The organism is Duganella sp. AC917, assembly GCF_979258245.1.
Genome location: NZ_OZ409848.1, coordinates 3,373,811 through 3,604,496, shown reverse-complemented (window position 1 = coordinate 3,604,496; position 230,686 = coordinate 3,373,811). Strand labels below are relative to the sequence as shown.

The window sequence follows — 230,686 nt, the reverse complement described above, 5'->3', positions numbered from 1 at the left end:
GCCGACCTTCTGCGCTTGCGTGGTGAGAAGGATGTATTGCTCTCTCAGCTCCTGAACGGCAAGCGCCGTGTCAAGCTCCCTGAAGCGGCGAGGGGTACGCAAGCATGAACAACACGCCCAACTCACGGGAGCAATACAGCGCCCACATGCCAGCACTTCACCTGCTGTGCAACCTTGGCTGGAATTTTTTAAACACAGCGCAAGCTCTTTCCCTACGTGGAAGTACTCGTGAGGTGCTGTTGAAGCCTCGCCTAATTCAAGTTTTGCAGACAAGGCGCTACGAATACAAGGGGATGTGGTACTCGCTGTCACCCAGTGGGATCGACCAGGTTGTGCGGGAGCTGTCGGCACTCAGCTTGGCCGAAGGGCTATTGCCTGCCAACGAACGACTGTATGGCAAATTGGCCCTGGGAATCACGGTCACTGAGTTCATGGAAGATGGTAAGAAGCACCAACCGACTATCCATGTGATCGACTGGACGGATACTAACGCCAACCTTTGGGATGTGACAGAAGAGTTGGAGGTACTGGCGGGGCAAGGTACACGCTACCGGGTGCCAGATGTGGTGTGTTATGTGAACGGTATTCCCTTGGTTGTGATCGAAGCCAAGCGGCCCGAGTCGGGCGGCGGTAGTCATCCAGCCAAGGCCATGGTGAACGAAGGCATTAGCCAGCATTTGCGCAACCAGCGACCAGACGAAATTCCCAACTTGTTTGCCTACGCTCAGTTGCTACTCTCCATTAGCCAGACCGAAGGACGCTATGGCACTACCCATACGGCCGCGAAGTTCTGGGCTAAGTGGCGCGAAGAGGAGCTCGACGAAGGACATATGCAGGCCCGCAAGAACGCAGCGCTAAAGTCGGACGCGCGCGCGGCGCTATTCGACGGAAAACCTGCTGATTTTGCTGCCTACTTTGACGAACTTTGGAGTGCTCCTATGCAGGCAACCGAGCAAGATCGCTTGATTGTCAGCCTGCTAAGTCCTACGCGTCTATTGGAATTCCTTCGCGGCTACGTACTGTTCGACCGAAAAGTAGGCAAGATTGTGGCTCGCTACCAGCAGTTCTTCGGCATCCGCGCGCTGCTGACACGTATTAGCCAATTGCGCCCGGATGGTGGCCGAGAGGGAGGGGTTGTTTGGCACACTACGGGGTCTGGTAAGAGCTTTACCATGGTGTTCTTGTCCAAGGCGCTGCTCTTGGTGGAAACCTTGAAGGAATGCCGCGTGGTGGTAGTGACCGACCGCATCGATCTGGAAACCCAACTGTCGCGCAACTTCATGACTGGCGGCGCCTTTGGCTCCAGCATCGGCACGCAAAAAGACGGAGAGAAAAGCCGCAGTCTTTCCGGTCGAGATTTGGCCCGCCGCATCGGTAGCGGAACAGAGCGCATCACGTTCACGTTGGTGCACAAGTTCAACACAGCATCCAAGCTGCCCGAGTGCCGCAACGACTCGGCCAACATGATCGTGCTAGTGGACGAGGGCCATCGCAGTCATGGCGGGGAGACTCACGAGCGCATGAAGAAGGCGCTTCCAAAAGCAGCTTACATCGCCTTTACTGGCACCCCTTTATTGAAGAATGAGAAGACGGCCAATAAGTTCGGCCCCATTGTTCACGCCTACACGATGCAGCGCGCGGTGGAGGACGAAACGGTCGCCCCTTTGCTTTACGAAGAACGCATGCCGGAACTCGATATCAACGAAGACGCTGTCAATCGTTGGTTCGAGAAGATCACCAGCAACCTCAGCGACGCCCAGCGCATTGACTTGAAGAGAAAGTTCGCTAAGAAAGGGGTCATCTACGGTGCTGCTAACCGAATCGAGCTAATCGCTTGGGATATCGCCACCCACTTCAGCGAGAACATTAAAAAGCTCGATCTGGGGCTAAAAGGCCAGGTGGCGACGGACAGCAAGCTCGATGCGATTCGCTACAAGAAAGCCTTGGACGATACCGGTCTGGTGACTAGTGCCGTAGTGGTCTCGGCCCCCGACACTCGAGAAGGCAACTCTGACGTGGACGAAGATACCCTGCCCGAGGTGCAGAAATGGTGGAAGCAGACCATGACCAATTTCGGTAACGACGCCGAGGCCTACGAAAAGCAGATCGTCAACGACTTTGGCACCGACGGCGCTCCGGACCTGTTGATCGTGGTGGACAAGCTGCTGACCGGATTCGACGAGCCGCGCAACACCGTGCTCTATATTGATAAGCCGTTGAAAGGCCACAACCTCATACAGGCAGTGGCACGCGTAAATCGTCTGCACGATGCTAAGCGGTATGGCGTGTTGGTGGACTACCGAGGCATCTTGAAGGAATTGGACACCGCAATCCGCGCATACCAGGACCTCGAAACCCGAACGCAGGGTGGATTTGATGTCAGCGATCTCGAAGGGCTGTACCACCAATTCAGCACGGAATACAAGCGACTGCCGACGTTGCATGACCAGTTGTGGTCGTTCTTCAAATCGGTCTCCAACAAGCTAGATCGCGAGCAGTATCGCCAGGTGCTGAGCCCAAAGTTTGTGAATGGCAGTGATGGAGAAGAGTATGACGAACGTCAGAAATTACGTGACGATTTCTATGAAGGGCTGACCGCTTTCGGTCTGTGTCTACAGACTGCACTATCGTCTCGCAGCTTCTTCGAAGACAAGAGCTTCTCGGAGGAGTTGATTGCGCGATACAAAGCCGACCTGCGCTTCTTCACGGAGCTGCGCCAAACCGCCCGCCGGGACGCGATGGAGACTGTGGACTATAGCGTCTATGAAGAGCAAATCCGCAAGTTGGTGGATAAGCAAGTCATCGGAACCGAAGTGCGAGAACCGGAGGGCGTGTACTTGGTGCACCAATTGGGCAAGGCCGAAGACCCTAAAGACTGGTCTGAAGAAAAGACGCGTAATGAAACGGACATGATTCGTACCCGCCTGCGTAAGACTATCGAACAGGACTTAGCGGAGGACCCTTTCGCGCGAAAGGTGTTCGGTGAACTGCTGAGGCAAGCCATTGCCGAGGCGGAGGCCATGTTCGACCATCCGCTAAAGCAGTACGCTCTGTTCCAGGCCTTTGCGCAACAACTGGAGTCTCGCACGACTCCGGGCGTGCCGAACGCGTTGGCAGATAAACCACATGCCAAGGCCTACTTTGGCGCGATTCGTCTGGTGCTGGGGGAGGATGCCTTTGCTGTGCTGAGCAGTGAGGCTGTGGACGGCTTGGTGCAGCAGGCTTTAGCGATGGACACTTTAGTTCGCGATGCAGTGGCAGAAAACTCACTCAATCCGCAGAACATTGAAGCTGCAATCCGTAAGGGGCTGCTGCCGCTGCTATTTGGCACTTTGGGCCTCGACAATGCAAAGCAGGTGGTGGAGCAGGTTATCCAAATTACGCGCGTGGGGCTGAGCAAGTCATGAGTACTTTGCCCTCTGAACGCACCTCTCAACATCGCGTAATGTACGGTGATGAGATCATTGCTTTCAGCCTGCGTCGGCAGCCGTCACGCACCGCGTCGCGGCTAGCTATCCACGTGGAACCAGATGGCCGAGTGTTGGTGGACGCATCTGATATCGCCTCCTTAGCTGACGTATTGAAGGCCGTGAAGATGCGGTCACGTTGGATCAGTCAGCACGTAGTTGCTGCCAAGGCGCGAATGGCGCATGTGCTCCCGCGCGAATACGTGAGCGGAGAATCTCTGCATTACCTTGGGCGGCGTTATCGCCTGAAGGTCATTGTCGATGCAGAGGCCATGGTGACGGCACGGATGCGCGGCGCATTCATCACGGTAACTGTGCCGGCCCACGCTCCGGCTGCAGTCAAGTCTGCCCTTGATGCTTGGTACCGCCATCGTGCGCGTGAGGTGTTCATTGATCGTCTTGCTGCTGTTGCCGCGCCGTTGCGATGGGTCAGAAAGCTTCCTCCGATACGCCTCCAGTTCATGACAGTGCAATGGGGAAGTTGCTCGCCCGCCGGCCGTATTACGCTGAACCCCCTGCTGGTCAAGGCGCCACGCGAGTGCATAGATTATGTGCTGCTCCATGAGCTGTGTCACCTGCTGCATCACAACCATAGCCCGAAGTTCTACCAAACACTGGACCGGCACATGCCACGGTGGCGGGTGATCAAGGAGAAGCTGGACAATATGGTAGAGGAAGTATTCCGGATGTAATTCCCAGCAAAACAACCCAACCTTATGCAGGTTTGCAACGTGCCAACGGCGAGTCCTACTCTTAAAAAGGAATTCTAAAATGCCAGCAGTCCAAAAACATTTTGAAGATTTTCACTCGAAAATCAAGCTCGACGAAGACGACGAGAAGGCCACACTTCGCGAAAAGCGCGACACCCTTTTGGCTGCGTTGAAGAAAAATCTTGCAGATGATGTCCCAGAATTCAAAAGTTTCCATCAAGGCAGTTACTCCATGCACACCGGAGTTGTGCCTCTCGATGGCAACTACGACATTGACGTTGGCCTGATTTTCGACTGTAAAAAAGATGAATATGCCGACCCCGTCACTCTCAAGAAGAAAATTCGCGATGCGTTGGACACACATGGTCGCAGAGTAAATATCCGCCGTCCGTGCGTCACCGTGAACTATATGCGAGGAGAGGAGATTGTCTATCATGTTGACCTGGCGGTGTACGTCAAGCGTGATGACGGCTTCCTCGATATTGCAAAGGGCAAAGAGAACTCGGAGGCAAGCAAGCGCGTTTGGGAGCAGTCTGACCCGAAGACGCTCACCGAGGTTATCTGCACGGCGTTTACCGACACCTACGAATTGGCGCAATACCGAAGATGTATCCGCTACTTGAAGCGGTGGCGGCAAGTCCAGTTTTCGTCCGGGGCACCATTGAGCATTGCGCTTACGCTAGCTGCGCAGAAGTGGTTCAAACCTCATTTCGAAATGTCCGGTAAAGCAGGCGACCTTCAAGCCATGCTGAACTGGGTTGACGCAATCCTGAGCCAGTTTCACTGGACGAGCGCTGACGGAGGCAATCACCAGCGGCTTTCGGTCACGCTACCGGTTGCCCCCTATCGCGACCTCATGGGCTGGATGACCGAAGGGCAGATGAGTACAGTGATGTCTAAGTTTGAAGTTCTTCGTAAAGCCCTGGAAGAGGCCTTTGACGAGGACTTGCCAGAAGATGCTTGCAAGGTGCTGAACAAGCAGTTTGGAGGCGATTTCACTGTACCGGAAAAGGCTGCGACTGCCCGTGCCGTGGTAACGCCCGTTATTAGCACAGGTAACTCGGCCTAATGGACTCAGTTAGCGCAAACGAAACATTGGTAGATGCCTGTCTCGAGGCGGTTCGCCTAGCCAGTCTCGACCGTGGCCTACAAGTAAAGGCCATTGAGATCACGCCTGTGAAGCGCCTTCGTGTTGTAGTTGAAGGTGCTTCTCAACAGTGGGACCTGGAAATCGAATGCCTGACTGATTCACTCATACGGCTACCAAGAGTGAGATTGCTGCCGACCGGCGGCTTGCATCCTCATGTGGGCTATTACGGCACTGTATGTGTCAGTGACAATCAAGGACTTTCGCTCGATCCCGACAGGAAGGCCGATATAGTCGCCTACACATTTCTCGCCGCCGTAGACTTGTTGGAGAAATGGGCTGCGGACACGATAGGGAGCATTGAAGAGTTCTTCAACGAGGTTGAGGGTTACTGGGGCGGACTGCCAGACGCGATTTGTACGTCGGGTGCCATTGATACGGATGGTCGGGACCGGCTGGTCGCATCCTATCTAAAGTTTAAAAATAAGAGGGCTCAGTGGTTTTTCACCGAGCGCGATGCGCAGCCGCACAGAACGTTCGATGTGAAGGGGGCTGCTGCCCAGAGCGCCTTGTACGTTCACATGACCGAACTGGTTCCTCCGCCAGCTCATCCTGAAAAGCTTACTGCTGGTTTTGTAGCCGCCATACGCGACAGAATGTCGGCAGCTCAACTTGAGCTCTGGGCTAGACTGGTTCGGCCTTCGTCCAACAAGAATCATCCGAAAAAAGCGGTGCTTTTGATATCCGTTCCACGCGCTGCTGGCGGCGTATCAGTGGTCGGTGTTGAATTCGGAACACGAAATGGCGACGTAGACCTCAACGCGCCCGTTACGCCACTGACAATGCGGCGCCTAACGGCGTCCTACATGCGCGAACGTGGCGGTGCATCTTCCACCATGTTTTCAAAACACGTCGTCATCATCGGGTGCGGGGCAATTGGTGCCGTGGTTGCCGACGCACTCGCCGCCTCCGGTGTTGGCAAGCTCACCCTTGTCGACTACGACGAATACTCTGAAGATAATGTGTTTCGCTACATATTGGACCCGTACTGGATTGATTCGTCTAAAGTCTGCGGTCTTAAATACCAGCTCGAGGCACACTATCCTGGGCTGACGGTAACGTCGCGGGCTACGAGTGGTCAGGATTGGTTTAGCAGCGCGGACCTTTCCGATGTGGATGCAGTCGTTTTCGCGCTTGGCCTTCCAACTCTAGAACAAGCATTCTCCCGCGCATTTCGGAGTAAAAATAAGCTACTACCGCTGCTCTTCACTTGGCTAGAGCCACTTGATTTAGGCGGACACTCGGTACTGACATGGTCTCATGAAGAAGGATGTTTGGATTGCCTTTATCGCGATGACGAAGGTGTTCCCAATCTTCAGTCTCGCATCGCTTTCCTAGCTCCTAACCAGGCGGTATCCAAGACGATTACCGGATGCGGAAGCGTATTCGTTCCTTATGGGGCACTGCAGTCTCGCCGCACAGCACTGATGGCCGCCGAACATATTCTATCTGCGCTATCAGGTGGAAGAGGGCCCTCATATCGCTTCTGGGCCGGCGAAGGCAAAGCGGCCTCCGAACAAAACCTGCAACCCACGCCGTGGTGGCGTGAGGCAAGGTCTATCATGCCGAGCGACTTGCAAACAAAGCGAGCATTCGGTAGACCTTGTAAGAGATGTAAGGAGGCCAAATGAAACTGGTCTTCCGCGTGTCCAGCAATCAGCGCGTCATTTTCGTGGAAAAGGCTGTCCAGCAGATGCTCTTGTTTCGCCAGCGCTCGTGGTGGCAGGCAGAGGCAGGTGGCGTCCTATTGGGCCGGCATCTTTTGGACACGGAAGACATAGTGGTTGATGAAGTGACGACTCCGCAGAAGACCGACCGTCGTAGCCGCTTCAGCTTTTTCCGCTCAAAGAAACATGCATTAATCGCTCAAAGCCGATGGTCCGAGGAGGCCAGCACACTAGCGTACTTAGGTTTGTGGCACACCCACCCAGAATCAGACCCCACGCCAAGTGGAGTTGACCGCCAGGACTGGAGGCAAGCGATGTCGACGGATGCCTTTCACGGTGACCGGCTCTTTTTCCCAATAGTCGGCATCGAACGAATTCGTGTTTGGTCGATGACTTGTGATGGAGCGTTTTTCGAATTGAAGGAGGAGACTAAAGATGGCTAGGACGCAAGCACGAGCAACAATTCCGTCTACTACGAGACAAGCGCTTTGGATTGCGGCTGCAGGAAGATGCCAATTTCGAGGCTGCAACAAGCCAGTGTCCCGTGACTTCTTGACCAAACGAGCAGCGAAAATCGGCGAGCTCGCCCACATTATTGCCGACAGCCCTGACGGTGCTCGCGGCGTTGTGGGGATATCTGAAAAGCTCGCCGATGATGCGAACAATCTCATGCTGGCATGCTATGACTGTCACGCACGCGTGGACCGTAACGGGAAAGACAACGAATACACGGCGTCGCAGCTCCAGGCGATGAAACGGGAGCACGAGGCGCGCATCGAGCTGATATACAGCGCCGTTGGGGTCACAGATAGCTTGCCAATACTAATGTCATTTCCCATCGGGAGCCATGTGCCGGTCTTTGATATTCGCCAAGTGAACTTTGCGATGCTCGAAAATAGCCGATTCACACGCGCTCCTAGGACCCCGCACATCCATATCGACCGCGCCGATTTCGATACGTTGGACAGCGTTGAGGATTTTTGGCCGCGCGCTGAAGCAGCACTGCAAACAATTTTTGAGCAGCGAATCCGACCTGTGCTGACAGAGAAGCATGGACCGACACACTTGACGATTGCTGCGTTTGCGCCGATTCCGATGCTCATGAAATTGGGCGCACTTTTAGGCGACAAGATTGAGACAACGGTACTCGACTTGCCGGTTGAGCGGTGGCTGTGGGATGCTCGGACAGATTGTCCGGCGCCGAGCTACAAATTTGACGTTCCCGATGAGCTCCCTCCAGAGGTTTCAGTGGTCGTCAATATTTCGGGCGTCGCCACGCGGCCTGACGTCCAGATGCCGGTCTTGGAATTCCGTGTTGTAGCGCCCGGTAGGGGAGTCATCCGAACTGAGGCGCATGTACTCGAGTTCCGCCGACATTTCAATGCCTTCTTAAATGCGCTAAACGCCGGCGGGGTTCGCGTGTTGCACATCTTGCCAGCGACCCCGTTGAGCGCAAGTGTCGAAATTGGACGCATGCTCCTCCCGAAGATTTTTGAGGAAGTGCATGTTTGGGAATGGCAAGCCCCCAGTTGGAAGCGTGCGGTGCGCTTAAAGTAGGTTTTGCTAGCGCAGTGCGAGATCGACCAAAACCTCAAGCACATGCTCCAGCGCTGTTTTTTCGGCAATCCTGAAAAGCGCCTAACTGAACTCAACCTGGAACCGCAGCAGTTCCGTTTTGGCCGACAAGTGGAACTGTTAGCTTTACCTCCAAGGCGCCAAGCTGCGTATCACTACAGTCCGGCCTCGGCAGCAATACCTTCCACTGTCACCCCAAGTTCAGTCGCGAGCCTGATCAAGGTCAACCACGCTGGGTTACTTTGCCCACGCTCGATCATACCGATGAAGCTTATGTTCACTCCCGATGCATGAGCCAAATCTTCCTGCGTCATATTTCGCTCCTTGCGCAGCTTGCGGACAGCTCGTCCTAAGGCGACAAGTTCGGGTTGCTTAGCATGTGGAGAAAAATTGGTCACCGAGCCATGATGTCGCTATACTGTCACCGTTGCCAACGGACATGTCCGTTATTCTTGAGGTGATCCGCACCACAAGGTTAAATTTTTCCTGAGTGCAACTGGGTTGATGCTCGAGCAGTACGTAGTAAGCGGCGGCGGCTACTCACCCAAATCACGTTAACAGTTGCACTTAACTAGACGTTATAACGTTCTTTGGGCTAAACATGTCACTCTCCTCTATGCACGCTCGCCTCCAATGCACAGATAGTTCTCTCTTACTGCCTTCAAGCCTCCCAATTGACGAGTTAATTTTTTTGACACGGAAAATCGCCCTGTGTTTGGATGGCGGGATGGACTTGCCGGAACGGTCAGAGCTCAAGATTTTTTTAACTGACTATTTGGGATTGCTTGTCCGAATGCAATCGGTAAAGAACTACAGCCAATTTCTCACTCAAGTAGACACGATAGTGCCTGAACTTATGATTACCTTGGACTCGGCTATCCGAGATGAACTCGTATCTCGCTTGATAGGCTGTTCCATTCATCGTTCGAGCTTGCCTCTAGCAATTAACGGATATTTCGATGAGATCAACATATCTGCTGAAACCCCAAACGCACGGAGTGAGCCGGAAAAACGGGCACACGATGAAGCAGGTTTAGATACATGAACAATACTTGCCGAGCCAGGTCAGCCCCGTTATTCAGGGTATTGGCCGACGCCGTAAGTCCTTGCGGATAAGTGGAAATTCATAGATGGACAACATGCTAAATGTACCCCCTTTGCTTTCGAGCTTATGCCTCGTGTATCTCGACTTTGATGGAGTCCTTCATCCTGATGACGTGTACTGGTCTCGCAAACGTGGTATCCACATGCGAGCCTCCGGTCATAGCCTCTTCGAATGGGCCTACATTTTAGAAGACCTGCTTGCACCGTACCTAGAAGTGAGGATAGTGTTAGCCACCAGCTGGGTTCGGTTGAAGAGCTTTCAATACGCCAAAAAGCAGTTGAGCCCAAGTCTACAGGCCAAGATTATAGGCGCTACATTCCACCGTCGAGAAATGAACAAATTCGTATTCGAGAACACGTCACGGGGAGCGCAAATTTATGCCGATGTACTGCGCAGGCATCCTACGAACTGGCTTGCGATTGACAACGACGATGTCGGATGGCCAACCCATTGTCGCGATAATTTGATCAAAACCGATGACCACCAAGGACTAAGCGATCCGGACGTTCAAACAGCAATCCGAACACGTCTAATGACGCTTCTTGCGGTCGATCTTCCTGACTGAAAGCTATAGCAATGTCCGACCAAATCGATCCTCTTAGCGCACCGGATGACTTTCCTTGGCTGCAAAAGCTTGGCGCTGTTTCTGGCGCTGCCACGAAGCTTCTCCTAGTTCGCACACCGGGCGGCGGATTTGCCGCACCAACACAATCAGCAGAAGAGAGAAACCTTCGATGGAATAAATGTGAGGTGCTCGCTGGTAAGGTGGCACGGGCCGCTGCCCGCAGCAAGGCTGAGAAGTGCTCGCATATGTCAGAAGAGTCTATATTGGAGCTTTATCTGCCGGCTATGCAGGCGACATACTTTGCAAGTGAAGGCGAAGCGTTTTGGATAGTACGAAGAGCTGCTTTGATTCTCGGCTGGCCTATGCCAAAGCACTTGCAATCAGGGTCCTCTAACGGAGCATAGATCGGTACACTCGTTAATGGTACCTAATTTGTATAAATGATATATATTATTTATTTAATTTTTCAAAGTTTTTTTGGGGGCGACTGCAAATACTCCAGCTATGAACTGCATCGAGACCGTCCAGTACGTGCCAAACTCATTTCCAAGAATGGCCGACATCCTTTTTTCAATGACACGGGCGTGCTTACGGTGCAGGACGATGGCCGTGTATGTATTTAGAGTGGCATGCTCGTCCAAGACAAGATCAATAGGGAGCGCTAGATGACGGTTGTGACGGTTACATCCCGTGGGCGAATCACTCTTCCTAAGGCGATGCGGACAGCTATGGGGCTACTCCCAGGGGCTCGGCTGACCTTCATCCAACTTCAAGATGGCACGGTTATAATGACGGTGCGGCATCGAAAGACCGAGGAGCTTGGCGTGACTATGGGCACGAAGTGACATCCGTGATGCCTATTGAAAAACTGCGAAATCAAGCCGTATCTTTCAAATAAACGCCTATCTCTTCCGCCGAATTTATTTCGCTGAACGTTTTTTGAAACGTCTATCTGGCAAGATTCCCTTGGCCTGAGAGCCATTAGGTGTTCATTCGTGGTCGGTATTACTGAATCGTGGTAAATTATAGTTTGCAGTTTGCAGTTGTCGTTGATGAGTGCATCGAGTTAAATGCTGTGCGCTCCCCAGTCGATGAGACGGGCCGCTGGCAATTTTCACAGCGCCTTTCATGAACACATGTGCGAGTTCCTAAACTTGAATTTAAAGACTTTAACTTAGCTATTCGCTGTACACATCCCAAGGATATGTAAGACAAGAATAGAGCCTTACCATTTAGGTGGCCTCCGTTTCTGGCACCTCGGACTATCGATATGCTTCCACCCATAAATATCTCAACGGAAGCCACCCAAAATTTCAGGTTACAGGTTCTGCTGCGCTTCGGGTGAACAGCAGGTGCGGGAGGAGGGCGATATGTGCAACCACAGCTGGCGGAGCGCGGCGGAGCATTTCGGGGAGAAACCTGTACTTTGGTCAGCAAAATGGAACGTGATTCAATCGTAGACATCACTCAATCGAAGAACACGGGTTTCTTAACGCAGCCATGGACATTCGATTCGTCACTTAAACCCTTTACCTACAAGGCATCCTGCAATGTCCATGGTACTGCTATTCGCAGGTGCCACGAATACATGCAATCGTTCCAGGCTTTTGGCGTACGGTTGCGCGACTTCCAGAAAGCCTCGCTCGAGGCGTGGGTGCAGGAATACCGTGGCGACCTTGGCGTGGCGCTGACCGACGTGGTGGGCATGGACGCCTTCCTCGACGACTTCGACCTGTACTTTGCCAAGTTGTTCGACGGGCTGCGCCACGATTCGGGCGACCCGGTGGTGTGGGGAGAAAAAGCGCTGGCCCACTACACGGCGCTGCGCATCGACGCCAAGACCAAGCGGCTGGTGTTCTCGGACGGACTGAATCTGGAGAAGGCCATCGACCTGTACCGGCACTTCGCCGACCGCATCATGACCGGCTTCGGCATCGGCACGCACCTGACCAACGACGTCGGCCTGAAGCCGCTCAACATCGTCATGAAGCTGGTCAACTGCAACGGCCAGTCGGTGGCCAAGCTGTCGGACTCGCCCGGCAAAACGCTGTGCAAGGACGAGACCTTTTTGGCGTATCTGCGCCAGGTGTTCCACCACCCGGCCGCCTGAAACCAGGGCAGGGCAGTGGTGCCAGAAGCCGGCCGCGTGGGCCGGCTTTTTTTACGCCGGACGGGCGTTGAAGCCGCTCATGATGGCGTCGGCGTTGCCGCCTTCATCCTCATCGTAGATATCGACGGACAGCATGGCGCCGCTGCGTTCGCGCGCGTGCGCGGCGGCGTCCGGGCCGCCCGGTGTCAGCGCGTCGAAGATGTTACCGACGGTGCTGGTGGCCACGCTCGGCGGTAGCGGCGTGTGCTTGGTCAGCTTCACGGTGGACGGAGGAAAACCCTTTGCCAGCAAGGCGCTGCGTGCGCTCTCGGCATCGGTCACCTGTTCGAAATTGCGGTGTATTGTGCGTGTCATGACGGCCTCCTTGGTTAAACCGTAGCGGGCGGCGGCTTAGAAGCCGGCTACCACGGTTTCGAAATGCTCCACCTTGGGCGGTGTAGCGAAATAGCTGCCGACCAGTCCGCGCCAGGTCTGGAACGCGGGACTGCCACGGAAATCGACGGTATGGTTTTCAAGGGTTTGCCAGCCGATCACCAGATGGTAGGTGTCGGGCGTTTCGATGTCGCGGTCGAGGCGCATCGACAGACAACCGGTGGCCGCTTTGAACAAGGGCACCGCTTCGGCCACGCCGGCCTGGAAGGCATCGTGGGCATCCGGCTTGATATACAGCTCGGCGACTTCATAAATCATGGGGCATCCTTTTGAAAGTATGTCCCCTATTGTGCCTCAACTGCGGCGGGCGTGCGCAGGATGAAGCGCATCGCCTGGCGGGCCAGCTCCTTGACGTCGGCGCCGCTGCCGGGTTTGTACCACTGCACGGTCCAATTGAGCGCGCCAAAGATCAGCAGGCGGTCGAACGACGACGGCATCGCCCAGTCGCCGGACAGGTGCAGCTCGGCGATGGCGCGGTCCCACACGGCCTCGTAGCGATCCTTGAGCGCGACCACGCGCGAGCGCGACGGCTCGTCGAGCGAGCGCCACTCGTACAGCAGCACGGCGATGTAATGGTGGTCGGGCGCCAGCAGCGTGTGCAGATGAGCCTCGACCAGCTGGCGCAGGATCTCGCAGGGCGGCAACTGCTGGCTGCCGATGGCCTCGATCTCTGCCAGCGAGCGTTCCAGGCCTTGCTCCATGATGGCGGCCAGGATGTCCTGCTTGGTCTTGAAGTGATAAAACCAGCTGCCGGCCTGGATGCCGGCGGCGGCGGCGATATCGCGCACGGTAGTATTTTCGTAACCTTTGGTACGAAACAATTCGGCCGATTTCTCGATCAATTCCGCGCGCAATCCGCCGCTTTCCCCCTTCAGAGGGCGCCCGCGTTTTTTCGGGCTGGGAGCGTCAATAGTAGCGGCGTTAGGCATGAAAAGGTGTCTGAACAGTAGTTTGGGTACATCCCATTCTAATGCAGCGTCCGCTCGCGAAATTGAAAAAGTGTTTGAAATTGTTACTTTCCGTATGGCAGCAAGCGGCTTTTGTGCTGCAATGCAACACTTTGGTTTGCGGCGCGATTGAGCGTGGTCAAAGGATTATCGAAAATAAGGCATAGGCTGGCGGTGGCGAGATCTTCAGCAATGGCTGTGCATGACAGCGGCAATCGTGCCCACAAAGATATTGGAATGGAAATCAGGACGCAGATGCAGACGCGGGAGCCAGGCGAGGGTTTCGCCGAGGTGAACGCGCGGGCTCATGGGCCTGATGATCACCAGCCTGCTGGCGACGGCGGTGCTGTTCGCCCGCGCCGCGCACTGGCTGTAACTTAAGGAATTGGTGCCGGTATATTTCCCGACCGCCGGCGCCGGTAGTAGCCGCCTCAGGAGGCGCTAATGGGTCGTTCTGTGTGAGAACTGAAGCCATCATATCGGGCGATTGTGACAGGCGTTTGACCGGGGTTCCGAATGGGCATGCGCCGAGCAGCAAAGTGCGCTAGAATGGAGGTCTGTGGGGACGACCTGGTTTCGACGTGGGTTGCAAAGCAGAGCAGGGCATACCGAGGGCTGGTTACCTCGTAAATACACCCAGAAAAACTTAACTGCAAACGATAACTCGTACGCACTGGCAGCTTAATTGCTGTTAGCTCCACAACACCTCGTCCCTGGGGTGGGCCGTTAAAAGCTGTGGAGTCATTTACAGGGACTCGCGCTGTGAGGGGTCGCTTCGATCAGCGCTAAATCTAAGGTGAATCGCTAGTCCAAAACGTGCACGTCCGTGTTGTACTGGTTAAATTAAATGATAGTGCTAAGTATGTAGAACTGTCTGTGGAGTGCTTGCGGACGCGGGTTCGATTCCCGCCGTCTCCACCACTGAATTTAAAATAGAGCCCCGCCAGGCGCAAGTCTGGTGGGGCTTTGTTTTTGTCCAGCGCCTTTGTTCGGTAGAGATCAAAAACATATCCGATACGAAAGCCGGGTTGTGCCCGAAAACGCGCTCTGCAATCGGAACCGTTGTGCAACAGACGCGGTGAAGCTGCGCGCTGTACTTGAGCCTCAGTTCAAAGCGCCCTCTGCACGGAGAAGCGCCACCGCAAGATCGATAAAGGCCCTTACTTTGGGCGTCGAACGCCGCCCCTCATGGTGCACGACATTGACCGGCATCGGCGCCGACTCATACTGGCTCAGCACGGTCTTGAGCCGGCCGGCCGCCAGATGCGGGGCCACCATATAAGAAATCACCCGGGTCAGTCCGAAGCCGCGCACAACAGCCGCGATGGCCGCGTCGTTGCTGGAGCTGATCAGGCGGGGACGCACCCGCAAGACCATCGGCTGGCGCTCGGATTCGAAGCGCCATTCTGGCGCGGCGGTCACGCCACCGGCCAGCACGATGTCGTGCTCTGCAAGTTCCTCCGGCGTGAGAGGCAGGCCGCGCGCCTCGAGATAAGCGGGCGAAGCGCAGACGATCTGCCGCACCTGGCCCACCCGCACCGCCTGGTAGCTTGAATCCGGCAGCTGCCCTAGCCGAATCGCCACGTCGATGCCTTCATCCATCATGTTGACCACGCGGTCGAGGAACCGACATTCCACCTCGGTGTCCGGATAACGGCGCAGGTACTCCGTCACCACCGGTGTGACGTACATGGCGCCGAACAGCACCGATGAGGTGATCACCAGCTTGCCGCGCGGCTCGGCATGGGTGCCGGTGGCGGCCTGCTCGGAATCGGTCACGTCGGCCAGGATGCGCCGGCAGTCGGCCGCGTAGCGCGCGCCCACATCGGTGACGCGCACCATCCGTGTGGTCCGCGTCAGAAGACGCACCCCCATTTTTTCTTCCAGCTCCGTCACCGCGCGTGTCACCACCGGTGGCGAGATCCGCAACTTGCGCGCGGCCGGCGCGAAACCGCCTTCTTCGACCACGGCCAGGAATATCGACATCGTGTACAGCCGATCCATATTATTCCACTTTCAGGAATGGTTCATTGCAGATTGTCTGGATTCTCATTGCCCTGCAAAAGAGTCAAACTGTAAGCGCTGGATAACACTTCGTCAACCACCCAAGGAGAAATGCCATGAGCCGCATCGCCATCATCGACAAGAGCAACGCCAACGCCGAACAACAAGTCCTGCTGGACACCATTCAAGCCCAGCTCGGCATGGTGCCGAACTTCCTGAGAGTTTTTGCCAACTCGCCCGTGGCGCTGCGCGCCTTCCTGGGACTGCACGGTGTGGCCGGCGCTGGCAGTCTCGACGCGCAAACGCGCGAACGCATCGCCCTGGCGCTGGCCCAGCAAAACGGCTGCGAATATTGCGTCTCGGCGCACACGGCTATCGGGCGTAAAAGCGGGCTGACCGGCGACGAAATCAGCGCCGCCCGCCACGGCACCAGCGAAGACGCACAAGCGGCGATCGCCGTCCGGTTGGCCACCAGCCTGATGGAGAAAAAGGGCGATGTGAGCGCCATCGAGATCGCCCAGCTGCGCAGCGCCGGCTTTACCGATGGCGACATCGTGGAAATCATCACCCACGTCGGCATGAATTTCCTGACCAATATCCTCGGCAAAGCCAGCAAAGTCGAGATCGATTTCCCGCAAGTCGATTTGAAACTGGCCGCCTGAGCCTGCCGCTCACATAACAACTACGCTACCTCAAGGAGCATTGCCATGAACTCGTCATCGTCCGTCTGGGCCCGCCTGGCCCTCACCGCCGGCTTCGTCGCCGTCAGCGCCGCCGCCAGCGCTGCCGCACCTGCCGTATCCACTGCCGTGAGCTATCACACCGTCAACATCGATGGCGTAAAAGTGTTTTACCGAGAAGCCGGTCCGAAAAACGCGCCGACGCTGTTGCTGCTGCACGGCTTTCCCACTTCGTCGCAGATGTTCCGCAACCTGATTCCGCAACTGTCCGACCGCTACCATGTGATCGCGCCGGACTATCCGGGCTACGGCCAGAGCGACCAGCCGTCGATGGACAAGTTCACCTACAGCTTCGACAACCAGGCCAAGGTCATCGACAAATTAACCAGCCAGCTTGGGCTGACGAAATACGCGCTTTATGTGCAGGACTACGGCGCGCCGATCGGCTACCGCCTGGCCGCCGCCCATCCCGAACGGGTGACGGCGATCGTCGTGCAAAACGGTAACGCCTACGACGAGGGCCTCGACAACGAATTCTGGCAGCCGGTCAAGGCGTACTGGAAAGACAAATCCGAAGCCAACGCCGCCAAGCTGCGTCCGCTGGTCGAGATCGACGCCACCAAATGGCAATACACCGAGGGCTTTCGCAACCCGGCAACGAGCGTGAGCCCCGACGCGTGGATGCTGGACCAGGCCTATCTGGACCGTCCCGGCAACAAGGCCATTCAGCTGGAAATGTTGTACAGCTACGGCACGAACCCGCCGCGCTATCCCGAGTGGCAAGCGTATTTCCGCAAACACCAGCCGCCGATGCTGATCGTCTGGGGTAAGGGCGACAAGATCTTCCCGGCGGCGGGTGCCACGCCTTACCTGCGCGATCTGCCGAAGGCCGAGCTGCACCTGCTCGACACCGGCCACTTCGCACTGGAAGAAGAGGGCCCGGAGATCGCGCGGCTGATGCGCGACTTCCTCGGCCGCAAAGTGAAACCTTAAATCTAACCTTTTTCGGGAGCCATCATGGGCCGCGCATTTTCCGACATCACCTTTACCCCGAACGTGCGCGCCATGCAGGAACGCATGGGCAGCCGGGAGCAATACGAGGGCTTCGACCGGATGACCAACCGGGCCGACCGCCTTGGTCGCATGGAGGCCGAGTTCATCGCCCAGGCCGACCATTTTTATCAGGCGACGGTGAGCGAAACGGGCTGGCCGTATGTGCAGCATCGCGGCGGGCCGGCCGGCTTCCTGAAAGTTCTCGATCCGAAAACGGTCGCCTTTGCCGACTTTCGCGGCAACGTGCAGTACCTCAGCGTGGGCAACCTGCAGAAGGACGATCGCATTTCAATCATCATCATGGATTACGCCAACCAGATGCGCCTGAAGCTGATCGGCCGCGTGCGCCTGGTGGAAGCCGCCGACGATGCGGAACTGATCGAACGGCTGCGCAAGCCCGGCTATGCGGCGCGCATCGAACGCGCGTTCGTCATCACCGTCGAAGGCTACGACTGGAACTGTCCACAGCACATCACGCCGCGCTTTACCGAAAGCGAAATCGCCGAAATGACGGCGCCGCTGCATGCGCAGATCAAGCACCTCAAGGAGCAGTTGGCCGCGAGCACGGCCAGGCAACCCTTGAGCGAGCCGGCGGCCAGCGGCGAGTTGCCTGTGACCGGCGCGGTCAACCGGCCCGTCATGGTGACCTTGAAACGCAGCCGCAAAGTGATCGATGTGCCTGCCAGCGCCAGCATTCTGGAGGCGGTGGAAGCGGCCGGCGTCGATGCGCGATCCTCCTGCAGGGTCGGCAACTGCGGCGCCTGCCGCGTCAAGGTACTGGCCGGCACGCCGGAACACCGCGATAACGTGCTCAGCGAAGAAGAGCGCGCAAAAGAAATGTGCATCTGCGTATCGCGTGCCAGCGGCGATACGCTCGAACTCGACCTTTAAGGAGTCATCATCATGAACGCGATACATCCAGCGGCACAGGCCGCACCAGGCACCACGCTTCACTACCTGCCGGTCGGCCTGTTCGGCGCCGTGATGGGCAGCATAGGCTTGGCACTGGCGTGGCGCCTGGCGGCCGGCATCTTCGGCGTGTCCGCCCGGATAGGCGAAGTCCTGTCGGTGGTCGCATTGCTGGCGTTCGCCGTCGTCGGGACGGGCTACGCCGTCAAGGCCTGGTTCGGCTTCGACGCGGTGCGGAGCGAGTTTGCCCATCCCGTCGCCAGCAACATGTTCGGCACACCGCTGATCACTTTGCTGTTGCTGCCGATTCTGCTGGCGCCGTTCCAGCTGACCGCCGCGCGTTTGCTGTGGGGTGCGGGCGCCATCGGCATGCTGGTGTTTTCGGTGGCTATCGTGGGCCGCTGGCTGAGGGAAAAGCAGACCGTGATCACGCCGGCGATGCTGATCCCGGTCGTCGGCCTGCTCGATGTGCCGCTGGCGTTGCCTGCGCTCGGCTGGCAATCATTGCACGGCGTGATGGTGTTCTCGGTCGCGGTCGGTCTGGTCTTCGGGTTGCCGTTGCTGGGCATGGTGCTGACGCGCCTGATGCGGGAAGATGCGATGCCGGCGCCGCTCCAGCCGACGCTGGTGCTGCTCAGCGCACCGTTCAGCGTTGGTTTTTCAGCCTACGCCACGACGACCGGCCAGATCGATCTCTTTGCGGAAGGGCTGGTGATGGTGATGTTCTTCGCGCTTGCCATCGTCGCCGGCAGTTTGCGCGCGCTGGTTGCCGGGCACGCGTTCCGCCTGTCGTGGTGGGCGGCCGGTTTCCCGCTCGCCGCCGCCACGCTGGCCGCCTTGCGCTACGCCGGCCATGCGCGTCACGTCGTTGCCGATGGTTTGGCGCTGTTGTTGCTGGCAACGACGACCGTGTGTATTGCCGTCTTCGCCGTGCGGACGCTGCGCGCTGTGTTCAAAGGGGAGTTGCAAACGCTGGTGTGAGCAGGCAGGCGCGATCCGATGCATAATCTGCTGCTGGGAATTCTTGGGAGTTGAAGTGAACGATCATATGGTGGCAGTGGAGCTGGAAAAAGCGTACAGGTTGCTCAATCACGGTCCGACGGTGCTGGTGTCCGCCTCGCACGGCGATGTCGACAACGTCATGGCGGCGGCTTGGTCTTGCGCGCTGGATTTCTCGCCGCCCAAAGTGACGCTGGTGTTGGACAAGGCGACCAGCACGCGCGCGTTGGTGGAGGGCAGCGGCTATTTCGCGCTGCAGGTGCCCAACATGGCGCAAGTCCAGCTGACCTACGACGTCGGCAATCTCAGCCTGGCCGACGCGCCGGACAAGCTGGAACGCTGTGGGATCGCGTTGTTCCGCGCCGGCGAACGCGACATGCCGCTGGTCTCCGGCTGCTCGGCCTGGCTGATCTGCAAGGTGATCCCCGAGCCGCATATCGAGCAGACCTATGATTTATTCATCGGCGAAGTGGTGGAAGCCTGGGCCGACGACCGCGTGTTCCGCAACGGCCACTGGGAATTCGACAAGGCCGATCCCGCGCTGCGCAGCCTGCACTACGTCGCCGGTGGTCAGTTTTATGCGATCGGCGAGTCGGCGGTTGCCGATACGCGCAAGACGACTTAGTCGAGGCGCTTAGCGCTTCGCTCGATTATTGCGCGGGACGCGGCATATAGCCCGTCATCAGCGCATGCTCCCAGTCGAGCCGTCCGCGTGATTTTGCCAGCGCCGCCATTTCGGCATGTCGATAGGGAATGGCAAAGAAGCTGGCGCGCCACTGGCCATCGATATGTTCGACGATGGCGTACCGCGCATCCGGCGACCCGGACTCAATGACATGCGGACGAGGATAATCGTCCGCATACGCCGGCTGGCCGACACTACCCGGATTGACGATCAGCTGCCCGCGCGCGGTGCGCACGCTGCGGGGCACGTGCGTGTGGCCGCAAACGACAAGGCCCACCTGTACCCCGTCCAGCCGCGCCTCGATCTCCGCCGCAGTGGCCGCCACGTCGACAGTTTGCAGCAAGCCGGTCACGTCACTCGTTGGCGTGCCATGGCAGGCCAGCACATCCGGCGTGATCTGTCGTACCGGCTGCAGGCCGGCAATCCACGCCAGCTCCTTTGCCATCAGCTGCGAGTGCGCGTACGTGTCGCTCGGCCCGGAGCCGGGGTGCAGCTTCAAAATCTGGCGCTCATGGTTGCCCGCCAGATGTACCCAATCCTGCGCCATCAAAAATTGCGCCGTCTCCAGCGGCAGCAGCGGTCCGGACAAGCTGTCGCCGATGTTGACGACCAGATCCGCCCCGCGCCGCGCGATGTCCGTGGCGACGGCTTCAAGCGCCAGCAGATTGCCGTGGATGTCAGAGACGAGGGCGATGCGCATTATGCGGCCTTTGCGAACGCATCGAGCACATCCCGGGTATCGACGATGGCGGCGTATTCCCCGTCCAAATTCGACAGGGCCATGACGTGCACGTCCTCGGCGCTGCGCGGTACGCCGGCGTAGTCAACTTTGGCGAAGGCGAAACAAGCATCGGCAACCACATGGGTCGTAAAGCCGAGGTTGCCCGCCGTCCTGGCGCTGGCCTCCACCGAGTTGTTGGTGCTGACGCCTACGATAACCAGTTCGCCGATGCCGCGCACGCGCAGCCAGCGTTCTAGTCCGCTATTGATAAAAGCGTCGGGAACGTTCTTCTCCATCACATAGGCGTCCGGCGTCGGCGCAAAGCGCTCCTGGAACTCCACTCCGGCCTGGCCGGGCCAGAACGGCGAACCCACGGTTTTCGATATGTGGCGAACATGGACGACTGTGGCGTCTGCCGCGCGCCAGGCGCCGAGCAGGGCGGCGATGTTCTGTTCCGCATCCGGATTGTTGCGTTTGCCGGCGGCCGGATTGGCCATGCCGTTTTGCATATCGATGATGATCAACGCGGCGTTACGTACTTGCATGATGAGATTCTGGATTTGTCGAGAGCAGGGCGATATGTCGATTGTAGCTCGGCATGATAACGGCACCCGGAAAGAGTAGAATTCCACCATCCCAACCCGACGACGAAGCCGATGAACGCCGCCAAGCCCTTGAGCATCGTGCCATGAGCAAGACCAGGCCGGCCGGCGACTGGATCGTGCGCGCGCCGCCGACGGGGCGTATGGAGCGCATCGAAGCGTTCTTCGCCGGCCACGGCTACGAGCCGCATCGCCACGACACCTATGCCATCGGCCGCACCCTGGCCGGGGTGCAGAGTTTCCACTACCGGGGCGGACGCCGCCACAGCGTTCCCGGCGCCACCATCGTGTTGCATCCGGACGAGGTGCACGACGGTGAAGCCGGGACCGACGCCGGCTTTCGCTACCGCATGCTGTATATCGAACCGGCGCTGATCCAGCAAATCCTCGGCGGCCAGGCGCTGCCGTTCATCCAGCACGGCATCAGCGCCGATCCCCGGCTGTACGCGGCCAGCGAGGTATTGTTGCAGGGCCTGGACGCGCCGCTCGACGCGCTTGAAGAGGACGACGCGCTGTTCGACCTGGCCCACGCCCTCAGCGCGGTGTCGGCACCGTCGCGTTCGCACCAGCCGCTCGACTACCGCGCAGCCGAGCTGGCGCGCGCGTTCATCCACGATTCCCTGGAAAGCAGTGTGACCTTGGAGGAGCTGGCGCTTCATAGCGGACGGGACCGCTGGAGCCTCTCGCGCGATTTTCGCCTGCTGTTCGGCACCTCGCCGTATCGCTACCTGACCATGCGCCGGCTGGATCTGGTGCGCTCCTTGCTGCTCCAGGGGCAGTCGTTGGTGAGTGCGTCATTGCTTGCCGGCTTTACCGATCAAAGCCATATGACGCGCCATTTCGGCAAAACCTACGGCCTGTCACCGTCGCGCTGGCTGAAAATGCGCGCTGGCTGACATCCGCACAAACGTACAAGAAACCAAGTCCTAATGTGCGTACGCTGGGCACTTCCGAATCAGCACAGGACGACACCAATGAGTACCGAGCCGACGGCGGCGCACGCCATCCACACGATCAATTTCGCAAATAAGTTCAGTTTGTTTTCCGAACAATGGTCGCAAAAAGTGGTCGCGGAAATGAACGATTATCAATTCAAGATTGCCAGGCTGCAGGGGGATTTCATCTGGCATGCGCATGCCATGACCGATGAAACCTTCATCGTGCTGGAAGGACAATTGCGTATCGATTTTCGCGACCACCACGTGCTGGTGTCGCAGGGCGAAATGGTGGTGGTACCCAAGGGCGTCGAGCACAAACCATCTGCGGAAGCGGAGGTCAAACTGCTGTTGATCGAGCCGCGCGGCGTGGTCAACACGGGTGACAAGGAAGTCAGCGGCCGCACCGGCGTCAACGACGTGTGGATCTGACCAATGAAAAAGGCCCGGTGCGCTAGCAGCGGGCCTTGGCTTTTCGTGCGCCGAAGCGCGGATTACTGTTGCTTGCGGCGGCGCGCGACAACGCCCATCAGGCCCAGGCCGGCGAGCATCATCGCGTACGTCTCGGCTTCCGGAACCGCCGTCACTGCCTTGCCGGTCGAGTAGAGCGTGGCGTTCGACAAGGAGCTGAACGCGGTGGTGAAGCTGTCCACACCGGCGCCGTGGCCGGCGTCGAAGCGGTAGAAAGCGGTGACGTTGTTCAGCTTATGACCCAGCACATCGGTCACATTACCGTAGTGGATGCTGACAATGGTGTCGCCGTACAGCTGTTGGCTGAAGTTGATCGTGTTGCCGGTCAGCCCGGACAGCATCGAGGTCGATGCCACGGCGTCCGTCAGATGCACGCCCCACACGCCCAGGTTGCTGTTGATCTCGGTCAGGCTCGGCTTGTTGCCGTTCAGGTTGCCGCTGATGAAGCCGATGCAGCTGGCGCCGGCGACCGAAATGCTGGCGCCGGCGCACGAGTTCGATGGGGCGGGAATGGTGATCACAGGGGTGGTGACTGGCTTGTTGGCCGCTGGCTGGGTAATCACTGGCGTGGTGCTGCCGCCGTTACCTTTGCCGTTGCCATTATTGCCCTTGCCGTTGCCGCCGGCGGCAGCCATTGCGGCGCCTGCGGACATCAGGAGTACCATGGTTGCTGCGGTAGAAAAAGTCGTCAATTTCATGTCAAATCATCCCAAAAAATAGTAGTGGTTACGGTGTAGATCGCGCGCCGGAAACAATTGGTTGGGTTTCTTTGAGCAAAAGTCGTGCTATTGCTCAAGCATAACACGATTAAATGCCTTAAAGATACTTTAATTTCTTTGTGAAAATGATGTGTTGTGGCAGGTGATAGTGGCCGCTGGTGGGGAATGTCGGTAAGCATGCAAAAAATGCATTTATAAATGCGGAATGATTCGTGGGCTTGGCACTCTATTCAACTTAGGCTTGTGCGATCATCAACACGGAGGAGCGATGAAACTGGAAACCCTTGCCGTTCACGGCGGCTACAAGCCGGACCCGACCACCCGCGCGGTGGCGGTGCCGATCTATCAAACCGTCGCCTACGCGTTCGACGACACCCAGCACGGCGCCGACCTGTTCGACCTCAAAGTGCCCGGCAACATTTACACGCGCATCATGAATCCGACCCAGGACGTGCTCGAGCAGCGCATCGCCGCACTCGAAGGCGGCGTGGCGGCGCTGGCGCTGGCGTCCGGGCAGGCCGCCGTCACCTACGCGATCCAGACCATCGCCGAGGCCGGCGATAACATCGTCTCGGCGTCCGCCTTGTACGGCGGCACCTATAACCTGTTCGCGCACACGCTGCCGCAATTCGGCATCACCACCCGCTTTGCCGACGCGCGCGACCCGGCCTCGTTCGAGGGGCTGTTCGATGAGCGCACCAAGGCCGTGTTCATCGAGTCGATCGGCAACCCGCTGGGCAATATCACCGACATCGAAAAAATCGCCGCCATCGCCCACAAGCACGGCGTGCCGCTGATCGTCGACAACACGGTGGCCACGCCATATCTGCTGCGCCCGTTCGAACACGGCGCCGACATCGTGATCCACTCGCTGACGAAATACCTGGGCGGGCACGGCAACTCGATCGGCGGCGCCATCGTCGATTCCGGCAAGTTCCCGTGGGCCGAGCACAAGCAGCGCTTCAAGCGGCTCAACGAGCCGGACGTGTCGTACCACGGCGTGGTCTACACCGAAGCGCTGGGGCCGGCGGCCTACATCGGCCGCGCCCGCGTGGTCCCGCTGCGCAACACCGGCGCCGCGATCTCGCCGTTCAACGCGTTTTTGATACTGCAGGGGATAGAAACGCTGGCGCTGCGCATGGAACGCATCGTCGAGAACGCGCGCGCGGTGGCCGAGTTCCTCAGCGGCCATGCCAAGGTCAAGTGGGTCAATTACGCCGGGCTGGAGCAGCATCGCGACCATGCGCTGGCGCAAAAGTATCTGGGCGGCAGGCCGTCTGGCGTGCTGACGTTTGGCGTCGAGGGCGGCGTGGAGGGCGGGGCGCGCTTCCAGGACGCGCTGCAATTGTTTACGCGCCTGGTCAACATCGGCGACGCCAAATCGCTGGCTTGCCATCCGGCCTCCACCACGCACCGTCAGCTCAACGAGGAGGAACTGGGCAAGGCCGGCGTGACGATCGATACAGTGCGCCTGTCGATCGGCATCGAGCATATCGACGATCTGCTGGCCGATCTGGAGCAGGCGCTGGCCGCCGTCTGAGGTCGCCGCCGGAGGGTTATTTCTTCTCCGGCTTCACCTTGTCCGGCACGCGAGTGACGATCACCTCGCCGTCGGCGATGGTGCAGTCGATGATATGGCTGCGCGAGACCGGCGCGTGCTGGGAGAACAGGTCGTGGTAGGCCCCGGTCTCTTCCAGGCGCAGGTCGATGCGGAAGCTCTCCAGATGGTTGTTGGCCTGCACCTCGCGCACCCGCTGCTTGCGCACGTCCGCTTCCTTGTCGCTGCGGCCGTGCATCATCGGGCCCTCGAAGTAGCGGATCAGCGCGCACTCGATGATGTCGATGCGGTCCTTCAGCAGCAGATCGGCCGCGATCGCGTTCTGGTTGACCGGCATGTCGACCGGATCGCCGTCGTCGGACAACACTTCAACGTTCATGCGCTGGATCAGCAGCAGCATGTCGTTGTCTTCGTTGTTGTTCTGATGGATTTTCTGGATCGCCACCAGGCGCCCGCGCGCCAGCCGGCCGGCCGCGTCCTTGGTCTGGCCGACGTATTGCACCTTGCTCTGGAAGCGCAGGTCGTTTTCGTATTGCTGAAGCACGTCGTGGATCGACAACGCCTCGATCAAACCGCCCCAGTTGAGCGTGATGAAGCGGTCGGTGACGACCACCGTCGGTTTCTTGAGCGTGGCCGCGAACGGCACCGTCAGCTCGATCGTGATGCTGTCGCGCTTTTCCTCGACGCCGATGACGATCGGCACGGTCAGCTTGAGCGAGAAAAACCCCCAGCTGGTTTTGCCGTTGGTATCGAAGCGCACGCGCGGACGGTTGACGGCGAAATAGATCAAGCGTTTTTCCATCGTCGCTTCCAGGTCGAACTGGATGCGGCGCAGCTGGCGCCCGACCGGATCGCGGATATCGGGCCGCTCCGGAAAGCCGGCGACCAGGTCGTACCAATGGTATTTTGCGTCGGCGACAGTGACCACCCAGGTTTGCGGCGCGGCGCCGCGTTGGGGCATCAGCGGCAGCAGATCGTCCAGCGCTTCGGCCGGCGGCGCCAGCAGATCGTGGAATGGCTCCGGCGATTCGGTAAAAAGTTCGCCGATTCCCAGCTCTTCGGGGCTGGGATCGGGATAGTCGTCGGCGATTAGGGGCGGGTAATCGCTCGTCATCATGCGCACTCCAGGGTCTCGTTTAATTGGTCTGTTTGTTGGGACTAATATTGATCACAGTATAGTCGTTCCTTGTGACATTTCCACTCAGCAATTCCTGAAAGCGGCTAATTAATCACACATTCTCACGCTGACGGGCGCGGCTCTGGGCGTTCTGGGCGGTCCTAGCGTTTGCCTGCGGCGGCCGGCGGCGCGGGCAACGCCGCCACCTGCGCCTCGCCGTCGGCAATGAAGCAGCTCAGCAGGTGGGACGGCGCCGGCGCCACCTTGTCCGAGCACAGTGTGCCGTAGTTGCCGGCCTCGGGCAGTTCGAGGTCGATGGTGAATTGCACAAGATTGTTCACTTGCTGCACCTCGGCCAGCCGCGCGCGGCCCAGCTTGCGCTGCTCTTGGGTGAGTCCGCGCGCGCCGGCGTCCTCGAAATGGCGGATCAGCGCCGCCTCGACGATGTCCATGCGCTCGGCCCGCAGCGCCTCGGCCGCGTAGGAATCGGCGTTGCACGGCAGCTCGGCGGCGTCGCCGTCGGCGCAGATGACGTTGACGTTCATGCGCTGCACCAGCAGCAGGGTGTCGACGTCGTCGCCAAGCCGCGCGTGCAGTTTTTGCAGCGCCGGCAACCTGGCCCTGGACAGGCGCGCATCCGCGTCGCGGGTCTGGCCGACGTGGATCACGCGGCAAGGCGCGGACAGGTGGTTGGGGTAGGTCTGCAGAATGTCGTGGATCGAGAACGCCTCGATCAGGCCGCCCCAGTTGAGGGTGACGAAGGTCGGCGTCAAGGTGACGCTCGGCTTTTTCAGCGTGGCCGCGAACGGCACCGTCAGCTCGATGGTCAGGCTGTCTTTGGCCTGCGCGGCGCCGACCAGCAGCGGCAAGGTCAGCTTGAGCGAAAAGAATCCCCATTGCACCGCGACGGCCGTATCGAAGCGCACGCGCGGCCGGGTGACGGCGAAGAACAGATGGTGTTTTTCGGCCGCCGCCTCCAGGTCGAACTGCATGCGGCGCTGGTAGCGGCCGACCGGGTCGCGGATGTCGGGGCGTTCGGGGAAGCCGGCAATCAGGTCGTACCAGTGGTAGCGGGCGTCAGCCACGGTGACCATCCAGCTTTGCGGGGCGGCGGTGTGCTCCGGCAGAGCGGGGTTGAAATCCGCGAACTGTTCGGGGTAGGGCTGCGGGTATTGGGCAGCCTGTGCAGGGTTGATCATGATGACCTGACGAAGAGTGGAGAAGTGTCCGCTGCTCTTATTTCCATTAGGTCATGGTTGAGTTAATGGAAATAAGTATTTCTACGCAGTAATTCGGAGACTATACCTGTCGGCCGTTTTGAGCAACAAATTTTTATTCAGATGGATTCATGGAAGCGTTGCCAGCGCGGTCACGCCGCCAATTCCGCCTTGTCCGCCACCGCCGAGCGCATCAGCGCCAGCAATTGCCCGGGCGTGTCGAGCACCAGGTCGGCTTGCCAGCTCAGCGGCTCGACCGGGCCGCAGTAGCCCCAGCCGCAGCCGATGCTCGGCATGCCGGCGGCCTGGCCGGCCTGGATGTCGCGCAGGTCGTCGCCCACATACCAGCACTGTTGCGGCGGCAGGCCCAGGCGCGCGGCGGCTTCCAGCAGCGGCGCCGGATGCGGCTTGGGATGCGCCGTGGTGTCGCCGGAGATCACGCAGGCCGCGTGCGCCAGCCCGATTTGCGGCAACAACGGGTCGGTGAAGCGCGCCGGTTTGTTGGTGACGATGCCCCACTGCAGCCCGGCCTCCTCGATGCCGGCCAGCAGTTCGACAACGCCCGCGAACAAGGTGCTGTGCACCGCCATCGCGGCCTGGTAGTTGTCGAAGAAACCTTCGCGCAGCTCGGCAAAGCCGTCGTCGCCCGGCTTCAGGCCGAAGGCCGCGCCGATCATGCCGCGCGCGCCGGCCGAGGCGGTCGGGCGCAACAGTTCATAGGCGGTCGGTTCCAGCCCGCGCACCGTGCGCAGCAGGTTGACGGCGGCGGCCAGGTCGGGCGCGGTGTCGGCCAGCGTGCCGTCCAGGTCGAACAGGATGGCGCGCGGCGCCGGGAGTGCGGTAGTCATAGGGCGATCGATCAGAGCGGGCGGGTGGTGGCGACCAGATAGTTGACGCTGGTGTCTTCGTTCAGGGAATAAATCTTGGTCAGCGGATTGTAGCCCATGCCCTTGAAACCCTTCAGATCCAGACCGGCGCTGCGCACGAACTGCGACAGCTCGGACGGCGTGATGAATTTATCGTAGTCGTGGGTGCCGCGCGGAAGCATGCGCAGCACGTATTCGGCGCCGATGATGGCAAATAAATAAGACTTCGGATTGCGGTTCAGCGTCGAGAAGAACACGTGGCCGCCCGGCTTGACCAGGGTGGCGGCCGCGCGCACGATGGCCGCCGGGTCCGGCACGTGCTCGAGCATCTCCATGCAGGTGACCACATCGAACTGGCCCGGCTCCTGGGCCGCCATGTCCTCGGCCGCGACCAGCTTGTAGCGCACCTGCACGCCCGATTCCAGGCTGTGCAGGTCGGCCACCTTGAGCGCTTTTTCGGACAGGTCGATGCCCGTCACGGTGGCGCCCTTGCGCGCCATCGATTCGCTCAGGATGCCGCCGCCGCAGCCGATGTCGATGACGTTCTTGCCGGCCAGCGGCACGCGCGCGTTGATCCATTCCAGGCGCAGCGGGTTGATCTCGTGCAGCGGGCGGAACTCCGAGGTCGGGTCCCACCAGCGGTGGGCCAGGTCGGAGAATTTTTGCAACTCTAATGGGTCGGCGTTCATGGGCTCGATGTTCTATGAGAAAAGTATTCGCTATTCTAAAGCAGCGCGCATAAAAAAACCCCGCCGGGGCGGGGTTTCTGTGCGGCGCGGGACACCGCGGCGTTAATTTATTAGTTTCTTAACGCGGCGGTACCGGCATCGGCGGCGAATTACTTGCTGGTGCCGACGACTTCGATCTCTACGCGACGGTTTTTAGCGCGGCCTTCTGCAGTTTTGTTGTCTGCAACTGGCTGTTTCTCGCCTTTGCCTTCGGTGTAGACGCGGTTGGCGTCGACGCCTTTGGAGATGATGTAGGCTTTAACGGCTTCAGCGCGACGGATCGACAGCTTCTGGTTGTACTCATCCGAACCGACCGAGTCGGTGTGACCGACGGCGATGATGACTTCCAGGTTGATCGAACCCAGTTTCGAGGTGACGTCGTCCAGCTTGGATTTGCCTTCTGGCTTCAGCACGGCTTTGTCGAAATCGAAGAACGCGTCAGCGGCGAAGCTCACTTTTTGCGCGGTCGGCACTGGCACTGGCGCTGGGGCCGGAGCAGGCGAGGACGGGGCAGGGGCTTCGACCGGTGGTGGCGGCGGTGCTACGCATTTGCCGTTTTCCAGTTTTTCTGGCTCAACGCACAGTGGCAGGTCGCAACCTGGAACGGCATCGGCCGGGGTCCAGTAGCCGGTGCGCCAGCACAGGCCGAACGGGTCACGGGCGATCACGCCGCGCGAATCCTGAACGTAGGCGCTCTTAGGCGTAGCAGCCTTGATGTCTTGGGTGACTGGCGCGTATGGTGGCGCGGTCGGGGTAGGGGTCTGGGCGATTGCCGAGCCTGCGAACGCTGCCGACACGGCCAACATCGAAATAAGTTTTTTCATATTTTTCTTCCTTTCGGGGGTGATATCTCGCAGAAAAACTGCGCGACGTATATTACGTGGGCCGAATTCTACCACGCACGGGCGTCACGCCTGTCTCCCGATTGCGAAACGAGCAATTAACTTCTGAACCATTTTGCCACAAGCGCTTCGGCGGCGTGGAAAGGCGCCAACATGGCGCTGATTCGCGTCCGACCAAAATGTTGTTTTGTTGCAACGTGATTGTCGATAATAATTGAGTAATGTGTCATCAATATTACATGGTGTTACAACGCGTGAGGCAGCGCACAGAAGGCGTGGGGGCGAGGCTGCGGGCCAATTTGTGTTAGTTGCGCGGCCCGCATGCTAAAATCGCACGCTTGCCCTTCCAATTAGGAAAGGGAGGGCAGGAGTGCAGTAAGTGCGGCATACATTGCTTAAAAGATAACCCACAGTCAAAGATCAGTCGACCCGCCAATGGATCAATTCGCAAAAGAAACAATCCCTATTTCCCTCGAAGAAGAGATGCGCAAGAGCTACCTCGATTACGCGATGAGCGTGATCGTGGGCCGCGCCTTGCCTGACGTGCGCGACGGCTTGAAGCCGGTGCACCGCCGGGTTCTGTTCGCGATGCATGAAATGAACAACGTGTGGAACCGTCCCTACGTCAAGTGCGCCCGCGTGGTCGGCGAGACGATGGGTAAGTACCACCCGCACGGCGACGCCTCGATTTACGACACGCTGGTCCGCATGGCGCAGGACTTCTCGCTGCGCTACATGCTGGTCGACGGCCAGGGTAACTTCGGTTCGGTCGATGGCGACGGCGCGGCGGCGATGCGCTACACCGAGTGCCGCCTCGACAAAATCTCCGCCGAACTGCTGGCCGACATCGACAAGGACACCGTCGACTTCCAGCCCAACTACGACGGCAAGGAAAAAGAACCGACGGTACTGCCAACCCGCATCCCGAACCTGCTGATCAACGGCTCGTCCGGTATCGCGGTCGGCATGGCGACCAACATTCCGCCGCACAACCTGCACGAAGTGATCGCCGGCGCGCTGCACGTGCTGCGCAACCCGACCTGCACCATCGACGAGCTGATCGAGCTGATCCCGGCGCCTGACTTCCCGACCGGCGGCACCATCTACGGCGTCTCGGGCGTGCGCGACGGTTATCGCACCGGCCGTGGCCGCGTGGTGATGCGCGCCAAGACCCACTATGAAGAGTACGGCAAGGACGGCGGCCGCACGGCCATCATCGTCGACGAGCTGCCGTACCAAGTAAACAAGAAGTCGCTGCTCGAGCGTATCGCCGAGAACGTGCGCGACAAGAAGCTCGAAGGCATTTCCGACATCCGCGACGAGTCCGATAAATCGGGCATGCGCGTGGTGATCGAGCTGAAACGCGGCGAAGTGCCGGAAGTGGTGCTCAACAACCTGTACAAGCAGACCCAGTTGCAGGACACCTTCGGCATGAACATGGTGGCGCTGGTCGACGGCCAGCCGCGCCTGCTGAACCTGAAAGAGATGCTGCAGTGCTTCCTGTCGCACCGCCGTGAAGTGGTCACGCGCCGCACCGTGTTCGAGCTGCGCAAGGCGCGCGAACGCGGCCACGTGCTGGAAGGCCTGGCTGTCGCACTGGCCAATATCGACGACTTCATCGCCATCATCAAGGCCGCGCCAACGCCGCCGGTCGCGAAAACGGGCCTGATGGAACGTTCGTGGGATTCGTCGCTGGTGCGCGAGATGCTGGCCCGTACCGGCGAAGGCGACACCGTCGGCGGTATCGACGCTTTCCGTCCGGAGCACCTGCCTAAGCACTACGGCATGCAGGCCGACGGCATGTACAAGCTGTCCGACGACCAGGCGCAGGAAATTCTGCAAATGCGCCTGCAGCGTCTGACCGGCCTGGAACAGGACAAGATCGTCAACGAGTACAAAGACGTGATGGCCGAAATCGCCGACCTGCTGGACATTCTGGCCAAGCCGGAACGCGTGACCACCATCATCGTCGACGAGATGACGCACGTGGTCAACGAATTCGGCGACCGCGCAAAAGACCCGCGCCGTTCGAACATCGAGCATAACGCCACCGATCTTGGCACCGAAGATTTGATCACGCCGCAGGACATGGTGGTGACCCTGTCGCACACCGGCTATATGAAGGCGCAGCCGATCAGCGAATACCGTTCGCAAAAGCGCGGTGGACGCGGCAAGCAGGCCATGGCGACCAAAGAGGAAGACTGGATCGACCAGCTGTTCATCGCCAACACGCACGATTACATCCTGTGCTTCTCCAACCGTGGCCGCATGTACTGGCTCAAGGTGTGGGAAGTGCCGCAAGGCTCGCGCAACTCGCGCGGCAAGCCGATCGTCAACATGTTCCCGTTGGCCGACAACGAGAAGATCACCGTCATCCTGCCGCTGTCGGGCGAGAACCGGACCTTCCCCGAAGACCATTACGTCTTCATGTCGACCAGCCTCGGTACCGTAAAGAAAACGCCGCTGAAGGACTTCAGCAATCCACGCAAGGCCGGCATCATCGCGGTCGACCTGGACGAGGGCGACTTCCTGATCGGCGCCGCGCTGACCGACGGCGAGCACGATGTCATGCTGTTCTCGGACTCCGGCAAGGCGGTGCGCTTCGACGAGAACGACGTGCGTCCGATGGGCCGCAACGCCCGTGGCGTGCGCGGTATGAACCTGGACGAAGGCCAGCGCGTGATCGCGCTGCTGGTGGCGGAAAACGAGCAGCAGTCGGTGCTGACGGCAACCGAGAACGGCTTCGGCAAGCGTACGCCGATCACCGAGTACACCCGTCATGGCCGCGGCACCAAGGGCATGATCGCGATCCAGACCTCCGAGCGTAACGGCAAGGTGGTGGCGGCGACCCTGGTCACGCCGACCGACGAGATCATGCTGATCACCACAGGCGGTGTGCTGATCCGCACCCGCGTGGCGGAGATCCGCGAGATGGGCCGCGCCACGCAAGGCGTGACCCTGATCGCGGTGGAGGATGGCACCAAGTTGTCCGGCCTGCAGCGCGTGGTCGAAACCGACATCGACGAAGTCGAGCTGGAACCTGGTCCGGACGGCAAGCCTGTCGACGTGCCGGTCGCCGACACTCCGGCGGCGGACGACGTTGCTGCCGACGACGCATCTGCGGACGATAATCCGGCGGAATAAGCGCAGCAAACAAAGCCCCGGTCGCAGTATCGGACCGGGGCCGGCGGGGCCAGGGTTTATTTCGCGGATTAATGCGACAATAAGACTGGCCCCGTTGTCATTTCAAGAGAGAATTCATGAAAAAAATCGTAGCAGCCGTCGTTACCGCCTTCGCCCTGACCGGCGCCGCGCCTTCGTTCGCCCAAGCCCCGGCGCCAGCACCGGCACCAACAGCCGCCATCGACCCGGCCACCTTGGCCGCATCGAAAGAGCTGTTCGAGGCGATGAACCACCGCGTGATGATGACGGGGATGATGCAGCAGATGTCGCAGGGGATCGCGCAATCGATGCGCGCCGGCGCCGAAGCAGGCATCAACAACAATCCGAAGCTGACCGCCGAGCAGAAAAAGCAGGCGCTGGACAAGATGGCCAAGGAACTGCCGGGCATCGTCAGCGCCATGCAGGGCGTGATGAACGACCCGGGGTTGATCGACGAGATCCTGGCCGAGACGGTGCCGATCTACGCGCGCACCTTCAGCGCCGATGAACTGAAACAGATGACCGCTTTCTACCGCACGCCGGTCGGCGCCAAGATGCTCGCTTCGATGCCGCAGCTGATGGCCCAGGGCATGCAGGTCGGCCAGCAGGTTGTTAGCCGCCGCATCGGACCGTTGATGCAGAAAATGCAGCAAGAAAGCAAACAGTAACCACAAAGGATCCACAGTGACTCACATCTATAACTTCTCCGCCGGCCCGGCCGTGCTGCCGAAGGAAGTGCTGGCGCAAGCCGCCGCCGAAATGCTGGACTGGCATGGCAGCGGCATGTCGGTGATGGAGATGAGCCACCGCGGACCGGAGTTTATTTCGATTTACAAGGCGGCCGAGCGCGACCTGCGCGAGCTGCTGGCAGTACCGGACAACTACAAAATCTTGTTCATGCAGGGCGGGGGCTTGTCCCAGAACGCCATCATTCCGTTGAATCTGGTCGGCCACAAGCCACAACCAGCAACCATCGATTTTATCCATACCGGTTCGTGGTCGGGCAAATCCGTCAAGGAAGCGGCCAAGTACGCCAACGTCAACATCGCCGCGTCGTCGACCACCGGCGTGCCGCCGCAGTCGGAGTGGAAGCTCACGCCCGGCGCCGCCTACGTCCACATGTGCACCAACGAGACCATCGACGGCATCGAGTTCGACTTCGACACCGGCCTGCCGGCGTCGCAGCCGGACGTGTTGATGGTGGCCGACATGTCGTCGCATATTTTGTCGCGCCGGATCGACGTGTCGAAGTACGGCGTCATCTTCGCCGGCGCGCAAAAGAACATCGGCCCGGCCGGCGTCACCATCGTTATCGTGCGCGAGGATTTGCTGGGCAAGGCGCTGCCGGCATGCCCGTCGGCGTTCGACTTCAAGCTGGTCGCCGACAACGACTCGATGTACAACACGCCGCCCACCTACGGCATCTACATCGCCGGCCTGGTGTTCCAGTGGCTGAAAAAGAACGGTGGCGTCGCCGCGATGGAAAAGGTCAACATCGCCAAGGCGGAGCTGCTCTACAAGGCGCTCGACGTCGACGATTTTTACCAGACCAGGGTGGACAAGCAAAGCCGTTCGCGCATGAACATCCCGTTTTACCTGAAGGATGAAAGCCAGAACGAGGCTTTCCTGGCCGGCGCCAAGGCGCGCGGCCTGCTGCAGCTCAAGGGCCACAAGTCCGTCGGCGGCATGCGCGCATCGATTTACAACGCGATGCCAATCGAGGGCGTACAGGCGCTCGTGGATTATTTGGACGAATTCGCCGGCAGGACAGCCGCCGCCAGCAATGACTTGAAAACGCCATGACAGATAAACTTACACCACTGCGCGAACAGATCGACGCCATCGACGCGCAAATCCTCGACCTGCTGAACCGCCGCGCCAAGGTGGCGCAGGAAGTCGGCCACGTCAAAGCCGAAACCAACGCCCCGGTGTTCCGTCCCGAACGCGAAGCGCAGGTGCTGCGCGGCGTGGCCGACCGCAATCCCGGCCCGATGGGCAATACGGAGATGCAAACCATCTTCCGCGAGATCATGTCCGCCTGCCGCTCGCTGGAAAAGCGCGTCACCGTCGCTTTCCTCGGCCCGGCCGGCACCTACAGCGAGCAAGCGGTCTACCAGCAGTTCGGCACCGCTGTCGACGTGCTGGCCTGCGCGTCGATCGACGAGGTGTTTCGCGCCACCGAGGCCGGCACCGCCGAATTCGGCGTCGTCCCCGTCGAGAATTCGACCGAAGGCGCGATCGGCCGTACGCTCGATTTGCTGCTGCATACGCCGCTGACGATCAGCGGCGAAGTCGCTATCGCCGTGCGTCACAGCCTGTTGACCGGCAGCGGCAACATGGACGGCGTCACCGCCATCTGCGCCCACGCGCAGGCGCTCGCGCAGTGCCAGATCTGGCTCAATAATAATTACCCGGATATCGAACGCCGCGCCGTCTCGTCCAACGCCGAAGCGGCCCGCATGGCGCGCGACGACCACTCGTTCGCCGCCATCGCCGGCGAGCGCGCCGGCGTGCGCTACAGCCTGGGCACCGTCAAGGCCAACATCCAGGACGATCCGCACAACCGCACGCGCTTTGCCGTCATCGGCCATCTGCAAACCGGCCCGTCGGGCAAGGACCGCACCTCGATGGCGCTGGCCGCGCCGCACCGCGCCGGCTCGGTCTATCGCCTGCTTGGATCGCTGGCGCAGAACAACGTGTCGATGACCCGCTTCGAATCGCGCCCGGCCCGTAACGGCAACTGGGAATACTATTTCTACGTCGACGTCGAAGGCCACATCCAGAACGAGTCCGTGGCCAAGGCGCTGGACGAGTTGCAGAGCAACGCCGCTTTCTTCAAGGTGCTGGGATCGTATCCCGTCAGCCTGACTTGACCTAACTAAAACAGAGAACAGAGACAGAACATGACCAAGAACTACGGACCAGAATACGTCAGAGCCATCGCCCCTTACCAGGCCGGCAAACCGATCGCCGAAGTCGCGCGCGAATTCGGTCTCGATGAAGCCTCGATCGTCAAACTGGCGTCGAACGAAAATCCGTTCGGCGTGCCGGAATCGGCGGTGCAGGCAATGACCGCCGCCGCCACCGACCTGGGTCGCTACCCGGACGCCAACGGCTTTGAACTGAAAGCGGCGCTGTCCAAGCGCTACGACGTGCCGGCCGACTGGATCACCTTGGGCAACGGCTCCAACGACATTCTGGAAATCGCCGCCCACGCCTTTGTCGAGCGCGGCCAGGCCATCGTCTACTCGCAGTATTCGTTCGCCGTGTACGCGCTGGCGACGCAGGGCGTCGGCGCCCGTCATATCGTGGTGCCGGCCCAGGCCTACGGCCACGACCTGCCGGCCATGCTGGCCGCCATCGACGCCGACACCCGCCTGGTCTTCATCGCCAACCCGAACAACCCGACCGGTACCTTCATTCCGGCGGCCGACATCCAGGCATTTTTGGACAAGGTGCCGGCCAATGTGGTGGTGGTGCTGGACGAGGCGTACAACGAATTCCTGGCCGAGGAAAACCAGTTCGAATCGGCCGAATGGGTCAAGAAGTATCCGAACCTGCTGGTGTCGCGCACGTTCTCCAAGGCGTACGGCCTGGCGGGCCTGCGGGTTGGCTTCGGCATCGCCCAGCCGGCGCTGACGGATTTGATGAACCGCATCCGCCAGCCGTTCAACGTCAACTCGATGGCGCAAGCCGCCGCCATCGCGGCGCTCAACGACAAGGACTTCCTCAAGCGCAGCGCGGCCAACAACGCCGCCGGCTACCAGCAGTTCACCGAAGCGTTCACGCAGCTGGGACTGGAGTTCGTGCCGTCGTACGGTAACTTCGTGCTGGTCAAGGTCGGCAACGATCCGGCGGCCGGCGCGCGTGTCAACCTGTCGCTGCTCAAGCAGGGCGTCATCGTGCGCCCGGTCGGCAACTACGGCTTGCCGGAATGGCTGCGCATCTCCATCGGCCTGCCGCAGGAGAATGCCGTGCTGATCGCCGCGCTGACCAAGGCGCTGGCGGAGTGACGGGGATGACAACATCATGCTGAACAAGGTCGTCATTTTCGGCGTGGGCCTGATCGGCGGATCGTTCGCGCGCTCGCTGAAGAAGGCCGACGCCGTCGGTAGCGTGGTTGGTATGGGCCGCTCTGCGGCCTCGCTGGCGCGCGCCAGGGAACTGGGCATCATCGATGTCATCGGCGCCACCGGCGAAGACGGCATGGCCGAAGCATTGAACAACGCCGACCTGGTGCTGCTGGCGGCGCCGGTGGCGCAGACCGAAGCGATCCTGTCGGCCATCGCGCCGCATCTGCAAGCGGGCACCGTGGTCACCGACGCAGGCAGCACCAAGTCGGATGTGGTGGCGTCCGCGCGGCGCGCGTTGGGCGGCAAGGTGGCGCAGTTCGTGCCGGGCCATCCCATCGCCGGACGCGAAACCAACGGCCCCGAGGCGGCCATCGACGATCTGTATGTCGGCAAGAAGGTGGTGCTGACGGCGCTCGACGAGAATGCCGCCGGCGATGTGGAACGCGTGGCCGCCGCCTGGCGCGCCTGCCATGCCGTCATCCATCGCCTGTCGCCGCAAGAACATGACAAGGTGTTTGCCGCCGTGAGCCATTTGCCGCATTTGCTGGCATACGCCCTGGTCGACGACATCGCCAACAAGCCGCATGCGGATTTACTGTTCCAGTATGCGGCCAGCGGTTTTCGCGATTTCACAAGGATCGCCGGATCGTCGCCGGAAATGTGGCGTGACATCAGCCTGGCCAACCAGTCGGCGCTGCTGACGGAGCTGGACGCGTATCTGGCACAATTGACGGGACTGCGTGCCCGTCTGGCCGCCGGTGACGGCGCCGCGCTGGAGAACGTGTACGGCAACGCCCAGCGCGCCCGCCACCAGTGGATCACCGCGATCGAGGCGGCCGAAGCGCCGCCTTCGAAAGATAAAGCAGAATAAAGCTGAACAATAGACAGCAGAACAAGGAACAGTATGACCCACGAATATATCGACCTGGCGACGGTCGCGCATGTGGAGGGCGCGGTGCGCCTGCCAGGCTCGAAGTCGATCTCCAACCGCATCCTGCTGCTGGCGGCGCTGTCGCAGGGCGACGTCGCCATCGTCGACCTGCTGGCCTCCGACGACACGGCCGTCATGCTGGCGGCCCTGCGCTCGCTGGGCGTGCAGTGGACCGAAGAGAAAACCGCCACCGGCACGATCCACCACGTCAAGGGCGTGGCCGGGGTGCTGCCGAATAAATCGGCTGATCTGTTCATGGGCAACGCCGGCACCGCGATTCGTCCGTTGACCGCCGCGCTGGCCGTCATCGGCGGCGACTACACGCTACACGGCGTACCGCGCATGCATGAGCGTCCGATCGGCGACCTGGTGGACGCCCTGAACGCCGCCGGCACCGATGTCGAATACACCGGTAACGCTGGCTTCCCGCCGCTGCACATCAAGCAGGGCAAAATTCATGCGAAACGCCTGTCCGTACGCGGCAATGTCTCGAGCCAGTTCCTGACCGCGCTGCTGATGGTGGCGCCGCTGATGGCGACCGAACACGCGATCACCATCGACGTCGAAGGTGAGCTGATCTCAAAACCCTATATCGAGATCACGCTCAACCTGGTGCGCCGCTTCGGCGTCAAGGTCGAGCAGGACGGCTGGAGCTCGTTCACCGTGCAGCCGGGCCAGGTCTACCAGTCGCCCGGCACCATTCACGTCGAAGGCGACGCCTCGTCGGCATCGTACTTCCTGGCGGCCGGCGCGATCGCCGGCGGTCCCGTGCGCGTCGAAGGCGTGGGCCGCGATAGTATTCAGGGTGACGTGCGTTTCGTCGCCGCACTGGAACAGATGGGCGCGCAGATCACCATGGGCGACAACTGGATCGAGGCCAAGTCGAACGGCGTGCTCAAAGCCATCGACGCCGACTTCAACCACATTCCCGACGCAGCCATGACCATCGCGGTGGCGGCGCTGTACGCCGACGGCACCAGCACCCTGCGCAACATCGCCAGCTGGCGCGTCAAGGAGACCGACCGCATCGCGGCCATGGCGACCGAATTGCGCAAGGTCGGCGCCATTGTCGAGGAGGGCCCGGATTACATCAAGGTGACGCCGCCGGCCACGATCACGGCCGCCACCATCGACACCTATGACGATCACCGCATGGCGATGTGCTTCTCGCTGGTGTCGCTGGACGGGGCCGCGCGCAAGGGCAACGTCATGCGCATCAACGATCCCAAGTGCGTCGGCAAGACTTTTCCCGAATACTTCGCGGCGTTTGCCGCGATTGCAAAATAAATAACTGAGCAAAATGGTCACTTCCCAAATCCCAGTCATCACCATCGACGGCCCCACCGCATCCGGCAAGGGCACCGTCGCGCACCGCGTTGCCGATAAGCTCGGCTTCCATTACCTGGATTCGGGCGCCCTGTACCGTTTGACGGCGCTGTCGGCGCTGCGCCGTGGGACAGACCTGAACGACGAACACGCGCTGGCCAAGCTGGCCGAGCACCTGCAATGCAGTTTCCAGGGCGGCGATATCATTTTGTCGCAGGAAAACGTCACCGATGCCATCCGGGCGGAAGAGGTCGGCAATACCGCTTCAAAGATTGCAACATTCCAAACCGTGCGCAACGCACTGGTGGGGCTGCAACTGGGTTTCCGCAGGGCGCCGGGCGTGGTGGCGGACGGGCGCGACATGGGGTCGGTGATCTTCCCGCACGCCGTGTTGAAGGTGTTTTTGACGGCGTCCGTTGCGGCTCGGGCCGATCGCCGTTATAAGCAATTGATTGGCAAGGGAATTTCTGCTAATATGGAAGACCTCCTGATGGATTTGCAGGCGCGGGACGACCGGGATACCCACCGGGCCATCGCGCCGCTGGTGCCAGCGGAAGGGGCGCATGTGCTGGATACATCCAATATGACCGCTGATCAAGCGGTCGAACAGGTGTTGCAGTGGTATGCGGCGGTGAGCAAGCCTCACTGACAATGTAGCAAAGGCGGGTCCTGCAGGCCGAGTTAGTGCTCACTTGCCGGACTTTGATCAACCTTAACCCAACTGAAGTCGCATTCGCGAGCCTTGTTGGCAACCTGGAAGTCACAATGTCTAATATGGAAAGTTTTGCAGCCCTCTTCGAAGAATCCCTGTCGCGTCAAGACATGCGTTCGGGCGAAGTGATCTCGGCTGAAGTCGTTCGTCTGGATCACAACTTCGTGATCGTCAACGCCGGCCTGAAATCGGAAGCATTCATCCCAGTTGAAGAATTCAAAAACGACCACGGCGAACTGGAAGTCAAAGTAGGCGACTTCGTTTCCGTGGCGATCGAGTCGCTCGAAAACGGTTTCGGCGACACCATCCTGTCGCGCGACAAAGCCAAGCGTCTGGCTTCGTGGCTGGCACTGGAAAAAGCGATGGAATCGGGCGAGATCGTCGTCGGTACCGTCAACGGCAAAGTCAAGGGCGGCCTGACCGTTCTGACCAACGGCATCCGCGCGTTCCTGCCGGGTTCGCTGGTCGACACCCGTCCAGTCAAGGACACCACCCCGTTCGAAGGCAAGACCCTCGAATTCAAGGTCATCAAACTGGACCGCAAGCGTAACAACGTGGTTCTGTCCCGCCGCGCCGTCATCGAAGCTTCGATGGGCGAAGAGCGTCAGAAACTGATGGAAACGCTGAAAGAAGGCACCGTGGTTACCGGCGTCGTCAAAAATATCACCGACTACGGCGCGTTCGTGGATCTGGGCGGTATCGACGGCCTGCTGCACATCACCGATCTGGCATGGCGTCGTGTGCGTCACCCATCGGAAGTGCTGACCGTCGGCCAGGAAATCACCGCCAAAGTCCTGAAGTACGATCAGGAAAAGAACCGCGTTTCGCTGGGCGTGAAGCAACTGGGCGACGACCCATGGACCGGTCTGTCCCGTCGTTACCCACAAAGCACCCGTCTGTTCGGTAAAGTCACCAACCTCACCGACTACGGCGCGTTCGTTGAAGTCGAGCAGGGTATCGAAGGCCTGGTCCACGTGTCGGAAATGGACTGGACCAACAAGAACGTCGCTCCAAACAAAGTTGTCCAGCTGGGCGACGAAGTTGAAGTCATGGTTCTGGAAATCGACGAAGAGCGTCGCCGTATTTCGCTGGGCATGAAGCAGTGCAAAGCGAACCCATGGGATGACTTCGGCGTGACCCACAAGAAGGGCGATAAAGTCCGCGGCGCGATCAAATCGATCACCGACTTCGGCGTGTTCATCGGCCTGGCCGGCAACATCGACGGCCTGGTGCACCTGTCCGACCTGTCCTGGACCGAAACCGGCGAAGAAGCTGTTCGTCGCTTCAAGAAAGGTGACGAGCTGGAAGCCATCGTTCTGGCCATCGACGTCGAGCGCGAGCGCGTTTCCCTGGGCGTCAAGCAACTGGAAGGCGATCCGTTCAACAACTTCGCAGCCATGAACGACAAGGGCGCGCTGGTAACCGGCACCGTGAAATCGGTTGAGCCTAAAGGCGCCGTGATCCAACTGTCCGAAGAAGTCGAAGGCTACCTGCGCGCTTCCGAAATCTCCCGCGACCGCGTGGAAGATGCCGGTACGCACCTGAAGGTTGGCGATTCCGTCGAAGCCCTGGTCATCAACATCGACCGCAAAGCGCGTTCGATCCAGCTGTCGATCAAAGCCAAAGACAACGTCGACACCCAGGAAGCGATGCAGAAGATCGCCTCGACCGACAACAACGCAGCTTCGGGCACCACCAGCCTGGGCGCGCTGTTGAAAGCCAAGTTCGATAACAAGAACTAAGAACTAGTCGATGACTAAGTCCGAGTTGATCAACCGCCTGGCTGAGCGTTATTCTCAGCTGGTGGCCAAAGATGCGGAGTATGCCGTCAAGACCATTCTGGATGCGATGACCAACGCCCTGGCGACCGGTCAGCGCATCGAGATCCGCGGTTTTGGCAGTTTTGCTCTGAATAGCCGGCCACCGCGTATCGGACGTAATCCGAAGTCGGGCGACAAAGTGATGGTGCCCGAAAAACGGGTACCGCACTTCAAGCCGGGCAAGCAATTGCGCGAGCGGGTCGACGCGATGGTCGGGCAACCGATCATCGAGGACTGAAGCGTCTGATGGTTTGACAAGAAAGCGGCGTCCTCGGATGCCGCTTTTTTTATGCACTTTTTTTGAAGTATTCGGTGACTAGTGCCATACTGGCGCTCTTAGAAATCCAGAACAGGAACCAGACTGATGAAATTCGTATCCACCCTCATTGGAATCGTCCTCTTCGTCTTGTTTTTTGGCTTCGCCCTGAAAAATACGCAGGAAGTCGATCTGCACTTTTTCCTCCACTATGATCTGCGCGGACCCCTGGTCTTGATGCTGCTCGGCTTTTTCGTCGCCGGCGCCGTCCTGGGCGTGCTGGCGCTGACGCCAACCGTCTTCCGCCACCGCCGCGAAACGAACAAACACAAAACCACCATCACCACGCTGCAATCGTCTGCCCAGCAGGTCGGCGCGCAGCCGCAGCCCGATGGCGTCACCACACAATAAGCACCACTACCCACTACAAGAACAAGCATGGAATTTGAACTCTGGATGTTATTGGGCATCCCGCTCTTCTTCGGCATGGGATGGATCGCCGCGCGCGTCGACATCCGCCAACTGGTCTCCGAATCGCGCTCGCTGCCGCGCGGGTATTTCAAGGGGCTGAATTTCCTGCTCAACGACCAGCCGGACAAGGCGGTCGACGCCTTTATCGAGATCGTGCGCATGGACCCGGAGACGGCCGACATGCACTTCGCCCTCGGTAACCTGTTCCGCCGTCGTGGCGAGACCGAGCGCGCCATCCGCGTGCACCAGAATTTGCTGGCGCGTCCCGACCTGCCGCAGGAGCAGAAGGAGCACGCCGAATATGAACTGGGCATGGACTACCTGAAGGCCGGCCTGCTCGACCGCGCCGAAGAGACCTTCAATCGCCTGATCCACAGCCAGTACGCGGTGCCGGCGCGGCGTGCGCTGCTGGAGATTTTCCAGCGCGAGAAGGAATGGCCGCGCGCCATCGAGGCGGCCATCGGCCTGCAGGAATCGGGCGCCGGTTCGCGCCAGAAGGAAATCGCGCAGTTCTACTGCGAGCTGGCGCAGGACGCGCTGGTGCACCTGCATCCCGAGGACGCGCTGCCACTGCTGGAGAAGTCGCTGGCGGCCGACCGCGTGAACGTGCGCGCCACGCTGTTGATCGGCGACGCGCAGCTGGCCAAGGACGATGTCGAAGGCGCGTTGATGACGTGGCGCCGCGTCGAGCAAATCAGCGTGCCGCACACCGCGCTGGTGGCGCAGCGCATGATGGACGGCTACCGCAAGGTCGGCCGCCCGCTGGAAGGCGTCAACCTGATCAAGTCGTATCTGGAGCAGGCCTCGTCGATCGACCTGCTGGAGGTGGTCTACAAGGCGGTGCTGGAGCTGGACGGCCTGGATGCGGCCAAGGAGCTGGTGGTCGATGAGCTGCGCCGCACGCCGACGTTGCTGGGACTCGACAAGCTGCTGGAAGCGCGTCTGGTCGACGCGCCGGCGACCGTGGTGTCGGAGCTGTCGATGGTGAAGAACCTGGTGCACGGCTACACGCAGAAGCTGGCCCGTTACCAGTGCAGCCACTGCGGCTTCAAGGCGCGCCAGTTCTACTGGCAGTGCCCTGGTTGCAGCCGCTGGGAGACCTACCCGCCGCGCCGCACCGAAGAACTGAATGTCATGAATTAAATCAGAGGACCATGTGAGTAATTCCGTCACCGCTTTTCAATCCCCCGCACTGGACAAGGTGCGCATCCTGGTCGTCGGCGACGTCATGCTGGACCGCTACTGGTTCGGTGACGTCAGCCGCATCTCGCCGGAGGCGCCGGTCCCCATCGTACGCATCGAAAAGCGCGAAGCGCGTCTGGGCGGCGCCGCCAACGTGGCGCGCAACGCCGCCGCGCTGGGCGCGCACGCCGGCTTGCTGGGTGTGGTCGGCGCCGACGAAGCGGGTACCGAGGTGGAACAGCTGCTGCAAGGCGGTGGCATCCACAGCTACCTGAAACGCGACGACGCCATCTCCACCATCATCAAGCTGCGCGTGATCGGCCGCCAGCAGCAGATGGTGCGCATCGACTTCGAGGAGGCGCCGACCGACACCGTCCTGCGCGATAAACTGGTGCAGTTCAAGGCGCTGCTGGCCGACTACGATGTCATCGTCCTGTCGGACTACGCCAAGGGCAGCCTGGTGAACGTGGCCGACATGATCGCCTCCGCGCGCGCGGCCGGCAAAGTGGTGATGGTCGATCCGAAGGGCGACGACTTCTCGCGCTACAGCGGCGCCACCGTGCTCACGCCGAACAAGTCGGAGATGAAGCGCATCGTCGGCAGCTGGAACAGCGAAGAGCAATTGACGGCCAAGGCGCAGCAATTGCGCACGGAATTGAAGCTGGACGCGCTGCTGCTCACGCGCTCGGAAGAGGGCATGACCCTGTACACCGAGAACGAGCAGTTCCACATGCCGGCGCAGGCGCGTGAAGTGTTCGATGTTTCCGGCGCGGGCGATACCGTCATCGCCACGATGGCGTGCATGCTCGGCGCGGGCGCTGGCTGGAACGAAGCGGTGGAAACGGCCAACCGCGCCGGTGGCATTGTTGTGGGAAAACTTGGTACGGCCACCGTCACGCGCGAAGAATTGTTCGACGCCGCCGCCGGCGTTTGATGTAGCTCATAAGTAGAGCGTCAACCGGGGTTGGGGGGCTGTCCGTTAAGGATATTCAAGGTGCGATTTTCGCCCTTGCTCGACACCAACCACGGAGACAGACATGTTCAAAAAACTAATGCTGGGTATTGCCACGCTGGCCGCCACGATGGGCTTCGCGTTCGCGCAAGTCGATGTCAACAAAGCAGACGCTGCCGCGCTCGATGGGGTCAAGGGCATCGGCCCTGCCAAATCCACCGCCATTCTGGAAGAACGAAAAAAGGGCGAGTTCAAGGACTGGGCGGATCTTGAGCACCGCGTCAAAGGCATCGGGGGCAAGAACGCCGCCAAGCTGTCCGAGGCCGGCCTGCAAGTAAACGGCAAATCGAAAGACGGCGCTGCCGCCGCAGCCAAGCCGAAAACCGACAAAGCCGCTCCCAAAGCAAACGCCACCCCGATCGCCGCTTCCGGGAAATAATTCTGTCACGCCAGCCAAAGCCCGCAGCCCCGCGCTGCGGCTTTGGCGTTTTTATGTCTGGTAAGATAGCGCGACATTTTGATTGGAGTCCGCACATGTCGCCCCTGAAGATTTCCAGGATACTCCACGCAGGTTACGTCTTCGAGCACGAAGGCACGCAGATACTGTTCGATCCGATTTTCGAAAACCCGTTCAGCCGCAATTGCCACGCCTTTCCCGCCGTGCGCTTCGACCAGCAACAAATCAAAAAGCTCACGCCGGACGCGGTGTTCATTTCGCACTTCCACGACGATCATTGTTCGATGGAGAGCCTGGACTTGCTGCCGCGCCAGACGCCGATTTATCTCTACTGCCTGTTCGACGAACTGTTCGCGATGATCCGTGAGCTGGGCTTCACCAACGTGCAGGCGTTGACGGTCGATGCGCCGGTGCGCGTTGGCGCGATTGAAGTCATCCCGCGCAGGGCGCTCGACGCCGATGTCGATTCAATGTTCCACATCCGCGCCGGCGGGTTGAATGTGCTTAACGTCGTCGACTCGTGGATGGACCCGGAGACGCTGGAACAACTGACAAGCTACGCGCCGTGGGACATGGTGCTGTGGCCCTTCCAGACCATGCGCGAGATCGACGTGATCGCCCCGTTGCGCGCCGAGGGCGGCCAGCCCGAGCTGCCGGAGGAATGGCCCGGGCAGCTCCGCGCGCTCAAGCCGCGTTACGTCGTCCCCAGCTCCTGCCAGTTCGTGCAGGAGCCATGGTCCTGGTATAACCACGCACTGTTCCCGATCACCTACCGCCAGTTCGAGCGCGAGGTCGGCGCATGGCTGTCGGATGTGCGCGTGGTCCGCCTGAATCCTTCCGTCGCCATGGAGCTGACGCCGCAAACACTGACACCGGCCGCGCCGCTGCCCTGGGTGCTGCCGGTCGGCGAGCAGGACGTCGACTATGAATACGACGCCGGCATCACGCCGCCGCCGACCTCCGACATCGCCCGCCATTTCGCGCCGCTGACCGAAGCGCAAACCGCGTTGGTGGACGACTACTGCCGTTCGGGGTTGATCGATAAATACCAGGAGATGGAGCTGCCGCCGGACAGCTACTTCGAGACGCCACGCGTCTGGCAGCTGTCGGTCCACGACCACGCCGGCGGCGTGCGCCAATACCGCTACCGCATTGATGGCGACACCATCGCGCCGGCGGGCGATGGGGAGGAACCGTCGTGGCAAACCGAAATCCCCATGGCTAAGCTGTATGCCGGGCTGGCGCTCGGGGAGTCGTTGACGTCGATGTATATGCGTATCAGCGGCGCGCCGGCCGATGCCGACATCGTCGACGACCCGCTGATACGCTGCCTGTTCAACGATGCCTTCGGCGCCTACCAGGCGGCGCAACTGCGCCGCCTCAAGAGCCGCTAGGCCGGCTTGGTAAGGAAGTCAAAGACCGCCGGATTGGCGTCGATGGTCGGCAGCTGGAGGATTTCCTTGTGCGTGAGCGTGGTGTCGGCATCGGTGTAGCCTGCCTGCCAATGCTCGGTCATGGTCCTGCGCGAAAACTCCACATCCTTGTACTGGCCCTCGTACGTCGCCGAACGGTAGACCATTTCGATGATGTTGTAGCGCGCCGGATCGCCGGCCGCCGCCAGCAAGCGCGCCTGCGGACTGGCCGCCATGTCCGGCGGGATGACCGCCAGCAGTTCGCTCAGCGCGGTGTGCAGCTTCTTCACCCTGCGCAGCGAGTCGGTCGCCATCCGGGTACGGCTCGAATACTGGATCTCCTTCATCCGCGTGGCGACGCTGGCCATGTCGCTTGGCAGTTCCCCGTGCGCGCTCCACAAATCGACCTGCCAGACCATCGTGTCCAGGCCCGAGCTGTTGGACAGCACCCATTCCAGCGGCGTGTTCGACACCATGCCGCCGTCCCAGTATTTTTCGCCGTCGATCTCCACCGCCTCGAAGGCCGGCGGCAACGCACCGCTTGCCATGATGTGCTCGACCCGTATGTGCTGCGTGGCGTTGTCGAAGTAGGCGAAGTTCCCGGTGCGGACGTTCACCGCGCCGACGCTCAGGCGCGTCTCGCGCGCGTTGATGCGATCGAAATCGACCAGGCGTTCGAGCGTGGCGCGCAGCGGCGAGGTGTCGTAGAAGCTGGTGGCGACACCGCCGCCAAACAGGGAAGGCATGCGCGGCTCGAAAAAGCCCGGCACGCCGCGCACGAACGCGCTTCCCGCCGCGAGCTGGTTGACCCAGGCGCGCGTGGCGTCGGCCAGCGCAAGGCCGCTCCAGCTGGCGCCTGCGGCGCCGCCATCGCTGACCAGTTCCCAGAATTCCCGCAGCCGCGCGACCCGGTCCTGACGCGCGTTGCCGGCGATGATGGCGCTGTTGAAGGCACCAATCGAAATGCCCGACAACCAGTCAGGTTCGATGTCGCTTTCCAGCAGGCGTTCATAGACGCCGGCCTGATAGGCGCCCAGCGCGCCGCCCCCTTGCAGCACCAGGGCGACGCTGCCGAACTCCGACGGACCCGTGCCGGCGGGCTTTAGCCGGCCGTCGGCCACTGTGCTGGTATCGTTGCTGGTATCGCGCTTATTCACGTTCCGGCACCGGCACGTTGAAGCCGTTCAGCGTGGTCGATACCAGGGCGTACAGGCCCACCAGATAAATCAACTCGTTGGTGCCGTGCTGGCCGAAGGTGTCGATCGCCAGGCGGTACAGCGGTTCGGGCAGCGTGCCGCCGCGACTGAGCGCATACGAAAAATCGAAGGCGACGTTTTCCTCCTTCGACAGATCGACCGGTTTCAGGTCTGCCACCAGCGCGGCCAGGCGCTCGGCCGACATGCCGGCTTTTTCCGCCACGGCGACGTGCGCATACAGCTCATAGGCGGCGTTGTAGCGCGCGCCGACCACCAGAATCGCGATCTGGCGCACGTTGTCCGGCAGGACCGCGTTGGCGGTCATCGCCAGGGTCAGGTCCCAGATCGCCTTGCCGATGGCCGGTTCGTGCAGCCAGGGATTCCATGGGCCCATCAGGGCGCCGTCTTCGCGCTCCACCTGGAACGCGTTGAAGTTGCTGGCGATGCCTTTGCGCATGCTGTCGTACAGGTCTTTTTGTTCTGGGCTCAGTTCGTTTGGGGGGATGAGTGGAAGTCGCATTGTGTCCTCGATGGTTGAAGTATGATGTCGAGGAAACAAATGGGACGCTCAGGCCTTACGTGTTGCCTCGGCTTGCATTCTGGCATGGATGAGTTCGGCGTTCGATTAAATCGCCCTTAAGGAATAAATATGTTATTAACACTTCGTCATCGTATTCGCTCAAGCGCCGTGGCGGCGCTGCTGGCGTGCGCTGGCATCTGTGTGGCGCAGGCGCAATCGGTGGCGTTCACCTTCGACGATGGACCGAAGACCGAGCAGACGCCGTTGATGTCGCCGCAGCAGCGCAACCAGGCCTTGTTGGACGCGCTGGCCGCGCACAAGGTGTCGGCCGCGCTGTTTGTCACATGCGGCTTCGGCGCCACCGAGCCGGCCGGTTATGCGCTGGCCAAGGCCTGGGGCGATGCCGGCCATGCGCTGGGCAACCACACGATGACGCACCTGGACTTGAACGACGCTAAGGTGACGTTGGCGCAGTACCAGCAGGAGATTATCGATTGCGACCGCACCACGTCCACCTTGCCCGGATATCAAAAGTGGTTCCGGTTCACCTTCCTGCGCGAGGGGAATACGCCGGAAAAGCGCGACGGCATGCGCGCCTTCCTCCCGCAGCGCGGCTATCGCAACGCCTATGTCAGCCTCGATACCAGCGACTGGCGGCTGGACGAGAAGCTCAACGAGGTGCTGCGCGCGAATCCCAAGGCGGATCTCGCGCCGATCAAGCAGGCATATCTCGCGCACGTCAAACAGCGGGCGATCGCGTACCGCGACCTGTCGCGCAAATTGGAAGGGCGCGACATTCCGCAGGTGCTGCTGCAGCACCACAACTTGCTGAACGCGCTGTGGTTGAAGGATGTGATCCAGCAGTTTGTCGATATGGGGTGGACCATCGTCACCCCGGCGCAGGCGTTCGCCGATCCGGTGTATCAGGTGGCGCCGAAGCGCGAGGTGCCGGGCCAGAGCCTGTTGCTGTCGATTGCCCGCACGCGGGGCATGGGTAAGTTCGAGGGATGGGAGCGCATCGTCGACGACGGCGATTTCGAGATCGAGCAGTTGGAGAAGGCCGGCGTTCGCTAAGTTGGACTGGCCTGGATTTGGTTTTCCGAAAATACCCGGCACGCGCCTCAGTCCGACTCTACGATGGATTCTGGAGTATCCAACTAGCCATCAGGTCCTGGAGGTCGTTCGCGTAATTCCAGGATTTAAGTTCGCTCAGCTTGACTTTGTTTTTCTTGGCGGCCACAGCTAAAGTGCCCTGAAATGCGGTCTTTGGCGCCGGAAGGTGTTGGACCTCGGGATGCTTGCCCTCTACATTGCTCCGCGACAGATTTAAACTCACGATCTTTCCTGGCCTCAAGGTTGTTTTCGCCTCCAGGTCAAAACTAGATCCGAGCGTTGTCGCAACCATAGGCCGATGATAGCCCCTAACCGGCAGGTTGTCAGGCCGAGCAAATTCGGGACGCAGGAACAACCGCAACGGGAACGGAGGTCAGCAGACCATGCTTTATTCAATGCTGAGCTAGTACAACCGACCGCTATCGCTTGTCAGCCGGCAGATTCGCCAGGAACGCGTGGATCTGCGACACCACCGCCGCGCCTTCGCCCACCGCCGCCGCCACCCGCTTGGTCGAGCTGGCGCGCACGTCGCCGATGGCGAACACGCCCGGCACACTGGTCTCGAGCGCGGCGCGCGCCGGCATCTCGCGCGGATACACGCCTTTCTCGAAGTTGGCCTTGCACTGCGACTTGGTGACGTCGAAACCGGTGCGGATGAAGCCGTGGCCGTCGACATCGACACCGCATTCCTCCAGCCAGCCGGTGTTCGGGTCGGCGCCGATGAACAGGAACACGCGGCAGACGTCGTAGTCGCATTCCTCTTCGCTTTTCGAATTGCGGATGCGCACCTGCTTCAGTCCATCCTCGTCGCCTTCCAGCGCGATGATCTCCGAATGCGTGTGCAGCTCGATGTTCGGCGTGGCCTGGATGCGTTCGATCAGATAGCTCGACATCGTCGACGCCAGGCTGTCCTTGCGGATCAGCATATGGACCTTGGACGCGTGCCCCGCCAGGAACACCGCCGCCTGGCCGGCCGAGTTGCCGCCGCCGACCAACACGATCTCCTCGGTCTTGCACAGCTTGGCCTCGATCGGCGACGCCCAGTAGTAAATCCCCTTGCCCTCGAACTGCTTGAGGTTGGCCAGCGAGGGCCGCCGGTAGCGCGCGCCGCACGACAGCACCACGGTCCTGGCCTGCAACTTTTGCAGGCTGCCGCACATTTCCACCTGCAGCGGATAGGTGTCGCAAATCAGCCGGCCGGCAGGGGCGGGGATGGCGATCTCGACGCCGAATTTCTGCGCCTGCACATAGGCGCGGCCGGCCAGCGCGCGGCCGGAGACGCCGGTCGGGAATCCGAGGTAGTTTTCGATGCGGGCGCTGGCCGCCGCCTGGCCGCCGAAGGCGCGCGTCTCCAGCGCCAGCACCGACAGGCCTTCGGACGCGGCGTACACGGCGGTCGCCAGGCCGGACGGACCGGCGCCGACGACAATCACGTCCCACACCTTGTCGGCCTGCAGCTCGGGCAGCATGCCGAGGCAGCGGCCGATGTCGATCGTGGTCGGATTCTTCTTGACCACGCCGTCCGGGCACACCACCAGCGGCAGTTCCTCCGGCTTGGGCTGGTAGTGGGCCATCAGCTCGGCCGCCTGCTGATCGACCTCGGGGTCGAGCACGCTGTACGGATGGCCGTTGGCGGCCAGGAAGCTTTGCAAGGTGTGGATGCGGCCGTGGCCGCGCGGGCCGACGATGACCGGGCCGCCAGAGTTTTGTTCGATCAGGCCGACGCGGCGCAGGATCAGCGCGCGCACGATGCGTTCGCCCAGGTCGGCGTGCGCGACCAGCAGCGCGCGCAGCGATTCTGGCGGTATCACCAGCACTTCGACCTCGCCGACGGCGTTGGCGTTGCCCAGCGCCGGACGGCCGGACAGCTGCGCCACTTCGCCGGAGAATTGTCCGGGCGTGTGCGTGGTGATGTACGAGGTGTTGCCCAAACCGTCGAAGCGGGTGATCGCGACGCCGCCCTTGAGCACTAGCAGCATGCCATAGCTGCTCTTGCCCGCCTCGGCGATTTTTTCGCCGTCGCTGAAGTGGCGCACGTGGCCGAAACGCAGCATGTGCTTGATGTCGCCGTCGGACAAGGTCGGGAACATCTGGTGGCGCCGGCTTTCCAGGTCGGCCGGCAGCGCCGCTTGCGTTTCTGGGGTGGTGTCGGGCAGCATTTCAAGCGGGGAGGTGGACATGGCGGTCGAATAATATTAGGGTGGTCGGCGCGGGCGTGGTGCGATGCAGCGATGATGCAAGTCTAGCGCATGCCGCCTCTACAGTCCAAAGACTTCGGGCCCTTTACCTCCTCAGGCAGGGGCCCGGCCGGGTCTTGCAATACGCGCAACGGCAACTCGGATTAAAATGCATGTTTTGGCGAAACCACTGAAGATTGAACACGATGGCTTACAAGACTCTGGAAGATACGATCGGCAATACACCGCTGGTGCAGCTGACCCGCCTGCCCGGCGCGGACGCGGTCGCCCGCAACAATATTATTCTCGGCAAGCTCGAAGGTAACAACCCGGCCGGTTCGGTCAAGGACCGCGCCGCCATGTCGATGCTCAAGCGCGCCGAGGAGCGCGGCGACATCAAACCCGGCGACACCTTGATCGAAGCGACCAGCGGCAACACCGGCATCGCGCTGGCGATGGCCGCCGCCTTGCGCGGCTACAAAATGCTGTTGTTGATGCCGGAGAACCTCAGCATCGAGCGGCGCCAGAGCATGGCCGCCTACGGCGCGCAGATCATGCTCACGCCCAAGACCGGCGGCATGGAATACGCGCGCGACATGGCCGAGCAACTGCAAAAAGACGGCAAGGGCATCATCCTCGATCAGTTCGGCAACCAGGACAACGCGCGCGCGCACTACGAGGGCACCGGTCCGGAAATCTGGCGCGACACCGACGGCCGCGTCACCCACTTCGTCAGCGCCATGGGCACGACCGGCACCATCATGGGCGTGTCGCGCTATCTGAAGGAACAAAATCCGGACGTGCAGATCATCGGCGCCGAGCCGGAAGAGGGTTCGTCGATCCCCGGCATCCGCAAGTGGCCGGAAGCTTACCTGCCGAAAATCTACGACCGGGCGCGTGTTGACAAGGTCGAGTCGGTTTCGCAGGCATCGGCCGAACGCATGGCGCGCCGAATGGCGGCAGAGGAAGGTATTTTTTGTGGTATTTCGGCGGCGGGCGCCTGTGAGATCGCGCTGCGCATTTCGCAGACGGTCGAGAACGCCACGATCGTGTTCATCGTGTGCGACCGCGGCGATCGCTATCTGTCGACCGGCGTGTTTCCGGCGTAAAAAGCTAGCGCGCAAAAAGATGTATCCCTCGCCCCTGCAAGAGGGGGGAGGGACACAAGGGTAAAACGTTGCAGGTCAGTGCTGGGGTAAAGCTTAACCCTGGCCCTGGCCTGGTTCGCCTTCCTTTGGCTTGAACTGCTTATCGCTGATGCGGAACTTGTTGCGGCGGTCGCCCATCAAGTAACGCAGGTCACGAATGCTCAAATCGCTTACTTCGTGCATGCGAATCAGCAGCGAAGCGCCCACTGGCAGGCGGTGGTGGCGAATTTTACTGATCACCGGCGGTGCGACTTCCAACGCGCGCGACAGGGCGGCGTCGTTTTTCAAACGCAGGTTTTCGATCAGGGTATCGAGCAGGCGGTTGGGATTGTATTGCAGCAGGTCATCGCCATCCGCATCGTTATTCATATCTATGCCGACTTGGTTTGTCATGATTTCGTTTTTTCCTTCTGTAAAGTTGTCCTGCAAAGTACAACACTCGGAGCTCGCTTTGCTGCGTTAATGTTCATCCTTACCAAGGAACGAATTTACACACGGACCGATTCCGGGATAACAAGTTTCATAATATATACACAATTATACAACATCTCGCAATGTAATACCCGACAGCAATAGAAAAAAATTGCAAAGTCGTGTATTGTTGTCCCGATGCAACATTGTGTGAGAATTATACACCGAGTCATGTGCTACGCTATGGTGCACGCTAGTATTTAGCAACTAAAGTTAATTATAAGGCAATTCCGTTGTATAGATGCTTATAATTTCACGCTTTAGCGCCAGTTTGGATGTTTAATTTCCTCGTGTCAACTAAACAATACCGCGTGCAAGTTGGGCAAACAACACCCGTTACGGTTGCTTACATCCCTCATCGCCGTGCTTACACGCTCCCCGCGCCGATACTCTCGCTGCCGTTTCTACAAACCGCCCCGTGCCAGCCTTACCGCGCGACCCAGTTCGATCACCGACATTGCGTAGAAATAGCTGCGGTTGTACTGCGTAATTGCAAAGAAATTACTATTGGCCAACCAATACTCGGTTGGATCGGCGCCGTTCTGCAGATCCACCAAGCCATAGGTTTGTTGCTCCGGCACCGGTACAGTGGTGGTGACTCCCGCCGCTATCAAGTCCTGCGGTGAATATTTTGCTGTCAGGCCCTGTTGCAACATCGGTTCCCACGCTTTATTGGCAGATACCGTGGCCGCATACACCAGCGGTCCGGCGTTCTCGCGCTCCCAACCATGCGCCGCCAGGAAGGCGGCCACGCTGCCGATGGCGTCCGTGCTGGAGCCGAGCAGGTCGATGTGGCCGCTGCCGTCGAAATCGACCGCGTACTTGATCAGGCTGCTGGGCATGAATTGCGGCATGCCCATGGCGCCGGCGAACGAGCCGCGCAGCGATAGCGGGTCGACGCCGTCGCGGCGCGCGAACACCAGCGTGGCCTCGAGCTCATTACGGAAGAATTCCATGCGGGCCACGCGCTGGGGCGCCTCCGGATAGGAGAACGCCAGTGTGGTGAGCGCATCGACCACGCGGAAACGGCCGGTGACGCGGCCGTACACGGTCTCAACGCCGATGATGCCGACCAGTATTTCGGCCGGAATGCCGTACAGCGCCTCGGCGCGGTTGAGCGCTTCGGCGTTTTCGTTCCAGAACTTGACGCCGCCGTCGACGCGCGTCGGCTCGATGGTCAGCGCGCTGTAGGCCTTCCAGTTTTTTGGCTTGCCCGGCGGCGCCGGCTTGACCAGCTGCACCGTAGCGTCGACATAACGCACCTGTGCCATCAAGGTGTCGAGCTCCTTGCGGTCGAAGCCGTTGCGGCTGGCGACGTCGTCGAGAAATGCGCGCACTTCCTTCCATTCGCCGAAGTTGACGTATTCGCCGACATAATCGATGGCCGGCACGGTCTTCTTTTTGACCGGCGCCGCCTTTTTCTTGGCTTTCGGTTGCATGCTTGGCGGCAGTTTGTAGCCGTAGCGGTCGACCTGGGCGTGGCTGGTGCCGGCGGAAGCCAGCAGTGCGGCGGCCAGCAGGGGGGTGATCAGAGTCTTCATCGGCATAAAGGTAACAGTGTTTTCAGCGTCTTGAGCGACGTCGTTCGTTGTTCGGCCCGGGCGCCGCCGTATTTCAGCGCGCCATACAGGGTTAAAAATGTCTCCATCGCCGCGTGTTTTTCCGCGCTGGCGGGCATGTCCCGCAGACGGGCAGCATAGCCGAGCGGGCCTTCATCGGGGCGCCGCGCATAACCATGACGCGCCTGCAGCCGGCAAAAGGCCTGGTACAGCGCGTCCAGAGGTGCGGCCGGCCGGCGTTGCCGCCGCCAGTGCAGCAGCCAGGCCAGCGCGCACAGCAGCGCCAACCCGAGCCCGGCCGCTGCGCCCCGCCGGGTGCCGAACGCTGCGCTTAGTTCTGCAAGGAAACTTCGCTGCCTATCTGGATTGTAATCCAGGACCCATTGATTCCAAGAATTATTCAGCGCGGCATAGCCGAATCTGAGTTGCGCCAACCACGAATCGGGATCGTTTTGCAGTGCGATGAACTGGCCGAAGCCAAACGCGGACGGCGCCGGCAGCGCCCGTGCCAGGTTGCGGGCGACGCGCTCGGGCGCCACCGCGCCGGTGGGATCGACCCGGCGCCAGCCCTGGGAGGGCAGCCAGATCTCGGCCCAGGCGTGGGCGTCGGACTGGCGCACCGTCAGATAGCCGTCGAGCGGGTTCATCTCGCCGCCCTGGTAGCCGGTGACCACGCGCGCCGGCACCCCCATGGCGCGCATCAGTACGACATAGGCGCCGGAAAAATGCTCGCAGAAGCCGGCCTTGCTGATGAACAAAAAGTCGTCGACCATGTCGCGCCCGGTCAGCGGCGGCTGCAAGGTGTAGTTGAAGGTGTCGCTGCGGAACATCGACAGCACTTGCCGTGAGAGGTAGGAGGCGTCCGGCCGGCCGCTGGCCGTCGGCGGTGCGGCCTGCTTGAACTGTTGCGCCAGCGCCAGGGTGCGCGGGTTGAAACCGTCCGGCAATTCTAGCCAGCGCGCCAGGTTTTGCGGCGTTTCATCGGCTTGCAATTGAAAATCGACATAGGCGCTGGCTGCGTAGCGCACCCGGCGCGCCAGCGGCTCCATCGTGAACTGTTCCATTTCATCGGACTCGCGCACGTTGAAACCCGGCACGCTGAATTGCGGGCCGGTCAGCTCCAGCAACGCCAGCCAGCGCTTGCCGGTCGGCTCCATCGTCACCTCATGGCGGATGGCCCGGCCGCGCACGCTGATGGCGATGTCCGCTCTTTGCGCGCCGCGCCGGCGCGGCACGCGGGTCCAGGTGCGGCCGTCGTAGTCGCCCAGCACGATGCTGCGCCAGTACAGCTGGCTCTGCGGCGGCGCCTGGTCGAGGAAGCGCACCCGAAAGGCCACCTCGTCCGACTGCGCCAGCGACGACAGCGTGCCCGGCGCCATGCTGTCGGAGATGCCGCTGCGGCCGCTGTGAGCGTCGCCCGGCATGCCCCACAGCGGCCCCTGGACGCGCGGAAAGCCGATAAACATCAGCAGCGCCAGCGGTGCGGCCAGCAGGAACAGCTTGGCCGAGGTGCGCAGGCGCCGCGCCAGCGGCGGCACGGCGCCGGTGTACTGGAACGATTGTTGCGCCGTCAGCAGCACGATCAAGGTGGCGGCCATGAACAGCGCGGTCGGCATCGTCTGCGAATAGAAAAAACTGGTCAGCAGCACGAAGAAGCTGAGAAAGACCACGACGAACAGGTCGCGCTTGGCGCGCATCTCCAGCAGCTTGAACGCCAGCAGCAAGGTCAGCATGGCGACGCCGGCGTCGCGGCCCAGCAAGGTGCGGTAGGTGAGGTAGACGCCGGCCATGGCCGCCACCGCCACCGGCGCCAGCAGCCACCTCGGCGGCATGCGCTTGCCGCGCCACGTGATGGCCGCGCGCCACAGCAGGGTGGCGCAAATGGCCAGGCTGGTCCACAGCGGCAGGTGGGCGAAGTGCGGCGCCAGCACCATCAGCGCGGCGATCAGCAGCAGCAGGGTGTCGGCCTTGTCGCGCGGCAGGGCCGCCAGGCGTCCCGGCTTGGGTGCCGGACCTCGCCGTGCGTCGTGCGCGCCGCTCATGCGTCTCCCTCGCGTCCGAACAGCGCCAGCGCCCGCAGGCAAGCGGCGCGGTGGGCGTCGCCCAGCGCCGGACCATACGCGTGCTGCGCCAGGCGGAAGGTGTAGGGCAGGGCGCGCTGCTCGGCGTCCAGCACCCATTGCGTCATGCGCGACAGTTTCAGCTCCAGCGCCAGATGCAGCGGCAGGTCGGCGAAGTCCAGCGCCAGCTCCGCCACCGCGCCGCCCTCGAAATGCTTGGTCACCAGCTGCCCGCCGAGGGCCGGATCGTGGCGCGCGATCTGGCGCCAGGCCAGATGCCGCATCGGGTCGCCCGGCTGGTAGCTGCGGATGCCGGCGAAATTATCCAGCCCCACGGTGCCGTGGCCGTCCTCGCTGGCGGCGCCGTGCGACGGCAGCGGCTGGGGCGGCGATTCCGGCGCCGGATACACCAGCACGCGCAGCGCCGGCTGCCAGTGGCTCCATGCCTTGAACAGGCCGAGCGGGAAGCGTGTGGTCAGCTGGATGCGCGGCGCGTCCAGCCAGCCGCGTTCGCGCGTCGGCGCCGACAGCACCACCACGCTGGTGTCGCCGGCCGCGACGTCGGCCACCTGGCGCGGCTCGCCATGGCCCTGGAAACCGAGCCAGATGGCGTAGCGGTCGAGCCGCGTGGGATTGGCCAGGCGCAGTTCGAACTGCGCCTCCTCGCCGGCGAACACCGGCTGGGCGCGGCCCGGCGCCAGCTTCAGCAACGCCAGGTTGCGCGCGGTCAGGAACATGTCTGCCACCGCGCAGGCGCCGGTGAAGAAGGTCAGCGCGAAGCCCAGGCCAAGGTTGTAATTGAGCGCGCCGATCAGCATGATCAGCAGCAGCACGGTGAAGGACAGGCCGGCGCGCGTGGGCAGGATGAACACGCGGCGCGACGTCAAGGTGACTTCGCCCGGCTCGCTGTCGCGCAGCTGGAACAGCCACCGGTCGCCAGCCCGCCTGCCTTTGCGGTACAGCGCTTGCAGGCCGGAAGTCACGCCGGAATTCACTGCAGCGGCACCGATTTCTGCAGCTGCAGCACCAGGTCGCGGCTGGCCAGCGCCACGCCGTGCGCAGCCTTGAGCGGCCGCAGGCGGTGCGCGCACACCGGCACCAGCACCGCCTGCACGTCCTCGGGCAGCACGTGGTTGCGGCCTTCCAGCGCGGCCCAGGCGCGCGCCGCCTGCAGCAGCGCGATGGCGGCGCGCGGGCTCATGCCCTCGGCGAACATGCCGTTCTGGCGCGAGGCGGCCGCCAGCGCCTGCACATAGTCGACCAGCGCCGCCGACACGTGGATCTGCTTGAGCGATAGCTGGGCGGCAGCCAGTTCGGGCGGCGTCATTGCCGCCGGCAGCGTCTTGAGCAGCACGCGGCGGTCCTCGCCCAGCAGCAGCGCGCGCTCGGCGGCGGCGTCCGGGTAGCCCAGCGACAGGCACATGAGAAAGCGGTCGAGCTGCGATTCCGGCAGCGGGAAGGTGCCGATCTGGTGGGTCGGATTCTGCGTGGCGATGACGAAGAAGGGCAGCGGCAGCGGGCGGGTGACGCCGTCGGCGCTGACCTGGCGCTCCTCCATCGCCTCGAGCAGGCCCGATTGCGTTTTCGGCGTGGCGCGGTTGATCTCGTCGGCCAGCAGCACCTGGGTGAAGATCGGGCCGGGATGGAACACGAAGCCGTTCTTTTCGCGCTCGTAGATGGAGATGCCGTTGACATCGGCCGGCAGCAGGTCGCTGGTGAACTGGATGCGGTTGAAGCGCAGTCCCAGCGAAATCGCCAGCGCGTGCGCCAGCGTGGTCTTGCCCACGCCCGGCACGTCCTCGACCAGCAGGTGGCCGCCGGCCAGCAGGCAGGTCAGCGCTTGACGGATCTGCAAGTCCTTGCCGACAATGATCTCTCCGACCTGCCGTGCCACCGCGTGCAATTTTGTGTACATGATATGTATGGTAGATTAGCGCCTGGGATCAGCAGAATCAGGGGCGGCGTTTGAGCGATTCTATGCGAGAAACCGCGCAGCGGATATAGCGCAGTCGCCGCCCGCACACACCATACACATGACCACAGCCATCTACAGCCATCCCGATTGCCAGCGCCACGACATGGGCGAGTGGCACCCCGAATCGCCGGCGCGCCTGCAAGCCATCGCCGACCAGTTGATCGGATCGCACATCAGCGACCTGCTGGAGCACCGCGAGGCGCCGCTGGTGGCGCTGGCCGACCTCGAGCGCAACCACAGCCGCAACGCCATCGCCATCGTGCGCGACAACGTGCCGGCGCCGGGCGACACCTATCCGATCGACGGCGACACCTCGCTCAACGCCTGGAGCTGGCTGGCCGCGCAGCGCGCCGCCGGCGCCGCCGTGGCCGCGACCGACGCCGTCATCGATGGCGAGATCGACAACGCCTTCTGCTCGGTGCGCCCGCCGGGCCACCACGCGCGTCCGGTCGAGCCGATGGGCTTTTGCCTGTTCAATAACGTCGCCGTGGCGGCCAAGCACGCGCTCGACGCGCGCGGGCTGGCGCGGGTGGCCATTGTCGATTTCGACGTCCACCATGGCAACGGCACCGAGGAAGCCTTCCTCAATGAGCCGCGCGCGCTGATGGTGAGTTTTTTCCAGCATCCGTTTTATCCGTACACCGAACCCGAGCCGATCACCGCCAACCTGGTCAACGTGCCGGTGCCGCTGGCCACCAAGGGCGATGCGGTGCGCAAGATCGTCACCGAACAATGGCTGCCGGCGCTGCACGCGTTCAAGCCGGAGATGATCTTCATCTCGGCCGGCTTCGACGCCCACCGCGAGGACGACATCGGCGGCATGGGGCTGGTCGAGGCCGACTACGCGTGGATGACGGAGCAGGTGATGGAGGTGGCGCGGCTGTACGCCAAGGGCCGCATCGTCAGCTGCCTGGAGGGCGGCTACAACCTGTCGGCGCTGGGCCGCAGCGTGGTCGCGCACTTGAAGGCGCTGGCCGAGATCTAAGGTCCCGCCAGCGCTTTGTTTTAACACTTCCGCGTCACTGGGCGTTCTTGAGGTTTTTGTCGAGGAAAGTCTCGACCTGCTTCCAGAAATCGACGCGGTTTTTCTCGTTGCGCCAGCCGTGGCTTTCGTTGTCGTAGTAGATGGCGGTGACGTTGCTGTTGTTCGCCTTGACCGCGTTGCCGAAGCGCCTGGCGTGCTCCATCGGCACGCGCCGGTCGTCGACGCCGTGCGCCATCAGCAAGGGCTGTTTCAGTTCGGCGGCGCGCAGCAGCGGCGAATTCTTGCGGAACATCTCGGCGTCGGCCGCGCTGTCCGGATCGCCGATCAGCGTGCGCATCGAATAGCCGAGGTTTTCCTCCGACGCGTCCGATTCGGTCGACGTAAACATCAGCTGGATATCGGTCACGCCGGCCCACTCGACGCCGGCGCGGAATACCTGCGGATCCTTGATCAAGCCCATCAACGTGGCATAGCCGCCGTAGCTCGCGCCCATGATGCCGACCCGCCTGGCGTCGGCCCAGCCCTGTTTGACGGCCCACTGGGCGGCGTCCGCCAGGTCATCCTGCATGGTGCCGCCCCATTGCTTCCAGCCGGCCTTGAAATGCGCGAAGCCGAAGCCGGTGCCGCCCCGGAATTCCGGCTGAATCACCACGTAGCCGCGCGAGGCCAGGAAAGCCGCCTCCGGATCCCAGGCCCACGAGCCGCCGCGCACGCTCGGTCCGCCGTGCACCAGCACGATGGCGGGGCGGGGGCCGTCGGCTTTGCCGACCGGCAGCGTCACGTAAGCCGGGATGGCGCGGCCGTCGCGCGCCGTGTAATGGTGGAAGCTGCGGGCGCCCATCTGCGCCGGCACGATACCCGGATGGGTGTTGCCCAGGCCGACCAGCTTGCCGGTGGCGCGGGTGTAGAGCACGTAGTCGGCGGGCCGGCGGTCGGTCTCGGACTTGATCAACAGCACGGGCGAGCCGAGGCAGTCGCTGGCGCATACCACGGTGTTGATGTTGCCGGGCAGGGCGGCGTCGATCTTGGCCTGCTCGGCCTTCATGGCGGGATTGAACCAGACGGTGGTGTCAGCGTCCGTTTCAAGGTGGATGCCCATCATGCGTTTGCTGGTGTAGTCCACCTGGGGCGCGCCGACGAAATCGAAGCCCGGCGTCTCGATGATCGGTTCCGGGTCCAGCTTCATGGTGGTCAGGTCGTAACGGAACGGCGCACTGTAGCCCTTGTAGTTGGCGCGCACGTACAGCGTGTTGGGGCCGTCCATGAACAGCGGCGCGAAGCGCTGGTGATCGTAGCAGGTGCCGTTGTCGATCTCGGTCCAGCTGGTGGCGTCGGGCTTGCGGTAGGAAACGATGCAATGGCCCTTGACGACCGACTGCACCACGCGCGGCACGCCGTTGGCGTCGGTGATCCAGCGGCCGGTGGCTTGCGGCTGCGTGCCCTCGAAGGTCGAGCTCAGCTGTGTGGTGCGCGTGTTGAGGCGCATCAGGCGCGACGACGTTGGCGCCACATCGACGTTATTCCATGTGTATTTTTCCACCAGGATATCGTCTGAACCGTCGTGCAGCGCGCTGTGGAAGCGATAGTCGGCGGTCAGCGTGCGGCTGGCGATCAGGCTGCCGGTCGCCGCCTCGCTGTGGTGGCTCCAGTTACCATCGATCAAGTGCCGCTGATTCTTGCCGTCGCGGTCGATAGCGAACTCGTCCAGATTGGTCCTGGCGCCCAGGTTCATGTTCTTGAGCGTGTAGCCGACGCGGTTTTCGTTGACCCAATGAATGTCGAAAATAGCCACCATGGTCGGATCGACGCGGCTAACGACCGTGTATTTGGACGGATCGGCGGTTTCGCGGATAACCAGGGCCTGGCTACCGTCGGGCAGGATGCTGGCCAGCGCGACATAGGCGCCCTTGGGGGAGAGCTCGACCAGGCTCACCTGCGGGGTCTGGAAAAAGCTGGCGATGGCGGGCAAGCCTTCGGCGCCAGCGCCATGGTGTAGCGTGGCCGCGCACAGTGCGGCGGCCAGCAGGTGAAAACGGAAGCGTCGCATGCGATGACCCAAGTGGTGAACGATCCAATAATCGTATGCCGTGCCGAACTGTTTGTCCATGCGCGTGCGCAAGCTTCCCTTAAAACAACTTTCGATCAGGCGTTGACGGCGTCTCCGCGCTTCGATGCCCAGCGGTACAGGCCCACGACCACGAAGGTGGCGACGATCAGCGAGATGATCATCGTGTGCGCTTCGCTTAACGAGGTGTGGAGTGCCAGTGGCTCGCCTTCGCCCGACAGCACGATCAAACCGGCCAGCGCGACGTTGAACAAGCTCTCGCCGACGATGAAGCCGGACATGATCAGCACCGCGAGGCGCTTGGCCGTTTCGCCGCCGGCCGACTTGCCGCAGCCGCGCTCGAAGAAGTAGCCGGCCACCGCGCCCACCACCACCGGCGTGATCACCGCGCTGGGCAGGTAGATCGCCAGGCCCACGCCCAGCGGCGGCAGGCTGTATTTGTCGTTGCTGGCTTTTTTCAGCACGAAGTTGATCGCCACCAGCACCAGTCCCACCAGCACGCCGTAGCCGAGCAGGTTCCATTGCAGGTTGCCGCCGATGACGCCCTTGGCCAGCGTCGAGATCAGGAGCGCCTGCGGCGCGGCCAGCGGCTGGTCGGAGATCGAATCGAGGTTCGGCGCGCCGACAAAACCGTTGGCGTGATTGAGCAGCTCCAGCACCGGCGGCACCACGCACGAACCGGCGAACACGCCGATCAAGAGCGCGACCTGCTGCTTCCATGGCGTGGCGTCGACCAGCTGGCCGGTTTTCAAATCCTGCAGGTTGTCGTTACCGATCACGGCCACCGCCAGCACCACCGTGGTGACGAACAGCGCAAAGGCGATCAGCGCCTGCGCCACTTCCGGCCCCATGATGCTGCGGCCGACCATGCCCACGCTCAGCGCCGCGCCCAGGATCGTCAAGATGGCGATGCCCGACACCGGCGAGTTGGAGGAGCCGATCAGGCCCGCCATGTAGCCGCACACCGCAGCGGCGAAGATGCCGGCGACCAGGATGTAGCCGACGCCGACGGCCACCAGCGGGAAGGCGATCTGCGACAGCGGACCGCCCTGCAGGAAGCTGGTAAGCAGCCAGCCGGCCGGCACCAGCGAAATCAGCGTGACCAGGCCGACGATAAAGATAGGCATGTCCATCTCGGTGCGCTCGAGCACCGCGCCTTCCAGCTTGGCGCGGCGCGCCGTTTCCACGGCCGATTTCAGGCCGCCGAAGATCGGCTTGGCCAGCCCTGCCAGCGTGATGATCGCGGCGATGCCGATCACGCCGGCGCCCATCATGCGCACTTCCTTCGACCAGATCGACAGCGCGTGGCCGGCGGCGTCCATGCCGGCGGCGGCCGGCGTGAGCGATGTCATGACCGGCACCATGATGCCCCAGGCGATGACCAGCCCGGCCAGCATCGCGATGCCGACCGTGATGCCCATCAGGTGCCCGGCGCCGATCAGCGCCAGCGACGACGACGCGCCGATGCCGGTGGCGCCAGCACCGGTGCGGAAGTAGAACGACACTTCGCCGGCCATCACTTTGATCGCGGCGCCGGCGGCGAACAGCGCCGAGGCCACGCTGCCCAGCACCACGGCGCGCAGACCGGCCTTGCCCTCGGCCGCGCCGGCGCGCGAGGCCGTGCCGACCTTGAGCACTTCGGCGGCGGCGACGCCTTCCGGATACGGCAGCTTGGATTGCGACACCAGCGCGCGGCGCAGCGGCACCGTGTACATCACGCCCAACACGCCGCCGATGGCGCAGGCGCCGAAGGTCGGCCAGAACGGCACGTGCGCCCACCAGCCGATCATCAGCAGCCCTGGCAGCACGAAAATCACCGACGCCAGCGTGCCGGCGGCCGAGGCGATCGTCTGGACGATGTTGTTTTCCTGGATGGTGGCGTTCTTGAAGGCGCTTAACAGCGCCATCGAGATCACCGCCGCCGGGATCGACGTGGCGAAGGTCAGGCCCACTTTCAGGCCGAGGTAGACCTGTGCCGCCGTGAATACCAGCGTAATCAGGATGCCCAGAATAATGCCGCGGAGGGTGATCTCCCTCGGGTTGGACGGTGCAGCTATGCTCATCTTCAGCACTCCGGTTGAAAAATATTGTTTATATGGTCAGAAAAACGGAAAAGCGACTCATGATATCCGAATCCCGGCCGGGCCAGCAGGTAAAATAGCGGATTGTCAGAACGATTTTGAAGGTCAGAGCATGTCGATACAATGGTACCCGGGGCACATGAACGCCGCCAAAAAGAAGGCGGCGGAGCAGATGGAGAACACCGATCTGGTGATCGAGGTGGTCGACGCGCGCCTGCCGGAGGCCAGCACCAATCCGATGGTGGAGGAGCTGCGCAAGTTCCGCCAGCGTCCGTGCCTGAAAATCCTCAACAAGGTCGACCTGGCCGATCCCGCCGCCACGGCGGCGTGGGTAGCGTATTACAACGCGCAGGAGGGCGTGACGGCGTTCGCGATGACGACCAAGAAGCCGGCCGACGTCGCGCGCGTGCCGGAACTGGCCAAGCAATTGGCGCCGCACCGGGGCGTGCCGACCAAGCCGCTGCGCATCATGATCATGGGGATTCCCAACGTCGGCAAATCGACCTTGATGAACGCGCTGCTCAAGCGCAAAGTGGCCAAGGTCGGCGACGAGCCGGCGGTGACCAAGCAGCAGCAGAAGCTTTATCTGGACAAGAACACCATCCTGGTCGACACCCCCGGCATGCTGTGGCCGAAGATCGCGCTGCCAAGCGACGGCTTGATGCTGGCGGCCAGTCACGCCATCGGCTCGAACGCGCTGATCGAGGAGGAAGTGGCGGTGTTCCTGGCCGACGAGATGCTGAAGTACTACCCGCAGCTGCTCGTGGCGCGCTACGGTTTCAAGGATATCGAAACGTTCGACGGCATCGCGGTGGTGGAGGGCGTGGCGGCCAAGCGCGGCTTCCGCCAGAAGGGCGGCGACCTGGATTTCGAGAAGGCGTCGCACACCTTCCTGGGCGACTACCGCAGCGGCACGTTGGGCCGCATTTCGCTCGAGACGCCTGCCTCGCGCAAGGAGCGGTTGGAAGTATACGCGGTGGAGGCGGCGGCCAAGGCCGCCGAAAAAGCCGCCATCGCCGAAGCCAAGGCCGCCGAATACGCCAAGGGCAAACGCGGAACGTAGTGTCTACGCGCCGCCGAAGCGGAAACTACTGACAGCCAGCGACCCCATAAACGCATCCTCGTGATACGGCACGGACGCCGGCTCGTCCTCGGCCGCGCCCATCGCCACCATCAGCGGCAGCAGATGCTCCTCGCGCGGATGCGCCATGCGCGCAGCCGGCGCCTTATCCCACTCCATCAACGCCGCCGAGCGCTCCGCCGGCGGCAGCGCCATGGTCGCCCGCAGCCAGCCGTCGAACTGGTGTGACGCCGCCGCGCCCTGCGCGTTGAACGCCCGCAGATTGTGGTAACTCAGGCCGCTGCCGATGATCAGCACACCCTCCTTGCGCAATGGCGCCAGCAGACGGCCCGCCTCCAGATGCGTTTTCGGATCGAGTCCCTGCTTGAGCGAGAGCTGCACGATGGGCACATCGGCGTTCGGATACACCGGATACATGGCGCTGAAGGTGCCGTGGTCGAACCCGCGCTGGTCGTCCAGTTGCGCGGGGTGGCCGCCGGCGTCGAGCAGCTGTTTGATGTGCGCGGCCAGCTCCGGCGCGCCCGGAGCACTGTACTGCACCTGGTAGGTGTGCGGAGGGAAGCCGCCGTAGTCGTACAGCATCGGCGGTTTGGCGGACGACGACAGCATGAAGTCGCGCCCTTCCCAGTGCGAGGTGACCACCAGTATGGCTTTCGGCGTCACGCCAAGTTGGCGCGGGATGTCGCGCAGCGAGGCGTCCAGTTTGCCGTACAGGTGGCCGACGGTGTCCATCATGAACGGCCACGGGCCGCCGCCGTGGGACAGGAAGTAGGTGGGGAGGGGCTGGTTGGCGCTGCTCATGGTGGTGCTCCACTGATGGTGTTGATATTCATACTATAGGGACGCCGGGGTGGGTAATCAATGTTCTAAATATAGATAGGTCCTATCTATTTGCTGAATCATTGAGTCCATGTTGTTCCGGGGGGCGTGGTCTTGGTTGTTGTTGGCAGGCGTATAATGCCGGGGTTTTGGTGCCTGCACATATGCGGGCACACTACTTCCCTATACTTCCGACTTGCAGGACGCAGGCGGATGTCTTCTTTGAAAAAGATTTACGATGAAATCCTTCGCATTTGTTTCGCCTTCGGCGCCCTGTCTGTTGGCCGCCGCCGTTTCCCTGTGCTTCAGCGCCACCGCCATCGCGCAAGACGTCGTCGGCGCGCAGGTCGCCCAGGTGCTCGCGCCGGTCGTCATCACCGGCTCGCGCTTCGACGCCGATCCTGCGCTGGCGCCGATCGGCGCCACGGTGATTTCGGCCGAGGATATCCGCCGCGCCGGCGTCAGCGACGTCAATTCGGCGATCCGCAAGATCGGCGGCGTCTATGGCCGGCAAAGCTTGAACGGTAGCCCGGACTTCGATCTCGATCTGCGCGGCTTCGGCACCAACAGCAGCCAGAATCTGGTGATCGTCCTCGATGGCGTGCGTCTGTCGGAAAATGAACTGAGTACCGCCATCCTGTCGACCATCCCGGTCGATACGGTGGATCGCATCGAAATCACGCGCGGCGGCGCCAGCGTGTTGTACGGCGACGGCGCCACCGGCGGCGTGATCAACATCGTCACCAAAAACCCCGGAAAAAACACCCGCCGTGGCAGCGTTTTCGTCGAGGGCGGACGCTTCAACGCCGGCGAGGCGCGCGTCTCGGCGGCGCAGGCGTGGGACGGCTTTGCCGCCGACGCGACCCTGGGCCATCAGCGCACCGACAACTACCGCGACAACAACGAATTCAAGCAAACCCAGTTCAGCGGCGGCGCGCAGTGGTTCAACGACGCCGGCCGCGTGGGCTTCCGCTACGAAGGCGCGCGCCAGGACATGCGTCTGCCAGGTTCGCTGAGCGAGGCGCAGTTCAAAGCCAACCCACGCCAGGCCACCACCCCCGACGACCACGGCTCGCTCGACAGCGACCGCTTCACCGTCTTCAGCCAGTACCGCGTTGCCGGCTATGATCTGGCGGCCGATCTGTCGTACCGCAAAAAGACGGTCGATTCGTCATACTTCTACGAGGGTGGCTCGTCGGTCGGCACCAGCGACAGCAAACAAATTCAGTTCTCGCCGCGCGTTCGACGCCTCGGCGAGATCGGCGGGATGCTCAATGAATTGGTGGCAGGCGTGGACTTGAGCAAGTGGGAGCGCACCGCCGCCACGGCCGACGCCGAGCAGAAATCGAAAGCGTTCTACGTGCGCGACGAGCTGCGCTTCGACGCGGCGCATCAGGGCCGGATCTCGGCCGGCGTGCGGCGCGAGATCTTCGATAAGGACTTCAGCAATCCGCAGGGCTTCGGCAGCACCAGCTACGACGTCGTGCAGGCACTGAACGCCTGGGAGCTGCAAGCGAGCTACATGCCGCTGGCCGGCGTGACGGTGTTCGGCAAGGCCGGGCAAAGCTACCGGGTCGCCAATGCCGACGAAAACGCCTTCACGCCCGTGTTCAATGCGGCGCTGCTGCCGCAGAAGTCGCACGATCTGGAGCTGGGCGTCAGCTACGCGGATGCTTCGCGCAAGGCGACGGCGCGCGTCTTCCGTCATAACCTGAGCAACGAGATATTCTACAATCCGACGAAGTTCGCCAACGTCAATCTCGATCCAACCAAACGCCAGGGCTTCGAACTCGATGCTGAGCAACGCATCGCCAGCGACTGGACTGTCAGCGCGCATTATCAGTACGTCGATGCCAAATTCCGCGAAGGCGCCAACAGCGGCAAGCAGATGGTGCTGGTGCCGAAAAATACGCTGAGCGCGCGCCTGAGCTGGACCCCTGCTGACGGTCAATCCGCCGACATCGGCACGCAGTGGGTCGCTAGCCAGCGTTACGGCTCGGACTTCGACAACCGCTGCTCGGGGAAGATTCCGGGCTTTGCCACCGTCGACGCCCGCTACGCGCGCAAATTCGGCCAATGGGAGTTTGCGCTGTCCGGCTTGAACCTGACCGACAAGAGCTATTATTCGCAGGCGTATTCCTGTGAGGATGGGATCTACGGCGGCATCTACGCGGCCGATGGCCGCCAGCTCAAGCTGTCGGCGCGCTACGAGTTTTAAGCGGATTTTAACGTTCTTCCCGGGCGCGAACAGCCACCTCGCGCCTGAAAAGTGGTAATCTCCGCTCGTGGCGTGGTCCGACGTGACCACCCGCCGCGCAAGGAAGCGCATCAATTTGGAACGGGTACGAAAATGAAAGAAATTAGCGACGAACGCAAGGCCGCCGAGGGCAAGGTGATGCATCTCTATAAAGAGTCGTCACCGGTCATCGAGACGCTGTTCGAGTGGGCGTATATCAACCATGTCGCGTGGAGCCTGGTGGTGGTGTTGTTGGGCTTTGTCTTCTGGCTGGTGGTCGCCTTGGCCAACGCGGAAAATCAGCGCTATGCGTTGATGACCAAAAAGTGCGAAGACCCGATGTTCAAGGGCGAGATCGACAAGAAGTGCCTGCGCAGCGTCGATTCGCGCGATCACTGGTGGCAGCACGTGAGCTACGCGCTGAAAAACACCAGTCCGGAGAAGTAACCCAGACCACAAGCCCGCGACAGCGGGCTTTTTTACAAGGCGAGCGATGAAACAGGTAATGGTGGTGACCGGCAGCAGCCGGGGCATAGGCGCGGCGACGGCCTTGATGGCGAGCCGCCGGGGCTACGCCGTCTGCATCAATTACGTCAGCAATGGCGATGCGGCCGAACAGCTGCGTGCGCAGATCGCGGGCGAGGGCGGCGAGGCGATCGTGGCGCAGGGCGACATGGGCGTGGAAGCGGACGTGCTGCGCCTGTTCGCGGCGGTCGATGCCCAATTGGGGCCGGTCACCGCCCTGGTCAACAACGTCGGCGTGCTGGAACAACAGGGCAAGTTGGCGGAGATGTCGGCCGAGAGGATGCAGCGCGTTTTCACCACCAATATCATGAGCGCCTTCCTGTGCGCCCGCGAGGCGGTCAAGCGCATGTCGACGCGCAGCGGCGGGCAGGGTGGCGGCATCGTCAACATCTCCTCCGGCGCGGCCAGGCATGGCGGCGCCAATACCTATATCGACTACGCGTCCTCCAAAGGCGCCATCGATGTGATGACGCTGGGTTTGTCGAAGGAAGTGGCGGAGGAGGGCATCCGCGTCAATTGCGTGCGGCCGGGCGTCACCGACACCGAGATCCACGCCAGCGGTGGCATGCCCGATCGCGTGGCGCGCATGGCATCGAGCCTGCCGCTGGGGCGCGCCGCCCGCTCGGAGGAAGTGGCCGAATCGATCCTGTGGCTGCTGTCGCCGCAGTCGTCCTACGTCAGCGGCGCGATCCTGGACGTCGCCGGTTCGCGCTAACATGCTCTAGCTGTGAATCACCACGGTGCAGGTGGTGCCGGCCACCAGCGCCAGATCCTTGGGCTTCTGGTCGATATGTATGCGCACCGGCACCCGCTGCGCCAACCGTACCCAGTTGAAGGTGGGGTTGACGTCGGCCAGCAGCTCGCGTCCGATGCTGGCGTCGCGGTCGGTGATGCCGTGGGCGATGCTCTCGATATGGCCGCTCAGCTGCGTCGCGCCGCTCATCAGATGGACTTGCACCGGGTCGTTCACCTTCAACAGCGGCAGCTTGGTCTCCTCGAAATACCCGACCACGTAGAACGACTCGCTGCCGATGACGGCCAGCTTGGCCGCGCCGACGGCGGCGAAATCGCCCGCGTGCACATTGAGGTTGGTGACATAGCCGGCCACCGGCGCCCGCACCACGGTGCGCTCCAGATTGAGCTGCGCCAGGTTGCGCGCGGCCAGCGCCGCCTGGTATTGCGCCGACGCGGTGCCCACCGCGAATTGTGCCGTCTCCATGCTTTCGGCGGAGATGATGGAGCTGTCCAGCGCCGCGCGGCGGCTGGCCTCCTTGCTGCGCCGGCCTTTTTCCACCTGCTGCGACGCCAGCATGGCGTCGGCCTGCGCCAGCGCGTTCTGGTAGCGGGCCTTGTCGACGACGAACAGCACGTCGCCTTGTTTGACCATCTGGTTATCGCGCACCATCACGTCCGTCACGGTGCCGGCGACGTCGGCGCTGATGGTGACCACGTCGGCCTTGATGCGGCCGTCCCGGGTCCATGCCGATTCCATGTAGTGGTCCCAGGCGCTGCGCCCGATCCACAGGGCCGCCGCCAGCAATAACATGGTCAGGAAAAAGCGGAAGATTTTAGATGCGCTCACGTTGGCTCTCAAGATGGTTTGGATTATTTGTACAGCGACAGCAGCAGCGCGCCGAAGATGCAAACGAACAGGCAAAGGCGCACCAGCGCCGGATGCCAGCTTTGGCGATAGGCGCCGATGTGGCTCAACACGCTGTCCAGCGCCACCTGCAGCAGCAAGCTGACGAGGAACAGCGGCAGCACGCCGGGTAGCAATACGCCGAAAAAGTCGATCTCACGCGGCATGGTGGGGTTCTCCTGTCGATAGCTGGTCCAGCAAGGACGTGTAAATGGAATGCAGGTCGGTCAGCGCCGTCTGCAGCGGCACGCGGCGTTCGGGCGCGGCGTCGGCCAGCACGGCGCGTACCGCGGTACCGGCGTGCAGCAGCGATTCCAGCGCGGTCGCGCCATGCGCCGGTGTCGGCGCGCGCAGGTAGTCGGCCAGTTGGCGCACCACTTGCTGCAGGCTGTGGCGCGCGGGGCCGGCCGGCGAGGCGGCGATCAACTGCCGCAGTTCGATCACCGCGTGGCCCAGTTCCAGCAAGGTCAGGCCCTGGCGCACCACCGAGCGCGCGGCGTCGCCTGGCGACGGCCCCGAGGCGGCGTTCAATTGGCTCAGGAGATCGCGCACGCGGTTGTCGAAGCGGCGCTTGAGCCGGTGCAGCGACGCCGTGCAGGCGTTCAGCGCCTCGCGCCACAGCGCTGCGGCGACATGGCCCTTGTGGCCCATCGTGTGCTCCGGCAGCACCACCTTGAACATCACGTAGGCCACCGCCACGCCCACCGTCAGCGACAATTCGCTGCTGATGAAGGCCTCGACGTCGTAGCGCATCTGGTTGGCCGGCACCAGCAGGGTGGCCGAGAACATGCCGATGCCGATGCCCACGCCCGCCCATTTGGGGCCTGTGCCGAGGTAGGAGCCCAGCGCCAGCAGCGGCAGGGCCGCCAGCACCATCGGACCGAAGTCGTCGGCGTGCGTCATCAGCAGGAACTCGCTCAGGAAGGCCAGCGGCATGGCGATCAGGAATCCGGTCAAGACCTGCTGCACCAGCGCCGTCGGGCGCGGCGACGACGACGCCAGGGCGCAAAAGATCGTCGCCATCAGGATGGCATTGACGGCGTAGGGCCAGGCCAGCCAGTACCACGCTGCGGCCGTGATCAGCAGGGTGGCGCCTGCCCGGAAGCCGCTGGCGATGACGATGGCGGGCGGCGTCTTCGGCGTGTAGGCGCCCGGATCGCTGACCTGCTGGCGCTCCTCACGCGCCAGGCCGTGGTACAGCGCCGCGAACTCCTCCAGGTCGCGCACGAAGCGCTCCAGCAGTTCGACCGCCGTGTCGAAGTCGATCTGCTGCGGGCGCCCGTCCAGTGGCGCGGCATCCAGTCGCGCGCGTGCCGCCGCGATGTCCTCGGCCAGCTCCACCCGCATCCGCGCCAATTGGCCTGCGGTCAGGTCGGGCTGCATCGCCTGCGCCAGGTGCGCGTGCATCGGCTCCACCAGGTCCAGCACCGGGCCGGTGGCGTTGATGCGCAGGCGGTGGATCAGGCGGTGCAGCGTGTAAAAGGTGGTCAGCACCGTCATGAAAGCCGCGTTGAAGGCGTGCAGCTGGCGCGTGTGGGAACGCGCGTGGTCGGCCTCGAAGAAGGCGGCGGCGCGGCCCGATTCCAGCGCGGCGATATCGGCGGCGAACTTCAGGTGGTTCAATTCCGCTTCGGCGGGCGACAGGCGCTGCTCCAGCACTTGCTGGCAAAAGGTGATGAAGCCGGCGTAGCGCGTCTGCACGGTGCGCATGACGGCGTGCGAATGGCGGCGCGGGAATATCACGTCGTGCACCACGGCTGCGCAAATGATACCCAGTCCGACCTCGCTCACGCGCGTCACGGCCAGGTTGAACACATGGGCCGGCGCGTCGATGGCGGGAATCACGATCATGCAGGCGGTGTAGCCGGCCAGTACAAAGCTATAGGATTGCTGGTTGCGGTGCATCGCCGCGCCGCCGGTGCACAGCGCGATCCACAGCGCCACGCCGATGAACAGCACCGGCGGCGATTGCGGGAACAGCGCCACCAGCAGCAGCGAGGCCGCGCAGCCGACCAGCGTGCCGAGAAAACGGTAGAAAGCTTTTTCCAGCACCATGCCGCTGCTGGGCAAGGCAAGGATCACGGTGGTGGCGAGCGCGGTGGAGGGAGAGTCGAGACCGAGGCGGAAGGCCAGCCACAAGGCGGAGAAGGCGGCCAGCATGGCCTTGGCGACGAACACCCAGCGCTGGCCTTCGGTGTTGAACCAGCCGGCGGTTTCCGCGCGCAGCCACGCAGCTCCCTGGTTCACCGCTCCCCGCGCCGCTTTGTGTTCCTGTGTTGGGGTGGCGGCGGAGGGAGGGTTCATGGTCAGCGTTGGTCTATGTAAGTGCTTCTAGGTTGTTCAACTGCCGTTTCAGCAGCGCTTCCAGTTGTTTGACTTCTTCTGCGTTGTAGCCGTCGTAGGCGTGGGTGGTGGCCGCCCATACTTCCGGCAGCACCTTGGCGATCAACGCGCGGCCGCTGTCGGTCAGCGAGATCATCACGCAGCGGCGGTCGCCCGGACGATTGCCGCGCGTGATCAGTCCCTGGGCTTCCAGGTCGTTGCACACGCGCGTCAGGTTGGCGGGCTTCTCCATGCAAGCCTCGCCCAGTGTGGAGGCGGTGGAGCTCTCGTCGTCCGAGCCATACAACACCGCCAGCACCATGTAGCTGGCGTCCACCAGATCGTACTTGCGCAGCGCGGCGTTGCTCAAATCTTTCATCCGTTTCTGGATGTGGTAGGTCATGCGCATCAGGCGCATCAGATCCTCGGGGAAGTCCGGCATGCGGGCATGGATGTTTTTCAGGCGTTTTTTAGTCGCTTCAAAACTGCTCATTGCCTTGCTCCTCTTATAATTTTTGAAGGATTGATTGTACTTGGAAGCTCGCCTGTTAATCTACCTTTATGCCCCCGCCAAGCGCCGACATCAGCAAAGCGTAGTTATCCAGTTGTTTGCTCGCCACTTGTGCCATTTGCTGCTGCTCATTTAACAAAGTCAGTTGCGCATTGATGACATTGAGCGAGTCGGTCATGCCGGCCTTGAAAGCCCGTTCGGCCAGCTGCTGCTGGCGGCGTGCCGACGCCAGCGCGCGCTGTGCCAACTGATCCTGTTGCTTGACGGAAGCGATACGCACCACCGCGTTGGCCACGTCGGACATGGCCTGCACCACGGTGGCGTTGTACTGCTCGACCGCACCGTCATACAGGGCGGTCTGGTTGCCGAGTTGGGCGCGCAACCTTCCGCCGTCGAAGATGGGCAGGCTGATGGCCGGCGTGATGCCGCGCATCTGCGAGTGGCTGTCGAGGAAGCGCGAGAACCCCAGCGACTGCACGCCGACAAAGGCCGCCAGGTTGATATTCGGGTAGAAGTCGGCCTTGGCTCCGGCGATGCGCGCGCCGGCCGCCTCCACGCGCCAGCGCTGGGCGACGATGTCGGGACGCCGGCCGACCAGTTCCGCCGGCAGCGTCTCGGGCACCGCTTCGCCGTGGCCCGCTTCAAGGGTCAGCTTCGGCCGGGCGATCGTTTCACCGTCGCCCGGTCCTTTGCCGATCAGTGCCGCCAGCTGGTTGCGCAGCAAGGCGATCGATTCGTCGATCTGCTCATGGTCGCGCCGTCCCGCCGGCAGTGTCGTCTCAATGTTGGCGACGTCGATGTCGCTCACCAGTCCCGCCGCGCGGCGCTTGCGCGTGATCTCGAGGATGCGCTGGCGCTGCGCCAGGTTGTCGGCCACGCTGTCCCGCAGCGCATAGTCGAGCGACAGCTGGATGTAGCTGCGCACGATGGCCGTTTCCAATGTCAGCCGCGCCATCTGCGCTTCGGCCGACGCCAGGCGCACGTCGTCCAGCGCGGCGGCCAGCACGTCGTGGTTGCGGCCCCACAGATCCAGGTCGTAAGAGCCGGACAGCGTGGCGGTGTTCTTCCAGGCGTAGTTGCCGGCCAGCGGAGCGGGCACGGTGCTGTGCGCGGAATACAGTTCGCGGTCGATGCTGGCCGAGGCGTCCACGCGCGGCAAGGTGCCCGCTTTGGCGACGCCGGCCAGCGACTCGGCCTGGCGCACGCGCGCCTGCGCCGCGCGCAGGCCCGGATTGTCGTCCAGCGCCGCGCCCACCAGCTGGTTGAGTTGTTCGTCGTGCAGCGCTTCCCACCAATGCTCCGCGGGCCAGGCCACGTCGGCGCTGGCGGCGCCGATGGCTTTACCGGCGTTCAGTTGCGCGGGCTTGAGCGCGACCGCTTGCGGCTTGATGCCGCCCATGTCCGCGCAGCCGCCCAACACCGCCAGCGCGCACGCCAGCAGGGCGGCGGCGAGGGGGCGTGGCGACGAATGCGTGGTCATGACGATCGGCTCTATGCGCGATTAGTTGGCGAAGTGCTTGCGGGTTTGGGCGACGTCGAAATCCGCTTCCGTTTGCAGCAGCGTGCCGTTCTTGCGCGCCTCGATGAATTCGGCTTGCACCTGGGCGCGGGTCAGGCCGGTCGGCTGCTGGGCCTTGCTGGCTGCGGCCGTAGTCGCGGCGGTAGCTGCGACGGCGTTTTGCGCGGCGGTGCTGGTGGCCGCCTTGGTGGTGCTGGCGCTGGCCGTCGCGGTGCTGGTCGCGCTAACGGCGGGCGAGGTGGTTTGCGCAATGGCGGCGGTACTGCCGGCGATGGCGAAAACAAGGGTGGCGGCGCGCAGCAGGTTGTTGGTGAGGGTGCTCATGATGTACTCCTTCTTGTGTGTATGGAGTAACTATATCTATGAATAGTACATTTGTAAAGTAAAAAATTCCTATCGTGACGATAGTGGGGTGCTTCATGGCGTCGGGCGTATATGCGAGTGGCCGCACTGACCGCCAGGCGCCGCAGTGGTCCAATCGGGTTTTCATTGGAAGGAGCAGATCATGTCTGACAGTACACTCGACCTCGATAACATCCCGGTAGGTAACGATCGCGTGCTGGGACGCGGCCACGGCACGCGTTCGCTCGGTCCGAGCGATAACTCCGATAGCGGCAGCGACGTCGCCGGCGATCCGGACCTGGCGCTCGACAGCGACACCGATGCCGAAGGCACCGGCGAGCGTGGCGACGTGGTCAGGGACAGGGTGGAGGCGGGCGCCGACATCGGTTTCGATCATGTCGCGCCGATGCCTGGCGGCGAAGCGATGGTGGACGCCGATTTTCACGACGTGGTGCCGCTGGAGGACGACGGCAGCGTGCCGGATGACGACCTGACGCCGGATCTGCAATTGGACGGCGGCGACAACTCGGACCCGAACGGGAAGCCGCCGTCCCGCCAATAAGCACTCTGTCAGCAGTCTATTTGTGGACGGACGATACCGCCCACAAATTGATGTCGCCTTCCTTGGCCTGCTCATCGATCGCGGCCAGTTCGTCGGCGCTGAAGGTGAGGTTCTTCAGCGCGGCGACGTTCTCGCGGATCTGCGCGCTGCTGCTGGCGCCGATCAACGTTGATGTGATGCGCGCGTCGCGCAGCACCCACGCCAGCGCCATCTGCGCTAGCGTCTGACCGCGCGCTTTGGCGATCTCGTTCAGCGCGCGCACGCGGGCCAGGTTTTCCTCGCTCAGGTGCGACGCCATCAGCGAGCCGCCACCCGGACGGTTGATGCGCGCGTCGGCCGGAATCCCGTTCAGATATTTGTCGCTCAGGATGCCCTGCGCCAGCGCGGTGAAGGTGATACAGCCGATGCCCTGTTTGCCGAGGGTGTCGAGCAGGTCTTCCTCGATCCAGCGGTTCAGCATATTGTAGGACGGCTGATGGATCAGGCACGGCACCTTCCACTCGTGCAGCAGACGCGCGGCTTCGGCGGTCTTCTCGGCCGAGTAGGACGATACCCCCACATATAACGCCTTGCCTTGCTGGACCGCGTGCGCCAGCGCGCCCATGGTTTCCTCCAGCGGCGTGGCCGGGTCGAAGCGGTGCGAGTAAAAGATATCGACGTAATCGAGCCCCATGCGTTTCAGGCTTTGATCGAGGCTGGCCAGCACGTACTTGCGCGAGCCGCCGCCCTGGCCATAGGGGCCGGGCCACATGTCCCAGCCGGCCTTGGTGGAGATGATCAATTCATCGCGGTAGGGCTGGAAGTCGGACTTGAACAAGTGGCCGAAATTCGATTCGGCGGAACCGTACGGCGGGCCGTAGTTGTTGGCCAGGTCGAAGTGGGTGATGCCCAGGTCGAAGGCGGTGCGCAGCATGTCGCGCTGCGAGGCGAGGTTGTTGGTGTCGCCGAAGTTGTGCCACAGGCCGAGCGACATCGCTGGCAGCTTCAAGCCGCTGCGGCCGCAGGTGCGGTATTGCATTTCTTCGTAGCGATGGGGTGAGGCGAGGTAGGTCATGGGTGTCTCCGGACAGATTAAAAAAAAAGCCCGACCCTCGCGAAGAGGACCGGGCTTTTTCAGCGATACCTAGTTCATTCAGGCGAAGTTGGCCGCCGCGAAGTCCCAGTTGGCCAGCTTGAAGAAGGTCTCCAGGTACTTAGGACGCACATTGCGGTAGTCGATGTAGTAAGCGTGTTCCCACAGATCGCAGGTGATGAGCGCTTTGGCATCGGTGGTCAGCGGGGTGGCGGCGTTCGAGGTGTTGACGATGTCCAGCGAACCGTCGGCCTTTTTCACCAGCCAGGTCCAGCTCGAACCGAAGTTGCCGACTGCCGACTTGGTGAACTCTTCCTTGAACTTGTCGAACGAACCCCACTTGGCGTTGATCGCGTCGGCCAGCGCGCCGTCCGGTGCGCCTTTGCCGTTTGGCGTCAGGCTGTTCCAGTAGAAGGTGTGGTTCCACACTTGCGCCGAGTTGTTGAACACGCCGCCGGACGACTTCTTGATGATCTCTTCGAGCGACAGGTTCTCGAACTCGGTGCCCTTGATCAGGTTGTTCAGGTTGGTGACATACGTCTGGTGGTGCTTACCATAGTGGTATTCCAGGGTTTCTTGCGAGATGTGCGGCGCCAGGGCGTCGATGGCATATGGCAGTGGTGGCAGGGTATGTTCCATTGTTATTCCTTTGTTTGGGGTGTTAAAACCGAGGGTGAATTATGGCGAAACGTTCATCATTGTAAAGCGGATAGGCTTTAGCTGCTCAAAAGGCCCGCTTTCCGTGTGGATACTCCGCAGCGCGCTCAGCGAACCCGGCGCGTGGTTTCGCGCACGATCAGTTCCAGCGGCGGAATCTCGCCCTGCGCGTCCTCGCCGTGGATCACGCGCAGCAGCGCGTGGGTGGCGATGCGGCCGATGTCGTACAGCGGCTGGCGGATCGTCGTCAGCGGCGGCGTGGTGTAGGACGACCCTGGCAGGTCATCGAAGCCGACCAGCGAAATGTCGTCCGGCACGCGGATACCCTTGCGGTACAAGGCCAGCCGCGCGCCATAGGCGCTCAGGTCGTTGGCCGCGAACACGGCCGTGAATTGCTGGTGCGTATCGAACAGCCGGTTCATCGCCATCATGCCGCTCGCTTCGTGGTAATTGCCCTCGACGATCAGGTGCGGGTCGGCCTCGATGCCGGCCTCGTCCAGCGCGCGCTTGTAGCCTTCCAGGCGCTCGTCGGCGTCCATGTTGTTGACCGGGCCGGAAATAAAGGCGATGCGGCGGTGGCCCAGCTCGATCAGATGGCGTACGGCAAGATAGGCGCCGTATTCGTTGTTAATCTTGAAGCCCAGCGCGGTGCGGGTCCTGAGCTCGCGGCCGGTCGAGACGATCGGCCTCTGGGTGGAGAAGGCCAGCACCGTCTCGTCCGAGATGCGCCCCGACAGCAGGATGATGCCGTCGACCTTGCGCGCGAGCAGCAGGCGGATGCGCTCGGCCTCCTCGTCGGCGTTCCAGTGGCCGCTGACGATGACGGAGGCGTAGCCCGTGCCCTTGAGGCCGTCGTCGACGCCGCGCAGCGTTTCGTCGAAGAAAGGGGAGGAAATATCCTGCACCACGATGCCGATGGTCATCGAGCGGCCTTTTTTCAGGCCCTGCGCCATCTGGTTGGGCGCGAAATTCATCTTCGCGATGGCGGCCAGCACGGCCTCGCGCTTGTCGTCGGAGACCTTGGCGGTGCCGTTGAGGATGCGGGAAACCGTACTGGGCGACACCCCCGCCTGGCGTGCAACATCCATCAGCGTCGATGGGCCGGAGTGGGAGGAGAGATCTGCCAAGGGGGAATCCTGTTGTTTAATTGTTATGAAAACCTTTTCACTCAAGGTTACCATAATCACTATCCTTTCGGCCAGTTCCAGTGCCGCATTGACTTCCGCAGCCGGCCGGTATTTAATGGAAAGTGCTGTTGAAAACGTTTTCATGGTAGCGCTGTCGTATAATCCGGACAACGAATCCGCACAGCGGCAGCAACAATAAAAAAGGAAGAGACATGGATCGCGCATCCTTTTCGCATCTGGCGAACGGCCCGCGCCTGCTGGCCGACATCGGCGGCACCAGCGCCAGCTTCGGCCTGGAGACGGCGCCCAATCAAATCGACGCCATCTGGGTCACCGACTGCGCCGCCTATCCCACGCTTGGCGCGGCGCTGGTGGCCTATCTGTCGCAGCCGGCCACGGTGGCGGCGGGCGGCTACCAGGCCCGCTTCGCCGGCATCGCCATCGCCAACCCGATCGACGGCGACTGGGTCACGATGACCAACCACCACTGGTCGTTCTCGATCGAAGCGGTGTGCTCGCAATTCAGCCTGAAATCGCTGGTGGTGGTGAACGACTTCACCGCGCTGGCAAGCGCCTTGCCGTATCTGGCCGCGGACCACAAGCGCCAGATCGGCGGCGGCGTGGCGCGCGCCGGCGCCACCATCGGCCTGGTGGGCGCGGATGCGGGACTGGGCGTATCCGGCCTGGTGCCGTCCGGTGTCGACGGCCGCTGGATCGCCATCGACAGCGAGGGAGGGCACAGCACCTTCGCGCCGATGAACGAACGCGAGATCGATATCCTGCGCTATGCGCGCCGCTATCACGAGCATGTGTCGAGCGAGCGGCTGGTGTCGGGCATCGGCCTGGGGCTGGTGTACCGCGCGCTGTGCGAACGCGCGCGCGTGGAGCCGCGTAACCTGAGTACGACCGAGATCATGGAGCGCGGCCTGCATCGGCTGTGCCCCGTGTGCGAGGAGACGCTGGAGGCGTTTTGCGAGATGCTCGGCACCGTGGCCGGCAATGTGGCGCTGACCCTGGGCGCCAAGGGCGGCATCTACATCGGCGGGCGCATCGTGCCGCAGATGAGCGACTTTTTCGAGCATTCCGGATTCCGTGCGCGCTTCGAGCAGAAGGGGCGGTTCTCGGACTATCTGTCGCACATCCCGACCTATGTCATCACCGAAGAATATCCGACCTTGATCGGCATGTCGGCGATGCTGTCGGCCGGTTAGCGTCGGCGGTTTAAACCAAACAAATTAGTCCAGCGACGGCTGCACCGAGTCGACGCCCACCTGCGCGCTGCCCTCGGCCAAGCGCAACGTCAACGTGCTGCGCGGGCGCAGCTGCGCCGGCGCGCGCACGATGGCGCCCTTGTCGTCGGTGACGATGGCGTAGCCGCGTTCCAGCGTGCGCTGAGGATTCAGCAGTTCCAGCTGCGACGACAGGGCGGCCAGCGCATGCCGGCGCCGGGCCAGTTGCGTGGCCACGCTGATGCCGGCGCGGTGGCGCAGGCCGTCGAGCGCCGACCGCGCCGCCCGCACGTCCGGCTTGTGCGCGGCCATCCGGCCGCTCAGGCGATCGAGCTGATAACGATACTGCGACAGCGGCATGCGGTTGGCGTGCATCATCGCAGTCGATAGCGCCAGCAATTTCAAACGCTGCTGCTTGATCTGCGCGCCCGGGTTGAGCAGGCGGCGCGTGTGGCTGTCCAGCGTTTGCGTCGCTTCGCTGACGCTGCGGCGCATCGCGCGGCGCAAGTCGGTGGCGTCGGCGCGCAGGGAGGCCAGCCAGTCCGCGCGCGGCGTGGCCGCCAGTTCGGCCGCCGCCGTCGGCGTGGCCGCGCGCAGATCGGCGGCGAAGTCGCAGATGGTAAAGTCGGTCTCGTGGCCGACGCCGGAGATCACCGGCATGCGGCAATTGGCCACCGCGTACGCGACATCCTCGTCGTTGAACGACCACAGATCCTCGATGCTGCCGCCGCCCCGGCACACGATCAGCACATCGCATTCGTTGCGCAGCGATGCCGTGTCGATGGCTGCGGCGATCTTCTCGGCCGCCAATTGTCCCTGTACCGGCGTCGGATACAGCACCACGCGCACGTGCGGTGCGCGCCGCTTGAGCGCCGTCAGCACGTCGCGCAGCGCCGCCGCCTGCGGGCTGGTGACGACGCCGATCGCGCGCGGGAACATCGGCAGTGCGCGTTTGCGGTCGGCGTGGAACAGGCCCGCCGCGTCCAGCTTTTCCTTCAACCGCTGGAACGCCTCGAACAGCGATCCGACGCCTGCGCGGCGTATCGCCTCGACATTGATCTGGTAGTCACCGCGCGCGCCATACAGCGTCACCAGCGCCCGCACCTCGACCTTGTCGCCCTCGCGGGGAATGAAGTCGGCGTACTGCGCCCGTCCGCGAAACATCACCGCCCGCACCTGGGCGGCATTGTCCTTGAGCGTGAAGTACCAGTGACCGGAGCTGGCGCGGGTGAAGTTGGACACTTCGCCGCCGATCCATGCGAGAGGGAAAGAGCGCTCGAGCAGCCGCGCGACTGCTTGGTTGAGCGCGGTCACGGTCATCACGGGGGCGGCGGCGGGGGCGGGGGCGGAATCGGAGCGGTCGTCGAACATCGTTGATTTCAAAAAAATAAGCTATCCACACAATGTGCGTTTGGTCACACAGCGGTCATATGCCATAAAAAGCAGGAGCTATTATAGGTAGGTATTTGATTTTAAAAGCTAAAATTTCTGCCGTATTTACGTGCAGCGGCGAAAAAGCCTTATGGATCAAGCACTTTGCGGACTGGCAACGCAGTTACGCACAAAGTTATCCACATATGTTGTGCGCAACTCGTGTGAGCGATAGTCGTTTTCTTCTTGCCGATTAGATATGCCTAAAATTTTTGCAGAGAAAGTATGCTGAGCAAAATCAAAGGGTTAGCTCATCGGGGAAAGTATTGCGCACAATTTTATCCACAGAATTTGTGCAGAACTGTGTCTCACGGCACGGCTCACACGCCAAGGGACTGGCGTCTTGCCGATGCGGACGATTGCTATCGGTTCGATACGCAAGAGTGAAAACGATATGCTTCGTTTTTGAGCATTGGAAGTTTTATTATACGAATCAAGGGCATAGGCTTGCCAACATGGGCTTGCTAACAATCTTATCCACACAAAATGTGCAGAAGTGCAAAGGTTGTCGCGATAGGTCGACAATATCGCTATCCGGGCCGTTTTTCCATGCCAAGTTGCGCTACTCAGCCATCGTGCCTGAATTTTACTCAAAGGAAAAAAACCTATATGAATCAACGTTCTTTCACCATGTGGAAGCCGTTGCGCACAATCTTATCCACAATTAATGTGCAGAAGTTCCAGGTATTTTGAGTTACTGGTCAGGCTAGTTCAGCCATCCGGGGTGTGCGCTTATTTTGCGCATGGCGAAATTATCCTTAAAAATCAATAGCCTGCAACTTGTGGGATGGCCTTGCTAACAATCTTATCCACAAATTTTGTGCAGAAGTGCACAAGCCGACGGCTAGCGGCTTAAAAGTTGTGTTGTGCATAAGTAGTTGGGTGGATATCAGCCCGAGCCGGCACCCATGCCGGTTTTTTGCGCAGGATAACAAACATCATTGAAATCAATAGCATGCGTGGCAACGGCATGGCTTGCGCACAATCTTATCAACAGAATGTGGGCATAAGTTGGCACAAATTATGCGAGGCATAAACCGGGCCAGCGGGCTCAAGCCTGCGCTAATTTTGGGCTGTCGAACTTTTCTGTTTAAAATCAATAGTTTGGATAGTGTCCCATGGCATTGCACACATTGTTGTCCACAGAAAATGTGCAGAACTCCCAATCGCCTGCTACTTGCCGAGTGTCGTCCAACAAGATACATTGCGCCTTCGGGTCCACATCACTACAGGAGTTCGTTTTGCTCGCTATTTTCCAGGCCGCAGGTTGGCCCATCTGGTTGTTGTTGATCGCATCGATCGTTGCCACGGCCCTGATCATCGAACGGTTGCTGTATCTGCGACGGAGCAAAATCCTGCCGAAGAAGTTGCTGGACGAGGTGGTGCAGATTTATCGCGGCGGCAACGTCAACACCGGCGTCATCGACAAGCTGGAAAAAAGTTCCCCGCTGGGCGTGGTGCTGTCGGCGGCGCTGCGCAACGTCGACGCGCCGCGCGACGTGATGAAGGAATCCATCGAAGAGGCCGGCAGCGGCGTGGCCCACACGCTGGAACGCTTCCTCACCACACTGGGCACCATCGCGACCCTGGCGCCGCTGATGGGGCTGTTCGGCACGGTGGTCGGCATGATCGAGATTTTCGGTTCGCAAAACAGCTCCGGCTCCAACCCGGCGCAACTGGCCCACGGCATTTCAGTGGCCTTGTATAACACCGGCTTCGGCCTGGCGATCGCCATGCCCACCCTGGTGTTCTACCGCCACTTCCGCGCGCTGGTGGACAGCTTCGTCATCGAGATGGAGCAGCAGGCGGTGAAGTTTGTCGACATCGTGCACAGCAAGCGCAAGTGAGGACGTCCGCATGAATTTCCGCAAAGGCCGGCACCGCGAGGACCCCGAGATCAACCTGATCCCGTTCATCGACGTGCTGCTGGTGATTCTGATTTTCCTGATGGTGTCGACCACCTACAGCAAGTTCACCGAGCTGCAGATCACCTTGCCGACCGCCGACGCGCAGAAGCAGGAAGACAAGCCGTTCGAGCTGAACGTGACCGTCGACGCCAAGGGCAACTACACGATCAACGACGAGCCGGTATCGTTCCGCGACGTCGCCGGGTTGGCGCAGTCGATGAAGGCGGCGGCCGACAAGGGTAACCAGCCGGGCAAGTCGCCGGTGGTCATCGTCAACGCCGACCAGTTCGCCATGCACCAGATGGTGATCAACGTGATGGAGGCGGCCCGCATCGCCGGCTACGAGAAGCTGACCTTTGCCGCGCAGACCGGTGCCGGCAAATAAGTGTCCGCGCCTTCCGTCTCTTCTCCGGCCAAGTCGTCCGCGCTTGAGACCACGCTGACGCGCAACTGGCTGCGGCGTGGCCCGCTCGCTTGCGCGCTGTGGCCGCTCTCCCTGCTGTTTCGCGCGGTCAGCGGTGCGCGCGCCGGGCTGTACCGGGCCGGCCTGCTGAAGTCGTCGCGGTTGCCGGTGCCGGTGGTGGTGGTGGGTAATATCTACATCGGCGGCACCGGCAAGACGCCGCTGACGATCTGGCTGGTGCAAGCTCTGCAGGCGGCCGGCATGCGGCCGGGTGTCGTCTCGCGCGGCCACGGCAGCGACGCCGACGGCGCGCGCGAAGTCGGCGCGGCGTCTACACCGGCCGAGGTCGGCGACGAGCCCTTGCTGATCCGCCAGCGCACCGGCTGTCCGGTCATGGTCGGGCGCGACCGCGCCGCCACCGGACGCGCGCTGCTGGCGGCCCATCCCGAGGTCGACATCATTCTGACCGACGACGGCTTGCAGCATTACGCGCTGCAACGCGATATCGAGATCATCCTGTTCGACGGCCGGGGCGCCGGCAACGGCTGGCTGCTGCCGGCCGGGCCGCTGCGCGAGCCGGTCTCGCGCCGGCGCGATTTCACCGTCATCAACACGCCGCTGCTGACCGGCGAGCTGATGCGCACGGTCGGCGCGGGCGGGCAGCCGATCCAGATGGCGCTGGAGGGCGGATACGCCGAACAATTGCGCGACCGTTCGCAGCGCCGCGCGTTGTCCGCCCTGGACCAGCCCGGTGTGCGGCTGGCGGCGGCGGCCGGCATCGGCAATCCGGCGCGCTTCTTCGGCATGCTCAAGGCCGCCGGCCTGTCCATCGCCGAGCTGCCCTTGCCCGATCATCACGACTTCGCCGACCGCCCGTTCGCGCGGCTGGAGGCCGATATCATCTTGATGACCGAGAAGGATGCAGTAAAATGTGCGCAAATTGAAGAACTCAGAGACGACCCGCGACTGTGGGTCGTCCCGGTAACGGCGCGCATCGACGCGGCGCTGGCCGACCAAATCGTGGAGAAATGTCGTGGACGCTAGATTGCTTGATATCCTGGTATGCCCGGTCTGCAAAGGCCCCCTTGAGTACGATAAGAAAGCACAGGAAATGATCTGCAAGGGCGACCGCCTGGCATATCCGATCCGCGACGGCATTCCGATCATGTGGGCCGATGAAGCCCGCACGCTGCAAGATAAGGTGGATTGAGCGGTGCCGTCGGTCTCTTCCCCGGTGTCCCCGTTCGTCGTGATCATCCCGGCGCGGCTGGCGTCGACCCGCTTGCCGAACAAGCCGCTGGCTGATCTCGGCGGCAAGCCGATGGTGGTCCGCGTGGCCGAGCGCGCCGCGTTGTCGGGCGCCGCTCGCATCATCGTCGCCACCGACCACGAGGATATCCGCGCCGCCTGTGTGCTGCACGGCGTGGAAGTGTGCATGACGCGCGCCGACCATCCGTCCGGCACCGACCGTATCGCCGAAGTGGCGCGCACGCTGAACCTGCCGGCCGACGCCGTTGTCGTCAACCTGCAGGGCGACGAGCCGCTGATCGACCCGGCGCTGCTGCAAGCGGCCGCCGCCCGCATCGGCGCCGACGTGCCGATGTCGACTTGCGCGCACCCGCTGCACGACGCCGCCGACGCCTTCAACCCGAACGTCGTCAAGGTGGTGTTGGACAAGGCCGGCCGGGCCCTGTATTTTTCCCGCGCGACCATACCGTGGAACCGCGACGCCTTTGCGCAGTCCAAAGAAGCACTGCCAGCAGACTATGTACCGCTCCGTCACATCGGACTGTACGCCTATCGCAATGATTTCCTGCAAGCCTATCCGGCGCTGGAAGCCTCGCCGCTGGAATCGATCGAAGCGCTGGAACAGCTGCGCGTGCTGTGGCACGGCTATCCGATCGCCGTCCATGTCACCGACTCGGCGCCGGCCGCCGGCGTCGACACGCCGGAAGATCTGGCGCGCGTGCGATTGTTGTATCCGTCGCTGTCTTGATATAGATCAGCTTACCGGCATAAATCAATCATAAACAGCGAGCAAGTGCGATATTCATACGGAATATCTCTGTATGCTCCTGTTTTGCCGCTGAAGGGCGGCGCAAGCCGTCACAAATTGGCGTTTAGACGAAGTTTTGTGGTAAGTTTCGTACCAACATAGTCGGACTTACAGTATTTCTACTGTCTCCACGCAAACACTCACCACATCCAAAATCTGTTTTAGGAATTTTTTTCATGCGTCTTATTCTTTTAGGGGCACCAGGTGCAGGCAAGGGCACCCAGGCTAATTTCATCAAAGAAAAATACAACATCCCGCAGATCTCGACCGGCGACATGTTGCGCGCCGCGATCAAGGCCGGCACGGAGTTGGGCGTAGCCGCCAAAAAAGTGATGGATGCGGGTGGTCTGGTCTCGGACGACATCATCATCGGCCTGGTCCAGGAGCGTTTGCAGCAGCCCGACTGCGCCAACGGCTACCTGTTCGATGGCTTCCCGCGCACCGTCGCGCAAGCCGACTCGATGAAGGATAACGGCGTGGCCGTCGACTACGTGCTGGAAATCGACGTGCCGGACGAGTCGATCATCGAGCGCATGGACGGCCGCCGCGTGCACGCGGGTTCGGGCCGCGTCTACCACGTCAAGTTCAATCCGCCCAAGGTCGACGGCAAGGACGACGTCACCGGCGAAGACCTGGTGCAGCGCGACGACGACAAGGCCGAGACCGTCAAAAAACGGTTGGACGTATACCACAATCAAACTGAAGTGCTGCTGGGTTACTACAACACCTGGGCACAGTCGGGCGAGCCCGGCGCGCCGAAATACCGCCGCATCGCCGGCGTCGGTCCGGTGGAGCAAATTCGCGACAGCGCGTTTGCCGCGCTCGCCAAATAAAAGGTAAAGTAGAGCGGACCGAGTGTCCGCTTTTTTTTCGCCCTTGTTGTTGATGTCGACCCAAGCCGGCTGAAGCTGGATGCCCTCCCGATTTGACGTTTTGCAGTTCGCAGGTTAGTCGGCTGTCCCACCGGGCAGCTACTGAAGTGTGGTTTGTAGGCTCGTTCAATAAAAATAAGGGGACATCTATGGCAGCCAGTCTTTGGTTAGCAGTCGGTTGCGGCGTTATCGCCGTGGTTTACGGTTTATGGTCACGTAGCTGGATTTTGCGCCAGGACGCGGGCAACCCGCGCATGCAGGAAATTTCACTGGCGATTCAGCAGGGCGCCGCCGCCTACCTGGCGCGCCAGTACCGCACCATCGGCATCGTCGGCGTGGTGCTCCTCATACTCATCGCAGTGCTGCTGGACATGAACACCGCCATCGGCTTTCTGATCGGCGCGGTGCTGTCGGGCGCCTGCGGTTTCATCGGCATGAACGTCTCGGTGCGCGCCAACGTGCGCACCGCGCAGGCCGCCACCAAGGGTATGAACGAGGCCTTGAACGTCGCCTTCAAAGGCGGCGCCATCACCGGCATGCTGGTGGTCGGGCTCGGCCTGCTGGGCGTGGTGCTGTTCTATATGTACCTGATCGCCGGCTTGCCGCCGGACCTCGGCCCCAATTTGCATAAGGTCATCGAACCGCTGATCGGGCTGGCCTTTGGCGCCTCGCTGATCTCGATCTTCGCGCGCCTCGGCGGCGGCATCTTCACCAAGGGCGCCGACGTCGGCGCCGATCTGGTCGGCAAGGTCGAAGCGGGTATTCCCGAGGACGACCCGCGCAACCCGGCCGTGATCGCGGACAATGTCGGCGACAACGTCGGCGATTGTGCCGGCATGGCCGCCGATCTGTTTGAAACCTACGTCGTCACGCTGATCGCCACGATGCTGCTGGGGGCCTTGTTGATGAGCACATCGAGCACGGCGGTGGTCTATCCGCTGCTGCTGGGGGCGGTCTCCATCATTGCCTCGATCATCGGCTGCTCGATGGTCAAGGCCAAGCCCGGCAAGAAAATCATGTCGGCGCTGTACACCGGCCTGTGGTGGGCGGCCGGGCTGTCGCTGATTGGCTTCGCGGTGGTCACCTGGCAGCTGTGGCCGGACGAAGCGATGCGCATGCGCATGCTCGGCTGCACCGTGGTCGGCATCGTGCTGACCGGGTTGATGGTCTACATCACCGAGTACTACACCGGCACCGATTTCTATCCGGTCAAACATATCGCCGAGGCTTCCACCACCGGCCACGGCACCAACATCATCGCCGGTCTCGGCGTGTCGATGAAGTCGACCGCGTGGCCGGTGCTGGCCGTGTGCGCGGCGATCCTCGTGTCGTATCAGCTGGGGCAGCTGTACGGAGTGGCCATCGCCGCCACCTCGATGCTGTCGATGGCCGGCATCGTCGTCGCGCTCGACGCCTACGGCCCGATCACCGACAACGCCGGCGGCATCGCCGAAATGGCCGGCATGCCCGAATCGGTGCGCGCCATCACCGACCCGCTCGACGCGGTGGGCAACACCACCAAGGCCGTCACCAAGGGGTACGCCATCGGCTCGGCCGGGCTGGCCGCGCTGGTGCTGTTCGCCGACTACACGCACGCGCTTGAGTCGGCGGGCAAGAGCATCACGTTCGACCTGTCCGACCCGATGGTGATCGTCGGCCTGATCATCGGCGGCCTGATTCCCTACCTGTTCGCCGCCATGGCGATGGAAGCGGTAGGGCGCGCGGCCGGCGCCGTGGTGGTGGAGGTGCGCCGCCAGTTCCGCGACATCAAGGGCATCATGGACGGCACCGGCAAGCCGGAGTACGACAAGGCGGTCGACATGCTGACCGCCTCGGCCATCAAGGAAATGATCGTGCCGTCGCTGCTGCCGGTGGTGGTGCCGGTGGTGGTCGGCATGCTGCTGGGTTCGGCCGCGCTGGGTGGCATGTTGATGGGCACCATCGTCACCGGCTTGTTCGTGGCGATCTCGATGACCACCGGCGGCGGCGCCTGGGACAACGCCAAGAAATATATCGAGGACGGCCACTTCGGCGGCAAGGGTTCGGAGGCGCACAAGGCGGCGGTGACCGGCGACACGGTTGGCGACCCGTACAAGGACACGGCCGGCCCAGCCGTCAATCCGCTGATCAAGATCATCAACATCGTCGCCTTGCTGCTGGTGCCGCTGTTGCCGGCCTCGGGCTGGCTGGCGGTGAGCGCGCCGGTGATGGCCGCGCACGCGCCGGCGCCGGTCCCGACACGAATGGGACCGGCCGACGCGCCGCCGCCGCCCCGCTCGGCCTCGCCGCTGACCGAAGGCGCGCCGCTGGCGCCGGGCCTGCCGCCACCAGCGCCGCCGGCATCGGAGTCGACCAGTACGCCGGCGCCGTCGAGGTAGCGGAGGGACAGAGGTTACGAATTGTTTCAAGGCCTACCGTGCGGCGCCGCGCCTGCTATTAATATAGACAGGCGTAGCACTTTGGAAGGCAATGACATGAAATCTCTGAAACCGGCCGCGCTGACGGCGGCCTTTCTGCTTGGATCCTTACTTTGCGCCAATGCTTGGGGCGACAACGGACCTGCGAAAGCGAAGTCCGATGATGATGCCTACGCCAGGCTGCCCGTGTGCAAACTCAGCGCGGACGGCAAACGCCTCGCGGTGGAGCCGTGCCGTACTGCCCCGGCAGCCGCGCCGATGCCGCGCCGGCCGGTACCGCTGACGATACAGCCGATGCCGGGCAGCCCGCGCGCGCCGCAGGTCGCCATGCCCAAAACGCAGCCGTCCACTCCGATCGAAACGTTGATACAGCCGCCAGGAAACCCGATACCGGCGATCGGCTGCACGGCTGGCGGCTGCTACGACCCCAGCGGCGTGCGCCACAACAGCGGCCCGGCCGGCACAACCATCACGCCCGCAGGCAAGATGTGTCAAAGAAACGGCGCCTGGCTGCAGTGCTGAATTCTACGGCGCATCCTCTTCATGTCGGCGGTTGCGGTGATGCAGTGTTCCACAGCGCTGCTTCGCTGCCAAACATTTGCTTTTGCTCCGGCGTTTTGGGTTTCTGTGCATTCACGCAAAACAACTTTAGTTACTTATTGACATTTGTATATTTGGAATTTACCATAGGAAACTCAAATTACAAAATATAAACAACATTATGAGTTCGACAATGCGGCCCCCTGGACCTGCGACCAATATCCCTTACTTGGACGGGTGGCGCGGGATCGCCATTTTGCTTGTGTTGATCGGACACTTCGGGCCGCCCCGATTTTGGTACGCGGGTCGATTGGGTGTCGTACTTTTCTTCGTGCTCTCGGGCCTTTTTATGGGAAGGCTTCTATTTGTAAAGCGCGTTGAGTTGCCTACCTTTTTTGCCAGGCGATTCAGCCGGATTATTCCGACACTGTGGTTTTATGTTACTGTAGTGTGGGTCTACGCATCCTACTTTCAGCCAGAAATCTATTCTGCGAGTTTGAATGAGGTACTCGTTTTCCTGGGTTTTTGCAGCACATATGCCTTATCCGTATGGGAAGTGAAATGGCCTGTAGGGCAATTGTGGTCGTTGAATGTTGAGGAACACAGCTACGTTTACCTCGCTGCGGGTACATTGATCATTGCAAGAAGCCGGGGTATGTTATCGGCGTCCAGATTTTTGGCTGGAAGCGTAATAGCTATTTTGATCTGCATTGCTTTCTACATGACCAGTGTTTGGGAGGTGGGCGGCTCACCATGGCGCACCAGAACCGAAGTCGCGTCGCTTGGCTTGGTGGCCTCCGCAGCAATCTGCATATGGCGTGAGAACGGAAAACTAGCATGGATGCGCAGTGCATGGCTCCCTCTAGCTGCTTTGCTAATTGCAGTTGGCAGTTTCATTCCCGGATCTGCCTTGCAGTGGAATTTCTCAATCGCCGCAGCCCCAATCTTGATGGCATTCGCGGTCAACTACGTCTCAAGTTTCCCAGACATCGTTCTGCGGTTAATGGGTCTTCCGATCCTTCGTTGGTTCGGGACCTGCTCGTTTTCAATCTATCTCTGGCAGGCGCCGTTTTATCAAGCCCACACACACTTCGGCGCGTCGAAGTCCCTTTGCATGGTGCTTGGCATCTGCTGCGGAGCTTTGTCGTTTTACCTTTTAGAGAACCCAGTGCGTTTGTATCTGAATAGAAAATGGGACCAGTTTCTTGAGCGCAGGGAGGTTCATCTTCCACTTGGCGCCGATTTGAAATCGTTGAATTCCTGACCTAAAACGATGATCGTGCGCCCCACACCGGCCTTCGCGCTACCGATACTGTGCTTACGAAATAGCGCTGCCCGCGCTGACGCGCCCGGTGTCTCCACCGAAGCTGAAGCGAGTTGCACCTTTAATTAAGGAGGCGTGGGAATTGGTGAGTATTGAGGTGGTATTTTCAGGTAGTATTGTTGGCTACATTTTTTTTGACAATAGTGCCACTTTGATATTGGGATGGGTCTGTCGCCTGTTCCCCCGCCACCGATTAAGGAAGTATGACTACAAACTCATCCGCTCGAGCCATGCTGCGCCGCCTGTTTTTGCGTTTTGCTTCGGGATATGGCAACCAGTTGACCACCCTGATCGAACAAAGGGTGGAAATGAATATGGAGCGTATCGTGAACGAACGGGTCGATGCGCTGCTGGCGAAGGCTGCGTTGCCGCCCAAAATATTCCTTCCGCCGATCGACTTGTACCAGACCGATCCGGCCACCCCGTTCATGCAGTATTCGACGTGCTTGGCGGCCGATTTCTACCATCCGCAGTTTTCGCAGATCGCGCGCGATCTTGCCATTCCGCCGATGTTGCACCGGAAGTTTTGGGAATGGGCCTACATCGTCCATGTTGCGCGCACTCGCGGTGTGGTTGCCGAAGGCAAGCGGGCGCTCGGATTCGGCGTGGGGACCGAGCGCATGCCCGCGCTATTCGCCAAGGGCGGCATGCAGGTGACTGCCACGGACGCGCCGCAAAGCATCGACAACGCCCAGGGCTGGAGCGCCACCGGACAGTACAGCAACGCCATCGATAGCATCCCGTACCAAGGCATTATTGATAAGGAAACTTTCCTTGAGCGGGTGCGGTTCCAGGAGTGTGACATGAACAACATCGGCGACGATGTCGGCGGCTACGATTTTTGCTGGTCCTCGTGCGCGTTCGAGCACCTCGGCAGCCTGCGCCTGGGCATCGATTTCGTCATCAACAGTGTCGAGAAGACGCTCAAGATCGGCGGTGTCGCTTGCCACACCACCGAGTTCAATCTGAGTTCGAACGACGCCACCATCGAAAGCGGCGACACGGTGCTGTATCGCCGCCGTGACCTGGATGTGCTGATCGCCGAACTGCGGGATCGTGGACACCAGGTCGAGGAGTTCGTCGTCGCGCCGGACGCCCATTTCCTCGACGGCTACGTCGATACGCCGCCGTTCGCCACGCCCACGCCGACCGAAGGGCCGGCCCACCTCAAACTCGAGTTGTACGGCTACGCCTGCACGTCGGTCGGCATCACCGTGGTGCGCGGGCGCTGACACCACCGCTAAGCCGTCGGAGCGGGGAATTTTCCCGTTCCGGCTACCAACCTGGCTACAATTGCGTTTAATATGACGTTTACGTAAACGTCAAATCAGAGCGATTGGAGATTTCATGCATATTCAGGACAATGTATTCCTCATCACCGGCGGCGCGTCCGGGCTGGGCGCGGCGACGGCGCGCATGATCGTCGAGGCCGGCGGCAAGGTGGTGCTGGCCGACGTGCAGGTCGAGGCCGGCCACGCGCTGGCCGCCGAGTTGGGCGGCGTATTCATCCAGACCGATGTGACCGCCGAGGCAGACGCCGTGCGCGCGGTAGCGGCGGCCGTCGCGCTGGGCACCTTGCGCGGGCTGGTCAATTGCGCCGGCATCGCGCCGGCCGCCAAGACCGTCGGCAAGGAGGGCGCCCATCCGCTGGAGCTGTTCCAGCGGACCATCAACATCAACCTGGTCGGCACCTTCAACATGGCGCGCCTGGCGGCCGAGGCGATGGCCAAGAACGCCGCCATCGATACCGGTGAGCGCGGCGTCATTATCAACACCGCGTCGGTGGCGGCCTTCGATGGCCAGATGGGGCAGGCCGCTTACGCGTCGTCGAAGGCCGCCGTGGCCGGGTTGACGCTGCCGATGGCGCGCGACCTGGCGCGCAGCGGCATCCGCGTGATGGCCATCGCGCCGGGCATCTTCGAGACGCCGATGTTGATGGGTATGCCCGCCGAGGTGCGCGACGCGCTTGGCGCCATGGTGCCGTTCCCGCCGCGCCTGGGCAGGCCGCATGAATACGCCCATCTGGCCAAAGCCATCATCGAGAACACGATGCTGAACGGCGAGACCATCCGCCTGGACGGCGCTATCCGCATGCAGGCCAAGTAAAACGGTTTAAACGATTTCGTGTAGGATGCCAGAATGATCGGGCGCGCCCAAGGGGGGCTTTCCCGGCCGGCGCGCCCTCTATTTGGAGAGCCCATGATTCGTTTGAACACCCTGGCGCGCGGCGCCGCACTAGTCATACCATTGCTGGGCGTGCAGCACACGCCGGTCTACGCGCAACGCGTCACTGCGGACACCGCGCCGGAAATCGCCACCGGCTACGCCGAAAAAGCTGGCAAGTCCTCGCAAAAATTCATGGTCGCCGCGGCCAATCCGCTGGCCACACAGGCCGGCTACCAGATGCTCAAGCAGGGCGGCGCCGCGATCGACGCGGCAGTCGCCACCCAGCTGGTATTGACGCTGGTCGAGCCGCAATCGTCCGGCATCGGCGGCGGCTCGTTCATGCTGTACTCGGACGGCAAACGCGTGCAGTCATATGACGGCCGCGAGACGGCGCCGGCGTCGGCCGACGAGCACCTGTTCCAGGACGCCGACGGCAAGGCCGTCTCGCGCGAGATCGGCGTCATCGGAGGCCGCTCCGTCGGCGCGCCCGGCGTGCTGCGCATGCTGGAACTGGCGCACAGGCAGCACGGCAAACTGCCGTGGAAAACCCTGTTCGCGCCGGCGATCAAACTGGCCGAGGAGGGTTTCGCGGTCAGTCCGCGCCTGAACGCGCTGATCTCCTACGACCGTTACCTGGCGCGCGATCCGGTCGCGAGAAAATACTTCTTCGACGGCGACGGCAAACCGCGTCCGGTCGGCTACATCCTGAAAAACCCGGAACTGGCGCGCACCCTGCGTGAGATCGCCGCCGGCGGCGCAGACGTCTTCTACAAGGGCCGCATCGCGCGCGACATCGCCGCCAAGGTGGCCTCGCATCCGACCAATCCGGGCAAGTTGACCGCCGCCGATATCGCCGGCTACCAGGCCAAGGAGCGCACGCCGATCTGCAGCGACTACAAGGCGTGGACCGTGTGCGGGGCGCCGCCGCCATCGTCCGGCGGCATCGCCATTGCGCAGATGCTGGGCATCCTGGAGGCCAAGGACATCAGCCCGTACAAGCCGGTCAACGGCATGCCGACCGCCGAGGGCATCCACCTGTTCTCGGAAGCGGGCCGGCTGGCCTATGCGGACCGCAACCGCTACGTGGCCGACACCGATTTCGTGCCGCTGCCAGGCAAGGGCGTCGGCGCGATGCTGGACAAGGCCTACCTGTCACGGCGCGCCTCGCTGATTGGCGAGCGCTCGATGGGCCGCGCCAATTACGGCACGCCGGCCACGATGCAGGTCGCGTGGGGCGCGGACACCGCGATCGACAAGCCATCGACGTCGCACTTCGTGGCCGTCGACGCTTTCGGCGGCGGGCTGTCGATGACCACTTCGGTGGAAGACGCTTTCGGCGCGCGCCAGATGGTCGACGGTTTCATGCTCAATAACCAGCTGACCGACTTCTCGTTCGATTCGCGGGATGCCGACGGCCCGATCGCCAACCGGGTGCAGGCCGGCAAACGGCCGCGCAGCGCGATGTCGCCGACGCTGGTGTTCGACAAGGGCACGCACCAGCTGGTGCTGGCCACCGGTTCGCCGGGCGGCTCGGCCATCATCAACTATGTGGCCAAGGTGCTGGTCGGTACGCTGGACTGGAAACTCGACGTGCAGCAGGCCATCAGCCTGCCGAACATGGGCAGCCGCAACGGCCCGACCGAGATCGAGGCCGGCCGCGTGGCGCCGGCGGTGATCGAGGAGCTCAAGGCGCGCGGCCACCAGGTGCGCGAAGGGGAGCAGAACTCCGGCCTCCAGGGCATCGAGCGCCGCGTCGTCGACGGCAAGGCGCAGTGGTTCGGCGGCGCCGATCCGCGCCGCGAAGGGATCGTGCTGGGGGATTGATGGCGTCACCGGCCGCGCGGTTTGTGGCAAAGTCGCTGAAAAGCGCCCGCCGCCTTCCCCAAACCCGACAGACCCTGATAACCTTGGCGCATGGGAATTCAAAAGAAAACAGGCTTGATCCTGACCGGAGGCGGCGCCCGCGCGGCCTACCAGGTCGGCGTTCTACAGGCGATCTCGGAGATATTGTGGGAAGCGGGCTGGCCTCCGGCGCGTAATCCTTTCGACATCATTTGCGGCACCTCCGCCGGCGCGATCAACGCCACGGCGCTGGCCTGCCGCGCCGACAATTTCGGCGAGGGCGTGCAAAAGCTGCTCGACGTCTGGGAGCATATCGAGGTCGAACAGGTCTACCGCGCCGATTCGCTGGGCGTGATCCGCTCCGGCGCGCGCTGGCTGTCGTTGCTGTCGTTTGGCTGGCTGCTGCGCAAATGGCGCGCGGCGCCGCCGGCATCGCTGCTCGACAACACGCCGCTGGTCGGCCTGCTGCACCGCATGCTCGACCTGCCGCGCCTCGACGCGGCGCTGTCGGAGGGCCTGCTGCACGCGCTGGCCGTCACCGCCTCGTCCTACACCGCCGGCAACCACCTGACGTTCTACCAGACCGCCGCCGACATCGCGCCGTGGGTACGCATGCAGCGCGTGGCGTTGCAGGACCAGATCGGCGTCGAGCACTTGCTGGCGTCGTCGGCGATCCCTTTTATCTTCCCGGCCACGCCGCTGTACATGGGCGGCCACCGCGAATACTGCGGCGACGGCTCGATGCGCCAGCTGGCGCCGATCTCGCCGGCGATCCACCTCGGCGCCAGCAAGGTGCTTGTGGTGGGCGCGGGACGCTTGACCGAGCCGGCCCGCAGCGCCGCCGAAAAAAGCTCGGCGCGCTATCCCAGCCTGGCGCAGATCGCCGGCCACGCGATGTCGTCGATCTTCCTCGATTCGCTGGCGGTTGATATCGAACGCCTCGAACGCGTCAACAAGACCTTGTCGATGCTGCCGCCCGAGCTGCTCGAGCAAACGCCTCTCAAGCCGGTCAAGCTGCTGGTGATCGCGCCTTCCGAACGGCTCGACGATATCGCCAGCCGCCACATCGCCAGTTTGCCGGCGCCGATCCGCACCATGTTGTCCGGAATCGGCGCGACCGAAACGCGCGGCGCCGCATTGGCCTCGTATTTATTGTTCGAATCGACTTATACTTGCGAGTTGATCCGCCTCGGTCAGCGCGACACCCAGGCTCGTAAAGAGGACGTGCTGGCCTTCTTTGAATCCTGAACTCGATTTTGACTACCGACTTGCGGAACCGTTTTGCCGTTTTTTAGACGATTATCCAGACTCTCGCCGGGTCGATTGCTGCTGGCCGTCCTGCTGTTGTGGGGGATAGCCGTCGCCGCCGCATGGGCCGGCGCGCCGCCGCGCACCTTGCGCTTCGAGCAGCTCGGCGTCGAGAATGGGCTGGCGCAGGAATCGGTGCTGGCCATCGCCCAGGACACGCAGGGCTTCATCTGGCTCGGCACCCAGGCCGGCCTGACGCGCTTCGACGGCTACCGCACCGTCATCTACAAGAGCGCCGTCTCCGACCCCAATAGCCTGGTCGACAACTGGGTGCGCGTGCTGCACGTCGACGGCACCGGCCGGATGTGGGTCGGCACCGACGGCGGCCTGGATCTGTACGATCCGGCCACGCGCCAGTTCACGCATTTCGCGCCACTGGAGCCGGGGCAGCGCGGCAACGGCAACCGCCACGTGCGCGCCATCGTCGACGATGGCCTGGGCGGCCTGTGGGTGGGCAGCGCCGACGGCCTGCATCACTTCAACCCCTCCACCAGGCGCTTCACCAGCTGGCACCACGACGCGGCCGATCCGGGCAGCCTGGCCAGCGACCAGGTCAACGCGCTGGCGCGCGATGCCGCCGGGCGGCTGTGGGTGGCCACCGCCACCGGCCTCGATATGCTGGCGCCGGGCGCGGCGCGCTTCCGCCATTACACGATGGACGCCGGCGGCGACAGCCGTTTCAACGCCGTGTTGTCCTTGCAGGTCGACAGCGCGCAGACGCTGTGGATCGGCACCATGGGCGGGCTGGAACAATGGCGCCTCCTCGGCCTCGAGCCGCAGCGCCGCCGCTTGGGCGTGCGCGAGGGCGTCAACCCCGGCGTGAGCGTGACCACCTTGTACGAGGACGTCGAAAACCAGATCTGGGTCGGCACCCAGGCCGATGGCCTGTTCCGCTGGCTGCCGGCGGAGAACCGGCTCACGCAATACCGCCACCAGTTCAGCGATGGCCACAGCGTGGCCGACAACCAGATATCCGCGCTGTTCCGCGACCGGGTCGGCACCTTCTGGGTCGGCACCTGGAACGATGGCGTCAGCCGCGTCGACATGGGCAGCGGCGGCTTCGCGCGCATCGTGCGCCAGTCGGACATGCTCAACTCCGTGTCCGACAACAAGGTGCGGGCGATCGTCGCCGATGGCGGCACGCGGCTGTGGCTTGGCAGCGGCGGCGGCTTGAACCTGTACGACCCCGTCACCGGCGAGAGCCGGGTGTGGCGCCACGATCCGCGCGACCCCAATAGCCTGAGCGACGACCAGGTCACCGCGCTGCTGCGTGAAAAAAACGGCAACCTTTGGATCGGCGGGCGGGCCGGCGTCAATTACCTCAATCCGGCCACCGGCGCGATGCGGGCGGTGTCGTTCATGGGCGCCGACCCTGGCAGCGACACGGTGCGCAACATCTTCGCGGACCGCGACGGCATGCTGTGGGTCGCGAGCCGGGGCGGCCTGCACCGGCTCGATCCGCGCACCATGGACGTGCGCACCTTCCGCCACAACCCGGCCGACGCCAACAGCCTGGCCGACAACGTGGTGCGACCGATCCTGGAGGATCGTCGCGGCCAGCTGTGGATCGGCACCTTCAACGGCCTCGATCTGCTGGACCGCAAGACGGGACGCTTCCGCCACTTCCGCCGCGACGCCGGCGATCCGCTCAGCCTCAGTCACGACGAGGTGCACTGCCTGTACGAGGATGCGCGCGGCACCATCTGGGTCGGCACGGCGGCGGGCCTGAACCGGATGGACGTGGCGTCCGACGGCAGCATTCGTTTCCGGCGCTACCTGCGCAAGGACGGCATCGCCGACGACGCCATCGCCTCCATCCTGCCCGACAACGCCGGCAACCTTTGGCTGAGCACCAACAGCGGCTTGTCACGCCTGAACATCGACTCGGGCCTGGTGCGCAACTACAGCGGCGCCGACGGCACCATCGAGGGCGCCTATTTCGACGGCGCCGCGCTGCGCACGCCCGATGGCACGCTGTACTTCGGCGGTTTTAACGGCATCACCGCTTTTTCGCCCGGCGACGTGCGCGAAAACAGCGTGGCGCCGACGGTGGCGATCACCGACTTCCAGATATTTAACAAGTCGGTCAGGGCCGGACAGGGCGAGCATCCGTCGGTGCTCACGCGCGCCATCGAGCACACCAACGCGCTGACCCTGAGCGAGAACGATTCCGTGTTCTCGCTGGAGTTCTCGGCGCTGCACTACGCCGCGCCCCAGCGCAACCGCTTCGCCTACCAGTTGCAGGGATTCGACGAGGACTGGGTGGTGACCGACGCCACCAAGCGATTCGCCACCTACACCAACCTGGACCCGGGCAGCTACACGTTCCGCGTCAAGGCGGCCAACAAGGACGGCATCTGGAACGACAACGCGGCCACCCTGGAGATCACCATCCTGCCGCCGTTCTGGAAGACCTGGTGGTTCCGCAGCGTGATCGCGGTGCTGTTGCTGAGCGCCGCCTACGCGGCCTACCACGCGCGCGTGCGCAGCCTGCGCCGCCAGCAGCTGCGGCTCGAGCAGCTGGTCGGCTCGCGCACGGCGGAAGTCGAACATAAGAACCTGCTGCTGCAGCAGCAGAAGCAGGAGCTGGAATTGCGCCGGCTGGAGGCCGAAGCCCAGCGCGCCGAGGCCGAACAGCGCCGCGTCGATACCGAGCGGCAGAAAAAGGAAGTCGAGCGGCAGAAGGAAAACGTCGAGCAGGCGCACCGCAACATCTCGGTGTTGAGCGAGTTAGGGCGGGAGCTGAGCGCCACCCTGGATATGGAAACGTCGATGCTGACGCTGTACCGCCACGTGCACCATCTAATGAGCGCGCAGATTTTCGGCATCGGCTTCGTGCGCGAGGACGACGGCGTGATCGATTTTCCGTTCGCGATCGAGGGCGGCGTGCGCACCTTGCCGTACCAGCGCCGGCTCGACCAACCCAACCAGCTGGCGGTATGGTGCGTCACTCACGGCCAGCCGATCTTCATCAATGACATGCGGGCGGAGTACCAGGACTACATGGACGATACCGGGCTTAACTCGGTGATGCTGTGCGTACGCGAGGATGGCGTGCAGCTGGCCGCCGCGCAGTCGACGCTGTACGCGCCGCTGATCGCCGCCGACAAGGTGGTCGGCCTGATTTGCGTGCAAAGCACGGAGAAAAACAGTTATCAGCGGGTGCACATGGACATGCTGCAGACCTTGGCCTCGCACGCGGTGGCGGGCCTGGAAAACGCGCGCGCCTACCAGCAGCTGGAGGAGGCGCTGCAAACACTGCGCCAGACGCAGGATCAACTGCTGCTGCAGGAAAAGCAGGTGCGCCTGCACACCGAGGAGCTGGCGCTGGCCAACCGCGCCTTGCAGGACAACGACGAACGCCTGCGCCTGGCCAAGCAAAAGGCGGAGGACGCGACCCGGCAGAAGTCCGAGTTCCTGGCCAATATGAGCCACGAGATGCGCACCCCGCTGGCTGGCGTGATCGGCATGCTGGGCTTCGCGCTGCGCGACGGCCGCCTGTACGACAGCACGCGCGAGCAGATCCTGCGCGGCCAGGCCAATGCGCAGTCGCTGCTGTCGATCATCAACGACCTGCTGGATTTTTCCAAGATCGAGGCGGGCAAGCTGACCATCGAGAACATCGACTTTTCGCTGTCGGCGGCGGTGCACAATGTGGTCGGCCTGTTCGAGGAGCAGGCCGCCGCGCACAGCGTCGGCTTCAGCCTGGAATTTGGCGACGGCCTGCCGCAGTTCGTCGTCGGCGATCCGACGCGGCTGCGCCAGGTGCTGGTCAACCTGGTCGGCAACGCCTTCAAGTTCACCCAGCAAGGGTCGGTCACGATGCGCGTGGAACGCGCGCCGGACGATGCGCGCGGCGCGGACCGGCGCGCGCGGGCGGGCTACAAGGGCGCCGTCAACCGCATCCGTTTCACCGTCGCCGACACCGGCATCGGCATCGAGGCGGACGCCATTCCGCGCCTGTTCCAGCAGTTCGAACAGGCCGACGCCTCGACCACGCGTCGCTACGGCGGCACCGGCCTGGGGCTGGCGATCTGCCGCCAGCTGGTGGAACTGATGGGTGGCAGCATCAACGCCGTCAGCACGCCGGGACGGGGCAGCGAATTCTCGTTCGAGCTGCCGCTGGCGAACGGCGTGCCGCCGCCGCTGGTGCGGCATGTGCCGCGCGAGCCGCACAGCCACCAGCTCAAGGTGTTGTGCGCCGAGGATTTCCCCACCAATCAGATCATCATCCGCATGATGCTCGAGGACCTGGGCCACAAGGTGGACATCGCCGCCAATGGCGCGCTGGCCGTCAAGGCCTGTGCGCTGACGCGCTACGATTTGATACTGATGGACGGCCGCATGCCGGAGATGGACGGCGCCAGCGCGACGCGGCTGATCCGCTCCGGCGGCACCGATGCGGCGCCCGTGCGCGACCAGGAGTTGATGATCATCGCGCTGACCGCCAACGCCAGCGAAGAGGACCGCAGCCGCTATCTGGCTGCCGGCATGGATGATTTCCTGACCAAGCCGATCGACGAGGACAAGTTGCATTTCCAGCTGAGCCGCGCGATCGAGCGCCAGCTGCAGCGCGGTGTCAGTCTGCCCCGCATGGAGCCGCGCCGCCACCCGGCCATCGGCACGCCGGAGCTGGACGCGATGTTCGGCGTCGAGCCGGCCGCCTCGGAGCCGGCCCGGTTGGCGCAGCACAGTGGCGCCGGCGGCGACCTGCGCGCCCGCCTGCGCAACGCCTTCAATCAGGACGCGCCGCTGCGCCTGGCGGAGCTCGAGCAGGCCCTGGCCGGCGGTGACGGCGACACCGCCAGCCGCCTGCTGCATGGCATGAAGGGCAGCGCAGGCTATCTGGAGGAGCAGGAGTTGCAGGCCCTGTGCGGCGACCTGGAATTGTGCGCCGACCACGGCGACTGGCGGCGCATCGTCGAGGCCATGCCCAGGCTGCGCGTTCTGCTGGCGCAGGCCGGGGCGACTAGCATGCTGTAAGCCGAAGTGTCGGGGCGACGCTTGCGCAAGTTAGCGACACCGGGATTTATGCCCTGTTTATAATGAGGGATCAAAGGCACAGGGAATTACATGAAAGTTCTGGTAGTCGACGACGATGTCGTCTCGCGCATGGTCTTGATGCACTTGATCGACAGCTGCGGCAAATTCGACATCGTGGAAGCCGAAGATGGCGCCGACGCGTGGCGGCAGTTGCAGGGCGGCTTGCGTCCTGCCATCTGCTTTTGCGACCTGCGCATGCCCAATATGTCGGGCATGGAGCTGCTGCAGCACGTCAAAGGCCACGCCGACCTGGCCGGCGTGCCGTTCGTGCTGGTGACGTCGGCCTCCGACAAGGACACCTTGCACGAGGCGACGCAGGCCGGCGCCGCCGGCTACATCGTCAAGCCGTTCCAGGCCGAGCAAGTGCGGGTACACCTGGCCGGCTTGCTCGACCAGGCGGCCGGCGCTTCCTGCCACCAGGCCGAGGATCCGGCGGCGACATTGCGCCGCCTCGGTATCAACGGCGAACGCCTGCTGGTGTATCTGAATGGCTTCCACAACCAGCTGGCCACCGCCGGCGGCGACCTCGATGCGCTGCTGGCCGCCGGCGGGCAGCAGGAGGCGCAAGCGCGGATCGACCGGCTGCACGCCGGCTGCGTGACGCTGGGCCTGGAGGGCGCGGCCGCCGCGCTGAAAGGCTTCGCGCCGGGCCGGCTGTCCAACGAGGCGGTTCAGGCGGTGCTGTCAGATGTGATGCGCGCGGTCGGTCAGCAGGCCGAATCGGTCCGCAAAAGCACGGTTGGCTGACAAGCGTCTTGATTTCGCTCTGATTTTATTCCGCAGGTTGCGCTTGATGTCGAGATAGTTTAGGTTTAAAGTATCTCTGACTTTGCCACTTCAGGGTGACCATGGACCAACCCACCGACAGTTACGCCGGCATCGCGCCGGTCAGCGCCCACACCGACCATTTCGCACGCGACCATTTGCCGCCGCTGGAATTGTGGCCGGAGCTGCGCTTCGACCTGCCCGAGCTGCAATATCCGCCGCGCCTCAATTGCGTGGGGGAGCTGCTGGACCGCGCCGGCGATGGCGTGGACAGCGAGGGTTTCGATGCGCGCACCGCGATCCTCGGCGAGCACGAAAGCTTGACCTACGCCGGCTTGCGCGAGCGGGTCGACCGCATCGCCCACGTGCTGCGCGGGCCGATGGGGCTCGAAGCCGGCAACCGCGTGCTGCTGCGCGGCGCCAACAACCCGATGATGGCCGCGTGCATCCTGGCGGTGATCAAATGCGGCTGCATCGCCGTGCCGACCATGCCGCTGCTGCGCGCGCGCGAATTGGCCGCCATCGCCGCCAAGTCGCAGGTCAACGCGGTGCTGTGCGCCGAAGGGTTGCGCGCGGAGCTGGAGGCAATCGATCCGCCTTTGCCGCAAGCGGTGCGCGACAGGACATTGTGGTTCGGCGGCGGGGACAGCCCGCTGGAAGCGCTGATGGCCGCGCAGCCGGCCAGCTACCAGGCGGTAGACACGGCGGCCGACGACGTTTGCCTGATCAGCTTCACGTCCGGCACCACCGGCGTCCCCAAAGGCACCATGCATTTTCATCGCGACGTCATGGCGATCTGCGATTGCTTCCCGCGTTCTGTGCTGCGCTCGCGGCCGGGCGATGTGTTCATCGGCACGCCGCCGCTGGCCTTCACCTTCGGCCTTGGCGGCCTTCTGCTGTTCCCGCTGCGGGTGGGCGCGGCGGCCGTGCTGTTGGAGAAGCTGACGCCCGAAACGCTGCTCAAGGCGATCGAAAAATATCGCGCCACCGTGTGCTTCACGGCGCCGACGTTCTACCGTCAGATGGCGCAGATGGCCGGCACCTATGATCTGGCCTTTCTGCGCGCGACCGTGTCGGCCGGCGAGGCGCTGCCGGCAGCGACGCGCGATGCCTGGCGCCGCGCCACGGGGCTGGAAATGATCGACGGCATAGGCGCGACCGAACTGCTGCACATTTTCATTTCGGCGGCGGGCGACCAGGTGCGCGCCGGCGCCACTGGCAAGCCGGTGCCCGGTTACCAGGCGTGCATCCTTGATCATGACGGCAAGCCGGTCGGCCCCGGCGTGATCGGACGGCTGGCGGTGAAGGGCCCCACCGGCTGCCGCTACCTGGCCGACGCGCGCCAGTCCGAGTACGTTCTGAATGGCTGGAACCTGACCGGCGACGCCTACGAAATGGACGCCGACGGATATTTTTATTACCGCTCGCGCACCGACGACATGATCATCTCGGCCGGCTACAACATCGCCGGCCCGGAGGTGGAGGACGCGCTGCTGCGCCATCCGTCGGTGGCCGAATGCGGCGTGATCGGCCGCGCCGACGACGAGCGCGGACAGATAGTCGAAGCGCACGTGGTGCTCAAGCCGGACGCAGTGCCGTCGCCGCAACTGGCGGTCCAGTTGCAGGAATTCGTCAAGCAGCAGATCGCCCCTTATAAATATCCACGTTCGATCCGTTTTCTCAAGGCGCTGCCGCGCACCGAGACGGGCAAGCTGCAGCGCTTTAAACTGCGTACGGAAAATCCATGAACATCCTTTGCATAGGCGGCGGCCCCGCCGGCCTGTATTTCAGCCTGCTGATGAAAAAGCAGAATCCCGCCCACCGGATCACGGTGGTGGAGCGCAACCGGCCCTACGACACCTTCGGCTGGGGCGTGGTGTTTTCCGACCAGACGTTGGGCAACCTGATGAAGGCCGACGAGCCGACCGCGCGCGAGATCCAGCAGTCGTTCAATCACTGGGACGATATCGACGTGTTTTTCAAAGGCGCCAAGGTGACGTCGGGAGGCCACGGCTTTTGCGGCATCGGCCGCAAGCACCTGCTGAACATCCTGCAAAAGCGCTGCGAGGAGCTGGGCGTATCGCTGGTGTTCGAGACCGAGGTGCGGGACGACCAGGAGCTGGCCGCGCACTACGACGCCGATCTGGTGATCGCCTCGGATGGCCTGAACAGCCGCACGCGCACCCGTTACGCGGACAGCTACCAGCCGCACGTCGAGGCGCGCCAGTGCCGCTTTGTGTGGCTGGGCACGCGCAAGAAGTTCGACGCCTTCACGTTCGCCTTCAAGCAGACGGCGCATGGCTGGTTCCAGGCGCACATCTACCAGTACGACGGCGAGACCTCGACCTTCATCATCGAGACGCCGGAGTCGGTGTGGCGCGCGGCGGGGCTGGAGGAGATGAGCCAGGCCGGGGCGATCGCCTATTGCGAGCAGCTGTTCGCCGAGCAGCTCGACGGGCATGGTCTGATGTCGAATTCGCCCCACCTGCAAGGGGCGAACATGTGGATCAAGTTCCCGCGCATCGTATGCGGCCAATGGGTGCACTGGAACGACGCCGGCGCCAAACGGGTGCCGGTCGTGTTGATGGGCGACGCCGCCCACTCGGCGCACTATTCGATCGGTTCCGGGACCAAGCTGGCGCTGGAGGACGCGATCGAGCTGGCGCGCTGCTTCGGTCGTCACGAGGATGCCGCGCAGTTGGACATTGCGCTGGCGGCCTACCAGGAGGTGCGCGCGGTCGAGGTGACCAAGCTGCAAAGCGCGGCGCGCAACTCGATGGAATGGTTCGAGAACGTCGAGCGGTATTCGGCGATGGAAGCGCCGCAATTTGCCTACTCGATGCTGACGCGCAGCCAGCGGCTGTCGCACGAAAACCTGCGGCTGCGCGATGCGGCCTACGTGGCCGGCTACGAGGACTGGTTCGCGGCACGCGCCTTCGAACAAGCCGGTTTGCCGGCGCCGGCCACCGCCTCGGTACATGTGCCGCCGATGTTCACACCGTACAAGGTACGCGACCTGGTGCTGAAAAACCGCATCGTGGTGTCGCCGATGGCGCAGTACAGCGCCGTCGACGGCGTGGTGGGCGACTACCATCTTGCGCACCTCGGCGCGCGGGCGATGGGCGGCGCGGCGATGGTGTTCGCCGAGATGACTTGCGTATCGGCCGATGCCCGCATCACGCCGGCCTGTCCGGGACTGTACACGCCGGAACAAACGCAGGCCTGGCGCCGCATCGTCGATTTCGTCCACCAGAACAGCGACGCCCACATCGCGGTACAGCTGGGCCATGCCGGCGCCAAGGGTTCGACCCGTGCGATGTGGGACGGCATCGACCGGCCGCTGGAGACGGGAAACTGGCCGCTGGTGTCGGCGTCGCCGCAACAGTACCTGGCCGGCGTTTCGCAGACGGCGCGGGCGATGACCCTGGCCGACATGGACCGCATCGAAGCCGATTTCGTGCGCGCCACGCGGGCGGCCAATGAAGCGGGCTTCGACTGGTTGGAGCTGCACTGCGCGCATGGCTATCTGCTGTCGTCCTTCATCTCGCCGCTGACCAACGAGCGTGGCGACGAATATGGCGGCAGCCTTGAGAACCGCTGCCGCTATCCGTTGCGCGTGTTCGCAGCCATGCGCGCGGCGTGGCCGCGCCACAAGCCGATGAGCGTGCGCATTTCGGCCCACGATTGGGTCGAGGGCGGCATCATGCCGGACGACGCGGTGCGCATCGCGCGCTTGTTCAAGGCCGCCGGCGCCGATATGATCGATTGTTCGTCGGGGCAGGTCAGCAAGCTGGAAAAGCCGGTGTACGGGCGTATGTTCCAGACACCGTTCGCCGACCGGATACGCAACGAGGCGGGCATCGGCGCAATCGCGGTGGGATCGATCTTCGAGGCGGACCACGCCAACGGCATCATCGCGGCGGGACGCGCCGATTTGTGCGCGGTGGGCCGGCCGCATCTGGCCAATCCGGCGTGGACGCTGGCCGAGGCGGCGAAACTGGGTTATACGGCGGTTCGCTGGCCCAGGCAGTATCTGCCGGCCAAGCAGCAGTTGGAGCGCAATCAGGAGCGCGAGCGCCAGTTGGCGTTGTCGAACAATGTAGAACCACGCGGGACGGATGAATGAACGAAGGATCGACATCACAAGAAAAACTACCTTTGGCCGGCAAGCATGCGCTGGTCACCGGCGGCTCGCGCGGCATCGGCGCCGCCTGCGCGCAGGCATTGCTGTCGCGCGGCGCGCGTGTCACGCTGGCCGGCCGCGACGTCGGGGCACTGGCCGCCGCGCAGGCGTCGATGCGCGCCATGTCGCCGCCGGGCGCGGGGATCGCAACGCAGGTGCTCGACGTCGCCGACGAGGACTCGGTGCGCGCCGGTTTCGCCGCCGCGGCGGAACATTTTGGCCGCATCGATATCCTGGTCAACAACGCCGGACAGGCCGCCGCCGCGCCTTTCGGGAAAACCGGCGCCGCGCTGTGGCAACGGATGCTGGACGTGAACCTGACCGGCACCTTCCACTGCACCCAGGCGGCGCTGCCCGCGATGCTGGAGGCGAATTGGGGCCGCATCGTCAACGTCGCATCGACGGCCGGGCTGACGGGCTACCGCTACACCGCCGCCTACAGCGCCGCCAAACACGGCGTGGTCGGCCTGACCCGCGCGCTGGCGCTGGAGGTGGCGACCAAGGGCGTGACCGTCAATGCGGTCTGTCCCGGCTATACTGAGACCGATATCGTGCGCGACGCCGTCGCCAATATAGTCGCCAAGACCGGCCGCAGCGAAGACCAGGCCCGCGCCGAACTGGCCGCCGGCAATCCGCAAAAGCGCCTGGTGCAAAGCGAGGAAGTGGCCAACGCGGTGGCCTGGCTATGCCTGGCCGAATCGGCCGCCATGAATGGACAGTCCATCGCCGTCGCCGGCGGTGAAGTCATGTGATGTACAAGGAAGCTATGCCCCTATCAGACAACGATCGAGAGAAACAAGACGAATCATCCGCGACGGAGGAGCAAACGGCGGGCGGCGAGCCGGTGCTCGACCTGGCCAGCCGCCTGACGCAGGACCACCACCAGTCGCTCAAGCTGTGGCTGCGCATGCTGTCGTGCACCGTCAAGATCGAAACCGAAATCCGCACCCGCTTGCGCGCGACGTTCGGCATCACGCTGCCGCGCTTCGACCTGATGGCGCAGCTGGAGCGCTATCCGCAGGGCCTGCGCATGGGCGAGCTGTCGAAGCGGATGATGGTCACCGGCGGTAACATCACCGGCATCACCGACCAGCTGGAACAGGAAAAACTGGTGGTGCGCGTGCCCGACCCCAAGGACGGCCGCGCCTACAGCGTCAAGCTGACGGCGGCCGGGCGCCGCGCCTTCACCGAGATGGCGGTGGTGCACGAGGGCTGGATCGCCGAACTGCTGCAGGACATGTCCGGCGCCGACAAGGGCCAGCTGATCGACCTTCTGTCGCAGATGAAGCAGCACCTGTATTCCGGCGATTCTTCCGCCGGACGCGCCGCCGACGAAAAATAAGGAGCACAGATGCGATATCTTCAGGGCCAAGCCCACCAGCTGCCGGGCAACCGCGCCGCGCTGGGCGGCTACCGGGCCAGCCATTTTTTGTTCGAGGCCGACGGCGGCGTGGCCACGCTGACCCTGAACCGCCCGGACCGCAAAAATCCACTGACTTTCGACTCCTACGCCGAACTGCGCGACCTGTTCCGCGCACTGTCGCGGGCGGACGATATCAAGGCGGTGGTGATCACCGGCGCCGGCGAAAACTTCTGCTCCGGCGGCGACGTGCACGACATCATCGGCCCGCTGACCAAGCTCGATATGCCAGGCTTGCTGGCCTTTACGCGCATGACCGGCGACCTGGTGAAAGCCATGCTGGCCTGCCCGCAGCCCATCGTGGCGGCGATCGACGGCATCTGCGCCGGCGCCGGCGCGATGCTGGCGCTGGCGTCGGACATCCGCATCGGCACTGAGCGCAGCAAGACCGCCTTCCTGTTCACCCGCGTGGGCCTGGCCGGTTGCGACATGGGCGCCTGCGCGCTGCTGCCGCGCGTGATCGGCCAGGGCCGCGCCGCCGAGTTGCTGTACACCGGACGGTCGATGTCCGGCGCGGAGGCGGAGCGCTGGGGATTTTTCAACAGTTTGCGGGCGCCGGAAGAATTGGCGGACGCCGCCCGCGCCTTTGCGCAAGGCTTGGCGAGCGGCCCGACCTTCGCGCACGCCATGACCAAGAACATGCTGCAACAGGAGTGGAACATGGGCGTCGACCAGGCCATCGAGGCGGAAGCGCAGGCGCAGGCCATTTGCATGGCGACCAACGACTTCCACCGCGCCTACCACGCGTTCGTGGCCAAGCAAAAACCCGACTTCGAAGGCGATTGACAGCATGACCGACAAAACCTATCTCGCGTGGCCGTTTTTTGAAGCGCGCCACGCGGCGCTGGAGGCGCGGCTGGACGCATGGGCCGCGCGCGAGGTCGGCCAGCATCATGACGCGGACGTCGATGGCGCCTGCCGCCGGCTGGTGCGCCAGCTCGGCGAGGGCGGCTGGCTGCGACACGCGATCGCGGGCGCGGCGCACGGCGCCGAGGCCGACGTCATCGACACCCGCGCCATTTGCCTGATCCGCGAGACGCTGGCGCGCCACAACGGCCTGGCCGATTTCGCCTTTGCCATGCAGGGGCTGGGCGCCGGCGCCATCAGCCTGCACGGCAGCGCCGCGCAGCGCGAGGCCTACCTGCCGCGCGTGGCGCGCGGCGACGCCATCGCCGCGTTCGCGTTGTCCGAGCCGCAGGCCGGGTCCGACGTCGCGGCCATGCAATGCGCGGCGGTACTCGACGACGACGGCGACCACTATGTGCTCGACGGCGAAAAGACCTGGATTTCCAACGGCGGCATCGCCGACTTTTACGTGGTGTTCGCGCGCACCGGCGAGCAGCCCGGCGCGCGCGGCATCAGCGCCTTCATCGTCGATGCGGGCACGCCGGGTTTCGAAATCGCCGAGCGCATTCAGGTGATCGCCCCGCATCCGCTTGCACGCCTGGCGTTCAACAGCTGCCGCATCCCCGTCGCCAACCGGATCGGCGCGGCGGGGCAGGGATTCAAGGTGGCGATGACCACGCTCGACGTGTTCCGCACCTCGGTGGCCGCCGCCGCGCTGGGCTTCGCGCGGCGCGCGCTGGACGAGGCGCTGGCCCACGCCACGCGGCGGCAGATGTTCGGCCAGATGCTGTCGGACTTCCAGCTGACGCAGGCCAAGCTGGCGCAGATGGCGACCGGCATCGACGCCGCCGCCTTGCTGACCTACCGCGCCGCGTGGCTGCGCGACCAGGGCGGCGGCGACAAACGCGTGACCAAGGAGGCCGCGATGGCCAAGCTGACGGCGACCGAGACCGCGCAGCAGGTGATCGACGCCGCGCTGCAGATGTTCGGCGGCCTTGGCGTGGTCAGCGAACAGCCAGTCGAGCGTTTGTACCGCGAGATCCGTGCGCTGCGCATCTACGAGGGCGCCAGCGAGGTGCAGCAATTGATTATCGCGCGCGAACTGCTGCGCGAGCAGACCGACAAGGAAGCATGATGGAGATACTTCAACCGCCGCAGTGGGCCAGGCCGCGCGGCTATTCGAACGGCGTTGCCGCCAGCGGCCGCACGGTGTGCGTCAGCGGCATGATCGGGTGGGACGGGCAGGGCGTGTTCCACACCGACGATTTCGCCGGCCAGGTGCGCCAGGCGCTGGAAAACATCGTCGCCGTGCTGGCCGAGGCGCATGCGCGGCCCGAGCACATCGTGCGCATGACGTGGTACGTGATCGACCGCAAAGAGTATGTGGCCGCCTACAAGGAGGTGGGAGCGGCGTACCGTGACGTCATCGGCGCGCACTACCCGGCGATGACGGCGGTACAGGTTGCGGGGCTGGTCGAGGACCGCGCCCGCGTGGAGATCGAGGTCACGGCGATCGTGCCCTAGTGTACGGTGACGCCGGGTTCGCCGGCCAGCAGCTTGACGATCGCCGGCTGCGCCAGCATGACCCTGCCGCCGATGTCGGACAAGTGCTGTGAATCGACATAATACAAATCGGCGCGGCCGCTATAGTCGCAGCGCCCGTTCGCGCACAACGTTGTCGCCGGATCGATGAGCATGAGCTTGGGGTATTGGCGGCCGATGTCGTCGAGGTAGGCGTTGGTCTCGTCGTTCCGGTTTCTCAGCAGGCTCTGGGCGGCGCTATGCCCGTCGCCAGTCGGCAGCATGCCCAGTGCTGCCGCGAGGCGCTGGCGCGATGGAATCCATGCGGCGGCGACGGCGCGTACCGGGTCGAAGCTGAAAATGGGTACGTCCTTGACCAGCAATACGGTTTTGCCCGCAGCCGTCATCATGGCGACCGTCCCCGCCAGTCCCTCCCGCAGGTATTGTCTGCTTTGCTCCGGCGTCACCAGGCCGCCCGCTTGGGCGTCCGGCACGAAGCGCTGGCTGGCCGCTTCCTGGTCGAACGGCGCCGACCAGTAACCGGCCAGCACCACGATCTTGATGGCAGGATTGTCGCGCACACTCGCCAGTGCCGCCTGGTTGAAGCTGGCGCACTCGCGCGCATGCGACGGCTGACTGGCCATCAGACGCGTCACGCCTTTGAGGGGCGGACACGATGCCTTCGTGAGTTGGGTAAAGCCAAGGCCATGGTGGACTGCGACCGCGCGCAGGCCGGCCGCGATGGCCGCCGCATGGCTATCGCCAACCAGCGCCAGCGATCCGTGGTCGCCTTTGGTCGCGCATCCCGGCGACCGGTCCGGCGCTGACTGGCCATAGCCGGCCAGGCAAGGATGCCCCGGTATCCCGGCGTTTTGTTCGATGATGGTGAAACCGTCCGGCAGGCGTTGCGGCCATCCCTGTCCGGCCGCGAGACCGACGCCGACGGCCAGCATGGCGGCGGTAGCCGCGCCGTAGCGCCACAGCGTGCGGAGGTCGTTCGCTTTGCCGGTGCGGAAGGGCCGCTCGACGAATCGCCATGAGGCGATGGCCAACAGGAACGACAACGCGACTACAGTCAGCGCTGTGCCGACGCCGATCGGCCGGTCCACCGCCAGACGCGCGAAGCTGAGCATCGGCCAATGCCACAGATACCAGGAATAGGACACCAGCCCGATGAAAACCAGCGCCTTGTTGGCGACGATGAGGCGATTGGCCAGGCTGCCATGGGCGGCGATCAGCATCGCCGCGCCGAACACCGGCAGGGCGGCGGCGATGCTGGGAAAGACCGTCGACTCGTCGTAGCACGTGATGGTATAGACCACGGCCAGCAGTCCACCGGCGCCGAGCGCTTCCCGAAGCCGCGCCGGCACTGCGCGGCCGGCGAGCGCGGCGCGGTTGCCGTAATGGGCCAGCAGCGCGCCGACGCCAAGCTCCCAGGCCCGTGACGGCAGCAGGAAAAACGCGGTCGACGGATTGCGCGACGTCACCCATACCGAGGCCAACAGGGAAATGGCGGTCAGCCCCGCCAGCACCGCGCCGGTGTGCCACTTGTAGCGTCGGATCAGCAGCAGAACCGGCGGGAAGAACAGATAAAATTGCTCTTCGACGCTGAGCGACCACGTCATCATCAGCGGCTTGAGCTCGGACGCGGAGGAGAAATAGTTGGCGCTTTTCCAGAAATAGATATTGGAGACCGCAGCGATGTTCGCCAGCGCGCTTTGCGAAAAGTCCTGCATTTCGCCGCTGGTCATCACCAGGATGGCCGTGACGAAGCAGGCCAGCAACACCGCGAATAACGCTGGCAGGATGCGGCGCGCGCGGCGGGCGTAAAATTTGGCGTAGCTGAAACGTTGCTCGTTTATTTCCCGCTCGATGATGCTGCATATCAGATAGCCGGAAATAACGAAGAAAATGTCGACACCGACGAAGCCGCCGGCGAAACCGGGCACGCTGGCGTGGAACAGCACCACGCAGAGCACGGCGATACCGCGCAGGCCGTCGATGTCTGCGCGGTAGTCAGAAGGGATTTTGAGCATGTCGCCGCCATGAGGATAGTGCGTAGCGCACGGCAACAATGATGCACTAAAATTCTATTTTTAGCAACTTTGACGGGAAGACAGCAACGGCCCGGGCAGCGCGGATTGCTCCGCGCTGCCGGTATTGCCGGTTTATCTCTTAACGAGTACGCCCTTTGCCGTTGACGCCGTGTAGACGCCACTGTCCGCCAACACCGCCACCGAGATCTTGCCCAGCGCCTCATCCGGCCAGTTGAAGGTCGTCGATGCGCCATTGCCCAGGGCGCCGCTATCGTAATACAGCGCGGTACCGACCCTCACCTGCAGACGGATGGTGGCACCGCCGGTGGCGACCGACGTGAAGCGCATCCAGTCACCACGTTTGAGGGCGCTCCAGGCGACGTGGCTCGCACCCGTGCTGTAGTTGATCTGACTGAGCTTCTTGTCCGTGTACGGGAAGACCAGCGCCTGCTGCCAGGTGTCGTAACTGCCAGGGCCGTTGCCGCCGCCGCCGACTTTTTGCCAGTCGCCGCGCATCGACAGCACGCCGAGTTTTTGCGGGTCCTCGAACGTGTTGCCATCGCCGTCGACCCATTTCTCGCCCCACTGCACCGGTCGCAGCGCCGCGCGGATGCGCTCAAGATCGGCCACCACCTTGGTGTCCCAGCCATTAGGCATGAGCGTGTAATTGGCGCCGTTCTCGATGTAGATACCGAACGCCACGTCATAAGTGCGATCGACCACCATCGCGCCGTACACCTTGAGGGTGTTGGCTATCTTGCGCAGCGCCGGGCTGGTGATCGACTTGTGGTCGAACGAGGCCGGCAACATGATGCGCGTACCCAGCGGGATCTGCCCCGTGTTCAGGTGCGCCGTGGCGTCGGCCGTCGTCGCCGGGAACACATAGCTCGGCTGGCTGACGCCATTGGCAAGCGAGTGGCTCGGCAGCGACATGGCCAGCGCGTGTTTGTAGTAGTCGGCGCCGTCGTCGATTTCGTGACGGCGGATCAAACCACCCGAAGGCGGTACGCCCGACGAGCGCGCGCCCTGGCTCCAGTGCACCGCATCACCCCAGCCGCGGCCGTCGAGCCGCGTCCACGAGTACATGGTGGCGGTCCACTTGTTGCCCTGCCATTTGAGCTGGAAGAACGAATGGACGATACCCGTCACCGTGTCGACGATGTCGGCATGGCCGTCGGCGCCGGTGGCCGGAGTCACGCCGGCCGGCCAATGCGGCAACGTGACGTTGCGCGAGTATTTGGCCGAGTCCGGGTCGGACACGTTATAGACCGTCATCGGTTTGTCGGCAGCCGTGGCCTTGAACACCGTGAGCGAATAGGCGCCGTCGTCGACAGCCGGAAGCCAGGTCGGATTAAAGATTGGTTTGCGCAGTTCGAACGTGCCCAAATGGGGGCGTATCGGACGGGCGTTCCAAGGTGAATCAGCCGAGAAGGGGCGCTGGTAAGTGCCCCATCCGGTGGAAGAATCATAGGCGTTTTGAGCTTGTGCGTTGAATGAAACGGACGCCATCATGGCGCCGGCGATACAGGTTGACGCGAGCAATGCACGCAGTCGGGTAGGGCTAAATCTCATGTACAGTCCTCGAAAATGATGAAGGCTGTAACTGACCGTGAGCATATTTATGCTTTTATGAAACTTATTATAGGGCATAGCATGGCCTTTGTAAATTTTCTTTTAGGAAAATTTTACATTGCAATATATCAAGCAAAAACGTCAAAAGGAAAAAAATCGGAGAAAAATTGATGCGCCGCACAATCGGCTGTGACCGCTGTAAAGAGGGCGTTTGGGTGGACGTTTGGCACCTGAATACTTGCGGCGCAACAAATACGGAAATTATAAATGCGATGTCTTAATGAAAAAACTATCGATGCTTTAAAAACACGTATATTTTCTAGGTGAATTGAATTTCAATCGTGATGGCTAAGGTTGGCATGCGTCGTGCTTGGTCGCTTGCCCGTAGTGGGGTGGAGTTATCGACATGTCTGGGTTCGGGGAGGCGCTGCCGCGTCGTTCGCTGCGGGCGATCGACGACACCAGGCGGGATGGTGTTGCGGGGATTGGTCCTGCGGTGTGAACCGGGCGCTGGGGATGGATGCGCGCCCGGTGTCTGTACTACACTCAGCCAGCGGCGGACAACGGTTGCGCCGGCCGCTCTGTCGCGCGGTCCGCCTGCCCCTGCGCGGCCGGCAGTTTGACGTGGTTGTAGCGCACTGCGACGATGACGATCGCCATCAGCTGCAGTATCCAGATGATGCGGCCTTGATAGCGATCGTGTGGCGTCGACAAGGCGCCGCAGACGCCGGCATTGATCAGCATGCTGAGCAACATGATCGAGATCAATGTCAGCTCGGGGTACTGGCGCCGCCGGAACAACACGACCACCGCCGCCAGGCACACCAGCAACGCCGCCACGCTGGTGATGCGGATCAACAGCGCGGAGTAGGAGACGTCAAACGCGCCCCTGGCCGCCCGCGTGTGCTCGAGTACGGCCTGCTCGTCCGCCGGGATCTTCGGTTCGAAGTTTTGCACCATGCCCGGCACGTAGACGAACTCCTCAAGCCCGATATAGCCGAGTTGGGCGCCAATGTTGCGCGCCGAATTTTCGATCACCTGCAGCGGATATCGCGTGAAGACGGCTTTGGCGAAAGCGAAGTCCTGCTCGCCCAGCCGCGTACGCGAGGCTTTGGATGCCAGCGTAAACACGCCGATGCGCGCGTCCGCGCTCCACAGGAAATCGTCCGAGGTCGCTCGTGTGAAGTCCCTGGCGTACGCGCACACCTCAAAACCAGCCTGCGGGCACTGGGTCTGGACAAACGTGTTGCCCGGGCCGTCGGCGAGCAGGCGCGCCGTCATGAACGGCGGACGGATCGGCGTGGTGTTGGTGAAGTGGCGGACGCCGGCATTGAAGGCGGCCTCGCCGGCCAAGCCGGCGCCCACCAGCGCGACGGCGAGCGCCACCGCCGTCCAGCGCAGCGGCTCGCGGCGGTTGAGCACCAGCCACAACACGACCAGCGTGATGATGGTGGCCAGGATGATCATGATGTTGGCGGTGTGGAACAGCACGGCGGCCACCGCAAGCAGGGCCCAGAACACGCGCACGCCGCCGGGGGCGCGCGGCATCATGATCAGGGCGACGACTGCGCCGATGCCGAGTCCGGCAAAAACGTCCGGCATGAGCATGCTGTTGAAAAACGGCAGCGGGCTGGCCACGGCCAGCAACAGCAGCGCCGCTGCAATCGTGCGGTAGTCGACGCTGTAGCGCTGGCGTAGGAAGGTGGTGATCATCGCGGTGGCCAGCAGCGCTTGCAGCAGGGGCACGCCTTGCAAGCCCAGCAGGCAAGCGGTGACGAACATGAACATGCCGTAGTAGATCGAACGGCCCGAGATGACGCCGCTTTTATCGGGCGAGCTGCTCAGTTGCGCGGACGGCGCCGGGACTGCGACGCCAGTTGCAGCCGTCGCTGAAGTCGATGCGGCCGGCGGCAAGCCGGCGGTCAGCCAGTTGCGCGCCGTTTTGGATTCCACCAGCAAATTGGCGGCGCTGGCGGCGCCCTTGATGTAGGCGGTGGTGTCCTGGAACAGAAACGGTTGGCCATTGAACCAGGCCGGCCAGCTCAACAGAAACGGCAGGACCAGAAACGTCAATAGCTTATATGGGTTGAGGGTTTTCATCGTATCAGCGCGTAATGTTCTTTTTGTTGAAAACAAAGAAATTTGCCATGATGAAGTTGGCGAACAGTCCGGCGATGGCGCCGACGGCGGTCGATAAGAACGCGTTGTCCTGGGTGATTGGTACCGCAGTGAACGCGAGCATTGAGGCCGCCGCGTTGATGCAGGCGCCCGGCAGTTGAGACAGGCCGAACTTAAGCAGCTCGCGCCAGCTCGCGCTGCCGGCCTGGTGACGGAAGGTCAGCGCCCGGTTCAGCGCCCATGACAGCGTGATCGCCAATGCCACACTGATGACGCGCGCCATCGACGGCCAGCCGGTCAGCTTGATCAGCAGCCAGAAGCAGGTGGCGTCGAACAGGAACACGACGCCGCCAATGCAGCCGAACTGGAGAAATTTGATGAGGAAGGCGGAGTCGATGCGCATGGGCTTACTTCGGTCGGGTGAAGTAGCGCGGGGTCGCCAGGAAGGACAGCTGTTTGACCTCGCGCCGTCCTTGCGTGACCGAGCTCAGGATCAAGCCGCAGACGGTGCTCAGCACCCCGAGCGAGACGATGAAGGCCGCCAGGATCGCCGTCGGCAGGCGCGGCACCAGGCCCGTGTGCAGGTAGTCGCTCAGCACCGGCAGGAACAGCGCCAGCGCCAGCAAGACGGCCACGGCGCCGAAGGTGTTGAAGAACAGGGTCGGGCGTTCCAGTTTGATCAGCTTGAAGATCATCCACAGGATCTTGAAGCCGTCCTTGTAGGTGCTCAGCTTGCTGACCGAACCTTCCGGGCGCGCGCCGTAGTCGGTATCGAAGTCTTCGCTGCGCATGCGCAGTTCCAGCGTATGCACGGTCAGCTCGGTTTCGATCTCGAAGCCCTTCGACACGACCGGGAACGATTTGACGAATTTGTGCGAGAACACGCGGTAGCCGGTCAGCATGTCGCGCGTAGCGCGGCCGAACAGCTTGGCGACGATCGTGGTCAGCATCCAGTTGCCGAACTCGTGGCCCTGGCGATAGGCTTCGATCGCGGTCGAATGGCGCACCGCGTTGATGCAATCGAGTTGCCCCTCGACGAGACGCTGCACCATCGCCGGCGCCACGGAAGCGTCGTAGGTATCGTCGCCGTCGACCATCACATAGACGTCGGCGCTGATGTCGGAGAACATGCGGCGCACCACGTTGCCCTTGCCTTGCAGCGGCTCGTGCATCACGACCGCGCCGGCGGCCAGCGCGATGGCGCTGGTGTTATCTTTTGAATTGTTGTCGTAGACGTAAACGGTGGCGTGCGGCAGTGCCAGTTTGAAATCGGCAACCACTTTGGCCACAGTGGTCGCTTCGTTGTAGCAGGGGACTAAAATGGCGACGGAAATATCTGACAAATTTTTTTGTTCGAATGTCATTGCTGGCAATCCTTCAAAATGAACGGGGGCAACGGATATAGCGTTGCGGGCGACGACGCCGCGTTGACTTTATCCTAATGCCGCTAGTATAACGCTGCGCTGCACAAAAAGGTTGTCAAAGGAAAATCAAACAGCAACTTTCGCGATGAAATATGGCACGTCCGACCAGCCGCAAGCGACGGGGAAGAATGCTCAGGTGCATTAGATTGTCTTTTGGAAATCTTTTCGACGGCAAACGCGTCGGCCTGCTCAATTGACATGCCACCGCCGCAGGGCGGCCATGGAAGGCGAGCAGGCTCGCGTCCCACGGCATCAGCCAGGCGGAATCGAAGTGGCTGTCGAGGTGAGTCGGCAGGCCGAGTTGTGAATCATACACTGCCCGGCTTGGCGGGCGCGCCACTGTGGAAGAGTGCGGACCGGGTGGTCCCCCCGACTGGAATCGAACCAGTATCCCACGCTTAGGAGGCATGTGCACTATCCATTGTGCTACGGGGAGGGGCGCTGGAAGCGAGCGCATTATAGCCCAAGGCGGGCCGCTCGTGCGGTTGATGCGGGACGGCGGCGCGCAGAATACCCTTGGCAAACTGGAAACGCCACGCTACAGTGCCGGGGTTGGCCGAGTCGGCCCCAGCCCCCACGCATCATGGACCAATCAGACATCATCTCCATCTCCCAGTTTCCCGTCGAGAGCACGACAAAAACGCAGTTAGCGCGTCGCCTGCTGCGCGCTGTGGAGACAAAACAACAAGTTATGTTGTTTTTTGCTAACACCAACCTGGTGGTCAAGGGGCGCTTCCTGCTGGCTCACACGGGCGATCCGGCGCTGCTGTTGGTCAATGATGGCGTTGGACTTGATATCGCCGCTAAATTGCTCCACGGTAGGAAATTCAGTGAGAATTTGAATGGCACCGACTTCACGCCGTTCTTGTTCCAGCAGAGTCCATCGCCGTTAAAAGTATTCATGATCGGCGGAAAGCCGGAGGTGCTGGCGCGTGCGGCCGAGCATGTGCGGCGGGACCTCGGCCAGCAAGTCGTCGGTGTTTGCGACGGTTACGATGGCATGCGCCAGGCCGGACTGATCGAGCGTATCAACGCCAGTGGCGCCCAGGTGGTACTGGTGGCGATGGGCAATCCGATCCAGGAGCGTTGGATCGTTGAGCACCGTGCTGCGCTGCAGGCGAACATTTTCATGGGTGTGGGCGCGCTGTTCGACTTCTGGGCGGGCGACAAGCCGCGCGCGCCGCGCCTGTTTCAGCGGCTGCGCCTGGAGTGGCTGTACCGCTTGAGCCTGGAGCCGCGCCGCCTGCTGCGCCGCTATACCTGGGATATTCTGGTGTTTCTTCGCCTGTGCTTTAAGTACCGCTAGTACCGCTAGCGCGCCTGGCGCCGGCCTAGACGGTCTGGCCCGAACCGCCCGGCAGCAGTCGGCGCAGCCTTTCCAGAAGACGCCGGGTGAGCCGTTGCAGCGCCGGTTCGAGGTGCCGGGCGATGACCCAGCTGGCCGCCAGCACCAGTACCACGGCCGCCGCCAGAGCGCTCCAGCGGTTCCAGCCGCCCAGCACGAGCGCGCCCATGATGGCGCCGCCGACCACCTGATGCAGCAAATATAACGGAAAGGTCATCATGCCGGCGGTGCGGATGGCGCCGCGCGCCGCGCCCGGCAAGCGGTGCCACAGGTGATTTTGCCGCACCGACCAGATCATGAACGCCATCGCCGCCAGCCAGGTCGCACACGGGGCCACGGCGGTGTGGTGCACGAAAAACAGCGCGTTCTCGCTGGCGTTGTGGGCGAAAATTTGCAGGCAGCCCGCGACCAGCAGCCCGGCGATCCATGCCAGATTGGCGCGCGCGTGGCGCTTGACCAGCTCTAGCCAAAGAAACACGCCGAGCGCGAAGAATATGCCATGGTGCACCAGCAGCAGGGCGAACAGGCGCGAGTCGCGCGCCATTTCCAGCTTGAGGCCGAATGCCGACGCGGGATCGGTCAAGGACACCGCGATCCAGAATAGCGCGCTGACCCCGCCCAGCACCATGGCCAATGGGCGTACGAGGGAAAAGCGGCCCAGGCTGATTATGAGCAGCACTGTGGCGTAGAACGCCAGTTCAATGCCTAGCGTCCAGTAGGAAAGGTCGATCCACGGGCCCCAAGGGAGGAACGCCATGCTGTGGCGAAAGCCTCGATACATCTCTTCGGCCGGACTGAAGCCGACGGCGATGGTCGCCAGCAGCGATAGCGGGGCGCAGATCCATGCGCCGGGACCCAGACGTACCACGCGGCTGGCGAAAAACCCGAATGGCGTTGCTTTTTCGCCGGAGAAGGCGATCACGAAGCCCGAGATCACAAAGAATATCTGCACGCCGACCCAGCCGAAGTTACTGAACGGCGTCATCTCGGGAAAGGTTACCGCCTGCTGCGAAGCGCTGCCGATGTTGCCATGCGGACTGACGTTAACGACGTAGCAGAAGTGGAAAAACAGCACCATGGCGGCGGCGACGAAGCGCAGCACGTCGAGGCCGAGCAAGTGTTGTTTTGGTGCTGGAGTGGCGGTGGCATTCATCGGCGATATAGCGCGCAACCTGATAAGGACGCACACTTTTCCCTCGGAGACCTTGATGGTCGCCGATTATATCGATCCCGCCAGCTTGGTAGTGTTCAGTAGGAATCGCGCCACCGTCGACTCCGGCCGGCCACCCGACCTACTCGCTCACTCAATCACTCACTTGGCTATGCGCATGCCACCCGAAAAGAAGGTGCGTGCCAACTGCAGGGCCTGTTTCGTGAGCCGTTGCAACGGTGGTTCGAGATGCCGGGCGATCAGCCAGCTGGCCGCCAGCACCAGCGCCACGGACGCCGCCAGGGCGCTCCAGCGGTTCCAGCCGCGCAGCACCAGCGCGCCCATGATCGCGCCGCCGACCACCTGATGCAGCAAATATAAGGGGAATGTCATCATGCCGGCGGTGCGGATTGCGCCGCGCGCGGCGCCCGGCAAACGGTGCCACAGGTAATTATTGCGGACCGACCACACCATGAACGCCATCGCCGCCAGCCAGGTGGCGCAAGGCGCGAGCGCGCTGTGGTGTACGCCGAATCCTGCGTTGCTGTTCGCGTTTTCTACGACGATCTGCACGCAGCCGGCCACCAGCAGCAAGCCGATCCACACGCGGTTGGCGCTCGCGGGGCGCTTAACCAGTTCTAGCCAAAGGAACACGCCGAGTGCGAAAAATATGCCGTGATGCACCAGCAGCAGCGCGACGAGGCGGGACTCGCGCGCTGCGTCCAGCTTGAGGCCGATTGCGGACGCCGGATCGGTGACGGTCACTGCGAGCCAGAACAGCGCGCTGACCGCGCCCAGTACCATCGCCAACTTGCGCACCAGGGAGAAGCGGCCCAGGCCGATGATGGCCAATACAGTGGCGTAGAAAGCCACTTCAATGCCCAGCGTCCAGTAAGACCCGTCGATCCATGGACCCCACGGAAGGAATGCGGCGCTATGACGAAAGCCCCGGTACATCTCCTCGGCCGGACTAAAGCCGACCGCGATCGTCGCCAGCAGTGTCAATGGGGCGCAGATCCATGCGCCGGGTCCCAGACGCACTACGCGGCTGGCGAAAAAACCAAATGGCGTCGCTTTTTCGCCGGAAAAAGCGATCACGAAACCGGAGATCACAAAGAAGATCTGCACGCCCACCCAGCCGAAATAGCTGAACGGCGACAGCTCGGGAAAGGTGACCGCGTGCTGCGAGGCGTTTGCGATGTAGCCGTGCGGACTGACGTTGACCAGGTAGCAGAAGTGGAAAAACAGGACCATCGCGGCGGCGGCGAAGCGCAGCACGTCTAGGCCAAGCAGGTGTTGTTTGGGGGCGGGGGCGGCGTTTGCGGTCATGGGTGATCGGGCGAGCAATCCTCGCCGGGCGCCCACTTATCCTTGGAAATGTTTACATTTGACAATTATAGCCATTTTGGCACGCTTGTGGGTTTGTAATTTCCAGGCCGTGGTCGGGTCGCCGCCGACCGGACTTATTTTGCCGCGCCAGCCACGTTGGGGAGGCGCGCGCGCATCATCATCAGGGTCTGTTTGGTCAGGCGCTGCAGCGCCGGTTCGAGATGGCGGGCGATCACCCAGCTGGCCGCCAGCGCAGCGGCCACGGCCGCCGCCAGGGCGCTCCAGCGGTTCCAGCCACCCAGCGCCAGCGCAGCCATGATGGCGCCACCTGCAACCTGGTGCACCAGATATAGCGGGAACGTCATCATGCCTCCGGTGCGGATGGCGCCGCGCGCTGCGGCCGGCAAGCGGTGCCACAGATGGTTGGCCCGGACCGACCACACCATGAACGCCATCGCGGCCAGCCACGTGGCGCACGGCGCCAGCGCGCTGTTGTCCACATGGTACTGGGCGTTGACGCGGGAATTCTCGGCGACTATCTGCAGGCAGCCGGCCACCAGCAGCAGGGCGATCCAACCCACGTTGGCGCGGGCTTTGCCTTTAACCAGTGCGAGCCACAGGAATACGCCCAGCGCGAAAAACATCCCGTGGTGCACCAGCAACAAAGCAAACAGGCGCGACTCGCGCGCGATCGCCAGTTGGTGGCCAAGCGCGGACGCCGGGTCGACCATGGCCACGGCCAGCCAGAACATCGCGCTGAGCACGCCCAGCGCCATTGCCAGCGGTCGCACCAGCGAGAATTGCCCAAGACCGATGATGCTTAGCACCATGGCGTAGAACGCCACCTCGATGCCCAGCGTCCAGTAAGAGCCGTCGATCCACGGCCCCCATGGCAGGAAGGCCATGCTATGGCGCAGGCCGCCGAACATCTCGCTGGCCGAACCAAAGCCGAGCGCTACGGTGACGAGCAGCGTCAGCGGGGCGCAGATCCACGCGCCCGGCCCCAGGCGCACCACGCGGCTGGCGAAAAACCCGAACGGCGTCGCTTTTTCGCCCGAGAAAGCGATCACGAAACCGGAGATCACAAAGAAGATCTGCACGCCGATCCAGCCGAAATGGCTGAAAGCGACGGTTTCGGGGAAGCTGAGCGACTGCCGCGAGGCGTTGCCGATGAAGCCATGCGGACTGACGGTGGCGAGATAGCAAAAATGGAAAAACAGCACCATGGCGGCGGCAGCGAAGCGCAGCACGTCGAGGCCGAGCAGGTGTTGCTTTGGGGCGGAGCTGGCGGAGACGGTCATGGGCAGGGGTTGGTTCGGTTGGGGCGGGAAGGGAGGTGCGGCGGGAGTGACTTTCAAGCATTATACATCAACATTTTTTATTTGATAACGAATTTACTCTTTTTGCAATGGTCGCCGGGATAAGGAGCATGGCCGCCGCCGCGTTCGGCCGCAAAGGAAACTGGCACCGGGCGCCTTCCAGTCGGTACAATGCACGTTTCTTCCATCTCAACGACGTCGGGCTCCCCGCAGCGCGTCGTCAACACACATACTCACTATGGCTGTCATCTCTCTTTCTTCGGCGCAACTCGCGTTCGGACACGTCGCGCTGCTCGATCACGCGGAATTTTCTCTGGAGGCCGGCGAGCGCGTCGGTCTGATCGGCCGCAACGGCACCGGCAAGTCGTCGCTGCTGAAGGTGATCTCGGGCCGCTTCAAGCTCGACGACGGCTTGCTCGTGATGCAACAAAACATCCAGATCGCCTATGTCGAGCAGGAACCGGTGTTCGATCCGGAAATGACGGTGCACGACGCCGTCGCCGCCGGCATGGGCGAGCTGCCGGCGCTGCTCAAGGAATACGACGCGCTGACCGGCCAGTTTGGCCAAGGCAACGACGATGCCGTCATGGAACGCATGCATGACATCCAGGTCAAGCTCGATGCCGGCGACGCGTGGAACCTGTCGAACAAGGTCGAAACCGTGCTCGACAAACTGAACCTGACCGGCGACATGCTGATGAAAACACTGTCGGGCGGGATGCAAAAGCGCGTGGCGCTGGCACGCGCGCTGGTGTCGGCGCCGGACGTGCTGCTGCTCGACGAACCGACCAACCACCTGGACTTCAGCTCCATCCTGTGGCTCGAGGGCCTGCTGCGCGACTTCAAGGGCTCGGTGCTGTTCATCACCCACGATCGTTCCTTCCTTGACAACGTCGCTACCCGCATCATCGAGCTCGACCGTGGCCGCCTGCTGTCGTACCCGGGCAATTTCACCACCTACCAGAGCCGCAAGGCCGAGCAGCTGGAGAACGAGGAAGTCGAGAACGCCAAGTTCGACAAGTTCCTGGCGCAGGAGGAAGTGTGGATACGCAAGGGTGTCAAGGCGCGCCGCGTGCGTGACGAGGGCCGCGTGCGCCGTCTCGAGGCGCTGCGCCTGCAGCGCTCGGCACGCCGCGACCAGCAGGGCCAGGTCAAGCTGGAGGTCGGCTCGAGCGAGCGCTCGGGCAAGATCGTCGCCGAGCTGGAAAACATCAGCAAGCGCTTCGGCGACCGCGTGATCGTCGACAACTTCACCGGCACCATCCTGCGCGGCGACAAGGTCGGCCTGATCGGCGCCAACGGCGCCGGCAAGACGACCATGCTCAAAATGATCCTGGGCGAACTGGCGCCGGACAACGGCACCGCCCGCCTGGGCACCAAGCTGCAGGTGGCGTACTTCGACCAGATGCGCACCCAGCTCAACGAGGAGGCCAGCCTGATCGAGACCATTTCGCCGGGCAGCGACTGGGTCGAGGTCAACGGCCAGCGCAAGCACTCGATGAGCTATCTGAACGACTTCCTGTTCTCGCCCGAGCGCTCGCGTTCGCCGGTCAAGTCGCTGTCGGGCGGCGAGCGCAACCGCCTGTTGCTGGCGCGCCTGTTCGCCAAGCCGGCCAACTGCCTGGTGCTCGACGAGCCGACCAACGATCTGGACATCGACACGCTGGAGCTGCTGGAGGAGTTGCTCGAGGAATACACGGGCACCGTGTTCCTGGTCAGCCACGACCGCACCTTCCTCGACAACGTCGTCACCCAGGTCATCGTTGCCGAAGGGCAGGGCCAGTGGCGCGAGTTCGTCGGCGGCTATAGCGACTGGGAGCGCGTGCGCGACACCGTGGCGGCCGCTCCCAAGGCAAGGCCGGCGGCGGTGAAGGCCGCCGAGCCAGTCTCGACCATGGCGGCGCCGGCGGGCAAGGCCAAAAAGCTCAGCTTCAAGGAGCAGCGCGAGCTCGACGAACTGCCCAAGCTGATCGCCGCGCTCGAGGACGAGCAAAGCGCGCTGGCGCTGCAGCTGTCGGACCCGGATTTCTACAAGAAGCAGGCGGCCGAGGCCAAGCGGGTCAACGCCCGCGTCGAGCAAATCGAGGCCGAACTGCTGGCCGCGTTGGAAAAGTGGGAAGAGATTGAGGCGCGTCAGCGCTGATGCCCGTGACAACGCAAAAATGTTGCGGTGCGGTATAGACACTCCGGGTTGCTTCAAATATAATTTTACGGCGCCGTTACGCCTGCGGCGCTGCTGAAAATGTAATGTGTGGAAGTCTTGTTGTCACGGTGATATGATTCAGCGTTGCCGTCACGGCTCGGCTTCTGGCGCCTGTCGGACGGGGCTGTTTCACGGGGTATTCCACGGTGCGCCGCGAGGCGTCCACTCTCTAGGACTAAGAGCAAAAAATGTTGAGATCGCATAAAAGAACATCCTGGTTGTTTCCCCTGACGGCGCGGACGGCACTGTGGGCGTAAGGCGCGCGCCCGGCGCCGGGAAACTCATCGCATTGCCGTTGATTATCAGCGGCCTGTTCGCCCCTGCGGCGCGGGCCCAGATCAGCGATACCATTCATCCCTATGTGTCGGCCGGCTACTCGTACGACGATAATTTGCTGCGGCGTGACAACACCCGCAATTCCGGCGCGGCCGAATCCGACACCTACACGACCCTGGTGGCCGGCGTGAGCCTCGAGCGTCCTATCGGACGCCAGCTGATCACCGCCTCGGCGCGCGCCAGCAAGGTCGCGTTCGATAAGAACGATGAGCTCGACTATACGGGCAAGGACGCAGCCGGCGAGTGGAAGTGGCAGCTCGGCAACCAGTTGAACGGTCACATCGGCGCCACATACAGCGAATCGCTGGCCTCGTTCGCCGACTTCCAGAGCGCCGCGCGCAACATCCGCACGGACAACAAGCGTTATGTCGACGGTAATTACCGTTTCCATCCGTCGTGGCAGGTCCATGCAGGTTACGTCAACGAGCGCTTCGGCTTCGACCTGCCGTCGCAAAGCTACAACAACCGTACCGAAAAGACGGCCGAGACCGGCTTCGATTACATCGCCAGCAGCGGCAGCACGTTCGGGCTGGTGTTCCGCCAGCTCGAGGGCGACTACACCAGCCAGGGCGTCAATCCGGCTACCGGCGTGCCCTTCGACAACGGTTACAAGCAGGACGAGGTCAAGTTCAACGTCAACTGGCTCGCCAGCGGCGTGACCCAGGTCACCTTCCTGGGCGGCTGGGTCCAGCGGCGCCACAACACCGGCACCCGGCGCGACGACAGCGGCGCCAACGGCCGCCTGATCGTCAACTGGACGCCACTGGGCCACACCCAGTTCAACGCCATGCTGTGGCGCGAATTCGGCGCCGCCGAGGGCACCTTTGTCAACAGCGCGCTAAGCACGGGCGCCAGTGCCGGGGCCAGCTGGGCGCCGACGGCCAAGCTGGTCTACACCGCCAACCTCAAATACGAAAAGCGCGATTTCGAGCCACTCAGTGGCGTCACCGGCCTGGGCGGGCTCACCGACAACGCCCGCACCGCATCGGTCGGCGTCACCTACCAGGCCTGGCGCCAGGTGGGCCTGTCGCTGAACGGTTTTACCACCCGGCGCGACGGCAGCACGGCGGCCGGCACTTCGAGCTTCCGCGCCAAGGGCGTCTCTTTTAACGCCACCGTGAAGTTCTAAGCGTCATGACGGTCAACGAAAGTCCCCTGATCACCTTTTTCGAGCGTGTCGTCGATCCCCTGATCATCATGGGGATGTTGTATTTGTGCACGGTCCTGCTCGGCGCCAGCTTCACCGGCTATTCGCTGGTGCTGACGATCATCGCCTTCTTCGTCGCCTCGTCGGTCTATAAATACATCGATCCGTACCGCAGCTGGCACACCGGCGGGCGCTGGGCCGCCGCGCGCGACCTGGTGCTGGGCTGGCTGTTGACGGTGGTGCTGCTGACCCTGATCGGCTATGCCAGCGGCATGGTGCCGCACTACGACCGCACCGTGGTGCTGGTGTGGATGGTGGCCACGCCGGTGGCCATGCTGCTGTGCCACCTGGCCGCGCACCGGCTCGGCGCCGACCCGCGCCGCGGGCAACTGAGCTCGGTGGTGATCGTCGGCGCCAACGATGTCAGCGTCAAGTTCGCCGCCACCATCGGCCGCCTGCCCAACCTGCTGATGAACGTGCACGGCTACTTCGACGACCGCGGCCCGGAGCGCCGGGTCGAGGGCGTGGTCCATCCGATGCTGGGCAACATGGCCGACATCGCCGCCTATGTGCGCCAGCACCAGATCAAGATGATCTTCATCAGCCAGCCGATCTCGGCCCAGCCGCGCATCCGCAAGCTGCTCGACGAGCTCGAGGACACCACCGCGTCGGTCTACTTCCTGCCCGACATCTACGTGTTCGACCTGATGCAGGCGCGCTTCGGCAGCGTCGGCGGCATGCCGGTGATCGGCATCCGCGAGTCGCCGTTCACGGGCGTCAACAGCATCATCAAGCGCTGCAGCGACATCGTGCTGGCGCTGGCGATCCAGATCCTGCTGATCCCGGTGATGCTGGTGATCGCCGTGGCCATCAAGGCGACGTCGCCCGGACCGGTCATCTTCCCGCAGCGGCGCTACGGCCTCAACGGCGAGGAGATCATCGTCTACAAGTTCCGCTCGATGACCGTCACCGAGAACGGCGACAAGGTGGTGCAGGCCAAGAAGGGCGACAGCCGCATCACGCGGGTGGGCGGCTTCCTGCGCCGCAGCTCGCTCGACGAGCTGCCGCAGTTCCTCAACGTGCTTCAGGGGCGCATGAGCATCGTCGGGCCGCGCCCGCACGCGGTGGCGCACAACGAACAGTATCGCAAGCTGATCAAGGGCTACATGTTGCGCCACAAGGTCAAGCCCGGCATCACCGGCTGGGCCCAGGTCAACGGGCTGCGCGGCGAGACCGAGACGCTCGACAAGATGGAAGCGCGCATCGAGTACGATCTGGACTACCTGCGCAACTGGTCGCTGTGGCTCGATTTGTGGATAATCGTGCGCACCGTGCTGGTGGTGGCCAAGCGCGAAAACGCCCATTGACCGGGCCCCATCGACAGGAGCGACGAATAGAAATGCTGCATTGCGATATTTGTGCCACAATCCGGGTTGGAGGTTGCATTTAATGCATAGCCTTTATAATATTGACAATCGTTTGAGCGGAACGCATACTTTGCCCCCACGCCGGTCGCAGCCGATGACCGCCGCCACAAGTGACTGAGGAAGACTATCTTGAACCATACACAATTTGACGGCGTCGCGCGACGCCACGGTCTGCGCCGCGTCGGCGGCGGCGCGTTGGCGCTGCTGCTGGTGGCCGGCTTGGCCGCCTGCGGCAAAAGCGACACCAAATCCGGCCAGGCGCTGGTCAAGGTCGGCAGCGAGGAAATCACCGCGCTGCAACTGAACGAGGAACTGGCGCGCTCGGGCGTGCCGGGCGCCCAGCAACAGCAGGCCCGTCCGCAGATCCTGGCGTCGCTGGTCGACCGCCAGCTGCTCATCAACGAGGCCGTCAAGGACAAGACCGACCGCGACCCCAAGGTGGTGCAGGCGATCGAGCGCGCCAAGTCGCTGATCCTGGCCCAGGCCTATCTGCAAAAAAAGGTCGGCACGCCGGCCAAGCCGACCAAGGACGAGGTCAAGGACTACTTCGACAAGCATCCGGCGCTGTTCTCCCAGCGTAAGACGATCGACATGCGCCAGCTGGTGCTGCCGACGGCCGACCTGACCGACGCCCTCAAGAAGGACATCGACGCCGCCAAGTCGCTCGAGGACGTGGCCGCCTTGCTCGACCGCTACAACGTCAAGTACGCGCGCAACCAGATCTCGCGCAGCTACGCCGACCTGGCGCCGGCGCTGGGCGACAAGCTGTTGTCGCTGCCCAAGGGCCAGCTGTTCATCATCCGCGAGGGTGAGCGCAGCACCGTGGTGACCATCACCGACGTGCGCGACACGCCGGTCGATCTGGCCGCGTCGACGCCGCAGATCGAGCAATACCTGATGAACACCCGCGGCAAGGAAGCGGCTGCGGCCGAACTGGCGCGCCTGCGCGCGGCCACCAAGATCGAGTACACCAACAAGGCCGACGAGCCTGCCGCGCCTGGCACCCCTGGCGCGACGCCGGCCGCGCCCGTCGCGCCGGCCGCCGCCCCGGGCACGCCCGGCCACGACGACGCCAACGCCCGCGGCGTGGCAGGACTGAAATAACGCGGCGGCCCGCCAGGGCCGCGCACCGATACACCGCATTTCACGGAGAACATATTATGAAACGAATCGTATTTTGGATGATGGCGTCGCTGCTGGCGCTGACCTTGGGCACGGCCGGCGCCGCCGAGCTGCTGCTCGGGCCCGGCGACGTGGTCAAGATCTCGGTCTACAACAACCCCGACCTGACCACCGAGACGCGCGTGAGCGCGTCCGGCTTCATCACCTTCCCGCTGGTCGGCCAGGTCGCCGTGTCGGGCCTGCCGACGGCCGCCGCCGAGAAGAAACTGGCCCAGCTGCTGGTGTCGGGCGGCTTCGTCAAGAACCCGCAGGTCAACATGATTGTCACCTTGCTGCAAAGCCAGCAGGTATCGGTGCTGGGGCAGGTAGGCCGCCCGGGCCGCTATCCGCTGGACGGCAGCCGTAGCGTGCTCGACGTGCTGGCGCTGGCCGGCGGCGTCAGCGCCGACGGCGGCGACACCGTCACCGTGCTGCGCACCCGCAACGGCACCACCACCAAGGACGTCATCGACGTCGCCGAGCTGGTTCGCACCAGCAACATGAAGTCCGACCTCGACCTCAGCGGCAACGACGTCGTCTACGTCGAGCGCGCACCGCGCTTCTATATCTACGGCGAAGTGCAGCGTCCGGGCATGTTCCGCATCGAACGCTCGATGACGGTACTGCAGGCGCTGGCCTCCGGCGGCGGCCTGACCCCGCGCGGCACCGAACGCGGCCTGCGCATCAAGCGCCGCGACGCCGAAGGCAAGCTGCAGATCCTCGAAGCCAAGTACGACGATCTGGTGCAGAACGACGACGTGCTGTACGTGCGCGAGAGCCTGTTCTGACGGCGGGCCCGCCGCTGAGGCGGGCGCGTGATCATCGATCGACCATTTTGAGAAGACAACCATGAATCTAACCCATTTGCTCCTGGCGCTGCGCGCCCGCTACAAGATCGTGCTGATCATCGTGGCGGTAGCGGTAGCCGCCACCGTCGCCATCAGCATGCTGCTGCCCAAGGTCTACAAAGCAAGCACCGCGCTGGTGCTCAACACCAAGGGCGTCGACCCCGTCACCGGCGTGAGCCTGCCGGTGCAGATGATGGCCGGCTACGTTGTGACCCAGGCCGACATCATCCGCAGCAAGAGCGTCGCCCTCAAAGTGGTCGACAACCTGCGCCTGGCCGACAGCCCGGCCGTGCAGCAGCAGTTCGCCGACTCGGTCAAGGGCAACAACGACATCACCATCAAGGAATGGCTGGCCAACCTGTTGCTGGCCAAGGTCGACATCGAACCGTCGCGCGACTCGAGCGTGCTGACGATTAACTTCCAGGGCGCCGATCCGAAGTTCGTCGCGGCCGTGGCCAACGCCTTCGCCGAAGCTTACATGCAGTTCAGCGTGCAGTTGAAGACCGACCCGGCGCAGCAGGCCTCCGGCTTCATCAACACCCAGATCAAATTGCTGCGCGAGCAGTACGAGGTGGCCCAGAGCCGTCTGTCGAAGTACCAGAAGGATAACAACATCTACAACGCCGACACCCGCGTCGACGTCGAGATGGCGCGCCTGAACGAACTGTCGAGCCAACTGGTGCAGGCCCAGGGCCAGTCGATGGAGGCGCAATCGCGTTCGCGCCAGGCCACCGGCAACGCCGAGGGCTCCCCGGACGTGCTGAATAACGGTCTGATCCAGGGCCTGAAGTCGAGCCTGGCGATGGCCGAGGCCAAGCTGGCCGACACCTCGGCGCGCCTGGCGCCGAACCACCCGCAATACATCTCGGCCAAGTCCGAGGTCGACAAGTTGCGCGCCACCCTGAACGAGCAAATCCGCATCGCCTCGAGCGGCGTGGCCGGCACCAACACCATCTTCAAGCAGCGCGAGGGCGAACTGCGCGCCGCGCTGGCCGCGCAAAAAGCGCGCGTGCTGGAGATGAACGGCGCGCGCGACGAGTTCGTCGTGCTCAGCAACGAGGCCGACAACGCCCGCCGCTCGTACGAATCGGCCATGCAGCGCTATAACGCCACCAACCTTGAAGGCCAGTCCAAGCAGTCCGACATCGCCGTGCTGTCGACCGCTAACACGCCGACTTCGCCGTCCTCGCCGCGCCTGCTGCTCAACATCGCGCTGTCGCTGGTGATCGGCAGCATCCTCGGCGGCGGCGCCGTGCTGCTGCTCGAGCTGCTCGACCAGCGCGTGCGCTCGGCGTCCCACATGGCCGACGCCTTCGGCCTGCCGGTGCTGGGCGTGATCGCCACGCCGCGCGCGGCCAAGCGCGTGCTGCGCAAGCGTGCGGCAGCGCCGATGGTGCAGCTGCAGCAATGACCCGACCCGCCACCGGGCACACCGACTTACACGGAGCATCAACATGAATTCGAATACCGTTCCATCCTATCCGGCGCCGGAGTTGCGCGACAAGCCGCAGGCCAGCGTGCCGGACCGCTCGATCGGCGCGATCCTGATCAAACAAGGACGCCTGTCGGTGGCCGACGCTGAAAAAGTCATGCGCCACCAGGTCGAGCACAACGTGCGCTTCGGCGACGCCGCGCTGGCGCTGGGCGTGCTCAGCACCGCCGACATCGAGTTCGCGCTGTCGCGCCAGTACGACTACCCGTATCTGCTGCGCGGCGAGAGCGCCATCAGCGAATCGGTGGTGGCCGCCTACGAGCCGTTCACCGCCCGCGTCGAATCGCTGCGCGCGCTGCGCAACCAGCTGATGTGGCGCTGGTTCGAAACCGGCGAAGAGCGCCGCGCGCTGGCCATCACCGGCGCCGAGCGCGGCGACGGCCGCAGCTTCCTGGCCGCCAACCTGGCGGTGGTGTTCTCGCAACAAGGCCAGCGCACGCTGCTGATCGACGCCGATCTGCGCCACCCGAGCCAGCACGCGCTGTTCGGCCTGGAGAACCGGGTCGGGCTGTCGTCGGTGCTGTCGGACCGCAACGGCGTCGAAGCCGTGCAACGGGTGCCGGCGCTGCTGGACCTGTCGGTGCTGACCGCCGGCGCGCCGCCGCCGAATCCGTCCGAGCTGCTGGGCCGTCCGGCGCTGGGCAAGCTGCTGCGCGAACTGGCGCCGCAGTACGACGTGATCCTGATCGACACCCCGGCCGGCAGCGAATGCTCGGACGCGCAGATGGTGGCCGGCCGCGCCGGCGCCGCCGTCGTGGTGACCCGCCAGGACGCGTCGCACGTCAACCACGTGCACGACCTGATCGGCGCGCTGGGCGAGGCCCGCGTGCACGTCGTCGGCACCGTCCTCAACAACTTCTAACCGGCCACCGCGATGGACACCATGCTCACCCAACCCGTCCGCGCGCCGCGCGCCGCCCTGGCGCCGTCGATACTGCTGCTGGTCGGGCTGGGCGTGATCTACCTGCCGACGTTCTGGGACCTGTTCCACGGCGCCTGGAGCTCTGACCGCAACGCCCACGGGCCGATCGTCATGGCCGTCGCCTTCGGCTTCCTGTATTTCCGCATGCGCCAGCTGCTGTCGCAGGAGCGCTTCGAGCGCCGCCCGGCGCCGCTGGCCGGCGCCGCCGCGCTGGCGCTGGGCCTGGTGTCGTACGTGCTGGGCCGCTCGCAGGGCGTGCTGCTGCTTGAAGTCGGCTCGCTGCTGCCCGTGCTCAGCGGTGTGCTGATCGCCTTCTACGGCGTGCGCACCTGGTCGCGCATGTGGTTCGCCTTCTTCTTCATGCTGTTCATGATTCCGCTGCCGGCCTCGATCGTCGACGTCATCACCTTGCCGATGAAAATCGGCGTGTCGTACGCCACCGAGCACCTGCTGTACTGGTTCGGCTACCCGATCGCCCGCAGCGGCGTGATCCTCACCATCGGCCAGTACCAGCTGCTGGTGGCCGACGCCTGCGCCGGCCTGAATTCGCTGTTTACGCTCGAGGCGCTGGGACTGCTGTACATGAACCTGGTGCGCCACCCGTCGGTGGTGCGCAACGTCGTGCTGGCGATCCTGATCGTACCGATCTCGTTTACCGCCAACACCTTGCGCATCATGTTCCTGTCGCTGATCACCTACCACTTGGGCGACGCCGCCGGCCAGGGTTTCCTGCACGGCTTCTCCGGCCTGGTGTTGTTCCTGTCGGCCTTGCTGCTGATCATCAGCGTCGACAGCGCGCTGAGCTGGCTGGTGCGCAACCGCGCCAAACGCGACGACGACGAGCAAGCCGGCCTGCAACTGCCGGCGGTGGCCGCCGGCGCCTGGCGCCAGCTGACCCACGTGGCGTTGCGCCCGGCGCTGGCGATGTTGGTGGCCATGGTCGGCACCGTCGCGCTGGCGCATGCGCTCACGCCGACCCTGGAGTCGGTGGCCGGCGGCACCACGCTGGCGACCAGCGTGCCGACCCGCTTCGGCGACTGGACCGAGGTGCCCAACGCCAGTGCCCAGGCCGAGCTGTCGACCGCCGACGACGGCGGCCGCAACCTGGAGCAGCCTTACGACGACGTGCTGATGCGCACCTATGTCAACCGCGACGGCGTGCAGGTGATGTTGGCGCTGGCCTATGCCAAGGAACAGCGCCAGGACGTCAAGCTGCACCTGCCCGAGATTTGCTATCCGGCCCAGGGCTACAAGGTGATCGCCTTGAACCCCGCCACGTTGGCGGTGACGCCGGCCGGCACGCTGCCGGGCAAGCACATGATCGCGTCCAGCCAAAACCGGCTCGAGGCGGTGACCTACTGGACCCGCATCAGCGACGCCTATCCGCAGGGCGGCTTCGACATGCGCATGAAGATCTTCCGCGACGGTCTGGCGGGCAAGGTCGCCGACGGCATCCTGGTGCGCGCGTCGACGCTGGTGCGCGACCAGAGCGAGACCAAGGCCGCGTACGCGGTGCAGCAGGACTTCCTGCGCCAGCTGGTGGCGGCCAACGATCCGCGCGGCCACGCGCTGGTGGCGCGCTGAAACGCGGCGTCGTCGGGGTGCCCGATGCAAGATGCCGGATGAAAAAAGCGGCCCCCTCGGGGGCCGCTTTTTATTGGGCGGACGGTGGGCGCGGCGGCGCGCTTCAGGCCAGCGTGCCGGCCATGGTCGGCTTGAACTGGCGCCGGCGCAGCTGCCGCAACGCGTGGCGGCGGGTGGCCGGATGGCCCGCCATGACAAGCAGGTCGCCCAGGCTGAGGCGGATCTGCGGATACGCGCCCAGCGAATTGAGCAGGCCGGGCAGGGCGCGACCGCCCTTGCCATGTTTGGCGTAAAACAAGCGTGCCGCCTGGATGATCTTGTCCCCCGATTTGAGCGTGATGCGCTCGAACTCGTGTGAGACGTCCATCAAATAGCTGTTGGCGCCGATGTTGTGGGCCGGCCCGCCGTGTTGCACCAGCCGCACCCACATCTCCCAGTCCTGCCAGGCCGGCATGGCGGCGTCGAAGCCGCCGGCCTCGCGCATGCGCGCCGGCGTGGTAAACACCTGGTTACCCATGAGGTTTTCGCCCAGCATGGCGTCGTAGTCGGCCACCGGCGCGGCATTGGCCAGCGTCACCGCGCCGCCCTGGTCGACAATGCGGCGGTCGAACAGGCACGAGAAGCGCTCGCCGGTCCGCTCGCGTGCGCGCCAGGCTGTCAGGAAGCGTTCGAGGCGGTGCGGCAGGAACATGTCGTCGTCATCGAGCCCCGTGATGAACTCGCCCTGGGCGATGTCGAGCGCCTGGTTGCGCGCGGCGCAGGCGCCGACCGACGTGTCGTTGTGGATCAGCTTGACGTTGTGGACGCCTTGCAGGCTGCGCACGTAATCGCAGGTGCCGTCGGTGGCGCCGTCCGAAACGATGATCAGTTCGACGTCGGCGTGGGTCTGGCCGAGCACCGACTGCACCGCGCGGCGCAGCAGCGCCTCGCGGTTCTTGGTGGGGATGTAGATCGTAACGAGTGTGCCCATGGGACGAACTCCGTAGAAGAAAGAAACAATACAGTGGCGCGACGGTGCCGCGCTAGCCGCCCAGACCCGCCATTTTTTTCAGGTCCTGCACCAGCGCCTTGGAAAACACGAAGGTCAGCGTGCCGTACACGGCCGCGCCGAGCAGGGCCACGACGATCAGTTGCACCTGCGGCTGGGCCTGTTGGCTCAGCAACCATTGCTGGGCCGGGTAGATCGCGGCCACCATCAGCAGCGCGAACAGCGGCGCCTGCCAGATGGCGCGGGTCAGCGCCCCGAGGTCGCTGTGCAGCTGGCGCGTGGCGTAGTAGAAATGCGGCAAGCCGTTGAGCACATTGGCGATCAGGTAGCAGATCGCCACCCCTTCGATACCCCATTGCACGCCGATAAAGAAGCTGCCGACCTGCAAAATCGCGCCAAGCAGGCCGAGCCGCATCATCAGGTCGGTGCGTCCGGTCGACATGAACACGGTGCCGGTGGTGGTGATGAGCGACTGGATAAAGCCGACCGGCGCCAGCCAGGCCAGCACGATGGGCACGGTGGCCCATTTCGGACCGAGCGCGACGGTGACGAACGGCTCGCGCAACACCCACAGCCCGGCCATCATCGGCGCGGTCATGGTGGCGATCAGGCGCAGCGCGCGCAGGTAGAGCAGCGCCATCTGCGGGCGGTCGTTTTGCTGACGGCTCATGACCGGGAACAGCGCCCGTCCGGCCACCGCGCTCATGCTTTGCAGCGGGAACATCATCAGCTTGTAGGCCTGGGCGTAGATGCCCAGTTGCACCTGGCCGAGCACGCGGCCGATGACCAGGCTGTCGGCGTTGCGGGCAAAGAAATTGATGAAGCTAAAGCCGGTCAGGTTGCCGCTGAAGCCCCACAGCGATTTGAACTCGTCCATGCTCCAGACCCACTTGGGCCGCCAGCCGTTGGCCAGCCATAGCTGGACCGTCGATACCGCCGCGGCCGTCAGCGTTTGCCACACCAGCGCGTAGACGCCGAAGCCGGCGTACGCCAGCACCACCGCCGCGACCAGGCCCGACAGCGCTGACACCAGTTCCACCCGCGCCAGCGTGCGAAAGCCGGAGCGCCGCTCCAGCAGCGCCTGGTGCACTGCGCTGGCGCTGGTGACGGGGAAGGCCACCGCCAGCAGGCACAGCACCGGCGCCAGGCGCTCGGTGCGGAAGTAGCTGGCCGCCAGCGGCGAGGCCGCGCACAGCACGGCCGCCAGCAGCAAGCCCATGCCGACGTTGAGCCAGAACACCGTGTTGGTGGTGTGGTCGCTCAGGTTTTCCTTTTGCACGATGGCGGCGGCGGTGCCCATGTCGCGCAGCAGATAGGCGAAGTTCATGGCCACCGTGGCCATCGCCAGCAGGCCGTATTCGGAAGGGGGGAGCAGGCGCGCCAGGATAACCAGCGACACCAGTTGCAGCACGATACGTGCCGCTTGCGCCAGCGTGAGCCAGCGCGCGTTCGACATGGCGGACATCAGGCGGTGCTTCTTTCATTTGTGAAACCATAGGCCGCGATCATGGCCCGGATCTGATCGTCGTTGTAGCGCGCGCCGAGGTTGTCGAGCCATAGCGCCACCTCCTGCGAGCCGTCCCAGCAATAGATCTCGTCGCTGCTGCCGGCGCGGCGGAAGCTGGCGCCGCGCGCGCGCGCCATCCACCAGAACCAGATGTCGTCGCCGCGCGGGCACAGCCGCGTGAAAGCGTTGACGTCCAGCACCTCGGGACCGAACACGCCGGCCGGATACAAGGTACCGCCGATGCCGGTGGGGAAGTTAAGCCGGCTCGACTCGGTGTTGGCGGTCTCGAATTCCCAGTCGTTGTAGGCCACCGGCAGGCCGTCGGCGTCCAGGCGCATGCGGTGCATGCGGTGGCAGATCACCTCCAGCTTGCCCGGCACGCGGGCCTCGGTGAGCTGGCGCAGCCAGTCGCGCCAGTAGTACACGTCGTCGTCGGCGGTGACGATGGCGCGCTGCTCGCCTTGTTGTAGCAGGGGAATCATCTTCTTGTAGGAGCGGGTGTCGTCGCACGCTTCGATCTCCAGCCCGGCCGCGCGCAGCGCCGTGACGGCCGGCGGCAACTTGTCCATGTCGCCATGGGCGATCCACAACACGACACGGGCCGGCGCCTGGGACTGCGACAGCAGCGACTTGAGCGTCAGGTGCAGGGTGGCGAAGCGGGGCGGGTAGGACGTCAGTGAGACGACCACGTCGGCGCCGCCGTTGGCGCCGCGACGTGCGCCGTAATGGCGCCCGTACGCCAGCCAGTCGCGCTCGAGCACGACAAGGCGGCGCAGGTTCGCGGCGCGCCGGGCCAGCCCGCGCGCCTTGTTCTTCAACCAGCTAGTCATCGGAACGTCCTAGACGGCGTGCTTGCCGGCGCGGCCGATCGCGTGGTATTCGACGCCTTCCTTGTGCATCGTGGACGGTTCGTACAGGTTGCGGCCGTCAAAGATCAGCGGCTGCGTCAGCGCGGCCTTGAGGGCGCCGAAGTCCGGGCTCTTGAACGCCTTCCATTCGGTCATGATGATCAGCGCATCGGCGCCTTCGACCGCGCTCATCGGCGCGTCGCTGTAGCTCAGGCCGCGCTGCTCGGCCGGCAGGTCCGCCAGGTCGAGTTCGAACGCGTGGCGCGCTTCCTCCATCGAGACCGGGTCGAAGGCGACCACTTTGGCGCCGCGCTTGAGCAGCTCCTTGACCATCACGCGGCTCGGTGCGGCGCGCATGTCGTCGGTGTTGGGCTTGAACGCCAGGCCCCACATGGCAAAGGTCTTGCCGCTCAGGTCTTCGCCCAGGCGGCCGACGATCTTGCCCAGCAAGATTTGCTTTTGCTGGTTGTTGACCGACTCGACCGCGTGCAGGATTTCCAGGTGCTGGCCGAACTCGCCGGCGCTGCGCACCAGCGCCTGCACGTCTTTCGGGAAGCACGAGCCGCCGTAGCCGGTGCCGGCGTACAGGAAGCTGAAGCCGATGCGCGGGTCCGAACCGATGCCCTTGCGCACGTGTTCAATGTCCACGCCCAGCTTGTCGGCCAGGTTGGCCAGTTCGTTCATGAACGAGATGCGCGTCGCCAGCATGGCGTTGGCGGCGTACTTGGTGAACTCGGCCGAGCGCACGTCCATGTACAGGATGCGTTCGTGGTTGCGGTTGAGCGGGGCGTACAGTTCGCGCATCTTGTCGCGCGCCTGCTGGCCGGCGGCGTCGGTGTCGGCGCCGATGACGATGCGGTCAGGACGCATGAAATCGTCCACGGCCGCGCCTTCCTTGAGGAACTCGGGGTTCGATACGACGGTCACGCCGACGTCGGCGCCGCGCGCGGCCAGTTCTTCGGCGATGGCGGCGCGCACTTTCTCGCCGGTGCCGACCGGAACCGTCGATTTGTCGACCACGACCTTGAACGCGGTCATGTGGCGGCCGATATTGCGCGCTGCAGCAACCACGTATTGCAGGTCGGCCGAGCCGTCCTCGTCGGGCGGGGTGCCGACCGCGATGAATTGGACATCGCCGTGCGCCACGCTGGCGGCGACGTCGGTGGAGAAGGTCAGGCGGCCGGCGGCGCGGTTGCGCTCGATGATCTCCTTCAGGCCCGGCTCGTAGATCGGCACGCCGCCATTGTTCAGGATGTCGATCTTGCGCGCATCGACGTCGAGGCAAAACACCGAGTTGCCCAATTCGGCCAGGCAAGCGCCCGTAACGAGGCCAACATAGCCCGATCCAATCACCGTAATTTTCATTCGCGTTCCTTATTGTTTACTGTTAGCGCACCGCGCGGGAACCGCACGGCGCAGTATCGTCACATCACCATCTCATGCTATGCTACGCTGCAGCATTTGTTGGGAATTTTACACGTTATCGACGTTTCCATTGGATTATTTTGAATTCAACCGCGCGCGCCAGTCGGCGCGCGGCTGAGCGCCCGGCTGCGGTCCCGTTGGTGCCAATTGCTATTTTTGCATGCTACAATAGTGGGTGCTGCGATGGGCGGCGCCCTTCCGGGCCCGCTGCGGCAGGGTATTTTTTTCGCGTGAGCAGGAGTTTTAAGTTGGCAAAGATCGATGTTTTGTTGCCTGTTAAGAACGGAGTGGACTTCCTGGCGGAGTCGCTCGACAGCCTGCGGGCGCAAACGTTTACCGACTGGCGCGCGCTCGTGCTCGACCACGGCTCGACCGATGGCAGCGCCGAAATGGTGCTCGAGTACCAGCAGCGCGACGCGCGCATCGAGCTGCACCGGCTGCCGCACGCGCCCGGCCTGTCCGGCCTGCTCAACGCCGGCCTCGATCTGGCCGACGCCGAGTTCGTCATGCGCCACGACGCCGACGATGTGTGCATGCCCGATCGCATGGCGCTGACCCTGGCCGCGTTTGCCGCCCAGCCGGCGTGCGTGGCCATCGGCGGCCAGGCCCAGGTGATCGACGCGGCCGGCGCGCCGCTCGGCGAGATGTCGGTGCCGGTGGGCCGCGCGCGCGTCACCGCCGCCGGCCTGTTCCGCAATCCGGTGGCCCATCCGACCGCTATGTTGCGGCGCAGCGCAATGCTCGAGTTGGGCGCCCGCTACGGCGTCGATTTCCTCGGCGTGCTGGCGCCCGCGCAAAGTCTGCAAGTGCCCAACCTGGCCGAGGATTACTTCCTGTTCGGCCAGTTGGCCGTGCTGGGCCGTTGCGACAATGTGCCTCAGCAGTTGATCCGCTACCGCTGGCACGGCAACAACGTCAGCGCCACCAAGTTCATGGAACAGACCACGCTGTCGCTGGCGATCTCGCGCTTTTTGATGCGCTCTTTTTGCGCGCAGCACGGTTTGCCGTATGTCGATCCGGCGCCGTTTTGCAACCACGGCGGCCTGTTGCTCGACGTCGACGGCAAACGCAACTTCGACGCCGACTTCGCGCGCCTGGCCGACGTGCTGCGACGCGGCCTGGGCGACTCGCCGGCGCTGGAGCGCGAGCTGCGCTACCGGCGCGCGCTGGCCACGCGCAGCGGCGCCGGCCTGCTGTGGCGCTACCGCGCCTTCCGCGGCGCCCACCGTCCCGAGACGGGCGAGTGGAACGCGATACGCTCCTGGCTGATCCGGCTGTTGCCCGGCAAGCGCCGGTTGCGTGTCGCGGCCGAGCCGGCCTGAGCACTCTTTTTGATGGGACGCGCCGCGAGGCGCCCCCTGCGTTCTGACAACTAATAGGTACACTATGGCAACTATGCCCAACTTGGCTTCGCTCAGGTCGTTCAAGGCGCCCGATTTCCTGAGGAATCCGTTCCGCCCCATCTATCTGCTCGGGGCGCTGATGGTGCTCATTGCCGCAGTGCTGGGGGCGGCCACGCCGATCCTGGTGGACCTGATGAACGGCAGCCTGGGCAAACTGCTGGCCTTGCCGGCCGCGCTGGTGATCGGGCTGTTGATCATCTACGACCGCAAGCTGACCTTGCTGATGATTATCGTGCTGCGCGCCAGCGGCGACAACGTGCTCGAACTGACCCGTTTCTCGATCGGCAGCTATCCGCTCGGTATCGGCGGCGTGATCAACGGCATGGTGATTTTGCTGGCGATCATGCTGGTGTTCGAGCAACCGGGCAACATGCCGCGACGCGGCTACACCGCCTGGTGGCCGTTCCTGCTGCTCACGCTGCTGGGCATGATCCTGTCGCCCGAGCGGGGCGAGGCGGCGCGCCTGTTCCTGACCCAGGTGTCGTACTTCGCCATGTTCGTCGGCGGTTATTACTGCGTGCGCAGCCGCGAGGATTTCCGCGCCTGCCTCAAGCTGGTGATGTGGTCGTCGGCCATCCCGGTGCTGTACGCCTTCGTCTCGATGGCCATGGCCGGCGGGCATATCGGCGGCGAATTCCGGCTGCGCAGCACCTTCGGCCACCCCAACGTGCTGGCGTTTTACCTGACCGTGGTGATCGCGCTGGGCTTCTACCTGCTCAAGACGATGCCGGCGCAGGCGTCGACGAGCGCGCGCGTGTTCCTGGCCCTGTATCTGATCGTACTGCTGAGTTTGTTGATGCTGACCAAGACCCGCAGCGCCTGGAGCGCCGTCGGCCTGGCCTTCGGCCTGTACGCGCTGATCTTCGAGCGCCGCTACCTGCTCTACATGGCCGTGCTGGCGGCGGCCGGCCTGCTGATCCCCGGCGTCGGCGACCGCGTGCTCGAGCTCGGCCAAGGCAACCAGGTGACCATGTACGCCAACCTCAATTCGTTCGCGTGGCGCGTCTACCTGTGGCAAACCGGCCTCGACTACATGCAGCCGCTGAGCTTCCTGACCGGCAACGGCTTGCAGTCGTTCATCAAGTATTCGGTGATCTTCTTCCCGCTCGCCGGCAAGATCAACTACGGCGCCCACAGCGTGTATGTGCAGTTGCTGTTCGAACTGGGCATATTCGGCCTGGTCGCGTTCTTCTGGCTGGCGTACTCGCTGCTGCGTCAGCTGATGCCGCTGCTCAAGATCGACAAGCTGGCCGGCTATACGCTGATGGTCTTGCTGATCAATCTGCTCGTGTGTAGTTTCAGCGATAATATGTTCTATTATCTTTCTTATAACTGGTATTTGTGGTTCGCGATCGGCGCCGGTTGCTCCATGTGCCTCCACTCCGCCGCCGCCGCCCCCGCGCCGGGCGTCCGGGCGCGCTGAGCCATGGTGATGCCGTCTCGTCTGTCGTCCGCCGTGAGCGCGCCGACGCCGGCGCCGGTGCCGCCAGCGCATCCGGCGCACCTGGCGGTGCTCGATGGCTGGCGCGGCATCAGCATCCTGCTGGTGCTGGCCGCGCACATGCTGCCGCTGGGCCCGCACCACTACATGTTCAACTACAGCGTCGGCATCCTTGGCATGGTGGTGTTTTTCAACCTGTCGGGGTTCTTGATCACGTCCTTCCTGATCAAGGACCAGCGCGTGGTCGGCTTCCTGATCAAGCGCTTTTGCCGGGTGCTGCCGCTCGCCTGGCTGTACATGATCATCGCGCTGGTGGCGTCCAGCGCGCCGGCGGCCGTCTGGCTGGGCCACTTCCTGTTTTACGCCAACATGCCGCCCGGCGACGGCCGGCTCAATCTGCTGTTGCCGATGACCGAGCACCTGTGGAGCCTGTGCATGGAGATGCAGTTCTATGTCGGCGTGGCGCTGCTGGTGTGGGTGCTGCGCGCGCGCGGCCTGTTGCTGCTGCCGCTGCTCGGGCTCGGTTTCACGTCGCTGCGCGTGTGGGAAATCGTCATGGCCTCGTCGGTGAGCTACTACCGCATCGACGAGATCCTGGCCGGCTGCACGCTGGCGCTGGCCTACCACGGCAAGCTCGGCGCCAACGCCCGCCAATGGCTGGCGCGCGTGCCGCAACTGCCGCTGCTGGTGGTGCTGACCTGGTCGTGCATGCCGCAGGGCCAGTGGCTCAACTACGCACGTCCGTATCTGGCCGCGCTGCTGGTCGGCGCCACGCTGGTGCGCCCCGACGCCACGCTGGGCCGGGCCCTGCACGGGCGCTTCCTGTTTTTCGTTGCCGGCATTTCGTACGCGCTGTACGTGATCCATCCGTTGCTGATGCATAGCTGGCTGGGCGACGGCGAAGGCGACCTGATGATCAAGTATGCCAAGCGCCCGCTGCTGTTCCTGGTCCTGTTCGTGCTGGCCTGGCTGTCGACCCGCTATTACGAAACGCTGTTCATGGCCGCCGGCCGGCGCTGGGCCGACAGGCTGGCCGGCAAGCGGGTCCAGCCTGCCACCAAGAACGACGACGTCACTCTTCCCCAGCCCTAACGCGCCTCGCGGCGCGCACCCAAGCCCATCTTCATGAAAATAGCGTATCTCATCAATCAGTACCCCAAGGTCAGCCACAGTTTCATTCGCCGCGAGATCCTCGCGCTCGAGCGCCAGGGTTTCGAGGTGCAGCGTATCGCGCTGCGCGGCTGGGCCGACCAGCTGGTCGACGCCGAGGATTTGCGCGAGCGCGAGAAAACCCGCTACCTGCTGCGCGACGGCGCGCTGGCGCTGGCGCTGTCGACGCTCGGCGCGCTGATCAAAAGCCCGGGCCGCTTTGCAGGCGCGCTGGGACTGGCGCTGCGCATGGCGCGCCGCGCCGACCGGCCTTGGCCGCTGCACCTGATCTATCTGGCCGAGGCCTGCCGCATGCTTGGCTGGCTGCGCGCGTCCGGCGCGCGCCACCTGCACGCGCACTTCGGCACCAATCCGGCCGAGGTGGCCATGCTGGCGCGTGCGCTCGGCGGCCCGGCCTATAGTTTCACCGTGCACGGCCCCGAGGAGTTCGACAAACCGGAGTTCCTGCACATCAAGGAAAAAATCGCCCGTTCGGCCTTTGTGGTGGCCATCAGCAGCTTCGGCCGCAGCCAGCTGTTCCGCTGGATCCCGTTCACCGACTGGCCCAAGGTCGAGATCGTCCATTGCGGCCTGGAGCCGGTGTTCCACGCCGGTCCTGCGGTGCCGCCGCCGGCCGCGCCGCGCCTGGTGTGCGTCGGCCGCCTGTGCGAGCAAAAGGGGCAGTTGCTGCTGGTGCGCGCGGTGGCGCAGCTGGTCGCGCGCGGCATCCCGGTGGAACTGGTGCTGGCCGGCGACGGCGAGATGCGCGGCGAGATCGAAGCGCTGATCGCGCGCCACCAGTTGCAGGCGGCGGTGCGCATCACCGGCTGGATCAGCAGCGACCAGGTGCGCGCCGAGATGCTGGCCGCGCGCGCGCTGGCCTTGCCGAGCTTTGCCGAAGGGCTGCCGGTGGTGGTGATGGAAGCGATGGCCTTGCGCCGTCCGGTGCTGACGACCTACGTGGCCGGCATTCCGGAACTGGTGCGCGACGGCATCGACGGCTGGCTGATACCGGCCGGCGACGTCGACCACCTGGTGGCCGCGCTGGAACGGGCGTTGGCCACGCCGCTTGACGAACTTGCCGCGATGGGCGAGCGGGCTCATACGCGGGCGCTGGCGCGCCATTCGATCGATACCGAAGCGGCCAAGCTGGGCGCGCTGATCAAGGCGCTGCCGCAAGCTTGAGCCGCGCCGCGCCGCGATAGCGACCGCCACGGCGAACCTCGCCGTCGGCTAACCATGGAGTGTTGGTGATGAAAATAGCGTACTTGATTCAGGCGCATAACAATGTGCGCCAACTGGAGCGCTTGCTGGCGGCGCTGGACGGCCCCGACGTATCGTTCTTTTTGCATATAGACAAAAAGGTCGATATCGCCCCGTTCGCCCATCTGGCCGCGTCCAACGTCGCGCTGGTGGACCCGCGCGTGGCGGTGTACTGGGGCGACTTCAGCCAGGTCGAGGCGACCCTGGTGCTGATCGGGGCGGCGCTGGCCAGCCCGGTCGGGGCGACGCGGCTGGTGTTCATCAGCGGCGCCGATTTCCCGATCCGCTCGGCGGCCGAGATCGGGCGCTTTTTCGCCGAGCGTCCGCAAACGGAGTTCATCAATACGGTGGCGATGCCGGCCGACGCCCTGGGCAAGCCGATCTCGCGCCTGACGCGCTACCATCCACGGCCGAGCGCGCCGCGCGTGGTGCGCGGCCTGCAAAAAGTGATGATGCGCGTCGGACTGCTGCCGCGCGAACGCGACTACCGCCAGCACCTGGGCGCCTTGCAACCGTATGGCGGATCGAGCTGGTGGGCGTTGACCCGCGCCACTTGCGAGCACATTCTGCGTTTCGTCGAGCAAAACCCGGCGGTGGTGGAATTCTTCAAGCACACCGGATGCCCTGACGAATCGTTTTTCCAGACCATCGTCTGCAATACCGACGCGGCCGCCCGCGTGGCGCCCAATCTGACCTATACGGTCTGGGCGCCCGGCGCGGCCAGCCCGGAATACATGTCGGAAAAGCATCTGCCGATATTGCGCGAGGCGGCGCGCACGCGCGTGACGACCTCGTTCGGCGAGACAGACATCATGTTCGCGCGCAAGTTCTCCGACCAGCAGGCCGAGGTGGTGGGGCAGTTGTCACGCCAGATCGCACAGGACCAGGCGGCGGGCTGAGGCCAATCCGGGCCAAGTCGGCCCAGGCCGGGCCGGCGGCGTGCGCCGCCGGCCGGTGGATCAGGAAGCGAGGAAGCTGCTCTGCCAGCGCCAGGCATCGGCGCACATCTGGTCGACCCCGCGCGTGGCCTTCCAGCCCAGTTCGCGCTCGGCCAGTTCGGTGGCCGCGTAGCACACGGCGATGTCGCCCGGACGGCGGGCGTTGATCGTGTAGGGGATGGGCTTGCCGCACGCCTTCTCGAACGCGCGCACCATGTCGAGCACGCTGCTGGCGGCGCCGGTGCCGAGGTTGTACGTCAGCACGCCCGGTCCGGTGGCCAGTTTCTCGAGCGCGCGCAGATGGCCCATGGCCAGGTCGACCACGTGGATGTAGTCGCGCATGCCGGTGCCGTCCGGGGTGGGATAATCGTCGCCGAACACGGCCAGCCGCTCGCGCCGGCCCTCGGCCACCTGGGCGATAAAGGGCAGCAGGTTGTTCGGGATGCCGCGCGGGTTTTCACCGATCTGGCCGCTCTCGTGGGCGCCCACCGGATTGAAATAGCGCAGCAGCGCGATGCCCCAGTCGGGCGCCGCGCGGGCGTGGTCGCGCAGGATGTTCTCGATCATCAGCTTCGATCCGCCGTACGGATTGGTGGTGCGCAGCGGCGAGTCCTCGGTGATCGGCACCGTGTCCGGATCGCCGTAGACGGTGGCAGAGGAACTGAACAGCAGCCGTTTGACGCCGAACTCGGCCATCGTTTGCAGCAGCACGATGCTGCCGTACACATTGACATCGTAGTAGCGCAGCGGCTGCGCCACCGATTCGCCGACCGCCTTGAGCCCGGCGAAGTGGATCACCGCGTCGAACGCGTGGTTGCCGAACACGGCCGCCATGGCCGCGCGGTCGCGGATGTCGGCCTCGACGAAGCCGGGCGTGCGTCCGCCCAGCGCGGCAATGCGGTCGACCACGCCGGCCTCGCTGTTGGACAGGTCGTCGACGATGACCACGTCGTGGCCGGCGTTGAGCAATTCGACGCACGTATGGGAGCCTATGTAGCCGGCGCCGCCGGTGACCAGAACTTTCATCGCAATTCCTTTTCTAAGGTTGACTTGGGCCGCGTTATTCGGTGTCGCGCTTGGAGCGCACCCACTCGACCTGGCGGTTGACCAGGAAGCCGATATACACCGGCACCTTCCAGAACACATACAGTACCGCCATGGCCAGGTTGGCCGCGCTGAGGATGTTGCGGCCATAGCGCCACCAGGCCAGCAGCACCGCCATGCCCAGCGCCGCCAGCAGCGCGGCGGCCGCCAGCAGCGGGCCGGCGCCGCCGCCGAACAGTGCGAACACGGCCGTGACCGTGCCCAGCGCCAGTACCATCAGCACCAGCAGCGCCAGCGGCGGCACCGCCAGGTCGAGCGCCATGCCGACCATGCCGGGGCGGCCCTTGAGCACGCCTTCGAGCAGGAAGCGCGGCGCCGCCGACAGGATCATGCTCAGGTGGCCGTGCTCCCAGCGCTTGCGCTGGGTCTCGGTGCCGGCGTCGCTGGTGGGGAAGGTGCTCGACACCAAGGCCTGCGGACAGAACAGCGGGGGCGTGCCGGCACGCGCCAGGTCCATGCCCAGCTTCATGTCCTCGACGATGTGGCCGTTGGCCAGCGAGGCCGTGCTGATGATGCTCCACGGGAAGGCCATGCCGCTGCCCATCAGCGGGCAGGGGATGCCCAGGCGCAGGAAGCCAAGCGGGCGCACCAGGTTTTTGACGGCCCAGGCGAATTCGGCGATCTTTTTCATCGGGCCGCTGCCGGCCGGCGCGTGCATCAGGTACAGCGCCTGCACCGGCCGGCCGCTGGCGACGGCGGTGCGCGCCAGGCGGTCGATCGCGCCCGGTTCGACCAGGCAGTCGGCGTCGACGATCAGCATCACCTCGGGCGGGTCTTCGGCCAGGCAGCGCACGCCGAAGTCGAGCGCGTAGCCCTTGCCGCGCAGGTTGGCGTCGAAGCGCTCGCGCACCTCGGCGCCGGCGGCGCGGGCGGCGGCGGCGGTGCCGTCGGCGCAGTTGTCGGCCACCACCAGCACGCGGTCGCCTTGTTGCAACTGTGGCAGCAAGGTGGCGATGGTGGCGCCGACGCCGTCTTGTTCGTTATGCGCCGGCACCAGGATGGCAATGCGCGGGCGGCGCCCTGCCAGCGGCGCGCCGGGACCGGGCGCGGCAATCGCCAGCAGCGCCTGCGTCAGCAGCACCAGCACCGGCACCGCCAGCAGCGCCAGTACTATATAGAGCAGTCCCGCCAGCACGGCGCTCATGCCGCGCTCCGGGAGTCGAGGGCGGCGCCGGCTGCGACGCCGGGGATCACGCGCGCCGGGGCGCCGACGGCGGTGGCGCCGTCGGGCACGTCGCACAGCACCACCGACATGGCGCCGATGCGGGCGTTGTCGCCGATGCGCACGCCGCCGAGCACCTGCGCGTAGGCGCCGAGCTCGACGTTGTCGCCGATGACCGGGACCGGTCCGTCGGGATGGCGGTTGCCGATCGTGACGCCCTGGCGCAAGGTGCAGTTGGCGCCGATGACGGTGTCGGCGTGCAGGAAAATGTTACCGAAGTGCCAGATGCGCAATCCGGGGCCGATGCGCGCGCTTTTCGGCAGGCTCACGCCGGTGGCCGTTTCGATCAAACGGAACAGCAGCCAGTACAGCGCCAGAGACACTTTGCGCGCCAGGCCGGCGGGGCGCCGGTCGAGGCGGCGGCCATAGCGGTACAGCCAAACGGCCCAGATCGATTGTTCTTTCAAAAAAGGGCGGCGCAGCGCGTAGCGTTGCAGGTCCGCCGCCCAGTCCGGGTCGTGGCTCATGGTGTGTGGCTTTCGTGTCGGGGCAAGGCCGCCGGAGGTGGGCGACGGCATCAAAACATGTATTTTAATCCACTTGTTGGCCAGCCGTTGTTTTTTTGGTGCGGCGCAAAAAAAGCGCATGGCCGACCGCGAAGTCGGGCATGCGCCGCGCCCGCGTGCACGCGGGCGGGAAGGAGAGTACCTATTACTCGACGGCTGACAGGTCGGCGCGCACCGACGAGACGTTGTTGGCGCCGCTGGCGGCGGTCAGCACGATCCAGCCGCCCTCAGGCCAGACGAAGCGGGCGGTTTGACCGTTGCCCAGTGCGCCGGAGTTGAACTTGACCGTGCCGCCGACGTACACCTGGATCTTGAGCAGCGCGCCGCCGGTCGCGATGACCGAGAATTTCTGCGTGCTGCCGACCTTCGGCCGGCCCCAGGTAACGCGTGTCAGGCCGCTCGAATTGCCGTTGGTGACAACGGTCTGCGTTGGCGCGGCAGGGAAGACCAAGGCCTGGGCCCACTGGTCGAAGTTTGGCGTCGTGGTACCGGAGGTACGCGTCCATGGGCCGCGCATCGACAGCGCGTTGACGCTGGCAGGGGTGGTGATCTTGATGGCCTTGCCGTTGCCGTCGACCCAGCTCTGCGCGCCAACCACCTGGCGCAGGTTGGCCCGCACGCGGTCCATCTCGGCGGCGACGCTGTTGCTCCAGCCGTTAGGCATCAGGTTCAGCGGCGAGCCCGTTTCGGCGTAGATGGCAAACGGCGTGCCGGTGTTGCGGTCGACCACGTAGGCGCCATAGGTCTTGAGCGTCTCGATGATCTTGCGCAGTTGCAGGTTGCCGATCTTGGAGGTGTCGTAGCTGGCCGGCAGCATCATCAACGCGCCCTGCGGGATCTTGCCGTAGTTGGTCTTGGTGGCGTCGCCGTCGGACGAGGTGGCAGGGTACACGTACGGCGTGGTGGCCGACAGCGCGTTGTAGGTCAGCGACATGGCCAGCGCGTGCTTGTACACTGGCTGTCCGTCCTCGATCTCGTGCGTACGGATCAGACCGGCGGCGGCGGGCACGCCGGTGGCGCGGGCGCCGTGGTAGTAGTGGGCCGGGTCGCCCCAGCCGGAGCCCTTGGCCGGCGACCAAGCGTACAGCGCCGCTTCCCATTTGCCGTTGACATTCTTCAGCTGCCAGAACGAGTGGATGATGCCGGTGACCGGGTCATAGATGTCGGCGTGGCCGTCGGCGCCGCTGGCCGGCAGCGTGTCGGCGGGCCAGCGCGGCAGCGTCACCGCGCCATTCATCAGCGTATCGGGATTGTTAGGGCCGGGCGCGCCGTTGCGGCCTGTGACGGTGACCGGTTTGTCGGTGGTCTTGGCCAGGAACAGGCCGGTCGACCAGGTGCCGCGCTCGATCGACGGGAAGTAGCTCGACTTCGGGATTTCATAGGTGTCCAGCACCGGATTGATAGGGCGCGAGTTCCACGGCGACGACGCCGCGAATGGCTTTTGGTACGTCTCGAAACCACCGGCAACTGGCGCGGTGGTGGTCTGGGCGCCGGCCTGGAAGCTGAGTGCGCTGGCGCTGAGCATCGACCAGCCGACCAGTTTGGCAAGATGTTGGCCGGACGAGCCAGTTGATTTCCCGAAGAACATGATTAACTCCTGATTGAATGAATGTGGAGGGCATTAACCGCATCCCTGAAAAATATTATACACAGATTTCTTGCCGTACGGAACTTTTTTGGATTTGCCGTTTGAATCTGACGTATTCTCGCCAATACTCCGCCAGAAACGGCCGATGATTGTCATTTTTTATTTCATTCTGTTCAATTTCAAGGCCTTGCGCAGCCGCCGACGCGGCTGGCGTGGGCTTTCTTGCGCAAATTGCACCGGCTATTTTTTAAAGATAATATAATCAATATATTAATTGACGTGCGTTGCAGATATTAAATTACTGAATATAGATTAAATACAGCGAATATTAAAAATGAATTAAGGCGGCATGTGCGGATCATGTCTTGATACCGTCGCGGTATTTAGTGCGGACGCTTTGCGCTGGCGCAAACGACGCTGCGGTCCGGCACGCGCCAGCGGAGCGCGGGACCACGCCGCCGGTCTGCTATATTTCGGTAGCGAAACGCCAAGGGGCGCGTTCGGACGATTTATGTGCACATGCAGCATTTTTCGCTGGTAAAAATGTTGTTGCTATGCCATGATCCTCCCTGCCGCCCGGGCCAACCCCGCGTGCGGGCCGCGCGGCGCCTCTCGTCAGGCGCCCCGGCCAGTGCCGGCGGGCATTTTTTTTTACCTATTTTATAGAGGACCATATATGAAGGCGATGATCTTGGCTGCAGGCAAGGGGACCCGGGTGCGCCCGCTGACGTTCGATTTACCAAAACCGATGATACCGGTGCTGGGCAAACCGGTCATGGCCTACCTGATCGAGCACCTGGCCAAATACGGCGTCAACGAAATCATGGTCAACGTCAGCTACCTGCATGAAAAAATCGAGGAGTACTTCGGCGAAGGCGACCAGTACGGCGTGCAGATCGGCTACTCGTTCGAAGGTTACACCAACGACAAGGGCGAAGTCGTCCCGGAGGCGCTGGGCTCGGCTGGCGGCATGAAGAAGATCCAGGAGTTCGGCGGCTTCTTCGACGACACCACGATTGTGCTGTGCGGCGACGCCGTCATCAACCTGGACCTGAAGTCGGCGCTGTTCGAACACCGCCGCAAGGGCGCCAAGGCCAGCGTGATCTGCCGCGAAGTGCCGTGGGACAAGGTCGAGAGCTATGGCGTGGTGGTCAGCGACAAGGAAGGCCGCATCAAGCAGTTCCAGGAAAAACCGAAGCAGGAAGAGGCGCTGTCGAATTTCGTCAGCACCGGTATCTATATCTTCGAGCCCGAGATCCTCGACCTGATCCCGGCCGGCAAGGTGTTCGACATCGGCTCCGAGCTGTTCCCGCTGCTGGTCGAGCAGGGCGTGCCGTTCTACTCGCAAAACCGCACCTTCAGCTGGATCGACATCGGCAGCGTCAAGGACTACTGGGAAGTGTCGCAGAGCGTGATGATGGGCGAAGTGGCCCACATGGACGTGCCGGGCATCCAGCTGGCCGACGGCATCTGGGCTGGCCTCAACACCAGCATCGACTGGGAAGGCACCACCATCGAGGGCCCGGTCTACATCGGCTCGGGCTGCAAGATCGAGGCCGGCAGCACCATCATCGGCCCGACCTGGATCGGCCACGGCAGCCATATCTGCGCCGGCGCCGAAGTCGTGCGCAGCGTGCTGTTCGAGTACACCCGGGTGTTACATAACGTAAAACTGGACGAAATGATCGTCTTCAAGGATTATAGTGTCGACCGCGCGGGCGAGATGCGCCATGTGTCCGAGTACGGCGATGGCGAGTGGACCAATGCCCGCGACCGCCGCAACAAGCGGCGCAACCCGGCCGAAGCCGATAAATAACAAGGAAGTTGCATGAAAATTTACCCGGTAATCCTGTCCGGCGGCGCCGGTACCCGGCTGTGGCCGCTGTCGCGGGCGGTACTGCCCAAACAGCTGCTGCCGCTGGTGTCGGAGCAGACCATGCTGCAGGAAACCGTGCTACGGCTGGTCGGCGGCGCCGACTTCGCCGCGCCGCTGATCGTTTGCGGTAACGACCATCGCTTCATGGTGGCCGAGCAATTGCGCGCGATCGGCGTGACGCCGCTGGGCATCATGCTGGAATCGGCCGGGCGCAACACGGCGCCGGCCGTGGCCGCCGCGGCCGAGTACCTGCGCGCGATCGATCCGGAGGCGCTGATGCTGGTGCTGCCGGCCGATCACGTGATCACCGACCGCGCCGCCTTCCACGCCGCCATCGCCAGCGCCGCCCAGCTGGCTGGCGATGGGGCGCTGGCCACCTTCGGCGTGGTGCCGACCGCGCCCGAGACCGGCTACGGCTATATTCATCGCGGCACGGCCGTCGGCGCCGCCTACAAGGTCGACCGCTTCGTCGAAAAGCCGGACCAGGCCAAGGCCCAGTCCTTCCTCGACGACGGCGCCTATTATTGGAACAGCGGCATGTTCCTGTTCCGCGCCGAGCGTTATCTGGGCGAGCTGGCCGAATTCGCGCCGGCCATCGCCGCCGCCTCCGGCGAAGCGGTGCGGAAAGCCTACCGCGACATGGATTTCTGCCGCCTGGACGAGGCCGCGTTTGCGGCCAGCCCGTCCGATTCGATCGATTACGCCGTCATGGAGCGCACGCAACACGCGGTGGTGGTGCCGGCCGACATCGGCTGGAGCGACGTCGGCTCGTGGTCGGCCCTGCGCGACGTGCTGCCGCACGACGCGAACGGCAACGCCACGCGCGGCGACGTGTATCTGGACGGCGTGGCCAATTCGCTGGTGCGCGCCGAAAGCCGCATCGTGGCGCTGGTGGGCGTCAGCGACGTCGTCGTGGTCGAGACCGCCGACGCGGTGCTGGTGGCGCACAAGGACCAGGTGCAGCGCGTCAAGCAGGTGGTCGAGCATTTGAAAACCACTGAGCGCACCGAGCATTTGCACCACACCAAGGTGTACCGCCCATGGGGTTGCTACGAAGGCATCGACATCGGCGAGCGCTTCCAGGTCAAGCGCATCACGGTCAATCCGGGCGGCAAGCTGTCGCTGCAAATGCACCACCATCGCGCCGAACACTGGATCGTGGTCAGCGGCACGGCCCGCGTGACGTGCGGCGACAGCGTGACCCTGCTGTCGGAAAACCAGTCGACCTATATTCCGATCGGCATGAACCACCGCCTGGAAAATCCGGGCAAACTGCCTTTGCACCTGATCGAGGTGCAGTCCGGCAGCTACCTTGGCGAGGACGACATCGTTCGTTTCGAGGACGTCTACCAGCGCGTTTAAGCGCTCCGGACTCCCCGCCCGCACCGGCCCGCGTCGTTCGACGCGGGTTTTTTTTCGCCACCGCAATGGCGTTCGCGTGTGGCCATGGCAAAGGCCCCGCAGCGTAAATTGCCCAGGACAACTGTGTCGCGGCATGCGGCGCAGCACATTTTTTCGTCACCGAAGATGATGCCTGTTGGTTTTTTGAGTTGTCACAGATAAATCAAAATCGCTTTTGCAAGCGAATCGCAAGTCATTGTTTTGCAACGAACTATTTTTAAAGTTGTAGCGTTGGCAAGCGACCTGAGCAATAATGGAAGCGCATTATGGCGCCACAAAATACCGCATCGCAACATTTATTTCACGGTATGAAAAAGGCTTTCAAAAAAAATATGTAAAATAAAAAAAGAGCAACTAATTTGCTTGCTTCATGCTATGATGCTGTCTAGTTACTAGTGAACAAACAAGTGGCCACCTCCGCGGCCTATAACCTCCTTAAGGATTTTCTGATGAAACTGAAACACATCTTCGCCGCTCTGCTGGCCGCCGCTTCGTTCAACGCCATGGCTGCCGACCAGTCCGTACAGATCTACGTGACCCCGCCAACCAGCGATATGAATCACTTCAACGGTAAAGCCGTTGCTGGCGATGGCCTGCTGTCGGGCGGCAGCGACGTCATCACCTTCACCGGCCTGGCAACTGGCTACTACTTGGTCGACGTCAGCATCAGCGGTCAGAACCTGACCTTCTCGTCGCAATCGAACCTGAACGGCGTTCCTGGCGAACTGACTTCGGCCGGCAAAGGCCGCTACGCTTTCTTCAGCTCGAGCCCAGCGTCGTCGTTCACGCTGAACCTGTTCGGTACCGCAGCCGCTGGCGCTACCTATAGCGGCGACGTCACCGTCACCGCCGTGCCAGAAGCCGAAACCTACGCAATGATGCTGGGCGGCCTGGGCCTGATGGGCTTCATGGCTCGTCGTCGCAAAGCTAAAAACGCAGCTTAATTGCTGTGTTCGCCGCGGCCGCGCCCAACGGCGCGCGCGGCATCAAAAAGCCCCGGCTACGCCCCGGGGCTTTTTTTATTTTTATGGCCACCTTTCCGCCTCTATAATGATGCAAGTCCGGTCACACCGATCGGCGCACGCGGAGGAGGGAAGGTGCGCGCTTTGCCCCGTCATACCCGGAACACAGCGGCCCCGGCGACCGTGATCGCCGCGCTTGGCCTCGGCCTGGCGCTGGCAAGTCCTGTCGCAGCCGCCGCGCTGGCGCCGTCACAGCTGGCGCTGGTCGTCAACGACGACGAGCCCAATAGCGTGGCCATCGGCGCTCTCTACCGCGACGCCCGCGGCATTCCCGAAAAAAATATCGTCCACGTGCGCATCGCCAAGTCGCCGCGCCAGCTCACGCCGGAGCAATTCGCCCCGCTGCGCCAGCAAATCCTCGACCGCCTCGGCCCCGACATCCGTGCCGTGCTGATGGTCTGGACCGCGCCGTACGCGGTCGGCTGCAATTCGATCACCTCGGCGCTGACGCTCGGCTTCGACGCCGCCCAGTGCGCGGCGCCTTGCGGGCCGGGCAAACCCAGCGCCTACTTCGGCGGCGACCAGGTCACGCCGGCGATGGAGGCGATGAAGATCAGCATGCTGATGCCGACCGGTTCGGTGCCGCTGGCCAAGGAGCTCATCGCCCGTGGCGGCACCCGCTACTTCCGTTTCCCGGCCGCCAGCGCGTATTACCTGACCACCTCGGACGGCCTGCGCAGCGTGCGCGCGCGCTTTTTCCCGCCGGCCGGCAAGGTCGCCTCGCACGAGTTGACGATCAAGCGCCTGAACGCCGACGCGCTCGAAGACGCGCACGACATCATGATCTACCAGACCGGCATGGTCAAAGTCGACAAGCTCGACACGTTGCGCTTCCTGCCCGGCGCGCTGGCCGACCATTTGACGTCGACCGGCGGCGACCTGCTGGGCGAGGGCCAGATGAGCAGCCTGCGCTGGCTGGAGGCCGGCGCCACGGCCAGCTACGGCACGGTGTCCGAGCCGTGCAACCACGTGCAGAAATTTCCCCATCCGGCCGTGCTGCTCAAACGCTACCTGAGCGGCGACAGCGCCATCGAAGCCTACTGGAAAAGCGTCGGCTGGCCGGCGCAGGGCGTATTCATCGGCGACCCGCTGGCGGCGCCGTACGCGCGCTAAATCCGTCCTCGGCGCCCATCGTTGGCGCCGATGCAACACCTGATACATGTGAAACATATCGCTGTCATGAGGCGGTCATGACGATGTCATAATATGTAAATTGCTATATTTAATAACAATGCTCACCTGGATCGTTCATGAAAACTCTCCGTACTTCATCCGTCCCCCGCGCCGCGTCCACGCCCGGCCGCCGCACCCTGATCGCGGCCGCGCTGCCGGCTGTCCTGGCCGTCTTGTCGGCGCCCGCGCTGGCCGTGTCGCCGGTCGTCATCAGCCAGGTCTATGGCGGCGGCGGCAATTCCGGCGCCACCTTCAAGAACGATTTCATTGAACTGTTCAATCGCGGCGACGCGGCGGTCGACATCACCGGCTGGAGCGTGCAGTACGCCAGCGCGGCCGGCGGCAGCTGGGCCGTCAGCAAGGTCACCGGCAACGTCACCCTGCAGCCGGGCCAGTATTTCCTGCTGCAGCAGTCGGCCGGCAGCGGCGGCTCCGAAAGCCTGCCGACACCGGACACGCTGGGTTCGCTGGCGATGGGCGGCAGCGCCGGCAAGGTCGCGCTGGTCAACAACAGCACCGCGCTGAGCGGCGCGGCGCCGGCCAGCGCTTCGCTGGTCGATCTGCTGGGCTATAACGCCGGCTTCTTCGAGGGCGCCAACGGCCCGGGCCTGAGCAACACCACCGCCGCGCTGCGCGCCGCCGGCGGTTGCACCGACACCGACAACAACGCCAGCGACTTCGCTACCGGCGCGCCGACGCCGCGCAACAGCGCCAGCGCGTTGCGCCCTTGCGGCGTGCCGCAGGCGCCGCCGATCGTCGCCAGCTGCCCGGCCAATCTGGCGCTGGCCTTCGGCATCGACGGCAGCGCCGAACTGAGCGCCACCGACGCCGACGGCACCGTCAACCGCGCCGCCATCACGGCCGGCGCCGTGCCCGGCATCAGCCTGGTTAACTTCCTGGCCGCCGGCGCCGCCGGCGGCACCGCCAGCGCCAGCCTCAACGTCGCCGCCAGCGTGCAGGCCGGCAGCTATCCGGTCGTGGTCACCTTCGGCAACGACCAGGCCCAGCAAGCGATCTGCAACATCAACGTCACGGTCGCCGCGCCGGCCAGCCTGACCCACACGATTCCGCAAATCCAGGGCAGCGGCGACACCAGCCCGTACGCCGGCACCATCCAGACCACCGAGGGTGTCGTCACCGCCAAAGTCGGCAGCAGCTTCTTCATCCAGGACGAGAACGGCGACGGCGATCCGCTGACGTCGGACGGCCTGTTCGTCTTCACCACCGCTGCCAACACCGGCACCGTGCAGATCGGCGACCGCGTGCGCATCAGCGGCACCGTCACCGACTACGCGCCGGTGGCCGGCGGCCGCGCCTACACCGAACTGACCGCCGTCACCAGCATCGTCAAGCTGGCCGGCGGCATTGCCGTCACGCCGACCAATGTCACGTTGCCGCACCCGAACCTGGGCCAGCTCGAAGGCATGCTGGTGCGCTTCACGTCGCCGCTGACCGTGGCCCAGCTGCAATACCTGGGCGATCGCGGCGAAGTGACCTTGTCGTCCGGCCGGCTCGAAGTGCCGACCAATAAATACCGCGCCGGCACGCCGGAAGCGATCGCGCTGGCGGCCGCCAACGCCCGCAACCAGATCGTGCTCGACGACGGCATCTTCACCACCCCTGCCGTGATTCCCTACCTGGGCGCGGACGGTTCGCTGCGCGCCGGCGACACGGTCGACAACCTGACCGGCGTGATCGATTTCGGCGCCAAGGGCGGCGGCGGGGCGGCCTTCAAGCTGCAGCCGACGCTCACGCCGGTGTTCTCGCAGGATAATCCGCGTCCGGCCGCGCCGGTGCTGGCAGCGGGCAACGTCAAGGTCGCCAGCGCCAACGTGCTGAACTACTTCACCACCTTCACCGACGGCACCGACATCACCGGCGCCAGCGGCCAGGGTTGCGCGATCGGCGGCGGGGCGCCGTCGCGTTCGAACTGCCGGGGCGCCGACAATATCACCGAGTTCAACCGTCAAAGCGCGAAGATCGTCGGCGAGCTCAAGGCGCTCGAGGCCGACGTCTACGGCTTGATGGAGATCCAGAACAGCGGCGACTACTCGGTCGGCAAGCTGGTCGACGCGCTCAACGAGGCGATCTCGCCGGGCACCGGCCTCAAAACCTACGCGGTGGTGCCGCAGCCGCCCGCCACCGGCACCGACGCCATCCGCGTGGCGATGATCTACAAGCCGGCCACGTTGACGCTGTTGGGCAACGCGCTGTCGGACGCCGACGCCATCAACAACCGGCCGCCGATGGCGCAGACCTTCAAGGCGGCCAACGGCGGCAAGTTCTCGCTGGTGGTCAACCACCTGAAGTCCAAGGGCAGCTGCCCGGCGCCATCGAACGTCGACGGCGACAAGGGCGACGGCCAGAGCTGCTGGAACGCGACCCGCGTGCAGCAGGCCCAGCGCCTGGTGGACGTGTTCGTGCCGCAGGTGGTGGCCGCCGCCGGCGACGCCAAGGTGCTGCTGATCGGCGACTTCAACGCCTACGGCCATGAAGACCCGGTGCAGGTCATCGTCAACAAGGGCTATGTCAACCAGCTCGAGCGCTACATTCGCGGCGCCGGCGCCATGCCGTATTCCTACGTGTTCAACGGCGAAGCGGGCTACCTGGACCACGCGCTGGCCAGCGCCGCGCTCAGCGCCGCGGTGGTGGGCGCGGCCGAGTGGCACAACAACGCCGACGAGCCGCCGGTGATCGACTACAACACCGACGGCAAGCCGCAGGACAAGTACACCGCCGCGCCGTACCGCGCTTCCGACCATGATCCGGTGGTCGTCAGCCTTAACCTGCCGGCGTCGGCGTTCGACGTCACCGCCGGCGTGCGCGGCCTCGGATCGGGCCTGGTGTTTACGCGCCTGACCGGGCGCTGGAGCGGCAGCTACGCCGTCACCAACACCGGCACCGCCGCGCTGAACGGCCCGCTGCAGATCGAGCTGGGCGGCCTGGCGGCCGGCGTCACCTTGCTCAACGCCAGCGGCAGCCACAACGGCGCGCCTTACATCACCGCCAACGTCGGCTCGCTGGCGCCGGGCGCCACCATCACCGTCCCGCTGAGCTTTACCAAAACCGGCGCGGCCGGCATCAGCTATACGGCTAAAATTTACAGCGGCAATTTCTAAGGAAAGAAAATTATGATCGTTAAACTCCCTGTGGCATCCCTGCGCCGCGCACTGCTGGCCCTGGCGCTGGGCGCCTGCGCCAGCCTGGCGTCGGCCGCCTCGACCTTCCACGTCGAACTCGACACGTCGTCGTTCGCCTCCACCGGCTGGATCGACATGCAATTCAATCCGGGTGGCGTGTCGAGCCCGCTGGCGCAGGTGTCGCTGAGCGGCTTCACCGGCTTTGGCGATTCCGCCACGGCGCAGTTGAGCGGCAACGCCAGCGGTTCGCTGGCGGGCGGCTACACCTTGGTCAACAACGGCGCCGGTGGCTTGAACGGTTTGTTCCACGAAGTCGACTTCGGCGGCAAGATCGGTTTCGACGTCACCTTCAGCGGCGCCGCCGATCCGGGCGCCGGTATCGGCTCGGATTTCTATGTGGGCTTGTACAACCAGGCGCAGGACGCGCTGCTGGGCACCAACGAACCGAGCGGTGCGCTGGTGTTGCTGAACTGGACGCCGTACGGCACCGTGATTCCGGCCATGCTCAACAACACCATCGGCACCAGCGTGAACGCCGTCAGCGCGGTGCCGGAAGCCGAGACGTGGTTGATGCTGGGCGCCGGGCTGGCCCTGGTCGGCGGCGTCGCCAGCCGCCGCAAGCACGCGGCGTAAGGCATTAGGAGGGCCGGCGGGGGCACCGGCCGGCGCACAAAAAACGACACATGCGGATGTGTCGTTTTTTTTTCGTCCACGGATGCGGCGGGGCGTTGGCCGTAGGGGCAAAAAACGCCGCACCCTTGCGGGCACGGCGTTTCGATTGTCCAGCGCGCCGCTACGGCAAGTGCCTAGCGCGCGCTGATTTTGCGGCTGACCTTGGCCGCGCCTTCCGCCAGCGGCACCGGATTGTTGGTTTCCACCAGCACCGTGGTCGACGAGGCGACGTCGCCGTTCAGGTCGAGGTATTGCACCCCGCCGTAGTAGCGCTTGCCCGTCGCAAGGCCGCTCCAGCTGGCCGTGACGGTGGCGACGTTGCCGGCGTAGACCCGGCTCGGCACGGCCGCCTTCAGGGCGCCCGCGTTGTCGCCACGGGTGACCACGGCCGACGACAGGTTGAAGTCGGTCGAGACGCCGTCGGCCGGCGCGTAGCCGACCACGCAGACGCGGTAGTTGCCTGCGGCCGGGCTGTTCAGGCGCACCCACTCGGTCGAGCCCCCGCGCAGGCTGCCGCCGGCCACGCTGCCGTCCGGATTGAGCACTACCAGGTCGAGGTCGTCACCGCCGTTGGACGAGGTGTCGCGGTCGAACAGTTCGAACGCGGCGGCCACCGTGTTGGCGGGTATCGTCACCGGAATGGCGCGCACGCCGACCGTGTTGGCAAGACACGCGGCGGCCACGTCGGCGGCCGAGTCGAGCGGCTCCAGGATGGCCGGCACCGTTTGCGTGGCGCCCCGGGAGACTTCCTTGAAGCCGCCGACTGCCGCGCCCATGCGGCCGTTGAAGCCGGCGAGCACGCTCAACAGCACGGTGCTGGTAGGGCGCGTGCTGGCCGTCAGCGCCGGCGACGAGATGGCCCGGCCGCTGCGCGCCGTCAGTGGCACGCGCACCACGTGGCTGGCGTCGGTCCAGGTGACGTCACCGTATTGCCACTCGTTGAAGGCGGCGGTGGTGCGGGTCAGCTTGACCGTGTAGCTGGCGCTGGCGTTGGGCGCCAGGTTCAGCGTGGCGGGCGAGAGCACGGCGGTGAAGCCGGGCAGGCTGGCGCTGCCGCTGTAGGTGGCGGCGCTGGCGCCGACGTTGGTGACGGTGCGGGTGACCTCGACCGTGCCGAGCGCGTTGTTGACGGTGATCGACGGCAGGTTCAGGTTGTAGCCGGTGATCGAGCCGTCGGTGCACTCGGTGCTGAAGCCGGCGCCGCACTGGTAGCGCTTGTAGTCGCGCGCGCCCAGGTCGTACACCAGGCCCGGATCGCTGGCGCCTTTGGCGTTATAGGCGCGGCCGTTGGCCGGATGCGGCACGGTGCCGAACGGGTTGATGTGGCCGGCGCCCTGCGACCACGGCAGCACGCCTTGTTGCAGCCCGGCCAGGCCGTCGGCGAAGGTCGGCGTGGCGCTGGTCATCAGCGCCGACTTGATCGCCGCCGGCGACCAGGTCGGATGTTGCTGGCGCAGCAGCGCGGCAACGCCGGCCACGTGCGGCGACGACATCGACGTGCCCTGGTACAGCGCCCACGCCGGCGGCGGCGTCAGCGTGCCGTTGATGACGTTGGCGCGCTGGACCGCCGTCAGTTCCGGCGTGACGCCGGCCAGGATGTCGACGCCGGGCGCGGTGACGTCCGGCTTGAGCACGTTGCCGTCGTAGCGGTTCGGGCCGCGCGAGGAGAAGCTGGCCGAGACCGGCGCGTTCGGCACGATCACGCTGCTGAACACGCTCAGGCCGGCCAGCGCGCCCTGGGCCGCCGCGTACGCCTTGATGGCGTCGCCGTCGGCCTTGGTCACGTGCACCGTCGGCACCGAATGCACCTCGGCCACCAGGCCGCTGCCGTTGTCGACCATGATCATGCCGACGCCGCCGGCCTGCTTGACGGCCAGGCTCTTGTCGACGCGGGCGTTGGTGCCCCGCACGCAGGTGACTACCTTGCCGGCGACCTTGGCCGGATCGAGCGTCGGGCCGCCGTTGCCGCCAACGCTATAGCACAGGCGCGCCTCATTGGCGTTGGCGCCGGCCAGCACCGCGTCCTCGGACCGGATCAGCGGCGTCTTGGGCAGCGCCGTGTTGTTCAGCGAAACGCCTTTGTAGGTGGCGTTGTTGCCCAGCGTGACCGTGCCCTGGAACACGCGGTTGTGGACCGACGCGCCGATCGTGGCCAGCCATGGGCTGATGTGGTTGACCTCGTTGGCGGGACCGTCGTTGCCGGCCGAGGCGGCGACGAACACGCCGGCGTTGGTCGCATGCAGGAAGGCTTGTTCGACCGCGTCGTTGATGACGGTGCCACCGCTGATCGAGTAGTTCAGCACGTCGACGCCGTCGGTGACGGCCTGTTCGACGGCGGCCACCGCGTCCGAACCCCAGCAGCTGTTCTTGCCGCCGGTCGGGTCGGTGGCGTCGTTGAACGTCCAGCAGATTTTGTAGGAGGCGATGCGCGCGCGCGGGGCGATGCCCGACACCTGGCCCATCGGAATGTTGTCGCCCAGGGTGGCCGTCACGCCGTTGTTGCCGGCCGCCGTGGTCGAGGTGTGGGTGCCGTGGCCGCCGTGGCCGACGGTGCCGCCGATCGAATCGCGCGGCGAGACGAACTCGGTCCAGTGCAACGTGCGCCCGGTGGCCTTGAAGCCGTCGATGAAGTAGCGCGCGCCGATCAGCTTGTTGTTGCACTGGGCCACGGTGAAGCCTTCGCCGCTGTCGCAGCCGCCCTGCCAGCCGGCCGGCGCGTCATAGGCCAGCGTGCCGCTGTTGTCGAAGGTCGGCTTGCCGTTGGCGTCCACGCGGTCGGCGTAGGACAGGTTCTCCGGCCAGATGCCGCCGTCGATGATGCCGACCACGACGTTCTCGCCGGCCTTGCCCTTGCCGCCGAGCTGGTTCCACAGGCCGTTGGCGCCTTCCAGGCCAAGGAAGCTGGGCGTGTAATTGGTCAGCATCTGGCGCGGCGTGTCGGCGGTGATGTTGGCCACCGCGCTGTTGGCCTTGAGCGCGCGCACCTCGTCGTCGGTGAGCATGGCCGAGAAGCCGTTGAGCACCACCTTGTAGTCGTACAGCAGCGGTGCGGCGGCCACGACCGCCTTGACCGACTGCTGCTTCTGGATCAGGTAGCCGCTATAGACCTGGGCCGCGCTGGTGTTGAGGTCGAGCCGCGCGCCGGCGGCCGGCTTGGTGGCGGCGATGCCGGCCACGCCGCCGGTGTAGGACGACAGCGGCTTGTCGGCCAGTTGCACGATGTAGGGGCGGCGCGTGTTGTCGGCGTGCGCGGCCAGGCTCAGGCCGGACAGCAGCAGCGCGATCGCTGCGGAAACAGGGCGTAATGTCATTGGGTGGTTCCTCGATGGGTGGCTCAAACGGCGTGGGCGGATGCTTGGGCTTGCTTGCGGCGGCGCGCCGCGCCGACCACGCCGAGCAGGCCGGCGCCCATCGTCAGCCAGGTCGACGGCTCCGGCACCGGCGCGGCCACCAGCGCGTTGGTGGTGATGTTGTCGATGGCAAACTGGCCGAGGCCCGTGCTGAACGCGGAGCAGTCGCCGCCGGCGTCGCAGACAAAGGCGAAGAAGGCCAGGCTGGTGAACTGGGCGTTGCTGAACAGCGTAGACGCGGTGTAGCTGCCGAACTCGAAGCCCTCGCTGCCGGGCGCGTAGAACGCATAGTCTTCGTACACCGTGCTGTTGTCGGCCCTGAAGCCCTGCACGCGCAGGAAGCCGGGCGTCGCCGGGTAGTCGTAGGCGTTCGAGCCGAGGAAGGAGGCGTCGAACGATTTGAGGCCGAAGGTGCCGCCCGGGGTGGTGCTGGTCAGCTCGAGGTAGCCGTCGTTGATGACGGTGGCGTAGTTGCTGCTGCTTGCCGGGCACTGCAGGAAGCCGCACGCGGCCACCGAATCGGTGCCGTCGATGATGGCGCCGACCGCGTCGCCCGGCAGCGCTTCCGAATCGCTTGAGTAGAAGCCGATATTGAAGCCCTGGCCGACGATGGCGTCGTTATGTGTCAGGCCCACCGGCGGCAAACCGTCGAAGTCGAGGGTGACGTCGGCGTGGGCCGACGGCAGGATGGCCATGGCCAGGCCGGCCAGCATGGATGCACGGACCAATTGTGTCAGTCGGAGGCGCGATGCGGCGCGTGGCGCATCGGTGGGGAACGAGCTGCGTTTCATGGATCTACCCTTTTGTGAGTGAACGACGATGACGTTGGTGCCCCGTTGACGCGCCGGGACAGGCGTGTGCTCCCGTCTGCGCGGGAGATGTCAATAATAGTAGCAAGCTCAACAATAAAGTGGCGAAAAGTTTATCAGTCAAAATTCGGGTAACTAGCATTTTTGCAGCGGTAAATTCGGTTTCCGCTGGGAGCCCGCGTGACCCGCTATCGCGTGTTGCTGTGAGTAATTCGCAACATTGTTGAGGAGGCACAAGGAACGCGCGCGCCGTCGGCCGGCTTCGCGTCGCGGTATCCGGCCCATGAAATCGTTGGCGGAAACGACAAGGCGCCGCCCCCGTGAAGGGGCGGCGCCTCGGTTCCGCGGCATTCGCCGCGGACTACTGGTGTGGAACGCTTACTTCGTGCCGCTAACCTTTGCGCGCGGGCCCGACAGCACCAGCGGCAGCGGATCGTTGGTCTCCACCAACAGCGCGGTCGTGGCGGCGACAGCGCCGGCCGGGGTCAGGAACTGCGCCCCGCCCAGATAGCGCTTGCCGCTGGCCAGGCCGCTCCACGAAGCGGTGATGGTCGCGGCGCCGCCGGCATACACCTTGCCCGGCGTGGTCAGCTTCAGGTTACCGCCGATGTCGCTGCGCGCCACAACCGCCGACGACAACGTGTAGTCGGTGGCCACTTTGTCGGCCGGCGCGTAACCGACCACGCAGGCGCGGTAGGCGCCGGCGGCAGGGCTGTTGAGCATGACCGACTCGTTGGATCCACCGTTCAGGCTGGATGCGGCGACGCTGCCGTCCGGCGCCAGCAGCACCAGGTCCAGATCGTCGCTGCCGTTGCCCGAGGAGGTGTCGCGGTCGAACAGTTCGACCGACAGCACCACCGCGTCGGCCGGCACGCTGAGCGGCGTGACGACGGTGCCGACCACGTTGGCGCGGCAGGCGGCGGCCGTCGCCTCCAGGTCCGCCGGCGGCGTGCCGGGGAAGGCGCTGACCGTTTGCGCGGTGCGGCTGATTTCCTTCAGACCGCCTCCGGCGACGCCGAGGCGTCCGGTGAAGCCGGTGTTTACGCTCAGCAGGGTAGTGCTGGTGGCGCGGGTGCTCTTGACCAGCGCCTTGGACACGACCTGCTTGCCCTCGCGGGCGGTGACCGGCACGCGCACGATGTGGCTGCCATCGGTGAGCACCAGTTCGCCGAACTGCCAGACGCTGTCCGGCGCCGTGGTGCGGGTCAGCTTGACGGTGAAGCTGGCGCTGGCGTTCGGCGCCAGGGTCAGCGTGGCCGGCGAGACCGTCACGCTGTAGCCGGGCAGCGTGGCGCTGGCGGTGTAGGTGGCGGTGGTGGTGCCGACGTTGGTCACCGTGCGCACCACGTCGGTCGAGCCGAGCGTGTTGCCGACGGTGATGGACGGCAGGTTCAGGTTGTAGCCGGCGATGTTGCCCGACGCGCATTGCGAAGCGATGCCGGCGCCGCACTGGTATTTCTTGTAGTCGAGCGCGCCGAGGTCGAACACCAGGCCCGGATCGGCGGCGCCGCCCGGGTTGTAGGGCTTGCCGTCGGCCGGATGGCGCACGGTGCCGACCGGGTTGATGTGGCCGGCGCCCTGGGCCCACGGCAAGGTGCCGGTTTGCGGACTTGGCAGGTTGTCGGTGAAGGTCGGCGTGGCGGTCGTCATCATGGCCGATTTGATCGCCGCCGGCGACCAGGTCGGATGCAGCTGCTTGAGCAGCGCGGCGATGCCGGCCACGTGCGGCGACGACATCGAGGTGCCGTCGTACAGCGCCCAGGCCAGCGGTACCGGCGACAGGGTGCCGCTGACCAGGCTGGCGCGCTCGGCCGGTGTCAGGTCCGGCGTCACGCCGGCCAGCACGTTGGCGCCAGGCGCCGTCAGGTCCGGCTTGAGCACGTTGGCGTCGTAGCGGTTCGGGCCGCGCGAGGAGAAGCCGGTGATCACCGGCGCCGGCGTGGTGCTGGCGCCGATGGTGAAGCGGCTCAGGGCGGCGGTGGCGCCGGCGGTGGTGGCGTAGGTCTTGACCAGCGCGCCGTCGGCCGCGCTGATGTGCACGGTTGGGATCACATGCGGGTCGGCCACCAGGCCGGCGCCGTTGTCGACCAGGATCATGCCGACGCCGCCGGCTTCCTTGACCGCCAGGCTCTTGTCGAGGCGGTCGTTGGTGCCGCGGTCGCAGGTGACGACCTTGCCGGCCACCTTGGCCGGGTCGAGCGCCGGCGTGCCGCCGTTCCAGCTGGTGCTGTAGCACAGGCGGCCGGCGGTGACGGCCGCGCCGGTCACGCGCGCGTCCTCGCCGCGTATCAGCGGCGACTGCGGCAGCGGCGTCGGGTTGAGCGAGTAGCCCTTGTACTGGGCGCCATTGCCGAGCGTGACGGTGGCGCCGAACACGCGGTCGTGGGTGGAGGCCGCCACGGTGGCCAGCCACGGGCTGATGTGGGCGACCTGGTTGCCCGGGCCGCTGTTGCCGGCCGAGGCGGAGACGAACACGCCGGCGTTGACCGCGTGCAGGAAGGCCTGGTCGACCGGGTCGGCCAAGGTTTCGCCGCCGCCGATCGAGAAGTTGAGCACGTTCACGCCGTCGATGACGGCCCGTTCGATCGCCGCCACCGAGTCCGCGCCCCAGCAGCTGTTCTTGCTGCCGCTCGCTTCGGCCGGGGCCACAAAGGTCCAGCACACCTTGTAGGAGGCGATGCGCGCGCGCGGGGCCATGCCCGACACTTCGCCGACGGCCGCGCCGCCCAGCTTGGCGGCCACGCCGTTGTTGCCGCCGGCCGTGGTCGAGGTATGGGTGCCGTGGCCGCCGTGGCCGGTGGCGCCGCCGAGCGAGTCGCGCGGTGAGACGAACTCGGTCGAGTGCAGCGTGAAGCCGGTGTTGTCGAAACCGTTCTTGAAATAGCGCGCGCCGATCAGCTTGTTGTTGCAGGCGGCCACGGTGAAGCCTTCGCCGTCCTGGCAGCCGCCCTGCCAGTTGGTCGGTGCGTCGTAGACCAGCGTGCCGCTGTTGGCGAAGGTCGGCTTGCCGTTGGCGTCCACGCGGTCCGCGTAGGATGGGTTTTCCGGCCAGATGCCGGTGTCGATGATGCCGATGACGATGTCCTCGCCGGCGTTGGCTTTGCCGCCGAGCTGGCTCCACAGGCCGCCCGCGCCGTCCAGGCCGAGGAAGGTCGGGGTGTAGTTGGTCAGCGGCTCGCGCGGAACGTCGGCGCTGACGGCGGCCACGTTGCCGTTGGCCTGCAGCGCGCGCACCTCGTCGTCGGTCAGCATGGCCGAGAAGCCGTTGAGCACGACCTGGTAGTCATACACCAGCGGCGCGCTGGCCACCAGCGCCTTGACGCTTTGCTGCTTTTGCGCCAGGTAGGCGCTGTAGGCCTGGGCGGCGGCCGAGGTGAGGTTGAGCTTGGAGCCGGCGACCGGCTTGGTGGCGGCCAGGCCGGCGACGCCGCCGGTATAGGACGACACCGGCTGGTCGGCCAGTTGCACGATGTACGGACGGCGCGTGTCGTCGGCGTGGGCCTGCGCTATCAAGCCGCTCAGCAACAGCGCGACGGCGGCGGAAATGGGGCGTAATTTCATCTGCGGTTCTTTCGGAATGGGGTGGGATCAGGCGGCGCGGCGGCGGGGGGCGGCGGTGCCGACGGCCAGCAGGCCGGCGCCGAGCATCAACCAGGTCTGCGGTTCAGGCACAGGGGTCACGGCGCTGGTGCCCAAACTGATGTTGTCGATGGCGAACTGGCCCTGGCCGGTGCTGCCGGCGTAGCAGTTGCCGCTGCCGTCGCAGGCGGCGGCGAAGAAGTCGAAGCCGAGGTACTTGGTCGCGCCGAAGCTGGCGGCGGTGTTGTACAGGCCGAACTCGAAGCCGTTGGCGCCCGGCGCGCCGAGCGCGTAGGTCACCTGGTCGTAGCCGCCGCCGAGCGTGTAGCCGCGCACCACCAGCAGCCCGGCCGTGGCTGGATAGCTGAAGCTGCTCGTGCCGAGGAAGCTGGCGTCAAAAGAATTCAGGCCCAGCAGCTGGCCCGGGGTGTTGCTGGTGATCTCGATGATGCCGTCGTTCAGGCCGGTCAGGTAGCTGCCGTCGCTTGCCGGGCACTGCAGGGCGCCACAGGCGGCCACCGAATCGGTGCCGTCGACGATGGCGCCGACCACGTCGGTCGGCTGGGCGTCCGGGTCGAAGCTGTAGCCGGCGACGCTCAAGCCGTCGAAGGTGAAGGCCCGTTCCACCGTCAGTTCGCCCGAGGTATGGGTGCCGAAGGTGAGCAAGGTGTCGGCGCGGGCGGCCGTCATGGCGGCCACGGTCAGGCCGGCGAACAGGGCGGCGCGGGCCAATTGTGTCAGCCGGGTGCGCGGCGCCGCGTGTTGCGCGGCTGGGAAGTGCAAGCTACGGTTCATGAATCTACCCTTATATAAGTGATGCATCATTGAGTTGGCGAAGACGGTGCGCTCCCCGGGACGGCCGGCGCCGAATACTCGCGGCGGGACAGGGATGACAAATAGTGTAGCAACCGCGTCAATAAAATTGTGGGCGAATTAATAATCTTCTTTCGGTGGACGATGGTTTTGGAGGCAAAAAAACCGATTTCACTGTGAACATGCGCCTTGCAAGGTGGTCATCCGGTGTGATGTATTTGCAACAAGACGACGGCGGCGCGAAGCGGACCGCGCCGGTGGAAGAAAAGATTGTCGAGCTGGCAAACCGCATGGTAGTCTTGCCCCTGCGGCCGGCAGCGCCGCGCAGCTCCGGCAAGCAGCGGAACATCTCGGGTTAATTAAGGAGTTGGTCGGATGGAAGTGGCGAAGAATCGCGGTTGGACGGCGGCCCGCAAGGCCGGCGGCTTCACATTGTTGGAATTGCTGGTGGTGATCGTCATCATCGGATTGTTGGCGGCATATGTCGGCCCCAAATATTTCGCCCAGCTGGGCAAGTCGGAAGTGACCATCGCCAAGGCGCAGATCGACGCGTTCGAGAAATCGCTCGACACCTACCGGCTCGACGTCGGCCGCTATCCGACCACCGAGGAAGGGCTGGCCGCGCTGCTGGTGGCCCCGGCCACGGCGGGCGCCAAATGGAACGGTCCTTACCTGAAGAAGGGCGTGCCGCCCGATCCGTGGGGCCATCCCTACCAGTACAAGGCGCCCGGCACCAAGGCCGAGTTCGAGATCATTTCGCTGGGCCGCGACGGCCAGCCCGGCGGCGCCGGCGAGGACGCCGACATCGGCGCGCAGTAAGCGGCCCGATCCGCGTCGTTTTCCGCACCGTCACCGTCAACGAAAGCAGTTTTCATGCAGTTCGATGTCCGCACCTTGTCGGCCGAAATGGTCATCTCCCATCTGTTGATCGATGGCCGCGATGAGGCCGACGCGCGCCGCCAGGTCGAGGCGCGTGGCCTGTTCGTCAGCGCCATCGCGCCGGCGCGCGGCGGCCTGACCGGCAGGGGGCGCGCCGGCAAACGCCCCGCGTTGTCGCTGGTGTTGTTCAGCCAGGAGCTGCTGGCGTTGCTGACGGCCGGCCTGGGCATCGTCGAGGGCCTGGAGGCCTTGCTGGAAAAAGAAGGCAATCCGGCCACGCGCGGCGTGCTCGAACGGTTGCTGGGAGGCCTGCGCGAGGGCCAGCGCTTTTCGGCCGTGCTGGCCGAGCAGCCCGACCTGTTCCCGCCGCTCTACATCGGCATCGTCAAGGCGGCCGAGGGGACCTCCGACCTGCCGCGCTCGCTGTCCCGTTTCATCGACTACCAGCAGCGCATCGACCTGGTGCGCGGCAAGCTGGTGTCGGCCGCGATCTATCCTTGCATCCTGCTATTGGTCGGCGGCGGCGTCAGCCTGTTTTTGATCGGCTACGTGGTGCCGCGCTTTGCCGAGGTCTACCAGGGCGCCGGACGCGACCTGCCGTGGCTGTCGCAGCAAATGCTCAACTGGGGCCAGTTCGCCAGCCAGCACACCACGGTGATGCTGGGCGCCATCGCGGCGGTGCTGGCGGCGCTGGTGCTGACGGTGCGCCACCTGATGGGCAGCGGCGGCATCGTCCGTCTGCTCAGTCGCCTGCCGGGCATCGGCGAGCGCGTGCGCATCTATGAATTGTCGCGGCTGTATCTGACGCTGGGCATGCTCAGCGAGGGCGGCATCACCATCGTGCATGCGATCGAGACGGTGCAGGGCATGGTCTCGGCCGGCATCCGCCAGAACCTGCAGGCGGCGCGCGCGTCGATCGAGGCCGGGCTGCCGCTGTCGACCGCCTTCGAGGCCAACGCGCTGACCACGCCGATCTCGCTGCGCATGCTGCGCGTGGGCGAGCGCACCGGCGACATGGGACCGATGCTGACGCAATCGGCGGCTTTTTACGACGGCGAGATCACCCGCTGGATAGACCGTTTCACGCGCACCTTCGAACCGCTGCTGATGGCCGCCATCGGCCTGATCGTCGGCGCCATCGTGGTGCTGCTTTACATGCCGATCTTTGATCTGGCCGGAGACATGTCATGACGGCCCAGGCCAATTCGCTGGATAGCATGGCCGGCGCGCCGGCGTCGCCGCTGCCGGCGCTGGACACCGCGCTGGTGGCGCGCGCGCGCCATCTGCGCCAGCAATCGAAACGCACCCTGGTCGAGGAGCTCGAAGCGCTCAGCGGCATGGAGCCGCGCCTGGTGGTGCAGGCGCTGGCGCAGCCGTTCGGCATGACGGTGCTCGAGACGGTCGACATGCTGGCCTTCGTGCCGGCCTTCGACCTGCTGCCGCTGTCGCAGGCGATGGCGCGCTACTGCGTGCTGCTGCGCGGCTTCGACGGCGTGGTGGTCGGCGTCATCGCCGATCCGTTCGACCTCGATCTGCAAACCTGGCTTGGCACGCAGGCGCGCGCCACGCCGCACGCGCCGTTGCCGGTGCGCCTGGCGCTGCAGGCCGATATCCAGGCCTACCTGTCCAAGCAGGAGGAATCGGCGCGCGCCACCGACTCGCTGCTGCCGGGCGCCAGCGAGGGCCGGCGCGACGGCAAGACCGCCGCCGTGCTGTCGTTCGCGTCGGTGTCGGAAGCGGCCAGTCCGGCGGTCCGGCTGGTCAACTCCACCCTGTACGACGCGCTCAAGGCCGGCGCCTCCGACATCCACCTCGAGAGCACGGCCGGCGGCCTGGCCGTCAAGTACCGGGTCGACGGCGTGCTCGATCACGCCACCGCCGTCAACGGCATCGAAGTGGCCGAACAAATCATCTCGCGCCTGAAGGTGCTGGCCGAGTTGGACATCGCCGAGCGCCGCGTGCCGCAGGACGGCAGCTTCCGGGTCGAGGCCAACGGCCGCGAGATCGATTTGCGCGTCTCCATCATGCCGAGCATCCACGGCGAGGATGCCGTCATTCGTATCCTCGACAAACGCGCCATGATCGAGGCGTACGGTTCGCTCACGCTGGAGGCGCTGGGCTTCGACGCGCCGTCGCTGGCGACCTTGCGCGTGCTGGCGCAGGAGGCGTATGGCATGCTGCTGGTGACCGGTCCCACCGGCTCCGGCAAGACCACCACCTTGTACGCGGCGCTGACCGAGATCCACAACGGCCGCGAAAAGATCATCACCATCGAGGACCCGGTCGAGTACCAGCTGCCAGGCATCCTGCAGATTCCCGTCAACGAGAAGAAGGGCCTGACCTTCGCCAAAGGCCTGCGCTCGATCCTGCGCCACGATCCGGACAAAATCATGGTGGGCGAGATCCGCGACCGCGAGACGGCGGAAATCGCCGTGCAGTCGGCGCTCACCGGCCACCTGGTGCTCACCACCGTGCACGCCAATAACGTGTTCGACGTGTTCGGCCGCTTCACCCACATGGGCATCGACCCGTATGCTTTCGTATCCGCGTTGAACGGCATCTGGGCGCAGCGCCTGGTGCGCATCAACTGCCCGCACTGCGCGGTGGAATACACGCCGGACGACCACGAACTGGCCAGCGTCGGCCTGCACCGCGCCGATGTCTATGATTACCGCTTCATGCAGGGGCCGGGCTGCGGCGATTGCCGTGGCACCGGCTACAAGGGGCGCCGCTCGATCGCCGAGATCCTGACGTTGAACGACGAGATCCGCGAACTGATCGTCGACAAGCGGCCGATCCGCCAGATCAAGCAGGCGGCCTACGAAAACGGCACGCGCAGCCTGCGGCAGGCTGCGCTGGAACTGGTCAAGCGCGGTGGCACCACGCTGTCCGAAATTAAACGGGTGACCTTGCATGCGTAGAGCCATCGGACAATCGCTGCGCATCGGCGTGGCCGGCCACGCGGTCAGCCTGCTGCGCGTGAACCGCTGGCGCGGCCGGGGTGGCGGCGGCGCATTCACGGTGCTGGCGGAGCATGCGTTCGCGCCGTCGGCCGCGCATCCGTTCGACGCCATCGCCAACGCCTTGCGCGCGCTGCTGGGCGAGCAGGACGTCGGCGGCTGGCCGGTCGGCATCGTGCTGGCCGACGAACTGACGCGCATGTGGCGCGTCACGCCGCCGCCCGGCGCCACCCGTCTCGATGATATGGAGGCTGCGGCCGGGCTGCGCTTCCAGTCGCTGTACGGCGAGGCGCCGTCGGCCTGGAAGATATCGGCCGACTGGAACGCCACCGAACCGTTCTTCGCCGCCGCCATGCCGCGCGCGCTGTTGGCGATACTGGAGCTGGTGGCGCGGGAATTCAAGCTCTCCATCGTCGGCGTCGAACCGCATTTCGTCAGCGCCTGGAACCGCTGGCGGCGCGGCATGAAGCAGGGCGCCTGGTTTGGCCTGCTGCATGACAACCTGCTGACCCTTGCGGCGATCGACAGCGCCGGCAAAGGGCCGCAGGCGATGCGTGCAATCCGCGCGCTGCCGGTGCCGCCCGGCGCCGATCCGGCCTGGCTGACGCAGACGCTGAAGCGCGAGGCGCTGCTGCTCGATATTCCGCCTCCGGAGCTGTTGCAATTGTGCGGCGCCGCCTCGGGTAGCCCGGCCGCCGCCGCGTGGACGCGCTCCGCCGGCAACGCGTCGCAGATTCCCTGCGAGGCGCTCGACCCGGCGCGGCAGACAGCCGACGCCGGGCTATCGATGGCGGTGCTGCTGGCGCGCGGCGGGAGCCTGGCATGAGCAGGAACGCGATGCACATCGACTTCGCGCCGCGCAGCCTGCGCCGCACCTTGTTCCGCACGCATCCGGCGCTGCTGGCGCTGGGCGCCGCCGGGCTGCTGCTGTGCGCGGGCGCGGCCTTCGGCGGATGGAAGCTGGTCGAACAGCAGCGCGAGCGCGAACAGCAGCTGCGCCATATCCAGCAACGCGCTGCCGCCATGTCCGCGCGGCCTGTGGAGGTGGCAAGGGTGGTGATACCGGAGGCGCAGGCCGCCTTCGTCAACGGCGCAATCCTGCAATTGAACCTGCCCTGGCGCGAGCTGCAGGACGCCGTGGCCGCCGCCACACCACGCAACGTGGCGCTGGTGGCGATGGAGCCGGACGCGCGCAAGCAGGTGCTCAAGATCACTGCCGAAACCAGGACCAGCGACGATATGGTGGCCTACGTGGCGGAACTCAAACAGCAGGAAACCTTCAGCGGCGTGGTATTGACCCGCCACGAAATCAACGACCAGGACCCGTTGCGGCCTTTGCGCTTCCAGCTGGAGGCGACATGGATAACCCGGTGAGCACAATCGACGCGGTGAACCTGCGCGCGCTGGCGCTGCGCGTGCGTCTGGCGCTGCTGCGACTCGGCGCGCCGGCCTGCGTGGCCATCGGCTTGGGCGTGGCCGGCGTGGCGGCGTGGGCCTGGCTGCTGCCGCAGCGCGCGGCGCAGGCGCGGGAGATGGCGCGGCCGTTGCCGGCGCCGTCGTCGCTGGTGACGGCGCCGCCGCCGCCATCGGCCAACCAGAACCTGGCCGACTTCTATCGGGTGCTGGGCGAGAAGCGTTATGCGGAACAGCAGGTCAAGGTGCTGTTCGACCTGGCCGCGAAATCCAATCTTGTGCTGAGTCAGGGCGAGTACAAGTCTGCCTACGACAAGGCCAGCCGCGTGAGCACCTATCAGATCATCCTGCCGGTCAAAGGGCCTTACCAGTCCATCTGGCAGTTCGCCATGCAGGGTTTGCGCGAGATGCCGTTTGCGTCGCTGGACGAAATCGGCTTCCGCCGCGACACCATCGCCGAGGCGACGGTGGAGGCGCGCCTGCGCTTTACGCTGTACCTCAAGGACGGCGAGCCATGAAGCCTTCTCACATCGCGATGGGGGTGGCGCTGGCTGGCGCCGCCGCGCTGGTGATCTTCGGCGACAACACGCCGTCGTCGGACATCGCCGAGCCGGTCGCCCGCGCGGCCAAGGCGCCGGCGGTGGCCTCCAGGCCGGCCGAACGCTCCGGCAAGGACGGCAAGGCTGCGGCGGACGCGATGATACTGCGGCTGGTGCCGCGTGCCACGCTGGTCGGCGACTCGGCCGACGCGAGCTTTGGCGCCGGCGAGGGCGTGTTCCTGGGCCAGAACTGGAATCCGCCGCCGCCACCGCCGCCGCCGCAGTCGCAATCGAACGCGCCGCCACCGCCGCCGATGGCGCCGCCGGTTCCGTTCAATTACTTCGGCAAAGCCGTCGCCGACGGCCAGTGGGAAGTCTATCTGGCGCGCGGCGACAAGACCTATGTGGTGCGCAACAAGACCGTGATCGACGGCGCCTACCGCGTCGACCGCATCGCGCCGCCGCTGATGACCGTCACCTACCTGCCTTTGAACCAGGTACAACAGATTAATATTGGAGCATTCGACTGATGGCTAGTCATCTGAACATATGGCGCCGCCGCGCCGCGCTGCCTGCTTTGCTGGCGATCGCCGTCGGCGTGAGCGGCTGCGCCGGGCAAATGGCCTTCCGCGAAGCCAACCAGCTGGTGGCCAAGGATCAGGTGGAAGCGGCCCTGCTCAAGTACCAGGAGGCCGCGCGGGCCGAACCGGGCAACGCCGAATACCGCACCGCCTATCTGATGGCGCGCGACCGCGCGGTGCAGCGCCTGCTCGAGGAGTCCGAGCGGCAGCTGTCGGAGGGCCGTCCCGATTGGGCGGAGCAGGGCTTCCGCCGCGTGCTGGGCATGGACCAGATGAACGAGCGCGCGCGCAGCGGCCTGCGCGCGATTGAACGCGACAGCCGCCAGGACAAGCTGCTGGCAGCCGCCATCGAGCATGTCAACAAAAAGGAATACGACCTGGCGAAGCTGCGCCTCAACGCGCTGCTGACGGAAACGCCGTCGAACGAGAAGGCGCGCCAGCTGCTGCGCGAGGTGACCGAGAAGAGCGCGCAGCCGGTGGTGGAGTCGGGCTTGTCGAAATCGTACAAGCAGCCGATCACGATCGAGTTCCGCGACGCCCCGCTCAAGCAGGTGTTCGAGGTGATCGCGCGCCGCTCCGGGTTGAACTTCGTGTTCGACAAGGACGTCAAGACAGATCAGCGCACCACCGTCATGCTGAAGAACAGCACCGTCGAATCGGCGATCTACTTCCTGCTGCTGACCAATCAGCTGGAGCAGCAGGTCATGGACGCCAACACGATCCTGATCTACCCGAACGTGGCGGCCAAACTGAAGGAATACCAGGAGATGACGGTCAAGACCTTCTTCCTGGCGAACGCCGAGGCCAAGCTGGTGGCCAACACCCTCAAGACCATCCTCAAGTCGCGCGACGTGGTGGTCGATGAAAAACTCAATCTGCTGATCGTGCGCGACAACCCGGAGGCGATCCGCCTGGCCGAACGCCTGATCGCGGTGCAGGACGCGCCCGAGGCGGAGGTGATGCTGGAAGTAGAGATCCTGGAAGTCAAGCGCGGCACCCTGATGAACCTGGGCGTGGAGTGGCCGACCAGCGTGGGATTGACGCCGCTGTCGACCGCCGGCGGCGCCGGGCTCACCATCCGCGATCTGCGCGGTTTGAACTCGGACACCATCGGCGTAACCGGCATTTCGGCCGCCATCAATGCCAACAAGACCGACACCGACTCCAACCTGCTGGCCAATCCGCGCATCCGCGTGCGCAACAAGGAAAAAGCCAAGATCGTCATCGGCGACAAGCTGCCGGTGATCACGGCGACGGTATCGTCGGGCATCGGCGGCTTCGCCAGCGACAACGTCACCTATGTCGATGTCGGCCTGACGCTCAACGTCGAACCAACCATCTACCTGAACAACGAGGTGGCGATTCGCGTGCAGCTGGAGGTGAGCAACCTGACCAACACGATCACCACCAGGAACGGCGGCACCGCCTACCAGATCGGCACGCGCCAGGCCAGCACCATGCTGCAATTGAAGGATGGCGAAAACCAGGTGCTGGCGGGTCTGATCAACAACGAGGAACGCGGCACGGCCAGCAAACTGCCCGGCGCCGGCGATTTGCCGATCATCGGACGCCTGTTCGGCAGCAAGCGTGACGACAACCAGAAGACGGAGATTGTCTTGTCGATCACGCCGCGCCTGATACGCAATGTGCAGCGTCCGGAGGCCAGCGCCTCCGAATTTTCGGCCGGCACCGAGGCGAGCTTCCGCCGCCGTCCGGACCTGACCGTGCGCACGCCGGTGCAGCTGCCTGCGCCGCCGGGCGCACTGTCCGCGCCTGCCGCACCGACCGCGCCAATGAATCCGGCCAATGCACCCGCGCCGGCCGAAGCGCAAGGCGCCACCCCGCAGGCGATTCTGCCGCCGCCGGTGCAGGCCATGCCGCTATCGACAGGCCAGCCGGCGCCGCTGCCGACGACACAAGGCGCGCAGCCGCAACCGGTGCAGCCGGCGGTGGAAATCTCGCCGTCGCCGCAGCAGTGACGTCAAGGTGGGCATGATGCGCGCGCGCGGTTTCACACTGATCGAGCTGCTGGTGACGCTGACCATCCTCGGGCTGCTCAGCGTGCTGGTGATCCCGACCGCGCGGGTGGTGGTGCAGCGCCGCCAGGAGCAGGACCTGCGCGAGGCGCTGCATCAGATCCGCCAGGGTATCGACGCCTACAAGCTGGCTTACGACCAGGGACGCATCACCAAGTCGCTGGTCTCGACCGGCTATCCGAAGACGCTGGAACTGCTGGTCGAGGGCGTGCCCGACCTGCAAAACCCCAAGCAGGCGAAGATCTACTTCCTGCGCCGCGTGCCGCGCGATCCGTTCAATTCCGATATGTCGCTGAGCGAAGCGCAATCGTGGGGCAAGCGCAGTTACGCCAGCGAGGCAGACCAGCCGAGGGAGGGCGAGGATGTCTACGACGTTTTCAGCATGAGCGAGAAGGAAGGCTTGAATGGCGTTCCGTATAAAAAATGGTGACCATGAAGACCAAAGGTTTTACGCTGATCGAGTTGCTGGTGGTGCTGGGCATCGTCGCCTTGATGCTGACGCTCGCCGTGCCGCGCTACTTCCCCAGCATCGACAAGTCGAAAGAAGTGGTGTTGGCCGATAACCTGCGCAACGTGCGCAACGTGATCGACCAGTACTACGGCGACACGGGCCGTTATCCCGACACGCTGGAGCAGTTGGTCGAGAAAAAATACCTGCGCGCGTTGCCGGTCGATCCGGTCACCGACAGCGACACCACGTGGGTCATCATTCCGCCGGAAGACGGCGCCAAGGGCGGCGTCTACAACATCAAGAGCGGCGCGCCCGGCAACGACCGTAGCGGCAAGCCTTACGCCGACTGGTGATGCGGCGGCCGGGCAAGCGCCGCAGCGGCGGCTTCACCTATCTGAGCCTGATCATCCTGGTGGCGATCATCGGGCTGGTGTCGGCATCGGCGCTGAAACTGGGATCGGTGCTGCAGCGGAGCAGGGCGGAGCAGGAACTGCTCGACATCGGCGCCGCCTTCAGCGACGCGCTGCAAAGCTATGCCAACGCCACCCCGGCCGGTTTTCCGCCGCAGCCGCCGTCGTTGAAGGAGCTGCTCAAGGACCCGCGCTTTCCGACCGTGCGGCGCCACCTGCGCAAGGTATTTGTCGATCCGATGACGGGCAAGGCGGAATGGGGCATCGCCTATCTGGGCGACAAGGTGGGCGTGCTGGCGGTGTACAGTTTGTCGGACGCGAAGCCGGTCAAGATAGGTAACTTCCCGCAGCGCTTCCAGGGCTTGGCCGGCAAGCAGAAAATCTCGGAGTGGCGCTTCGCGGCGACTGGCGGCACGCTGCCGGCGCCGGGACAGAACCAGCAGCCCGGCGCGGTGGAAGTGAAACCTGGTGCGCCTTTGCCTGGCAGCCCGGCGATGCCGGTTCCGCCGGCGCCTGTTACGCCGCCCGCGCAGACGCCGCAGCCCGAGCCCGAGCCTGCGCCGCCACCGGAAGAAGAAAAACCGGCGCCCGAGCCGGAGCCCGAGCCGCAGCCCCAGACCAATCAGCCGGAGCCGCCGGAACCAACCAAGCCGCGATAAACCGCGACACAACCCGACAAGCCGCGTTATCTTGCCGTGCGTTTGAAATCGCGGAAGCGGAAGCCCATCGCCATCAGCGCGCCGAAGTACACCAACGCCGACACCCCGATGACCGCGAACAGCGCGGCGATACGTAACAGCGTTTGATGCGCCATCCCGGTCCAGTCGATCTGCGCCGCGCTGTACCACGCGGTGGCGCCCATCAGCGCGCAGGCGATCACCAGCTTCGTGAAAAACAGCAGCCAGCCCGGCTTGGGCGAGTAGATGCCGCGCCGGCGCAGGCCGGCGAACAGCAAGCCCGCGTTCAGGCACGCGCCCAGGCTGATCGACAGCGCCAGGCCGGCCACCGCCAGGTGCGGGACAAAAATCATGTTCATCAGCTGGGTGGCGATCAGCACGCCCACGGCGATGCGTACCGGCGTGCGGATGTCCTGGCGCGCGAAGAAGGCGGGCGCCAGGATCTTGACCAGGATGATGCCGAGCAGGCCGACGCTGTAGGCGATCAGCGGCTGGGCCGATGCGTGCGCCGCCGCCGCCGTGAAGGCGCCGTTCTGGAACAGCGTGGAGATCAGTGGCACGGCCAACGTGGCCAGGCCCACGGCCGCCGGCATCGCCAGCAAAAAGGTCAGCCGCAAGCCCCAATCGAGCAGCGATGAATATTCCTCCGTGTCGCCGCCGACGTTGGCCTTGGACAGGCTAGGCAGCAAAATCGTGCCAAGCGCCACGCCCAGCATCGCGGTAGGGAATTCCATCAGGCGGTCGGCGTAGGTCAGGAAGGAGATGCTGCCCTCGGCCAGGTTGGAGGCGATGCTGGTGTTGATCAGCAGGCTGATTTGCGCGGCGGCGACGGCAAACACCGCCGGCCCCATTTTCTTCAGCACGCGGCGCACGCCCTCGTCGCGCAGTCCCGACAGCGGATTGAGCGAGATGCGCGGCAGCATGCGGATGCGGAGCAGCGCCGGGATCTGGATCGCGACCTGCAGCAGGCCGCCGACGAAGACCGCGATCGCCATCGCGTAGATGGGCCGCTCCAGGTGCTGCTGCAGGAACAGCGACGCCAGGATCGACGCGATGTTGAGCAACACCGGCGTGAAGGCGGGGATCTTGAACTGGCTCCAGGTATTTAATATGCCGCCGGCCAGCGCCACGAACGACATGAAGGCGATGTAGGGGAACATCAGCCGCGTCATCCACACGGCGGCGTCGAAATCGTCCGGCTGCAGGCCGCTGGCGACCAGCATCAACAGCAGCGGGGCGCCGATGATGCCCAGCGCGCTGATGACGACCGTGGACCACACGAGCGTGGTGCCGACGTGGTCCGCCAGGTTCCTGGTGGCTTGCTCGGTCTGCTTGTTCTTGTATTCGGATAAAATGGGCACGAAGGCTTGCGAGAACGCCCCCTCGGCAAACAGCCGGCGCAGCAGGTTGGGGATGCGGAAGGCGACGTTGTAGGCATCGGTCATGCCGCCGGCGCCGAAGGCCCGGGCGATGAGGATTTCGCGTAATAATCCGGTGATACGGGACAGCATGGTCATGCTGCTCAGGGCGGCTAGAGTTTTTAGCAAGTTCATGGGGCATGATTATAGTTGCTCCCGCTGAAAAACATCGCTATAATCGCAGGCTGTACAGAATTCTGTTACGCAGACACTAATGTTTGGCAGGCAGTAGTTTGACTCACATGGTTCGGCAGACGCTACTGAACGCACCTGTTTGACAAACAATAATGTTTGCAAACGCACCTTTACCCTGATTTAGGAAATTCCATGGCAAATACCGCACAAGCGCGCAAACGTGCTCGTCAAGCAGTCAAGCAAAACGCTCACAACTCGTCCCAGCGTTCGACCCTGCGCACCGCTATCAAAGCAGTGCGTAAGGCGATCCAAGGCGGCGACAAAGCTGCTGCGACCGCAATCTTCCAATCGTCCGTGTCGAAAATCGACAGCATCGCCGACAAGAAGATCATCCACAAAAACAAGGCAGCTCGTCATAAGAGCCGTCTGGCAGCTGCCCTGAAGGCACTGTCCGCTTAATTCCCTCATCGGGAGTGCAAGCAAGAACCCGCGCTGACTTCGGTCGGCGCGGGTTTTTTCGCTTGTGGCCCCGCATCGGCATGCGGGGCGGGCGGTGGCATTTGCCTCCTTTGCTTACCTACGTGCTCAACTCCTTGGCCGATACCTCGCGCCATTCCCCCGGCATCAACGGATGTGTCGCCAGCGAAATCGCCCCGATCGCGGTGCGCACCAGCCGCAACGTCGGCAAGCCGACCGCCGCCGTCATTCGCCGAACCTGGCGGTTCTTCCCCTCCTGCAAAGTAATCGCCAGCCAGCTGGTGGGCTGACCCGCGCGCTCGCGGATCGGCGGATTGCGCGGCCACAGCCATTCCGGCTCGGCGATCCGCACCGCCTTGCATGGTTTGGTGACGAAGTCGCCCAGGTCGATCGGCGCCTGCAATCTGGCCAGGCTGTCGGCATCGGCCACGCCTTCGACTTGCACCAGGTACACCTTGGCCTCCTTGTGGTCCGGATGGGCGATCTGGTGCTGCAGCTTGCCGTCGTCGGTGAGCAGCATCAAGCCCTCGCTGTCGGCGTCAAGACGGCCGGCGGGGTAGATGTTGGGGATTTTCAAGTAGTCGGCCAGGGTGGCCTTGTCGTCCTGCGCCGAGAACTGGCACAGCACCTGGAAAGGTTTATTAAATAGAATGAGGGGCATGCTTGTGTGGTGATGGAATTGGTGTAGGCTTCAAGGCCGGTGACGTAAAATCGTAGCGCCCACTAAAATACTGGTGCATAATGCAAAACGCCTGTCTTATGTCTTATAGAAGACCTAGGTATTTGTACTAACTTGGCAATAAAACAAAAATCCTTGCCCCGGTAGCAGTATTGTATGCCGCTTGCCGAGCGTCCATTTCGGAGAACACGATGTATCAACATATCAAAGTACCTGCTGACGGCCAGAAAATCACCGTCAACGCCGATTTTTCCCTGAATGTACCAGATAACCCGATCGTTCCCTACATCGAAGGCGACGGCACCGGCGTGGACATCAGCCCGGTCATGCTCAAGGTGGTCGACGCGGCGGTGGCCAAGGCCTACGGCGGCCAGCGCAAGATCCACTGGATGGAGATTTTCGCCGGCGAAAAGTCGACCAGCGTGTACGGCCCCGATGTGTGGTTGCCGGAAGAGACCTTGGCGGCGGTGAAGGATTACGTGGTATCGATCAAGGGTCCGCTGACCACGCCGGTCGGCGGCGGCATCCGTTCGCTCAACGTGGCGTTGCGCCAGCAGCTTGACCTGTACGTCTGCTTGCGTCCGGTGCGTTACTTTACCGGCGTGCCGTCGCCGGTCAAAGAGCCGGAAAAGACCAATATGGTCATCTTCCGCGAGAACTCGGAAGACATCTACGCCGGTATCGAATACCAGCAGGGTTCGGAAGGCGCCAAGAAGCTGATCGATTTCCTGGTCAAGGAAATGGGCGTGACCAAGATCCGCTTCCCGGAAACCTCGGGCCTGGGCATCAAGCCGGTGTCGATCGAAGGCACGCAGCGCCTGGTGCGCAAGGCGATCCAGTACGCCATCGACAACGACAAGCCGTCGGTGACCATCGTCCACAAAGGCAACATCATGAAGTACACCGAGGGTGGCTTCCGCGACTGGGCCTACGAGCTGGCGCTGAAGGAATTCGGCGCGGAGCTGATCGACGGCGGCCCGTGGTGCAAGCTCAAAAATCCAAAGACCGGTCGCGACATCACGATCAAGGATTCGATCGCCGACGCCTTCCTGCAGCAGATCTTGCTGCGTCCGGCGGAGTACAGCGTGATCGCCACGTTGAATTTGAATGGCGACTATATTTCGGACGCGCTGGCGGCCCAGGTGGGCGGCATCGGCATCGCGCCGGGCGCCAACCTGTCGGATTCGGTGGCGATGTTCGAAGCCACGCACGGCACCGCGCCTAAGTATGCGGGCAAGGATTATGTGAATCCGGGCTCGCTGATTTTGTCCGCTGAAATGATGCTGCGCCACATGGGCTGGATCGAAGCGGCAGATTTGATCATCAAGTCGATGGAGAAAGCCATCGACTCGAAAAAGGTCACGTACGACTTCGCGCGCCTGATGGAGGGCGCGACTCAGGTGTCGTGCTCGGGCTTTGGCGAAGTGATGATCGAGCAGATGCAGGACTGAGGTTGAGTGCGTGGGGCGCGTGCGGCACGCGTCCCGCACAAGATGCCGTACCACGGAAATACGTAGGGGGGACTCCGATCGCCTGGCCGGAGTGATTTCCATCGCTCTTGCTGCAGCGTGCGTTGTATTTGCGTCGTCAGCGGCGCCGACGCCGAGGCGCGCATCGGCCACGACAGCGCGATCTGCAGCGATGTCCCGGACGTGATTGGACCGGCCCTGAACGTCGGACTTCTACAACACTTTCGTTTGGCTATCCAAGGACACCGATAAATCGGCGGACGAAAAAAAACCCCGCAGACGGGGTTTTTCACATCTGTGCCGTAAAACTTAGGCAGCTTGGATGTTGGAAGCTTGCTTGCCTTTAGGGCCTTGCGTGACTTCGAATTGAACTTTTTGACCTTCTTTGAGGGTCTTGAAACCGTTCATGTTGATTGCGGAGAAGTGAGCGAACAAATCCTCGCCGCCGTCATCTGGAGTGATGAAGCCAAAACCTTTGGAATCATTGAACCACTTAACTGTACCTGTTGCCATAAAAAGAACTTTCAAAATTAAAACGGATCACACGAGCCATAAAAGCAAGAAGCTTCTTGCCCCCTCCTCACGCCTCACTTCTTATCAACATGTACATTTCTGCACGAAGCCGATAACGCATTGTTAGCGGATCAATTTTTAAAGTCAAGCAGATTTGTATGCATTTTGCTACTTTTGATCGGCTTGGCGAAAAAGCAACTCTTGATTTTACCAAATGGGTCGCCATCTGCGCCATGTTAAGAAAACGCGTAAGATGGAAAACAATTGAATGTGTATAGTGAAATGCACATTGCATCAACCCCGAAAGCATTAGAATATAAGCGTATGGCAACCAAGCATGACACCGAAACCCTTTTGGAGCGGCAAGCGCTGAAGCCGCCACCTTTGTACCAGGTGGCGTTGCTCAACGATGACTACACACCGATGGAGTTTGTAGTCGCTATCATCCAGGAGTATTTCAACAAAGACCGTGAAACAGCCACGCAAATAATGCTCAGTGTTCATCGCTACGGCAAAGGAGTGTGCGGCGTGTTCTCTAAAGATATAGCCTGTACCAAAGTGGAGTTCGTTTTAACGCATGCGCGCAAGGCGGGGCATCCCCTGCAGTGCGTGATGGAGGAAGTATGATTGCGCAGGAATTAGAAGTAAGTTTGCACATGGCGTTTGTCGAAGCGCGACAGGCCCGGCACGAATTCATCACGGTGGAGCACTTGCTGCTGGCCTTGCTGGACAACCCTTCGGCTGCCGAAGTGTTGCGCGCATGCGCCGTCAACATTGAAGATCTGCGCAAAACCCTGACCAATTTCATCGGCGATAACACGCCGACCGTGCCCGGCACAGGTGAGGTCGATACGCAGCCGACGCTCGGTTTCCAACGCGTGATCCAGCGCGCCATCATGCACGTGCAGTCGGCGTCCAATGGCAAGAAGGAAGTGACCGGCGCTAACGTGCTGGTGGCGATCTTCGGCGAAAAGGATTCGCACGCGGTCTACTACCTGCACCAGCAGGGCGTGACGCGTCTGGACGTGGTCAACTTCATCTCGCACGGCGTGCGCAAGGACCAGCAGACCGATGCCGCCAAGGCATCCGAAGGCGTGGAAGAGGGCGCTCCTGGCGGCGAAGGCCAGACCAAGGAAAGCCCGCTGGACCAGTTCACGCAGAATCTGAACAAGTCCGCCGCCGAAGGCAAGATCGATCCGCTGATAGGCCGCGAAGACGAGGTCGACCGCGTGATCCAGATCCTGTGCCGTCGCCGCAAGAACAATCCGTTGCTGGTCGGCGAGGCCGGCGTCGGCAAGACCGCCATCGCCGAAGGCCTGGCCTATCGCATCACGCAAAGCGATGTGCCGGAGATCCTGCAAAACGCCGTCGTGTATTCGCTCGACATGGGCGCGCTGCTGGCCGGCACCAAGTATCGCGGTGACTTCGAACAGCGCCTCAAGGCCGTCCTCAAACAATTGAAGGACAACCCGAACGGCATCCTGTTCATCGACGAGATCCACACGATCATCGGCGCCGGCTCCGCCTCGGGCGGCACGCTCGACGCATCGAACCTGCTGAAGCCTGCACTGGCCAACGGCCAGCTGAAGTGCATCGGCGCGACCACGTACACGGAATTCCGTGGCGTGTTCGAGAAAGACCATGCGCTGTCCCGCCGCTTCCAGAAAGTGGACGTCAACGAGCCGACCGTCGAGCAGACCGTGCAGATCCTGCGCGGCCTGAAGTCGCGTTTCGAGGAACATCATGGCGTGAAATACTCGTCGTCGGCGCTGTCGACCGCTGCCGAACTGGCCGCGCGCTTCATCAACGACCGCCATCTGCCCGACAAGGCGATCGACGTTATCGACGAGGCCGGCGCAGCCCAGCGCATCCTGCCGAAGTCGAAGCAGAAGAAAACCATCGGCAAGACCGAGATCGAGGACATCATCGCCAAGATCGCCCGTATCCCGCCGCAGACCGTCAATCAGGACGACCGCAGCAAGCTGCAGACCATCGACCGCGATTTGCGCAACGTGGTGTTCGGCCAGGATCCTGCGATCGAAGCGCTGGCGTCGGCAATCAAGATGGCGCGTGCCGGTCTGGGCAAGACCGACAAGCCGATCGGCTCCTTCCTGTTCTCCGGTCCTACCGGCGTCGGCAAGACCGAGGTGGCGAAGCAGCTGGCCTTCATCCTGGGCATTGAGCTGATTCGTTTCGACATGTCCGAGTACATGGAGCGTCACGCCGTGTCGCGCCTGATCGGTGCGCCGCCGGGTTACGTCGGTTTCGACCAGGGCGGTTTGCTGACCGAAGCCATCACCAAGAAGCCGCACGCGGTGCTGCTGCTCGATGAAATTGAAAAAGCCCATCCGGACATTTTCAACATCCTGCTGCAGGTGATGGACCATGGAACGCTGACCGACAACAACGGACGCAAGGCCGACTTCCGCAACGTGATCATCATCATGACCACCAACGCGGGCGCCGAGAGCTTGCAGAAGTCGTCGATCGGTTTCACGAATTCCAAGCAGGCAGGCGACGAGATGGCCGACATCAAGCGCATGTTCACGCCGGAGTTCCGCAACCGTATCGATGCGACCATCAGCTTCCGTGCGCTGGACGAGGAAATCATCCTGCGCGTGGTCGACAAATTCCTGATGCAGCTGGAAGAGCAGCTGCACGAGAAGAAGGTCGAGGCGATCTTCACCGAGAAACTGCGCAAGTTCCTCGCGAAGAAGGGTTTCGATCCACTGATGGGCGCACGGCCGATGTCGCGTCTGATCCAGGACATGATCCGCAAGGCGCTGGCCGACGAGCTGCTGTTCGGCCGTCTGGTGACCGGTGGCCGCGTGACCGTCGATCTGGACGAGAAGGATGTGGTCAAGCTGGAGTTCCCGGAACCGCCGGACGCCGCGCCAACCACGCCGCCGGAGACTGTGGAAGTGGACTAGGTCCGCAAGATCGCAGTACAGAAAAACCCGCCCGCTTCGCGCCGGCGGGTTTTTTTTCGCCCAGCGATCGTCACGCTTCGCTATCGTAATGCTTCGCTAACAGCGCCGATGGCAATCAAATAAGTTGGTTCACGCATTGATAATAGCAGCTTGAAAACGACCCAAAATCGGCGAATTGTTTCTTTGCTTCAAGCGGTCATCCTATGCCAGAATCGTCGTTCCTACCGACAACTTGCAAAGCCTGTCCATGTCACCGCTCCGTTTTTGTCTTCGTCCGCTTGCCCTGATTCTGATGTCCGCCGGCCTGATCGCCGCCCACGCCGCCACCGCCGCCGATGCCTATTACCGCTTCCCGGCGATCCGTGGCGATGCCGTTGTCTTCACGGCCGAAGGGGACCTGTGGCGCACCGGCGCCCAGGGCGGCCAGGCCCAGCGCCTGACCACGCATCCGGCCGCCGAGACCAACGCCGCCATCTCGTACGACGGCAAATGGATCGCCTTCTCCGCCTCCTATGAGGGCGCGCAGGAAGCCTATGTGATGCCCGTTGGTGGTGGCTTGCCGAAGCGGCTGACGTTCGAGAACGGCGCCGTGACGGTGCTGGGCTGGACGGCGCAGGGCGAGGTGTTGGTCAGCACCCAGGATTCGAAAGGGCCGTCGGCGCACCGCATCGTCGCCGCCGTGCAGCCTTCGTCGTTGCAGCGCCGCGTGTTCGCCGTGGCCGACGCCAACGACGCGGTGCTCGACGACGCCGGCAAGACGCTGTACTTCACTCGCTACGGCCTGGCCCTGACCAACGACAACGTCAAGAACTATCGCGGCGGCGCGCACGCGCAGCTGTGGCGATATGACCTGAACGCCGCTGCCGGCGCTGAAGCAGCGCCGCTGCTGGCCGGCGACGCAGGTAACAACAAGCGACCGATGTGGTGGCAGGGCCGCGTGGTCTTCATCAGCGACCGTGGCGGTTCCGACAATCTGTGGTCGATGGCGCCGGATGGCAGCGACCCGCGCCAGCTCACCAAACACACCGACTGGGACGTGCGCAATGCGGCGCTCGGCGACGGCCGCGTGGTCTATCAACTGGGCGCGGACCTGCGCGTGTTCGACCTGGCCACGTCGGCAGACAGTCCGCTGCCGATTGGCCTGGTGTCCGACTTCGACCAGCAGCGCGCGCGCCAAATCCGCTCGCCGCTCGATCAGTTGACCAACGTGCAGTTGTCGGCCAAGTCCGAGCGGCTGGTGCTGACGGCGCGCGGGCGCGTCAGCCTGGCCGGCACCGGCGCCCAGCGCCGCGTCGAGATCGCGGTGCCGGAAGGCGCGCGGGCGCGCGAGGCGGTGTTCAGCCCTGACGACAAGTGGGTCTATGCGATCGTCGACACCACCGGCGAAAACGAGATCTGGAAGTTCGCCGCCGACGGATCCGGCCCGGGGGAGCAACTGACGCGCGACGGTATCAACCACCGCTGGCAGCTGTATCCGTCGCCGGACGGCCGCTGGCTGGGCCACACGGACAAGAAGGGCCGTTTCTGGCTGCTGGACCTGGTCACCAAATCGAATATCGTCATCGACGACGCGGGCAAGGCCGGCGTCGAAAAGCATGACGAAATCCTATGGTCGGCCGACAGCAAGAACCTGGCGCTGGTGCGCGCCGCGACCACCGAGCAGCGCGAGCAAATCGGCTTGTACAACCTGGCCTCGAAACAGCTGGCCTTTGTCACCAGCGACCGTTACACATCACGCTCGCCGGTGTTTTCGCCGGACGGCAAATGGCTGTACTTCCTCTCGGCCCGCAACTTCCAGCTGGCGAACGGCTCGCCGTGGGGCGACCGCAATATGGGACCGGTGTTCGACAAGCGCACCGGCGTCTACGCGCTCGCGCTCCAGCCGGGCAACCGCTTCCCGTTCAAACCGGACGATGAACTGAGCAAGCCGGGCGAGAAAGTAGCCGAGGGCACGGCCGACAAGGCGGTCGAACAGGCCGCCGAAAAAGCGGCGGAGAAGGCCGTGGCGAAGGCGGTGGAGAAGTCGGCGGAGAAGGCCAGCGCCAAGGCCGCGCCGCTGGCCAAGAAGTCGGAGAAGTCGCTGCCGGAGATCGTCTTTGCCGGCCTGCAGGACCGTTTGTATGAAGTGCCGCTGGCGGCCGGTAACTACCGTGGCCTGAACATGGACGACAAGCGCCTTTACTTCCTGGACGTGGAGTCCGGCGACGGCAAAGCGAATCTGAAAACGCTGGCGATCGCCTCCAACAGCCCGCAGCCGGAGACCTTTGCCTCCGGCGTGCGCGAGTTCGATCTGGCCGCCGACAAGAAGCACATTTACTACCGTACCTTCAGCGGTGGTGCCGGTGACATGATCATCGTCGATGCCGCCGCCAGAGGCCCCAACGACACTTCCAAGGCCAGGGTCAAGGTCGACGACTGGAGCTTCACCTCCAATCCGCGCCTGGAGTGGAAGCAGATGTTCAACGACGCCTGGCGCATGCACCGCGACTTTTTGTACGACACCAAGATGCGCGGCGTGAACTGGACCGCCGTGCGCGATAAATACATGCCGCTGGTCGAGCGCGTGACCGACCGCGCGGAGCTCAACGACATCCTGGGCATGATGATCAGCGAGGTCGGTGCGCTGCACTCGCAGATCGCGCCCGGCGACATCCGCCGCTCGTCGCCCGAAGGCGTGCCTTCCGGCCTGGGTGCGGTGCTGACGCGTACTGGCGAAGGTTATCGTGTCGACCATATCTACCGCAGCGAGCCGGAACTGCCGTCCGAGCGCGGACCGCTGGCGCAGGCCGATGTCAACGTCACGGAGGGCGACATCATCACCGCCGTCAACGGTAAACCGGTTCTGGAGTCGCGCGACATCGCCGACCTGCTGCTGAACCAGGCCGACCGCCAGGTGCTGCTGCAGGTTAAACGCAAGGCCGGCGGCGCCGGTCCCGTGATCGTGATGCCGGTGAATATGTTCAGGCAGGCCAGCTTGCGCTATAGCGATTGGGAGCAGAGCCGCGCGCGCCAGGTGGAGACGGCGTCGAAGGGACGGATCGGCTATCTGCACCTGCGCGCCATGGGGCCGCGCGACATCGCCTCGTTCGCGCGCGACTTCTACGCCAACGTCAACCGCGATGGGTTGATCATCGACGTGCGCCGCAATAACGGCGGCAATATCGACAGCTGGATCATCGAGAAGCTGCTGCGCAAGGCGTGGGCCTTCTGGGCCGGGCCGGGCGCGCAGCCGGCGCCGAACATGCAGAACACCTTCCGCGGCCATCTGGTGGTGCTGGTCGATGAACTGACGTATTCGGACGGCGAGACCTTCGCGGCCGGCGTCAAGGCGCTGGGACTGGCGCCGCTGGTCGGCAAGCGCACGGCCGGCGCAGGTGTTTGGCTAAGCGATAACAACCGCTTGAGCGATAATGGCATGGCGCGTGTCGCCGAGAATGGCCAGTTCAACACGGCCGACGGCCATTGGATGATCGAAGGCGTGGGTGTGTCGCCGGATGTGGAAGTGGACAACCTGCCGCATGCGACCTTCATGGGCCAGGACCGTCAGCTGGAAGTGGCGCTGGAACTGCTGGACAAGAAGTTAAAGGACAAGCCGATCAAACCATACCAACCGCAGGTGATCCCCGCGTTGTAAAGGAAACCTCGATGCACATGAAGCGCCTCGTATCCGCCACCTTATCTACCACCTTATCTACCACCTTATCTGTCGCCGTCGCCGGTGCGGCCATCACCCTGGCTCCCACCGCGCAGGCGCTGCCCAGCACCAGCGATACCCGCATGCTGACGGAACCGGCGCTGTCGGCCACCCATCTGGCCTTTATCTACGCCGGCGACGTTTGGCTGGCCAATCCGGACGGCGGCGCGCCACGGCGCCTGACGTCCGATCCCGGTGAAAAATCGAACCCGCAGTTTTCGCCGGACGGCAAACTGATCGCCTACAGCGCGCAGGTCGACGGCAATACCGACGTCTACCTGCTGCCGATCGAAGGCGGGGTGCCCAAGCGGCTGACGTATCATCCGGGCCCCGACGTCGTGCAGGGATTCGCGCCGGACGGCAAATCGGTGATGTTCACATCGCCGCGTGCGGCCTTCAACAACCGCTATCGCAAACTGTTCACGGTGCCGGTGACGGGCGGCGTGGAAACGCAGCTGGAAGTGCCGAACGCCGCGCGCGCCGCGTGGTCGCCGGATGGCAAGAGCATCGTCTACAACCCGTTCTCGCCGGCCTTCCTGCAGTGGAAGCATTATCGCGGTGGCACCAACTCGATCCTGTGGCTGTTCAACCGGGGCGACAAGTTGGTGGTCAAGATACCGCAGCCGGCCACGCATTCGAACGATGTCGATCCGATCTGGATCGGCGACACCGTCTACTTCCGCTCGGACCGCGACGGCGAATTCAATCTGTATGCCTACGACGTCAAGTCCAGGGCCGTGCGCGCGCTGACGAAACACACCGACTTCCCGGTGCTGAACGCTGCCGCATCCGGCAATAGCATCGTCTACGAGCAGGCCGGCTATCTGCACGCGCTGGATCTGGGCAGCGGCCAGGCGCGCAAGCTGACCATCGGCGTCAGTAGCGACCTGGGGATGTCGCGGCCGCGCTGGGTCAGCGGTGCCAAATACATCCGCAATTTTTCGGTGTCGCCGTCCGGCGCGCGGGTGGCGTACGAATTTCGTGGCGAGGTGGTCACCATCCCCGCCGACAAGGGCGATGTGCGCAACCTGACGCAGACCACGGCCGCCAACGAGCGCTCGCCGGCGTGGTCGCCGGATGGCCGCTCGGTGGCCTACTTCTCCGACGAATCGGGCGAGTACGCGCTGCATATCCGCGCGCAGGACGGCAAGGGCGAGCCGCGCAAGTTCAAGCTGACCGGCTCCGGCTTCTACGACAATCCCGTCTGGTCGCCGGACAGCAAAAAGATCGCCTACACGGACAACTCCTGGACCTTGTACGTGATGGATGTCGCTTCCGGCGCGGTCAGCAAGATCGCGTCCGAGCCGCTGTATGGCGTGAACAAGACCCTGCGCGCGGCATGGGCGCCGGACTCGCGCTGGATCGCGTACGCGCTCAACTCGATGACTTACACGCGCAGCGCCTACATCTATTCGCTGGAGCAGAAAAAATCCTGGGCGGTGACGGATGGCCTGTCGGACGTGATCAATCCGGTGTTCGACAAGAGCGGCAAGTATCTGTACTTCTTCGCCTCGACCAATGCGGGGCCGAGCAATAACTGGTTCTCGCAGCAGAACGAGGACAACCGCGTTACGCGCACGGTCTGGATGGCGGTGCTGCGGCGCGACCTGCCGTCGCCGCTGATCAAGGAAAGCGATGAGGAGAAGGCCGCTCCGGCCACCCCACCGCCGCCGGCAGTGTCGGACAAGAAGGAGCCGGCCAAGCCGGAGACGCCGAAGATCGATCCGAAGACCGGGCGCGATGATCCGAAAGTCACCGTGGCGCCGGTCGCGCCGATAGCCATCGACTTCGACGGCATCGAAACCCGCATCGTCGACCTGCCGATACCGGCGGCGTCGCTGTCGGACCTGGAAGCGGGTCAGGACGGCCAGATATTCTTCCTGCGCGAGAACGACGGCAAGAAAGCCATCCAGCGCTTCGACCTGAAGGACCGCAAGGCGGAAACGCTGCTGGCGGAAGCCGACGAATTCGAGGTGTCCTCCGATGGCAAAAAAATCGTCTACCACCTCAAGGAAGCCTGGGCCATGGGCAGCGCCAGCGCCAAGACGCTGACGCCGGGCGAAGGCAAGATCAAGGTCGAGGCGATCGAGGTCCGTGCCGAGCCGCGCGCCGAGTGGACGCAAATCTTCAACGAGGCGTGGCGCATCAACCGCGACTTCTTCTACGATCCCGGCATGCACGGCGCCAACTGGGACAAGATGCGCGAGAAGTACGCGCAGTTCCTGCCGGAGCTGTCGTCCCGCGCCGACCTGAATCGCCTGATCCAGTGGTTGTGCAGCGAGCTGGGTGTGGGCCACCATCGCGGCGGTGGCGGCGACTTCTTCACCGACAGCAAAGCGGTGCCGGGCGGTCTGCTGGGCGCCGATTACGAGATCAGCGAAGGCCGTTACCGCTTCAAGAAAGTCTACGGCGGCTTGAACTGGAACCCGGCACTGCGCGCGCCGCTGACGGAGCCGGGCCTGAATGTCAAAGCCGGGGAATATCTGCTGGCGGTCGATGGCCGTCCGCTGGTGGCGCCGACCAATCTTTACAGCGCCTTTGAAAACACCGCCAACAAGGCGATCGACATCACAGTCGGTCCGAACGCGGACGGCAGCAAGTCGCGCACCGTCACCGTGGTGCCGGTGCCGAACGAGGACGCGCTGCGCAACCGCGACTGGATCGAGGGGAATATCCGTAAGGTCAACGCGGCCACCGGCGGCAAGGTAGCCTATGTGTACGTGCCGAACACCGCAGGTTTGGGGCATACCTACTTCAAACGCTACTTCTTCCCGCAGGCCGACAAGGATGCCGTCATCATCGATGAACGCTTCAATGGCGGCGGCAGCGTCGCCGATTACTACCTGGAGATCTTGCAGAAGAAGGAGATCGCCTGGTGGACCATGCGCTATGGCGCGGATATGAAAACGCCATCGGCGTCGATCCAGGGACCGCGCGCGATGCTGATCGACGAAACGGCCGGCTCGGGCGGCGATCTGCTGCCGTGGATGTTCCGCAAAAACCAGATGGGGCCTTTGATCGGCAAGCGCACCTGGGGTGGGCTGGTGGGCGTGCTTGGCTTCCCGGTGCTGCTCGATGGCGGCTCGATCACGGCGCCCAACCTGGCCTTCTGGACCCGCGAGGGCGGCTGGGGCGTGGAGAACGAGGGCGTGGCGCCGGATATCGAAGTCGATCAAACGCCGGCGGACGTTATCGCCGGCCGCGATCCGCAGCTGGAAAAGGCGATTGAGGTCATCAAGGCGGAACTGGCAAAGAACCCGCCGGTGCGGCCTTCACGTCCGGCTTTCCCGATCAAGGCGAAGTAAAGTGTTCGGAAGTGAACAGCACCGGCGTTCACTTCCGAACAAATCCAGCCGGTTCCGCGCGTAAGCGGTGGTTAAACGCCGTGGCATGGTAGTTGCAATATCACTTCATCTTCCATCCGCGGACTTACCCTATGAAGCTACTCGACCTGCGCATCGGTTGGCGCACCCTGATACAAGAGCCGGCATACTCACTGGCCTCCGTGCTCGGTCTCGGCATGGGCCTGGCCGCCTGCCTGCTACTGCTTGGCTTTGTGCGCTACTCGATGGAGTACGACACGCACTTGCCCGACGCGGATCAGGTCTACGTCGTTAAACATCACTTCAATGTCGAGCAATCGTCGCCGCTGTTCGATCTGGCGCCGATGTTCCTGCGCGAGACGGCGCTCAAGATTCCGGGCGTCGTCGACGCCACCAACTACATTCCGGCGCGTCCGGAGATCACGCCGCTGACGGTGCGCGTCGACCGCAACCTGACGACCGTGCGCGGCTTGATCGTGCTACCCGGTTTTCCATCGATGCTGGGCCTGCGCGCGGTGCAGGGCGATCTGGCGCAGGCGCTGGAGCGGCCCGACCTGTTTGTCGTCACCGAAAAGGCGGCGCTGCGCATGTTCGGCACGCGCAACGCGCTGGGACGGACCATGCTCTCGGAAGGTGTGACCATGCAGGTCGGCGCGATCGTGCCGGCGCCGCCGGCCAATACGACGATTCCGTTCGAGGTGCTGTTCGGCGTTCACGCGGGCGTGGTGGAAAAAGTCATACGACACGAGATGCTGACCGGCGAAAGCGGCTGGATGAGCAAAATGCTGCTGCGCGTGAAGCCGGGCAGCTCGGTGCCGGGTATCGTCGGCCGTTTGCAGCACGCGGTGGATATCGCTCCAAGCTTGAATCAATGGCCGCCGGAGGTGCGCGATCGGCTCGGCAAACGCAAGCCGATCGAATTGTCGATGTCCCCGCTACGTGATGCCTACTTCGACAACACCATCAAAAACAGTTTTATCGCGTTGCCCGGCGACCGCGCCAGTCCCGTTGTCACCGCCGGCCTGGCGTTGATGGCGGTGCTGATCCTGCTGCTGGCCGGGATCAACTATGCCAACCTGTCGATGGTGCGCGTGCTGCGTCGCCAGCGCGAGGTGGCGATGCGCAAGGTGCTGGGCGCCGGCGCGCCTCGCATCGCACTGCAGTTCCTGCTCGAATCGCTGCTGGTGACGATGGTGGCGACGGTATTCGCCCTGCTGCTGGCGTGGCTGGCGTTGCCGGCGTTTTCCCATCTGGTCAATCGCCAGCTGGACGGTTTGTTCTCGCTGCAAAACCTCGCCGCCGCACTCTGCATCGGAGCATTGCTGGGATTGACCACGGCCGCCTATCCGGTCTGGATCGCGCTGCGGGTGGCGCCGCAACAGGCGCTCGAAGGGCGGCCGGATACGGAGTCGATGGGCAGCATGCAATGGCGCCGCGCGCTGACCGTGTTGCAGGTCGCCGTCGCCATGGGCTTTGCCAGCGTCACCATCGCGGTGGCGTGGCAGACCGACTACGCGATGCACGCGTCGCCCGGTTTCGATCCCGCGCAGATGGTGATCGTCGATATGCCGGAGCGCGTCAAGGACAGCGAAAAGGCGCGGCGCTATTTATCGGCGTTGAAAGCGCAGCCCGGCGTGGCCGGCGTGGCGGTTTCCGAAGACCCGGTGGGGCGGCTCGACTATATCTGGACGCGGGCGCTCAAGCGTCCGGGCGGACAGGCGGCGACAATGGAGATGAAATCGGTCAGTGCGAATTTCTTTGAATTGCACGGCATCGCGCCGGCGGCGGGACGGCTGTTCAAGGACAGCTCGGACGCGGAGAATGACAGCGTACCGGTGGTGCTGAACGCGGTCGCCGCGCGCGAACTGGGATTCGGCAGTGCGGAGGAGGCAGTCGGGCAGACGGTGATGTTCACCGGTTTCGACAACGTGGTGACGGCCAAGCGCATCGTCGGCATCGCGCCGGAACTGCGATTCCGTTCGTTGCGGGAGAAGCCGACGGCGGTTGCCTATGATCTTTCAACCGCCGGAACGGTGCTGAATGTGCGCGCCTCCGGTGCGCCGGCCGATATCGAACGCGCCGCGCTGGCGCTGTGGCCGAGCTATTTTCCCGATGCGATTCCGCGCACGTACCGCGCCGCCGACGTCCTGGCTGTGAACTATGAGGAGGATGCGCGCCTTGCGCGGTTGCTGGCGGTCGCCACGGGCATCGCGCTCGTGATCGCGGCTTTCGGTACTTACGTCCTGTCGGCGAATTCGGTGCAGCGGCGCGCGCGCGAGATCGTGCTGCGTCGGCTGCACGGTGCGCGGCGCACCGATATCGGTCTGCTGGTGCTGCGGGAGGTGGGGGCGCTGCTGCTGGCGGCGGCCGTGCTGGCGCTGCCCATCGCGGCGGTGGCGATCAACCGCTACCTCGCCGGCTATGTGGAGCACGCGCCGATCGGCTACTGGACCTTACTGCTGGCGCTCTCGCTGACGTGGGCGGTCGCGCTGATCGCGATCGCGCGCCATACTTGGATCGCGATGCGCATGGTGCCGGTGCGGGCGTTGCGCATGTGAGCGCGCGCCCCGTGACTCATTACAGTGGCATATACGGGCTGTTGGCGTACGGGGCGCCTGCCAGCTCGAACGCGCGGCGGATCAGGGCTTTCCAGTCGCGGGCTTTCGCCGGCGAGGTCATGGTTTGCGGGGTGGCGAGGTAGGTGATCATATAAACTCCTTTGAACGGCTTTTTGCAATAACTACAGTCTAGCGGTTCTCCAGATATAAATATAATTTTAAATTACCATATTCGATATTCGAATTGGTTATGACCTCTGTCATTGCTTGGTAGAACCGTCTTCGTTCTTTAGACGTCGCCATAGCGTCGTGCGGCTGATTCCCAGATATTCAGCGGCCGCATCACGGCGGCCGCCAAATCGGGCGACTGCCTCGGTTGCGCTCTTGGTGCGCAGTGTTGAAACGGGGAGCGAAGCCGAGTCCGAGCCTGTCGACGCCGTTGCGCCCATTTCCGGCGCCACACCCAGAACAAATGCCGGCGTCAACGCCTGCAGGGGTTCGGCCGCGAGAAACAGCGCCAGGCGCTCGGTGAAATTGCGCAGTTCGCGCACGTTGCCCGGCCAGTCGTAGCGCCGCAGCAGCGTTGCGCAGGCGTTCATCTCCGCGTGCAAATTCGGATGCGGCCGGGCGCCCAGCGACGCCAGCGCGTTCTTCAACGACCACTCGGCCAGCGTCATCACATCGTCGGGACGGGCGCGTAAAGGCGGCAGCGACAGCCGCAGCACCGCCAACCGGTAAAACAGGTCGGCGCGGAAGCGGCCCTCGCGCACGCGCTGTTCCAGGTCGCAGTGGGTGGCGCTGATGATGCGCACGTTCACCGGTATCGGCCGCGTGCCGCCCACGCGCACCACTTCCCGTTCCTCCAGCACGCGCAGCAGGCGCGTTTGCAGCGCCAGCGGCATCTCGCCGATTTCATCGAGGAATAGCGTGCCGCGATTTGCAGCTTCGAACAGGCCGGCATGGCCGCCGCGCCGCGCGCCCGTGAAGGCGCCTTCCTCGTGGCCAAACAACTCCGATTCCAGCAGCGATTCGGCGATCGCGCCGCAATTGACGGCGACAAATGGCCGGTTCTGTCCCAGGCTGCGCGGGCTTTCGCGGTGAATCGCTTGCGCCACCAGTTCCTTGCCGGTGCCAGTTTCGCCTTGTATCAGCACGGTGGCGGGTGACTTCGCATACAGCACGACCGACTGCCGCAACGTTTCCATAGCCGCCGATTCGCCGCGCAGGTCGTTGAGCCCATGCTTTGCGCGCAACGTGTCCGTCACCACCGCGCCGCGCGTGCGAACGCGGTTCGATTCCAGCTGCGTCAGACGCGCCATTTCCAGCGCGTCATCGAACGCGTGGCGGATCGAGGCGGCGGAGTACACGAACACCCCCGTCAATCCCGCTTCCTCGGCCAGGTCGGTGATCAGGCCCGCGCCGACGATGGCCTTGATGCCGGCCGCTTTCAGATCGTTGATCTGCGCCCGCGCGTCTTCTTCGGTGGCGTAGGTGCGCTGCGCTACATCGAAACCGAAGGTGCCGGCGAATTCCGCCAGCTCCGGCAAACGCTCCTGATATGTGACGATTCCGATCCGGTCCGAGACGCGCCGCGCGCGTGCCAACGCCTGCATCACGTCGAAGCCGCTGAACTTGGCGATCACCACCGGCACCGACAGGCGGCCTTTCAGATACGCGGCGTTGGAGCCGGCGGCGATGACGGCGTCGCAACGCTCGGTGGCCATGCGCTCGCGGATGTGGCGCGCCGCTTCATCGAAACCGAGGTTGATCGGCTCTATCGTGGCGAGGTTGTCGTATTCGAGCGTGATGTCGCGGAACAGGTCGTACAGGCGCGATACCGATACGGTCCAGATGACCGGTTTATCGTCGGGATCGAACGGCAGGGATATGGAGTGGCGCATGATTCGATTGTAGCGCATTCGTTTCATGATATGTTTCGACGTTTCAAAATGAAACACAGCTGAAACATTTCTCGAAGCTAACTCTTTGATTCTTAAGGCGTGAGCACTTGGCACGTACCTTGCAATAACAATTCAACTTCGATGCAACTTCAATGCAATACTGAAAGGTCTCACATGAGTCAATATTCCGCAGGCGCCGCCTTCCGCAAAGCAGTTCAGGAAGAATCCCCGTTACAAGTGGTCGGCGCGATCAACGCCAACCATGCCTTGCTGGCCAAACGCGCCGGCTTCAAGGCGATTTATCTGTCGGGCGGCGGCGTGGCGGCGGGTTCCCTCGGGCTGCCGGACCTGGGCATCTCCAACCTCGACGACGTGCTGACCGACGTCCGCCGCATCACCGACGTTTGCGATCTGCCGCTGCTGGTCGATGTGGACACCGGCTTCGGCGCCTCCGCGTTCAATGTGGCGCGCACCGTCAAGTCGATGATCAAGTTCGGCGCCGCCGCGATGCATATCGAAGACCAGGTGGGCGCCAAGCGCTGCGGCCACCGTCCGGGCAAGGAGATCGTCTCGAAGCAGGAGATGGTCGACCGCATCCGCGCCGCCGTCGATGCGCGCACCGACGAAAACTTCGTCATCATGGCGCGCACCGACGCGCTGGCGGTCGAAGGCCTTGAATCGGCCATCGACCGCGCCGTCGCATGCGTGGAAGCGGGCGCCGACATGATCTTCCCGGAGGCGATGATCAGCCTCGATATGTACAAACAGTTCGCCGCCGCCGTCAAGGTGCCGGTGCTGGCCAATATCACCGAATTCGGTTCGACGCCGCTGTTCACCGTCGACGAATTGCGCGGCGCCGATGTCGGCCTGGTGCTCTATCCGTTGTCGGCCTTCCGCGCCATGAACAAGGCCGCTGAAAACGTCTATGGCGCGATCCGCCGCGACGGCACGCAGCAGAACGTGCTCGAGTCGATGCAAACGCGCGCCGAGCTGTATGAGCGCATCAATTACCACAGCTTCGAGCAAAAGCTCGACGCCTTGTTCGCTGCGCAAAATGCAGTAAACGGCGCTCAGAAAAAATAACCGGAGACCAGACATGACCGAGACCACCTTCAAACCAAAAAAATCCGTCGCGCTGTCGGGCGTCACCGCCGGTAACACGGGGCTGTGCTCCGTCGGCAAAACCGGCAACGACCTGCATTACCGTGGCTATGACATCCTGGACGTCGCCAACTCCTGCGAGTTCGAGGAAATCGCCTACCTGCTGGTGCACGGCAAACTGCCCAACGAAGCGGAGCTGCGCGGCTACAAGGCCAAACTGCGCTCGTTGCGCGGCTTGCCGCAGGCGCTGAAGTCGGCGCTGGAGGCGCTGCCGGCCTCGGCGCACCCGATGGACGTGATGCGCACCGGCGTCTCGGTGCTGGGCTGCGTGCTGCCCGAGAAGGACGACCACAACGTGCCGGGCGCGCGCGATATCGCCGATCGCCTGATGGCGTCCTTCGGTTCGATGCTGCTGTACTGGTATCACTTCAGCCACAATGGCAAGCGCATCGACGTGGAAACCGACGACGACTCCATCGGCGGCCACTTCCTGCATCTGCTGCACGGCTTCAAACCGTCGGACAGCTGGGTGCAGGCGATGCACACGTCGCTGATCCTGTACGCGGAGCACGAATTCAACGCGTCGACCTTCACCGGCCGCGTCATCGCCGGCACGGGGTCGGACATCCACTCGGCCATCACCGGCGCGATCGGGGCGCTGCGCGGTCCGAAACACGGCGGCGCCAACGAGTTCGCGTTCGAGATCCAGAAGCGCTATGAAAATCCGGACGAGGCGGAAGCGGACATCCGCAACCGCGTCGCCAACAAGGAAGTGGTGATCGGCTTCGGCCACCCGGTGTACACGATCTCCGATCCGCGCAATGTCGTCATCAAGGAAGTGGCGCGCAAGCTGTCGCGCGAAGGCGGCTCGATGAAGATGTTCGACATCGCCGAACGCCTGGAGACCGTGATGTGGGACGTCAAGAAGATGTTCCCGAACCTGGACTGGTTCTCGGCCGTGTCGTACCACATGATGGGCGTGCCGACGGCGATGTTTACCCCGCTGTTCGTCATCTCGCGCACCTCCGGCTGGGCCGCGCACATCATCGAGCAGCGCATCGATAACAAGATCATTCGCCCGAGCGCGAACTACGTCGGCCCGGAAGATCTGCAGTTTGTGCCGATCAAGGATCGGAAGTAATGGACGCCATAATGAATACGCTATTTCGCAAGCCCTTACCCGGCACCCAACTGGATTACTTCGACGCGCGCGCCGCCGTCGATGCGATCCAGCCGGGCGCCTGGGCCAAACTGCCCTACACATCCCGCGTGCTGGCCGAGAACCTGGTGCGTCGCTGCGATCCGGCGACGCTGAACGCTTCGCTCGGACAGTTCATCGAACGCCGCCGCGATCTGGATTTCCCGTGGTTCCCGGCGCGCGTGGTATGTCACGACATTCTGGGCCAGACCGCGCTGGTCGATCTGGCCGGCCTGCGCGACGCCATCGCCTTGCAAGGCGGTGATCCGGCGCTGGTCAATCCGGTGGTGCCGACGCAGCTGGTGGTCGACCACTCGCTGGCCGTGGAATGCGGCGGCTTCGATCCCGATGCCTTCGACAAGAACCGGGTGATTGAAGACCGCCGCAACGAGGATCGCTTCGATTTCATCAACTGGACCAAGAAGGCGTTCAAGAACGTCGACGTGATCCCGCCGGGGAACGGCATCCTGCACCAGATCAATCTGGAGCGCATGTCGCCGGTGATCCAGACAGTGGACGGCGTGGCTTTCCCCGATACGCTGGTCGGTACCGATTCGCACACGCCGATGGTCGACGCGCTGGGCGTGATCGCCATCGGCGTCGGCGGGCTTGAAGCGGAAAGCGTGATGCTGGGCCGCGCATCGTGGATGCGGCTGCCGGATATCATCGGCGTCGAGCTGACCGGCAAGCCGCAGCCGGGCATCACCGCCACCGATACGGTGCTGGCGCTGACTGAATTCCTGCGTAAGCAAAAAGTGGTGTCCTCGTACCTGGAGTTCTTTGGCGAAGGCGCCGCGCACCTGACCTTGGGCGACCGCGCGACTATCTCCAACATGGCGCCGGAATACGGCTCCACCGCCGCGATGTTCTACATCGACGAGCAGACCATCAAATACCTGAAGCTGACCGGCCGCGATGATGAACTGGTCAAGCTGGTCGAGTTGTACGCGAAAGAGACCGGCCTGTGGGCCGATGCGCTCAAAACCGCCGAATACGAGCGCGTATTGACCTTCGATTTGTCTTCGGTGGTGCGCAATATCGCCGGCCCGTCCAATCCGCACAGCCGCGTGCCGACGTCGGAACTGGCCGCGCGCGGCATCAGCGGCGTGGTGGAGAATGAACCGGGCCTGATGCCGGACGGCGCCTGCATCATCGCGGCCATCACCAGCTGCACCAACACCAATAACCCGCGCAACATGATCGCCGCCGGTCTCCTGGCGCGCAACGCCAACGCGCGCGGCCTGACGCGCAAGCCGTGGGTGAAAAGTTCGCTCGCTCCCGGCTCCAAGACCGTCACCTTGTATCTGGAGGAGGCGGGCCTGATGCCGGAGCTGGAGAAGCTTGGCTTCGGCGTGGTCGCTTATGCCTGCACGTCGTGCAACGGCATGTCCGGCGCGCTCGATCCGGCGATACAAAAAGAGGTGGTGGAGCGCGACCTGTACGCGACCGCCGTTTTGTCGGGCAACCGCAATTTCGACGGCCGCATCCACCCGTACGCCAAGCAGGCCTTCCTGGCTTCGCCGCCGCTGGTGGTGGCGTACGCGATCGCCGGCACCATCCGCTTCGATATCGAGAAGGATGTGCTGGGCCACGACGCCGATGGTCGGCCGGTCACGCTCAAGGATATCTGGCCGTCCGACGAGGAGATCGACAGCATCGTCGCCGCCAGCGTCAAGCCGGAGCAGTTCCGCAAGGTCTACATTCCGATGTTCGCCAGGCAGGAGGACGACGGCCTGAAAGTGAGCCCGCTGTACGACTGGCGTCCGCAGACCACCTATATCCGCCGTCCGCCGTACTGGGAAGGCGCGCTGGCTGGCGCCCGACCTTTGAAGGGCATGCGGCCGCTGGCGCTGCTGGGCGATAACATCACCACCGATCATTTGTCGCCGTCGAACGCCATCATGCTCGATAGCGCAGCCGGCGAGTACCTGGCGAAAATGGGACTGCCGGAGGAAGACTTCAATTCCTACGCCACGCATCGGGGCGACCACCTGACCGCGCAGCGCGCGACCTTCGCCAATCCGACCCTGAAGAACGAGATGGTGCGCGGCCACGATGGCAAGGTGATGGCCGGTTCGCTGGCCCGCATCGAGCCGGAAGGCCGCGTCACGCGCATGTGGGAAGCCATCGAAACTTATATGGAGCGCAAGCAGCCGCTGATCGTCATCGCCGGCGCCGACTACGGACAAGGTTCGTCGCGCGACTGGGCGGCCAAAGGCGTGCGGCTGGCCGGCGTGGAGGCGATTGTGGCCGAGGGCTTCGAGCGTATCCACCGCACCAATCTGGTCGGCATGGGCGTGCTGCCGCTGGAGTTCATGCCCGGCGTGAACCGACTGACCTTGGCGTTGGACGGCACCGAGACCTATGACGTGATCGGCGCGCGCACGCCGCGTTCGACCTTGACCCTGGTGATCAATCGCCTCAGCGGTTCGCAGGTGGAGGTGCCGGTGATCTGCCGTCTCGATACGGCGGAGGAGGTGTCGATTTACGAGGCGGGCGGCGTGCTGCAGCGCTTCGCCCAGGATTTCCTGGAATCCGTGAAGGCTGCCTGACCATGACGACCAATACCATTCATCGGCCGCAAATCAAAATCCCCGCTGTCTATATGCGTGGTGGCACCAGCAAGGGCGTTTTCTTCCGGCTGGGCGATTTGCCGGAGGCGGCGCAAACGCCGGGCCCCGCGCGCGACGCGCTGCTGTTGCGCGTCATCGGCAGTCCCGACCCCTATGGCAAGCAAATCGACGGCATGGGCGGCGGCACGTCAAGCACCAGCAAGACGGTGATCGTATCGAAAAGCGACAAAGCCGATCACGATATTGATTATTTGTTCGGCCAGGTCTCCATCGACAAGGCGTTTGTCGACTGGAGCGGCAATTGCGGCAATCTGTCGGCCGCCGTGGGCGCGTTCGCGATCAGCGCCGGCCTGCTGGACCCGGCCCGCGTTCCGCGCGACGGCATGGCGGTGGTGCGCGTGTGGCAGGCCAATATCGGCAAGACCATCATCGCCCATGTGCCGATGACCGACGGCGAAGTGCAGGAGACCGGCGACTTCGAACTGGACGGCGTTACCTTCCCGGCGGCCGAAGTGCAGCTCGAGTTCATGGACCCGGCGGCGGACGAGGAGGGCGCTGGAGGCTCCATGTTCCCGACCGGCCGGTTGATCGACGATCTGGAGGTGCCCGGCATCGGCACCTTGAAGGCGACCATGATCAACGCCGGCATACCGACCATTTTTGTCGACGCGGACGCCATCGGCTATACCGGCATCGAACTGCAGGACGCGATCAACGGCGACGTGGCGGCGCTGGCGATGTTCGAAGCCATACGCGCGCATGGCGCGCTGCGCATGGGCCTTATCAAGCATCTGGACGAGGCGGTGCAACGCCAGCACACGCCGAAGGTGGCGTTTGTCGCCAAGCCGGCAACCTATATCGCCTCCAGCGGCAAGCGGATCGGCGCTGGCGACATCGATCTGCTGGTGCGCGCGCTCTCGATGGGCAAGCTGCATCACGCGATGATGGGCACCGCTGCCGTGGCGATCAGCACCGCCGCCGCCATTCCCGGCACGCTGGTGAACCTGGCCGCCGGCGGCGGCGCGCTTGACGCGGTGCGCTTCGGCCATCCTTCCGGCACCCTGCGCGTCGGCGCGCAAGCGACGCAGCACAACGGCGAGTGGCGCGTGACGAAGGCTGTCATGAGCCGCAGCGCGCGCGTGCTGATGGAGGGCTGGGTGAGGGTGCCCGCAGCGTGAAACTGGCATCATGCGAGTCACTGCGCGGGCCCGCCGTGCAGTGTCCTCTCAGTGACTCGCAGTGTCGTATTTAGGAGCGCGAAACCGGACGCGGATGGCTAATGGCACCGATGTGGTTTATCATCTGCCAACAATGCTGCCGATATGTAACGAACAGGGCGGCATTTTTTTCGGGTGCTGCTGGTGTTCATGAATCGCGTTTCATCCCATCCTGATTTCGTCGCAGACGCCCTGGAGCTGATCGGCGTTCCCGCGTGCGCGTACAGCGCAGGGGGATTGGTGTTGGCCGCCAATGCGGAGTTGATCGCGTTGCTCGAATCCGATCCCTGCGGCCAAACGGTGGAGAACCTGTTCGCCCGCCACCTGCGCGGCGCCAGTGCCGCGCGCCTGAACGACACCTTGGCGGGACAAAGCTGGGACAGTTGCCTCGTATCGGCCAGCGGCAAATATATCGCCGTGCAGGTGTGGACCAAACCACTGCCGGCAGAGGGCGGAATCGATGGCGGGACCATCGTCTTCCACGATATCAGCGAGGTTCAGCGTTCGCAGCGCGCGCTGCGCAACACGGTGCTGGAACAGCAGGCCATCCTCGAAAACGCGGCCGTCGGCATCCTGTTCGGCAAGAACGGCCGCATCGCCGAATGTAATATCCGCTGCGCCGAGATGCTGGGCTACAGCCGCGAGGAGCTGGAGGGCGCGCCAAGCGTGATCCTCTATCCGAGCGAGGAGGACTTCCTCAACCTGGGACGCGAGGCGGGACCGCCGTTGGCGCAGGGCTTGCCGTTCAAGACTGAACTGGTATTGCGGCGCAAGGACGGCAGCACATTCTGGGCGCGGCTGTTCGGCCGCGCCATCGATACGATCCACACCAGCGAGGGCACGGTGTGGATCGTGGAAGACATCAACGAACATCGCCTCGACGAGGAAAAGCTGCGCCGCGCGCTGATCGAGCAGAAGGCGATCCTGGACAATGCTTCGATCGGCATCCTGTTCAGTAAAGGCCAGATCGTCCGCAACTGCAACCGGAGCATGGCGGAGATGTTCGGCTATGCCGTTGAGGACATGGTAGGCATGCCGGCGTCGGACATGTTCCCGTCGCTCGCACGGTATCAGGCCTTCGCCGGCGAGGCGCGGGCAAAACTCGACAACGGCAAACCGTACGAAAGCCCCGCGTTCGAATTAAAGCGCAAGGACGGCGCCTTGATCTGGTGCCGCGTGCGCGCCAACGCGATGAATGAAGTGAACACCGACGGCGGCGCCATCTGGATCGTCGAGGACGTGACCACCACGCGGCAGACGCAGATGGAGGTTGAGGCGATCATGACTAACGCCTCGATGAGCATCCTGTTCACCAAGAACCGCATCATCACGCGCTACAACCGCGGCTTCGGCGACATGTTCGGCTATCCCGGCGATACCGGTTTAGGGGTTCCCGGCCGGGCGCTGTATCCGTCGCAGCAAGACTACGAGCGGCTGGGTGCGGAGGCCTTTCCCTATCTGTCGGTGGGAAAGCCCTTCCAGACCGAGATGGAAATGCGGCGCGCCGACGATACGCGCCTGTGGGCGCAACTGATTGGCTACGTGGTCAACCCGGCCGACCCGGCACAGGGCACCATCTGGGTGATCGAGGACCGCACCGAGCAAAAACGCGCCGAGGAGGCGCTGCGCAACGCGCTGCTGGAGAACCAGGCGATTCTCGACAGCGCGGTGCTGGGCATCTCCGTGGTGGAGCAGGGCCTCAACCTGCGCTGCAATACCAAGATGGAGGAATTGTTCGGCTATGCGCCCGGCGAAATGAATCACCTCAGCGTACAGGCTTTTTATGCCGACAAGGCCGCGTGGCGCGAGGCGCGCGCGGCGACGGCGCAGGACTTCCGCAGCGGCCGCGTCAACGTCGCCGAGTATCAACTGGTGCGCAAGGACGGCAGCCGCTTCTGGGCGCGGCTATCGGGCCGGCCGTTCGACCTGGCGCAGCCCGGCGGGCGCTCGGTGTGGCTGGTGGACGACATCACCGCGCGGCGCGAAGCTGCCGAAGCGGTCAGCCGCGCGCGCGACGAGCTGGAAGTGCGGGTGCTCGAACGCACCGCCGAACTGGCGGGCGCCAACGCGCTGCTTCAAGGCGAAATCGTCGAGCGCCGCCAGGCCGAGGCGCGCGTGCATCACATGGCCTACCACGACAGCCTGACCGGCTTGCCCAACCGCGCCTTGCTGTCGGACCGGCTGGACCGCGCCATGCTGGCGGCGCAGCGTTCGAAGCGCCAGCTGGCGGTGATGTTCATCGATCTTGACCGCTTCAAAACCATTAACGATTCGCTGGGCCACATGACCGGCGACCAGTTGCTCAAGGAAGTGGCGAGCCGTTTGTGCCGCGCGGTGCGCGCCAGCGATACCGTGGCCCGTTTGGGCGGCGACGAATTCGTGGTGCTGGTGCCCGGCATTGCCAGCGTGGACGAGGCCAGCCAGGTGGCCGAAAAGATCATCCTGGCGCTGTCCGAGGGCTTTCCGCTGGAAGGACGCAACCTGCACATCACGCCGTCCATCGGCATCTGCGTATATCCGGACGACGGTGCGGACGTGGCCACCCTGATGCGCCACGCCGACGCCGCCATGTATCACGCCAAGGCTAGCGGCAGGAACAACTACCAGTATTTTAAAGAGGCGATGAACCAGTCGGCGGCGCGCCACTTCGAGCTGGAGTCGAGCCTGCGCAGCGCGCTGGCGCTCGACGAGTTCACCTTGCACTTCCAGCCCATCATGGATATCGGCACGCGCCGCCTGCATGCGATGGAAGTGCTGCTGCGCTGGCGCCGCGATAACGACGAACTGGTGATGCCCGACAGTTTCATCCCGCTGATCGAGGAAAACGGCTTGATCGTGCCGGTCGGGGAATGGGTGATACGCCAGGCCTGCATGCAGAGCATGAAGTGGCAGCGTGAAGGCCTGCTTCCGGTGCCGCTGGCGGTGAACCTGTCGCCGCGCCAGTTCATGCATCGTGGCTTGGTCGACTCGATACGGCGCATTCTCGACGAAACCGGCATCGATCCGTCGCTGCTGGAATTCGAGATCACCGAGACGGCGCTGATGCAGCACGGCGAGCAGACGCTGGAAATCCTGGGGCAGATCAACGCGATGGGCATACGGCTGTCGATCGACGATTTCGGCACCGGCTATTCCAGCCTGGCCTACCTGAAGCGCTTCCCGGTCAAGAAGATCAAGATCGACCGCGCCTTCATCAAGGATCTGGAGGAGAGCGCGGAGGACCGCGCCATCGTGGCGGCGATCATCGCGCTGTCCGACAGCCTGCAGCTGTCGGTGGTGGCGGAAGGGGTCGAGACGGAGGGGCAGTACGCGCTCCTGCAGCGCAACGGCTGCCAGTTCGCGCAAGGCTATCTGTTCTCGCCGCCGGTGCCGCATGCGACCGCGCAGCTGTTGCTGCCGCGGCCCCCGATCACGGCCGGGTAGCAGGGTAGTCGAAGGATTGGTCGAAGGTTAGTCGAGCGTGGCGATCACCGGTGCGTGGTCGGAAGGCTGCTCCAGCTTGCGCGGCGCGCGGTCGATGACGCAGGCGCTGCAACGCGCCACGAGCGCCGGCGACAGCAGGATATGGTCGATGCGCAGGCCTTTGTTCAGCCGGAAGCCGAGGCCGCGGTAGTCCCACCAGCTGAACGATTTTTCGGGCTGCTCGAACAGGCGGTAGGAATCGGTGAGGCCGATGTCGAGCAGGCGGGTCAGCGCGGCGCGTTCCTTTTCGGAAACGTGCACCAGGCCTTCCCAAGCTGCGGGATCGTGGACGTCGCGGTCCTCGGGGGCGATGTTGTAGTCGCCGACGACGGCCAGTTGCTGATGCAGGGCGGCCTCCTGCTTGATCCAGTCGTGGAAGGCCGACAACCAGCCGAGTTTGTAGTCGTATTTCTCGGAGCCAACGCTTTGGCCGTTGGGCACATAGGCGCACACCACGCGTACGCCGTCGATGGTGGCGGCCAGGATGCGTTGCTGTGGATCATCGAAGAGTGGATTGTTCTTGACCACGTCGGTGATCGGTTGCTTCGAGATAATAGCGACGCCGTTATAAGTTTTTTGCCCGCTGTACACGACATGATAGCCAGCGGCTTCAATAATACTAGCCGGAAACTTGTCATCGGTTAATTTTGTTTCTTGCAGACAGAGCACGTCTGTTGGATTTTCCGCAAGCCAATTCATAACGTGCGGCAGTCTTACGTTCAGTGAGTTAACATTCCATGTGGCTAGTTTCATCGGGGATGAGTGTCCTTGCGGGTTTGGTGGAGGCGATACGCCTATGAAACGCATCTTACCGCACCTTGATTTAACAGATGAGCTTGTCGATTTGTCGCGTTTTATAAAAAAACATGAAATAGAACTTCGCAAGTGTGGTGGTAAGGCATAAAATGTTGCAAAAAGTGTGAAATAAAAATTTAATTGCTACTTTTGTCTCATAGTTGTCAAAATTGTACTTCAGTAGGAGACAGAATGGCAAAAGAGAAATATACTGATACAAATTAGTGGAAAACTAGTGTTTCCTATCAGCAACCACAAAATAGCAAGAGCCGTGTATATTAACCATTGTGATGCCGCAATAAGTGATACTATACGGAAATAACTTGTAGTTTTAACAGTGAATTGCGCGTAGCGCATTTACAAAGGAATTGAAATGCGAACTGCATTTGAGGCATGGGCACAGCGCGACGGACATATCGTTCGCCGCCGTGAAGATAAGCCAGAAGAGTATCTGGTCTTTGAAACGCAGCGCCGCTGGGTAATCTGGCAAGCGGCACTGGAACATGGCAAAACGCCGGGCGGTCGCAAGACCGCCGCGCAAAAGGAGGCAGCCGCCGCCGAAAAGCGCGCAGCCGAAGCGCTGCAACGTCCACCGGTTATCAATTCCGACGAAGCCGCTGTGCGCAATCAGGTATTGAATGAAGTGCTCGACGCTTTCTCCACCCTTGGTGGCGAGCGCGGCATGGATGACATCCTGAAAGTGGTGCAGGGGTTGAAGAAGAAGCAGCAGGAGCAGGAACAGGTTTTGGACAAAGACAAGGTCGAGGAACGCGTGGCCAAGTCGGCGCAAGTTGGTCAAAACGCCTGATAATGACGCGCTTCCGGCACTACAAGGGCGGCCTCTACGAATTGGTGTGCGAGGCCACCCTGGAGTCCGACCTGAGCACCATGATCGTTTACCGTGCGCCCGACGGGTCCATCTGGGCGCGGCCGAGAGACGTGTTTTTTGAACTCATCGAGGTCGATGGCGTCAAAGTGCAACGCTTTACGCCCCTTGATTGAGCGAATCAATCCGCGCTCGGCTTGCTACACTGTGTCTGTATCTATTTTAGAGGCAGACCATGTTCCTCCGTCCCGTCGCCGCGTGCGCCGCGCTGCTGGCCCTGTTGACAGGCGCCGGCTGCGCGTCCCTGACCGAATCGACCCAACAAAACGTGCTGGTGCAAACCGTGCTCGATCACCGCGAGATCGGTGGCGTCGGCTGCGTGTTGTATAACGATGTCGGCAAATGGTTCGTCACCACGCCGGCGCGCGTGACCCTGCGCAAGAGCGCGGCCCCGCTGCGCATCGATTGCCAGAAGGAGGGTGCGGCCTGGGCGTACGAAAAGGTCGATCCCAAGGTCAACGGCAATTTGTGGGGCAATGTGATTTTGACGGCGGGCGTCGGCTACGTTATCGACCGCAATACGGGCGCCGGTTACGATTATCCGTCGACGTTGACGGTGGTGATGCGTCCGGCCGAGGGCAGGGATGAAGGGCCACCGCCGGCGGCCGGGGTGACCTTGTATTGATCGCGGTGGCGCCGCTGCATGACTGCTGAACGACAAAGGGCGGATTGACGGGCAAGACCCGGCAATCCGCCCTTTGTGTTTTTGTGCTTACGAACCTGCGCGGCCGATCAGGAAGTTCGACAGCAGCGGCACCGGACGGCCGGTGGCGCCCTTCGCGCCGCCCGATTTCCATGCGGTGCCGGCGATGTCCAGATGCGCCCACGTGTACTTGCGCGTGAAGTTCTCCAGGAACGCCGCCGCCGTGCACGAGGCGCCGCCCGGCGAGCCGATGTTGGCCAGGTCGGCGAAGTTGGACTTCAGCTGCTCGTTGTACTCCTCGCCGATCGGCAGGCGCCACGCGGTGTCGCTCGATGCTTTACCGGCGGCCATGATCTCGTCGGCCAGCTGGTTGTGGACGTCGTCGTCGCGCGTGAACAAACCGCTCTTGTGATGACCCAGCGCGACGATGCAGGCGCCCGTCAACGTGGCGATGTCGATCACGGCGGCCGGGTTGAAGCGCTCGGCGTAGGTCAGTGCGTCGCACAGCACCAGGCGGCCTTCGGCGTCGGTGTTGAGGATCTCGATGGTCAGGCCGTTCATCGAGGTGACGATGTCGCCCGGCTTGGTGGCGCGGCCCGACGGCATGTTTTCGCAGCTGGCGATCACGCCGATCACGTTTAGTTTCAGGTCCATCTCGCCGATCGCACGGAAGGTGCCCAGCACCGAGGCGGCGCCGCCCATGTCGTACTTCATTTCGTCCATGCCGGGACCCGGCTTGAGCGAGATGCCGCCGGTGTCGAAGGTGATGCCCTTACCGACCAACACCACCGGCGCGTCCTTCGATTTGCCGCCCATGTGTTTGAGGATGATGAACTTCGGCGGCTGCTCGCTGCCGTTGGTGACCGACAGGAAGCTGTTCATCTTCAGCGCTTCGAGCTGCTTGCGGTCCAGGATCTCGACGTCGAACTTGTAGTCCTTGGCCAGTTTCTTGGCGGTGTTGGCCAGGTAGGTCGGGGTGCAGATGTTGGCCGACAGGTTGCCCAGTTCCTTGGTCAGGTCCATGCCGTTGGCGATGGCCACCGCCTGCGCCAGCGCCAGCTTGGCGGCGGGGCTGTTCGGTACCGCCAGGGCGATCTTCTTGACGCCGGCCGGCGCCGGATCCTTCTTGCTTTTCTGGCCGTCGGTGCGGAACGCGGCTTCGTGGGCGCTCTGCACCACGCAGCGGATCGCCCAATTGACGTCGCGCTCTTTCACTTCCGTCATCGGCAGTGCGATAATAGCGTCGCTCGTGCCCAGGGCCGAGAAAGCCTTCAGCGTGGCGGAAACGCCGCTGGCGAAGCTTTTCTCGCTGATGGCGTCGTCGCTGCCCAGGCCGACCAGCAGCACGCGCTCGGCGCTGGCGCCCTTGACGCCGCGCAGCAGCAGCGTGGTGCCGGCTTTGCCGCTGATGTCGCCGGACTTGAGGGCGGCCGTGATGTCACCGGAACCGTCCAACGCTTTGGCAGCTTGCGACAGCTTTTTATTCTCGAACACCGCGACGGCGACGACGCCCGTTTTGGCCGAGTTGATGGTGTTTTTTGTGTCGAATGCTTTTATGCTAAAGTCCATTTGATTCTCCGTGTCGTGTACGAATTGCCAGCCCGTTTGGCCTGATTGGCCCGGCTGTTATTAACTTGTGGCCCCGTGACGAGCCCTTAACTACCGAATTATAACTTTCGAATGATCTTTCAACGCACCCTACGACGTGAAATGGCCAGCACCGCCTTCGCCACCTTCACGATCCTGTTCAGCGTTTGCGTTACGTGGACCTTGATCGGCATCCTCGGCAAGGCCGCCGGCGGCAAGGTCGCCTCCAGCGACGTGGTCGCGCTGATCTTGTTCGCAACGGTGAATTATCTGCCAACTATCCTCATCCTCACCAGTTTTATTTCGGTGCTGATGGTGGTCACCCGCAGCTACCGCGATTCCGAGATGGTGGTGTGGTTCGCCTCCGGCTTGAGCCTCACGCGCTGGATCGCGCCGGTGCTGTCGTTCGGGCTGCCGATGGTGCTGCTGACGGCGGGCCTGAGCTTTGTCGCCGCGCCATGGGCCAAGGAAAAAAGCGCGGAGTACGTCGAGCGCTTCGCCAAGCGCGAGGATCTGCAAAAGGTCTCGCCCGGCCAGTTCCGCGAATCGTCGTCGGCCAACCGCATCTTCTTTGTCGAAGGCGTCGCCGGCGACACCTCGGTGGTGCAGAACGTGTTCGTCAACACGGTCGATAAGAACGGCACGGCGGTCATCGTCGCGCGCGAGGGCGTGATCAGCAATGGACCGAAAGGCGAGCGCTATCTGGTGCTCAAGAACGGCCGCCGCTATCAGGGTATGCCGGGGCAGTCCGATTTCCAGACCATGGAATTCGACACCTACAGCATGCGTGTGACCAGCCAGGCCCAGGACCTCGACGCCGAGCGTGACACCGATTCGGTGCCGACCATGGAGCTGTTCGCCGATACCTCTAACTCGGGCCGCGCCGAGCTGCTATGGCGTATCGCCTCGCCGCTGACTTGCCTGGTGCTGGTGCTGCTGGCGATCCCGCTGGGGTTTGTGAATCCGCGCGCCGGCAGTTCGGCCAATTTGATTATCGCGCTGCTGATCTTCTTCTCGTACACCAACGCGGTCAAGCTGGTCGAGGGTAGCGTCAGACTGGGCAAGTTCACGTTCGCGTTGTCCTGGTGGCCGCTGCACCTGATGGCCGCCATTACGGTGCTTGGCCTGTTCGCCTGGAGGCTCAATCTGAATCACCGTTACCATCCGCTGGCGTTGCTGGCGGCGATGAAGCGTTCGCGCAATGCTAGTAAAAAGGCGGTGGCGCCATGAAGATCCTTCAACGCTATTTCGCGGTCACCATCTTCCAGGCGGTAGCCTTTGTGCTGGTCGCCTTCCTGGCGCTGCAGGCCTTCATGGACCTGACCGGCGAATTGCCCCGCGTCGGCAAGAACGGCTACGCGATCCAGTACGTGCTGCTGTTCGTGGCGGTCAAGCTGCCGGGCCACGTGTACGAGGTGATGCCGCTGGCGGCGCTGATCGGCACCATCTATACGATGGCGCAGTTCGCGTCGACGTCGGAGTTCACCATCATGCGCGCCTCCAGCATGACCACCGGCATGGCGGCGTGGATGCTGGCCAAGATCGGCGTCGTGCTGGTGATTATCACCTTCATCTTCGGTGAGCTGATCACGCCGCGCACCGCGCCGCTGGCGGAGAAAATCAAGCTCAGTGGACGCGGCACGACGATTTCGACCGAGTTCCGATCCGGCTTGTGGACCAAGGATATCGTCAAATCCGACGGCATGACAGGGGAGGTGATCGGTTCGCGCTTCTTCAACGTGCGCGAAGTGCGCCCGGACGGCAAACTGGTCGACGTCAAGCTGTACGAATTCGATAACAACTTCCGCCTGCGCTCCATCACGGTGGCCAAGACCGGCACCTATCAGGGCACGAACAAGTGGATGCTGTCGGATGTGAAGGAGAACATCTTCACCAATCCGGCGCTGCTCAAACCGGGCAGTGAAGCCAATCTGGCGAATAACTATGCGCAGGGCAGCAGCATGATCGAGACCCGCACCAGCGCCACCAGGGAGCTGATCTCCGAGATCACGCCGCGCATCTTGTCGGTGTCGCGCTCGGACCCGGAACGCATGTCGGCCAGCGAGCTGGCGCTGTACACCCGCCACCTGCAGGAGAACAAGCAGGAGACGGAGCGCTTCAAGATCGCTTTCTGGAAAAAATTGTTCGATCCGCTGGCGATCTTCGTGCTGATGGCGCTGGCGCTGCCGTTCGGCTACCTGCACACCCGCAGCGGCGGCGTCAGTCTGAAGATTTTTGTCGGCATCATGATCGGTGTCAGCTACCTCCTGGTCAACACGCTGTTCTCGCACCTCGGTGTATTGAGCACCTGGCCGGCGGCGCTGACGGCGATCGCCCCGAGTTTAATTTTCCTGCTGCTGGCGCTGGGCGCCTTGTGGTGGGTGGAGCGACACTAGATGAGTAACACCGTGAATAACACCGTCAGCACCGCTGCGAACAAACAAGCTTTGGTTCTTTTCGCGCACGGCGCCCGCGCGGCGTCGTGGGCGGCGCCGTTCGAACGGCTGCGCGACCTGACGCAGGCGCGCACGCCGGACGTCCCGGTATCGCTGGCGTTTCTGGAGTTGATGGAGCCGCGCCTGCCGGAGCAGGTAGCCGCGCTGAGCGCCGCTGGCGTCACGCAGATCACGGTGGTGCCGGTGTTTCTGGGGCAGGGCGGCCACGTGCTGCGCGACCTGCCGCTGATGGTCGACCAGTTGCGCATCGATTATCCGCACATCAGCATCGACGTGGTCGAAGCGGCCGGCGAGAACGCCGCGGTGCTCAACGCGCTGTCGGACTACTGCGTTTCTTCGTTAGCGGGCGCGCCGCCAAACTGACAGCGGAATACTGCCGTCCGGCCGGTTCGGCACGCGATAGCGCAGCGTCAATCATCATCAATCCTGCCGGGGCCTGGCCATAATCGCGGCTGCGCGAGCCGTCCGGTAGTAGGGATGACCTCCGCTATTTCCTGGCACTGTACGACGCCGGCACGCTGTCGGGCGCCGCGCGCGAGGCCGGTGTAGAGCACACCACCGTTGCACGCCGCATCGATGCGCGCTCGCCGCCTATGTAGCACGAGGATGTCCGTCGCGCGGCGCCGGTTCGCGCCGTGGCAGATGAGATCATCGCCGTATTTACTTCCGAGGCACCAGCTTGATTTCGTAAAGCTTGGGCCACAGTTTGCCGGTGACGAACAGGCGTTTTTTGTCGCCGTCCCAGGCGATGCCGTTCAAGACGTTTTCGTTGTTCGGGCCTTTGCCCGCATCCGGATACAGCTTGCCCAAATCGATCCAGCCGACGATCTTGCCGGTGTTTTGATCGATGCGGGCGATGGTGTTGGTGTGCCAGATATTAGCGAAGATCTCGTCGCCCACCACTTCCAGCTCATTGATCTGGTCGACCGCGATGCCGTCGGCCGTCACCTTCACGCGGCGCACTTCGAGGAAGGTCTTGGGGTCGAGGAAGCGCAGGGTCGCGCTGCCGTCGCTCAGTACCAGCTCCTTGCCGTTTTGCGCCAGGCCCCAGCCTTCGCCGGGATAGGCGAACTGGTTGCGCAGCTCGAAGGTGGCCAGATCGAACACGAAGCCGGTCTGCGATTGCCAGGTGATGCCGACCAGCGTGTCCTTCCAGACGGTCAGGCCTTCGCCGAAGTACTGCGGCGGGATATCTTTGCTTTGCAGGACCTTGCCGGTGTCCAGATTCACCTTGCGGATCGACGATTTACCGTTCAAGCCCGTGCTCTCATAGAGAAAACCGTCGCGGTACAGCAGGCCCTGGGTGAACGCCTGCGGGTCGTGCGGATAGCTGCGCACGACCTTGAAATCGTAGGTCGGGATCGAGGGCGCGGCCAACGCGCCGGTGGCCGGCAGCAGGGAAAACAGGAGCAGGGTTTTGATACCGTTTATTTGCACGATTCGTTTCACTATCAGGCTACCGTTGAATTCTGGAGTTCGACCATGGCGTCGAGCGTGGTGCCGGGATTGGCGAATTCGGCATCGATGCAGGCGCGCGCCTCGGGCGAGACGATCAGGGCGATCGCCTGGCGCCGCAGCGCTTCGGCCGCGTCGACTTCGCCGCAGCCGGCCAGCAGTTCGAGCAGCAGGCGCACTTCGGCCATGTAGTTGTAGACCGTCGCCAGCAGGTCGGACATGCCCTCGTTGGTCAGTAGCTGCAACTGGGCGACGTGGGCGTTGACTTCTCCCGCGTAGGCCGCAAGGTGATTTTCCGGCTCCGGCAGGTAGCTGCGCGCCAGCGGGTAGTCGCCGCAGGCCATCATCGACGTCAGCGCGGAGTTGGCGCATTCGGCCGCCAGCGCCGCCGGCAGCTGTTTGAACAGCAGCCAGGTGTTTTGCAAGTCACCCAGTTTGTCGTTGATGGCGCGGATGTCGTTGAAGAGGATGGCGTCGCCGCCGTCGGCCAGCAGGCGGTCGGTGAGGCGCTGGCGCAGCGCGACCAGCGCTTGCCGCGCGGGCAGGTGTTCCTCGGCCAGCTTGGCCCAGGCGCTCAGCACATAGGACAGCCGCAGCGGCGCCACTTCCGTGTCGCGCACCGACGTGGCGTCGAACAGCCAGACATAATCCGTCAGGGCGGCGCCGAACTCGCCGGCGGAATGGGCACCCCAGGCGCGCTCCAGAACTTCGTGAACATTATCCATTACTACCTCTTATGAGATGAATGGACATTCTATTACGGATTTCGGGGAATCAGGCGCCGAGCTGGCGGTCTATTGCGCCGCTAATCTCCGCTTCGAGGCGTTGATGCGAGCGGCTTTGCATGGCGTCGCCCAGCATCACCAGCACCGGACCGTGGGCTTCGCCCAAGCCCAGCGCCAGCGCGGCGATGGTCAGGCGGCGGATGCGCTGGTCCGGGCGGCTGCAGTTTTCGATGACAACCACCGGGGTGTCCGGACGGTGGCCGTGCGCCAGCAGGCGTTCGGCGGTGGCGATGGCTTCGCGCCCGCCCATGTACTGCACCAGCGTGTCGGTGTCGGGAATGGCGTCGTGGTGCGCTTCGTCGGGCGCCGTGGAGGAGGTGAAAAACGCCACGCTGCGGGCCACGCCGCGTTTGGTCAGCGGTTGCTTGCTGGCGGCGGCGGCGGCGACGGCGGTGGTGATGCCGGGGACGATTTCGACGTCGATGCCGGCTTCCTCCAGCGCGCGCAATTCCTCGTCGGCGCGGCCGAACAGCATCGGGTCGCCGCCTTTGAGGCGCACCACCAGCGCATGGCGCCGGGCGTTGTCGACCAGCTGTTGGTTGATGACCTGCTGCGCGGTGGAGCGCTGGCCGCTGCGTTTGCCGACCGAGATTTTTTCAGCCTGGGGGCACAGCTCCAGCATCTCCGGGGTCACCAGGGCGTCGTGCAGCACGACGTCGGCTTGCGCCAGCAGGCGCGCTCCGCGCATGGTGATCAGGTCCTGCGCGCCGGGACCGGCGCCGATCAAATAGACTTTTCCGAGAGATGCCATTGCTGTACCGTGGATTCGCTTGTTATTCCGACAGGCGAATCATACCCGCAGCCACCGTCTGGTGGGTGACTTCATCGATCAGGATAAAGGCGCCGGTGGCACGGATGTCGGCGTAGGCGTCGGCCGCCAGCGGCTGCTGGACGGTCAGGCCGATGCGGGCGATGTCGTTCAGCTTCAGGCCATCGGCGGCGTGGCGCTGCTGGGTGTTGATGTCCAACAGCGAGTCGATGCCGGTGATCTTGGCCGAGGTCTGCTTGGTGCCGTGCTTGATCCAGTACTTGCGGCGCTGGTCGAGCGGCTCGTCGGACATCCAGCAGACGTCCGCCTTCAGGGTCTTGAGCAGGGTCGCCGGCTGTTCGACATTGGCCAGCAGGTCGCCGCGCGAGATGTCCAGGTGCTCGTTCAGCAGCAGCGTGACCGATTGGCCGACCACCGCCGACTGGTGCGAGCCTTCCAGCGTGACGATGTCCTTGACGGTGGCGTTTTGGCCGGAAGGCTGCACCACCAGCTTGTCGCCGACGCTGACCTTGCCCGCCTCGATGCGGCCCATGTAGCCACGGAAATCGTTGGCTTCGTGGCCGTTGTGGCGCGCCACCAGCTGTACCGGGAAGCGGAACGGCGCGTCGTGCGATTCATCGTACACCGACAGCGATTCGAGCAGCTCGATCAGGGTAGGGCCTTTGTACCAGCTCAGTTTTTCGCTGGCGTCGACGACGTTGTCGCCGCTCAGGGCCGACAGTGGGATCGGCGTGATGTCCTTCAGGCCCAGGGTGGCGGCGAATTCCCCGTAGGCCTTGACGATGCGGTCATAGATCGCCTGGTCGTAGTTCACCAGGTCCATCTTGTTGACGGCGACGACCACGTGCTCGATCTGCAGCAGGTGGGCGATGGTCGAGTGGCGCTTGGTCTGGATCAGCAAATCGACGCCGCCGTCCTCGCGCAGCTTCACTTTCGAGACGTCGATCAGGATGATGACGGCATCGGCGGTCGAGGCGCCGGTCACCATGTTGCGGGTGTACTGCTCGTGGCCCGGGGTGTCGGCGATGATGAACTTGCGCTTCGGCGTGGCGAAGTAGCGGTAGGCCACGTCGATGGTGATGCCTTGTTCGCGTTCGGCTTCCAGGCCGTCGGTCAACAGCGACAGGTCGACGGCGTCGCCGACGGTGCGCTTGTGCTTCGAGCGCGACATCGCGTCCAGCTGGTCGGCGAAGATGCCTTTGCTGTCGAACAGCAGGCGGCCGATCAGCGTGGATTTGCCGTCGTCGACGGAACCGGCGGTGATGAAGCGTAAAAGTCCGCGCTCGGTCTGGGTTTCTACGGTGTTGGTGCTAGCGTTCATCAGAAGTATCCTGCTTTTTTACGTTTTTCCATCGAAGCCTCGGAGGTCTGGTCGTCCATCCGGGTGGCGCCGCGTTCGGTGATCTGGGTGATGGCGGTTTCGGCGATGATCGCCTCGACCGTCGCCGCGTCCGACGACACCGGGCAGGTGCACGAGATGTCGCCCACGGTGCGGAAGCGCACCACCTGGGTTTCGACGGTCTCGCCATCGCGCGGCGGGGTCAGGTCGGTCAGCGGCACCAGCAGGCCGTTGCGCGGAATGACCTGGCGCTCGTGGGCGAAGTAGATCGGCGGCAGTTCCAGCTTTTCGCGGGCGATGTACTGCCACACATCGAGTTCGGTCCAGTTCGAGATCGGGAACACACGCATGTTCTCGCCCGGATGCACGCGGGTGTTATACAGGTCCCACAATTCCGGGCGCTGCGATTTCGGGTCCCACTGGCCGAATTCGTCGCGGAAGGAGAAGATGCGTTCCTTGGCGCGGGCTTTTTCCTCGTCGCGGCGGGCGCCGCCGATGCAGGCGTCGAAGCCATGTTCGGCGATCGTCTCGAGCAGCGTGACCGCTTGCGCGGCGTTGCGCGAATCGGTGGCCGGATTACGCAGGCGCACCGTGCCTTTTTTGATCGAGTCCTCGACCGAGCCGACGATCAGGCGCTCACCCAGTTCGGCCACGCGCTTGTCGCGGAAGGTGATCACCTCGGCGAAATTGTGGCCGGTATCGACGTGCACCAGCGGGAACGGGAATTTACCGGGGCGGAAAGCCTTCTCCGCCAAACGCAGCAAGACCACCGAGTCCTTACCGCCCGAGAACAGCAGCGCGGGATTGCTGCATTCGGCCGCCACTTCGCGCAGGATGTGGATCGCTTCCGATTCCAGCGCGTCCAGGTGGCGTGCATTAAGGTGGACGTCGTGTACGTTGTTTTCAACTAAAGCGTTCATTGGACTAGCCTATTGTTTTGTGGTGAGCATGAAGTCTTCTTCAGCTGCCACGGATTTTATACGTATGAGCTTACCGTCGACCATATGCAGGCCGCATTCCTTCGAGTCCGGGTTTTCCCACCACCAGCGGCCGGCGCGCACATCCTCGCCCGGTTCCACCGCGCGGGTGCACGGCGCGCAGCCGATCGACGGGTAGCCCTGGTCGTGCAGCGCGTTGTACGGCACGCCGTTGTCGCGGATGTAGTTCCAGACGTCTTCCTCCGACCAATCGGCCAGCGGATTAAACTTGGTCATGCCGTGCGCCGGGTCGTCCTCCTGCACGTGCAGCTCGGCGCGGGTGGTCGATTGCGCGCGGCGCTGCCCGGTCACCCAGGCCTTGTTGCCGGCCAGGGCGCGGCCCAGCGGCTCGACCTTGCGAATGCGGCAGCACTCGCGGCGCATCTCGACGCTGTCGTAGAAGGCATTGAGGCCATTCTGCGCGACGTAGGCGTCGACCGCTTCGGTTTGCGGCTTGTACAGCGCGATCTCGTAGCCGCCGTAATGCGCCTTTACCTTGTCGAGCATCGCCAGCGTCTCGGGATGCAGGCGGCCGGTTTCAAGCGAGAAGATGCCGATATCCAGTTTGGATTTCAGGATCAAATCGGTCAGCACCATGTCTTCGGCGGCCAGACTGGAGGCGAAGACCGCCGGGGAAAAATCGCTGGCGATGCGCGACAGCGTGGCGCTGCTGTCGGCAATCAGCTTGCTCAGGTCAGACATTCAAACTCCCATCATCCAATCAGATACCGGCGCCGTCGTTGTTGGCGGCCGGCGCGGCGACGCCCGAGGTGCGGGCGTGGCGGCGGTACAGCGGCAGCTTCTGGTCCACCGACGCCTGGTAGGTCTCCGAGAAATCGGACAGGCCTTTGAGGGCGTCGTGGATGCTGCGGTCCGGGCGCGTGGCGTAGGCGTTGAAGCCGACGCGCTGCATCTGGAACAGCTGGTCGCGCAGCACGTCGCCGATGGCGCGCAGTTCGCCGGTCCAGCCCAGGCGGCTGCGCAGGTTGTAGGCGATCGAGTAGCCACGGCCGTCGGTAAATTTAGGGAAGTCGACTGCGATGATGCCGAACTTGGACAGGTCGTCCTTGATCGCTTCCGGACGCTCGTCGCTGGCGATCCAGACGCCGATCTCGCCGGCGGCGGCGCGCGCGGCCAGCAGCTCGCGCTGCACCAGCCACAGGCTTTGCGGCACGATGATTTTGCCTGCCGGGACTTCGACGGTGGCCGGGTCGGTCTGCGGCGCGCCTTCGACCGGTTCCGCGAGGCGCAGCACCAGCCAGTCGTCTTCGACGACTTCACGGCCCTTGATGATCAGGTTCTTCAAATTTTCAGCGACAGCATCAGACATATTCATCCTCTCCTACCAGGCGACCGGATTTTTCGGCGATCGGCGTGGCGTATACAAATTCCTTGAACGGTGCGACGCCGAGGCGCTGCGCGCAGGCGGCGAACGATTCGTCCTCGAAGCGTTCGCGCACATAGACCTGCAGCAGGCGGGCGATCACTTCCGGCATTTGCAGCGCGGAGAACGATGGTCCGATGATCTTGCCGATGGCCGAGTGGTTGCCCTGCGAGCCGCCGATCGACACCTGATACCATTCGCTGCCGTCCTTGTCGACACCGAGCACGCCGATGCTGCCGACGTGGTGGTGGCCGCAGGCGTTGATGCAGCCGGAGATATTCAGCTCGATCTCGCCGATGTCGTGCTGGTAGTCGATGTCGTCGAAGCGCTCGGCGATGGCGGCGGCGATCGGGATCGACTTGGCGTTGGCCAGCGAGCAGAAGTCGCCGCCCGGGCAGCAGATCATGTCGGTCAGCAGGCCGATGTTCGGCGTCGCCAGGCCCTTGGCCTTGACCTGCTGCCACAAGGTGAACAGCTGCGACTGTTCGACGTCGGCCAGCACGATGTTTTGTTCGTGCGTGACGCGCAGTTCGCCGAAGCTGTACTTGTCCGCCAGGTCGGCCATGAAGTCGATCTGTTCGGCGGTGGCGTCGCCCGGCGGCACGCCGGTCTTTTTGAGCGACAGCACCACGGCCGCATAGCCGGGTTGCTTGTGCGGCTTGACGTTGCGGTTGACCCAGTTGGCGAAAGCCTTGTTACCAGCTGCTTCCGGCGCGGCGGTGACGTCGCTGTCGTCGAGCTGCTTGTACGCCGGCGGCTGGAAGTAGTCGATCACGCGCTGCATCTCTTCGACGGTCAGGGTTTCCGGACCGTCCTTCAGGTCGACCCATTCGGCTTCGACCTGGCGAGTGAATTCCTCGACGCCGATGGCCTTGAGCAGGATCTTGATGCGGGCCTTGTACTTGTTGTCGCGGCGGCCGTACTGGTTATACACGCGCATCACGGCTTCGGTGTAGGTCAGCAGGTGCTGCCATGGCAGGAATTCGCGGATCACGCTGCCCAGGATCGGGGTGCGGCCCATGCCGCCGCCGGCCATGAATTTGAAGCCGATCTCGCCGGCGTCGTTGCGCACCACGGTCAGGCCGATGTCGTGCACGGCGATGGCGGCGCGGTCTTCGACGGCGCCGTTGATGGCAACTTTGAATTTACGGGGCAGGGCGATGAATTCGGGGTGGAAGGTCGACCACTGGCGCAGCACTTCCGCGTATGGACGCGGGTCGATGATCTCGTCGGCGGCGACGCCGGCGTACGGATCGGACGTGGTGTTGCGGATGCAGTTGCCCGAGGTCTGGATGGCGTGCATCTCCACCGAGGCCAGGTCGCTGAGGATGTCCGGAGTCTGTTCCAGCTCGACCCAGTTAAACTGGATGTTCTGGCGGGTGGTGAAGTGGCCGTAGCCGCGGTCGTACTTGCGGGCGATGTGGGCGAACATGCGCATTTGCTTGGACGACAGCAGGCCGTACGGCACCGCGATGCGCAGCATATAGGCGTGACGTTGCATGTACAGGCCGTTCTGCAGGCGCAGCGGCACGAATTCGGCTTCGGTCAGCTCATCGGAGAGACGGCGCCGTACCTGGTCGCGGTACTGTGCGATGCGTTCACGCACGATAAGATGGTCGTACTGGTCGTATTGATACATATTCTTCCTAGATAGTAGCTTGCTAGAATCCCCACACTAGCGCTAATAGTAATAAACTTCGTCTTTATTCCAAACGACTTAGTCTTTATTTGCTTATATAAGGATTGGGCATAAGCATGGACGCTAATAATTTTAAGATGGGCCAAGACTAGATGAACCTTCACCAACTGCGCTTCGTGCGCGAGGCCGTACGCCAGAACTACAACCTGACCGACGCCGCCAAGGCGCTATTTACGTCGCAGCCCGGCGTGTCCAAGGCGATTATCGAGCTGGAGGAGGAGCTTGGCGTCGATATCTTCACCCGTCACGGCAAGCGCATCCGCGGCCTGACCGAGCCGGGGCGGCTGGTGCTGGAGTCGGTGGAGCTGATTATGCAGGAAATCGACAGCCTCAAGCGCATTGGCAAGGAATACGCGGCCCAGGACAGCGGCAGCTTCACCATTGCCACCACGCACACCCAAGCGCGCTACACCTTGCCGAAGGTGGTGCAAGCCTTCATGCTGAAGTTTCCGAAGGTGCGCTTGTCTTTATTGCAAGGTAATCCGCAGCAGATCGCCGAAATGGTCCAGCGCGACCAGGCCGACCTGGCCATCGCCACCGAATCCATCGCCGGCATTACCGGGCTGATAACATTGCCGTGTTATCAATGGGAACACGTGGTGGTGGTGGCGCCGGACCATCCTTTGCTCAAATCGAAGCAGGTGACGCTGGAAGAAATTGCCGCATTCCCGATCATCACGTACGATGGCGCCTTCGCCGGCCGCAGCAAGATAGACCACGCGTTTTCGCTGCGCGGCCTGAAGCTGGACGTGTTGCTGGAGGCCATAGACGCCGATGTGATCAAGACCTATGTGGAGTTGGGCATGGGGATTGGTATCATAGCGGGTATGGCCTATGACGCCGAGCGCGACAAGAACCTGCGCGCCATCCCTGTCGGCCACCTGTTCGGCATGAATGTGTCGCGGGTGGCGGTCAAGCAGGGCGCCTATCTGCGCAGCTATATATATACCTTTATTGAACTGCTGGCCCCTACGCTCAACCGCAAGTTGATCGAGCAGGCCATGAGCGGTGAAAAAGAGCACTACGAACTGTAACTAGAAAGCACTACCATGATTACCAATCAGTTGGCACAATTCTATGCCGTCAATGCCGACAACTATGACCAGGTCTACGCGCGCGAAGAGCGCTTCGACGACCTGGACGACCTGCAGGAAATGGTCGCCGAGCTGTTCCAGGGCCACAAGGTGCTGGAGCTCGCCTGTGGCACCGCCTACTGGACCGATCTGATCGCCGAAGTGGCCGATTCCGTGCACGCCACCGATCTGCTGCCGGAAATGATCGCGCTGGCCGAGACGCGCGGCCTCGACGAGGACGTCGTCACCTTCGGCGTGATGGACGCCTTCAACCTGCCCGACGACCTGCAAGGCAAGTACACCGCCGTGTTCGCGGCCGGCTTGTGGACCCACGTCAAGCGCGAAGACCAGGAGAAATACCTGAAGACCTTGCGCGCCAAGCTGGGCAAGGATGTGATGCTGGTGCTGCTCGACGAGTCGTATGTCGACGGCGATACCATGGTGTTCGCGCGCACCGACCTGGAAGGCAATACCTTCCAGATCCTGACGGCCGACGACGGCCAGCGCTACGAGGTGATGCACAACTACCTGACCGACAGCACCCTGCGCAAGCGCTTCGCCGCGTCGACCAAGCAGATCCGCATCGAGCGGCTGCAGTACTACTATCTGCTGAGCTGCAAGCTGAAGTGATGATTGCGCGATTCGTGATTTGTTTGATCACGAATCGCGTGGACCAGCGCTAAACTGGAGGACAGGCGTACAAAGATCCCATTCCGGCAAGTAGGCGCCTTCATCCGCTCACCGGTTTTAAAAATCCCAAGGTTTTGACGATCGATGTCTTCAGTAATCATTCGTATAAGATCATGAGGTGATTGATCGTTGCCCGTGATCCCACCGGGGACCGGACAGCTTGGCAATCCATAATTTGAAGTTGCAAATTTACAACGGATTGGTGTTGTCACATTGTTGAAGTAATTGATAGGCATGATTCGCCCCGTGCAGCTTTCTTTCAACCTTCAGTAGAGAACATCAAGTGAAAAAACTTACTCTGGCAGCAATGATCATCGGCGGTTTCGCAGCGCAGGCGCAAGCCCAATCGAACGTCACGATCTACGGTATCGTCGATGCCGGTATCGTCAGCGAGCGCGGCGGCTCGGCCGGCAGCGTGACCAAAGTCACCAGCGGTATCGGCAGCCAGTCGCGCCTGGGTTTCCGAGGCACCGAAGATCTGGGCAACGGCCTGTCGGCCATCTTCCAGATCGAGACCGGTCTGAAAGTCGATGACGGCACGCTGGACAACACCAACAGCGCCTTGTTCAATCGTCAGGCATTCGTCGGTCTGCGCAGCAAGGAAGCCGGCACCCTGACCCTGGGTCGTCAGTACACTATGTTGTACAACGCCATGAGCCAGGTTGCCGATCCGTTCGGCGCCGGCTACGCTGGCACGATCAAGAATTTGTTCCCGGCCGCCGGCGCCAACACCCGCGTTAGCAACGCCGTGGTCTACGCCACCCCCGTGTTCGCGGGTTTCAGCGCCGAAGCGCTGTACGCGCTGGGCGAGCAGGCCGGTAGCAACGAAGCCGGCCGTCAATTCGGCCTGGGCCTGAACTACGGCCAGGGCCCGCTGAACGCGCGTCTGGTCTACAACAACCGCAACAACGACACCGTTGCCGCCGGCACCACCCCGGCAGCGAACCGCGACTCGGGCCGCAACACGCTGTTCGCGATGAACTACGACTTCAACGTCGTCAAGGCTTACTTCGCGTACGGCGCCGACAAGGGCCTCAACAGTGCCGCGCTGCCGGTGGCCAACGCCTACGGTTACGCCGTCGCTCCGCGCGCCAGCCTGGACAGCAACGACATCCTGATCGGCGTACAAGTGCCGGTCGGTAGCGGCACCATCATGGCGTCGGCGATCCGCAAGAACGACAAGACCCGTTTCAACCAGGATGCCGATCAGTGGGCTGTGGGTTACCTGCATGCGCTGTCGAAGCGTACCGGCGCCTATGTCGCGTACGCCAAGATCAAGAACAAGAACGGCGCCGGCTACACCGTGGGCAACAACAACGAAGCCGGCACGGGCGACAAAGCGTTCAACGTCGGCGTGCGTCACTCGTTCTAAGCAGCATCAACGGCGCTTTCCTGCGTCAGCAGCGGCAACCGGATGATGATCCGGGTGCCGCCGTCGCTGAGGATGGAAATGTCGCCGTGCAGTGCCCAGACCCGCTCGCGCATCCCGATCAGGCCAAAGGACGATGCCTTGTCCATGTCGTCTTCGGCGATGCCGCGACCGTCGTCGTGTATCGAAATTTGCAGCGACGCGTCCGAGCGTCGTAGCGACAGCTCGACGTTGCGCGCTTCCGCGTGCCGCGTGATGTTGGTCAGCGCTTCCTGCGCGATGCGGAAGATGGCCGTGCTGTAGGCGTCATCGAGTATCAAGTCTTCTTCATTTGCGTGCAAGCGGCAGGAGATGCCGTAGCGCGACACGAAATCCTGGCGCAGGCTTTCCAGCGCAAAATACAAACCGCCCTCGTCGAGCGCGCGCGGCCGCAGATTGCTGGCGATGCGCCGCAGCGACGTGATGGCCGACATCAGCAGATCGTCCATGCCCGCCTGCAGCTTGCGCGCCGTCGGATCGCCGCTCGATTTTTGCTGCAGCAACGCCAGGTCGACCCGCAACGTGGCCAGCAGCTGCCCTAGATCGTCATGCAGCTCGCGGGCAATGTGCTTGCGTTCCTCTTCCCGTATGGTTTGCAGCGCGGCCGATAATTCGCGCAACTGCGAATACGATTGCTCCAGCTGCTCCTGCACCTGCTTGCGCTCGGTGATGTCGCGCAGGATGATGGTGTAAATCTGGTGGCCGTTTTCGGACAGCGAAGAGATCGAGCCTTCCAGCGGGAAGTGCTGGCCGTTGGCCTTCATGCCGGTCACCGCGTAGTCGCTGGCGCGCCGGCCCTTCATGCGCAGGCGGATGCCGGTCGAGCCGAAGTAATGGGTGGTGGGGGTGCCGCCGGTCTGGCGTTGATCGCGTGGAATGAATTGCTGGAGCGGTACGCCTTCCATCGACTGCACGGTCGTGCCGAACATGGCGGCGGCCGAGGGATTGGCCTGCAGGATATTTTGATGTTCGTCGGTGATGATGATGGCGTCGCTGGCGTGCTGAATGATCCCCCGGCTGCGTTTGTGGGCGGCCGAGCTTGCACTGGAAAAAAGCCATCCCATGCGTGCTGACAAGCGGGCGAACAGCGCGGCCCCGGCACCGATGAAGGGAAGCTTGAACAATGATCTGGTTTGGCCTGGCATTTTCATGCGGCATCCCTCAGCCGAAGAGGGCGGCTGCAACTGGTACAGTAGCGCAATCTGATTTTTACCCTGTTGACTTGTCTCAACTGGACACAAGCGTCGCACGCTCGCGTCCACGGATCGTCGTCACATCTGCTTGAACAAATGCAGGAAACTGCGGCTGACCTCAAGCTTGTCCGACTTACCTTTGATCATAACCAAATGGCGGCCACGGATGTCGCGCGTTACGCCTTCGATGGCGTTGACGTTGACCAGCGTGGCGCGATGGATTTGCCAGAACAGCGCCGGGTCGAGTTCCTCGGCAAGATCGCGCACGGGTTTGCGAATCAGCGCTTCGTAGCGCTCGGTTTGCACACAGGTATATTTCTCGTCGGAGCGGAAGAACAGGATTTCCTCGACAGGTATCATGCGCAGATCCTGGCCGATGCTGGCCTGTATCCACTGCAAATAGGCCGGCTTCGGCGCGGTGATTTTCTCCGCCAGTTGCGACAGCATCGCCGTCACGCTGGCGTTGACGTCGGCCGCCGGTTTGGTCAGGCGCGTCTTGAGGCGTTCGACGGTGATTTGCAAACGCTCCGGCTCGGGCGGCTTGAGCACGTAGTCGACCGCGCCGCGCTCGAACGCCTCGACCGCGTACGCATCGTAGGCGGTCACGAACACGATGTGGCTTTTGTTGCCGATCACTGTGGCCGCCTCCATGCCGGTCTTGCCCGGCATGCGGATATCGAGAAAGGTGAAATCCGGCTTGAGTTGGTCGACCAGCTCGATCGCCTCATCGCCGTTCTTGGCTTCGCCGATGATGTCCAGTTCGGGCCAGACCTGGCCCAGGCGCATGCGCAGCTGGTCGCGCATCAAACGTTCGTCATCGGCAATGATTGCTGTAGGCATCGTGTGGGTATGTTTAGTTGTTAGATGTGGATGATTATTTGATCAATTATTCAACGAATCCGCGCAATAATCAATCGTTGATGGTTCGGCTGTTTTTACGGCTCCTTATTTGGGGGCGTTATTGGCCAGCTGATAGGGCACCTCGATCGTCGCGATGACGCCGCTCGGGCTGTTGGCGGCGATCAGCAGCTGTCCCTGGTCCCCGTGCAACAGTTTCAGGCGTTCGCGGATGGTCATCAAGCCCAGTCCGGTGCCGTCGCTGGGCACGGCGCCAAAGCCCAGGCCGTCGTCGCTGACGATTACGCGCAGTTTGTTGTGGGCGACATCCGCGCGCACCTTCAGCGTTCCGCCTTCCGGTTTGGCTTCGAGGCCGTGCTTGATGGCGTTTTCCACCATCGATTGCAGCATCATCGGCGGGAAAGCGGCGGTGCGCAGGCCGTCCGGGATATCGAAATCGACGGTCAGTCGCTCTTCCATGCGCATTTTGAGCAGGTTCAGATACGCCACCACCATGTCGGCCTCGCGGCCGAGGTTGGTGATCAGGGCGTTGTCGCGCATTTGCGGCAACACCGCGCGCAAGTATTTGATCAGGCTGCGCTGCATGGCGGAGGCGCGCGGCGGATCGGTCTCGATCAGGTGCTCGACCGAGGCCAATGTGTTGAACAGAAAGTGTGGTTCGACTTGCGCCTGCATCATTTGCATCTTCGCCTCGCTCAGCTGGCGCTGCATGGATTCGCGCTCGACGGCCGCGTTGGCGGTCTGGGTTTCCGCTTCGGCGCGTTTTTTGCTGCCCATCAGTGCCTTGATGCCGAACAGGGCCAGCACCAGCAGGGTGACGAAGCTGCGGAACCAGGTCGATGCCTGGCCGTGGTAACGGGCGACCTTTTGCTCGGCCGCGTCGTCGACCGCTTCTTCAATCGCATTGGATAATTCTTCGCCGATTTGCGGCGGCAGATCGATGTGGACTTCCTCGCCGGGAAGGGTGGGCAGGGCGGGGACGGCCCGCGTGACGGTCTTGCCGCCCTTGTAGTTGGGTGCGGCTGGAGCGGCCGGTTCGGCGGGCGCCTCGGGGGTCGCCGGTTCGGTAGGGGGCGCCGGTTCGGCCGGCTCGGCACGGGGAACGCCGTTCTCGTCGACGCCGCTTTCGGTCTTTTCCGCGTCTTTGTTGCGCTTGCCGCGCATGTTGAAGCGGATGCCGCTGTCGTCGATCACGATATTGGTGTCGGCGCCTTTGCGTTTCTTGTCGCTGCGGACCTGTTCCTCCTGCACTGGGCTCGACGAGAACAGTTCGTCCTGGAGAATCGAGCCTGCGATCAGCATCAATACCGCGAACACCAGGAACTTCCACCACGACAGCTGCGTTACCCACGTGGCGGTCGCGTCGAAACCGTGATGCAGCCAAGTGGCGCCGGTCTTCAGGGTGTCTTGCGTTTTAGGCATAGGAAACATGTAAGGCTTTCACTCTTGAGTACGAGGCAAGTGTAACGAGTTTTGGGACGGTGCAACTGTAACGGTGATGGCGTTGATGCGCCATGCCCATGCGACAGTCTGCAAGAAACAGGGATTGGACGGCGCGAAGAGGGGGATAGAAAATAGCGCTTGCAAGCCAGCGGGGGCTTTGCTATAGTTCGCCTCCTCGCAAAACGGCGCACACAAAACAACGTGTTGCAGAGTGAAGCGGGGCAAAAAAGAGGGTTGACGAAATGAGCGAAACGCTTCATACTCTTCCTTCTGCGCTGACGAACAAAACGATTTGTCAAGCGTGCAAGCAGTACCAGTGACACCAAATACACGTTCTTTAAAAATTAACAGTCGATAAGTGTGGACGTTTGATGAAAGTGCACATGCAACCTCCGGGTTGCATGAAACTTAAAATATCAAATGTTCACAAGAAGTAATGAAATAGGCGCTACGCAAGTAGTGGCCTGTCAGTATTTTGAGTGAGCGACCTCTTAGCAATAAGAGTGCCGGTAAAACGGCAAAAGTAACAGAGATTAAACTGAAGAGTTTGATCCTGGCTCAGATTGAACGCTGGCGGCATGCCTTACACATGCAAGTCGAACGGCAGCGCGGGGCAACCTGGCGGCGAGTGGCGAACGGGTGAGTAATATATCGGAACGTACCCTGGAGTGGGGGATAACGTAGCGAAAGTTACGCTAATACCGCATACGATCTAAGGATGAAAGTGGGGGATTCGCAAGAACCTCATGCTCCTGGAGCGGCCGATATCTGATTAGCTAGTTGGTAGGGTAAAAGCCTACCAAGGCATCGATCAGTAGCTGGTCTGAGAGGACGACCAGCCACACTGGAACTGAGACACGGTCCAGACTCCTACGGGAGGCAGCAGTGGGGAATTTTGGACAATGGGCGCAAGCCTGATCCAGCAATGCCGCGTGAGTGAAGAAGGCCTTCGGGTTGTAAAGCTCTTTTGTCAGGGAAGAAACGGGTCCTTCTAATACAGGGATCTAATGACGGTACCTGAAGAATAAGCACCGGCTAACTACGTGCCAGCAGCCGCGGTAATACGTAGGGTGCAAGCGTTAATCGGAATTACTGGGCGTAAAGCGTGCGCAGGCGGTTTTGTAAGTCTGTTGTGAAATCCCCGGGCTCAACCTGGGAATGGCAATGGAGACTGCAAGGCTAGAGTTTGGCAGAGGGGGGTAGAATTCCACGTGTAGCAGTGAAATGCGTAGATATGTGGAGGAACACCGATGGCGAAGGCAGCCCCCTGGGTCAAAACTGACGCTCATGCACGAAAGCGTGGGGAGCAAACAGGATTAGATACCCTGGTAGTCCACGCCCTAAACGATGTCTACTAGTTGTCGGGTCTTAATTGACTTGGTAACGCAGCTAACGCGTGAAGTAGACCGCCTGGGGAGTACGGTCGCAAGATTAAAACTCAAAGGAATTGACGGGGACCCGCACAAGCGGTGGATGATGTGGATTAATTCGATGCAACGCGAAAAACCTTACCTACCCTTGACATGGATGGAATCCCGGAGAGATTTGGGAGTGCCCGAAAGGGAACCATCACACAGGTGCTGCATGGCTGTCGTCAGCTCGTGTCGTGAGATGTTGGGTTAAGTCCCGCAACGAGCGCAACCCTTGTCATTAGTTGCTACGAAAGGGCACTCTAATGAGACTGCCGGTGACAAACCGGAGGAAGGTGGGGATGACGTCAAGTCCTCATGGCCCTTATGGGTAGGGCTTCACACGTCATACAATGGTACATACAGAGCGCCGCCAACCCGCGAGGGGGAGCTAATCGCAGAAAGTGTATCGTAGTCCGGATTGTAGTCTGCAACTCGACTGCATGAAGTTGGAATCGCTAGTAATCGCGGATCAGCATGTCGCGGTGAATACGTTCCCGGGTCTTGTACACACCGCCCGTCACACCATGGGAGCGGGTTTTACCAGAAGTAGGTAGCTTAACCGCAAGGAGGGCGCTTACCACGGTAGGATTCGTGACTGGGGTGAAGTCGTAACAAGGTAGCCGTATCGGAAGGTGCGGCTGGATCACCTCCTTTCTAGAGTAGCACTCTTCATTAAGCGTTCACACTTATCGACTGTCAATATAAAGAACAGCATTTGGGGCTGTAGCTCAGCTGGTTAGAGCACCGTGTTGATAACGCGGGGGTCGTTGGTTCGAGTCCAACCAGCCCTACCAGTTTCTGCCTGTAGTAAATCTCAGGGGGATTAGCTCAGCTGGGAGAGCACCTGCTTTGCAAGCAGGGGGTCGTCGGTTCGATCCCGTCATCCTCCACCAAAAAGTTCAAATGCAAGCAACGCGATGTGCGTATGTTTATGTTTGATCTTTTAGAGATCAAGTGCTGTACGTTCTTTAACAATCTGGAAGAAGTAAGTAAATTTTATTGATCGCAAACACCGACAGGTGGGTGCGATGGGTAATGATTGTATGTATCAACAAACGCAACAACGTAGTACTTCTTATTTCTATAACCGCTCCTTTGTTTAGTCGCAAGGGGCTAACGTTATAGGGACAAGTGAATAAGTGCACATGGTGGATGCCTTGGCGATTACAGGCGATGAAGGACGTAGTAGCTTGCGATAAGCTGCGGGGAGCTAGCAAACAAGCTTTGATCCGCAGATTTCCGAATGGGGAAACCCGGCCTTTTAGGTCATTGCATACTGAATACATAGGTATGCAAAGCGAACGCGGCGAACTGAAACATCTAAGTAGCTGCAGGAAAATAAATCAACCGAGATTCCCAAAGTAGTGGCGAGCGAAATGGGAAGAGCCTGCACGTTTTAGCATGACGCATAACAGAATCCTCTGGAAATAGGAGCCATAGCGGGTGATAGCCCCGTACGTGAAATGCGATGTGTGGAACTAAGCGTGCGACAAGTAGGGCGGGACACGAGAAATCCTGTCTGAATATGGGGGGACCATCCTCCAAGGCTAAATACTCGTAATCGACCGATAGTGAACCAGTACCGTGAGGGAAAGGCGAAAAGAACCCCGGGAGGGGAGTGAAATAGATCCTGAAACCGTGTGCATACAAACAGTAGGAGCGGACTTGTTCCGTGACTGCGTACCTTTTGTATAATGGGTCAGCGACTTACATTCAGTGGCAAGGTTAACCATATAGGGAAGCCGTAGAGAAATCGAGTCCGAACAGGGCGATAGTCGCTGGGTGTAGACCCGAAACCAAGTGATCTACTCATGGCCAGGATGAAGGTGCGGTAACACGCACTGGAGGTCCGAACCCACTAATGTTGAAAAATTAGGGGATGAGCTGTGGGTAGGGGTGAAAGGCTAAACAAACTTGGAAATAGCTGGTTCTCTCCGAAAACTATTTAGGTAGTGCCTCAAGTATCACCATCGGGGGTAGAGCACTGTTATGGCTAGGGGGTCATCGCGACTTACCAAACCATTGCAAACTCCGAATACCGATGAGTGCGAGCTTGGGAGACAGACGTCGGGTGCTAACGTCCGGCGTCAAGAGGGAAACAACCCAGACCGCCAGCTAAGGTCCCAAAGATTGGCTAAGTGGAAAACGAAGTGGGAAGGCTAAAACAGTCAGGATGTTGGCTTAGAAGCAGCCATCATTTAAAGAAAGCGTAATAGCTCACTGATCGAGTCGTCCTGCGCGGAAGATGTAACGGGGCTAAGCCAGTCACCGAAGCTGCGGATATGCGCAAGCATATGGTAGGAGAGCGTTCTGTAAGCCTGCGAAGGTGTCTTGTAAAGGATGCTGGAGGTATCAGAAGTGCGAATGCTGACATGAGTAGCGATAATGGGGGTGAAAAGCCCCCACGCCGTAAGCCCAAGGTTTCCTGTTCAACGTTCATCGGAGCAGGGTGAGTCGGCCCCTAAGGCGAGGCAGAGATGCGTAGCTGATGGGAAGCAGGTTAATATTCCTGCACCGTCGTATGATGCGATGGGGGGACGGATCGCGGAAGGTTGTCCAACTGTTGGAATAGTTGGTTTCTGGTTCATAGAAGGCGCTTAGGCAAATCCGGGCGCGTAATTCAAGGGACTGGGACGAGGTGCTTAGGCACTGAAGCAATCGGAAGTGGTTCCAAGAAAAGCCTCTAAGCTTCAGTCATACGAGACCGTACCGCAAACCGACACAGGTGGGCGAGATGAGTATTCTAAGGCGCTTGAGAGAACTCGGGAGAAGGAACTCGGCAAATTGGTACCGTAACTTCGGGAAAAGGTACGCCCTTGTAGCTTGGCTGATTTACTTCAGTAGGGTGAACGGGTTGCAATAAACTGGTGGCTGCGACTGTTTAATAAAAACACAGCACTCTGCAAACACGAAAGTGGACGTATAGGGTGTGACGCCTGCCCGGTGCTGGAAGATTAAATGATGGGGTGCAAGCTCTTGATTGAAGTCCC

The 230,686-nt window shown here is 63.2% G+C and carries 190 protein-coding genes, 3 tRNA genes, 2 rRNA genes, 1 other RNA gene and 2 pseudogenes (2 of these 198 cut by a window edge); 124 read left to right on the top strand and 74 right to left on the bottom strand.

The window, feature by feature from the left end; genetic code table 11:
• The 7 genes from ACZ0BA_RS15620 to ACZ0BA_RS15590 all read left to right on the top strand — a co-directional run.
• Positions 1 to 108 carry the 3' portion of a restriction endonuclease subunit S gene (locus ACZ0BA_RS15620; protein WP_463452136.1) on the top strand. Its footprint begins 1,116 nt before the window's first position, so the window shows 108 of its 1,224 coding nt (coding positions 1,117-1,224); its start codon lies off the left edge, out of view; its stop codon occupies positions 106 to 108.
• Positions 105 to 3,407, top strand: coding sequence for a type I restriction endonuclease subunit R (locus ACZ0BA_RS15615; protein ID WP_463452135.1), 3,303 nt, complete (start codon positions 105 to 107; stop codon positions 3,405 to 3,407). Before ACZ0BA_RS15620 ends, ACZ0BA_RS15615 begins: the two co-directional genes overlap by 4 nt.
• Positions 3,404 to 4,159 (top strand): M48 family metallopeptidase, encoded by a 756-nt coding sequence (locus ACZ0BA_RS15610; RefSeq protein WP_463452134.1) that lies wholly within the window; start codon positions 3,404 to 3,406, stop codon positions 4,157 to 4,159. The genes ACZ0BA_RS15615 and ACZ0BA_RS15610 overlap by 4 nt, the downstream gene beginning before the upstream one ends.
• Positions 4,160 to 4,238: 79 nt before the next feature.
• Positions 4,239 to 5,246, top strand: a complete 1,008-nt coding sequence (locus ACZ0BA_RS15605; RefSeq protein ID WP_463452133.1) for a nucleotidyltransferase domain-containing protein — start codon at positions 4,239 to 4,241, stop codon at positions 5,244 to 5,246.
• 206 nt (positions 5,247 to 5,452) lie between these two features.
• Entirely contained in the window at positions 5,453 to 6,955 is a 1,503-nt protein-coding gene (locus ACZ0BA_RS15600) for a ThiF family adenylyltransferase (RefSeq protein WP_463452132.1), read from the top strand.
• Positions 6,952 to 7,434, top strand: a complete 483-nt coding sequence (locus ACZ0BA_RS15595; RefSeq protein WP_463452131.1) for a Mov34/MPN/PAD-1 family protein — start codon at positions 6,952 to 6,954, stop codon at positions 7,432 to 7,434. The genes ACZ0BA_RS15600 and ACZ0BA_RS15595 overlap by 4 nt, the downstream gene beginning before the upstream one ends.
• Before the next feature lie 109 nt (positions 7,435 to 7,543).
• A complete protein-coding gene (locus tag ACZ0BA_RS15590; RefSeq protein ID WP_463452130.1) occupies positions 7,544 to 8,548 on the top strand; it encodes an SAVED domain-containing protein in 1,005 nt (334 codons plus the stop codon).
• Positions 8,549 to 8,721: 173 nt separating this feature from the next.
• Here the strand turns inward: ACZ0BA_RS15590 and ACZ0BA_RS15585 are convergent, their stop codons facing one another.
• A complete protein-coding gene (locus ACZ0BA_RS15585; RefSeq protein ID WP_463452129.1) occupies positions 8,722 to 8,964 on the bottom strand; it encodes a helix-turn-helix domain-containing protein in 243 nt (80 codons plus the stop codon).
• A 732-nt stretch (positions 8,965 to 9,696) separates the two neighbouring features.
• On the opposite strand from ACZ0BA_RS15585, the gene ACZ0BA_RS15580 reads away from it, so the two are divergent.
• From ACZ0BA_RS15580 to ACZ0BA_RS15565, 4 genes and pseudogenes are all read left to right on the top strand, one after another.
• Entirely contained in the window at positions 9,697 to 10,236 is a 540-nt protein-coding gene (locus ACZ0BA_RS15580) for an HAD domain-containing protein (protein WP_463452128.1), read from the top strand.
• Positions 10,237 to 10,247: 11 nt separating this feature from the next.
• The gene (locus tag ACZ0BA_RS15575) at positions 10,248 to 10,640 is read left to right on the top strand and encodes a hypothetical protein (RefSeq protein WP_463452127.1); all 393 of its coding nucleotides are present in this window, start codon (positions 10,248 to 10,250) and stop codon (positions 10,638 to 10,640) included.
• Positions 10,641 to 10,901: 261 nt separating this feature from the next.
• Positions 10,902 to 11,081 (top strand): AbrB/MazE/SpoVT family DNA-binding domain-containing protein, encoded by a 180-nt coding sequence (locus ACZ0BA_RS15570; protein WP_463452126.1) that lies wholly within the window; start codon positions 10,902 to 10,904, stop codon positions 11,079 to 11,081.
• Between the two features lie 734 nt (positions 11,082 to 11,815).
• Positions 11,816 to 12,346 (top strand): annotated as a pseudogene (locus ACZ0BA_RS15565) (beta/alpha barrel domain-containing protein); the annotation flags it as partial.
• Between the two features lie 51 nt (positions 12,347 to 12,397).
• Here ACZ0BA_RS15565 and ACZ0BA_RS15560 read toward each other — a convergent pair.
• From ACZ0BA_RS15560 to ACZ0BA_RS15550, 3 genes are read right to left on the bottom strand one after another with little or no spacing between them, the layout of a single operon-like run.
• Complete coding sequence (locus ACZ0BA_RS15560) at positions 12,398 to 12,700, bottom strand: hypothetical protein (RefSeq protein WP_463452125.1); 303 nt, start codon at positions 12,698 to 12,700, stop codon at positions 12,398 to 12,400.
• 36 nt (positions 12,701 to 12,736) lie between these two features.
• The gene (locus ACZ0BA_RS15555; protein ID WP_463452124.1) at positions 12,737 to 13,036 is read right to left on the bottom strand and encodes an antibiotic biosynthesis monooxygenase family protein; all 300 of its coding nucleotides are present in this window, start codon (positions 13,034 to 13,036) and stop codon (positions 12,737 to 12,739) included.
• Positions 13,037 to 13,062: 26 nt separating this feature from the next.
• Positions 13,063 to 13,707 carry a TetR family transcriptional regulator gene (locus ACZ0BA_RS15550; RefSeq protein ID WP_463452123.1) on the bottom strand — a complete coding sequence of 215 codons (645 nt, stop codon included), beginning with the start codon at positions 13,705 to 13,707 and terminating at the stop codon, positions 13,063 to 13,065.
• 579 nt (positions 13,708 to 14,286) lie between these two features.
• Here ACZ0BA_RS15550 and ssrA point away from each other — a divergent pair.
• Positions 14,287 to 14,646: a transfer-messenger RNA gene (ssrA, locus tag ACZ0BA_RS15545) on the top strand.
• A gap of 183 nt (positions 14,647 to 14,829) precedes the next feature.
• Here ssrA and ACZ0BA_RS15540 read toward each other — a convergent pair.
• Positions 14,830 to 15,729, bottom strand: coding sequence for a LysR family transcriptional regulator (locus ACZ0BA_RS15540; RefSeq protein ID WP_463452122.1), 900 nt, complete (start codon positions 15,727 to 15,729; stop codon positions 14,830 to 14,832).
• A gap of 116 nt (positions 15,730 to 15,845) precedes the next feature.
• Between ACZ0BA_RS15540 and ACZ0BA_RS15535 the strand changes: the two genes are divergently transcribed.
• The 5 genes from ACZ0BA_RS15535 (at position 15,846) to ACZ0BA_RS15515 (ending at position 19,995) form a co-directional block, all read left to right on the top strand.
• Positions 15,846 to 16,391 (top strand): carboxymuconolactone decarboxylase family protein, encoded by a 546-nt coding sequence (locus ACZ0BA_RS15535; RefSeq protein WP_463452121.1) that lies wholly within the window; start codon positions 15,846 to 15,848, stop codon positions 16,389 to 16,391.
• Positions 16,392 to 16,436: 45 nt separating this feature from the next.
• On the top strand, positions 16,437 to 17,402 hold the full coding sequence (locus ACZ0BA_RS15530; protein ID WP_463452120.1) for an alpha/beta fold hydrolase: 966 nt from the start codon (positions 16,437 to 16,439) through the stop codon (positions 17,400 to 17,402).
• A 24-nt stretch (positions 17,403 to 17,426) separates the two neighbouring features.
• Positions 17,427 to 18,353 (top strand): 2Fe-2S iron-sulfur cluster-binding protein, encoded by a 927-nt coding sequence (locus ACZ0BA_RS15525; RefSeq protein WP_463452119.1) that lies wholly within the window; start codon positions 17,427 to 17,429, stop codon positions 18,351 to 18,353.
• Positions 18,354 to 18,365: 12 nt separating this feature from the next.
• Entirely contained in the window at positions 18,366 to 19,352 is a 987-nt protein-coding gene (locus ACZ0BA_RS15520; RefSeq protein ID WP_463452118.1) for an SLAC1 family transporter, read from the top strand.
• Between the two features lie 67 nt (positions 19,353 to 19,419).
• Entirely contained in the window at positions 19,420 to 19,995 is a 576-nt protein-coding gene (locus ACZ0BA_RS15515; RefSeq protein WP_463454766.1) for a flavin reductase family protein, read from the top strand.
• A gap of 25 nt (positions 19,996 to 20,020) precedes the next feature.
• On the opposite strand, the gene ACZ0BA_RS15510 is transcribed toward ACZ0BA_RS15515, so the two are convergent.
• Positions 20,021 to 20,755 carry a metallophosphoesterase family protein gene (locus tag ACZ0BA_RS15510; RefSeq protein ID WP_463452117.1) on the bottom strand — a complete coding sequence of 245 codons (735 nt, stop codon included), beginning with the start codon at positions 20,753 to 20,755 and terminating at the stop codon, positions 20,021 to 20,023.
• A complete protein-coding gene (locus ACZ0BA_RS15505) occupies positions 20,755 to 21,321 on the bottom strand; it encodes a cysteine hydrolase family protein (RefSeq protein WP_463452116.1) in 567 nt (188 codons plus the stop codon). The genes ACZ0BA_RS15510 and ACZ0BA_RS15505 overlap by 1 nt, the downstream gene beginning before the upstream one ends.
• Positions 21,322 to 21,464: 143 nt before the next feature.
• On the opposite strand from ACZ0BA_RS15505, the gene ACZ0BA_RS15500 reads away from it, so the two are divergent.
• Positions 21,465 to 22,274: an AraC family transcriptional regulator gene (locus ACZ0BA_RS15500; protein WP_463452115.1), complete on the top strand. Its 810-nt coding sequence runs from the start codon at positions 21,465 to 21,467 to the stop codon at positions 22,272 to 22,274.
• Between the two features lie 78 nt (positions 22,275 to 22,352).
• Positions 22,353 to 22,745, top strand: coding sequence for a cupin domain-containing protein (locus tag ACZ0BA_RS15495; protein ID WP_463452114.1), 393 nt, complete (start codon positions 22,353 to 22,355; stop codon positions 22,743 to 22,745).
• Between the two features lie 62 nt (positions 22,746 to 22,807).
• Here ACZ0BA_RS15495 and ACZ0BA_RS15490 read toward each other — a convergent pair whose 3' ends face one another.
• The gene (locus ACZ0BA_RS15490; protein ID WP_463452113.1) at positions 22,808 to 23,449 is read right to left on the bottom strand and encodes a PEP-CTERM sorting domain-containing protein; all 642 of its coding nucleotides are present in this window, start codon (positions 23,447 to 23,449) and stop codon (positions 22,808 to 22,810) included.
• A 322-nt stretch (positions 23,450 to 23,771) separates the two neighbouring features.
• Here ACZ0BA_RS15490 and ACZ0BA_RS15485 point away from each other — a divergent pair, with 322 nt between their 5' ends.
• Complete coding sequence (locus ACZ0BA_RS15485) at positions 23,772 to 25,043, top strand: O-acetylhomoserine aminocarboxypropyltransferase/cysteine synthase family protein (protein WP_463452112.1); 1,272 nt, start codon at positions 23,772 to 23,774, stop codon at positions 25,041 to 25,043.
• A gap of 16 nt (positions 25,044 to 25,059) precedes the next feature.
• On the opposite strand, the gene ACZ0BA_RS15480 is transcribed toward ACZ0BA_RS15485, so the two are convergent.
• The 5 genes from ACZ0BA_RS15480 to ompA form a co-directional block, all read right to left on the bottom strand.
• Positions 25,060 to 26,178, bottom strand: a complete 1,119-nt coding sequence (locus ACZ0BA_RS15480) for a hypothetical protein (RefSeq protein ID WP_463452111.1) — start codon at positions 26,176 to 26,178, stop codon at positions 25,060 to 25,062.
• Positions 26,179 to 26,339: 161 nt separating this feature from the next.
• Positions 26,340 to 27,377 (bottom strand): hypothetical protein, encoded by a 1,038-nt coding sequence (locus ACZ0BA_RS15475; protein ID WP_463452110.1) that lies wholly within the window; start codon positions 27,375 to 27,377, stop codon positions 26,340 to 26,342.
• A gap of 170 nt (positions 27,378 to 27,547) precedes the next feature.
• Positions 27,548 to 28,243, bottom strand: a complete 696-nt coding sequence (locus ACZ0BA_RS15470; RefSeq protein WP_463452109.1) for an HAD family hydrolase — start codon at positions 28,241 to 28,243, stop codon at positions 27,548 to 27,550.
• Positions 28,244 to 28,254: 11 nt separating this feature from the next.
• A complete protein-coding gene (ubiG, locus tag ACZ0BA_RS15465) occupies positions 28,255 to 28,950 on the bottom strand; it encodes a bifunctional 2-polyprenyl-6-hydroxyphenol methylase/3-demethylubiquinol 3-O-methyltransferase UbiG (RefSeq protein WP_463452108.1) in 696 nt (231 codons plus the stop codon).
• A 149-nt stretch (positions 28,951 to 29,099) separates the two neighbouring features.
• The gene (ompA, locus tag ACZ0BA_RS15460; RefSeq protein ID WP_463452107.1) at positions 29,100 to 29,813 is read right to left on the bottom strand and encodes an outer membrane protein OmpA; all 714 of its coding nucleotides are present in this window, start codon (positions 29,811 to 29,813) and stop codon (positions 29,100 to 29,102) included.
• Between the two features lie 453 nt (positions 29,814 to 30,266).
• Between ompA and gyrA the strand changes: the two genes are divergently transcribed.
• From gyrA to ACZ0BA_RS15385, 15 genes are all read left to right on the top strand, one after another.
• Positions 30,267 to 32,975: a DNA gyrase subunit A gene (gyrA, locus tag ACZ0BA_RS15455; protein ID WP_463452106.1), complete on the top strand. Its 2,709-nt coding sequence runs from the start codon at positions 30,267 to 30,269 to the stop codon at positions 32,973 to 32,975.
• A 116-nt stretch (positions 32,976 to 33,091) separates the two neighbouring features.
• A complete protein-coding gene (locus tag ACZ0BA_RS15450; RefSeq protein WP_463452105.1) occupies positions 33,092 to 33,661 on the top strand; it encodes a DUF2059 domain-containing protein in 570 nt (189 codons plus the stop codon).
• Positions 33,662 to 33,677: 16 nt separating this feature from the next.
• On the top strand, positions 33,678 to 34,796 hold the full coding sequence (serC, locus tag ACZ0BA_RS15445) for a 3-phosphoserine/phosphohydroxythreonine transaminase (RefSeq protein WP_463452104.1): 1,119 nt from the start codon (positions 33,678 to 33,680) through the stop codon (positions 34,794 to 34,796).
• Complete coding sequence (gene pheA, locus ACZ0BA_RS15440; protein ID WP_463452103.1) at positions 34,793 to 35,866, top strand: prephenate dehydratase; 1,074 nt, start codon at positions 34,793 to 34,795, stop codon at positions 35,864 to 35,866. The genes serC and pheA overlap by 4 nt, the downstream gene beginning before the upstream one ends.
• Positions 35,867 to 35,896: 30 nt before the next feature.
• Positions 35,897 to 37,006, top strand: coding sequence for a histidinol-phosphate transaminase (hisC, locus tag ACZ0BA_RS15435; protein ID WP_463452102.1), 1,110 nt, complete (start codon positions 35,897 to 35,899; stop codon positions 37,004 to 37,006).
• 16 nt (positions 37,007 to 37,022) lie between these two features.
• Entirely contained in the window at positions 37,023 to 37,937 is a 915-nt protein-coding gene (locus ACZ0BA_RS15430) for a prephenate dehydrogenase (protein ID WP_463452101.1), read from the top strand.
• Positions 37,938 to 37,970: 33 nt separating this feature from the next.
• Entirely contained in the window at positions 37,971 to 39,284 is a 1,314-nt protein-coding gene (gene aroA, locus ACZ0BA_RS15425) for a 3-phosphoshikimate 1-carboxyvinyltransferase (protein ID WP_463452100.1), read from the top strand.
• 13 nt (positions 39,285 to 39,297) lie between these two features.
• Positions 39,298 to 39,972: a (d)CMP kinase gene (cmk, locus tag ACZ0BA_RS15420; protein ID WP_463452099.1), complete on the top strand. Its 675-nt coding sequence runs from the start codon at positions 39,298 to 39,300 to the stop codon at positions 39,970 to 39,972.
• 125 nt (positions 39,973 to 40,097) lie between these two features.
• Positions 40,098 to 41,777 (top strand): 30S ribosomal protein S1, encoded by a 1,680-nt coding sequence (gene rpsA / locus ACZ0BA_RS15415; RefSeq protein WP_463454765.1) that lies wholly within the window; start codon positions 40,098 to 40,100, stop codon positions 41,775 to 41,777.
• A 10-nt stretch (positions 41,778 to 41,787) separates the two neighbouring features.
• Positions 41,788 to 42,093, top strand: coding sequence for an integration host factor subunit beta (locus ACZ0BA_RS15410; RefSeq protein WP_008446215.1), 306 nt, complete (start codon positions 41,788 to 41,790; stop codon positions 42,091 to 42,093).
• A 126-nt stretch (positions 42,094 to 42,219) separates the two neighbouring features.
• A complete protein-coding gene (locus tag ACZ0BA_RS15405) occupies positions 42,220 to 42,522 on the top strand; it encodes a LapA family protein (protein ID WP_463452098.1) in 303 nt (100 codons plus the stop codon).
• A gap of 27 nt (positions 42,523 to 42,549) precedes the next feature.
• Positions 42,550 to 43,725 carry a lipopolysaccharide assembly protein LapB gene (lapB, locus tag ACZ0BA_RS15400; RefSeq protein ID WP_463452097.1) on the top strand — a complete coding sequence of 392 codons (1,176 nt, stop codon included), beginning with the start codon at positions 42,550 to 42,552 and terminating at the stop codon, positions 43,723 to 43,725.
• A gap of 13 nt (positions 43,726 to 43,738) precedes the next feature.
• On the top strand, positions 43,739 to 44,698 hold the full coding sequence (gene rfaE1 / locus ACZ0BA_RS15395) for a D-glycero-beta-D-manno-heptose-7-phosphate kinase (RefSeq protein ID WP_463452096.1): 960 nt from the start codon (positions 43,739 to 43,741) through the stop codon (positions 44,696 to 44,698).
• A gap of 103 nt (positions 44,699 to 44,801) precedes the next feature.
• A complete protein-coding gene (locus tag ACZ0BA_RS15390) occupies positions 44,802 to 45,155 on the top strand; it encodes a ComEA family DNA-binding protein (protein ID WP_463452095.1) in 354 nt (117 codons plus the stop codon).
• Positions 45,156 to 45,250: 95 nt separating this feature from the next.
• A complete protein-coding gene (locus tag ACZ0BA_RS15385; RefSeq protein WP_463452094.1) occupies positions 45,251 to 46,567 on the top strand; it encodes an MBL fold metallo-hydrolase in 1,317 nt (438 codons plus the stop codon).
• On the opposite strand, the gene ACZ0BA_RS15380 is transcribed toward ACZ0BA_RS15385, so the two are convergent.
• Both ACZ0BA_RS15380 and ACZ0BA_RS15375 read right to left on the bottom strand, forming a co-directional pair.
• Positions 46,564 to 47,742, bottom strand: a complete 1,179-nt coding sequence (locus tag ACZ0BA_RS15380) for a patatin-like phospholipase family protein (RefSeq protein ID WP_463452093.1) — start codon at positions 47,740 to 47,742, stop codon at positions 46,564 to 46,566. The genes ACZ0BA_RS15385 and ACZ0BA_RS15380 overlap by 4 nt on opposite strands.
• Positions 47,735 to 48,301 (bottom strand): carboxymuconolactone decarboxylase family protein, encoded by a 567-nt coding sequence (locus tag ACZ0BA_RS15375; RefSeq protein ID WP_463452092.1) that lies wholly within the window; start codon positions 48,299 to 48,301, stop codon positions 47,735 to 47,737. The genes ACZ0BA_RS15380 and ACZ0BA_RS15375 overlap by 8 nt, the downstream gene beginning before the upstream one ends.
• A gap of 129 nt (positions 48,302 to 48,430) precedes the next feature.
• Here ACZ0BA_RS15375 and ACZ0BA_RS15370 point away from each other — a divergent pair, with 129 nt between their 5' ends.
• Positions 48,431 to 49,375 carry a polysaccharide deacetylase family protein gene (locus tag ACZ0BA_RS15370; RefSeq protein WP_463452091.1) on the top strand — a complete coding sequence of 315 codons (945 nt, stop codon included), beginning with the start codon at positions 48,431 to 48,433 and terminating at the stop codon, positions 49,373 to 49,375.
• Between the two features lie 458 nt (positions 49,376 to 49,833).
• Here the strand turns inward: ACZ0BA_RS15370 and ACZ0BA_RS15365 are convergent, their stop codons facing one another.
• Positions 49,834 to 51,594 carry an FAD-dependent oxidoreductase gene (locus ACZ0BA_RS15365; RefSeq protein WP_463452090.1) on the bottom strand — a complete coding sequence of 587 codons (1,761 nt, stop codon included), beginning with the start codon at positions 51,592 to 51,594 and terminating at the stop codon, positions 49,834 to 49,836.
• A gap of 203 nt (positions 51,595 to 51,797) precedes the next feature.
• Between ACZ0BA_RS15365 and cysM the strand changes: the two genes are divergently transcribed.
• A complete protein-coding gene (cysM, locus tag ACZ0BA_RS15360) occupies positions 51,798 to 52,700 on the top strand; it encodes a cysteine synthase CysM (protein WP_463452089.1) in 903 nt (300 codons plus the stop codon).
• A gap of 93 nt (positions 52,701 to 52,793) precedes the next feature.
• Here the strand turns inward: cysM and ACZ0BA_RS15355 are convergent, their stop codons facing one another.
• The 5 genes from ACZ0BA_RS15355 to ACZ0BA_RS15335 form a co-directional block, all read right to left on the bottom strand.
• On the bottom strand, positions 52,794 to 53,132 hold the full coding sequence (locus ACZ0BA_RS15355) for a hypothetical protein (RefSeq protein ID WP_090315555.1): 339 nt from the start codon (positions 53,130 to 53,132) through the stop codon (positions 52,794 to 52,796).
• A 482-nt stretch (positions 53,133 to 53,614) separates the two neighbouring features.
• Positions 53,615 to 54,757, bottom strand: a complete 1,143-nt coding sequence (mltB, locus tag ACZ0BA_RS15350) for a lytic murein transglycosylase B (protein ID WP_463452088.1) — start codon at positions 54,755 to 54,757, stop codon at positions 53,615 to 53,617.
• Positions 54,748 to 56,811 carry a transglutaminase TgpA family protein gene (locus ACZ0BA_RS15345; RefSeq protein ID WP_463452087.1) on the bottom strand — a complete coding sequence of 688 codons (2,064 nt, stop codon included), beginning with the start codon at positions 56,809 to 56,811 and terminating at the stop codon, positions 54,748 to 54,750. The genes mltB and ACZ0BA_RS15345 overlap by 10 nt, the downstream gene beginning before the upstream one ends.
• The gene (locus ACZ0BA_RS15340; protein WP_463452086.1) at positions 56,808 to 57,812 is read right to left on the bottom strand and encodes a DUF58 domain-containing protein; all 1,005 of its coding nucleotides are present in this window, start codon (positions 57,810 to 57,812) and stop codon (positions 56,808 to 56,810) included. Before ACZ0BA_RS15340 ends, ACZ0BA_RS15345 begins: the two co-directional genes overlap by 4 nt.
• Positions 57,813 to 57,820: 8 nt before the next feature.
• The gene (locus ACZ0BA_RS15335) at positions 57,821 to 58,744 is read right to left on the bottom strand and encodes an AAA family ATPase (RefSeq protein ID WP_463452085.1); all 924 of its coding nucleotides are present in this window, start codon (positions 58,742 to 58,744) and stop codon (positions 57,821 to 57,823) included.
• A gap of 118 nt (positions 58,745 to 58,862) precedes the next feature.
• Between ACZ0BA_RS15335 and ACZ0BA_RS15330 the strand changes: the two genes are divergently transcribed.
• A complete protein-coding gene (locus tag ACZ0BA_RS15330) occupies positions 58,863 to 59,789 on the top strand; it encodes a histone deacetylase family protein (RefSeq protein ID WP_463452084.1) in 927 nt (308 codons plus the stop codon).
• A 34-nt stretch (positions 59,790 to 59,823) separates the two neighbouring features.
• On the opposite strand, the gene ACZ0BA_RS15325 is transcribed toward ACZ0BA_RS15330, so the two are convergent.
• Complete coding sequence (locus ACZ0BA_RS15325) at positions 59,824 to 61,836, bottom strand: alpha/beta hydrolase family protein (RefSeq protein ID WP_463452083.1); 2,013 nt, start codon at positions 61,834 to 61,836, stop codon at positions 59,824 to 59,826.
• 95 nt (positions 61,837 to 61,931) lie between these two features.
• Positions 61,932 to 63,917, bottom strand: coding sequence for an OPT family oligopeptide transporter (locus ACZ0BA_RS15320; RefSeq protein ID WP_463452082.1), 1,986 nt, complete (start codon positions 63,915 to 63,917; stop codon positions 61,932 to 61,934).
• Positions 63,918 to 64,047: 130 nt separating this feature from the next.
• On the opposite strand from ACZ0BA_RS15320, the gene ylqF reads away from it, so the two are divergent.
• Positions 64,048 to 64,998 (top strand): ribosome biogenesis GTPase YlqF, encoded by a 951-nt coding sequence (gene ylqF / locus ACZ0BA_RS15315; protein WP_463452081.1) that lies wholly within the window; start codon positions 64,048 to 64,050, stop codon positions 64,996 to 64,998.
• Between the two features lie 3 nt (positions 64,999 to 65,001).
• Here ylqF and ACZ0BA_RS15310 read toward each other — a convergent pair whose 3' ends face one another.
• The gene (locus ACZ0BA_RS15310) at positions 65,002 to 65,817 is read right to left on the bottom strand and encodes a DODA-type extradiol aromatic ring-opening family dioxygenase (RefSeq protein WP_463452080.1); all 816 of its coding nucleotides are present in this window, start codon (positions 65,815 to 65,817) and stop codon (positions 65,002 to 65,004) included.
• 256 nt (positions 65,818 to 66,073) lie between these two features.
• Between ACZ0BA_RS15310 and ACZ0BA_RS15305 the strand changes: the two genes are divergently transcribed.
• From ACZ0BA_RS15305 to ACZ0BA_RS15295, 3 genes are all read left to right on the top strand, one after another.
• A complete protein-coding gene (locus ACZ0BA_RS15305) occupies positions 66,074 to 68,053 on the top strand; it encodes a TonB-dependent receptor (protein WP_463452079.1) in 1,980 nt (659 codons plus the stop codon).
• A gap of 132 nt (positions 68,054 to 68,185) precedes the next feature.
• Positions 68,186 to 68,518: a hypothetical protein gene (locus ACZ0BA_RS15300; RefSeq protein WP_463452078.1), complete on the top strand. Its 333-nt coding sequence runs from the start codon at positions 68,186 to 68,188 to the stop codon at positions 68,516 to 68,518.
• Between the two features lie 46 nt (positions 68,519 to 68,564).
• On the top strand, positions 68,565 to 69,311 hold the full coding sequence (locus ACZ0BA_RS15295) for an SDR family oxidoreductase (protein ID WP_463452077.1): 747 nt from the start codon (positions 68,565 to 68,567) through the stop codon (positions 69,309 to 69,311).
• A 6-nt stretch (positions 69,312 to 69,317) separates the two neighbouring features.
• On the opposite strand, the gene ACZ0BA_RS15290 is transcribed toward ACZ0BA_RS15295, so the two are convergent.
• Genes ACZ0BA_RS15290 through ACZ0BA_RS15265 form a run of 6 tightly spaced genes read right to left on the bottom strand, consistent with a single transcriptional unit; the run spans position 69,318 to position 74,911 of the window.
• Positions 69,318 to 70,178, bottom strand: a complete 861-nt coding sequence (locus ACZ0BA_RS15290) for an efflux RND transporter periplasmic adaptor subunit (RefSeq protein WP_463452076.1) — start codon at positions 70,176 to 70,178, stop codon at positions 69,318 to 69,320.
• Between the two features lie 23 nt (positions 70,179 to 70,201).
• On the bottom strand, positions 70,202 to 70,402 hold the full coding sequence (locus tag ACZ0BA_RS15285) for a DUF1656 domain-containing protein (RefSeq protein WP_463452075.1): 201 nt from the start codon (positions 70,400 to 70,402) through the stop codon (positions 70,202 to 70,204).
• Positions 70,392 to 72,539, bottom strand: a complete 2,148-nt coding sequence (locus tag ACZ0BA_RS15280; RefSeq protein WP_463452074.1) for an FUSC family protein — start codon at positions 72,537 to 72,539, stop codon at positions 70,392 to 70,394. The genes ACZ0BA_RS15285 and ACZ0BA_RS15280 overlap by 11 nt, the downstream gene beginning before the upstream one ends.
• Positions 72,540 to 72,552: 13 nt before the next feature.
• Positions 72,553 to 73,050, bottom strand: a complete 498-nt coding sequence (locus tag ACZ0BA_RS15275) for a MarR family winged helix-turn-helix transcriptional regulator (protein ID WP_463452073.1) — start codon at positions 73,048 to 73,050, stop codon at positions 72,553 to 72,555.
• A gap of 55 nt (positions 73,051 to 73,105) precedes the next feature.
• Positions 73,106 to 74,548, bottom strand: a complete 1,443-nt coding sequence (locus ACZ0BA_RS15270; RefSeq protein ID WP_463452072.1) for an efflux transporter outer membrane subunit — start codon at positions 74,546 to 74,548, stop codon at positions 73,106 to 73,108.
• A gap of 21 nt (positions 74,549 to 74,569) precedes the next feature.
• Entirely contained in the window at positions 74,570 to 74,911 is a 342-nt protein-coding gene (locus ACZ0BA_RS15265) for a DUF4148 domain-containing protein (RefSeq protein ID WP_463452071.1), read from the bottom strand.
• A gap of 181 nt (positions 74,912 to 75,092) precedes the next feature.
• Here ACZ0BA_RS15265 and ACZ0BA_RS15260 point away from each other — a divergent pair, with 181 nt between their 5' ends.
• Positions 75,093 to 75,491: a hypothetical protein gene (locus tag ACZ0BA_RS15260; RefSeq protein ID WP_463452070.1), complete on the top strand. Its 399-nt coding sequence runs from the start codon at positions 75,093 to 75,095 to the stop codon at positions 75,489 to 75,491.
• Between the two features lie 16 nt (positions 75,492 to 75,507).
• Here the strand turns inward: ACZ0BA_RS15260 and mgrA are convergent, their stop codons facing one another.
• The 3 genes from mgrA to ACZ0BA_RS15245 form a co-directional block, all read right to left on the bottom strand.
• The gene (gene mgrA, locus ACZ0BA_RS15255) at positions 75,508 to 76,545 is read right to left on the bottom strand and encodes an L-glyceraldehyde 3-phosphate reductase (RefSeq protein WP_463452069.1); all 1,038 of its coding nucleotides are present in this window, start codon (positions 76,543 to 76,545) and stop codon (positions 75,508 to 75,510) included.
• Between the two features lie 78 nt (positions 76,546 to 76,623).
• Entirely contained in the window at positions 76,624 to 77,202 is a 579-nt protein-coding gene (gene sodB, locus ACZ0BA_RS15250; protein WP_315217024.1) for a superoxide dismutase [Fe], read from the bottom strand.
• 125 nt (positions 77,203 to 77,327) lie between these two features.
• Positions 77,328 to 78,308 (bottom strand): LacI family DNA-binding transcriptional regulator, encoded by a 981-nt coding sequence (locus ACZ0BA_RS15245; protein WP_463454764.1) that lies wholly within the window; start codon positions 78,306 to 78,308, stop codon positions 77,328 to 77,330.
• 251 nt (positions 78,309 to 78,559) lie between these two features.
• Between ACZ0BA_RS15245 and ACZ0BA_RS15240 the strand changes: the two genes are divergently transcribed.
• Positions 78,560 to 79,558, top strand: a complete 999-nt coding sequence (locus ACZ0BA_RS15240; RefSeq protein WP_463452068.1) for a glucokinase — start codon at positions 78,560 to 78,562, stop codon at positions 79,556 to 79,558.
• A gap of 24 nt (positions 79,559 to 79,582) precedes the next feature.
• On the opposite strand, the gene xseA is transcribed toward ACZ0BA_RS15240, so the two are convergent.
• A complete protein-coding gene (xseA, locus tag ACZ0BA_RS15235; protein ID WP_463454763.1) occupies positions 79,583 to 80,947 on the bottom strand; it encodes an exodeoxyribonuclease VII large subunit in 1,365 nt (454 codons plus the stop codon).
• 1,301 nt (positions 80,948 to 82,248) lie between these two features.
• Between xseA and ACZ0BA_RS15230 the strand changes: the two genes are divergently transcribed.
• The 22 genes from ACZ0BA_RS15230 (at position 82,249) to ACZ0BA_RS15125 (ending at position 109,623) form a co-directional block, all read left to right on the top strand.
• The gene (locus ACZ0BA_RS15230) at positions 82,249 to 82,854 is read left to right on the top strand and encodes a MotA/TolQ/ExbB proton channel family protein (protein WP_463452067.1); all 606 of its coding nucleotides are present in this window, start codon (positions 82,249 to 82,251) and stop codon (positions 82,852 to 82,854) included.
• Between the two features lie 10 nt (positions 82,855 to 82,864).
• Positions 82,865 to 83,299: an ExbD/TolR family protein gene (locus ACZ0BA_RS15225; protein WP_463452066.1), complete on the top strand. Its 435-nt coding sequence runs from the start codon at positions 82,865 to 82,867 to the stop codon at positions 83,297 to 83,299.
• Entirely contained in the window at positions 83,300 to 84,361 is a 1,062-nt protein-coding gene (gene lpxK / locus ACZ0BA_RS15220; RefSeq protein ID WP_463452065.1) for a tetraacyldisaccharide 4'-kinase, read from the top strand.
• Positions 84,351 to 84,527, top strand: coding sequence for a Trm112 family protein (locus ACZ0BA_RS15215; protein WP_463452064.1), 177 nt, complete (start codon positions 84,351 to 84,353; stop codon positions 84,525 to 84,527). The genes lpxK and ACZ0BA_RS15215 overlap by 11 nt, the downstream gene beginning before the upstream one ends.
• A gap of 3 nt (positions 84,528 to 84,530) precedes the next feature.
• The gene (gene kdsB, locus ACZ0BA_RS15210) at positions 84,531 to 85,313 is read left to right on the top strand and encodes a 3-deoxy-manno-octulosonate cytidylyltransferase (RefSeq protein WP_463452063.1); all 783 of its coding nucleotides are present in this window, start codon (positions 84,531 to 84,533) and stop codon (positions 85,311 to 85,313) included.
• Between the two features lie 236 nt (positions 85,314 to 85,549).
• The gene (gene adk / locus ACZ0BA_RS15205) at positions 85,550 to 86,206 is read left to right on the top strand and encodes an adenylate kinase (protein WP_463452062.1); all 657 of its coding nucleotides are present in this window, start codon (positions 85,550 to 85,552) and stop codon (positions 86,204 to 86,206) included.
• A gap of 188 nt (positions 86,207 to 86,394) precedes the next feature.
• Positions 86,395 to 88,623 carry a sodium-translocating pyrophosphatase gene (locus ACZ0BA_RS15200; protein WP_463452061.1) on the top strand — a complete coding sequence of 743 codons (2,229 nt, stop codon included), beginning with the start codon at positions 86,395 to 86,397 and terminating at the stop codon, positions 88,621 to 88,623.
• Positions 88,624 to 88,719: 96 nt separating this feature from the next.
• On the top strand, positions 88,720 to 89,184 hold the full coding sequence (locus tag ACZ0BA_RS15195) for a hypothetical protein (protein WP_463452060.1): 465 nt from the start codon (positions 88,720 to 88,722) through the stop codon (positions 89,182 to 89,184).
• A gap of 199 nt (positions 89,185 to 89,383) precedes the next feature.
• Positions 89,384 to 90,466 carry an acyltransferase family protein gene (locus tag ACZ0BA_RS15190; protein WP_463452059.1) on the top strand — a complete coding sequence of 361 codons (1,083 nt, stop codon included), beginning with the start codon at positions 89,384 to 89,386 and terminating at the stop codon, positions 90,464 to 90,466.
• A 374-nt stretch (positions 90,467 to 90,840) separates the two neighbouring features.
• Positions 90,841 to 91,758, top strand: a complete 918-nt coding sequence (locus tag ACZ0BA_RS15185; RefSeq protein ID WP_463452058.1) for a class I SAM-dependent methyltransferase — start codon at positions 90,841 to 90,843, stop codon at positions 91,756 to 91,758.
• A gap of 115 nt (positions 91,759 to 91,873) precedes the next feature.
• Positions 91,874 to 92,632 (top strand): SDR family NAD(P)-dependent oxidoreductase, encoded by a 759-nt coding sequence (locus tag ACZ0BA_RS15180; RefSeq protein WP_463452057.1) that lies wholly within the window; start codon positions 91,874 to 91,876, stop codon positions 92,630 to 92,632.
• Between the two features lie 93 nt (positions 92,633 to 92,725).
• The gene (gene ggt / locus ACZ0BA_RS15175) at positions 92,726 to 94,516 is read left to right on the top strand and encodes a gamma-glutamyltransferase (protein WP_463452056.1); all 1,791 of its coding nucleotides are present in this window, start codon (positions 92,726 to 92,728) and stop codon (positions 94,514 to 94,516) included.
• Positions 94,517 to 94,606: 90 nt separating this feature from the next.
• Positions 94,607 to 95,782 carry a patatin-like phospholipase family protein gene (locus ACZ0BA_RS15170; RefSeq protein ID WP_463452055.1) on the top strand — a complete coding sequence of 392 codons (1,176 nt, stop codon included), beginning with the start codon at positions 94,607 to 94,609 and terminating at the stop codon, positions 95,780 to 95,782.
• 78 nt (positions 95,783 to 95,860) lie between these two features.
• Complete coding sequence (locus tag ACZ0BA_RS15165) at positions 95,861 to 100,825, top strand: two-component regulator propeller domain-containing protein (RefSeq protein WP_463454762.1); 4,965 nt, start codon at positions 95,861 to 95,863, stop codon at positions 100,823 to 100,825.
• 90 nt (positions 100,826 to 100,915) lie between these two features.
• Complete coding sequence (locus ACZ0BA_RS15160; RefSeq protein ID WP_463452054.1) at positions 100,916 to 101,632, top strand: response regulator; 717 nt, start codon at positions 100,916 to 100,918, stop codon at positions 101,630 to 101,632.
• A 101-nt stretch (positions 101,633 to 101,733) separates the two neighbouring features.
• Positions 101,734 to 103,398, top strand: a complete 1,665-nt coding sequence (locus tag ACZ0BA_RS15155) for an AMP-binding protein (RefSeq protein ID WP_463452053.1) — start codon at positions 101,734 to 101,736, stop codon at positions 103,396 to 103,398.
• A complete protein-coding gene (locus ACZ0BA_RS15150) occupies positions 103,395 to 105,776 on the top strand; it encodes a bifunctional salicylyl-CoA 5-hydroxylase/oxidoreductase (RefSeq protein ID WP_463452052.1) in 2,382 nt (793 codons plus the stop codon). Before ACZ0BA_RS15155 ends, ACZ0BA_RS15150 begins: the two co-directional genes overlap by 4 nt.
• Positions 105,773 to 106,585: an SDR family NAD(P)-dependent oxidoreductase gene (locus ACZ0BA_RS15145; protein WP_463452051.1), complete on the top strand. Its 813-nt coding sequence runs from the start codon at positions 105,773 to 105,775 to the stop codon at positions 106,583 to 106,585. The genes ACZ0BA_RS15150 and ACZ0BA_RS15145 overlap by 4 nt, the downstream gene beginning before the upstream one ends.
• A gap of 14 nt (positions 106,586 to 106,599) precedes the next feature.
• Positions 106,600 to 107,175, top strand: coding sequence for a MarR family winged helix-turn-helix transcriptional regulator (locus ACZ0BA_RS15140; RefSeq protein WP_463452050.1), 576 nt, complete (start codon positions 106,600 to 106,602; stop codon positions 107,173 to 107,175).
• 9 nt (positions 107,176 to 107,184) lie between these two features.
• Complete coding sequence (locus tag ACZ0BA_RS15135) at positions 107,185 to 108,039, top strand: enoyl-CoA hydratase family protein (RefSeq protein WP_463452049.1); 855 nt, start codon at positions 107,185 to 107,187, stop codon at positions 108,037 to 108,039.
• A 4-nt stretch (positions 108,040 to 108,043) separates the two neighbouring features.
• Positions 108,044 to 109,234, top strand: a complete 1,191-nt coding sequence (locus ACZ0BA_RS15130) for an acyl-CoA dehydrogenase family protein (protein WP_463452048.1) — start codon at positions 108,044 to 108,046, stop codon at positions 109,232 to 109,234.
• Positions 109,234 to 109,623 (top strand): RidA family protein, encoded by a 390-nt coding sequence (locus ACZ0BA_RS15125; protein WP_463452047.1) that lies wholly within the window; start codon positions 109,234 to 109,236, stop codon positions 109,621 to 109,623. The genes ACZ0BA_RS15130 and ACZ0BA_RS15125 overlap by 1 nt, the downstream gene beginning before the upstream one ends.
• Here the strand turns inward: ACZ0BA_RS15125 and ACZ0BA_RS15120 are convergent.
• From ACZ0BA_RS15120 to ACZ0BA_RS15095, 6 genes are all read right to left on the bottom strand, one after another.
• Positions 109,620 to 111,656: an acyltransferase family protein gene (locus ACZ0BA_RS15120; RefSeq protein WP_463452046.1), complete on the bottom strand. Its 2,037-nt coding sequence runs from the start codon at positions 111,654 to 111,656 to the stop codon at positions 109,620 to 109,622. The two genes, ACZ0BA_RS15125 and ACZ0BA_RS15120, sit on opposite strands and share 4 nt — an antisense overlap.
• Positions 111,657 to 111,788: 132 nt before the next feature.
• On the bottom strand, positions 111,789 to 113,042 hold the full coding sequence (locus ACZ0BA_RS15115) for an Atrophin-1 multi-domain protein (protein ID WP_463452045.1): 1,254 nt from the start codon (positions 113,040 to 113,042) through the stop codon (positions 111,789 to 111,791).
• Positions 113,043 to 113,774: 732 nt separating this feature from the next.
• Positions 113,775 to 115,328, bottom strand: coding sequence for a hypothetical protein (locus ACZ0BA_RS15110; protein ID WP_463452044.1), 1,554 nt, complete (start codon positions 115,326 to 115,328; stop codon positions 113,775 to 113,777).
• Positions 115,329 to 115,332: 4 nt separating this feature from the next.
• Complete coding sequence (locus ACZ0BA_RS15105; RefSeq protein ID WP_463452043.1) at positions 115,333 to 115,749, bottom strand: GtrA family protein; 417 nt, start codon at positions 115,747 to 115,749, stop codon at positions 115,333 to 115,335.
• 4 nt (positions 115,750 to 115,753) lie between these two features.
• Positions 115,754 to 116,710, bottom strand: coding sequence for a glycosyltransferase family 2 protein (locus ACZ0BA_RS15100; protein ID WP_463452042.1), 957 nt, complete (start codon positions 116,708 to 116,710; stop codon positions 115,754 to 115,756).
• Positions 116,711 to 117,131: 421 nt separating this feature from the next.
• Positions 117,132 to 117,206: transfer RNA gene (locus tag ACZ0BA_RS15095), tRNA-Arg, on the bottom strand.
• A 147-nt stretch (positions 117,207 to 117,353) separates the two neighbouring features.
• On the opposite strand from ACZ0BA_RS15095, the gene ACZ0BA_RS15090 reads away from it, so the two are divergent.
• Positions 117,354 to 118,076, top strand: a complete 723-nt coding sequence (locus ACZ0BA_RS15090; RefSeq protein WP_463452041.1) for a WecB/TagA/CpsF family glycosyltransferase — start codon at positions 117,354 to 117,356, stop codon at positions 118,074 to 118,076.
• Between the two features lie 25 nt (positions 118,077 to 118,101).
• Here the strand turns inward: ACZ0BA_RS15090 and ACZ0BA_RS15085 are convergent, their stop codons facing one another.
• From ACZ0BA_RS15085 to ACZ0BA_RS15075, 3 genes are all read right to left on the bottom strand, one after another.
• Positions 118,102 to 119,268, bottom strand: a complete 1,167-nt coding sequence (locus ACZ0BA_RS15085; RefSeq protein ID WP_463452040.1) for an acyltransferase family protein — start codon at positions 119,266 to 119,268, stop codon at positions 118,102 to 118,104.
• Between the two features lie 159 nt (positions 119,269 to 119,427).
• Positions 119,428 to 120,594, bottom strand: coding sequence for an acyltransferase family protein (locus tag ACZ0BA_RS15080; RefSeq protein ID WP_463452039.1), 1,167 nt, complete (start codon positions 120,592 to 120,594; stop codon positions 119,428 to 119,430).
• A 134-nt stretch (positions 120,595 to 120,728) separates the two neighbouring features.
• The gene (locus tag ACZ0BA_RS15075; protein WP_463452038.1) at positions 120,729 to 121,895 is read right to left on the bottom strand and encodes an acyltransferase family protein; all 1,167 of its coding nucleotides are present in this window, start codon (positions 121,893 to 121,895) and stop codon (positions 120,729 to 120,731) included.
• A 256-nt stretch (positions 121,896 to 122,151) separates the two neighbouring features.
• Between ACZ0BA_RS15075 and ACZ0BA_RS15070 the strand changes: the two genes are divergently transcribed.
• The 8 genes from ACZ0BA_RS15070 (at position 122,152) to xrtB (ending at position 133,033) form a co-directional block, all read left to right on the top strand.
• A complete protein-coding gene (locus tag ACZ0BA_RS15070; RefSeq protein ID WP_463452037.1) occupies positions 122,152 to 124,056 on the top strand; it encodes an ATP-binding cassette domain-containing protein in 1,905 nt (634 codons plus the stop codon).
• Positions 124,057 to 124,363: 307 nt separating this feature from the next.
• Positions 124,364 to 125,581 (top strand): XrtB/PEP-CTERM-associated polysaccharide biosynthesis outer membrane protein EpsL, encoded by a 1,218-nt coding sequence (gene epsL, locus ACZ0BA_RS15065; RefSeq protein WP_463452036.1) that lies wholly within the window; start codon positions 124,364 to 124,366, stop codon positions 125,579 to 125,581.
• A gap of 5 nt (positions 125,582 to 125,586) precedes the next feature.
• A complete protein-coding gene (locus ACZ0BA_RS15060; protein WP_463452035.1) occupies positions 125,587 to 126,966 on the top strand; it encodes an undecaprenyl-phosphate glucose phosphotransferase in 1,380 nt (459 codons plus the stop codon).
• A 189-nt stretch (positions 126,967 to 127,155) separates the two neighbouring features.
• Positions 127,156 to 128,130 carry an EpsD family peptidyl-prolyl cis-trans isomerase gene (locus tag ACZ0BA_RS15055; RefSeq protein ID WP_463452034.1) on the top strand — a complete coding sequence of 325 codons (975 nt, stop codon included), beginning with the start codon at positions 127,156 to 127,158 and terminating at the stop codon, positions 128,128 to 128,130.
• 56 nt (positions 128,131 to 128,186) lie between these two features.
• Complete coding sequence (gene epsE / locus ACZ0BA_RS15050) at positions 128,187 to 128,975, top strand: polysaccharide export protein EpsE (RefSeq protein ID WP_463452033.1); 789 nt, start codon at positions 128,187 to 128,189, stop codon at positions 128,973 to 128,975.
• A gap of 61 nt (positions 128,976 to 129,036) precedes the next feature.
• Complete coding sequence (gene epsF / locus ACZ0BA_RS15045; RefSeq protein WP_463452032.1) at positions 129,037 to 130,446, top strand: chain length determinant protein EpsF; 1,410 nt, start codon at positions 129,037 to 129,039, stop codon at positions 130,444 to 130,446.
• Positions 130,447 to 130,489: 43 nt separating this feature from the next.
• Entirely contained in the window at positions 130,490 to 131,389 is a 900-nt protein-coding gene (gene epsG / locus ACZ0BA_RS15040; RefSeq protein WP_463452031.1) for a chain length determinant protein tyrosine kinase EpsG, read from the top strand.
• A 21-nt stretch (positions 131,390 to 131,410) separates the two neighbouring features.
• Positions 131,411 to 133,033, top strand: a complete 1,623-nt coding sequence (gene xrtB / locus ACZ0BA_RS15035) for an exosortase B (protein WP_463452030.1) — start codon at positions 131,411 to 131,413, stop codon at positions 133,031 to 133,033.
• A gap of 103 nt (positions 133,034 to 133,136) precedes the next feature.
• Here the strand turns inward: xrtB and ACZ0BA_RS15030 are convergent, their stop codons facing one another.
• From ACZ0BA_RS15030 to ACZ0BA_RS15015, 4 genes are read right to left on the bottom strand one after another with little or no spacing between them, the layout of a single operon-like run.
• Positions 133,137 to 134,003 (bottom strand): glycosyltransferase, encoded by an 867-nt coding sequence (locus tag ACZ0BA_RS15030; protein ID WP_463452029.1) that lies wholly within the window; start codon positions 134,001 to 134,003, stop codon positions 133,137 to 133,139.
• A 52-nt stretch (positions 134,004 to 134,055) separates the two neighbouring features.
• On the bottom strand, positions 134,056 to 135,486 hold the full coding sequence (locus ACZ0BA_RS15025; RefSeq protein WP_463452028.1) for an MOP flippase family protein: 1,431 nt from the start codon (positions 135,484 to 135,486) through the stop codon (positions 134,056 to 134,058).
• Positions 135,486 to 136,358, bottom strand: a complete 873-nt coding sequence (locus ACZ0BA_RS15020; RefSeq protein WP_463452027.1) for a hypothetical protein — start codon at positions 136,356 to 136,358, stop codon at positions 135,486 to 135,488. Before ACZ0BA_RS15020 ends, ACZ0BA_RS15025 begins: the two co-directional genes overlap by 1 nt.
• Positions 136,359 to 136,367: 9 nt before the next feature.
• Entirely contained in the window at positions 136,368 to 137,741 is a 1,374-nt protein-coding gene (locus tag ACZ0BA_RS15015) for a UDP-glucose dehydrogenase family protein (RefSeq protein WP_463452026.1), read from the bottom strand.
• Between the two features lie 308 nt (positions 137,742 to 138,049).
• Between ACZ0BA_RS15015 and ACZ0BA_RS15010 the strand changes: the two genes are divergently transcribed.
• From ACZ0BA_RS15010 to ACZ0BA_RS14990, 5 genes are all read left to right on the top strand, one after another.
• On the top strand, positions 138,050 to 139,123 hold the full coding sequence (locus ACZ0BA_RS15010; protein ID WP_463452025.1) for a glycosyltransferase family 2 protein: 1,074 nt from the start codon (positions 138,050 to 138,052) through the stop codon (positions 139,121 to 139,123).
• 73 nt (positions 139,124 to 139,196) lie between these two features.
• Entirely contained in the window at positions 139,197 to 140,627 is a 1,431-nt protein-coding gene (locus tag ACZ0BA_RS15005) for an O-antigen ligase family protein (protein WP_463452024.1), read from the top strand.
• Between the two features lie 9 nt (positions 140,628 to 140,636).
• Positions 140,637 to 141,737 carry an acyltransferase family protein gene (locus ACZ0BA_RS15000; RefSeq protein ID WP_463452023.1) on the top strand — a complete coding sequence of 367 codons (1,101 nt, stop codon included), beginning with the start codon at positions 140,637 to 140,639 and terminating at the stop codon, positions 141,735 to 141,737.
• A gap of 33 nt (positions 141,738 to 141,770) precedes the next feature.
• Positions 141,771 to 142,979: a glycosyltransferase family 4 protein gene (locus ACZ0BA_RS14995; protein ID WP_463452022.1), complete on the top strand. Its 1,209-nt coding sequence runs from the start codon at positions 141,771 to 141,773 to the stop codon at positions 142,977 to 142,979.
• A 68-nt stretch (positions 142,980 to 143,047) separates the two neighbouring features.
• A complete protein-coding gene (locus ACZ0BA_RS14990) occupies positions 143,048 to 143,956 on the top strand; it encodes a beta-1,6-N-acetylglucosaminyltransferase (protein ID WP_463452021.1) in 909 nt (302 codons plus the stop codon).
• Between the two features lie 60 nt (positions 143,957 to 144,016).
• Here the strand turns inward: ACZ0BA_RS14990 and galE are convergent, their stop codons facing one another.
• The 4 genes from galE to ACZ0BA_RS14970 form a co-directional block, all read right to left on the bottom strand.
• Positions 144,017 to 145,021, bottom strand: coding sequence for a UDP-glucose 4-epimerase GalE (gene galE, locus ACZ0BA_RS14985; RefSeq protein ID WP_463452020.1), 1,005 nt, complete (start codon positions 145,019 to 145,021; stop codon positions 144,017 to 144,019).
• Between the two features lie 34 nt (positions 145,022 to 145,055).
• Positions 145,056 to 146,243 carry a glycosyltransferase family 2 protein gene (locus tag ACZ0BA_RS14980; protein ID WP_463452019.1) on the bottom strand — a complete coding sequence of 396 codons (1,188 nt, stop codon included), beginning with the start codon at positions 146,241 to 146,243 and terminating at the stop codon, positions 145,056 to 145,058.
• On the bottom strand, positions 146,240 to 146,788 hold the full coding sequence (locus ACZ0BA_RS14975; protein ID WP_463452018.1) for a serine O-acetyltransferase: 549 nt from the start codon (positions 146,786 to 146,788) through the stop codon (positions 146,240 to 146,242). The genes ACZ0BA_RS14980 and ACZ0BA_RS14975 overlap by 4 nt, the downstream gene beginning before the upstream one ends.
• A 184-nt stretch (positions 146,789 to 146,972) precedes the next feature.
• Positions 146,973 to 148,415 (bottom strand): Atrophin-1 multi-domain protein, encoded by a 1,443-nt coding sequence (locus ACZ0BA_RS14970; protein WP_463452017.1) that lies wholly within the window; start codon positions 148,413 to 148,415, stop codon positions 146,973 to 146,975.
• Positions 148,416 to 149,091: 676 nt separating this feature from the next.
• Between ACZ0BA_RS14970 and ACZ0BA_RS14965 the strand changes: the two genes are divergently transcribed.
• The 6 genes from ACZ0BA_RS14965 (at position 149,092) to ACZ0BA_RS14940 (ending at position 157,660) form a co-directional block, all read left to right on the top strand.
• Complete coding sequence (locus ACZ0BA_RS14965) at positions 149,092 to 150,231, top strand: sugar phosphate nucleotidyltransferase (RefSeq protein WP_463452016.1); 1,140 nt, start codon at positions 149,092 to 149,094, stop codon at positions 150,229 to 150,231.
• A gap of 12 nt (positions 150,232 to 150,243) precedes the next feature.
• Entirely contained in the window at positions 150,244 to 151,653 is a 1,410-nt protein-coding gene (locus tag ACZ0BA_RS14960) for a mannose-1-phosphate guanylyltransferase/mannose-6-phosphate isomerase (RefSeq protein ID WP_463452015.1), read from the top strand.
• A 488-nt stretch (positions 151,654 to 152,141) separates the two neighbouring features.
• On the top strand, positions 152,142 to 152,636 hold the full coding sequence (locus tag ACZ0BA_RS14955) for an FxDxF family PEP-CTERM protein (RefSeq protein WP_463452014.1): 495 nt from the start codon (positions 152,142 to 152,144) through the stop codon (positions 152,634 to 152,636).
• A gap of 153 nt (positions 152,637 to 152,789) precedes the next feature.
• Positions 152,790 to 153,827, top strand: coding sequence for a TIGR03790 family protein (locus ACZ0BA_RS14950; RefSeq protein ID WP_463452013.1), 1,038 nt, complete (start codon positions 152,790 to 152,792; stop codon positions 153,825 to 153,827).
• Between the two features lie 137 nt (positions 153,828 to 153,964).
• Positions 153,965 to 157,006 (top strand): ExeM/NucH family extracellular endonuclease, encoded by a 3,042-nt coding sequence (locus tag ACZ0BA_RS14945; protein WP_463452012.1) that lies wholly within the window; start codon positions 153,965 to 153,967, stop codon positions 157,004 to 157,006.
• A gap of 12 nt (positions 157,007 to 157,018) precedes the next feature.
• A complete protein-coding gene (locus tag ACZ0BA_RS14940) occupies positions 157,019 to 157,660 on the top strand; it encodes an NF038129 family PEP-CTERM protein (protein WP_463452011.1) in 642 nt (213 codons plus the stop codon).
• A gap of 173 nt (positions 157,661 to 157,833) precedes the next feature.
• Here the strand turns inward: ACZ0BA_RS14940 and ACZ0BA_RS14935 are convergent, their stop codons facing one another.
• The 4 genes from ACZ0BA_RS14935 to ACZ0BA_RS14920 form a co-directional block, all read right to left on the bottom strand.
• Entirely contained in the window at positions 157,834 to 161,010 is a 3,177-nt protein-coding gene (locus ACZ0BA_RS14935) for a S8 family serine peptidase (protein ID WP_463452010.1), read from the bottom strand.
• Between the two features lie 23 nt (positions 161,011 to 161,033).
• Positions 161,034 to 161,840 (bottom strand): NF038120 family PEP-CTERM protein, encoded by an 807-nt coding sequence (locus tag ACZ0BA_RS14930; RefSeq protein ID WP_463452009.1) that lies wholly within the window; start codon positions 161,838 to 161,840, stop codon positions 161,034 to 161,036.
• Between the two features lie 396 nt (positions 161,841 to 162,236).
• Complete coding sequence (locus ACZ0BA_RS14925; RefSeq protein WP_463452008.1) at positions 162,237 to 165,419, bottom strand: S8 family serine peptidase; 3,183 nt, start codon at positions 165,417 to 165,419, stop codon at positions 162,237 to 162,239.
• 27 nt (positions 165,420 to 165,446) lie between these two features.
• Positions 165,447 to 166,232 (bottom strand): NF038120 family PEP-CTERM protein, encoded by a 786-nt coding sequence (locus ACZ0BA_RS14920; protein ID WP_463452007.1) that lies wholly within the window; start codon positions 166,230 to 166,232, stop codon positions 165,447 to 165,449.
• A gap of 155 nt (positions 166,233 to 166,387) precedes the next feature.
• Between ACZ0BA_RS14920 and ACZ0BA_RS14915 the strand changes: the two genes are divergently transcribed.
• The 12 genes from ACZ0BA_RS14915 to ACZ0BA_RS14860 are packed head-to-tail and all read left to right on the top strand — an operon-like array spanning position 166,388 to position 176,178.
• A complete protein-coding gene (locus tag ACZ0BA_RS14915) occupies positions 166,388 to 166,609 on the top strand; it encodes a hypothetical protein (RefSeq protein ID WP_463452006.1) in 222 nt (73 codons plus the stop codon).
• Between the two features lie 16 nt (positions 166,610 to 166,625).
• Positions 166,626 to 167,069, top strand: coding sequence for a type II secretion system major pseudopilin GspG (gene gspG, locus ACZ0BA_RS14910; protein WP_463452005.1), 444 nt, complete (start codon positions 166,626 to 166,628; stop codon positions 167,067 to 167,069).
• Positions 167,070 to 167,123: 54 nt separating this feature from the next.
• Entirely contained in the window at positions 167,124 to 168,320 is a 1,197-nt protein-coding gene (locus ACZ0BA_RS14905; RefSeq protein ID WP_463452004.1) for a type II secretion system F family protein, read from the top strand.
• 26 nt (positions 168,321 to 168,346) lie between these two features.
• Complete coding sequence (locus ACZ0BA_RS14900) at positions 168,347 to 170,050, top strand: GspE/PulE family protein (RefSeq protein ID WP_463454761.1); 1,704 nt, start codon at positions 168,347 to 168,349, stop codon at positions 170,048 to 170,050.
• On the top strand, positions 170,043 to 170,915 hold the full coding sequence (locus tag ACZ0BA_RS14895; protein ID WP_463452003.1) for a hypothetical protein: 873 nt from the start codon (positions 170,043 to 170,045) through the stop codon (positions 170,913 to 170,915). Before ACZ0BA_RS14900 ends, ACZ0BA_RS14895 begins: the two co-directional genes overlap by 8 nt.
• Positions 170,912 to 171,463, top strand: a complete 552-nt coding sequence (locus tag ACZ0BA_RS14890) for a PilN domain-containing protein (RefSeq protein WP_463452002.1) — start codon at positions 170,912 to 170,914, stop codon at positions 171,461 to 171,463. The genes ACZ0BA_RS14895 and ACZ0BA_RS14890 overlap by 4 nt, the downstream gene beginning before the upstream one ends.
• The gene (locus ACZ0BA_RS14885) at positions 171,460 to 172,020 is read left to right on the top strand and encodes a hypothetical protein (protein ID WP_463452001.1); all 561 of its coding nucleotides are present in this window, start codon (positions 171,460 to 171,462) and stop codon (positions 172,018 to 172,020) included. The genes ACZ0BA_RS14890 and ACZ0BA_RS14885 overlap by 4 nt, the downstream gene beginning before the upstream one ends.
• Positions 172,017 to 172,571 (top strand): hypothetical protein, encoded by a 555-nt coding sequence (locus ACZ0BA_RS14880; protein WP_463452000.1) that lies wholly within the window; start codon positions 172,017 to 172,019, stop codon positions 172,569 to 172,571. Before ACZ0BA_RS14885 ends, ACZ0BA_RS14880 begins: the two co-directional genes overlap by 4 nt.
• Positions 172,571 to 174,601 carry a secretin N-terminal domain-containing protein gene (locus ACZ0BA_RS14875; RefSeq protein ID WP_463451999.1) on the top strand — a complete coding sequence of 677 codons (2,031 nt, stop codon included), beginning with the start codon at positions 172,571 to 172,573 and terminating at the stop codon, positions 174,599 to 174,601. Before ACZ0BA_RS14880 ends, ACZ0BA_RS14875 begins: the two co-directional genes overlap by 1 nt.
• A gap of 13 nt (positions 174,602 to 174,614) precedes the next feature.
• On the top strand, positions 174,615 to 175,088 hold the full coding sequence (locus ACZ0BA_RS14870; RefSeq protein ID WP_463451998.1) for a type II secretion system protein: 474 nt from the start codon (positions 174,615 to 174,617) through the stop codon (positions 175,086 to 175,088).
• Positions 175,082 to 175,462: a type II secretion system protein gene (locus ACZ0BA_RS14865; RefSeq protein ID WP_463451997.1), complete on the top strand. Its 381-nt coding sequence runs from the start codon at positions 175,082 to 175,084 to the stop codon at positions 175,460 to 175,462. The genes ACZ0BA_RS14870 and ACZ0BA_RS14865 overlap by 7 nt, the downstream gene beginning before the upstream one ends.
• Positions 175,462 to 176,178: a type II secretion system protein gene (locus ACZ0BA_RS14860; protein WP_463451996.1), complete on the top strand. Its 717-nt coding sequence runs from the start codon at positions 175,462 to 175,464 to the stop codon at positions 176,176 to 176,178. The genes ACZ0BA_RS14865 and ACZ0BA_RS14860 overlap by 1 nt, the downstream gene beginning before the upstream one ends.
• Positions 176,179 to 176,204: 26 nt before the next feature.
• Here ACZ0BA_RS14860 and murJ read toward each other — a convergent pair whose 3' ends face one another.
• Positions 176,205 to 177,749 carry a murein biosynthesis integral membrane protein MurJ gene (murJ, locus tag ACZ0BA_RS14855; protein ID WP_463451995.1) on the bottom strand — a complete coding sequence of 515 codons (1,545 nt, stop codon included), beginning with the start codon at positions 177,747 to 177,749 and terminating at the stop codon, positions 176,205 to 176,207.
• A gap of 192 nt (positions 177,750 to 177,941) precedes the next feature.
• Here murJ and rpsT point away from each other — a divergent pair, with 192 nt between their 5' ends.
• On the top strand, positions 177,942 to 178,208 hold the full coding sequence (gene rpsT / locus ACZ0BA_RS14850) for a 30S ribosomal protein S20 (RefSeq protein ID WP_090315381.1): 267 nt from the start codon (positions 177,942 to 177,944) through the stop codon (positions 178,206 to 178,208).
• 118 nt (positions 178,209 to 178,326) lie between these two features.
• On the opposite strand, the gene ACZ0BA_RS14845 is transcribed toward rpsT, so the two are convergent.
• Entirely contained in the window at positions 178,327 to 178,887 is a 561-nt protein-coding gene (locus ACZ0BA_RS14845; protein WP_463451994.1) for a pseudouridine synthase, read from the bottom strand.
• Positions 178,888 to 179,096: 209 nt separating this feature from the next.
• Between ACZ0BA_RS14845 and icd the strand changes: the two genes are divergently transcribed.
• Positions 179,097 to 180,356, top strand: coding sequence for an NADP-dependent isocitrate dehydrogenase (icd, locus tag ACZ0BA_RS14840; RefSeq protein ID WP_463451993.1), 1,260 nt, complete (start codon positions 179,097 to 179,099; stop codon positions 180,354 to 180,356).
• A 327-nt stretch (positions 180,357 to 180,683) separates the two neighbouring features.
• Here the strand turns inward: icd and cspE are convergent, their stop codons facing one another.
• On the bottom strand, positions 180,684 to 180,887 hold the full coding sequence (gene cspE, locus ACZ0BA_RS14835; protein ID WP_010395943.1) for a transcription antiterminator/RNA stability regulator CspE: 204 nt from the start codon (positions 180,885 to 180,887) through the stop codon (positions 180,684 to 180,686).
• Between the two features lie 324 nt (positions 180,888 to 181,211).
• Here cspE and clpS point away from each other — a divergent pair, with 324 nt between their 5' ends.
• The 5 genes from clpS to ACZ0BA_RS14810 all read left to right on the top strand — a co-directional run bounded on the left by clpS (position 181,212) and on the right by ACZ0BA_RS14810 (position 193,392).
• A complete protein-coding gene (clpS, locus tag ACZ0BA_RS14830; RefSeq protein ID WP_090315375.1) occupies positions 181,212 to 181,514 on the top strand; it encodes an ATP-dependent Clp protease adapter ClpS in 303 nt (100 codons plus the stop codon).
• A complete protein-coding gene (clpA, locus tag ACZ0BA_RS14825; RefSeq protein ID WP_315220997.1) occupies positions 181,511 to 183,817 on the top strand; it encodes an ATP-dependent Clp protease ATP-binding subunit ClpA in 2,307 nt (768 codons plus the stop codon). Before clpS ends, clpA begins: the two co-directional genes overlap by 4 nt.
• 292 nt (positions 183,818 to 184,109) lie before the next feature.
• Entirely contained in the window at positions 184,110 to 187,451 is a 3,342-nt protein-coding gene (locus ACZ0BA_RS14820) for a S41 family peptidase (protein WP_463451992.1), read from the top strand.
• Positions 187,452 to 187,468: 17 nt separating this feature from the next.
• A complete protein-coding gene (locus ACZ0BA_RS14815; RefSeq protein WP_463451991.1) occupies positions 187,469 to 190,816 on the top strand; it encodes a S41 family peptidase in 3,348 nt (1,115 codons plus the stop codon).
• 131 nt (positions 190,817 to 190,947) lie between these two features.
• Positions 190,948 to 193,392, top strand: coding sequence for an FtsX-like permease family protein (locus ACZ0BA_RS14810; protein WP_463451990.1), 2,445 nt, complete (start codon positions 190,948 to 190,950; stop codon positions 193,390 to 193,392).
• A gap of 19 nt (positions 193,393 to 193,411) precedes the next feature.
• On the opposite strand, the gene ACZ0BA_RS14805 is transcribed toward ACZ0BA_RS14810, so the two are convergent.
• Complete coding sequence (locus ACZ0BA_RS14805) at positions 193,412 to 193,543, bottom strand: hypothetical protein (protein ID WP_463451989.1); 132 nt, start codon at positions 193,541 to 193,543, stop codon at positions 193,412 to 193,414.
• Positions 193,544 to 193,652: 109 nt separating this feature from the next.
• On the bottom strand, positions 193,653 to 195,293 hold the full coding sequence (gene prpR / locus ACZ0BA_RS14800; protein ID WP_463451988.1) for a propionate catabolism operon regulatory protein PrpR: 1,641 nt from the start codon (positions 195,291 to 195,293) through the stop codon (positions 193,653 to 193,655).
• A 174-nt stretch (positions 195,294 to 195,467) separates the two neighbouring features.
• Between prpR and prpB the strand changes: the two genes are divergently transcribed.
• The 5 genes from prpB (at position 195,468) to ACZ0BA_RS14775 (ending at position 204,805) form a co-directional block, all read left to right on the top strand.
• On the top strand, positions 195,468 to 196,376 hold the full coding sequence (gene prpB, locus ACZ0BA_RS14795) for a methylisocitrate lyase (RefSeq protein WP_463451987.1): 909 nt from the start codon (positions 195,468 to 195,470) through the stop codon (positions 196,374 to 196,376).
• A 13-nt stretch (positions 196,377 to 196,389) separates the two neighbouring features.
• Positions 196,390 to 197,535 carry a bifunctional 2-methylcitrate synthase/citrate synthase gene (prpC, locus tag ACZ0BA_RS14790; protein WP_463451986.1) on the top strand — a complete coding sequence of 382 codons (1,146 nt, stop codon included), beginning with the start codon at positions 196,390 to 196,392 and terminating at the stop codon, positions 197,533 to 197,535.
• Between the two features lie 11 nt (positions 197,536 to 197,546).
• Entirely contained in the window at positions 197,547 to 200,144 is a 2,598-nt protein-coding gene (acnD, locus tag ACZ0BA_RS14785; protein WP_463451985.1) for a Fe/S-dependent 2-methylisocitrate dehydratase AcnD, read from the top strand.
• 2 nt (positions 200,145 to 200,146) lie between these two features.
• Positions 200,147 to 201,343 (top strand): 2-methylaconitate cis-trans isomerase PrpF, encoded by a 1,197-nt coding sequence (prpF, locus tag ACZ0BA_RS14780; protein ID WP_463451984.1) that lies wholly within the window; start codon positions 200,147 to 200,149, stop codon positions 201,341 to 201,343.
• A gap of 189 nt (positions 201,344 to 201,532) precedes the next feature.
• Positions 201,533 to 204,805 carry a bifunctional diguanylate cyclase/phosphodiesterase gene (locus tag ACZ0BA_RS14775; protein WP_463451983.1) on the top strand — a complete coding sequence of 1,091 codons (3,273 nt, stop codon included), beginning with the start codon at positions 201,533 to 201,535 and terminating at the stop codon, positions 204,803 to 204,805.
• Positions 204,806 to 204,832: 27 nt separating this feature from the next.
• Here ACZ0BA_RS14775 and xth read toward each other — a convergent pair whose 3' ends face one another.
• Positions 204,833 to 205,597, bottom strand: a complete 765-nt coding sequence (gene xth, locus ACZ0BA_RS14770; RefSeq protein ID WP_463451982.1) for an exodeoxyribonuclease III — start codon at positions 205,595 to 205,597, stop codon at positions 204,833 to 204,835.
• Between the two features lie 415 nt (positions 205,598 to 206,012).
• On the opposite strand from xth, the gene ACZ0BA_RS14765 reads away from it, so the two are divergent.
• Genes ACZ0BA_RS14765 through ACZ0BA_RS14755 form a run of 3 tightly spaced genes read left to right on the top strand, consistent with a single transcriptional unit; the run spans position 206,013 to position 207,150 of the window.
• The gene (locus tag ACZ0BA_RS14765; RefSeq protein WP_463451981.1) at positions 206,013 to 206,447 is read left to right on the top strand and encodes a hypothetical protein; all 435 of its coding nucleotides are present in this window, start codon (positions 206,013 to 206,015) and stop codon (positions 206,445 to 206,447) included.
• A 2-nt stretch (positions 206,448 to 206,449) separates the two neighbouring features.
• Positions 206,450 to 206,641 carry a DUF1653 domain-containing protein gene (locus ACZ0BA_RS14760; protein WP_463451980.1) on the top strand — a complete coding sequence of 64 codons (192 nt, stop codon included), beginning with the start codon at positions 206,450 to 206,452 and terminating at the stop codon, positions 206,639 to 206,641.
• Between the two features lie 59 nt (positions 206,642 to 206,700).
• On the top strand, positions 206,701 to 207,150 hold the full coding sequence (locus tag ACZ0BA_RS14755; protein ID WP_463451979.1) for a hypothetical protein: 450 nt from the start codon (positions 206,701 to 206,703) through the stop codon (positions 207,148 to 207,150).
• Between the two features lie 87 nt (positions 207,151 to 207,237).
• On the opposite strand, the gene ACZ0BA_RS14750 is transcribed toward ACZ0BA_RS14755, so the two are convergent.
• The gene (locus tag ACZ0BA_RS14750) at positions 207,238 to 208,737 is read right to left on the bottom strand and encodes a leucyl aminopeptidase (protein WP_463451978.1); all 1,500 of its coding nucleotides are present in this window, start codon (positions 208,735 to 208,737) and stop codon (positions 207,238 to 207,240) included.
• A 111-nt stretch (positions 208,738 to 208,848) separates the two neighbouring features.
• On the opposite strand from ACZ0BA_RS14750, the gene lptF reads away from it, so the two are divergent.
• The 4 genes and pseudogenes from lptF to ACZ0BA_RS14730 form a co-directional block, all read left to right on the top strand.
• Positions 208,849 to 209,985 (top strand): LPS export ABC transporter permease LptF, encoded by a 1,137-nt coding sequence (gene lptF / locus ACZ0BA_RS14745; RefSeq protein WP_463451977.1) that lies wholly within the window; start codon positions 208,849 to 208,851, stop codon positions 209,983 to 209,985.
• A complete protein-coding gene (gene lptG, locus ACZ0BA_RS14740) occupies positions 209,982 to 211,151 on the top strand; it encodes an LPS export ABC transporter permease LptG (RefSeq protein WP_463451976.1) in 1,170 nt (389 codons plus the stop codon). Before lptF ends, lptG begins: the two co-directional genes overlap by 4 nt.
• Positions 211,152 to 211,574 carry a sirohydrochlorin chelatase gene (locus ACZ0BA_RS14735; protein WP_463451975.1) on the top strand — a complete coding sequence of 141 codons (423 nt, stop codon included), beginning with the start codon at positions 211,152 to 211,154 and terminating at the stop codon, positions 211,572 to 211,574.
• Between the two features lie 89 nt (positions 211,575 to 211,663).
• A pseudogene (locus ACZ0BA_RS14730) lies at positions 211,664 to 211,792 on the top strand (helix-turn-helix domain-containing protein); the annotation flags it as partial.
• A 79-nt stretch (positions 211,793 to 211,871) separates the two neighbouring features.
• Here the strand turns inward: ACZ0BA_RS14730 and ACZ0BA_RS14725 are convergent.
• Genes ACZ0BA_RS14725 through ACZ0BA_RS14690 form a run of 8 tightly spaced genes read right to left on the bottom strand, consistent with a single transcriptional unit; the run spans position 211,872 to position 219,559 of the window.
• Positions 211,872 to 212,648, bottom strand: a complete 777-nt coding sequence (locus tag ACZ0BA_RS14725) for a glutaminyl-peptide cyclotransferase (protein WP_463451974.1) — start codon at positions 212,646 to 212,648, stop codon at positions 211,872 to 211,874.
• A 14-nt stretch (positions 212,649 to 212,662) separates the two neighbouring features.
• Entirely contained in the window at positions 212,663 to 213,391 is a 729-nt protein-coding gene (locus tag ACZ0BA_RS14720; RefSeq protein WP_463451973.1) for a hypothetical protein, read from the bottom strand.
• 49 nt (positions 213,392 to 213,440) lie between these two features.
• On the bottom strand, positions 213,441 to 214,202 hold the full coding sequence (gene cobA / locus ACZ0BA_RS14715; protein ID WP_463451972.1) for a uroporphyrinogen-III C-methyltransferase: 762 nt from the start codon (positions 214,200 to 214,202) through the stop codon (positions 213,441 to 213,443).
• A 22-nt stretch (positions 214,203 to 214,224) separates the two neighbouring features.
• Positions 214,225 to 215,541, bottom strand: a complete 1,317-nt coding sequence (locus ACZ0BA_RS14710; protein WP_463451971.1) for a sulfate adenylyltransferase subunit 1 — start codon at positions 215,539 to 215,541, stop codon at positions 214,225 to 214,227.
• Positions 215,541 to 216,479: a sulfate adenylyltransferase subunit CysD gene (gene cysD, locus ACZ0BA_RS14705; RefSeq protein WP_463451970.1), complete on the bottom strand. Its 939-nt coding sequence runs from the start codon at positions 216,477 to 216,479 to the stop codon at positions 215,541 to 215,543. Before cysD ends, ACZ0BA_RS14710 begins: the two co-directional genes overlap by 1 nt.
• A 9-nt stretch (positions 216,480 to 216,488) precedes the next feature.
• Positions 216,489 to 217,238, bottom strand: coding sequence for a phosphoadenylyl-sulfate reductase (locus ACZ0BA_RS14700; RefSeq protein WP_463451969.1), 750 nt, complete (start codon positions 217,236 to 217,238; stop codon positions 216,489 to 216,491).
• Positions 217,239 to 217,257: 19 nt separating this feature from the next.
• Positions 217,258 to 217,866 carry a DUF934 domain-containing protein gene (locus tag ACZ0BA_RS14695; RefSeq protein WP_463451968.1) on the bottom strand — a complete coding sequence of 203 codons (609 nt, stop codon included), beginning with the start codon at positions 217,864 to 217,866 and terminating at the stop codon, positions 217,258 to 217,260.
• Positions 217,859 to 219,559: a nitrite/sulfite reductase gene (locus tag ACZ0BA_RS14690; protein WP_463451967.1), complete on the bottom strand. Its 1,701-nt coding sequence runs from the start codon at positions 219,557 to 219,559 to the stop codon at positions 217,859 to 217,861. Before ACZ0BA_RS14690 ends, ACZ0BA_RS14695 begins: the two co-directional genes overlap by 8 nt.
• A 152-nt stretch (positions 219,560 to 219,711) precedes the next feature.
• On the opposite strand from ACZ0BA_RS14690, the gene ACZ0BA_RS14685 reads away from it, so the two are divergent.
• A complete protein-coding gene (locus ACZ0BA_RS14685; RefSeq protein ID WP_315220941.1) occupies positions 219,712 to 220,653 on the top strand; it encodes a CysB family HTH-type transcriptional regulator in 942 nt (313 codons plus the stop codon).
• A gap of 15 nt (positions 220,654 to 220,668) precedes the next feature.
• A complete protein-coding gene (locus tag ACZ0BA_RS14680; RefSeq protein ID WP_463451966.1) occupies positions 220,669 to 221,322 on the top strand; it encodes a class I SAM-dependent methyltransferase in 654 nt (217 codons plus the stop codon).
• On the opposite strand, the gene ACZ0BA_RS14675 is transcribed toward ACZ0BA_RS14680, so the two are convergent.
• Positions 221,295 to 221,618 (bottom strand): hypothetical protein, encoded by a 324-nt coding sequence (locus ACZ0BA_RS14675; protein ID WP_463451965.1) that lies wholly within the window; start codon positions 221,616 to 221,618, stop codon positions 221,295 to 221,297. The two genes, ACZ0BA_RS14680 and ACZ0BA_RS14675, sit on opposite strands and share 28 nt — an antisense overlap.
• Positions 221,619 to 221,689: 71 nt before the next feature.
• Here ACZ0BA_RS14675 and ACZ0BA_RS14670 point away from each other — a divergent pair, with 71 nt between their 5' ends.
• Entirely contained in the window at positions 221,690 to 222,754 is a 1,065-nt protein-coding gene (locus ACZ0BA_RS14670) for a porin (RefSeq protein ID WP_463454760.1), read from the top strand.
• On the opposite strand, the gene ACZ0BA_RS14665 is transcribed toward ACZ0BA_RS14670, so the two are convergent.
• The 3 genes from ACZ0BA_RS14665 to ACZ0BA_RS14655 form a co-directional block, all read right to left on the bottom strand.
• Positions 222,751 to 223,941, bottom strand: a complete 1,191-nt coding sequence (locus ACZ0BA_RS14665) for a PAS domain-containing sensor histidine kinase (protein WP_463451964.1) — start codon at positions 223,939 to 223,941, stop codon at positions 222,751 to 222,753. The two genes, ACZ0BA_RS14670 and ACZ0BA_RS14665, sit on opposite strands and share 4 nt — an antisense overlap.
• A gap of 120 nt (positions 223,942 to 224,061) precedes the next feature.
• Positions 224,062 to 224,823 (bottom strand): LytR/AlgR family response regulator transcription factor, encoded by a 762-nt coding sequence (locus ACZ0BA_RS14660; protein WP_363497196.1) that lies wholly within the window; start codon positions 224,821 to 224,823, stop codon positions 224,062 to 224,064.
• Positions 224,824 to 224,928: 105 nt separating this feature from the next.
• Positions 224,929 to 226,272, bottom strand: a complete 1,344-nt coding sequence (locus tag ACZ0BA_RS14655) for a sensor histidine kinase (RefSeq protein WP_463451963.1) — start codon at positions 226,270 to 226,272, stop codon at positions 224,929 to 224,931.
• 547 nt (positions 226,273 to 226,819) lie between these two features.
• Here ACZ0BA_RS14655 and ACZ0BA_RS14650 point away from each other — a divergent pair.
• From ACZ0BA_RS14650 to ACZ0BA_RS14635, 4 genes are all read left to right on the top strand, one after another.
• Positions 226,820 to 228,350 (top strand): 16S ribosomal RNA (locus tag ACZ0BA_RS14650).
• A 63-nt stretch (positions 228,351 to 228,413) separates the two neighbouring features.
• Positions 228,414 to 228,490 (top strand) — tRNA-Ile (locus tag ACZ0BA_RS14645).
• Positions 228,491 to 228,513: 23 nt separating this feature from the next.
• Positions 228,514 to 228,589 (top strand) — tRNA-Ala (locus tag ACZ0BA_RS14640).
• Positions 228,590 to 228,821: 232 nt separating this feature from the next.
• Positions 228,822 to 230,686 (top strand): 23S ribosomal RNA (locus tag ACZ0BA_RS14635) (it continues 1,008 nt past the right edge of the window).
• The 16S and 23S rRNA genes sit together here with 2 tRNA genes alongside, the layout of an rRNA operon.

Excerpts from the sequence above, each read along its gene's own strand:
- hisC (WP_463452102.1), top strand. The coding sequence starts at position 35,897 with ATGACCAAGAACTACGGACCAGAATACGTCAGAGCCATCGCCCCTTAC.
- epsF (WP_463452032.1), top strand. The coding sequence starts at position 129,037 with ATGAATCTAACCCATTTGCTCCTGGCGCTGCGCGCCCGCTACAAGATC.
- ACZ0BA_RS15030 (WP_463452029.1), bottom strand. The coding sequence starts at position 134,003 with ATGGGCACACTCGTTACGATCTACATCCCCACCAAGAACCGCGAGGCG.
- acnD (WP_463451985.1), top strand. The coding sequence starts at position 197,547 with ATGAATACGCTATTTCGCAAGCCCTTACCCGGCACCCAACTGGATTAC.
- ACZ0BA_RS14755 (WP_463451979.1), top strand. The coding sequence starts at position 206,701 with ATGTTCCTCCGTCCCGTCGCCGCGTGCGCCGCGCTGCTGGCCCTGTTG.
- gyrA (WP_463452106.1), top strand. The coding sequence starts at position 30,267 with ATGGATCAATTCGCAAAAGAAACAATCCCTATTTCCCTCGAAGAAGAG.
- xseA (WP_463454763.1), bottom strand. The coding sequence starts at position 80,947 with ATGTTCGACGACCGCTCCGATTCCGCCCCCGCCCCCGCCGCCGCCCCC.
- ACZ0BA_RS15140 (WP_463452050.1), top strand. The coding sequence starts at position 106,600 with ATGCCCCTATCAGACAACGATCGAGAGAAACAAGACGAATCATCCGCG.
- ACZ0BA_RS15225 (WP_463452066.1), top strand. The coding sequence starts at position 82,865 with ATGAATTTCCGCAAAGGCCGGCACCGCGAGGACCCCGAGATCAACCTG.
- ACZ0BA_RS14920 (WP_463452007.1), bottom strand. The coding sequence starts at position 166,232 with ATGAACCGTAGCTTGCACTTCCCAGCCGCGCAACACGCGGCGCCGCGC.
- ACZ0BA_RS14675 (WP_463451965.1), bottom strand. The coding sequence starts at position 221,618 with ATGCCTATCAATTACTTCAACAATGTGACAACACCAATCCGTTGTAAA.
- ACZ0BA_RS15375 (WP_463452092.1), bottom strand. The coding sequence starts at position 48,301 with ATGCGACTTCCACTCATCCCCCCAAACGAACTGAGCCCAGAACAAAAA.
- ACZ0BA_RS15325 (WP_463452083.1), bottom strand. The coding sequence starts at position 61,836 with ATGCGACGCTTCCGTTTTCACCTGCTGGCCGCCGCACTGTGCGCGGCC.
- ACZ0BA_RS15185 (WP_463452058.1), top strand. The coding sequence starts at position 90,841 with ATGGAGCGTATCGTGAACGAACGGGTCGATGCGCTGCTGGCGAAGGCT.
- ACZ0BA_RS15180 (WP_463452057.1), top strand. The coding sequence starts at position 91,874 with ATGCATATTCAGGACAATGTATTCCTCATCACCGGCGGCGCGTCCGGG.
- ACZ0BA_RS15285 (WP_463452075.1), bottom strand. The coding sequence starts at position 70,402 with ATGCCGCGTGAGATCGACTTTTTCGGCGTATTGCTACCCGGCGTGCTG.
- ACZ0BA_RS15005 (WP_463452024.1), top strand. The coding sequence starts at position 139,197 with ATGCCCAACTTGGCTTCGCTCAGGTCGTTCAAGGCGCCCGATTTCCTG.
- cysM (WP_463452089.1), top strand. The coding sequence starts at position 51,798 with ATGGCTTACAAGACTCTGGAAGATACGATCGGCAATACACCGCTGGTG.
- ACZ0BA_RS15060 (WP_463452035.1), top strand. The coding sequence starts at position 125,587 with ATGACGGTCAACGAAAGTCCCCTGATCACCTTTTTCGAGCGTGTCGTC.
- ACZ0BA_RS15080 (WP_463452039.1), bottom strand. The coding sequence starts at position 120,594 with ATGACCGCAAACGCCGCCCCCGCCCCCAAACAACACCTGCTTGGCCTA.
- pheA (WP_463452103.1), top strand. The coding sequence starts at position 34,793 with ATGACAGATAAACTTACACCACTGCGCGAACAGATCGACGCCATCGAC.
- ACZ0BA_RS15190 (WP_463452059.1), top strand. The coding sequence starts at position 89,384 with ATGAGTTCGACAATGCGGCCCCCTGGACCTGCGACCAATATCCCTTAC.
- ACZ0BA_RS14940 (WP_463452011.1), top strand. The coding sequence starts at position 157,019 with ATGATCGTTAAACTCCCTGTGGCATCCCTGCGCCGCGCACTGCTGGCC.
- ACZ0BA_RS15110 (WP_463452044.1), bottom strand. The coding sequence starts at position 115,328 with ATGAAAACCCTCAACCCATATAAGCTATTGACGTTTCTGGTCCTGCCG.
- ACZ0BA_RS15570 (WP_463452126.1), top strand. The coding sequence starts at position 10,902 with ATGACGGTTGTGACGGTTACATCCCGTGGGCGAATCACTCTTCCTAAG.
- ACZ0BA_RS14805 (WP_463451989.1), bottom strand. The coding sequence starts at position 193,543 with ATGATCACCTACCTCGCCACCCCGCAAACCATGACCTCGCCGGCGAAA.
- ACZ0BA_RS14845 (WP_463451994.1), bottom strand. The coding sequence starts at position 178,887 with ATGCCCCTCATTCTATTTAATAAACCTTTCCAGGTGCTGTGCCAGTTC.
- ACZ0BA_RS15370 (WP_463452091.1), top strand. The coding sequence starts at position 48,431 with ATGTTATTAACACTTCGTCATCGTATTCGCTCAAGCGCCGTGGCGGCG.
- ACZ0BA_RS15085 (WP_463452040.1), bottom strand. The coding sequence starts at position 119,268 with ATGAATGCCACCGCCACTCCAGCACCAAAACAACACTTGCTCGGCCTC.
- ACZ0BA_RS15025 (WP_463452028.1), bottom strand. The coding sequence starts at position 135,486 with ATGTCCGCCATGTCGAACGCGCGCTGGCTCACGCTGGCGCAAGCGGCA.
- ACZ0BA_RS15100 (WP_463452042.1), bottom strand. The coding sequence starts at position 116,710 with ATGACATTCGAACAAAAAAATTTGTCAGATATTTCCGTCGCCATTTTA.
- ACZ0BA_RS15265 (WP_463452071.1), bottom strand. The coding sequence starts at position 74,911 with ATGAGCACCCTCACCAACAACCTGCTGCGCGCCGCCACCCTTGTTTTC.
- ACZ0BA_RS14690 (WP_463451967.1), bottom strand. The coding sequence starts at position 219,559 with ATGTATCAATACGACCAGTACGACCATCTTATCGTGCGTGAACGCATC.
- ACZ0BA_RS15345 (WP_463452087.1), bottom strand. The coding sequence starts at position 56,811 with ATGAGCGGCGCGCACGACGCACGGCGAGGTCCGGCACCCAAGCCGGGA.
- cmk (WP_463452099.1), top strand. The coding sequence starts at position 39,298 with ATGGTCACTTCCCAAATCCCAGTCATCACCATCGACGGCCCCACCGCA.
- ACZ0BA_RS15170 (WP_463452055.1), top strand. The coding sequence starts at position 94,607 with ATGGGAATTCAAAAGAAAACAGGCTTGATCCTGACCGGAGGCGGCGCC.
- ACZ0BA_RS15560 (WP_463452125.1), bottom strand. The coding sequence starts at position 12,700 with ATGACACGCACAATACACCGCAATTTCGAACAGGTGACCGATGCCGAG.
- ACZ0BA_RS15500 (WP_463452115.1), top strand. The coding sequence starts at position 21,465 with ATGAGCAAGACCAGGCCGGCCGGCGACTGGATCGTGCGCGCGCCGCCG.
- ACZ0BA_RS15355 (WP_090315555.1), bottom strand. The coding sequence starts at position 53,132 with ATGACAAACCAAGTCGGCATAGATATGAATAACGATGCGGATGGCGAT.
- ACZ0BA_RS15555 (WP_463452124.1), bottom strand. The coding sequence starts at position 13,036 with ATGATTTATGAAGTCGCCGAGCTGTATATCAAGCCGGATGCCCACGAT.
- ACZ0BA_RS14720 (WP_463451973.1), bottom strand. The coding sequence starts at position 213,391 with ATGGATAATGTTCACGAAGTTCTGGAGCGCGCCTGGGGTGCCCATTCC.
- ACZ0BA_RS15150 (WP_463452052.1), top strand. The coding sequence starts at position 103,395 with ATGAACATCCTTTGCATAGGCGGCGGCCCCGCCGGCCTGTATTTCAGC.
- galE (WP_463452020.1), bottom strand. The coding sequence starts at position 145,021 with ATGAAAGTTCTGGTCACCGGCGGCGCCGGCTACATAGGCTCCCATACG.
- ACZ0BA_RS14890 (WP_463452002.1), top strand. The coding sequence starts at position 170,912 with ATGAGCAGGAACGCGATGCACATCGACTTCGCGCCGCGCAGCCTGCGC.
- ACZ0BA_RS15535 (WP_463452121.1), top strand. The coding sequence starts at position 15,846 with ATGAGCCGCATCGCCATCATCGACAAGAGCAACGCCAACGCCGAACAA.
- ACZ0BA_RS15540 (WP_463452122.1), bottom strand. The coding sequence starts at position 15,729 with ATGGATCGGCTGTACACGATGTCGATATTCCTGGCCGTGGTCGAAGAA.
- murJ (WP_463451995.1), bottom strand. The coding sequence starts at position 177,749 with ATGAACTTGCTAAAAACTCTAGCCGCCCTGAGCAGCATGACCATGCTG.
- ACZ0BA_RS15610 (WP_463452134.1), top strand. The coding sequence starts at position 3,404 with ATGAGTACTTTGCCCTCTGAACGCACCTCTCAACATCGCGTAATGTAC.
- ACZ0BA_RS14895 (WP_463452003.1), top strand. The coding sequence starts at position 170,043 with ATGCGTAGAGCCATCGGACAATCGCTGCGCATCGGCGTGGCCGGCCAC.
- ACZ0BA_RS15310 (WP_463452080.1), bottom strand. The coding sequence starts at position 65,817 with ATGAGCAGCGCCAACCAGCCCCTCCCCACCTACTTCCTGTCCCACGGC.
- ACZ0BA_RS15240 (WP_463452068.1), top strand. The coding sequence starts at position 78,560 with ATGGATCGCGCATCCTTTTCGCATCTGGCGAACGGCCCGCGCCTGCTG.
- ACZ0BA_RS14975 (WP_463452018.1), bottom strand. The coding sequence starts at position 146,788 with ATGAGCCACGACCCGGACTGGGCGGCGGACCTGCAACGCTACGCGCTG.
- ACZ0BA_RS15020 (WP_463452027.1), bottom strand. The coding sequence starts at position 136,358 with ATGACTAGCTGGTTGAAGAACAAGGCGCGCGGGCTGGCCCGGCGCGCC.
- ACZ0BA_RS14685 (WP_315220941.1), top strand. The coding sequence starts at position 219,712 with ATGAACCTTCACCAACTGCGCTTCGTGCGCGAGGCCGTACGCCAGAAC.
- ACZ0BA_RS15195 (WP_463452060.1), top strand. The coding sequence starts at position 88,720 with ATGAAATCTCTGAAACCGGCCGCGCTGACGGCGGCCTTTCTGCTTGGA.
- ylqF (WP_463452081.1), top strand. The coding sequence starts at position 64,048 with ATGTCGATACAATGGTACCCGGGGCACATGAACGCCGCCAAAAAGAAG.
- ACZ0BA_RS14665 (WP_463451964.1), bottom strand. The coding sequence starts at position 223,941 with ATGAAAATGCCAGGCCAAACCAGATCATTGTTCAAGCTTCCCTTCATC.
- ACZ0BA_RS14970 (WP_463452017.1), bottom strand. The coding sequence starts at position 148,415 with ATGTTCTTCGGGAAATCAACTGGCTCGTCCGGCCAACATCTTGCCAAA.
- ACZ0BA_RS15525 (WP_463452119.1), top strand. The coding sequence starts at position 17,427 with ATGGGCCGCGCATTTTCCGACATCACCTTTACCCCGAACGTGCGCGCC.
- ACZ0BA_RS15580 (WP_463452128.1), top strand. The coding sequence starts at position 9,697 with ATGGACAACATGCTAAATGTACCCCCTTTGCTTTCGAGCTTATGCCTC.
- ACZ0BA_RS15125 (WP_463452047.1), top strand. The coding sequence starts at position 109,234 with ATGGAGATACTTCAACCGCCGCAGTGGGCCAGGCCGCGCGGCTATTCG.
- ACZ0BA_RS15130 (WP_463452048.1), top strand. The coding sequence starts at position 108,044 with ATGACCGACAAAACCTATCTCGCGTGGCCGTTTTTTGAAGCGCGCCAC.
- cspE (WP_010395943.1), bottom strand. The coding sequence starts at position 180,887 with ATGGCAACAGGTACAGTTAAGTGGTTCAATGATTCCAAAGGTTTTGGC.
- ACZ0BA_RS15450 (WP_463452105.1), top strand. The coding sequence starts at position 33,092 with ATGAAAAAAATCGTAGCAGCCGTCGTTACCGCCTTCGCCCTGACCGGC.
- ACZ0BA_RS15390 (WP_463452095.1), top strand. The coding sequence starts at position 44,802 with ATGTTCAAAAAACTAATGCTGGGTATTGCCACGCTGGCCGCCACGATG.
- ACZ0BA_RS15485 (WP_463452112.1), top strand. The coding sequence starts at position 23,772 with ATGAAACTGGAAACCCTTGCCGTTCACGGCGGCTACAAGCCGGACCCG.
- ACZ0BA_RS14710 (WP_463451971.1), bottom strand. The coding sequence starts at position 215,541 with ATGAACGCTAGCACCAACACCGTAGAAACCCAGACCGAGCGCGGACTT.
- ACZ0BA_RS15520 (WP_463452118.1), top strand. The coding sequence starts at position 18,366 with ATGAACGCGATACATCCAGCGGCACAGGCCGCACCAGGCACCACGCTT.
- ACZ0BA_RS15615 (WP_463452135.1), top strand. The coding sequence starts at position 105 with ATGAACAACACGCCCAACTCACGGGAGCAATACAGCGCCCACATGCCA.
- ACZ0BA_RS15430 (WP_463452101.1), top strand. The coding sequence starts at position 37,023 with ATGCTGAACAAGGTCGTCATTTTCGGCGTGGGCCTGATCGGCGGATCG.
- ACZ0BA_RS15000 (WP_463452023.1), top strand. The coding sequence starts at position 140,637 with ATGCCGTCTCGTCTGTCGTCCGCCGTGAGCGCGCCGACGCCGGCGCCG.
- ACZ0BA_RS15405 (WP_463452098.1), top strand. The coding sequence starts at position 42,220 with ATGAAATTCGTATCCACCCTCATTGGAATCGTCCTCTTCGTCTTGTTT.
- ACZ0BA_RS14735 (WP_463451975.1), top strand. The coding sequence starts at position 211,152 with ATGAGTAACACCGTGAATAACACCGTCAGCACCGCTGCGAACAAACAA.
- ACZ0BA_RS14955 (WP_463452014.1), top strand. The coding sequence starts at position 152,142 with ATGAAACTGAAACACATCTTCGCCGCTCTGCTGGCCGCCGCTTCGTTC.
- ACZ0BA_RS14875 (WP_463451999.1), top strand. The coding sequence starts at position 172,571 with ATGGCTAGTCATCTGAACATATGGCGCCGCCGCGCCGCGCTGCCTGCT.
- cobA (WP_463451972.1), bottom strand. The coding sequence starts at position 214,202 with ATGGCATCTCTCGGAAAAGTCTATTTGATCGGCGCCGGTCCCGGCGCG.
- ACZ0BA_RS14820 (WP_463451992.1), top strand. The coding sequence starts at position 184,110 with ATGTCCGCCGGCCTGATCGCCGCCCACGCCGCCACCGCCGCCGATGCC.
- clpS (WP_090315375.1), top strand. The coding sequence starts at position 181,212 with ATGGCAACCAAGCATGACACCGAAACCCTTTTGGAGCGGCAAGCGCTG.
- ggt (WP_463452056.1), top strand. The coding sequence starts at position 92,726 with ATGATTCGTTTGAACACCCTGGCGCGCGGCGCCGCACTAGTCATACCA.
- ACZ0BA_RS14695 (WP_463451968.1), bottom strand. The coding sequence starts at position 217,866 with ATGTCTGATGCTGTCGCTGAAAATTTGAAGAACCTGATCATCAAGGGC.
- cysD (WP_463451970.1), bottom strand. The coding sequence starts at position 216,479 with ATGAACGCTTTAGTTGAAAACAACGTACACGACGTCCACCTTAATGCA.
- ACZ0BA_RS15075 (WP_463452038.1), bottom strand. The coding sequence starts at position 121,895 with ATGACCGTCTCCGCCAGCTCCGCCCCAAAGCAACACCTGCTCGGCCTC.
- ACZ0BA_RS15105 (WP_463452043.1), bottom strand. The coding sequence starts at position 115,749 with ATGCGCATCGACTCCGCCTTCCTCATCAAATTTCTCCAGTTCGGCTGC.
- ACZ0BA_RS14960 (WP_463452015.1), top strand. The coding sequence starts at position 150,244 with ATGAAAATTTACCCGGTAATCCTGTCCGGCGGCGCCGGTACCCGGCTG.
- ACZ0BA_RS15365 (WP_463452090.1), bottom strand. The coding sequence starts at position 51,594 with ATGTCCACCTCCCCGCTTGAAATGCTGCCCGACACCACCCCAGAAACG.
- ubiG (WP_463452108.1), bottom strand. The coding sequence starts at position 28,950 with ATGAACGCCGACCCATTAGAGTTGCAAAAATTCTCCGACCTGGCCCAC.
- epsE (WP_463452033.1), top strand. The coding sequence starts at position 128,187 with ATGAAACGAATCGTATTTTGGATGATGGCGTCGCTGCTGGCGCTGACC.
- ACZ0BA_RS15515 (WP_463454766.1), top strand. The coding sequence starts at position 19,420 with ATGGTGGCAGTGGAGCTGGAAAAAGCGTACAGGTTGCTCAATCACGGT.
- rpsA (WP_463454765.1), top strand. The coding sequence starts at position 40,098 with ATGGAAAGTTTTGCAGCCCTCTTCGAAGAATCCCTGTCGCGTCAAGAC.
- mltB (WP_463452088.1), bottom strand. The coding sequence starts at position 54,757 with ATGCCGATGAAGACTCTGATCACCCCCCTGCTGGCCGCCGCACTGCTG.
- ACZ0BA_RS14700 (WP_463451969.1), bottom strand. The coding sequence starts at position 217,238 with ATGTCTGACCTGAGCAAGCTGATTGCCGACAGCAGCGCCACGCTGTCG.
- ACZ0BA_RS15410 (WP_008446215.1), top strand. The coding sequence starts at position 41,788 with ATGACTAAGTCCGAGTTGATCAACCGCCTGGCTGAGCGTTATTCTCAG.
- xrtB (WP_463452030.1), top strand. The coding sequence starts at position 131,411 with ATGCTCACCCAACCCGTCCGCGCGCCGCGCGCCGCCCTGGCGCCGTCG.
- ACZ0BA_RS15200 (WP_463452061.1), top strand. The coding sequence starts at position 86,395 with ATGGCAGCCAGTCTTTGGTTAGCAGTCGGTTGCGGCGTTATCGCCGTG.
- ACZ0BA_RS14980 (WP_463452019.1), bottom strand. The coding sequence starts at position 146,243 with ATGAGCGCCGTGCTGGCGGGACTGCTCTATATAGTACTGGCGCTGCTG.
- ACZ0BA_RS15505 (WP_463452116.1), bottom strand. The coding sequence starts at position 21,321 with ATGCAAGTACGTAACGCCGCGTTGATCATCATCGATATGCAAAACGGC.
- ACZ0BA_RS14655 (WP_463451963.1), bottom strand. The coding sequence starts at position 226,272 with ATGTTTCCTATGCCTAAAACGCAAGACACCCTGAAGACCGGCGCCACT.
- ACZ0BA_RS15335 (WP_463452085.1), bottom strand. The coding sequence starts at position 58,744 with ATGTACACAAAATTGCACGCGGTGGCACGGCAGGTCGGAGAGATCATT.
- ACZ0BA_RS14775 (WP_463451983.1), top strand. The coding sequence starts at position 201,533 with ATGAATCGCGTTTCATCCCATCCTGATTTCGTCGCAGACGCCCTGGAG.
- ACZ0BA_RS15495 (WP_463452114.1), top strand. The coding sequence starts at position 22,353 with ATGAGTACCGAGCCGACGGCGGCGCACGCCATCCACACGATCAATTTC.
- ACZ0BA_RS15530 (WP_463452120.1), top strand. The coding sequence starts at position 16,437 with ATGAACTCGTCATCGTCCGTCTGGGCCCGCCTGGCCCTCACCGCCGGC.
- prpR (WP_463451988.1), bottom strand. The coding sequence starts at position 195,293 with ATGCGCCACTCCATATCCCTGCCGTTCGATCCCGACGATAAACCGGTC.
- ACZ0BA_RS15070 (WP_463452037.1), top strand. The coding sequence starts at position 122,152 with ATGGCTGTCATCTCTCTTTCTTCGGCGCAACTCGCGTTCGGACACGTC.
- adk (WP_463452062.1), top strand. The coding sequence starts at position 85,550 with ATGCGTCTTATTCTTTTAGGGGCACCAGGTGCAGGCAAGGGCACCCAG.
- ACZ0BA_RS14810 (WP_463451990.1), top strand. The coding sequence starts at position 190,948 with ATGAAGCTACTCGACCTGCGCATCGGTTGGCGCACCCTGATACAAGAG.
- ACZ0BA_RS14750 (WP_463451978.1), bottom strand. The coding sequence starts at position 208,737 with ATGGACTTTAGCATAAAAGCATTCGACACAAAAAACACCATCAACTCG.
- ACZ0BA_RS14990 (WP_463452021.1), top strand. The coding sequence starts at position 143,048 with ATGAAAATAGCGTACTTGATTCAGGCGCATAACAATGTGCGCCAACTG.
- ACZ0BA_RS14945 (WP_463452012.1), top strand. The coding sequence starts at position 153,965 with ATGAAAACTCTCCGTACTTCATCCGTCCCCCGCGCCGCGTCCACGCCC.
- lapB (WP_463452097.1), top strand. The coding sequence starts at position 42,550 with ATGGAATTTGAACTCTGGATGTTATTGGGCATCCCGCTCTTCTTCGGC.
- ACZ0BA_RS14670 (WP_463454760.1), top strand. The coding sequence starts at position 221,690 with ATGATCATCGGCGGTTTCGCAGCGCAGGCGCAAGCCCAATCGAACGTC.
- ACZ0BA_RS14865 (WP_463451997.1), top strand. The coding sequence starts at position 175,082 with ATGGTGACCATGAAGACCAAAGGTTTTACGCTGATCGAGTTGCTGGTG.
- icd (WP_463451993.1), top strand. The coding sequence starts at position 179,097 with ATGTATCAACATATCAAAGTACCTGCTGACGGCCAGAAAATCACCGTC.
- xth (WP_463451982.1), bottom strand. The coding sequence starts at position 205,597 with ATGAAACTAGCCACATGGAATGTTAACTCACTGAACGTAAGACTGCCG.
- ACZ0BA_RS15475 (WP_463452110.1), bottom strand. The coding sequence starts at position 27,377 with ATGATCAACCCTGCACAGGCTGCCCAATACCCGCAGCCCTACCCCGAA.
- ACZ0BA_RS15385 (WP_463452094.1), top strand. The coding sequence starts at position 45,251 with ATGTCGCCCCTGAAGATTTCCAGGATACTCCACGCAGGTTACGTCTTC.
- ACZ0BA_RS14995 (WP_463452022.1), top strand. The coding sequence starts at position 141,771 with ATGAAAATAGCGTATCTCATCAATCAGTACCCCAAGGTCAGCCACAGT.
- ACZ0BA_RS14930 (WP_463452009.1), bottom strand. The coding sequence starts at position 161,840 with ATGAAACGCAGCTCGTTCCCCACCGATGCGCCACGCGCCGCATCGCGC.
- ACZ0BA_RS15550 (WP_463452123.1), bottom strand. The coding sequence starts at position 13,707 with ATGCCTAACGCCGCTACTATTGACGCTCCCAGCCCGAAAAAACGCGGG.
- ACZ0BA_RS15275 (WP_463452073.1), bottom strand. The coding sequence starts at position 73,050 with ATGAGCAGTTTTGAAGCGACTAAAAAACGCCTGAAAAACATCCATGCC.
- ACZ0BA_RS14965 (WP_463452016.1), top strand. The coding sequence starts at position 149,092 with ATGAAGGCGATGATCTTGGCTGCAGGCAAGGGGACCCGGGTGCGCCCG.
- ACZ0BA_RS14765 (WP_463451981.1), top strand. The coding sequence starts at position 206,013 with ATGCGAACTGCATTTGAGGCATGGGCACAGCGCGACGGACATATCGTT.
- prpF (WP_463451984.1), top strand. The coding sequence starts at position 200,147 with ATGACGACCAATACCATTCATCGGCCGCAAATCAAAATCCCCGCTGTC.
- ACZ0BA_RS15015 (WP_463452026.1), bottom strand. The coding sequence starts at position 137,741 with ATGAAAATTACGGTGATTGGATCGGGCTATGTTGGCCTCGTTACGGGC.
- ACZ0BA_RS15595 (WP_463452131.1), top strand. The coding sequence starts at position 6,952 with ATGAAACTGGTCTTCCGCGTGTCCAGCAATCAGCGCGTCATTTTCGTG.
- ACZ0BA_RS15135 (WP_463452049.1), top strand. The coding sequence starts at position 107,185 with ATGCGATATCTTCAGGGCCAAGCCCACCAGCTGCCGGGCAACCGCGCC.
- ACZ0BA_RS15280 (WP_463452074.1), bottom strand. The coding sequence starts at position 72,539 with ATGAACCCTCCCTCCGCCGCCACCCCAACACAGGAACACAAAGCGGCG.
- rpsT (WP_090315381.1), top strand. The coding sequence starts at position 177,942 with ATGGCAAATACCGCACAAGCGCGCAAACGTGCTCGTCAAGCAGTCAAG.
- ACZ0BA_RS14925 (WP_463452008.1), bottom strand. The coding sequence starts at position 165,419 with ATGAAATTACGCCCCATTTCCGCCGCCGTCGCGCTGTTGCTGAGCGGC.
- ACZ0BA_RS14660 (WP_363497196.1), bottom strand. The coding sequence starts at position 224,823 with ATGCCTACAGCAATCATTGCCGATGACGAACGTTTGATGCGCGACCAG.
- ACZ0BA_RS15470 (WP_463452109.1), bottom strand. The coding sequence starts at position 28,243 with ATGACTACCGCACTCCCGGCGCCGCGCGCCATCCTGTTCGACCTGGAC.
- ACZ0BA_RS15305 (WP_463452079.1), top strand. The coding sequence starts at position 66,074 with ATGAAATCCTTCGCATTTGTTTCGCCTTCGGCGCCCTGTCTGTTGGCC.
- ompA (WP_463452107.1), bottom strand. The coding sequence starts at position 29,813 with ATGAAAAAACTTATTTCGATGTTGGCCGTGTCGGCAGCGTTCGCAGGC.
- lptF (WP_463451977.1), top strand. The coding sequence starts at position 208,849 with ATGATCTTTCAACGCACCCTACGACGTGAAATGGCCAGCACCGCCTTC.
- clpA (WP_315220997.1), top strand. The coding sequence starts at position 181,511 with ATGATTGCGCAGGAATTAGAAGTAAGTTTGCACATGGCGTTTGTCGAA.
- aroA (WP_463452100.1), top strand. The coding sequence starts at position 37,971 with ATGACCCACGAATATATCGACCTGGCGACGGTCGCGCATGTGGAGGGC.
- ACZ0BA_RS15320 (WP_463452082.1), bottom strand. The coding sequence starts at position 63,917 with ATGAGCATAGCTGCACCGTCCAACCCGAGGGAGATCACCCTCCGCGGC.
- ACZ0BA_RS15160 (WP_463452054.1), top strand. The coding sequence starts at position 100,916 with ATGAAAGTTCTGGTAGTCGACGACGATGTCGTCTCGCGCATGGTCTTG.
- ACZ0BA_RS15120 (WP_463452046.1), bottom strand. The coding sequence starts at position 111,656 with ATGCTCAAAATCCCTTCTGACTACCGCGCAGACATCGACGGCCTGCGC.
- prpB (WP_463451987.1), top strand. The coding sequence starts at position 195,468 with ATGAGTCAATATTCCGCAGGCGCCGCCTTCCGCAAAGCAGTTCAGGAA.
- prpC (WP_463451986.1), top strand. The coding sequence starts at position 196,390 with ATGACCGAGACCACCTTCAAACCAAAAAAATCCGTCGCGCTGTCGGGC.
- ACZ0BA_RS15260 (WP_463452070.1), top strand. The coding sequence starts at position 75,093 with ATGTCTGACAGTACACTCGACCTCGATAACATCCCGGTAGGTAACGAT.
- ACZ0BA_RS14900 (WP_463454761.1), top strand. The coding sequence starts at position 168,347 with ATGGCCGGCGCGCCGGCGTCGCCGCTGCCGGCGCTGGACACCGCGCTG.
- ACZ0BA_RS14935 (WP_463452010.1), bottom strand. The coding sequence starts at position 161,010 with ATGACATTACGCCCTGTTTCCGCAGCGATCGCGCTGCTGCTGTCCGGC.
- ACZ0BA_RS15575 (WP_463452127.1), top strand. The coding sequence starts at position 10,248 with ATGTCCGACCAAATCGATCCTCTTAGCGCACCGGATGACTTTCCTTGG.
- ACZ0BA_RS15245 (WP_463454764.1), bottom strand. The coding sequence starts at position 78,308 with ATGGATGTTGCACGCCAGGCGGGGGTGTCGCCCAGTACGGTTTCCCGC.
- ACZ0BA_RS15510 (WP_463452117.1), bottom strand. The coding sequence starts at position 20,755 with ATGCGCATCGCCCTCGTCTCTGACATCCACGGCAATCTGCTGGCGCTT.
- ACZ0BA_RS15490 (WP_463452113.1), bottom strand. The coding sequence starts at position 23,449 with ATGGTACTCCTGATGTCCGCAGGCGCCGCAATGGCTGCCGCCGGCGGC.
- ACZ0BA_RS15090 (WP_463452041.1), top strand. The coding sequence starts at position 117,354 with ATGGACCAATCAGACATCATCTCCATCTCCCAGTTTCCCGTCGAGAGC.
- ACZ0BA_RS14760 (WP_463451980.1), top strand. The coding sequence starts at position 206,450 with ATGACGCGCTTCCGGCACTACAAGGGCGGCCTCTACGAATTGGTGTGC.
- ACZ0BA_RS15270 (WP_463452072.1), bottom strand. The coding sequence starts at position 74,548 with ATGACCACGCATTCGTCGCCACGCCCCCTCGCCGCCGCCCTGCTGGCG.
- ACZ0BA_RS15300 (WP_463452078.1), top strand. The coding sequence starts at position 68,186 with ATGAAAGAAATTAGCGACGAACGCAAGGCCGCCGAGGGCAAGGTGATG.
- mgrA (WP_463452069.1), bottom strand. The coding sequence starts at position 76,545 with ATGACCTACCTCGCCTCACCCCATCGCTACGAAGAAATGCAATACCGC.
- ACZ0BA_RS15155 (WP_463452053.1), top strand. The coding sequence starts at position 101,734 with ATGGACCAACCCACCGACAGTTACGCCGGCATCGCGCCGGTCAGCGCC.
- ACZ0BA_RS15480 (WP_463452111.1), bottom strand. The coding sequence starts at position 26,178 with ATGATGACGAGCGATTACCCGCCCCTAATCGCCGACGACTATCCCGAT.
- ACZ0BA_RS15605 (WP_463452133.1), top strand. The coding sequence starts at position 4,239 with ATGCCAGCAGTCCAAAAACATTTTGAAGATTTTCACTCGAAAATCAAG.
- ACZ0BA_RS15295 (WP_463452077.1), top strand. The coding sequence starts at position 68,565 with ATGAAACAGGTAATGGTGGTGACCGGCAGCAGCCGGGGCATAGGCGCG.
- ACZ0BA_RS14905 (WP_463452004.1), top strand. The coding sequence starts at position 167,124 with ATGCAGTTCGATGTCCGCACCTTGTCGGCCGAAATGGTCATCTCCCAT.
- ACZ0BA_RS14815 (WP_463451991.1), top strand. The coding sequence starts at position 187,469 with ATGAAGCGCCTCGTATCCGCCACCTTATCTACCACCTTATCTACCACC.
- ACZ0BA_RS15330 (WP_463452084.1), top strand. The coding sequence starts at position 58,863 with ATGACCACAGCCATCTACAGCCATCCCGATTGCCAGCGCCACGACATG.
- ACZ0BA_RS14870 (WP_463451998.1), top strand. The coding sequence starts at position 174,615 with ATGATGCGCGCGCGCGGTTTCACACTGATCGAGCTGCTGGTGACGCTG.
- lptG (WP_463451976.1), top strand. The coding sequence starts at position 209,982 with ATGAAGATCCTTCAACGCTATTTCGCGGTCACCATCTTCCAGGCGGTA.
- ACZ0BA_RS15145 (WP_463452051.1), top strand. The coding sequence starts at position 105,773 with ATGAACGAAGGATCGACATCACAAGAAAAACTACCTTTGGCCGGCAAG.
- gspG (WP_463452005.1), top strand. The coding sequence starts at position 166,626 with ATGGAAGTGGCGAAGAATCGCGGTTGGACGGCGGCCCGCAAGGCCGGC.
- ACZ0BA_RS14680 (WP_463451966.1), top strand. The coding sequence starts at position 220,669 with ATGATTACCAATCAGTTGGCACAATTCTATGCCGTCAATGCCGACAAC.
- ACZ0BA_RS14860 (WP_463451996.1), top strand. The coding sequence starts at position 175,462 with ATGCGGCGGCCGGGCAAGCGCCGCAGCGGCGGCTTCACCTATCTGAGC.
- sodB (WP_315217024.1), bottom strand. The coding sequence starts at position 77,202 with ATGGAACATACCCTGCCACCACTGCCATATGCCATCGACGCCCTGGCG.
- epsG (WP_463452031.1), top strand. The coding sequence starts at position 130,490 with ATGAATTCGAATACCGTTCCATCCTATCCGGCGCCGGAGTTGCGCGAC.
- ACZ0BA_RS14880 (WP_463452000.1), top strand. The coding sequence starts at position 172,017 with ATGAAGCCTTCTCACATCGCGATGGGGGTGGCGCTGGCTGGCGCCGCC.